The following is a 226,406-nucleotide window of genomic DNA, read 5'->3' on the forward strand; positions in this document are numbered from 1 at the left end:
TCGCATAGCCAAGGGGAACCATCGGATCGCGATCGGAGTGCACGCGATTCCCGTACGTCGACTCCACGACAAGGTAGTCGGTATGTTCGATCGGCACCGGAGGCATCATCAGGATGTCGTTTGATCGGCCCAGGTCGCCCGAAAACGTCAATATGGTCGCGCCGTCATCGATGGCGACAGTTGCAGCGCCGAGTATGTGACCTGCATGGCGCCAGACCGCGCCAAGCCCACCTGCCACGCTCACGCGCGTGTCGAAAGCCACCGGGGAAAAGGATTTGAGCGCGTGTTCAGCGTCCTGCTGGGTATACAGGGGCAAGGCAGGTGCATGCTTGGAGAAGCCATGGCGATTTGCGTAGGCAGCATCTTCTTCCTGCAAGTGTCCGCTATCGGGCAAGAGAATCTTACACAGGTCATAGGTCGCTTCGGTGCAGTAGACTTTCCCGGAAAATCCCTGCTTGATCAACAACGGCAAATACCCGCTGTGGTCAAGGTGCGCGTGCGTCAACAATACGGCATCCAGGCTGGAAGGTGCGATAGGCAAATGCTGCCAATTGCGCAGCCGGAGCTGCTTGTAGCCCTGAAAAAGGCCGCAGTCGACAAGAATTTTTGCTCCACCGCCCGATACCAGGTATTTTGATCCCGTGACCGTCTTCGTAGCACCTAGAAATTGCAGTTTCATGCTTCCCTCCCACGCCCGAAGGCTGCACAGAGTTACAACAAAGTCGCAAAGACCGGCAACGCGCCCGCCATCAAAGCCATAGCGTAGCCCCGCATCACCAACTGACCGAGCGCATTCCCGCCAGCGAAGAGCGCGATCCCGATCTTGGTCAGCATATTTGCCAACACCGCAATGCACAGCGCGATCAGCGCGACATCAAAGGCGATGGCCCCCGTTCGGAAGATGCGAGCAATCGATATGACGATCGCATCCACATCCAAGACTCCGGACAGGGCGGACACCACAAATACACCGCTTGCACCGAGCCACTCTTTTGCTGCTGGCACCGTCACCGCCATCACGGCAAGGAATGCACCAAATACCAGTGCAGTCGACAAGTCAAAAGCTTCGATTGGCGCCCCGTCTTCAACCAGAGGTGGTTGCTTCAACGCGTTCCGCCAATGCCAAAGGCCAATAAGCAGCAATACAACGCCAGTGGTGCCTAAAGCCAGGCCGAAAGACTTCAGTAGGCCTGGCGCGATCGTTGCAAGCAGCACGAGCATGCGAAAGAACATAACCCCGCAGGCTGCTAACGCGCCTGCCCCTGCCACGCGGGACAAGGCCGGCTGTTTGGCCGCCAAGCGCGCGAGGGATAGCGTTGCCGCCGTCGACGACGCTAATCCTCCCAGGACACCAGTGAAAAACAGACCGCGCTCAAAACCCGTTATGCGCATCAAAAAGTGTCCGGCCAGGGATAGTCCCGCAATCAATACCACCGCCCACCATAACTGATAGGGGTTAAGCGCGCCATATGGTCCATATCCCGCATCCGGCAGATTGGGCAGTATGACCACCGACAACACCAGCATCTGCAATGCAGCTACCAGCTCTTGTTGTCTAATCAGCCGGAGCCAACGATGTAAAGTGGACTTCAGGTCCAAAAGTATCGCCGCGACCACCGATGACGCCAGCGCCACGGCGACATGCCCATGCATCGCTGCCGCTCCCAACAAGAGCGTCAGGAGCAGTGCCACAGCGGTGGTGATGCTGAGATCTCCGGTCGCCCGCGCCGCTTCCCGAAAAGAGACGGCCAATAAGAGCGAGAAGCCCAATATCGCGGCCGGCAGAATCCAGGCGTTGAATGCGTTGGCCATCAAGACCAGAAGACCGCCCAGCAATCCGACCAGCGAAAAAGTACGCAACCCGGCCACACGGCCACCCTCTCCCCTCTCGCGCTGGCTCCAGCCCCGTTCGATACCAATGACAAGCCCCGTGGCCAGCGATGCCAATAGATTCACCGCATCGATCGAAGAAGAGGCTACATTCATATTGAAAGTAAATGGATAGCAGTCACGTCCATGCGCCATCATACGACCGAAAAAATTACATCTGGAGAATAGTTGAGGCAGCGGTGGAGGGACTGTTGTTCCTTAAGCCTAGTTACGGACAATTTGATTCAGATCATCCTCGCACTGACATATAAAGGGCTAGGCTTGGAAGGCGACCCAGTTGCGGTCGTCCCGGGCGGGCTCTCGTCGTTTACGCTCTTGAATCCGAGGCTCGGCTTTCAAGTCACCTACAATTTCGACAGCTTCCTGTCGGTTATCAGTAGCGGCCGCACAAAAGTGGACATCCTCCAGCTATTCATGTCGTTGGTTGGTTCACGGCTGGTTCGATGACCGGATCTCGCTTCGTGCTGGCCGACATCGAACGCGACGGCCAGCGATCCACCTGTGCGAAGTCTTGGCTTTACCCGTCCAACGAATGCGCTCGTATCGAAGATGCAACGGCGAAGGCGAAGTCAGAAACGAACCGCGAGGCGGCTGCCTTACGCAACTTACTTCCTTGCCGCTTCTGGTACTACAGCAGGCCTCGCCACAACCGGAGGAAGCGGCTTCATGGGTTCATTCGCGTGCCATATCCAAGGCACTGGATCAATACGCGCAATCGCTTTCTCTTTCGCTGCAAACGCCGCCTTGCTCATGAAACCTGACAGCACATGCAATGGCGTCGGGACGCTTCCAGTATCAAGCAGCAGGAAATTCGGAAACGCTTCGGTAGGGCCTGCGTCATAACGGAGAGGCTTGAGGAAGCGGCGTTTCTCCTCAGTGAGCTTGCGTTCCAGGTCGACTTCGAACGCGGCGTCAAGGGGAATCCAATTCCTCGACGTAAGCATGCAGGTCGCCGTATCGACATGCAGCACGTGCTCCTGTTTTGCATAGACCAGGAGGCACATAATGACTCTGACCTGATCTCCTGCTTCAGATGCTTTCAGGTCAAACATCCAATTGAACCTGCGCTGCAAGCGCAGCCAGTCCTTGGCAGCCATCGTCAACGGCGCATCAGACATGTGTCGTAAGCGGATACGTATAGCTCCCGCTGATTCGATCACATCCTTGAACTCACCGACCACCAGCGCCATCTCATACCCGCCACCATCACTTGGCCTTAGGACCGACAATCGTTCCCGCCTGCGCGCGCTAATTTGTTCCTTCATGGCCTCGTCGAAACGCTCGGGAATGTAGAGCCGATCGGCTAGCACTTTCCCCTTCAAGCGCAATTCTGCGGCGGCTTCATATACGTACTTTTGTATCACCCCTTGATGGCGTCGGCCGTCCATGGCTGGAGACCAACGGTTAAGACCAGCTTCTTCGAAAAGAAATTGCAATAGTGCCTGCAATGACATGGGACGAGGCGAGGACTTTACGTCTGCCTTGATCTTGTCAGGAATAGCCGACGCGACGCGCCCCGCCGCTCGCGTCAGCGGGAAATCGACACGTAAGTCGGTGAAGTCATCACTAGCCGGAACAATCGCGCTGCCTATCAGCGCACCCCGACCGGAGTGCGACGCCTGATTTTCGAACGAATCACATGAAGGATGATGCTGCGGCCCCGTGCCTGGCATCCGCTTGACCACATAGTGGCGGTGCTTCGCTATGTACATCTCTATTCCGGGGGCGACGCACATGCATCGTGGGCGAATCCCTGCGCCATAGGCCTGCGCCAATACTGGCTCCAACGCCGGATCGTCTGCCGTGAAGCGTTTTCCCTCTACAGAATAGGCAACAACCTCTTCCATGATTTCGCGGAGATGGGATAGTTCATATTACTCTACCCCGCCTGCACCGCAGAACTATCCCGAAATCCCATGCGAAATTAGGGGCGATTTCCGGCCAGTGTGGTCCGGTTTAGATGCAAGGGATGTTCAGAGCCTGTCAGGGTTGAACCGAATTATTCTGAAGAGAAAGTTGGACACTCGATAAAACGCCACGGCGGAAAAGGTGCCGAGGAAAATTCAGAGGACACCGTAGACCTTGGTGAGCATTTGCTTATTGGTTTCGAGAAGAAAGTGTTGATTTGCACCGAAAACTGATAATCATCTAGCCGTCCTCCCTTCGGCCAAGCCGAGGAATAAAGTCACGGTGCGAATCCGAACTTTATCAAGGAGGACGTCATGTTATTTTGTGGCATTGATCTTCACTCCAACAATTGCCTTGTGGTCGTCTCCGACGACAACGACAAGGTCGTGTATTCCAATGGTAACGTGTTCCCCAGGTGGCGCGGCTGGGCAAGGTGACACATAACTTGACCTTAGGGCCTGACCTTGCGTGTCAGATTGGTGCCCTTGGTTTGACGGTCAGCATTGTCAATCCAGCGCGCATTAAAGGATTTGGGCAGAGCGAACTTGTCCGCAACAAGAACGATGGAATTGATGCTGCCTTGATTGCTCGGTATGGGGCAAGGATGCATCCCGAACCTTGGCAAGCCCCGCCTTCCGAGCAACGTCGGTTAAGGGCCTGGTGTGATCGCTTGAAAGCGTTGAAGGCCATGCGCCTGCAAGAGGAAAATCGTTTGGAGGCATGCACCGTCGCTGCGAATGCTGAGTTGATGGACCACATCGAGGAGCAAGTGGTCTGGCTGGGATTACAGATCAAACAAATAGGGCGAGACATCGAAGATCACATCGCCTGTCATCCCAGCCTTAAACGCGACGCTGACCTAATGGCCAGCATTCCTGGCGTCGGTAAGGCGACAGTCGCGGTGATGCTTGGGCATATCGGTGACATGCGGCGCTTCAGCAGCGCCAAGGCTTTAGCCGCTCATCTCGGGGTGAGTCCACGTCAGCGCCTTTCTGGAACATCCGTGCGCGGGCGTACAACGATGAGCCGAACAGGAAATCGTGCCACTCGAAGTGCGCTTTACATGCCAGCGGTTGTAGCCAGTCGCCGCAACCCCATTCTTCGAGCCTTTGCCGAGCGTCTGCATGCAAACGGCTTGTCCAAGAAAGCAGTGATCGGCGCGGTCATGCGAAAGCTGGTTCATCTGATGTACGCCATTGTTCGATCTGGCATCGCATTCAGACCTGACTACATAGAACAGCAATCAAGAAAATGCGTCCAGCCGGACGATAAGGTTGTGACCCATATCAGCCTGGCACCAGACTTCAATCGCTATGTCCGGGAGCAGCATCCGCCGGAAGGGCTTTGCATTGGAGGACAGACTACTGTTCCGTAGGAGCAGTAGACGCAGCAATCTCCCTGCTTCGGGCGTAGGATGCTGTGGCAGCTCTCGCATTCATAATGCCACTGGCAAGCATCAACAGGCATGGTCTCCTGTTTCGTGTGGCCACAAACTGGACACGTCAGAACTGAATCGAAGATGACATTGCTCATTTGGGATTTCCAGCAGGCTTCGATGGATAACCAGCCTCTTCGGTGGCACGCGTCAACGCAGCGACATTGGTCTTCGCATCATCGAAGGTAACGACTGCTTCGCGCTTTTCAAAACTCACTTCGATTGCAGTTACACCAGGTACTTTTCCAAGCGCCTTCTTTACCGTAATTGGACAAGTTGCACAGTCCATGCCTGGCACCGACAGCGTGACAGCTTTGGACGCTGCCCACGATGCGGTACTCAGGGCGAACAAGGCAATGGCGGCAATGATCTTTTGCATGATTTGATCCTTAAATTAGTAAAACCAGGGAGCTATCCAAGGAAAGCTCACAGCGATGAGCAGAAGTACGACCACGGTGATGTACAGCACACGATATGACCATTTGACTTGTGGCCGGTCGCAAAACTCTCCTGGCGAACAATCCGCTGCCGGACGCCAAACGCGCTGCCAGGAGGCGACAAGCGCGATGAGAGAGATGCCTATGAAGAATGGCCGATAGGGTTCGAGGAGCGTTAATGAGCTGATCCATGCGCCCGAAATTCCCAACATGAGCAACAGCAAAGGACCGAGGCAGCAAGTCGAGGCCAGAATCGCCGCGACTCCCGCTGCGACAAGGCCAATGCGCCCTGTTGGTCGGCTTGAATTGATTGGTAATTTCGAGTTCATGGCGTAAGCTTACTCCCGTACATAAGTACGGATGCAAGAGAATATGAACAAAGAAAATACCGAATTTACAATAGGTTCCTTGGCCAAATCCGCAGGCGTGAATGTGGAAAGCATTCGCTTCTACCAGCGCAAAGGTCTAATGCTGGAACCTGAGCGAATACACAGTGCCATTCGGCGGTATAGCGACTCAGACTTGGCTCGCCTGCAGTTCATCAAGGCTGCGCAGCGAATCGGATTCTCGCTCGACGAGATAGCGGAACTGTTGCGACTGGATGATGGAACTCACTGCGTAGAGGCCCGTCTGCTCGCCGAACAGAAGTTACAAGGTGTGCGTGAGCGCATCGCTGACTTACAAAGAATTGAGATGGCACTGGGTCAATTGGTGGCCAGCTGCGGCGATGTGTCCGGAAAAATTAAATGCCCGCTGATCGATTCGCTCTACCACAGACTTTAGCTTGAAAATCAAGACAGTATCTGACACTAGGCCAATATAGCGCCGCCCTTGATTTGCTGAAAAGTCTGGGCCTACTCAATGAAGGCGCATCTACTTGCTGCCTGGGAAATCAGTATCGCGGGCTTTCTGCACCCCAGACTAGTCAAATCCTCTTTGAGAAGATCATCGAGCATGCTTCGCCTGCATGGCTAGCGGATTCCGACATATTGATTCCAGATGCAAGTGACATTCCAGAAGACGCGGCCAAATTGGGCCTTGCTCTCGGGCTACAAGAGCCACAAAGTTTTGCTGCGATCAGGAATGTGCACCAGCGGGTTGATCTAGCGAAAAGAAAGCTAATCGGCGATGCTGGCGAATTGGCTCTTCTGAATATCCTTGAGCAACTGTGGCCAGGCACTACCGTCCATGTCGCAAGTTTGGGCGACGGATATGGCTACGACATTGCGTTCAAGCATAACCGCCGAGAATGGCACCTGGAAGTCAAAAGTACGACACGACGCGGGCGAGTTACCGTTCACCTAAGCCGTAATGAATATGAAGTTGGCATCTCCGATCCAAACTGGCGCCTAATCGTGATCGGTCTCGACGCAAGACTGCAGTTAAAGGCCGTGGCTACGCTCAGTATTGGTCAAATTGCCGCTCTTGCGCCTAGACGTTGTACTCGGGGGCGAAGATGTCGACATCAAAACGACTATGAGCAATAAGTGGATGTTCTCAAAGTCCAGCTGGAACCATGTTAACCTGCTCATCGCTTACGATGAGCGCAAAGCGCAATTCAGAGCCGGTCTCGCCTACGTCGTCGAAGCAGTTCTCGGGGCGCAAAACCGGGATAGCAAGCGGACAATCAAGAAGGAATATTACGAGAACATCTCCTGGATCGTGGCGAACGCTCCATACCCTCCAAATTTCCTCGCTGCGCTGCCGGACCAGATTCTCAGTCAGATTGTTTCGCCGGCTTCTGCCAACGACCGCGTAGAGGCGCTGCTTACCCTTGTTCAGGGAACCATTATCCCTCGCCACGCAATCTGCAGCGTGGCTAACCAACAGGATCCTTTGAAACGCTTGCGCAGAAATGGTGGGGCACGCGAGAACCTTTGGACCAAAGGCATTCTCGTACTATCTGGAACGTCCAATTGGGATCGGGCCATTTCACAGGCGACGTTAGGCTTTGATCTTGCAAAAGGGGAGCTTGCCTCACTAAGCAAGGCGGCGCCATTGTTAACTGAGGAAATGCTGAAACGCTATATGAGCATTCACGAGCATGAGAACCCAGATAACCTTTGACAACTGTTGCCAAGATCTACTGCGCCCTGGAGCCACTGGCGCGACACGAGCATTGCAGGCGTGGAGGCGCAATGCCTTGTATCGCGAGGTTGTTCCTTTTGTCGAAAATTTCAGCCACCGTTTTCTCTACGAACTTGGCCCAGAATCGGTACGCGACGTAATTATGCGCTCTCGCCATGCATTAGGCGATGTCGAATCGGTGGAACAATTAGCGGTCATTGAAGACTTTCATACTCCGTTTGCGCTACAGCATCTTTTTCACTGGTATGTTGAAGCGAATGAGTCCCTTCCGACCTGGACTGAATTCCGGGACTGGATAGTTCTTGGGATGCCGCACCGCATTGGTATCACCTCCTTAGAGGCAAGATCGGACCAAATCCGAGCGAGGAAAAGCGCCGAAGCTGGTCACGTGCAGCTCGTTGGCGGTTAGGCAAATTTTACCTTTCAACCTTGCGTGAGCTCGATCTGCTGGTACAACTCCGCGCAATGGGGCTGGACGTACGCTACCACATCATCGCCGACGTGCTCTTCCGCGCGGATTTCTGGATCGGCAACCTTATCGTGAGCCTATACTTCCCGAATTCCAACTACCGCCATGGAAAAAACGAGGGGCGGAAGCCGCCAGCTGAAAAGTTCTTTACGGGCGCGAATCCACCATTCAAAGTTGTGCACTTCCCAGTCGAGCGCCAAGGCTTTGGCAAAGTATGGCTAGCAAGTACCGACTCGATAGCACGCCTCAAGGAATTAATTCACGCGGGCACTTAGGTTTGCGGATGGCAATGTAAAGCAGACGCCAATAAAGAAAATAGAAAGTGTGCTTCAGTAAATTCAATTGCCAATGGCGATTTGAACGCAACACCGAATAATCTACGGGGTAATGGCTAAAGCACCGAATCGGACAAACGGCACTAATTCTCAAGACTCCGTACTTTTTCCGTACTATTCGCATCAGTAACAAAAAAGGCCTGCGACATGAATTCGCAAGCCTTTGATTTGTTTGAGTATTTCTGGTGGGAAGTGCAAGTTTCGAACTTGCGACCCCTGCAGTGTGAATGCGAGTTTGTTGCACATCACAACACTTCGGCGCACTATCTCTCATAGGAGAACTGTGCGCCGAAGTTGTTTTATGTGCATCGAAATTCACGCCAGTTTTCCGGACTTTTTCCGGACGGGGGCGATATGGCATCCAAGATTGATACAGTTTCGGCGCGAGAAGCACTGAAACCACGTAAGGAACCTTACTGGTCGAAACGTTCCGAAGGGCAATTTGTAGGCTTTCGGCGTACCCACGATGCGGCCGGAAACTGGCATGCCAGATACCGGCTAAAGTCAGGCGACCAATCAACGCGCAGTCTCGGCGCTCTGGACGAATTTCCAGCACATGAGCGCTACTCTCGCGCCGTGGCACTGGCAGATGAATGGTTCCAACACTTGAACAAAGGTGGATCTACGACACCTTGTACGGTACTGGGGGCTTGCAATAACTACGAGGATCACATCCGCGAAGAGAAAGGCTGCACACCGGCCGATGAGCTTCGTGGCCGATTTCGGCGCTGGGTAGCGGAAGACGCAATTGCCTCGATTGAGCTGTCAATGCTCGATCGGCAAGACGTGAAAGCCTTTCGCCTTCGCCTGGTTAAGAGCCCGAAAAAATCCAAGGAAGGCTCGACCGAAACGCGATCGAGGGACACCGTGAACCGCGACATGGCAGCCGTTCGAGCCGCCCTCAACTACGCATTCAAAGAAGGATTCGTCACATCAGATTTTGCGTGGAGGGAACCTCTGAAGGCATTCAAAAATGTGGCCAAGCGCCGCACGCTCTACCTCGATAAGCAACAACGGCTGGCGCTGGTCAACGCCGCACCTGCTGATCTCGCCGCATTCTTGCGGTGTCTATCCACTCTCCCCTTGCGCCCTGGCGCGCTTGCGGCCCTTGTTGTTGGTGACTTCGATTCGCGCCTTCATGAATTACGTGTCGGTAAAGACAAGCATGGCGCACAACGCCGGATCACGCTGCCCACTAATCTCTCCAATTTGCTCAACGACGTCGCCCGCAACAAACTTCCGGGTGCGCCACTCTTATCTCGCGAGGACGGAAAGGCTTGGGATAAGGATTCCTGGAAGAGCCCAATCAAAGAGGCGGCCAAAGCAGCGGGGCTGCCAGCGGAAGTCACGGCTTACACGCTACGCCACGCCGTGCTGACTGACTTAGTGACGGACGGGCTGAACCTCCTCACCGTCGCGCAAATCAGCGGGACTTCGGTCGCTATGATCGAAAAGCACTACGGACATCTGCGAAACGATATCGTAACTGACGCACTAGCAAAACTCGCTCTCTAGTCTGCTCGACATCGAAATGTCCTAGCATTGTGCTGCATTTTAAAAAATGCAGACGTATAATGCGCGCCAACCCGCCAAGGTGGGTCAACGAACAATAAAAGACGTTTAGGAGCCCTGCTTTACCATCCCTCGGGATCTCTGACGAAGATCCTCGTTTCACGCTCCTACCTGCTGCACCTTTTGACCTTAAAGGTTATTTAATTCGCGCCTGCCTCAGGCGCGCGGATTCGCACGCACGTAAATTCTTAAGGAGTAGATTCAGATGAGCATTGCCACCGAAAATCCAGTGTTTGACACCGACGAATTTTGCGAAGCACATCGCATTTCCCGTTCGTCACTCTTCAAACTTTGGCGTGAGGGGGATGGCCCACGAATCATGAAGGTTGGCCGTCGAACACTCATTAGCGCCGAGGCTGCGGCTGAATGGCGCAAGCTGATGGAATCTCGCGCCATGTCCGAAAACGGTGGTGCCAAATGAAGGGCGCCCCTACAAGTTTGATCGATCTGCGCATTCTCAAATTCCTGGTCAAGCAAGCACTGACCACCATGCAGCTTCAGATCCAAGCCGGCTGCAATCATGCGCCAAGCCGCATCCTGGGGCTTCGGAACCGTGGGCTTGATATCCCTTGCACACTCATCAGAGTGCTCAATCGAGATGGCGTTGAAGTCCGAACCGGACTGTACAGCTTGACTGCGAAGGATCGCCGCATTGTTCGTGAGTGGTTGAAGTGAGGCTGGCAGATGAATCCGCTACTTCCCCTCGCAAACCTCGCTAAGAACGGACTCCAACCGATGTTGCGCCAGGTGTGGATCGGCCTTGGATTTAGGCCGGCAAAGTCATGCGGACTGGCAGTCAGCCCAGATAGGTTGCCAACCATGTGTGAGTGCCGGTCTGTGGTGGGTCTTGACGTGATCGTTACTTACCACGGCAACACCACGCGCTACTCCATCCTTCGCAGCCTCTGCCATCACCTACACTCGGCCAACCCGCGCCGGCTGCAGGTGATCGACCTGGACCGAAAACGCATCGCCTTCCTCAAGTTGGGGGTGGTATGACGCAGCCAACAAGCGTATTAGCAGCAGTGCCGGCAGACCCAGAACTAACCGCATCCCGCGCAGCCATCGGCTTGGTTCGTCCGACTGATCTGGCCACGGCTGTACTTAGAAACGGCGCCAACGTTGAAGTCGAGCGCATCACCTGGCTCTGGCCACAGTACCTCGCCTCCGGCAAGATCCATATTCTTGCTGGACCACCAGGCGTAGGAAAAACGACCTGCGCGATGCGCATGGCCGCAGCCATATCCGCAGGCGGCGTACTACCTGATGGAAGCAAGGCTGAGCAACGCGACGTAATTGTCTGGACCGGGGAGGATGGAGTTGCCGACACCCTGGCACCGCGCCTCGTAGCCATGAAGGCTGACATGCGCCGCATTCACTTCGTTGAAGGCGCGCAGGATGCTAATGGCCCGCGTGAGTTCGATCCGTCGCGCGATATCTCGCTTCTGGATGATGCAATCTTAAGGGCGCACCTCGACGTAGGCATGATCCTGCTCGACCCGATTGTGTCCACCTTTGCGGGCGATAGCCATAAGAACGCAGAGGTCCGTCGGAGCATGCAACCAGTCGCTGATCTGGCTCGGCGCCACAATGCTGCCGTACTGGGAATCACGCACTTCAGCAAAGGGACGCAAGGACGCGATCCGACTGAGCGTGTCAACGGCAGTATCGCTGTAGGTGCGATCGCTCGCGTGGTCATGATCTGCGCAAAGTTGCCAGAGGATTCCGAGATTGGCACCGGCTGCGTGTTCATGATCGCAAAGTCCAACATTGGCACGGACGAAGGCGGGTTTAAGTATCACCTGGAGCAGATTCCAGTCCCGGGCCATGTCGGTCTGTTCGCATCGGTCGCAGTGTTCGGCGAAGCATTGGACGGCACGGCGCGAGAAATTCTCCGACACGTCGACGCCACCCCGGCCGAGGACGATGAAGAGCGCCAAGATATCAAGACCTTCTTGTGCGATCTACTGGCTCACGGCCCACTCAGCGCAAAACAAATTGAGGCTGATGTCCGGGGCGCCGGCTATTCGATGGACAAAGCGAGGCGAGCGGCGAAAAAGCTCGGGATCATGCCCTACAAGGAATCAATGAAAGGTGGCTGGTACTGGCCCTCGCCGAAGTTGGCAAAACCGCCCTGAAGTTTGCGAAGTTTGTACTCTCAGAAGTATGCAATCTTCGCAAACTTCGACATAACCAACCTCGAATTGCTATGGGTCCAGTGACTGCTGGCGCTGGTCGGAACGCACTGAAAATCTTTCCGGAAAGGAAAAAGCATGAACGTCGTCGCAATTGAAAAATCAGCAGATGGCACCGAGCCACTGCCAGCAACTCCATCGACCAAACCTGCAGAACTCGAAGCGCTGCATGAAATCCGTGACGAGCTTCGATTATTGCGTGCCGCGCTTCAGCAAACCCGAACCCAAGAAGATGCCGTTAAGCCTGACCTGGCCGCGAATATCCGCACAATCGCCGCGGTGGTCGGTGATCGTCTGTTCTCGGTCGCAGAATTACTGGCACACGCCAAGATCGAGCAGGGTCGGCCACTCAAAGCCGCACTGAGTGACCTCGCCGGCATGAGTGGGAAACGCGTGGGCAAACTGCTGCGCGGCCTGGAAGGAAAAGCCATCGGCGGATATCGCATTGAGCGAGTGGGAGTGGATCGACAAGGCGCAATTTGGGCCTTGCGGGTTTGCGAGAGTGAAACCCGCAAACCCGCACCGGTCGTTGAATAGCGCGCCGGAATGGACAAACATAGAGTCATCGAAATTTTCACCTTGAGGACAAACGCAATGCAACGACTGTCGGACTTAACCAGCGAATTGAGCGGCATGAGCTACGCGAAGCACTGCGACCCGGACGATGCGTATCCCGGCCAGAGTTACATCCGTGGTGTGATCGCCCGCGCTGCCAGCTACATCGCCATGCGCGAAGGGAACTTCACCAATCCCGCCGATATCGCGAAGAAGCGCTGGGGAAAAACCCACCCACACCTGGTCAACGTCATCAAGTCCGGCGTTGCAGGCGGCGGCACCGGTTCCGGCGAATGGGGTGCCGAACTGGCCTCGTCCAACACCCGCTATACCGGCGACTTCATCGACTTCCTGTACGCGATGACGATCTTCGACCGTCTGCCGCTGCGCGAAGTGCCGGCCAACATCCACATCAAGGGCCAGGACGGCGCGTCGACCGGCTTCTGGGTCGGTGAATCCAAGGGCATCCCTGTAACGAATGTCGGCTTTAGCGACATCGAACTGAAACCACTGAAAGCGGCCACTATCGCGGTCTGCTCCAAGGAGATGATCCTGGACGGCAGCCTCGCTGCGGAAATCTGGGTCCGCGACTCGATTGCACAGGCGATCTCTCAGCGCGTTGACACAACGTTCCTAGGTGCTGGCGCTGGTGTTGATGGCGTTTCACCAGCCGGCATCCTCAACGGCCTGTCAGCCCTGTCGCCATCCGGCACCGATCAGGCCGCGCTCCACAATGACCTACTGGCGCTGTACGCTCAATTCCTGGCCGCGAAAAACGTGTCGGGCCTGGTCCAGATCATGACCCCGAGCATGGCCAAGGCAGTCGGCCTGATGCGCGATGCGCTTAACAACCCGGCTTACCCTGGCCTCGGCGCCGAAGGTGGCAAACTGCTTGGCGACACTGTCTATACCGGCGACAACGTCACCCCAGGCAACTGGATTCTGCTGAAGCCTTCCGACATCTGGAAGATCGGTGACACCGGCATCGAAATTTCGATGTCCGATTCCGCTACCATCGAGCAGGACAGCGCACCACAAGGCGCTGGCGACACCCCGACCGCCGCATCGGCAACCCTGATGTCCCTGTGGCAGACCGAGCAGGTCGGCTTCAAGGTGGTCCGTCGCATCAACTACGGCAAGCGTCGTTCCACCGCCGTGGCGTACCTGGCCGATGCTGAATACGGCGGCGTAGTCAGCTAACGACGGAAGGAATCGACATGCGCAAAGACTTAAAGACGCTGGCAGACGCGACCATAGCAGGAATTAAATCGTACGTGGAGCGTGAAGCGAGTGTAAAGATCCGGTCCCTAGAACAACGAGTAATCGACCTGGAAGAGCGCTTGCGGGCGGTCGACGGCCAGAAGGCTGTCATCCGCAACACGCGTAACAGCAACTACCAAACCAAGGACATGCGGCACGACGCTGAATAGCTTTGAGCCGAATGCTTCGCGCATCCTTTTCCCCGTGGATGGTTTTCGGGTGTGCGAATGCAAAATTCAGCCGGTGTCAACGCCGCCGGTTGAGAACTCTCGGGAGACTGGGAGCGCCAGCGGACGAAGCGCCGTCGCGGCTGGCACCAATTCAACAGGAGGTCTCTTCGTGAATTTCGACTGGATTGAAGTATCGCCGCAGGATCTTTTGGAGGTCATTGCCAAGCAAAAGCCCCTGACGGAAGACTGGGCTTATATCATCTCCGGCCAATACATCTTAGAAGTCATAGAAGCGACTGGACTCCGCCCAGCACCAGGTTTGCATGATGCATTAGCTAAAAGGCTCATGGCGCTGGTCGGCAACAACCATCAAGTGCTGGCAGCCTGGGGCGAGTCCACCACTCAACCTAAACACTGAGGCCGACTATGCCACTTTTGAGAATCGACGTTGAGGCGCGTGTCGCCCAGTTCCAGGACGCGATGAACGCCATCGAGCGCAGCGCGAAGAAGTCGGCTAGCGTCATCTCAGGCTCATTCTCCAGCGCGAACGCTGCCCTCGCGGGTCTAGGTGTCGGTATCTCCGCTGGAGGCCTGGCTGCCATAGTTAAAAACGCAATCGATGCTGCTGATCACCTGAACGATCTTTCCAAGAAAACCGGAATTGCGGTCGAAACCTTGGGCGGTATTGGCTTCGCTGCGAAGCAGGCCGGAGCGGATCTCGATTCCGTCGCAAAGGCGATGGGCAAGTTCAATCTGCAGATTGCCGACGCTGCAGGAGGTGGTAAGGAAACATCAGCGGCGTTCCGCGCTCTTGGCATCGAGATCAAAGACAGTGCCGGCAAACTTCGAGGCGCTGACGAACTTCTAGTGGATGTCGCCAAGCGCTTCGAAGGGCTGGAGGACGGGCCCGCTAAAGCCGCGCTGGCGAACAAACTCTTCACGAAGTCCTATGCCGATCTCCTGCCGCTCTTGGACGACGGCGCCCAATCACTCCGCGACAATATCGCGTATTACCAGAAATACAGCGGCGTAACCACTGAGATCGCCGAACGCTCAGACAAATTCAATGACGCTCTTGCAAAGATCGGTCTGCTTTCCGGTGCGGCTGGAAATCAAATCGCGGCGGAACTTCTGCCCACGATGCAACTGCTGGCGGATAAAATGTTAGCGGTCAAGGAAAGCAGCGAAGGCTTTAGCGGCGTTGGCAAGGCTATCAACACCGTGATTGAAGGCATATCTGTACTTGGCGTCAACACCTCTTATGTATTCAAGCAAGTCGGTAACGAGATCGGCGGGATTGCCGCGCAACTCGGCGCGCTTGGCCGGCTAGACTTCAAGAATTTCGAACGCATCGGCCAGATCATGCGACTGGAGGCTAAGGAGGCACGCGAAGAAGTAGACCGCATCATGGCCGAAATCCTGGACCCGAACAAAGGTCAAAAAGCTGGCGCTGGTTCGATCCCGGACGAGATCATGGACGCGCTGAAGCGCACCGCCTCGGCACCAATCATTCCAGTCGGCGGCGGTGAGGATCCGGGCCGCAAGCGCCTTGAAGCCCAAATGCGGGAAGTAGAACGCGCATTAGACCGAGATCGCGAGCTACTCATGGCGCGAAAGGAATTCCTCGACATCTACTACCAGCAGGATTTGCTTTCCACGAGCGAGTACTTCGCGGCGCGAAATGCAGCAGCGCAGGAAGCGCTCCAATCGCAGCAGGCTAATATCGAGAAGGAAATCGCGCTCCTGAAGTCCCGAAAGCCAAAGGATCCGGCGGAGCGAGTCTCAAACGAATCCAAGATCAAAGAACTACAGGAGAAGTCCGCGCAGCTCGAAGCCAGCTACAACACAGAGGTCACGCGCGGAATCATTGAGCGCGAGGCTAGAATGAAAGACTTCGGGCGCCAAATCAGCGAAGTGAACTTGCAGTTCATTGAGATGCAGGGGAACCTCGAAAAAGTGGCAGCAGCGCGCTTCGATACGGAGCATGGCATTGTCAGCAAACGCCTTTCAGGTGAACGACAGACGGCCGTCGATGCCGGTGACACTGAAAAGGTCGCGGAGATCGACCAGGCCATGCGGCAACTGGACATGATGCGCGCCGCAGCGGTCGCACAAGGTCGCGTCAACGAACTCCTGGTGGACGAGGCGAGGATTCAATCGGACCTTCAAATCACGACGGAGCGCGCCGACATGGCCGCCGAGGCGGGAAGCATCACACAGATTGAGGCACTGAGGAAGATCAGTGATGCGCGCCGGCAGGCGGCCATCGATCTACAGGCCGCCGCAACCGCCTTTGCTGCCGCTGCTGCGAATTCCCCGGACCAGCGCCTCGCAGATCAGGCAAAACAGTTCCAGCTGGCGGCCGACAAAATGGCTGCATCGGCTGACCTGGTGCGCGACAAGATGCAGGGTGTATTCCAGAATGGCTTCGAATCTCTCTTCGACAAACTCATAAGCGGAACTATGTCGGTTAAGGACGCGTTCAAATCTCTGTTCAATGAGATCGCAGCGGACATGGCCAGGATGGCGGTTAAGGACTTAGGCAAGGGCATCTTTGGCGATAAGGGCGTGCTTGGCGGGGTCGTCAAATGGTTCTCCGGCCTGTTTCCGAACGCGAACGGCAACGCCTTTAGCGCCGGAGATATCGTGCCATTCGCCAAGGGCGGCATCCCAAGCGGCATAGTGGACGCACCCACCTTCTTCGCGATGGCTGGTGGCCGCTTGGGCCTTATGGGCGAGGCTGGCCCGGAAGCGATCATGCCATTGCATCGGGACGAGCATGGCGCCCTGTCCGTCAAGATGCTGAGTCCCGGTGGCCGCGAGCGACTGTTACAACTGGGCCGTGATAGCAGCGGCAGCTTAAGCGTAGTTGACCGATTTGCGCACGGTGGGGTGTTTGGTGCACATGCTAGGTCGGCCCTGGCGGCGCACATGCCACGCATGCCAAGCATAAGCGTGGCGAGCAAAGCCATGATGGCTGTGCCGATGAACGGAAGCGAAGCGCAGACCATCAACAACATCAATGTCCAAGTACCAGCCGGGACAAGCCGAGAATCAGCTGATTCCATCGCTTCAAGGACTGCAATGGCCATCGAAAGAGCAAACCGAAGGAATAATTAGGAAAGGGGATCAAAATGAGTCTTTTAGGTACAGCCCTTGCGGTTGGTGGCTTCTTCATCAACGGAGTACAGGGCGCGGCAATTGGTTACTCGATCGGATCGGCGTGCGATGAGCCGTTAAACGAGGCGACGCAGCCTTCGCAAATCGAAGCGCCACCGCATCCGAAAGAACAAACGGACCTATGTCAAAGCTATGAGCATCCTTAACGTTCAAGTGCTTGCTGACCGCGTCCTACTGGCTGTCGACACCAAAATGGCTACCGGAAGCGTTCTGGGCGAAACCACGAAGTTTCAGATTATTGAACCGGCTCACGCGGTTTTGGCAGGGCGTGGAGTTGCCGCTTTCCAGTTCCTTCTTTTTGCCGCGTTGTCCGCATCAGGTGGAAGCGTGGACGAATTGGTGCGTGTGATGATGAAGCAGATCGAATCGTGCATGGAGTATATGAGGCTTGACGCTGAGAGGATGCAGTCCACTGACCCAATGCTATCGGAAGGCCAAGACATCACTTTGGTGGGTTGGAGTGAGTCGCACCAGAGACTTCTCGCCATTCGTTGGTATAAGCCGGCCGGTAAGTTGCGCTTCGAAGCGGATGTGCTTTCCGGTTGGTCTATCGGCCCCAGTATGTCGCGCGACGATCTTCGACAGATTCAGGGGCCACTTGACTCAGAGTGCAAAATGATCGAGGTCATGAATCGCCAGATCTATCATTTCGAACGAAGTTATCCAGGACTGCCTATTGGTGGACGCCCGATATTTATTGACGTCACGAAGGAGCGAATCGCTGTCACGCGAGGCGCGCCGTTCGCAGGGATGCTGCCATGAAGCTCCAGACCCTTAAACCACGCATCAAAGAGATTAAGGCAACTCGCTCGCCGGCCTTAGTGCAGACCGGCACAAAGCGGCTCGAAGGTAGGGCAAGGGTTGACCGCAACAAGAAGTGGAAGGATGCGCATCCATTGTGCGTGGTCTGTGAGGCTGCAGGTAGGACCAGGCCAGTCGATGAGGTTGATCATAAGGTTCCTCTGTGGGCTGGCGGTCCTGATGATGAAAGCAATCTGCAGTCGCTTTGCACGCCATGCCATGAATTAAAGACGACTCGCGAGGCTGCTATGAGAGCAGCTGGTGGATTCATCCCCGACTGAAAGGCCGGGGGGGTGTTGTAAAAATTAAAACGAAACATCACGGACATCGCGCTCCCTTCCACGCGCAGATTTTTTCTTCCCTTTGGGAAAAATGTTAATCAAACAGGATGCAAATCAAACACCCGTTAATCAAAGATCGCCTGTAACGGCGGGCCTTCTTTGAAAAATCGTCGCGTTTGATTTAACAGATGATTGTTAAAGCTGTTAAAGGCTTCAACAACCCGCACGGAGTTTGATTTTTATCAAGATTCAGCGGTTGAGCCAAGATAAGCTGGCCGCATGATCCATTTCGACGCGGCCTGCTTTAGCAAGCACACATATGCCCGCTTTCGTTCCAGCCTGGCGCTAGAGCGCTTTATATCCGCCCCACACGCGACGGGCCGCCACGCTTCGTTGCGGTGGGCTCATGCTTGGTTGCTGGCTGCTCACGCGCCAGGCACGCACCGGACTTAAAATCCGTTGCCTGCAAGGGCGTGCCGGTTCGATTCCGGCCCGGGGAATCGCGCCAGCCTGTTACCATTGGTCCAGACGAAAAAATCCTTGCAAACCCGCCAGGATGTACTAGGCTGGAAATGTCCCTAGAAAGCGGGAACGGGTTTGGCGACCCGGAATACATACGGCGGACGACCGCCACCAGGCGGTATTTTTTCGTCCAAGCACCATTCCTCCATGAGAGGCAGTGGTGGGGGCATCTTCGGATGCGCAGGTTGCCGTGTGTGCCTGTTCGCCAACCCTGCTATCTGCCTCTCCCCTCGTTTGGCGACGGCGGGATAGGCTCTAACTACACACGGAGCCCATCATGAGCAAGACATTCCCCCCACCACCTAGTGCGCCGGCATCTGTGCTTGGCGCCCTGGAAGCGCAGCTGGTCAAGATGTTCCGCCGGCTGAACGAAAACCAAAAGCGCCTGTACTTGTCCCTCCTGGCCTCGGTCGTCCGCGACTTCCGCCGCCAGGCTCCCGCATATCGTCTGCTGGGAGGCCTGTAATGAAAACCGTTTATACAAAGCCGCAAGGCCTTTCACCTGAAGAGCAAAGCCTTCTCAACTTGTTTCGTTCGATCGACACGGAAGGACGCTACTACGTCATGAGCGCGGCACGGATTCAGTCCCGTTATGTAATCGAGCGCGCATCAACGCATCGTCCAGCCCTCCGGTTGGTCAAGGGAGGCCTGTAATGAGATCCACTACCAATCCGCATATCGGAGATCTGGAACGTGCTCCCTATCACCTCGGCCACCTTTTAGTAAAACTCGGTCGCAGGGATTCGACTGAGGACCTGAAGCAAATATCCGAAGCCGCCGAAACCTGTGCCTCAAACGCACGAGATGCACTCCTGAGGGGCCTTGAGGCAATCGGACAAGTTATGGCGATTGCATCGGAAAATCAGGAAACTTTTGTGGAACCGCGCACTACAACCTCACTCGGTTACCTGGTCTCGCATATCGCCTGCGAACTTCAATTCCTGGGCGAGGTCGAAACCGTGACTTATACGGCGAAGGTCTTTGCTGATGACGCGAAGCAACAGGGCAAAAGTAAGGACAAGGGCCAGACCGCAGTGGCCCAATGAACTGGAAAATTGTGGCTAGAGGAAATCTTGCGCGGTCGGTAGTCTTGAAAACTGCCGACATGTGGCATTAAAACGACTTTCCGGACTTTTTCCGGACTAGAAAACACAAAGGGCCTGCGAATTTCGCAAGCCCTTGTTTTTACTACTGAATTCTGGTGGGAAGTGCAAGTTTCGAACTTGCGACCCCTGCAGTGTGAATGCAGTGCTCTACCCCTGAGCTAACCTCCCGAAGTGGCGCTATTATAGACTAGGGGTGCGCCAAACACAAGTTCCCTTCACAGCCTTGTCCAGGCCGTCGAGGAATTCGGCGTGCGCAGCCGCCTCGGCATCGGAAGCGCGCAGCACCATCACTTCCGCCAGGGCGATCTCGGCAACAGCAATGCCGCCGCTCGACTCTTCGATCACGATGTCCATGCCGAGGCTGTTCTGGCCGCGCGTCATGGCCAGGTAGACGTCGGCCAGCAGCTCCGCGTCCAGCAGCGCGCCGTGCAGCTTGCGGTGGGCGTTGGAGATGCCGAAGTGTTCGCACAGCGCATCCAGCGAGTTGCGCTTGCCCGGACGCATTTCCTTGGCCTGAACCAGGGTGTCGATCACGCCGCTGATGTGCGAATCGAAGGCCGGCAGCTTGAGCATATTGAACTCGTGGTTCAGGAAGCCCAGGTCGAACGGTGCGTTGTGGATGATGACTTCCGCGTCCTGGATGTAGGAACGCAGGTCCTCTACAATTTCGTGGAAACGCGGTTTATCGCGCAGGAATTCGGTGGTCAGGCCGTGCACTGCCAGTGCGCCCTCTTCCGAATCGCGCTCTGGATTGATGTAGCAGTGGAAGTTATTCCCGGTCAGCTTGCGGTTGAAGAGCTCGACGCAGCCAATTTCAATGATTCGGTTACCCTGTTTTGGGTTAATGCCGGTAGTTTCGGTATCAAGGACGATTTGACGCATAAATCTTCGCGAAGAGGTTCTGTAGCAAGCTGAGCAGTATAACAGGCCTTATTTCCGGCGCACCGTTTCCACGCCCAAGTTGGCCAGCTGGTCGGCCCGTTCGTTGCCCGGGTGGCCGTTGTGGCCGCGCACCCAGCGCCAGTCCACGGTGTGCAGCGCCTGGGCTGCGTCCAGGGCCTGCCACAGGTCGGCATTCTTGACCGGTTCCTTGGTGGCGGTCTTCCAGCCGCGCGCTTTCCAGCCGTGGATCCATTCGCTGATGCCCTTCTGGACGTATTGGCTGTCGGTATGCAGCACAACTTCGCACGGCCGCTTCAGGGCCCTGAGCGATTCGATCACCGCCGTCAGCTCCATGCGGTTATTGGTGGTATTCAGCTCGCCGCCGTACAGTTCCTTCTTGGCGTCGCCCGCGATCAGCAAGGCGCCCCAGCCGCCGGTGCCAGGATTACCCTTGCAGGCGCCGTCGGTGTAAATCTCAACTTTTTCCATCGAAGCTTTCTTTGTGTTTGTTTGTTGCCGGCACTGCCACTGGCGCAGCTGCCGGTTTTTGTTTCCAGGCCGGGCCGATCAGGCGCATGCCTTTTACGCGTTTGATCGCCTGCACCATATACACGGCGCCAAAATACGGCCAGTACTTTGTGCCGGCGCGGTCCATAAAGGCGTAGCGCGCCAGCCAGCGTTCGGTGCGGCAGGCCGGTGCGTAACAACCGAGATGGGTATGGCTGACACCCATATTCAGCAATTTTAACCAGTCTTTGATGCGCGGCATGGAAATGAACTCGCCTGCCCTTGGCAGGTAGTGCGATCCAGTCAGGCGCCCCGTCAACTGGCGCAGGCCCCACAGGCTGGCCGGGTTGAAGCCGCAAATGATGACCTGCCCCTCTGGAATCAGTACGCGCTCCACTTCGCGCAGCGCCTGGTGCGGATCGGCGGAAAACTCCAGCACGTGCGGCAGTACCACCAAATCCATGCTATTGCTGGCAAACGGCAGCTCAACGCTATCCAGGGTCAGCGCCACGGCGCGTTCGCTGCCCGATTGGCGCGGGTGCAGGCGGATGTCGGCTAGCCACTGGTGCGGCATGCGGTTGGCGGCCAGTGCATCGATCTGGGGCATGCCGATCTGGACGGCGTTGAAGCCGAAGATGTCGGCTACCATCTTGTCCAGGCATGCCTGCTCCCAGGCGCGCACGTATGCCCCTGGCGGTGTTTCCAGCCATTTGTCGAACGCTATAATGGATTCGTCCGATGTTGCGCTATCCATGCAGTCCCTTTAGTGAACCTATGAGCAAACCTGTTTCCGTCCTCACCGTCCCCGCCTTCAAGGATAACTACCTCTGGCTGATCCACGATGGCTGCAACGCTGCGGCAGTCGATCCGGGTGATGCGTCGCCAATCCTTGCTGCCTTGCGGGAACATAAGCTGGCGCTTACCGCCATTCTACTCACCCATCACCATGCTGACCACATCGGAGGCGTGCCAGCCCTGCTGGAGCGTTTCCAAGTGCCGGTTTTCGGCCCGCGCCATGATGGGATTGGGGCTGTTACGGTGCCGCTGGACGAAGGCGACCAGCTCGAGGTGCCGGGCCTGGACCTGGCTTTGCGGGTGCTGGAGGTACCTGGCCATACGCGTGGGCATATCGCTTATGTCCGCGACGGTGCGGAGCCGTGGGTGTTCTGCGGCGATACGCTGTTTGCGGGCGGCTGCGGGCGGCTGTTTGAGGGCACGCCGGAGCAGATGGTGTCCTCGCTTGGCAAGCTGGCGGCGCTGCCGGAAGCGACCAAGGTGTTTTGCGCCCATGAATACACGCTGTCGAACCTGCGTTTCGCCAGCGCGGTGGAACCGGGCAATGCGGCGCTGCGGGCGCGCGTGGCGGCGGATACGGCGACACGGGAGCGTGGGCAGCCGACAGTCCCTAGCACCATCGGCCTGGAGCGTGCAACAAATCCATTCCTGCGTTATCGTGAGCCTGAAATCGCAGCGCAATTGCGCGCGGCGGGCAAGCTGCACGGCGGGGAGGCTCCTGTTGCGGTCTTTGCGGCGCTGCGCGAGTGGAAAAACAACTTCTGACCAGGAGAATTATGCAGACCGTTCGCATGTACGTTGATCCCATCAGCCCATTCGTATGGCTGGCTACCAAACAGGTGCCGCGCATTGAGGCGGCTGGCGTGCAGGTGGAGATGGTGCCGGTGCTGTTTGCGGCCATGTTGACCCACCATGGGCTGGTTGGCCCGGCCGAGGTGCCGGCCAAGCGGGCGCTGACCTTCCGCGATGTGATGCGCCAGGCGGATGCGCAGGGTTTGCCGTTTGCGGGGCCGCCGGGGCATCCGTTCAATCCGCTGCCGATGCTGCGCATGGCGACGGCGATTACAGGGCGCTCGGAGCGCATCGCGTTCGTGACGGCGGTGATGGCGGCGTGCTGGGAACAGGGGCAGGATGCGCAGGATTTCAGCATGCTGGCGCGTGTGGCGCGGGATTGCGGGCTGGATGGGGAGGCGCTGGTGGCAGCGGCTTCGACGCCGGAGGTGAAGGCACAACTGGCGCGGGCGACCGAGCAGGCGATCGGCAGCGGTATTTTCGGTGTGCCGAGCTTTGTGTATGAGGGGGAGCTGTTCTGGGGTGCGGACCGGGTGGACGGTCTGCTGCGCAGGATTGCGGGCCATCGTATCGACGAGGCGCGTTTGCTGGAGTTTTTGGCGCGGGCGCCGCTGGCGACACGCCCAAACCGGTAAACCTGGGTCAGACCCAAGGGTCTGACCCGTATTCGCGGTTGCCGCGTACCGGTTTAGATTTCTTCGTACAGCGGCAGCGTCAGGAACTCTTCAAACGCTTCCGAAGTCGACATCTTCTCAAAGATCTGCGCCGCGCGGTCGTAAGCCGGGGTGGAGCCGTCCGGTGCGGAGGCTTTCACCTTCGGCAGTTCTTCAGGGATCATCGCGCGCACCATATCAGCGGTAACCTTGCGGCCATCTTCCAGCACACCTTTGGACGAACGGATCCACTGCCACACCTGGGAGCGGGAGATTTCGGCAGTCGCCGCATCTTCCATCAGGTTATGGATCGGCACGCAGCCGTTGCCATTCAGCCAGCTGCCCAGGTAGTGGATGCCGACGTTGATGTTGTAGCGCAGGCCAGCCTCGGTAATCGGCGCTTCCGGCTTGAAGTCCAGCAGTTCGGCGGCAGTCACTTCCACGTCCGGACGCTGCTTGGAAATCTGGTTCGGCGCGTCGCCCAGCACTTTCTTGAACTCGCCCATGGCCAGTTCCACCAGGCCTGGGTGCGCCACCCAGCCACCGTCGTAGCCATCGGTCGCATCGCGCGCCTTGTCGTTACGTACGCCACCCATTGCCACTTCGTTCTTCTCCGGATCGTTCTTGATCGGGATCAGCGCCGCCATACCGCCGATTGCCGGTGCATTGCGCTTGTGGCAGGTCTTCAGCAGCAGCAATGCATAGGCACGCATGAATGGTGCGGTCATGGTGACCTTGGCGCGGTCGGCCAGGCAGAAGTCCTTATCCAGCTTGAACTTCTTGATGCAGCTGAAGATGTAGTCCCAGCGGCCGGCGTTCAGGCCGGAGCTATGCTCGCGCAGCTCGTACAGGATTTCGTCCATCTCGAACGCTGCCAGGATGGTTTCGATCAGTACGGTGGCTTTGATGGTGCCTTGCGGCAGGCCCAGCTCTTTCTGGGTCATGACAAAGATGTCGTTCCACAGGCGCGCTTCCAGGTGCGACTCCATCTTCGGCAGGTAGAAGTACGGACCGGCGCCGCGTGCCAGCTGCTCCTTGGCGTTGTGGACCATGAACAGGGCGAAGTCGAAAATGCCGCCGGAGACGCGCTTGCCGTCCACCGTCACGTGCTTTTCATCCAGGTGCCAGCCGCGTGGGCGCACTACCAGGGTGGCGGTCTTGTCGTTCAACTTGTAGGACTTGCCGTTCTGCTCCAGCGCGATGGTCTTGCGGACCGCATCCTGCATATTGATCTGGCCGCTGATCTGGTTATCCCAGTTCGGGGTGTTGGAGTCCTCAAAGTCGGTCATGTAGGAGTCGGCGCCGGAATTCAGTGCGTTGATCACCATCTTGCGTTCGACCGGGCCGGTGATTTCCACGCGGCGGCATTCCAGTGCCTTAGGGATCGGCGCGATCTTCCAGTCGCCATTGCGGATATGCGCGGTTTCAGCCAGGAAGTCCGGACGCTCGCCGGCATCCAGGCGCTTGGCGCGCTCGACGCGCTTGGCCAGCAATTCCTGGCGGCGCGGTTCGAATTCGCGGCTCAGCTTAGCCACCAGGGCCAGCGCTTCGGGGGTCAGCACGCGTTCGAATCCCGGCTTGATTTCACCGGTGATTTGCATACCTGCAGGCAAAGTGATGCTCATGTTCTTTCTCCAGTAATGACGATTAGTGTTGTGATTTGATGTTTTCCAGTATATTGACTAAAAACATAATGAAACAAGACTAAAACGCACATCATCTGTGCGTTTTAGTCACAAATGAGGTTCCATGGATCAGTTCAAGCAAATCTCCACCTTTGTCGAAGTCGTCAACCGGGGCAGCCTGTCGGCAGCAGCGCGCGCGGAGGGCATCGCACCGGCCATGATCGGGCGCAGGCTTGATGCGCTGGAACAACGGCTCGGCGTCAAACTGCTCCAGCGTACCACGCGCAAGCTGGCGCTGACGGACGAAGGCACGGCATTCCTTGAGGATTGCCAACGCATCCTCGCAGAGCTCGAATCGGCCGAAGCCGCCGTGGCGGAACGCAGCGCCCGCGCAACAGGGCATCTGCTGATTTCAGCACCGGCCGGCTTTGGCCGCCAGCATGTGGCGCCGCTGATCCCTTCCTTTGTAGCGGAACATCGTGACGTGTCCGTGACGCTCAACCTCAACGACCGCGTGGTGGACTTGATCGGCGAAGGCGTCGATGTGGCAATCCGCATCGCGTCGCTATCGGATTCGAACCTGGTGAGCGTGAAGCTGGCCGATAACCACCGCGTGGTGGTGGGCACGCCGGCCTACCTGAAGCGCCACGGCGTGCCGAAATCGCTGGACGACTTGTCCAAACATAACTGCATGACGATCAGCAGCGAAGGCAGCCAGCGCGGCTGGACTTTCCGCGATGGCGACAAGAACGTCACGCTGAAGATTTCGGGGAATATGAGCTGCAACGACGGTGCAGTGCTGCACGATTGGGTGTTGAACGGCAAAGGCCTGGCCTGGCGTTCGATGTGGGAAGTGGGGGCGGATATCGAGGCTGGCCGCTTGAGGCCTGTACTGAGCCAGTATGCAGCCCCGGGCAACGACATCTACGCGGTGTTTACCCAGCGCCGCCACCTGCCGCTGCGCATCCGCGCCTTCGTGGACTTCCTGCGCCGCACCTACGCGCAGCCAGGCTACTTCCATCGCCGCTGACTACTGCCCAGCCCGTGTCCCACTTGGGGTGTGACCCCAAGGTGGGACACGGGCTCGGGTGTAGGGGCGAAAAAAAATCCTCGGATTCCGAGGATTTTTTATCGTTTGATCCGGTCTCGATTACAGAGGCTGGATGTTCGACGCCTGCTTGCCTTTTGGGCCGGAGGTCACGTCGAAAGATACGCGTTGGTTTTCCTGCAGCGACTTGAAGCCGTTGCTCTGGATAGCCGAGAAGTGAGCAAACAGATCTTCGCCGCCTTCGTCAGGGGTGATGAAACCAAAACCCTTAGCGTCGTTGAACCATTTTACGATACCAGTTGCCATTACAATTCCTATTACAGTTAAGTGAGCTTTCGCCCGTGATACCGTTTAAACCCAGTTACCTGAATCAAAACGATCCCGCATTATACCGAAATACCTGTTAAAAACACGTGACAACGAAAATTAATTCACTTGTATTTCAACAGATCTCGCACATGTGTATGTAACTATAGACAAGATTTGTTAATCTTGTTTGATAAATATCAATCGTGCGTACCAAATTTGTCTGCGCGAAAGTCCTTGTCGGCCCATAGCAACAGTGCCTGTACGGCCACTTCAATACCAGCCCAGGGGGCGCCCGCTTCCATCACGCCGCGTACCATTTGCTCGATGCGGCGCGACTCGTCGCCCAGCGCGTGAAAGCCGAACGAGCCGGCTGAGCCGGCCACGCTGTGCAGTGCGTGGTGCAGTTGTTCGATATTAGCGGGGGTTTGGCCGGCCTCGACGCAGAGCGCCAGGCCGTCACGGATCGCCGCCATGCGTTCGGGAACGCTGGCGGCGTATTTGTCGCGCAAGGCTTGCAGCCGGTCGTGGAATGCTGGGTCGACTGGCTGGGCCATGGCTTACTTGGTGCCGAAGATGCGGTCGCCTGCGTCGCCCAGGCCCGGGATGATGTAGGCGTGGTCGTTCAGGTGGGAATCCAGCGAAGCGCAGAAGATCTTCACGTTCGGGTGCGATTTCTGGAACACTTCGATGCCTTCCGGTGCGGCAACCAGGGCCAGGAAGATGATCTGGTCGTCGGCGACGCCGCGCTTTTTCAGCACATCCACCGCGTGCACGGCGGAATTGCCGGTCGCCACCATCGGGTCGCACAGGATGAAGGTACGGTCCACCAGGTCCGGCAGGCGCACCAGGTATTCCACCGGCTGGTGGGTTTCCGGGTCGCGGAACACGCCGATGTGGCCGACGCGGGCCGATGGAACCAGGTTCAGCAGGCCGTCGCTCATGCCGACGCCGGCACGCAGGATAGGCACCACCGCCAGCTTGCGGCCGGCAATCACCGGCGCCTGGATGGTCTGCAGCGGGGTTTCGATTTCGCGCGTGGTCAGCGGCAGCTCACGGGTGATTTCGTAACCCATCAGCAGGGTGATCTCTTTCAGCAGCTCACGGAAGGTACGCGTCGACGTCGATTTGTCGCGCATATGGCTCAGCTTGTGCTGGATCAGCGGGTGGTCGGTAATGAACAGGTTAGGAAAGCGCGGATCTTGTTTCATATTAATTCGTAAGAAAGTTGTGGCGGCATTATCCCAGTCTCAGGCGTTTTCCACCAGCGCCCGCTGTAGTATGGCTTCACAGTTAGTGCCTGCAGGCAACCTTCCGTAGGCGCCGCCGGGCTCGCGCGCCAGGCGGGTGGCGACGAAGGCGGAACTGACGAAGCCTGGCGCATAGCGCAGCAGCAGGCCGGCCTGGATCGCCAGTACGATCCGCTCGGCCAGGTGGCGGGCGCCGAACTCGTCCTCGCGCGCTTTTGGCAGGTCGGCCAGCAACTGGCTGGTGAAGCGCACATACTCGGGGTCGGCGTGGCTGCCCTCCCCCAGTTCGGCGGCCAGCACTTCCTGCGCCTGGCTGGACTTCGACAGTGCCCGCAGCAGGTCCAGGCACATCACGTTGCCCGATCCTTCCCAGATCGAGTTGACCGGCAGTTCGCGGTACAGGCGCGCCAGCGAGCTCTCTTCCACATAGCCGCTGCCGCCCAGTACTTCCATCGCTTCGGCGCCAAAACCGGGGCCGCGTTTGCAGATCCAGTATTTGCCGGCTGGCGTCAGCAGCCGCGCCAGCAAGGCTTCGGCGGGATTGTCCATATGGTCGAAGCAGCGCGCCAGGCGCATGGCGAACACGGTCGCAGCCTCGGACTCCAGCGCCAGGTCGGCCAGTACGTTCTGCATCAGCGGCTGTTCCGCCAGCGGTTTGCCGAAGGCGCTGCGGCGGCGGGCATGGTGCAGCACCTGGGTCAGCGCGGCGCGCATGATGCCGGCGGTGCCGAGCACGCAATCGAGCCGGGTGTGGTTGCCCATTTCCAGGATGGTCGGCACGCCGCGGCCCGGTGCGCCGAGCAGCCAGCCATAGGCGCCGGTGAACTCCACTTCTGAGGATGCGTTGGATTTGTTGCCGAGCTTTTGCTTCAGGCGCTGCACGCGCACCTGGTTGCGGGCGCCGTCCGGCAGGAAGCGCGGCACCAGGAAGCAGGTCAGGCCCTCGCCTTCGATCTGCGCCAGCACCAGGTGGGCGTCGCATTGCGGGGCGGAGTAAAACCATTTGTGGCCGGTCAGGCGGTACACCGGTTCGCTGTCGGCGCCGAACAGGTCGCGCACTTCGCTGGCGGCCACCGCCTCGGCGCGCGTGGTGTTGGCGCGCAGGTCGGAACCGCCCTGCTTTTCGGTCATGCCCATGCCGATCAGGGCGCCGCGCTTTTCTTCAATCGGCAGCGGGCTCGGATCGTAGACGCGCGACAGGATCTTCGGTAGCCAGCGCGCCGCCAGGCCGGGACTCTGGCGCAGCGCGGGAACGCTGGCATAGGTCATGGTGACCGGGCATTGCGAGCCATTCTCCAGCTGCCCGAACAGGATGTAGCGGGCCGCGCGCGCAACCTGGGAGCCGTGGTGCGGGTGCTTGCCTTCCCACGGCGAGGCATGGGCGCCGGCGGCAATCAGCATCTCCATCAGCTGGTGCCAGGCGGGGTGGAATTCGACTTCGTCGATGCGGCGTCCGCTGCGGTCGAAATTGTTGAGGACAGGCGGGTGCTCATTGGCTTGCCGCGCCAGCTCCTGCATGGCCGAGGTGCCCAGTTCCGCTCCCAATTCCATCAGCGATGCGGTGGCAAACGCTCCGCCTTCACGCTCCAATGCTTCGCGAAGCGCAACGTCGCAGGTGAACAGGTTTACGTTTTCAAACGGTGCGACCTGGTTGAAAACCTCGTGCGTGTCGAAACGGTTCATTTCGCTCTCCTCGGCTTCCTGTGTAACCCGAGGCTAACGCAAACTTTCACAGCAAGCAAGGTGCAGCGGAGCGGAAATATTGCTTAATAAAGCATCAAACTTCTTCTGAATTCATTTAAAACTGATGCAGGGCAACATTTTTCTTAAAAACATGCACTAATGTTGTCGTTTTTCATGTAAAACATGAGCTTTAAGTGATACATTTCTCTCTGGTTACGACCTGAAGAGAAAGAATCGAGCGCAACAATGCTTTCCAGCTCCCCGACAGTGCCCTTACCGTCATCGCATCATGAGGCCAACCTTCTTCTCGAGGAAGCAGGCGATGTCGTGTTCAGGCTGAATCTGATGGGGCAAATCCTGTTCGCCAGCCAGCGCAGCATCAACCTGCTGGGCAATGGCAAGGAACTCGAAGGCCAGCCTTTCCTAGCATTCATTTCCGATCTCGATCACGCCGCTCTCAAGTCCGCCCTGTCAGAATCCATCCAGGCGCGCGGCGCCAACCGCGCCGAAGTACGCCTCAAGACCCCCGAGCAGGAAATCTGGTTCGAGCTGCGCGTGAGCAGCTACGTCACCGGCACCAAGGCATACGAGCTGCTGGTGATCGGCCGCGACATGACGGCCCAGCATGCGACCGAAGAGCGCCTGCGCCATATGGCCACGCACGACGCGCTGACCGAACTGCCGAACCGCCTGCTGCTGACCGACCGCCTGCGCATGACCATCGCCCAGGCGCGCCGTTCGGGCCAGGGCTTTTCCGTGGCCACCATTGGCCTCGACAGCTTCAAGAAAGTGAACGATGGCCTGGGCCATCCAGTCGGCGACGCCGTGCTGAAAATGGCTGCGGCGCGCTTGCGCAAAACGCTGCGCGACAGCGATACCCTGGCGCGCGTGGGCGGCGATGAATTCGTCGCTGTGCTGCCGGGCACTTACAACGAGGCGCAGATCAAGCTGGTGACCGGCCGCCTGCTCGCTACGCTGCAATCGCCTTTCGAAGTCGAGCAGCACACAATCTATGTCAGCGCCTCGCTGGGCATTTCGGTCTATCCCGAACACGCGGAAGACGAGGTGCGCCTGGTGGCCCTGGCCGATGCCGCCATGTCGCGCGCCAAGGAAACCGGCAAGGCGCGCTGCGTAGTCTACAGCCAGCGCCATAGCGGTCCGCCGGAACACGATATTTCGCTGGAAGCAGCGATGTTCCAGGCGGTGCGCGAGGGTGAATTCCTGCTGTACTACCAGCCGATCGTGAATTCGGGCACGCGCGAAATCGAGGGCTTTGAAACCCTGATGCGCTGGAAGCACCCTACCCTCGGCATGGTGCCGCCTGGACGCTTTATCCCGATTGCCGAAACCAATGGCTTGATCAACCTGCTTGGCGCCTGGGCGCTGAAGTCGGCCTGCGTGCAGCTGAAACAGTTCCAGGAAGTGGCCAAACGGCCGCTTTACATTTCTGTTAATATCAGCCCGCGGCAATTCCGCAATGATAAATTCCTTGATGTACTTGACGATGCGCTGGCCTTTTCCGGCCTGCCTGGTGAACAATTGGTGTTAGAAATTACTGAAGGCACGCTGATGATCGATCCGGTGCATGCCGAAACCATCCTCTCCAAGATGGCCGAACGCAAGGCCCGCATTGCGATCGACGATTTCGGCACCGGCTACTCATCCCTGTCCTACCTGAAGCGCTTCCCGATTTCGGTCCTGAAGATTGACCGTACCTTTATCCGCGACCTGCCTGGCTCGGAAAAGGACGGCGCGATCTGCAACGCCGTGCTGGACCTGGCCAAGCACCTGGACCTGTCCGTGGTAGCGGAAGGCGTGGAGACCGAAGACCAGCTGCAATATGTCGAACAGCGCGGCTGCCAGTACGTGCAAGGCTTTCTGACCGGCCGCCCAATGGCTGCGCATACGGCGATGGCGGCACTCAAGGAGCGCACCTACGCGTCGCTGATGCCGGAGCACCAGGCCACTGAAGAACTGCGGCAGGTGGCCCAATGAGCACGCTCGGCACCCAGACCCTGAACACGCTGTGGGAACGCACGCGCCTGCAAGGCGATATGCCGGGCTTCGCCAAGGCAATCACCTCCATCCTCGGCGCCATGCGCGGCGAAGACGAAAGCGAATTCGATATGGCGCGCACCGTGCTGTCGGACCCTGTCCTGACGCAGAAAGTGCTGCGCCTGGCCAATAGCGGCATGTATTCCGCCTTTGGCCAGCATATCAACACCGTCAGCAAGGCGGTACTGGTGCTGGGCACCGAGGCCATCGGCCACCTGGCCCTGGGCCTGAAGCTGATCGAGGAACTGTCCGTGGTGTCGCCGGATTCCGGCATGGCCCACATTGAAATGGAAAAGGCCGTCCTGGCCGGCATCGTCGCGCGTGAAGTGTCCGCATCGGCCGAGAACAAGCATGGCGAAGAAGCCGTGGTGTGCTCCATGCTGCAAACGCTGGGCCGCATGATGGTCACCTTCTATATGCCGGAGCGCTGGACCGCGCTGCAGGAAGCAACCGGTGAGGGCAAGGAAGACAGCGCCGCCATCGAGTTGCTCGGCCTGAGCCTGCAGGATATCGGCCGCGCCGCAGCGCAGCACTGGGGCCTGCCAGGCAACCTGATTAGCGGCATGCGCACGCTGGAACCGCCGGCCGGCGACGCGCCGGCCGAACCCTTGAGCCATGAGGACTGGGTGGCAGGCGTGTCGACCATGTCCTGCGCCTGCGCCGGCGCCCTATGGCACGACGATGAGGAAGGCGCCGCGGAAGTACGCCGCATCACCGCGCGCTATTCCGGCATGATCGGCGTCAGCGCCGACAAGCTGGAACAGGCCATTGAACAGGCCAAGGTGGTGGCGGCCAGCGACCTGTCGATCGCCCCGCTGTCCAAGCCGGCCGAACGCCGCGCCAAGGCGCTGGCGCAAACCCGCCAGCGCGATGCCAGCAACAATATCCTGCTCAGCGGCCTGTCCGATATGCGCGACTCGCTGGAGACCGCAAGCCCGGGCCAGATGGTGTCGATCGCCCTCGAAACGGTGTTCAAGGGCCTGCAGTTCACCCGCGCGGTGGCCTTTGTGCGCAACCGCCGCGAGAACAAGTACGCGGCGCGCATGTGCCTGGGTGAGAACGTGCGCGAGCACTTGCCGGCCATGCAGTTTGCCGACGCTTACGAGCCGAATGTGTTCCATGCCGCGTTGAGCAGCGACCGCGTGATCTTTATCGAAAATGCGGCCGATCCGAAATTCGCGGCCAAGCTGCCGGCATGGTGGCGCGATACGCTGAGCGATGCGCGCAGTTTTGTGATCCTGCCGCTGTGCTCCAACGGCCAGCCGACCGGCTTCCTGTACGGTGACTGGGATGATTCATTCCCGGCCATCCATCTCAGCCCGACCGAGTTCTCGCTGCTGAACGACATCCGTTCCGTGGTGATGAAAGCGGCCGAGCGCCGCCACCAGGTGGGCACCGTCCACCGCGCTGCCTGATCAGTCCGCTGCCAGCGGTAGCTCAAGGCAGCAGCGACGGCGCCCAGCGCCACCAGCCCCGACGCCACGTAATAGATAGCTTGCGGTCCGGCCGCCTGCCAGACCTGGGTCAAACCCAGGCTGCCGCAGGTCGCGCCAATGCCGTAGGAGATGCTGATGTACAGCGCCTGGCCGCGCGCCTGCAAGGCGCCGCCGAACCAGCGCTGCATGGTCTGCACCGAAGCCGAGTGGTGCAGCGCGAACGACGCGGCGTGCATGACCTGCGCCGCCACCAGCAAGGCCAGCGCATGCGGCGCGGCGCCGATCATGGCAAAGCGCACCACGCCGAAGGCGAAGCAGGCATACATCAGCTTTTTCGCGCCCCAGCGCTTGAACAAGGGCGCCTGGTAGTAGAACAGCAGCACTTCAGCCACCACACCGACGGACCACATCAGGCCCGTCACGGTTTTACTATAGCCCTGCTTCTCCAGATACAGCGAGTAGAAGGTGTAGAGCGAACTGTGGGCCGCCACCATCAGCGCGGTGGAAGCGAAGAAGGCCAGCACTTCCTTCCTGCGCAGCACCGACAGCAGGGCCGGCGGCTTGCCCGCGTGCAGCAGGCGCGGCACCTCCTTCAGGCGGAAGGCGGAGGCCAGCACGAAGACCAGCAACACGGCGCAGAACCAGATCAGCGCACCGGTGCCGCGCCAGTCCATCAGGAAGGACGACAGCATGACCGTGACGATGAAGCCGATCGAGCCCCACAGCCGGATGCGGCCATAGTATGTGAGGTCGCCGCGCATTTCGGACAGCATCAGCGCCTCGCAGATCGGGCCCTGGGCGCTGGTGAACAGGTTCACCAGCACCATCGCAGCGAAGAAATGCGCGAAAGTGGAGCCGAAGATGAAGCCGGAAAATGTGACCAGGGCCGCCGCGCCGGTCAGGCGCAGCACGAAGACGCGGCGCTCTGAGTGGTCCGCAACATAGCCCCAGACATTGGGGCCGAAGATGCGCAGCACCTGGATCAGCGACATCAGGACGCCGATTTCCGCTACCGACATCCCCCTGCCCTGGAAATACAGGCTGGCGTAAGTCGAGAAGGTTCCGGCGTAAGCGTAATAGCAGAAGAGGAAAAGCGCGAACCCGAATGCCTGCGCCGGGATCACGCCTTATGCGCCGCTGCGATATCCGGGGTGGCGACTTCCACGTCGCCGCACTGCGCGCGGTGCATCAGCGCGTGGTCCATCAGCACCAGGGCCAGCATCGCTTCCGCAATCGGCGTGGCGCGGATGCCGACGCATGGGTCGTGGCGGCCGAAAGTTTCGACCATGACCGGGTTGCCTTCCTTGTCGATGGAGCGGCGCGGGGTGCGGATCGAGGAAGTCGGCTTGATGGCGATGGAAACAGTGATGTCCTGGCCGGTCGAAATGCCGCCCAGAACGCCGCCGGCGTTATTGCCGACAAAGCCTTCCGGGGTCAGTTCGTCGCCATGCTCGGAACCGCGCTGGGCCACGCTGTCGAAACCGGCGCCAATTTCCACCCCCTTCACCGCGTTGATACCCATCATGGCGTAGGCGATGTCGGCATCCAGCTTGTCGTAGATTGGCTGGCCCAGGCCGACCGGCACGTTGCGCGCCACCACGTCGATGCGGGCGCCGATGGAATCGCCATCCTTGCGCAGGCTGTCCATATAGTCTTCCATGCGCTCGATCAGGGCCGCGTCCGAGGTAGCGGCAAAGAACGGGTTGGAAGGCACATGTTCAAAACCCTCGAACGGCACTTCGATCTCGCCCAGTTGGCTCATGCAGCCGGCGAACTCGGTGCCGTACTTCTCCTTCAGCCATTTCTTGGCGATCGCCGCGGCGCCCACCACCGGAGCGGTCAGGCGCGCCGAGGAGCGGCCGCCGCCGCGCGGGTCGCGCACGCCATACTTGTGCCAATAGGTGTAGTCGGCGTGGCCGGGACGGAAGCTCTCCGCGATGTTGCCGTAATCCTTGCTGCGCTGGTCTTCATTCTTGATCAGCAATGCAATCGGGGTGCCGGTGGTGACGCCCTGGTAGACGCCCGACAGGATCTGCACCGTGTCCGGCTCCTGGCGCTGGGTCACGTGGCGCGAGGTGCCAGGCTTGCGGCGATCCAGCTCCGGCTGGATGTCGGCTTCCGACAAGACCAGGCCCGGGGGGCAGCCATCGATCACGCAGCCGATTGCAGGGCCGTGGGATTCGCCAAAGGTGGTAACGGTGAACAGCTTGCCAAAGGAGTTGCCAGACATGATGGAGAGCAAAAGTAGCTTAGGGGAACTCCCCATTCTAACGCGGAATGGCAAAACCCGCAGAAGCTGGCCTTTTTAGCTACATCTATGGTAAAAGTAGCACACCATTATTCGTTAACTCTTGTGAAAGTGTTTTAATGGTCGTTCTCAGGAACAATTCGCTATATACTAAGTCGTAAGAACACCGAGTCCCCTTGGAGAAGTGACACATGCCCCCTTCGATCACGGCCTCCGACACTGGCCACGACGATCAGGATGATCTGGTTTTCTTAGAAGAGCACACGGCTCAGCCAGCTCCCACAACACAGCGCAATGTCTGGCGCGTGATGATTATCGATGACGACGAAGACGTCCATTCGACGACCACGTTCGCCCTTGGCAATCTGGATATGCAGCATCGTCCCCTGGAGTTCGTGCACGCCTATTCCGCCGCCCAGGCGCGCGAGATGCTGCAGCACGAACAGGAAATCGCCGTGATCCTCCTCGATGTGGTCATGGAGCAGGATGACGCCGGTTTGCACCTGGTGCGCTATATCCGCGAAACCCTGAAACTGGCCGACGTCCGCATCATCCTGCGCACCGGGCAGCCTGGCTATGCGCCGGAGATCGACGCCATCCGCGATTTCGACATCAACGATTACAAGACCAAGTCCGAGCTGACCCGCATCAAGCTGTTCACCACCGTGACGGCGGCGATCCGCTCGTATGAACAGATCCGCAATATCAACGAGAGCCGGCGCGGCCTGTCGCGCATCGTGCAGTCCAGCACCGAGCTGATGGCGCTGCACGGCGTGCAGAATTTCGCCTCCGGTGTGCTGATACAGATTGCGGAGCTGTTGGACCAGCCGGCGCACGGTGTGCTGTGCGTGCAGGAATGCCCGGATGCGGGCTGCCATGAGCTGGTCGTGATGGCAGCCACAGGCAGCCACCACAATCTTTACGACTCCCAGCTGCTCGCCAGCGACGACCCGTGCATCCACAAGGCGATGGAAGAATGCCTGGCGGCGCGCCGCAACATCTATAGCAGCGAAAGTATCGTGCTGTATTTCGCCGGCAAGGCCAGCCGCACCTTCGTCGCCTACATGGACGTGGAACGCGCCCCAACCCCACTGGAAGAAAGCCTGCTGGAGGTCTTCTGCAGCAACGTGGCCGTGGGCCTGGACAATGTGGAACTGGTGTCGCACCTGCATACCGCAGCCTTCTACGACAACCTGTCCAAGCTGCCGAACCGCACGCGCCTGATCGAAATCCTGGATGCCACCCTGGCCGGCCCGGCCAAGCAGGACGCCACGCTATGCCTGGTCGACCTTGACCACTTCGCCGAAACCAACGATGCGCTTGGCCACGAGTTTGGCGACCTGCTGCTGTCGTCGGTCGCAGCGCGCCTGCAAAACAGCCTTGGCAAGCAACTGACTGTGGCGCGTATTGGCGGCGACATCTTCTGCGTGCTTGGCGATGCCAGCCAGGTCAACCCGACCAATATCCTCGGCCTGTTCTCGACCCCGTTCAGCATCGACGGCCAGGACGTGCAGCTTTCCGCCACGCTGGGCCTGGTGCGCCTGCTGGAACACGACGGCAGCGGCGCCGATGCGCTGAAAGACGCCGACATCGCCCTGAAACGCGCCAAGACGCAGCAGCGCGCCGGCCACTTCTACTTCTCGCGCAGCATGGGCGTGGAAATCCGCGAGCGCGTGCGCATGATGCACGCCTTGCGGACGGGCTTCAGCCAGAACCAACTCTTTGTTGTCTACCAGCCGCAAGTCGACCTGGCTACCCGCCGCCCTTCGGGTGCGGAAGCCCTGCTGCGCTGGCAGACGCCGGACGGCAAATTCGTTTCGCCGGACCGCTTCATCCCGATTGCCGAGTATTCGGGCCTGATCATCGAGATCGGCGAATGGGTGATGCGCACTTCGATGCAGGAACTGGTGGCGCTGCGCGCTGCCGGCCATACCGAATTCACCATGTCGATCAACGTGTCGCAGGTGCAGTTCCGCCATCCGCATTTCCTCGACACGCTGCGCAACGCCCTGCACGACACCGGTGCGCCACCGGAGTACGTGGAGCTGGAAATCACCGAATCGATGGCCATGGAAGAACCGGACCTGCTGATCAAGATGCTGGCGCAGATCAAGCAAACCGGCGTCACGATTGCGATCGACGACTTCGGCACCGGGTTCTCGTCGCTGTCCTACCTGCAGCGGCTGCAGATCGACCGGCTCAAGATCGACCGCGCCTTCGTCACCGAAATCACCAACTCCGCGCGCGGCAGCAGCATCGCGGAAATGGTGGTGCAACTGGGCCGCAACCTGGGCCTGGCGGTGATTGCGGAAGGGGTGGAGGACGAACGCCAGGCGCAGATCCTGCACAACCTGGGCTGTCCATTGGGACAGGGCTTCCTGTTTGCGCGTCCGATGACGGGTGAAGCCCTGTCGGGCTGGCTCAGTAACGACGCCCTCGCTGGCGCCGCCTGAATTAGTTCTCCGACTTCTCTTCTTCCTCGGCCGGCCAGTCGCGGATATAGGCCTTCAGCATGCGGTTCTCGAAGCTTTGCGCTTCCAGCACCGCGCGCGCCACGTCGTAGAAGGAAATCACGCCCAGCAGGGTCTTGGCATTCATCACCGGCAGGTAGCGCGCGTGCTTTTCGAGCATGATGCGGCGCACTTCGTTAACCTCGGTGTCCGGGGTAACGGTGATCGGGTGGTCATCCATGTGCTTGCGCACGGTGCCGCCACCGACCGAACCCTGGTTCGAATGCAGGGCCTTCAGAACCTCGCGGAAGGTCAGCATGCCGACCAGGTCACCATATTCCATTACCACCAGCGAACCGATGTCCTTTTCCGCCATGGTATTCGCAGCTTCCACCAGGGGCTGGTCCGGCGTAATCGTGTAGAGGATGTTCCCTTTGACTTGGAGAATTTCGGATACTTTCATTTTGGGCCGTCCTGTGGTGGTGATTATGGTTTTATTGTAAGCCTTACCATCGAATTTAGCGTAAGCCAAGCGAAAAATCCAGTTTTGGATTAATCGATACGCAACAGTATTCACATTATAAATAACACGATAGCATGTCGCGCATGAGCAAACCAAACTATCCCGGTTTCGATACCCTGGCCCTGCATGCCGGCACAACGCCCGATCCATCCACTGGCAGCCGCGCAGTTCCCATCCACTTTACGTCCTCGTTTGCCTTCCGCGATTCAGACCATGCGGCGGCGCTGTTCAATATGGAACGGGCCGGCCACGTGTATTCGCGCATCTCCAATCCGACCAATGCGGTGCTGGAGGAGCGCATGGCAGCGCTGGAAGGCGGCGTGGCGGGCATCGCCACGGCCAGCGGCCAGGCGGCCATGCATCTCGGCCTGGCCACGATTGCCGGCGCCGGCTCGCACATCGTATCGTCGCGCGCGCTGTACGGCGGCTCGCACAACCTGCTTGGCTATACGCTGAAGCGGTTCGGCATTGAAACCACTTTCGTCGACCCGCGCGACCTGGATGCCTGGCGCGCGGCGATCCGGCCTGATACCAAGGTGCTGTTCGGCGAAACGCTCGGCAATCCAGGGCTGGACGTACTGGATATCCCCAGCGTGGCAGCCATTGCGCATGAAGCCCACCTGCCGCTGATGGTCGATGCGACCTTTACCACGCCCTACCTGCTGCGCCCTTTCGAGCATGGCGCCGACCTGGTGTTCCATTCGGCCACCAAGTTCCTGTGCGGGCATGGCACCGCCATCGGCGGCGTGCTGGTGGATGGCGGCACCTTCGACTGGCAGGCTGCATATAACGCCACCGGGCGCTTTGCCGAGCTGTGCGAACCGTATGACGGCTTCCACGGCATGGTGTTTGCCGAGGAATCGACCGTGGCGCCGTTTGCGCTGCGCGCGCGGCGCGAGGGGCTGCGCGATTTCGGCGCGGCCATGAGTCCGCACAATGCCTTCGCCATCCTGCAAGGGATCGAAACGCTGGGTGTGCGCATGGACCGGCACGTGGCCAATACGCGCCGTGTGGCCGAATTCCTGGCTGCCAATGCGGCGGTGGAATCGGTGGTGTATCCCGAGCTGGATTCGCATCCAGACCGCGCGCTGGCGGCGCGCCTGCTGCCGAAAGGCGCCGGCGCAGTGCTCTCCTTCACGCTCAAGGGCGACCGTGCGGCGGGCAAGCGCTTCGTCGACAGCCTGAAGGTGTTCTCGCACCTGGCCAATGTGGGCGATGCGCGTTCGCTGGTAATCCACCCTGCTTCGACCACGCATTTCCGTGTGCCTGCCGGACAGCTGGCGGCGGCCGGAATCGCGGAGGGCACCATGCGGCTGTCGGTCGGGCTGGAAGATGCCGATGACCTGCTGGAGGACCTGGCGCGCGGGCTCAAAGCTTCGCAGAAAGGGGCTTGAGCATGATGCTCGGTGATTCGTACTGCTACACAGGCGGCAAGGCCTTCGACCCCGCGCTGCCAACCGTGGTTTTCATCCATGGTGCGCAGAATGACCATTCGGTGTGGGCGCTGCAGTCGCGCTATCTGGCGCATCACGGCTTCGGCGTGCTGGCGGTGGACTTGCCAGGCCATGGCCGCAGCGGCGGCCCGGCGCGGCGCAGCGTCGAGGAGATGGCGGACTGGCTGCTGTCCGTGCTGGATGCGGCGGGCGTGGGCCAGGCGGCTCTGGTGGGGCACAGCATGGGTTCCCTGATCGCGCTGGAAACCGCACACCGTGCGCAGGACCGGGTGTCGCGCCTGGCGCTGCTGGGCGCCACCTATCCGATGAAAGTGTCGGATGCGCTGCTCGACGCGGCGCTGAATGCGGAGGGCGATGCGATCGATATGGTGAATATCTGGTCGCATAGCTCGATGGCGCAGAAACCGTCCTGCCCGGGGCCGGGCTTCTCGGTGATGGGGATGTCTAAGCGGCTGATGGAGCGGATCTCGGCCCAGGGCGAGCCTGGTTTGTTCCATACCGACTTTACCGCTTGTAATGCCTATGCGAATGGCGATGTTGCAGCGGCTAGCATACGTTGCCCGGTACAGTTCATTTTCGGCAGCAAGGACATGATGACGCCTCCGCGCAGTACCAAGGCGCTACTGGCGGCAATGCCGGGCGCCCGCACCGTTACCGTCGATGCGGGCCACCAGATGATGGCCGAGCAGCCGGACGCCGTGCTGGACGCGCTGGCCAGCTTCCTGCGCTAAGCCGCCTCAGGCGGCTGCGAAATGCTGCGCCAGACTCACGCCCAGGCCTGACTCCACCGCGGTTTCGACCCGGCGCGCCAGGTTGGCGGCATCGCGGCTGGCCGCGCGGTCGATCTCGTCGTCGGAGTCCGCCAGCACGCCTGCGTTCAGCGCCATGCCGCCGAACACGAACAGGCGATAGACGTCGGCCACCGTCACCTTGTTCACATTCGCCAGCAGCACCCAGTTATCAACCCCTTCGCTGACCCGCTTACCGAACTGCACGCGCGGCGGCGGCTTGATCTTCACCTTCGCCACCCAGCCCGGCGCCAGCATCCGCTCCAGCAAGGCATCCATTTCATCAAAGCCCAGGCGCGTACGGCCCCGCATTTCCGCCGCACTGACGGCAGCGTTGTCGCCCCGCTCGCGCGCCTCGTGCAGCACTTTCAGCACCGCCATGGCGTCGACAAACTCGCCGCCCGGCACCGCCTCATGCCACCAGCGTTCGTATTTGACGACCGGCAGCGCCGCCGTCAGCAAGGCGCCCAGCAAAGTAATCAGCCAGGAAAGGTAGATCCACAACAGGAACAGGGGCAGCGCCGCCAGTGCGCCGTACACCTTCGAGTAGGTCGGCACCTGGGTGATAAAGACGGCGAAGCCGCGCTTTGCCAGCTCGAACGCAATGGCCGCCAGCGCGCCGCCGCACAGCGCGTCGCGCCAGTCCACCATCCGGTTCGGCACCGTCATGTAGAGGAAGGTAAAGCCCAGTGTCGTCAGCAATATCGACAGCAGGGTATAGAAAACCGGTCCCGTCACGGCCCCAATCAGGCCGCTGGTGGCATCGAAAATATGGCTCGACAGCGTCAGCGACACGCCCAGCAACAAGGGGCCGAGGGTGATCAGGGCCCAGTACACCAGCACCCGCCGCATCAGGCGGCGCTCGGCTTTGACGCGCCAGATCCGGTTGAAGGCGCGCTCGATCATGCTCAGCATGGCCACGGACGTCAGCACCAGGGTCACCGCACCGACCGCCGACAGGCGCGTCGCCTTGGCGGCAAACGTTGTAAGGTAGCCAAGGATGGTGTTGGAGATTGCCTTCGGCATCACGCTCTTGATGAAATAGGCCTCCAGCGCTGTGCGGAAGCTATTAAACATCGGGAAGGTCGTGAAGATCGCCAGTGCAATGGTCAGCACCGGCACCAGGGCGAACACGGTGGTGAAGGTCAGCCCGCCCGCCACCTGCGGCAGGCTTTCCTCGCGCAGGCGGCGCCGGGCAAAGCGCAGCAGGTCGCGCAACTCGCCCCAGGACAGGGCACGCAGTTCCGCCACGCCCTTGGTGCAGGCGCGGGCGACATTGGTATAGAGAGACTTTAGAGCCATCAGTTCTTGTTGTTGATCTTTATGCTACTTGGTAAAGGGCCATATAATAGCGCTGATGAACCGAACTAACCTCACAATTCTTGTTTTGTATTATTCCCGGCACGGCTCCGTGCGCAAATTGGCGGAACTGATTGCCCAAGGCATTGAATCGGTACCTGGCTGCGACGCCCGCCTGCGCACCGTGCCGGCCGTTTCCACCGTGACGGAAGCGACCGCGCCGGAAGTACCGGCGGAAGGCGCGCCCTATGTCGAACTGCAGGACCTGGAGGAGTGCGGCGGCCTGGCGCTGGGCTCCCCTACCCGCTTCGGCAATATGGCGGCGGCCATGAAGTATTTCTGGGACGGGACGTCGGCCCAATGGCTGTCCGGCACCCTGTCCGGCAAGCCGGCCTGCGTGTTTACGTCGACCGGCAGCCAGCACGGCGGCCAGGAGTCGACGCTGCTGACGATGATGGTGCCCTTGCTGCACCACGGCATGATGGTGATGGGCCTGCCCTATACCCATCCGGAATTGATGACGACGGCCAGCGGCGGCTCGCCTTACGGCGCCACCCACTGGTCGGGACTGGACGGCAAGAAACCGTTCACGGAAGATGAGAAACGCCTGGCGCTCGCAATGGGCCGCCGGCTGGCCGAAGCGGCCGTGAAGCTGCGGGGACAAAAATGAACAGCACCAAACATAAACTTTTCCATTGGGGCGCCATCGGCAGCCTGGTCTTGCTCATCATCTGGTGCGCGGCGTGGGAAATGTGGGTCTCGCCGCTGAAACCGGGCGGGTCGTGGATGGTCCTCAAAGCCGTGCCGCTGCTGTTCCCCCTGCTGGGCGTGATCAAACGCGATATCTATACGCTGCAGTGGACCTCGATGATGATCCTGCTGTACTTCACCGAAGGCGTGGTGCGCGGCTGGAGCGACAAGGCCATGCCGTGGCTGGGCTGGGGCGAGGCGGCGATTGTTGTCGTCTATTTCCTGTGCGCCATCCTGTACGTGCGTCCTTACAAGCGGGCTGCCAAGCAGGCCGCCAAAGAACTGCTGGAAAAGGTCAACACCAGCAAGACCAAGTGACCATGGACTCGACGGCCTTCCTGGATGCCTGCCGCGCCCTGCTGGGCGAGGCGCACGTCATCGCCGACGAAGCAGGCATGGCGCCCTACCTGCGCGACTGGCGCGGCCGTTTTACCGGACGCGCCCTGGCCGTGCTGCGGCCGGCCGATACCAGCCAGGTCGCCGCCACCGTGCGCCTGTGCGCGGAGGCCCGCACCCCCATCGTGCCGCAGGGCGGCAACACCGGCCTGGTACTGGGCAGCGTGCCAGATGCCACCGGCAGCGCGGTGGTGCTGTCGCTGGCGCGCATGCAGAACATCCGCCAGGTCGATGCGGTCAACCGCACCATGACGGTCGATGCCGGCGTGATCCTGAAGCGGGCGCAGGAAGCAGCGGCAGCGGAAGGCTGCCTGTTCCCGCTGTCGCTGGCGGCGGAAGGCAGCTGCACCATCGGCGGCAACCTGTCGACCAATGCCGGCGGCACCGGCGTTCTGCGCTATGGCAACACGCGCGAGCTTTGCCTTGGGCTGGAAGTCGTGACGCCGCACGGCGAAATCTGGTCCGGCCTGCGCGGACTGCGCAAGGACAATACCGGCTATGACCTGCGCGACCTGTTCATCGGGGCCGAGGGCACGCTCGGCATCATTACCGGCGCGGTACTCAAACTCTACCCGCAGCCGAAAGCGTCCGTAACGGCACTGGCGGCGATGGAGTCGCCGGCGCAAGCCCTGCGCCTGCTGTCCATCATGCAGGACTACTGCGCGGCCAGCCTGACCGGCTTCGAGCTGATGTCGGCGTACTGCCTGCAGCTGGTACGCAAACACTTCCCGACGCTGCCGCAGCCTTTGGCGGACGGCCACCGGCAATATGCCCTGCTGGAACTTTCCAGCAGCGAATCGGAAGCGCATGCGGCCGCCCTGCTGGAGCGCGCGCTGGGTGTGGCGCTGGGTGACGGCGTGGTGCAGGACGCGGTGGTCGCCAGCTCGGCAACGCAATCGCGCGGCCTGTGGGACCTGCGCGAACATATCCCGCTGGCGCAGGCGGCGGATGGCAAGAACATCAAGCACGATATTTCGCTGCCGGTTTCCTCGATCGCCGATTTCATCGCCGCAACCGAGCCGAAACTGCAGCAGGCTTTTCCCGGCTGCCAGCTGGTGTGCTTCGGCCACCTGGGTGACGGCAACCTGCATTTCAATGTCGCGCCGCCACCCGGCGTGGCGCACGAAGACTTCCTGCATAGCCAGGAGGCAGTCAACCGTGTGGTGCACGATGCGGTCGCTGCATTCGGCGGCTCGATTTCGGCCGAACATGGCATCGGCGCTTTAAAGCGCGGCGAACTGGCGCGGTACAAGTCGCCGGTTGAACTGAATATGATGCGGGCGATTAAAGCCGCACTTGATCCGCTGGGCCTGATGAATCCAGGAAAAGTCCTATGAAACTCCTGCCCTTGCTGCTGTTGGCGATGGCGCTTCCTGCCGGGGCGCAAGCCCTGCACAAGTGCACCATCGACGGAAAAGTCAGCTACTCGCAGCAGCCGTGCGAGAAAGGCGTGGCCGCCACCATTGCGGTGCCGCCTGCGCCGTCGCCCGATCCCGCCGCGGCGGCCGACCTGAAACGCCAGGCCCGTGAGGCGAACAAGCTGGCCAGCGAACGCCGCAAGCGCGAAGCGCGCGAGGAACGCGAATCGCTGGCCGAAGCGCGGGCTGTGGCCAGCCACAATAAGAAATGCAAGAAGCTCCAGATGCAGCAGAAATGGGCTGAGGAGGACGCGCGCGGCGCGACGCTGCAGAACCTGGAACGCTCGCGGCAAAAGGCGAAACGCGCTGCCGAGATGGTCCAGCTGGAATGCGGCGGCTGACCGGCTGGCTGGCGCTGGGCGAGTGGCGCGCGCACCCGGTGCGGGCGCTGACCGCCATTGCAGCAATTGCGATCGGGGTGGCGCTGGGCTTTGCCATCCATCTGGTCAACGCCGCGGCGTTGAACGAGTTCTCCACGGCGATCCGCAGCCTGGCGGGCCAGGCCGATATCCAGGTCACCGGCACCGAGACCACTTTTGACGAAGCGATCTATCCGGAACTGGCGCGCATGGCCGAAGTGGCCGTCGCCTCGCCGCTGCTGGAATTCCAGGCAGGCTTGCCGGGACAGCAGAAACCGATCCGGATGATCGGGCTCGATATTTTCAGGGCCGGCTTCATCACGCCTGACCTGGTTGGCGTTCCGGACGCGGAACGGCCCTACGACACGCTGGCGGATGATGCGATTTTCCTGTCGCCGGCCGCCATGCACTGGCTGTCGGTGCAGCCCGGCGCGGAGCTCCGCTTGCGGAGCGGCACCACGACCATTGGCCTGCGCGTGGCAGGCTCGTTGCAGCGGGCGCGCGTGGGGCAGCGTTTCGCCGTGATGGACATCGCTGCGGCGCAGTGGCGTTTCCAGCGCCTGGGCCGCTTGTCGCGCGTGGACCTGAAGCTGCGCGATGGCGTCGATCGCGGCGCCTTTGAACGCAGCCTTGCGGCGCGCCTGGAGCGCGATTTTCCGGGCCGTTTCCGGGTCATGCAGCCGAATAATGCCGACCAGGACGAACGCCACGCGAACCTGAGCCGCGCCTACCGCGTCAACCTGAGCGTGCTGGCGCTGGTGGCGCTGTTCACCGGCGCTTTCCTGGTCTTTTCCTCCCAGGCACTGTCGGTACTGCGGCGGCGCGGTGAATTCGCCTTGCTGCGCGTGCTGGGACTGGAGCGCGGGCAGCTGCTGCGGCAAGTACTGCTGGAAGGTGCGCTGCTGGGCAGCATCGGCTCGGCGCTCGGGATTGCGGGCGGCTACGCACTGGGCGCTGCGGTGCTGCGCCTGTTCGGCGGCGACCTGGGTGCGGGATTCTTCTCCGGCGTGCAGCCAACGGTGCAATGGGAACCGCTTGCAGCGCTGGCGTATTTCGGCCTTGGCCTTGGGGTGGCGCTGCTGGGTGGCCTGGCGCCGGCATTCGACGCCGCACGCGCCCGTCCCGCCGTCGCGCTGAAGGCCGGCACCGACGAAACGGCGCTACGGCCACTGGCGCGGCCATGGCCTGGCATCGCCTGCCTCGCTGCGGCGGGCGCCATGGCTTTCGCGCCACCGGTGTACGAGCTGCCGCTGTTCGGGTATTTTTCCATTGCCTTGCTGCTGGTGGGGGCGATTGCACTGATGCCGCGCTTGACCAGCATGGTGTTCCATCCCCTGGCCCGCCGTCCGGGTGGCGCGGTCGCCTCGCTCGCATCGAACCGGCTGGCCAATGCTTCCGGCCAGGCTGGCATTGCGCTGGGCGGCGTCCTGGCCAGTTTCAGCCTGATGGTGGCGATGGCGATTATGGTGGCCAGTTTCCGTACCTCGGTCGACCAGTGGGTATTGCGCATCCTTCCGGCCGATGTCTATGCGAGCAGCGAGGCCGGCGGTCTTTCGCCCGCCGAGCAGGAGGCAATCCGGAACGTTCCCGGCGTGGCGCGGGTCGAATTCATGCGCATGCGCGCCGTGTCGCTGGCAGCGGACCGGCCGAACGTCATGGTGCTGGCGCGCGACCAGGACCCGACGGCGGCGGGCAGCGCCATCGTCCTGGTTGGCGAAACTGCGGGTGTGGACGCCGGGCTGCCAGCCTGGGTGTCGGAGGCGATGGCGGACCTGTACGGGCTGCAGCCAGGGTCCACGCTGCGCCTGCCCTTGCAGGGCGAACTGCGCGAATTCCGCGTGGCCGGCATCTGGCGCGACTATGCGCGGCCGGCGGGAACGGTCATCATCCGGCGCCCCGACTACATCGCACTGACCGGCGACCACGAAGTCGGCAACGCGGCAATCTGGCTGGCCAAGGACGCCACGGCAGCCCAGGTACAGCAAGGCCTGCGCCGCCTGCCATTCGGCGCGGCGCTGGAAACCAGCGTGCCATCGGAGATCCGCAACCTGACATTGAAAATCTTCGACCGCAGCTTCGCCGTTACCTACCTGCTGGAAGGTATCGCCATCGTCATCGGCCTGTTCGGCGTGGCAGCCACCTTTTCGGCCCAGACGCTGGCGCGCAGCCGCGAGTTCGGCATGCTGCGCCACGTCGGCGTCACACGCGGCCAGATCCTGGGCATCCTGGCGCTGGAAGGCAGCGCACTGACGGCGCTTGGCATACTGGCCGGTTTTGCGCTCGGATGGGTGATCAGCCTGGTGCTGGTCCACGTCATCAACCCGCAATCCTTCCACTGGACCATGCAAATGCACTATCCGTGGCCCCTGCTGGCCACCGTGGCCGCCGCCCTGCTGCTGTCGGCAACCGTCACCGCGCTGCTGGCTGGCCGCCAGGCCCTGTCCGCAGGTCCGATCCGCGCCGTAAGGGAGGACTGGTAATGCGTCGCGCCCTGCTCTGGCTGTTCCTGCTGCTTGCGCTACCGCTGCGCGCGGCCGAATTCACACCGGTCACGCCGGGCAAGCCGCTGCAATTCCCGCGCGACTTTGGCGCCCACCCGGACTTCAAGACCGAGTGGTGGTACGCCACCGGCTGGCTGGCAACGCCGGACGGCCGCCAGCTGGGCTACCAGGTCACCCTCTTCCGCAGCGGCACCGGCCAGGGACAAGGCAACCCAAGCAAATTCGCACCGAAAGACGTGATCGTGGCCCACGTCGCCCTGTCCGACCCCGCCCTCGGCAAACTGCTGCACGACCAGCGCACCGTGCGCGCCGGCTTCGGCCTGGCCGGCGCCGCGACCGAAGACACCGACGTCCGGCTGGATAGCTGGCGCATGCGCCGCGCCGCCGACGGCACTTATCATATCGACATCGATGCCGCCGAATTCACGCTGGCGCTGCAGCTGGCGCCCACCCAGCCCATCCTGTTGCAAGGCGACGCCGGCTACTCGCGCAAGGGCCCGCGCCCGGCCCAGGCAAGTTATTACTATAGCAAGCCGCAGCTACGCACCAGCGGCACCCTGGCCCGGCGCGGCGGCGCCCCGCAAGCCGTCCAGGGCAGCACATGGCTCGACCACGAATGGTCCAGCGAGGTGCTGGATCCGGCCGCCGCGGGCTGGGACTGGGTCGGCATCAACCTCGCCGACGGCGGCGCACTGATGGCATTCCAGATAAGGGACCGCCAAGGTGGTAAACTATGGGCCCACGCGACATGGCGCGACGCATCCGGTAAGATCACGCACTATTCGCAGGACCAGGTTAGCTTTGCCCCGCAAGTGCGCTGGCGGTCGCCGCGCACGCATGCCGAGTATCCCGTCACCACCTTGATCACCACCGGCCCCGAACAGTGGCTGGCCAGCCCTTTGCAGCAGGACCAGGAGCTGGATTCGCGCCGTTCGACCGGCGCGGTGTATTGGGAAGGCGCGGTGACGGTAAGCCGCGGCGGCAAGCCCGCAGGACGCGGCTACCTGGAAATGACGGGCTATGTCCGTCCGATAAAACTTTGAACAAGAACGTAAAACACGCAATGAGCACCACCACCACCGGCCAGCCAGAAGCCCGAGAACTGAAGAAAGGCAGCCTGGCCGCCTTCAAGGGCCTGATGCCCTTCCTCAAGCCATACCGTAACCGTTTCATCGTGGCCGGCATCGCCCTGCTGGTGGCGGCCGGCTCCACGCTGGCCATTCCGTATGCATTCAAGCAGATGATCGACCTGGGCTTCGGCGCCAGCGCCGGCGTGCACAGCGCGGACCATGTCAATCAAGTATTCCTGGTGCTGTTCGCGGTGGCCTCGGTGCTGGCGCTGGCGACGGCGGCGCGTTTCTACAGCGTGTCCTGGCTGGGCGAGCGCGTCACGGCCGATATCCGCAACGCGGTCTACAGCCATGTGGTGCAGCAGAGCCCCGAATTCTTTGAAACCACCAAGACCGGCGAGGTGCTGTCGCGCCTGACCACCGACACCACCCTGATCCAGAGCGTGGTCGGCACCAGCATCTCCATGGCGCTGCGCAATACGCTGCTGTTCCTGGGCGGCCTGGTCATGCTGTTCGTCACCAGCCCGAAGCTGACCTCCATCATCCTCGGCCTGCTGGTGCTGACCGTGCTGCCGATCGTGGTGTTCGGCCGCCGCGTGCGCAAGCTGTCGCGCGATTCGCAGGACCGCGTGGCCGACGCCTCCGCCATGGCCGGTGAAATCCTGAACGCGATGCCGACTGTGCAGGCCTTCACCCATGAAAAGCTGGAAGCTTCCCGCTTTGGCACTTCCGTTGAAGGCGCTTTTGCCACCGCCATGCGCCGTATCCAGGCGCGCGCCTTCCTGACCATGCTGGCTATTGTGCTGGTGTTCGGCACCATCGTGTTCGTGCTGTGGCTCGGCGCCCACGCCGTGCTGGAAGGCTCGATGACCGGCGGCGACCTGGGCCAGTTCATCCTGTACGCATCCATCGTCGCCGGCTCGATTGGCGCCCTGTCCGAAGTGATGGGTGAAGCGCAGCGCGCTGCCGGCGCCGCCGAACGCCTGCTGGAATTGCTGTCGGTGCGTTCCGACATCCAGAACCCGGCGCAGCCGCAAGCCCTGCCACCGCGCGCCGCCAATGGCGCGGCACTGAGCCTGGCCGACGTGTCCTTCAGCTATCCTTCGCGCCCGGACACCATGGCGCTGGACCATGTAACACTGGATATCAAGCCGGGCGAGACCATCGCCGTGGTCGGCCCTTCCGGCGCCGGCAAGACCACCCTGTTCCAGATGCTGCTGCGCTTTTACGACCCGCAATCGGGCGCGATCCGCCTGGACGGCACCGATATCCGCCTGCTGGACCTGCATACCCTGCGCGGCGCCATCGGCATCGTGCCGCAGGATACGGTGATCTTCTCGGCCGATGCGATGGAAAACATCCGCTACGGCCGCGCCGATGCGACCGACCAGGAAGTGATCCAGGCCGCACGCCTGGCCGCCGCCCACGAATTCATCGAGCGCCTGCCGAACGGCTACAAGTCCTTCCTCGGCGAGCGCGGCGTGCGCCTGTCGGGCGGCCAACGCCAGCGCATCGCCATCGCGCGCGCGCTGCTCAAGAATCCACCGCTGCTGCTGCTGGACGAAGCCACCAGCGCACTGGATGCTGAATCCGAGCGCCTGGTCCAGGGCGCCCTGGAAGCGGCCATGGTTGGCCGCACCACCGTCATCATCGCGCACCGCCTGGCCACCGTGCAGCGCGCCGACCGCATCATCGTGATGGAAGACGGCAAGGTCGTCGAAACCGGCACCCACCAGTCGCTGGTGGCGTTGGGCGGCATCTATGCCAACCTGGCTGCGCTGCAGTTCCACAATGTGCACGTGACCCACTGAGGCTGCCGTGACCGACGTTGAACTGCGCCAGAACTGCCAAATTGTCCTGCCGGGACACCGCCAGCCTTCGCCGGCGGAGACTTTCGCCGCCATGTCCGCGTGGTGCGAAGCCAATGGCGTCGCGCACGACGTGTATGGCGAAGGGGAACTGATCCAGTCCTTCGAGCGCAAGGTCGCCGGTTTGCTGGGTTTTGAAGCCGCCACCTTTGTCATCACCGGCACCATGACCCAGGTCACGGCACTGCGCCTGGCCTGCCTGGAGCGCGGCAGCCGCCTGGTGGGGCTGCATCCGACCGCGCATATCTTCAAGCACGAACGCAGCAACCATCAGTTGCTGGACCATTTCCAGGCGCTGCAACTGGGCGACCTGCACCGGCCATTTACGCTGGGCGAACTGCAAGCGGTGCCGGACCGCCTGGGCGCCGTCGCGCTCGAACTGCCGGCGCGCGAGCTGGGCGGCCAGTCGCCTGCCTGGGACGAGCTGGCCGGCATCAAGGCGCACTGCCGCGCACAGGGCATCCACTTGCATATGGACGGCGCGCGCCTGTGGGAAGCGGCAGCCGGCTATGGCCGCACCCCGGCCGAAGTGGCAGCTGGCTTCGACAGTGTGTATGTGTCTCTGTACAAAGGCATCGGCGGCCTGGGTGGCGCCATGCTGCTGGGCAGCCGCGCTTTCATCGCGCAGGCGCAGGAATGGTTTCGCCGCCAGGGCGGCAACGTGATCCACCGCACGCCTTACGTGGTTGCCGCGGCCATGCAATTCGACTCCCGCCTGGCGGCGATGCCGGACTACTTCCGCCGCACGCAATGGCTGTACGAGACCCTGAAAGAATTCCCTCGCCTGCGCGCCAATCCTGCGCAGCCGCAGGCCAATATGCTGCATATCCACGTGGGCGCTGAACGCGACCGCTTGCTGGAAATCCGCAATGAGATCGCGGCCCGCCATGGCGTCTGGCTGCTGAACCGCGCGGCGCACGCGCAATTGCCCGGTACCAGCTATACCGAGTGGTATGTGGGCGATAACCTTATGACGCTGTCGGACGAACAGATCCGCCATGCGCTGACACTTTGGAGCGATGCATTATGAGTTTCGCCTCGCTGGACTTGATCGACGGTCTCCTGCGCACCCTGGAGTCGATCGGCTACAAGACCCCGACCCCGGTGCAAAAACAAGCCATTCCGGCGGTACTGGCGGGGCGAGACCTGCTGGCGGCGGCGCAGACCGGTACCGGCAAGACCGCTGCTTTCGCCCTGCCCCTGCTGCAGCGGCTGGCCATGGAGGGCGACCAGGCTGCGCCCAACCATATCCGCTGCCTGGTCCTGGTGCCGACCCGCGAGCTGGCGGAACAGGTTTATCAAAGCTTCCATACCTACGGCTTCAACCTGCCACTGCGTTCTGCGGTGGCTTATGGCGGCGTGCCGATGGAGCCGCAGCTGACAAAACTGCGCAAGGGACTGGACGTGCTGGTGGCGACGCCTGGCCGCCTGCTGGACCTGCACCGCAAGGGCGCACTGGAATTCGGCCAGCTGCAGGCGCTGGTACTGGATGAAGCGGACCGGATGCTGGATCTGGGCTTTGCGGCGGACCTGGACTTGCTGTTCGCGGTGCTGCCACCCGAACGCCAGACCTTGCTGTTCTCAGCCACCATGCCGGAACCGATCCGCAAGATGGCTGCCCAGCTGCTGCGCAACCCGCTGACGGTGCAGGCCAGCGCGCCCAATACCACCGCGCGTACCGTGCGCCAGATGGTCTTCACCACCGACAAGCGCAATAAGCCGGAGCTGTTCGTGCACCTGCTGCGCAAGGAGGGCTGGGGCCAGGTGCTGGTGTTCGTCAAGACACGCAAGGGTGTTGAGCAACTGGTTGGCCTGCTGCAGGGCGAAGGCGTCAGCGCGGATTCCATTCACGGCGACAAGCCGCAGCCGGCGCGCATCAAGGCCTTGAAGCGTTTCAAGGCGAACGATGTGCAGGTGCTGGTGGCGACCGACGTTGCGGCGCGCGGGCTGGATATCGAAGCCTTGCCGCTAGTGGTCAACTTCGACCTGCCGACGGTGGCGGAGGATTATGTGCACCGGATTGGCCGTACCGGCCGCGCCGGGGCTGAGGGCGAGGCGATTTCGCTGGTTTGTGCGGATGAAGTTGAGCTGCTGCGGGCGGTCGAAAAGCTGATCGGCAATGTGCTGCCGCGGGCGGAGGAGCAAGGGTTTGAGGCAGACCATCGCGTGCCGTCGACCGGTGCGCCGGTTGCTGCTGCGGCGCGGCCGGTGGCCAAGCCGGCCAAGCCGGCCAAAGCAGCACCGCCACGTGCGGCGGCGGCCGCGGTTGATAACACGCCGCGCCCGGCGGGCGGTTTTGGCGGCTTGAAGGAAGAATTACCGCCAAAGGAAAAACAGCGCTCGCGCGGGCCGATCTACGGCGCGCGGCCAGGCAGCCCGGGCGCCGGCACCGGCACCAAGCGCGGCGGCGGGCCGACCAGCGCGGCTGGTGGACGCTCGGGTGGCGGAGGCAAAGTGGTGGTGACCGCGACGCGCGGCGCCAAGTCGGCCGCACATGCTGCAGGCCGCGCCGCCGTCAAGACCGGCGGCCGTGGAAACAAACGATAATCGGAGAGACGCATGAAGCAGTACAAGGAATTGATCAGCACCGTGCTGGAACAAGGCAGCTGGCAGGACAACCGCACCGGCATCCGCACCCTGAGCGTGCCCGGCGCCATGATGCGCTTCGACATGAACGACGGCTTCCCTGCCGTCACCACCAAGAAGCTGGCCTTCAAATCGGTGGTCGGCGAGCTGTGCGCCTTCCTGCGCGCCTCGCGCAGCGCGGCCGACTTCCGCGCGCTGGGCTGCAAGGTGTGGGACCAGAACGCCAACGAAAACCAGCAATGGCTGGCCAACCCTTACCGCACCGGCACCGACGACCTGGGCCCGGTCTACGGCGTGCAATGGCGCCAGTGGCCAGGCTACAAGCTGCTGGACGCTGCGGCGGCCGGACAGATTACCGACGCCGAGCGCAATGGCTTCCGCCAGGTCGCCCCGCTGGCGGAAGACGGCGTCCAGAAAGTGTTGATGTACAAGGCCATCGACCAGCTGCGCGAATGCCTGGACACCATTGTCAACAACCCGTCCAGCCGCCGCATCCTGTTCCACGGCTGGAACCCGGCGGTGCTGGACCAGGTCGCACTGCCGGCTTGCCACCTGCTGTACCAGTTCATCCCGAACGCCACCACGCGCGAAATCTCGCTGTGCCTCTACGTGCGCAGCAACGATATCGGCCTCGGTACCCCATTCAATATCGCGGAAGGCGCCGCCCTGCTGCACCTGGTGGCGCGCCTGACCGGCTACAAGCCACGCTGGTTCAGCTACTTCATCGGCGACGCCCACATCTACGAGAACCACATGGATATGGTGCAGGAACAGCTGAAGCGCGAGCCGCTGCCGCTGCCGCAGCTGCATATCAACAGCCGCGTGCCTGCGTTCGCGGAAACCGGCAAGTATGAACCGGAATGGCTGGAGAAGATCGAGCCGTCCGACTTCACGCTCGAAGGCTACCAGCACCACGCGCCGCTGACGGCGCCGATGGCCGTTTAAGCCGTCGCTTCCTCGGGGACGACGCTGCTCCACCACAGGTTGGCGGAGTCTTCCCCTTCCTTCTCCAGCAGGTAATGGTAGCCGCGCTGCGCGGCTTCATTGAGCAGGCTTGGGTCGTCCAGTGCGGCCTGGCGAAGATGGTCAACGCCGGAACGGTTGCCCTCCGCCAGCAGCACACGGCCGTACAGCAGCGTCGCTTTGGGATACGGGCCTCCCGGGCGTTTCAGCTGCTCCATCAACACCGGCTTGGCTGCATCGGCGCTGTCGAATTCCAGCTTCAGCAACGCCAGCTCCTGCAGCTCCACCACTGTCAGTTTGGATAGCGGCTGGCCGGAAAGCTCTCCGATACGGGCCTACGAGTGCGTCACATGGCGATAGCGCTCGCCCCAGCCGCGCGCATTGGCATCCCACCATTGTTTGTCCAGCTCCGCTTCGAGCTTCTTGCCCAGGCCCGCCGCCAGCATCACATCGGCGGCGCTGAGCTCGACCGGCTCCGGCAGGGCCGGCGCGGCGCCGATCGCATCGAGGCGCTCGCGCAGGCAGGGGTGGGTATCGTCGACGCCGGAGCGCTCCTCCCAGGCGGCATCCAGCGCCGCCCTGGTGGCCCACTCGTCGTAGTTTGCCTTGAACGCCAGACGCATTGAGGCGAACGGCATGAAGGGCGGACCCTCGGAGCGGTCCGCGTTCTCGTACATCTTTGGCCAGAACGAGCGCGCGACCCAGGCGCCCAGCAAGTGCCCGCGTACCAGGCCATGCGCATTGGCGGTGCGGCCGGCCATTTCCGTCGCGGTGCGGTCGGCTTCGTATTCATCCTGGCGCGCCAGCACGAAGGTGTAGGCGCTGTAATACGGGAAGAAGCGTGACAGCGCGCCGGCGATCGCCGCGCTCACCACATTGTCTTCGGCACTGTCTTCCACATGCTGGTACAGGCTGACGAACAGGCGGCGCTGCCGGTAGACCCAGGCCGACGCCTTGCCGTGGTTGCCGCACAGGTGGCCGTACTCATGCGCCAGGGTGGCCAGCATTTCCTTGGGCGTCGCGCCCAGCAGGTATGGCAGGCCGACGATCAGGTAATTGCGGTTGCCGCCGAAAATGCCGAAACGCGCATGCTGGCAAATCGCCGCGTTGTACTCGTCCGTCACCAGCACCTGGTGGATCGGCGGGCCGTTCAGCTTGCCGTGCAGTTTATCGAGTATCTCAAACAGCTTGGGCGCTTCGGCGCGCTCGAGGGATCGGCCCGTCGGAGCATCCAGCCGCATGAACATCACGCGCAGCACCACAAAGATCAGCGGCAGCAGGAACAGCCCGAACAGGCCCAGTTTGATGGTGCTAAAGGTACGGTGGGATTCCAACGCCCACTGCGTGGCCACCACGAACAGGGCGACCAGCGCGGCCAGCGCGCCAAACAGCACCACATAGGCCGCAATACTGATCGCGAAGACTTTACGGCGAAAAGCCGCCGGGCTGGCATGGGAATCCAGCTCCAGGCGGCGCACCAGGTGTTCAAATGCCTTATGGTCCAAGCGTTCTCCCCATCAGAATTCTTCCCAATCGCCGGTCTGGCTGTTCGCAACGGCGCGCTTGCCGGATGCGGCTGGCACCGAAGGTTCGCGCAGCGCAGGCTTGGGCACTGCTACCGGTTTGGTACGCACGGCCTGGATGACGGCACGCGCCTGTACGGCAGCAGGATGCTCATGGCGTCGGCTATTGTCAATCTGGAAAACACTTACGACACGCGACAGGCTGCCTGCCTGGTCCTGCAGTGCGCTGGAGGCTGACGCAGCCTCCTCCACCAGGGCCACATTCTGCTGGGTGATCGTATCCATCTCCGAAATCGCCTGGTGGATCTGCTCCAGGCCGGCCGTCTGCTCCTGGGTGGCCGAAGTGATCTCGCCCATGATGTCGGTCACGCGCTGGATGCTGCTGACGATTTCCTTCATGGTGGTGCCGGCCTGGCCCACCAGCTTGGCGCCTGTTTCCACCTTGCCGACGGAATCGTCGATCAATTCCTTAATCTCCTTGGCCGCCGCCGCCGAGCGCTGCGCCAGGTTGCGCACCTCGGTCGCCACCACTGCGAAACCGCGGCCTTGCTCACCGGCGCGCGCCGCCTCAACCGCAGCGTTCAGCGCCAGGATATTGGTCTGGAACGCAATGCCGTCGATCACGGCGATGATGTCCTTGATCTTGTGCGAGGAATCGTTGATCGAACCCATGGTATCGACCACTTGCTCCACCACCACGCCGCCGCGCGTCGCCACTTCGGAGGCGGAAACCGCCAGCTGGTTGGCCTGGCGCGCATTGTCGGCGTTCTGGCGTACGGTGCCGGTCAGCTGCTCCATCGACGATGCGGTTTCCTCCAGCGAGGCAGCCTGTTCGCCGGTGCGGTCGGACAAGTCCATATTGCCGGCCGCGATCTGGCCGGAAGCGCTGGAAATGGTATCGCTGCCGCTGCGCACTTCGGAAACGATGCCCGCCAGGTTGTCGCGCATCTTGTCCAGCGCGTCCAGCAGTTGGCCGAATTCATTGGTCGCATGCACCGTGGACTGGCCCTTCAGGTCGCCCTCCGCCACGCGGTGCGCCACCGCCATGGCCTCGGCCAGCGGTTCGGAAATGGCCTTCATCAGCATCATGCCGGCCACTACGCCCAGCACCAGGCCGCCCAGCAGGACCACGGTGACCGTGGTGCTGGAGCGCTTCAGGCTCGCGGCAACGGCCTCCTCATTCTCCGTGGTGCGCTTGCCGCTGTATTCCGCCAGCGCCTTCAGCGCGCCGTCGCCGATGCGGTAGGACGGGTTGATCCTCTTGATCAGCACCGTTTCAGCGTCGTCCCAGCGGTTCTCCTTGACGGCTGCGGTGGCGGCGCGGATATGCTCCACACCCAGGCCGTCGCTCTTGGCGAACCATTCCTCGGCCAGCTTGCGCTCTTCCGGCACCTTGATGCTCGCCAGGTAGCCCTCCCAGCGCTTGTTCACACGGGCCGTGACCTCGTCCACGATGTTGAAGTGGTTGGTCAGCGGATGGTCGTGCAGCTTGCTCCAGGACAGGTCCGGGTTGTGCTGCAAGGCCTGCAGGATCTGGCTGCGGCCCGTCTCCATGTCGAGACGGATGGCATTGCGTTCAGCGATGTTCTTCTGGTCGGCGACGGTGACATCCTTCACCAGCCCCACCGAGCGCTCGGCGCTCAGGATACCGAGGCCGCCAATGACCGCCAGCATCCCGATCAGCAAACCCAGCACGCCGACCAGCAGGGTTTTGATTTTAAGGTTCTTAAACATCGCTTACTCCTTTACCAGATTTTTGAAAAACTGATGCAATTTGCCCCGCAGTTCCTGCACTTCATCAAACTCGATATACGTGACGTCGACCAGGTCTTCCAGCTCGCGCAGCAAGGTGGTCTTGATCGGCGCGCCGCGCCACACCAGGAACAGCAGCGGCGTACGGCGGCCCTTGAAGATGTGGTAGCTCAATTCGAAAGCGCTGCTTTCGCTCATGCCGACCCGGATATTCACCATGACATCGGCCTGGTCCAGCAATGCCAGGCGGTGGCGGCGGAAGTTCTGCGGCGTGAACGGCATGCCTTGCTTGCGCTCGAACGATGCGCGGAAGGTATCGGCGCTTTCCGCCTCCAGGCCGGTCAGGTAGTCGAACGGATGCGGCAAGCCATTGGCGCTGTCGATCATCTGCATGATCTCGGCCACCATGCGCTGTCCGCGCTCGTCCGACTCGGTGAAAGGCTGGCGGATAAAGACCTTGAGCGGGGCCACGCCCACGCTGCGCTGGCGCAAGCTGGAGCGGCGCTCCGGCAACTGCAGCGCTGCCGCCGCCAGGTCGCGCGCTGAAGGCACCGGACGCGGCGCCGCCACGCGGCCACCGTCCAGCCCATGCAATTCCTGCAGCGAGTGCACGCTGGTGGAGCCCATGTGCTTGAGCGCTTCCATGGCCGCTTCCGCCGCCGCAATGGTGGTAAACATCACCGTGCCGGAAGTCAGCGCGGCGCTACGCAGACTGTGCGTGGCCGCGATGGCGCTGCGCTTTTCATCCACGGTGACCACCGCCATGGCGATTTCGCGCAGGGCCAGCAGGCCAAGCAGGGTTTCATCCTCGATCGTATTGACCGGAACTTCGCCCGCTTCCAGCACGGCGGCCGTGACTTCGCTGGCGCACAGGGTGTAGCCGGCTTCGGCCAGCTCACGCGCCAGGGCCACCGCACGCGCCTGGTCGGCCTTGCGCACGCGCAGGTAGACATGGCCGCGCTGCGGCAGCCGCACGCCGGCGCCCAGTTCGGCCTTGTAAAACGCCTCGCCGAAGGTTTTGCCGGTGCCCATGACCTCGCCGGTGGATTTCATTTCCGGCCCGAGGATGGTGTCAACCCCAGGGAATTTGGCAAACGGCAGGACCGATTCCTTGACGCTGTACCAGGACGGCACAGTTTCGCCCGTGACGCCCTGCTCCGCCAGCTGCTGGCCGGCCATGCAGCGCGCGGCAACCTTGGCCCACTGCACGCCGGTAGCCTTCGACACGAACGGTACGGTGCGCGATGCGCGCGGATTCACTTCCAGCACATAGATGCGGTCCAGCACGCGGCCGTCGACCTTCTGGCGCTGCACCGCGAACTGCACGTTCATCAGGCCGACCACGGCCAGGCCATGCGCCAGGCGCACCGTCTGGCGCTTTATTTCGGCCACGGTGGCCTCGGCCAGCGAGTATGGCGGCAGGCTGCAGGCCGAGTCGCCGGAATGGATGCCGGCCTGCTCGACGTGCTCCATCACGCCTGCGATCACCACCTGGCCGCCATCGCTGACACAGTCGACATCGACCTCGATCGCATCGTTCAGGAAGCGGTCCAGCAGCACCGGCGAGTCATGCGAAACCTTGACCGCCTCGCGCACATAGCGCTCCAGGTCGGCCCGTTCATGCACAATTTCCATGGCGCGGCCGCCCAGCACATAGGATGGGCGCACCACCAGCGGATAGCCAATCTCCTCCGCCATGGCGACAGCCTGCTGTCCGGTACGGGCGGTACGGTTGGCCGGCTGGCGCACGTCAAGCGCATGCACCAGCTGCTGGAAGCGCTCGCGGTCTTCCGCCGCGTCGATCATGTCGGGCGAGGTGCCGATGATCGGCACGCCGTTCGCTTCCAGCGCCAGGGCCAGCTTGAGCGGGGTCTGGCCGCCGTACTGCACGATCACGCCTTCCGGCTTTTCGAGCGCCACGATCTCCAGCACATCCTCCAGCGTCACCGGCTCGAAATACAGGCGGTCGGAGGTATCGAAGTCGGTGGAGACGGTTTCGGGATTGCAGTTGACCATGATGGTTTCGTAGCCGTCTTCGCGCATGGCCAGCGCCGCGTGCACGCAGCAGTAGTCAAATTCGATGCCCTGGCCGATGCGGTTCGGGCCACCGCCCAGCACCATGATCTTGCGCGCCTGGCTGGGCTGGGCTTCGCACTCTTCGTCATAGGTCGAATACATATAGGCGGTGCGGGTGGCGAATTCGCCGGCGCAGGTGTCGACCCGTTTGTAGACTGGGCGCACCCCTTGGGCCTGACGCTGTGTGCGCACGGCCGCTTCCTCGGTGCCGAGCAGGCTTGCCAGGCGGCGGTCGCTGAAGCCCTGCTGCTTCAGGCGATGCATCGCCTCAGGTTCGATGCTGTCCAGCTTCTGGGCGGCCACCCATTCCTCAACTTCCACCAGGTCCTGGATCTGCGCCAGGAACCAGGGGTCGATGTGGGACAACCGGTTCACCTCCACCAGCGACATGCCCTGGGCAAACGCCTCGCCGACGTACCAGATGCGCTGCGGGCCCGGCTGGCGCAGCTCGTGCTCGATCACGTCGCGGCCGGTGGCGATGCGCTGGAGTCCGTCGACGCCGACGTCCAGGCCGCGCAAGGCCTTCTGGAACGATTCCTGGAAGGTGCGGCCGATCGCCATCACCTCGCCTACGGACTTCATCTGGGTTGTCAGGCGGTCGTTCGCCCCGGGGAATTTTTCGAAGGCGAAGCGCGGGATCTTGGTCACGACATAGTCGAGGGCAGGCTCGAACGAGGCCGGCGTGGCGCCGCCGGTAATATCGTTCTGCAGCTCGTCGAGGGTGAAGCCCACCGCCAGCTTGGCCGCCACGCGTGCGATCGGGAAGCCGGTCGCCTTGGATGCCAAGGCTGACGAACGCGAGACGCGCGGATTCATCTCGATCACGATCATGCGCCCGTCCTGCGGGTTGATGGCGAACTGCACGTTCGAGCCGCCGGTATCGACGCCGATCTCGCGCAGCACATCCAGCGCCGCGTCGCGCATCAGCTGGTATTCCTTGTCGGTCAGGGTCTGGGCCGGCGCCACGGTGATCGAGTCGCCGGTATGCACGCCCATCGGGTCCAGGTTTTCGATTGAGCAGACGATGATGCAGTTGTCCTTGCGGTCGCGCACCACCTCCATCTCGTACTCTTTCCAGCCGAGCAGCGATTCCTCGATCAGCAGTTCCGAGGTCGGCGACAGCTCGAGGCCGCGCAGGCAGATGGCGTTGAATTCGTCGGCATTGTGGGCGATGCCGCCGCCGCTGCCGCCCATGGTGAACGAAGGACGGATCACCACCGGGAAACCCAGCTTCTCCTGCGCGCGCCAGGCTTCCGCCATGGTGTGGGCGATGCCCGAGCGCGCGGACTGCAGGCCGATGCGCTCCATGGCCGCCTTGAACTTGGAACGGTCCTCGGCGCGGTCAATGGCCTCGGGGGTAGCGCCGATCAGCGCCACATTGAACTTGTCCAGCACGCCATGGCGGTGCAGGTCGAGGGCGCAATTCAGCGCAGTCTGGCCGCCCATGGTCGGCAATACCGCCTGCGGGCGCTCCTTCTCGATGATCTGCGCCACCGTTTCCCAGGTGATCGGTTCGATGTAGGTGGCGTCGGCCATGCCGGGGTCGGTCATGATGGTGGCCGGGTTGCTGTTGACCAGCACCACTTCGAAGCCCTCTTCGCGCAGCGCCTTGCAGGCCTGGGCGCCGGAGTAGTCGAATTCGCAGGCCTGGCCGATCACGATCGGGCCGGCGCCGATGATCAGGATGCGTTGGATATCACTACGCTTAGGCATGGCGTGCACCCTCCATCATCGCGACAAACTGGTCGAACAGCGGCGCCAGGTCGTGCGGGCCGGGCGAGGCTTCCGGGTGGCCCTGGAAGCAGAAAGCCGGACGGTCGGTGCGGCGGAATCCCTGCAGCGAGCCGTCGAACAGCGAGATATGGGTGACTTCGCAATTGCCGGGCAAGGACTCGGCATCGACCGCAAAGCCGTGGTTCTGCGAGGTGATCATGACGCGGCGGCTCGTAACGTCCTGCACCGGATGGTTGGCGCCGTGGTGGCCGAATTTCATCTTGACGGTGCGCGCGCCGGAGGCGAGCGCCATGATCTGGTGCCCGAGGCAGATGCCGAAGGTCGGGATGCCGCGCTCGATCAGCTCGCGCGCCGCGTCGATCGCGTAGGTGCAGGGTTCCGGATCGCCAGGACCGTTCGAGAGGAAAATACCATCCGGCTTGAGGGCCAGCGCCGCACTGGCGCCAGCCTGCGCAGGCAGCACGGTCACCCGGCAGCCGCGCTGCGCCAGCATGCGCAGGATGTTGGCCTTGACGCCAAAATCGTAAGCCACCACATGGAAGCGCGGCTGCAACTGGCGCCCATGGCCGTGGCCCAGCATCCATTCGGTTTCGATCCACTCATAAGGTTCGGCGGTGCTGACGGTCTGCGCCAGGTCCATGCCGGACAGGCCCGGGAAGGCGCGCGCCAGGCGCAGCGCCTCTTCCGGCGTGCCGCCCACCAGGATGGCGCCCGACTGGGCCCCGCCTTCGCGCAGGATGCGGGTCAGCTTGCGCGTGTCGATGCCGGCGATGGCGACAATGTCCTGCTCCGCCAGCCACGTCGACAAATCCAGCTCGTTGCGGAAATTCGACGCCAGCAGCGGCAAATCCTTCACCACCAGGCCCGCCGCATGGATGCGCGGCGCCTCGTCGTCCTGGTGGTTTACGCCCGTGTTGCCGATATGCGGATAGGTGAGCGTGACAATCTGGCGGCTGTAGCTTGGGTCGCTCAGGATCTCCTGATAGCCGCTCATGGCGGTGTTGAACACGACTTCGCCGGCCGTGGCGCCGCTGGCGCCAATCGCAATGCCGCTGAAGATGGTGCCATCAGCCAATGCCAGGAAGGCGCGCCCGGAATGACCCAAGGCAGGCTTGAGTGGGTGTTTCATTGAGGGAGTCTCCTACTTCGTATCGTTATGAAACCTTCAAATAGAATTGCCGGACGGCAATTCCTAGCGCGCTGGATTCAAGATACGTCACAGACCCCCGCATAAAACTCTCCAATGGTCACAAGGGCCCAATCAATGCGCAAAAAACTTGCGGTGCCGCAATTCCGCAACATGACTGGGCTGCAAAGTGCTCCGATATATAATGTCGGCCATGACAATTTTGACCATCATCGTTGCCACTGACGCCAACAATGGCATAGGCATCAACAACACCCTGCCCTGGCACCTGCCGGAGGACCTGGCGCACTTCAAGCGCCTCACTTCAGGCCACCCGATCATCATGGGCCGCAAGACCTTCGATTCCATCGGACGCCCGCTGCCGAACCGCCGCAATATCGTCATCAGCCGCAACGCCGAATGGCAGCACGCCGGCGTGGAACGCGTCGGCTCGCTGGAGGAAGCGCGCGCGCTGGTGGCCGGTGTGGACGAAGCGTTCGTCATCGGCGGCGCCCAGGTCTACCAGCAAGCCTTACCATTGGTTGACAAGCTTGTAATTACCCGCATTGGCCACACTTATGAATGCGATGCCTTCTTCCCGGCCCTGTCCGACGCCGAGTGGAAGCCAGCGGACCGCGAAGAACACGTTTCGGCAGCCGGGCTGCCGTATGCCTTTATCAGCTTTACCAGGAAATAAAATGTCCGGACACGGTTTTCACGTCCACGGCCCGCACGACCACGCCGTGGAACACGCAGCACACAGCAACGACAAGTTTTCGGGCAATATCGCCGTGACAACGGCCATCCTGGCGACGGTAGGCGCCATCTTCGGCTACCAGGGCGGCGCAACCCAGAACGATGCGGCCCTGTTCAAGAACAATGCCGCCATCGCCAAGACTGAGGCCTCCAACCGCTGGAATTATTACCAGGCCAAGTCTTCCAAGCAGAACCTGGCGGAACTGGCCATGCTGCTGCCGAATGCGGACGTGGAGAAGTACAAGGCCGAAGTGCTGCGCTATAAGGAAGAAAAGGACGCCATCAAGAAGGACGCCGAGCAGTGGGAAGCCAAATCGGCGGAATGGGACCATAAATCCGACCACGCGCTGCACAAGCACCACCAGTGGGCGCAGGCCACCACGGCGGAACAGGTAGCCATCGCGCTGGCGGCGATCACCCTGCTGACGCACCGCAAATGGCTGATGTACGCAACCTACGCGGTAGCCGCGATTGGCCTGGGCCTGGGCGGCCTTGCGATGTTGTAAATTAATTTCCCCCGGGAGCCGAATTTCTGCGATACTCCCGGTCTTAATTTTTTTGAGGCGCTTGGTCGCGCCTGGAGACCACTGATGAAATTCCGCTTCCCCATCGTCATCATTGACGAGGATTTCCGTTCCGAGAACACGTCCGGCCTGGGCATCCGCGCCCTGGCTGAAGCGATGGAAAAGGAAGGCATGGAGGTCCTCGGCGTAACCAGTTACGGCGACCTGTCCCAATTCGCCCAGCAGCAGTCGCGCGCCTCGGCCTTCGTGCTGTCGATCGACGACGAGGAGTTCGGCGGCGGCACCCTGGAGGAAACCGACACCGCGCTGGCATCGCTGCGCGCCTTCGTGTCGGAAATCCGCCACAAGAACGCCGACATCCCGATCTACCTGTACGGCGAAACCCGCACTTCACGCCATATCCCCAACGATATCCTGCGCGAGCTGCACGGCTTCATCCACATGTTCGAGGACACCCCGGAATTCGTGGCGCGCCACATCATCCGCGAAGCCAAGTCCTACCTGGACAGCCTGGCGCCGCCGTTCTTCCGCGCCCTGGTGCACTACGCGAACGACGGTTCCTACTCCTGGCACTGCCCGGGCCACTCCGGCGGCGTGGCGTTCCTGAAGTCGCCGATCGGCCAGATGTTCCACCAGTTCTTCGGTGAGAACATGCTGCGCGCCGACGTCTGCAACGCGGTGGAAGAATTGGGCCAGTTGCTGGACCACACCGGCCCTGTGGCCGCGTCCGAGCGCAATGCCGCCCGCATCTACAACGCCGACCACGCCTACTTCGTCACCAACGGCACCTCCACCTCCAACAAGATGGTGTGGCATTCGACCGTGGCGCCGGGCGATATCGTGGTGGTGGACCGCAACTGCCACAAGTCGATCCTGCACTCGATCATCATGTGCGGTGCGATCCCTGTGTTCCTGATGCCGACCCGTAACAACCTGGGCATCATCGGCCCGATCCCGCTGGAAGAGTTCTCGATGGAGAGCATCGAGCGCAAGATCGCCAACAACCCGTTCGCGCAAGCCGCCGCCAACAAAAAGCCGCGCATCCTGACCATCACCCAGTCGACCTACGACGGCGTGGTGTACAACGTGGAAACCCTGCGCGAAATGCTGGACGGCAAGATCGACACCCTGCACTTCGACGAAGCATGGCTGCCGCACGCCACCTTCCACGACTTCTACAAGAACATGCACGCGATCGGCAAGGACCGTCCGCGCGCCAAGGAGTCGATGATCTTCTCGACCCAGTCGACCCACAAGCTGCTGGCCGGCCTGTCGCAGGCTTCCCAGGTGCTGGTGCGCGACTCCGAAACCGTCAAGCTGGACAAGGACGCCTTCAATGAAGCGTACCTGATGCACACTTCGACCTCGCCGCAGTACTCGATCATCGCTTCCTGCGACGTGGCAGCGGCCATGATGGAAGCGCCGGGCGGCACCGCGCTGGTGGAAGAATCGATCCTGGAAGCGCTGGACTTCCGCCGCGCCATGCGCAAGATCGACGAGGAATGGGGCAGCGACTGGTGGTTCAAGGTCTGGGGCCCGGACACCTTCGCCGAAGAAGGCATCGGCTCGCAGGAAGACTGGATCTTCACCGAGGAAAGCAAGAAATGGCACGGCTTCGGCGACCTGAAGCCGGGCTTCAACATGCTCGACCCGATCAAGGCCACCATCGTCAACCCAGGCCTGTCGCTGGACGGCCAGTTTGGCGAATCCGGCATCCCGGCGTCCATCGTGACCAAGTACCTCGCCGAACACGGCGTGATCGTTGAGAAGTGCGGCCTGTACTCCTTCTTCATCATGTTCACCATCGGCATTACCAAGGGCCGCTGGAACACCCTGCTGACCGCGCTGCAGCAGTTCAAGGACGACTACGACAAGAACGCCCCGATGTGGCGTATCCTGCCGGAGTTCTCGGCTGCCAACCCGCGCTACGAGCAAATGGGCCTGCGCGACCTGTGCCAGCAGATCCACGATTTCTACAAGGCCTACGACGTAGCGCGCCTGACCACCGAGATGTACCTGTCGGACATGGTGCCTGCGATGAAGCCGTCGGACGCCTTCGCCAAGATGGCGCACCGCGAGATCGAGCGCGTGGCGCTGGACGAACTTGAAGGCCGCATCACCTCGATCCTGCTGACGCCATACCCACCGGGCATCCCGCTGCTGATCCCGGGCGAGCGCTTCAACAAGACCATCGTCGACTACCTGCGCTTTGCGCGCGATTTCAACGAGCGCTTCCCTGGCTTCGAGACCGACGTGCACGGCCTGGTCAAGCGCGAAGTGAACGGCAAACGCGATTACTTCGTAGACTGCGTCAAGCAGTAAAACTAAAAGCCCGCTTGTGTAGCGGGCTTTTTTTACGCCGCAATGGCAACCACCAGCGTTACGATGTAGCCGTCTGTCACGTTGCCGGTCATGCTTCCGAGCTGCAGCGAGTAGCCATCGCTGAAGATGTTGTCGGTGGCGAAGCTGATGCGCGACAGGTTGCTGGCGGAGCTGGCGTAGCCGCTTGTCGCATAAACCTCATTCATCGTCGCCAGCGGGAAGGTGAATTGCGAGGTCTTGATGCGGTTGGCAGCGCTGCTGCTTTGCGCCAGGCTGCGGTACACCTCGAAATGGATGTGGGGCATGCGGCCGTCATAGCAGCCCGGGAAGATCGTCGTGAAGGTCAGGTTACCGTCTGCATCGGCGGCTTGTACGCCGCGCAGGTAGTTCTGGTCGGTCACGCCCTGCGAGTACAGCGAATAGCGGCCTTCGCGGTCGCAGTGCCACAAGTAGACGGCGAAGCTACCGGCCGCGCCGCAGCTGGCGTAGGCGTTCACGATCTTCAGCTTTACCGTCAGCGGAATGCCGGCTGCCGTGCCGCTGGCGCCATTGAAACTGCTGCGGATATCGCTGCGCACCACGGCGCTCTGGGTCAGTACGTTCACGATACCGCTGGCGTTGCTGTTGGTGCCGTCGCCAGGATACGGGCCGCCGGTTTCTTCGGGGATGACGGTGCAGCTGCCGGTACTGCCGGTCGCCGTGCCGCTGCCCGCGCTACCCGAGCCGCCTCCGCATCCAGCCAGCGGCAGCGCGGCCGCGCCGGCCAGCAACCAGCGCAGCGAGCGGCGACGGCTGCTCCCCATATTCATCATTGCTTCAAGATCCGCCGCCAGGCTGTGGTCATGCGCGTCCATATTACGTTTCCCTCTTAAACTGTCGTGTTGATTAGATTGCCGGTGCTGCCGGATTGCGGCAGTTGGCCGGCAAGCGTTTGCAGGAAGCTCGCCAGCTTGGTTTGGGAGTCGCTGCTATCGGCGCCAAGCGAATCAAGCAGCGCAGAGAACGATGTCTCCAGCGCGCTGGCCTCGCCGGACCCGGATTCACTTTGCAGCGACGAGATCAGGCTTTGCAAATCCTCCGACAGGCGGCCGGGGTGCCCGCCAGCCCCTGCCCCTTTTGCGGTGCCCTGCTCATGCAACGACGCCATCAGCTCCTGCAAGAAGGCGCCAAGCGAGGCGGCCGCGCTCTCCTTTTCGCTAGTGGCGACATCGGTCACACCAAGAGACTGCAAGGCCTGCCCGATGGCATTGGCAAGACCACTGCCATCCGGTGGCGGACCGTCCGGTGGCGGGGGCGGCGGAGGCTGGCGGGCCTTGTCGGTGCCGGTAGCGGGCACCTGGCTAGCAAAGCCGCTGCCGGTGATCGAATTAACGTTCATGGAATCCTCCGCGCGGTGGGCGTGAGTCCAACTTGGCGCGTTGCTCAGGCGTCAACAGGGCAAGCGCCTTCTGGTGCGTGCGGATATGGGCCAGCGTGATGTTGGCTTGCGCCTGTGCCGCCGCCTGCGCCAGACGGGTCGCAGCGGCATCGTCGAATTTCTCGGCATTGCGCATTTCGTGCAGGGCGCGCATCGCTTTCTCATGGGCGCGATGCTGCTCGCGCAGGTACGGCGCCTGGCTATGCATTAGCTGGAACAGTTTTTCGTCCTGGCTATCGGACAGGTCGAGGCCACGCAGGAATGGCAAGCCACGCGGGCCATGGTCGCCCATCGGCGCCGGCGGCATGCGCTCCTGCGCATGGGACGCCACCGGCAGCGCCATGGCGGCAGCCAGCAGCAATGGGATCAGTTTGCTCTTTTTCATGTCAATCCTTCAAGGTGGTTGGGAGATTCCATTCTCTGGCCACCGTCTGTAAAGCGCCGTAAGTCGCGCGTAAAACCGTGTAAAGATGGGGGAATCCAGCGGGACCGATTTGTTATGATGGCCGCATGAATAAGGTCCTGTTGATTGACGACGACGTCGAACTGGTTGACATGTTCCAGGAATACCTGGTGCAGGAAGGCTTCGAGGTCACCACCGCCCACGATGGCGAAACCGGCGCCGCTGCGGCGCTGACCGGCCTGTATGCGATTGCCGTTCTTGATGTGATGATGCCGCGTATGAACGGCCTGGAAACCCTGCGCCGTATCCGCGCGGTGAGCCGCATGCCGATCCTGATGCTGACGGCGCGCGGCGACGATACCGACCGCATCGTCGGCCTTGAGCTGGGTGCCGACGATTACGTGACCAAGCCATGCACGCCGCGCGAACTGACGGCCCGCATTCGGGCCATCCTGCGCCGTACGCAGGCGGTGCCGGATACCGGAACCGGTCCGCTGATGGTGGGGCAGCTGAGCATGTGGCCGGAACAGCGCCGCGCTGCGTGGGCGGGCATGCCGCTGGACCTGACCAGTACTGAATTCAACCTGCTGGAAGTCCTGGCCCGCAACGCCGGCAAACCGGTCAGCAAGAACATCCTGTCCGAACAGGGTCTGGGGCGGCCGATGGCGCGCTTCGACCGCAATATCGATGTGCATATGAGCAGCCTGCGGCATAAGCTCGGCACCATTGCCGATGGACGTTCGTGCCTGCAGACGGTGTACCGCCTGGGCTACCAGTTGATCCGGGAGTAAGCCGTGGGACGACTGTTCTGGAAGTTCTTCTTTTCCATCCTGCTGGCGCAGATTGCGGCGACGGCGGCAATCGGCGGCGCTGTCTGGCTCAAGAGCCGCAATGAGATGGCGGCGCGGCCGTCGGACCTGGAAACGGGGCCGCCGGCGGAGTTGGCGATCGAGTCTGCCGCGGCAACGCTGGCCTATGGCGGTACGGAGGGTTTGCGGCAACTGCTGGAGAATATGCCGCGCCATCGGGTGTTCGCGGTTGGCGATGATGGGAAGGAGCTTTTGGGGCGGATTATCAGTCCGAATGTGCTATCGGAAGCGCAGAAGATGCTGGCGAGTGCCGATCCGCGCGGGGTCCGGCAGGTCTCGTCCCATGATGGCAAGCGGTATTTGCTGTTCTTGCCGTCGCGCCGTTTGCAAGGCGGGCTGGATGTGCCGGATTCACGCGCGATGCTGGCTGGTTCCGGTATCCCTGGTCTCGATCCGCGCGCCTATCGCCGGCAGGAGTTCCGCCGCCCCGAAGCGCCGCCCGCCACAGGCGCCCCGGCTGGCGATGCCGCACGCCCTCCAGACACCCCGCCGGCGCCAGCCGCCGCCCAAGGCGCTGGCGGCGTCCCGCCTGGCCCGCCCCCTGCGCCCGGCTTCGGGCCAGGCCTGGGCCGTGGCGAGCCTGGCGGACCTGGCGGGCCACCGCCGCGCTTCCGCCCTTTGACGCCATTCATCCCGATTGCCGCCGCCGTACTGGCAAGCCTCCTGTTCGCCGCCCTGCTGGCGTGGTACTTCGCCCGCCCCATCCGCGCCCTGCGGCAGGCTTTCGACGCAGCGGCCAGCGGCGACCTGGCGCCCCGCTTCAACGGCAAGCCGCGCGCCGGCGGCGACGAACTCACCACACTGGGCCGCGACTTCGACCGCATGACAGGCCGCCTGCGCGCCCTGCTCGACGGCCAGAAAAACCTGCTGCACGACGTATCGCACGAACTGCGCTCCCCATTGGCGCGCCTGCAGGCCGCCATCGGCCTCGCCCACCAGCAGCCCGACAAGACCGCCGCCTCGATGGAGCGCATCGAACGCGAAAGCGTCCGTATGGACAAGCTGGTTGGAGAATTGCTCACGCTATCGCGCCTGGAAGCGGGCGCCTTCGACGCGCCCCAGCAGGAATTCAGCATTGGCGAACTGCTCGACGACATCCTGCAGGACGCGCAGTTCGAAGCCGCCAGCCACGGCCGCCAGGTCCGCGTCACCGCCACCACCGACGCCCAGCTGAAGGGCCAGCCCGAGCTGCTGGCGCGGGCAATTGAAAACGTGGTCCGCAACGCCATCAAGCACAGCCCGGAAGGCGGCAAAGTCGAAGTGGAATCGGCGCTGGACGGACGCTATATCCGCCTGAAGGTGGCAGACAGCGGCCCCGGCGTGGCGCAGGAAGACCTGGGGAAGATATTCGAGCCCTTCTACCGCAGCAACCACACGGAAAAGGACGTGGACGGACATGGACTGGGCCTGGCGATCGCCCAGCAGGTGGTGCAGCAGCATGGAGGCCGCATAGCCGCCGCCAATCGAAGCGGCGGCGGGCTGTGCGTGGAGCTTGCGCTCCCGGTGCTCAGGCCTTAAGCCTTCGGCAGGGTCACGCCGTGCTGGCCCTGGTACTTGCCGTTACGGTCTTTGTACGAGATGTCGCAGACTTCATCGCTCTCGAAGAACAGCACCTGGGCGCAGCCTTCGCCGGCGTAAATCTTGGCTGGCAGCGGGGTGGTGTTCGAGAATTCCAGGGTCACGTAGCCTTCCCACTCCGGCTCGAACGGGGTCACGTTGACGATAATGCCGCAACGCGCGTAGGTCGACTTGCCCAGGCAGACGGTCAGCACATTGCGCGGAATGCGGAAGTATTCGATGGTACGGGCCAGTGCGAACGAGTTCGGAGGGATGATGCAGACATCGCTCTTCACATCGACGAAGGAGTTCGAGTCGAAGTTCTTAGGGTCGACAATGGTGCTGTTAATGTTGGTGAACACCTTGAACTCGTCGGCGCAACGGATATCGTAGCCGTACGACGAGGTGCCGTAGGAAATGACCTTGCGGCCATCGACGGCGCGGACCTGGCCTGGTTCGTAAGGCTCGATCATGCCGTGTTGTTCCGCCATGCGGCGAATCCATTTGTCGCTTTTAATCGTCATCGCTGGGACTTTCTAGTTTAAATAGTGGTGCGAATTTTACATTAAGCGCGCAGGCGCGGGGGTGGAAGCATCTGGCGGATCAGGTCGCGCGTCAGTTCTGCCGCCTGGCGCGGCATCTCCATGGGGAACAGGTGCGAGCCGCGCATCACGCGGAAGTTGCGGCCAACCAGCTTGCGGGTGTGCTCCAGGCCTGCCTGGCGGTTTTCCGCCGAGTTATCGCCGGCGACGTAGGCCACCGGGACCGGGAATGTGCCTTTGACCAGCTTGCCGATATGGTGCGGCAAAGTGCGGTAGATCGCGGTCTCGGTCTCGCGCTTGAAGCGCAGCTGGAGGCCTTCCGCATGCTCGACCAAGCCATGCTCCAGATAATCCTGCAGCACGCCGGGCGCCCAGGCGGCGAACATTTCCTTGCTGGCGAAATGGCGCAGCGCTTCCTTGTGGTCGGGCCAGACATTGCGCCGCTTGGCAGAGAAGCGGGCCGGCGAATAGCGGTCGGCGACGCGGGTGCCCTTGAACAGGCGCCAGACCTTGGCGCGCCAGCCCGCGACAACCGGCGAGTCGAGCATCACTACGCAGCGCACCAGCTCGGGGCGTTTGGCCGCTGCCATCAGGCTAAGCAGGCCGCCCAGCGAATGGCCGACCAGGATGACCGGCTCGGTATAGCGTTTTTCCAGATCGTCTATCAGCTCCTGGACCAGTGTGCCCCAACCGTCTTCTACCGGGTATTGCGGATTGTGGCCATGCATATCCAGCGCCTGCACTTCAAAATCCCTGCTCAGGTACTCAAAGAATTGCCGATAGGTGCCGGCCGGATAGCTGTTCGCGTGGGCGAAATGAACTTTCGGTTTCGTCATCAACTTATTCTAAAAGCATTGGCTGCAAACATTTTGTACTAAGCCTCTAATTATCGCTCAGGTTCAGCGGCCATGCCAGTAGCGGGCGCGCTCGCGCCGGTACGCGCTGAGCTTTGTGTTTTCGCCAATTTCGAGCGAAACCGCGCCTAGTTCATCGGTGCGCCAGACGGTGGCGCCCAGCGCCTGGTAGCGCGCGACGACGTCAGCGCGGGGATGGTGGTAGCGGTTACGGTAGCCCAGCTGAAAAATGCCGTGCTGCGGGCTGACTGCGGCCAGGAATGCGGCGGTGGATGAGGTGGCGCTGCCGTGGTGCGGGGCGAGCAGGATATCGGCTGGCAGCTTTTCCCGCAGGCTGGCCAGCAGCTGCGCTTCCTGCGCCGCCTCGATGTCGGCTGGAAGGAGGATGCTGCCGCCCCGTGCATCGATGCGCAGCGTGCAGCCGCGCGCGTTGGGCTTGAGGGTTGGGTCACGGTAGCTTTCTTCGCTGGGGTGGAGCATTTCGAAGCGCACGCCGTCCCATTCCCAGGCCTGGCCGGCCGTGCAGGACCCATGGTGCGCCGCGGCGGTGATGATGGGGTGGCCGGCGGGGAGTGACGACAGTACTTTGTCGGCCCGTATGTCGGCCATGATGGCTTGGGCGCCGCCGGAGTGGTCGCTGTCGCTGTGGCTGACCACCAGCGTATCGAGCTTGCGGATGCCGCGTGCGCGCAAATAAGGCAGGATGACGCGGTTGCCGCCGTTGGCTTCCGGCGTGTAGCTTGGGCCGGTGTCGTACAGCAGGCGGTGCGCGGCGGTTTCGATCAGGATGGCCATGCCCTGGCCGACGTCGAATGCTATTGCGCGCACGGTGCCGGGCGGCGGGCTTTCCGGCTGGGCGGCCAGCAGCGGGAGCCAGCAGGCCATTCCCAGCCAGCGCATCGGCCAGCCGCGCGGGGCCAGCATCCAGGCGGTTCCGGCAAGGGCGAATGTGAAGATCGGCCAGCCTGGTGCTGGTGCGGACCAGACGGCGAGGGACTGGTTCGAGAGCAGCTGTAGCATGTCGAGCAGTTGTTCCAGCATCCAGTGCGCGCTTTGCAGGACCGGTGCGGCCAGCGTTGGTGGAAGGATGCTGCCGAGCAGCGCCAGGGGCGTTACCAGGAGGCTGATGACGGGGATGGCTACGGCGTTCGCCACGGGGCTGACCAGCGATACCTGCGAGAACAGGAGCATCGTCAGAGGAACCAGGCCGGCCGTCACCGCAAACTGCGTCAGCGCTGCCAGGCGCAGGTTAGACCACTGCCGCCAGCACCATGCGCGCCACCCCGCCACGTCGTGTGCATCGGCATCGGCCGCAGACCGGTGGATCGTCCGCATCCTGCCGACCGTCGCGTACAGAATCGCCGCGACAGCGCCGAACGACAGCCAGAAACCCGGCCACATGACGGCCCACGGATCCAGCACCACCACGACGCCCGCCGCCAGCGCCAACACATGCGAGATGGCCGCCAGCCGGTCCATCCACATCGCGAGAGCCACAACAGCCAGCATATACAGCGTCCGCTGCGCCGGCACCCCAAAGCCGGCCAGCGCAACATAAGCCCAAGCCGCGAGGAACCCGGCAAGCACCGCGACGCGCGGCGCCGGCAGCCGCAACGGCAACTGCCATTCCGCCACCAGGAACGACTTCCGCCAAAGCCAGCTCGCCAGCCAGGCCACCAGCCCCGCAATCATGGTGATATGCAGCCCCGAAATCGAGACCAGGTGCGCAATCCCCGTGCGGCTGAAGACCTGCCAGTCCTGCTGCGAAATCCCGCGCTGGTCGCCCATCGCCAGCGCCACGATCACCCCGGCGTAGCGGCGCCCCTGCAACGCCGCAGCAATATGCTCGCGGATCTGGTAGCGCATCCTCTCCACCAGGTTATGCGGCGAAGGCACAAACCCGGCCAAGCGTTCATTGCGCCCCTCCGAACGCACATAGCCGGTGGCACGGATGCCCTGCTCCAGCAGCCAGAGTTCGTAGTCAAACCCAAAAGGATTGGCGTTGCCATGCGGCTGCTGCAAGCGCACCTTGAGCCGCCACCGCTCGCCGGGCAGCATTTCGGGCAACGGCCGGAAATTGCCCTCGCCCCGTCCCGCATACCATGACAGCACGATGCGCGGCGGCACAGCCGCAGGCGACTCCACCGCAAAATTGAAACGCGTGCTGCCCGCCTGCCGGCTCGGCAGGCTATCGACGGTACCGACGATCTCGACATCGCGCCCCTCGTCCGACTTGGCAAGCGCATGGGACAGCGCCCCCTGCGCCACGCAGCCCGCCCAGGCATACCCAAGCAGCGCGCCAGCGGCAGCGGCCAGCACTGGCCGCAGGAAGGCAACGGAAGTGGCGCGGCCAAGCATCAACGCCAGCAACGCAACCAGCACGCACATCGCCTGCGCCAAACCCGCGGGCAGGCTCGCCTGCGCCTGCAGCCACGCTGCGCCGCCAACCAGGCCGAGGATCGCGCAACGCATCTCCCCTCCCCGGCTGGCTGGCCGGTCAGGCGGCCATCAAGGCCCGCAAGCGCGGCATAACGTCCAAAGCATTCCTGGTCGTGGCCTTGGCGACACATGCCGCCCCGTCGCCGCGCAGGTCGGCCAGCACCGCCCCGATCCCGGCCACTTCTGCCGGAGTATTCACCGCTGGATGGATCCAGGAAGGCGAAATATCGGGCGCATCCGTCTCCACCACAATGGAAGACAAAGGCAATTCCGCCGCCAGCCTGCGGATCTGCAAGGCGCGGGTGAAAGTCAGGTTGCCGCCGAACCCCAGCTTGAAACCGGCCTCGATGTAGGCCTGCGCCTGCTGGAAGCTGCCATTGAAAGCATGCGCAATGCCGCCGGCGGGCACGATCTGGCGCACATGCTTCAGCACCTGGTCCTGCGACTTGCGCACATGGCATAGCACCGGCAGTGCGAAATCGCGGGCGATCTTCAGCTGCTCGCGCAGGAAGAACACCTGCTTCTCCCGCATCTCCGGCTCGCACAGCATGGGAATAAAGAAGTCCAGCCCGATCTCGCCAATCGCCACAAAGCGCGGATCGGCCATGGCCGAAGCCACCGCCTCGCGCATAAAGACCAGGTCATCCTCCACCGCATGCGGCACATAGATCGGATGGATGCCCAGCGCGTAACAGGCATTGGGCGCCTGGTGCGCGAGCGCACGAACGATATCGAAATTGTCGCGCGCCACCGCCGGGATCACCACCATGCCGACACCAGCCTCCTGCGCACGCGCCGCTAGCGCCAGCGATTGGTCGCCGAATTCATGGGCGTCGAGATGGCAATGGGTGTCGATCCACATGGCGCGCTCCATCAGGCCGGGTTCAGGCCTTCGTCGGTCAGGCGCAGCATGCGGTCGCAGCGCTGCGCCAGGGCCGGGTCGTGGGTCACGATCACGAAGGCGGTGCCCAGGGTGCGCGACAATTCCAGCATCAGGTCGAACACCTGTTCCGCCGTCGAATGGTCCAGGTTGCCGGTTGGTTCGTCGGCCAGCACGCAGGAAGGCTGCGTCACCAGGGCGCGCGCCAATGCCACGCGCTGGCGTTCGCCGCCGGACAGTTCGCCCGGCACGTGGCTCACGCGCTTGGCCAGGCCTACGCGCGCCAGGATTTCCTGCGCCCGGCGCTCGGCCTCGGCGCGCTTGACGCGGCGGATCAGCAGCGGCATCGCCACATTATCCAGCGCCGAAAACTCCGGCAGCAGATGGTGGAACTGGTAGACAAAGCCCAGTTCAAGGTTACGCAGGTCGCCCCGCGCGGTCTCGTTCAGGGAGGCGAAGTCGCTGCCCTTCAGCACCACGTTGCCGGTGCTTGGCGTATCCAGCCCGCCCAGCAGGTGCAGCAGGGTCGATTTACCGGAACCGGATGCACCAACGATAGCCACGCGCTCACCGCGCTGCACCGACAGGTCGATCTTCTCCAGCACCTTCACGGCATAGGAGCCCTGGGTGAAAGTCTTGCCGAGGTTACGGCAGCTCAGCACATCATTCATAACGCAGCGCCTCCGCAGGTTTGACATTGGCAGCCCAGCGGCTTGGGTACAAGGTCGCCGCGAACGCCAGCAGCACGGCCACAACGCCGATCACGCCGACGTCAGACCAGTGCATATCCGACGGCACGGTGCTGATTGTGTAGAGATCCTTCGACAAGAACTGCACTCCCAACAGGTTTTCAATAAATGGAACAATGACATCAATATTCAGGGACACCAGCACGCCGCCCCCCACGCCGAGCGCAGCGCCCAGCAGGCCGACCAGGGCGCCCTGGATCATGAAAATCTTCTGGATCGAACCCGGCGAAGCGCCGATCGTACGCAGGATAGCGATATCGGCCTGCTTGTCCGTCACCGTCATGACCAGGGTCGAGACCAGGTTGAAAGCCGCTACCGCGACGATCAGCGCCAGCACCACGAACATCATGCGTTTCTCAGTTTGCACGGCGGCGAACCAGTTCGCATTGAGTTTTGGCCAATCCCGTACAGTCAGTTCCTTCGGAACCAGCTTTTGCAGCTCCTGCGCCACTTCGGGCGCCTTATGCATATCGGCCAGGCGCAAGCGCAAGCCCGCCGGAGCTTCCAGGCGCAGCAGCTTTTGCGCATCCTCGATATGGATAAAGGCCATGTTGGCGTCGAATTCCGGGAAACCGGCCACGAACACGCCCGCCACGGTGAAACTGCGCATGCGCGGCACGATGCCGGCTGGCGTAACCGTCCCCTGCGGCAGCACCATGGTCACCTTATCACCCAGGTTGACTTGCAGGGCGCGCGCCAGGTCGATGCCCAGCACGATACGGAATTCGCCCGGCTGCAGGTCGTTGAAACTGCCATAGCGCGTGGTGCGAACCAGGTCGGAGACATTCGGCTCCTGCTCCGGCAATACGCCGCGCACCACAGCCGGGCGCAGCGACTCGCCGCCCCGCGACAGCATGGCCTGCGCCTGCACAAAAGGCGCCACACCCTTTACTTCGGGGTTGGCCTGCAGGCGTTTGGACAAGTCCTGCCAGTCCGGCAGGCTCGATCCGCGCTCGAAGACTTCGACGTGGGCCAGCACCGACAGCATGCGCCCCGTCACGTCCTTGCGGAAACCGTTCATCACCGACAGGATGATGATCATGGCCGCCACACCTAAGGCAATGCCAGCCACCGAGATCAGGGAAATAAACGAGATAAAACTATTGCGGCCACTGCGCTTGCCCGCCCGGGTATAGCGCAGGCCGACCAGCCATTCGAAAGGTAGGTTCTTACTCATAACGCAGGGCCTCCGCAGGTTTGACGCGGGCAGCCCACCAGCTTGGGTACAGGGTGGAGACCAGGGCCAGCAGGAACGAGGTCACGCCAATGGCCCCGACATCGCTCCAGCGCAGCTCCGACGGCACGGCGCTGATGAAATAAATGTCCTTGGACAGGAAATGCACTCCGAACAGGCTTTCGATGGCCGGCACGATCACGCCGACGTTCAGCGCCAGCGCCACGCCGGCCACTACGCCGATTGCCGTACCGAGAATGCCGACCAGGGCGCCCTGCACCACGAAAATCTTCATGATCGAGAACGGCGACGCACCCAGCGTGCGCAGGATGGCGATATCTGCCTGTTTATCGGTCACCGTCATGACCAGCGTCGCCACCAGGTTGAAGGCCGCTACAGCGATGATCAGGGTCAGGATGATGAACATCATCGTTTTCTGCGACTTCACGATGGCGAACCATGAGGCATTCAGCTTGGTCCAGTCGCGCACCACCAGCTGGCCCGGGAGCGTAGCACGCAGTTCATTGGCCACCTGCGGCGCTTGCTGCATATCGTGCAGGCGCAGGCGCATGCCGAATGGGCCGCTCATCTTGACCAGCTGCTGGCCGTCTTCCAGATGCACCAGCGCCAGGCCCGCATCGAATTCGTTGTGGCCCGCCTCGAAAATGCCCACCACAGTGAAAGTACGCAGGGTCGGCGCCATATTGGACAGCGAATTACCCTGCGCCAGCGCCAATGCCACACGGTCGCCCGGTTTGGCTTCCAGCTCGCGCGCCAGTTCCACACCGAGGATGATGTTGAAGGCGCCCGGCTGCAGCATATCCAGGCTACCCTGCTTCATTTGCTTGCCGATGTCGGAAACCTTGGGTTCCTCGCCGGGCAGGATGCCGCGCACCAGCGAGGGGCGCAGCTTGTCGCCGCCATGCACCAGCATGCCCTGCATCTCAACGAAGGGTGCCGCGCCTTTCACCTGGGGATTGCGGGCCGCTGCGGCAGCTGTCGCATGCCAGTCGCCGATGCCGGTGCCGCTCACCTCATACAGCTCCACGTGCCCCAGCACGGACACCATGCGCTCGGTCACTACTTGCTGGAAGCCGTTATACACCGACAGCACCACAATCAAGGCGGTTACGCCAAGCGCGATGCCTGCCATCGAAATCGCTGAGATAAAAGAGATGAAACTATTGCGCCCATTGCGCCTGCCGGCGCGTGTGTAGCGCAGGCCAACCAGCCATTCAAACGGCATTTTTATTAAATTGACACAGTAAAGCCCGCAGTTTGCCATATAAAGAGATTCCACTACAATGCCGCATGGCTTCCACGACCGTCGTCCTCCCTTTCGCTTTACCTCCCGCCGAACTGGCCCAGGAACTGTCCCGCAACCTGAAGGCGCCTGCTTTAGCGGCATTACTCTCACGCAACAGCTTGCTTAAAAGGCATGTACTTGGCGATGACTGCCGCGTGCTGCCGCATGAAACCTGGCTGACGCGCGCTGCCGGTGCGTCGCTGGCCGCTGCGGTCATGCGTGGTTTCGGCCTGGCGCCTTCCGGGGGAAAGTGGTTCATCGTGCATCCGGTGCATATCCAACTGGCGCGCAACCACCTGGTGCTGGCCGATTCGCGCCGCCTGCGGCTCGATGAAGCGGATGCCCGGGTGCTGTTTGAGCTGGCCAAGCCGTTTTTCGAGGATTTGCTGTGGGGGGATGCTGAAACATGGTTCATGCGGGCCGACGCCTGGCATGGACTGGATGCCGCATCACCGGATGCGGCGATGGGCAGCAACCTGGCTGACTGGATGCCGGTCGGGCCGAATGCCCTGGCCTTCAAGAAGCTGCAGAACGAGATCCAGATGCTGTGGCACGAGCATCCGGTGAACGAGGCGCGCCAACAGCGCGGCCTGGCGCCGGTCAATTCGTTCTGGATGTGGGGCGGCGAAGTCTCCCCAGACGCCAGCCCGGCGGCGGACGGCGCAGGCTTTCGCCTGGCTGTCGCGGGGCCGGCACCTTCCTGGATGCGCGCCCTGGGCACGCCGGGCGCCAAGGTTGCCCCGGGCGAACCGGGCGTGCTGCTTCTGCCGCACCTGATCTCCGCCGGCGCCGGCAATGACTGGGGCGCCTGGCTGGGCGCCATGCAGCAACTGGAGCAGGAATGGTTCGCGCCATTGCTCTCCGCCCTGCAAGAAAGCCGCATCGGCGAACTGACCCTGATCCTGACCGACCGCGACGGCTGGAAAGAAATCCGCACCACCAGATCCGCCCTGCGCAAATTCTGGCGCGCACAGAACCTGAAGAACCTTACGCAATGACCCGAATCGCCATCCGCCCCTGCCCAACGCGCGAAACCGAATTGCTGCGCCAGGGCGGCATCCACCCTGTATTGGCGCGCCTGTTTGCCGCGCGCGGCCTGTGCGACCCGGGCGAGCTGTCCAGCGAACTGGCAGCCCTGATGCAGCCATCGCGCCTGCTGCACATCGACCACGCCGCCCAGTTCCTGGCCGATTCGATCGCCGCCGGCAAGCGCATGGTGATCGTGGCCGACTACGACTGCGACGGCGCCACCGCCTGCGCCACCGCCCTGCGCGGACTGCGTGCGCTGGGCGCCAAGGTCGACTTCATCGTCCCCAACCGTTTCGAATACGGCTACGGCCTGACGCCGGAAATCGTCGAACTGACCGCCCGCGAAAAGTCGCCCGACATCATCATCACCGTCGATAACGGCATTGCCAGCATCGAAGGCGTGGAAGAAGCCAAACGGCGCGGCATCGACGTCGTGGTCACCGACCACCACCTGCCGGGCGACGCCCTGCCCGACGCCCGCGTGATCGTGAACCCCAACCAGCCTGAATGCGGCTTCCCGTCCAAGCACCTGGCCGGCGTCGGCGTGGTGTTCTACGTGCTGCTCGCCCTGCGCGCCGAAATGCGCCGCCGCGGCATTTTCGACGCCCAGACCCAGCCCAAGCTGGATTCGCTGCTCGACCTGGTCGCGCTGGGCACCGTGGCCGACGTGGTGCGGCTGGACACCAACAACCGCATCCTGGTAGCGCAAGGCCTGAAACGCATGCGCGCCGGCCGCATGCACCCCGGTGTAGAAGCGCTGTTCCGCGTATCCGGCCGCAACGCGCGTACCGCCTCGCCGTTCGACCTGGGCTTTGCCCTCGGCCCGCGCCTGAATGCCGCCGGCCGCCTGGAAGATATGTCGCTCGGCATCGAATGCCTGATCACCGACGATGAGGCACGCGCCTGGGAACTGGCGCAGCAGCTGAACGACATCAACCTGAAACGGCGCGAGATCGAAGCGGAGATGCAGGATGCCGCCCTGCTGCACCTGGACGATTTCCAGCCTGCCGACCGCACCACTATCTGCGTCTACGACGACAGCTGGCACCAGGGAGTCATCGGCATTGTGGCCTCGCGCCTGAAGGAGCGCTTCTTCCGCCCGACCATCACTTTTGCGCCGGCAGGCGACGGCATGATCAAAGGCTCCGGCCGCTCAATCCCGGGCTTCCACCTGCGCGATGCGCTGGACCTGGTCTCCAAGCGCGCGCCCGGCGTGATCGACAAGTTCGGCGGACATGCCATGGCGGCCGGCCTTAGCCTGCGCGCCGAGGCCTTTGAGCATTTCTGCGCCGCGTTTGAGGCGGTGGGCCAGGCGTGGCTGACCGAATCACAGCTGGAGCGCGTGGTGGAAACCGACGGCCCGCTGGAGGATGGCTGCTATACCACCCAGTTCATTGAACTGCTGGATGGCCAGGTGTGGGGCCAGGGCTTCGCGCCGCCGGTGTTCTGCGATGAATTCCGCGTGCTAAGCCAGCGCATCCTGAAGGACCGCCACCTGAAGCTGATGCTGGAGAAGAATGGCGTGCGCTATGACGCGATCTGGTTCGGCCATACCGATGCGCTGGGCGAGCGCGCCCGCGTCGCCTTCCGCCTGGATGCCAATGAGTACAACGGCGTGACCCGCGTGCAGCTGCTGGTGGAACACGCCGAATCTGCCTGATTCATTTCTTGCAGTCGCAGACGCGCTCGCCCTTGTCGAACACGATGCGCCATTTGCCCGGCGCCTCCAGGCGCCAGATGGAGTTGAAGCGGCTCACGACTTTGCCCTGCGGGTCGCGCACCGGGCCGGAGGAATGGGCCAGCGTGCCGGAATCCAGCACCTCCACGGTGTCCGGCTCCCAGCTGAACGGGGCTTCCGGCTTGTCATAGAAGGCTTTCCATTCGGCGGCTACGGTGTCCTTGCCGCGCAATGCTTTCGGGCCGTTGAAAAAGATGGTTTCCTCGGCGAGGAAGGAAATGAAGGCCTGGTGGTCTCGCTTTGCCATGGTGGCGGCGAAGGCGCGCTCAGTGTCAGCTACTTGCTGCTTCAATTCCGCGTTGCCGGGTGCGGCCAGGGCGCTGGTGCAGGCCAGGGCGAGCGCCAGCAATACCGTCTTCTTCATATCGTCTCCTATTGATGTCGGGTGGGCTCATGCTAGCAAAGGGCGTAGCGCAAGTCATCCCGTTCGGAGGAGGTGTGGCCGGCGAGCAGCATCGCATCGTAGCCGAGCCGCGCTCCCGCCCCGAGCATCGTCCCGCTGGCGGCGCCCGCCTGTAGGCGAATGCAAGCATCAGCGGACACGCCCGTGACCGCGCTCGCCTCGGCGCCAGCGCCAGCACCCGCACCCGCACCCGCCGTCGCACCAGTCAGCGCCCGCCAGGACTCCGCCAGCGCCAACGCGCCCGTTCCGCCCGGCGCGAAGTCAAGCGCCGGCGCCCGCCCTAGCGGCCCCACCACCACCCGCACCGCCCCATCCATCCGCCACAAGCGCCCGCCCAGCAAGGCCCCGCCCCCGCAACGGGCAAAGGCCCCACCCACGGTGCTGCATTGCTCCGGCGGCAGCGCCTCCCAGCGGCCGGCGAACTGCTCGACATGGACCGGCACCCCAAGCGCCTGCGACAACAACTCGCCCAGCGCACGCCCACGCATTGGCCCGCCCCGCAACGGCAGCGCAGGCAGCGGCTCATGCTCGGGACGCGCCATCCGCCAGGCATCGCAAAACGCACCGACAGCAGGCGCAGAAAGCAGGTCCATGAACTCCCGCGCCGCCCCGCCGCCAGCGCGGGCAACGGCTTCGGTATAGGCGTACGGCAGCGCACCCGCCATCCCCAGCAAGCCGATACAGCCAAGCGTCACCGCCTGGCCGTCAATGGCCGTGATATCGCTGGGCGGAAAAGCCAGCGACGTAGCATTGCGCCAGCGCGCCGCCGGCAGCCCCGCGGCCAAGCGGAACAAGCCATAACGGTGCGCATCGTCCGCCGCTATTCCAGCACCGTCCCCGCATTCCTCGCTCTGCATCGAATCAGCTCCTCGCCGCTGCCGGCCGAAACCAGCACCAGCCGCGTAAATGTATTCAGGTGGGCGCATTCGCCGAAGAAGCAGTCCATCACCTGGGCAAACAGCAATAGTCCACAGCCAGCAAACGGGCTTGCGTCGACCTGCAAGTGCAGCTCAGTGCCAGGCACCGGCGCCGCCCGCTCCGGCTTGAGCAAGGCCGGATGAGCGGTAAGCGATTTCACCGCCGCGATCATCGCCTGCGATGCGGGCGAGCGGTTGATGGCCTGTGTCGCCATCAGTTCGCGCAAGCCCGGCGCATTAAGCGGCAGCATATCCAGCGCCAGCAGGGAATTGAGCTGCCAACGGCAGCCGGCGCCGCCTGCGGGACGCGCCAGCACATCGGCACGGTGGCAGCAGCTCACATCGACCGATGCCACCGCATCCACAGGCGCGCCGCCATTGAAAGCGATGCGCCACTCATGCCCCGGCACAGCGCCGGCCGCGCGCCGGGCAACCCACGGATGCTCGCGCCCATTGACCTGCACCCTGTCGATGGAAAAGATTTCCAGCTCCGGCGGCACTGATAGCAGGTATTCGGCCTGCCGGCCATCGAGCAGTATGGGCGCGGCAGCTGCAGGCGCCAACCTGGCCCGTACGCCCCACCCGACCCGTAAATGGTCCGCGCCCACATCGCGCAGCAGGCGGGAGGCCGCGATATCCGGCAAGGGCACGCGCAAAGTCCAACGTTCCACCCCGGCGTATGGGCGCAGATCCAGCCGCACGAAATTGAATCGTTCAGGAGCGACGAAGAACTCGCGCAGCAGCGCCAGCCCGGCATGGCCTCCCGGCGGGCGCGGCAGCAAGGCCTCGGCAGGATCCAGGCCGCAAGGCAGAAAAGAACTGCGCAGCAGCGCACTTCGCAAGGCGGCGCAGAACGATGCGTCGCCCTCCAGATATATATCGACGCTGCGGACGTCCGGCGCGGCCTCCCATTCAAAGTCCAGTTCGAGCTCCGGGCCACAAAAACGCACGCATTTGAGCGCAACGGGCGGCGCGTTGGGCGCAGGACCGATGCGGCAAGCCGGAAATGGCCGTAGCTGCTGCGGATGCAGCAACTCCAGCAAGTGTTCATCCCGCTGCCAGCCGGCACGCTCGAGCGCCAGCGCCGTGCGGGCATGCAAACTGGCAACGCCCTGCACTATGCGATCCACATGCGCGTCCGGCACAGCCTCGGCTGGACCCAGCTGGCGCGCCAGAAGCGGATGCTCGGCCGCCAGCGCCGCCGAATTACGGCGGAATCGCCTTAACTGCCCCTCCAAAACCGCAAGAATTTGCTCCATCGCAAGCCCTTATCGATGATCTGGTGCAATATTGGCACTAGGCAGCAAGCCGCGTTTTGATACCGGACAAAGGGCGGCGACTTGAAATTAATACGGAAATGGAGTATAAAGAATCCATAAACGGAGGATATATGCATCCCGCCTTTGCCTACCCCAACAGCGAATACGCCATCCCCCAGCCGGTTGACCTGAGCCGCAAAGAGGAGCGCGAACGCCTGTCCAAAGCCGCCCTCAAGGGCTTTTTCAAACTCGCCACCGCCTGGAAACTGCGCGACGACGACGCCCGCGAACTGCTGGGCGGCCTGTCCAGCAGCGCCTTCTACGAATGGAAAAAGCACCCGGACCGGGTGCTTGAGGTAGACCGCATTACGCGCATTTCCTACCTGCTGGGCATCTACAAGTCGCTGCACATCATCTACGGCGACAAGCTGGCCGACGAATGGATCAGCCTTGCCAACCGCAACAGCGTTTTCGGAGGCCGTACGCCGCTGGACTACATGGAATCCGGCGGCATCCTCGCCATGCAAACGGTGCGGCAGTTGCTCGACGCCCGCCGCGGAGGGCTGTAATTGCCGCCATTCCGCCTGCTGCGCCAATTCGACACGGTGCGCCTGATTCCCTCGCGCTTTGTCGATAAAGAAGACTCCGTGCTGGCCGCCCTCGCCGACAATGACGACGAGCTGCGCCAGCTGTTTGAACTGGATAACGCCACCAATGCCCGCTTGCGCGCCGAACATGGCGGCGCGCTCGGCATCGGCATCGAGGAGCTGGTGTACTACGTCCCCAACTACCGCAGCATCAACGCGGCCTTTACCTATGCCCGCCCGCAAGGCAGCCGCTTTAACGACGGCCAGCGCGGCGCCTGGTATTGCGCTTTCGAACACGAGACAGCGCTGGCCGAGGTGATCTTCCACAAAACCGTTGAGTACGCCGAGATCGACCGTTTCGACGACAGCGTGAGCTACCAGGCCTTGCTGTCCGACTTCAGCGCCCAGTTCCACGACATTTGCGGCCTGGCCGAATACCAAACCTGCCTGGACCCCGACAGCTATGTGGCCTCTCAGCGCCTGGCGCGGCAGCTGCTGGCGGAGGGTTCGACCGGCATTATCTACCCGAGCGTACGGCGCCCCGGCGGCACCAACCTGGCCTGCTTCCGCCCCGCGCTGGTAGGCAATGTTCGCAAAGGACCGGCCTATCGGTTAACATGGCGGGGTAGCCCGGCGGCCATCGTCGAGCAGATTCCACCGATTTAAGAGTAAACCATGCAGCTGAAACCAGAAAAAGACGCGGAGCTCCGCGCCAAAGTCAACCGCGAAACCGCCCGCATCCCCTGGAGCGAACTGCTCAAGCACTTCGCCCAGGGCAATGTGGTCTGGGTCGCCGATGAACTGGACCTGGTGGACGTCGCCGTGCGCATCGCCCACGACGACAAGGCCAGCATCTCGGCCTGGATGGAAGCCGGCCAGGTAGCGCGCGTCTCCGACGCCCAGTGCCAGCAATGGATCGACAGCGACGCCAACCTGTGGGCCAGCGTCGTCAGCCCTTTCATTCTCGTCCAACAGGAGAAGCGGAAGCCTCACTGATGCCAGGCAGCGGCTGCTTTACCGTCCAGGCGGCGGCAAACACATCAGCCTCTTTCCTAACCTCGGCTGTCAGCTGCCCGGCCAGCGCGTCACGGTACTCGCCGGCCCTCTTTGAACCATAACGGACTGCGATCTGGCTATAAATATACGCGAGGCGCAGGTCTTGCCGAACGCCCTTGCCGTTGCCAAACAAATGTGCGAAGCTGAAGAATGCGATAGCCTCTTCCGTCTCCGCCGCTAGTTTGTATAGTTTGATCGCTTTGGCGTAGTCCTGATCGACACCCAGCCCGTTCTCAATACTTCACCGCCAGTACCGGGTTTGCTTCAACTTGGTCCGAGCCGAAATGGTAGGCTACGCCAAGGTCATGCGCCGACTGCGGCCAATAGTCCGCATTCTGCTTCCACAGTTCAATGGCAGCTTTCACATCCTTCCCGCCACCCTGGTCCCAATACATCATATCGGCCAACATGTAAGTGCCATGGGGCACATCCCTTTGGTGGGCTTGCTCAAACCAGTAACGGGCCTTGGCAAGGTCTCTGTCAACACCAATGGCATAGCGGTAAAGTCGGCCGAGGCGCATCATGGCAGTTCCGTTGTCCCGGTCAGCCGCCAACTGATAATACTTCCGGGCGTTCGAAAGATCCTTGGCGACGATCTTTCCAACCTCGTATTCAAAACCGGCCTGCATTTGCGCCTCGTCATGCCCCATATCTGCCGCTTTGCGGATCAGCTCGAAGCCCGCAGCAGGATCTTGCTTGACCCCGGAGCCCTCTTTCAGCAGCAAGCCCAGCGCATAATAGCCGCGCGGCGACTCCTGCTGGACAGCACGGACTGCCCAATATCGTGCCTGTTCAAGATCAGTATCGACGCCAAAGCCATGGCGATAATAGGCTGCAAGGCGAGCTTGCGCATCACCATGCCCTAATTCGGCTGACTCCCGCATCAATACGGCGGCACGGTTCGCATCCTTGGGCATCCGCAATTACAGCCGTTCGCTGGAACTGAACCCCAAGAACTTCAACGCCGTCGAACGCCTCAAGGCGCTGAAGGCAAGCTAACCGCCCTCCAGCACGATCTCGTACTGGCCGTCGGCTGACAACTCCCGCACAAACCCCAGGCCTGCTTCGCGCGCCAGCGCCAGCTTGCCGGGGGCGGAGCGGAATACCACCGGGCCGCTCGTTTTCACTGGCGCAAAGCTCCAGCTGCGCGCCGAGCCATTGGCTGCGCGCGTCACCTGCCGCACCTTTTTCAGATAGTCGATCAGCACCGCGCGGTTGTTGTCCGGCGAGGCAAAAATGGTCTTGCTGCCATCCAGCCCCGGGAAGCCGCCGCCGCCACTGGCGCGGAAATTGTTCGTCGCGACGATGAATTCCTGCTCCGGCCGGACCGGCTGGCCGCGCCAGGCCAGACTCTTGATGCGCCGGCCCACTGGCTGGGTGACGTCGATCTGGTACCGCACGTCGGCGTCGGTCAGCATGTCGAAGTTAAAGCCCGGGAAAACGGTATTCACCAGTTCCTGCGGTTCGCTGCGCGCCGGGTCGATCTGGTTGAAACGTCCTGCCGCGCGCTCCAGCCAGGCCTTCAGGCCCGCGCCATCGATCTTCACCGCATGCAGGTCGTTTGGATAGAGGTACAAATCAGCGGCATTATTCAGCGCCATGCTGCCCGCCGCGACGTCGGTGTAATCGGCCGCCCCCGCGGCGCCGGTCTTGAACGGGGCCGACACCGACAGTACCGGCAACCCTGCATACTGAGGCAGGTTGGCCTGCACATGGCGCCGCACGTAGTCAGCCTGCGCCTGGTTCACCACCTGGATCGCCGACACATCGCCCACATCGGCGAAATAGGCCGACATGCGGAAATCAGTCGCGCCAATCGGCGTCTTGACGTAGGCGATGGTCGCCTCGTGCTCCGCCTTAACCAGCTTCGCAATCTCAGGATCCGGCTCCACAAAGCTGCGGTCGGGGCGCTGGATGCTGTGCGTCTCGACGCGCGCTGCGCCGGCGTCGGCCACCCAGCGCTGGCCATCGTGGCGCAGGGACAGCTGGATCACGCCCAGGTGCTTGCCCCACAGTCCCGGCATCACGGCTGGAACGCCGTGCACCCTGCCCTGGGCCTTGTCCACGCCCGGGAGATTGAAACCGGCGGCCTTGCTGGCGGCGTTCGGGAAGACATCATGCGAATGGCCCAGTAGCATGGCGTCGATGCCCGGCACCTGGGCCAGGTGCCAGCTGCCGTTCTCCATCGACGGCGCATAAGCCGCGCCATCCAGCCCGCCATGCGAGATAGCGACCACCACTTCCGCGCCGCGTGCGCGCATTTCCGGGATGTAGCGCTCGGCCGCCTCACGCCAGCCCTCGGTACGCACACGCCCCTCCAGCCAGCGCTGGTCCCAGCCCATGATGGCGGGCGTGGTAAAGCCGATGATCCCCACACGGACGGTGGACTGCACCGGCTTGCCATCCGGGCCGGCGGCGCTGATGCGCTTATCGAGGATGCGGTACGGTGCGAACAGCGGTTTGCCGGTCTGCGCGCTGACGACATTGGCCAGCACAATAGGGAAAGCCGGGCCGGCGCAAGGCTTGGCGCGGGCCGGCGTGCCGTCGGCGCCAAAATCGCTGGCCGTGACCTGGCCGAGGAAGCCGAGGCCCCAGTTGAACTCATGGTTGCCGACCGAGCCGCCCTCAAAGCCCAGCGCATTCATGGCTTTATGGATGGCCAGGGGCTGATCGCAGCCGACAGGCGCCACCAGCGCCTGGTAATCGCCCAGCGCCGTGCCCTGGATGGTGTCGCCGTTATCCAGCAGCAGCGAATTGGGGAACTCGCGCCGCGCCTGGCGGATCAGGGTCGCAGTGCGCTCCAGCCCCAGTGAGGCGTCCGGCGCCAGCTTGTAATAGTCGTAGCCAAGGACATTGGCGTGCAAGTCCGTGGTCTCCAGCACAGCCAGGCTGGCCCGGGCACCTGCCGGAACGCGTCCAGGCACATGGCTACAGGCGGCCAGCACTACCGCGAATGGCGCCAGTAAAAAAATACGCATAGGGAAGTTTCTATCAAATAACTATTAGGCTCCGCAGCTATCGTCGGCATACCTTGAATTCCGCACATTATCTGCTATCCGCCCGGCAAATGCGGCGCAGTGCCTACGACGCTGGTAGCCAATGTTTGCACATTCACCACATTGCCGCAAATAAATATCGGAATGACAATGTAGGCTCGTAAGATTCCTCCACCAAACAATAAGGGGAATCTCATGAAGCTCCGTCGCATCAGTGTGCTAGCCGCGGCCATGCTGCTGGCGGCACCCTTCGCCCATGCCAACCTTGTCACCAACGGCAACTTTGAGACCGCACCGCAAGCATCGGGCACCGGCTGGACCATCGCATCGCCGGACGGGCTGCAGTTCTTTGCCAAGGATACGTCCGGCACGCCGCTCGCAAACGCGAACAACTGGGTATTTTCGGACGGCACCTGGACTGATCCCAACAATATGGGCACGCTCCGCCAGACCATCGCCACCGTGATCGGCACCACCTATACCTTCAGCTTTGACCTGCAGCGTATGCACAATCCATTCCAAGACCCCACGCTCGATAACCACGTCATCGCCTCGTTCGGCGGCGAGATCAAACTGGAGCAGCACGACATTGAAAGCGATTGGACCCACTTCAGCTACAGCGTGACGGCCACCGGAACCAGCACCGAGCTGGTTTTCTCGAGCTACAACCTGTCGGCCTGGAACGCCTGGGACAATATCACCGTCGTCGCGGCAGCCGACCCCGATCCCGATCCCGATCCCGATCCCGGCCGCGTTCCCGAACCAGCCACGCTGGCATTACTCGGCGCCGGCCTGCTGACAATGCGCCTGGCGCGCCAACGGAGCTAAGGAGACATCATGCCAGAACAATACGTCGGCGAAATCCGCATGGCCGGGTTCAACTTCGCGCCGCAGGGCTGGGCCAGGTGCGAAGGCCAATTGATGTCCATCGCCCAGAATGATGTGCTGTTCGCCATCCTTGGCGCCACCTACGGCGGCGACGGCATCAACACCTTCGCCCTGCCCGACCTGCGTGGCCGCGTGCCCACCCATATCGACAACAGCGCTCCGCTCGGACAGCGCGGCGGCGAGGCCCAGCACACGCTGAACACCCAGGAACTACCCGGCCACACACACCAGCTGATGGCTTCGACGGCCGTCAGCCATTTCAACAACCCGGCCAACCGGACATTCGGCGATGTGGAAGCGGGCGCTTTCAATATCTTCGCCCCGCCGGACAATAGCGCGACGCTGGCCGCCTCCTCGCTGTCGAGCACCGGCGGCAACCAGCCGCACGAGAACTGCCAGCCTACCCTGTGCATCAATTTCATCATTGCGCTGGAAGGCATCTTCCCCAGCCAGACCTGAACCAACGGAGCCCTTCATGGAACTGGAACCATTTATCGGCGAGATCCGTATTTTCGGCGGCAACTTCCCGCCGCATGGCTGGGCCCTGTGCGATGGCAAACTGCTTTCCATCGCCCAGAACACCGCCTTGTTTTCGCTGCTCGGCACCACCTACGGCGGCAATGGTCAAACCACCTTCGCCCTGCCAGACCTGCGCGGCCGGGTCCCAGCCCACCCAAGCCAGGAATACCCGCTCGGGGCGCAATTTGGCACCGAGAGCGTGACCCTGCAGTCGACCGAGATCCCGCAGCACAGCCACAGCGTTGCCGCCAGCACCGCCATCCCGGCGCCGGCGCCCAATGGCCTGAGCCTCACCGGCGCCACCCTCTACGTCCCTGCTTCCCCCGGCAAACCCAAGCTGTATGCGCCGGACGGTGCAACGGCCGACATGTCGCCGCTGGCGGTGGCGCAAGCGCCGGCCGGCGCCGGCCAGCCCCACAACAATATGGCGCCTTACCTGGCCATGACCTACATCATCGCCCTTGAGGGCGTTTTCCCGCAGCGTTCCTGAGGAGCCGATCATGTCCGATGCCTATATTGGCGAACTGCGCATTTTTACCGGCAATTTCGCACCCAAGGGATGGGCGATGTGTAACGGCCAGCTGTTGGCGATCAGCCAGAACCAGGCCTTGTTCGCCATCCTGGGCACGACTTACGGCGGGGATGGCAAGACCACCTTCGGCTTGCCAAATATGAAACAACGCTTCCCCATGGACGCCGGCAGCGGCCCCGGCCTGACGCCACGCGCGCTGGGTGAAGCCGCCGGCAGCGCCGCCGTGACCCTGGCCCAGGCCCAGATGCCCAGCCATACCCACACCCTGCGCGGGGCCAGCACGGACGCTTCGGTCGTCTCGGCAAACGGCGCCCTGCTGGCCGCACCATCCAGCCCGACGCCGCCCTACCACGAGGCGACGGCGCTGGCGGCGATGCCGGCCGGCTCCCTGGGCAACACAGGCGGCAGCCAGCCCCACAATAACCTGCAACCCTACCTGGTGCTCAACTTCATCATCGCCCTGCAGGGCATCTTCCCGCCCCATGACTGAGCAAGGCAGGCCCCGCCCCCGGGCGGGCCTGCTCTGGGGTATAATTCCGGGTTTGATTTCACTTTAAGAAACCCGGAAAACCATGGAAGCTGAACGCATCAATTCCCTCGCCAACCTGCTCGCGGACCTGACCACCCGCGAAGCCGAACTTCGGAGGTATCTTTGACTTCGATAAGAAGTCGGAGAAACTGGAACAACTGAACGCCGAACTCGAAGATCCGGCCGTTTGGAATGACCCGAAAAAGGCCCAGGACATGGGTCGCGAGAAAAAAGCCCTCGAAGGTGTCGTGCTCACCCTGCAGAAAGCGCAGACTGACCTGAGCGACATGAACGAACTGTTCGCGATGGGCAAGGAAGAAGGCGACGACGATACGCTCGAAGCCGTGATTGCGGATACCGCGGAAATCCAGAAGGTGATCGAACAGATGGAATTCCGCCGTATGTTCAGCAACCCGATGGACCCGAACAACTGCTTCATCGACATCCAGGCCGGCGCCGGCGGTACCGAAGCCCAGGACTGGGCCTCCATGCTGCTGCGCCAATACCTGCGCTATTGCGAACGCAAGGGCTTCAAGGTGGAAGTGCTGGAGGAATCCGAGGGCGAGGTTGCCGGCATCAAGACCGCCACCCTGAAAGTGGACGGCGAATACGCCTACGGCCACCTGCGTACCGAGACCGGCGTGCACCGCCTGGTGCGCAAGTCGCCGTTCGACTCCTCGGGCGGCCGCCACACCTCCTTCGTGTCGCTGTTCGTGTACCCGGAAGTGGATGACTCGATCGAGATCGAGATCAACCCGGCCGACCTGCGTATCGACACCTACCGTGCGTCCGGCGCCGGCGGCCAGCACATTAACAAGACCGACTCCGCGGTGCGTATTACCCACGGTCCGTCCGGTATTGTGGTGCAGTGCCAAAACGACCGTTCCCAGCACCGCAACAAGGCCGAAGCGATGGAAATGCTGAAGGCCAAGCTGTACGAACTGGAACTGCGCAAGCGCATGAGCGAGCAGCAGTCGCTGGAAGACTCCAAGACCGACGTCGGCTGGGGCCACCAGATCCGTTCCTACGTGCTGGACCAGTCCCGCATCAAGGATCTGCGCACCAACTTCGAGACCGGCAACACCAAGGGCGTGCTGGACGGCGACCTGGATGACTTCATCTCCGCGTCCCTCAAGCAAGGCATCTAACAGATGACGCAGCGCGCCTTCATCTTCGACATGGATGGCACCATCGTCGACAACATGGGCTTCCACACCCGCTCGTGGCTGGAGTTTTTCAGCCGCCGTGGCCATGCTGTCGACGAGGCGGCGTTCTTTGCCGCCACCGCCGGCCGCACCGGCCACGAAATCATGCGCCAATACCTGGGAGAAGGTCTGGCGCGTGACGACGTCGCCGCCCTGATCGACGAGAAGGAAGTGCTGTACCGCGAAATCTACGCACCGCACCTGCGCGCCGTGGCAGGCTTCGGCGCCCTGGTAGGCGCAGCGCAGGCTGCCGGCATCAAGCTGGCGGTCGGCACCGCCGCCCCGCCCTGCAACGTGGACTTCACGCTGGACGGACTGGGTGTGCGCGAGCAGTTCGACACCGTCGTCGGCGCGGCCGACGTCAAACGCGGCAAGCCGGAACCGGACGTGTTCCTGCTGGCGGCCGAACGCTGCGGCGCCGATCCGGCGCACTGCATCGTGTTCGAGGACGCGCCTTTGGGCGTGGAGGCAGCGCGCCGAGCCGGCATGCGCTGCGTCGTCCTGACAACCACTTTGCCTGCTGAAGCGTTTAAGGCGTTCGACAATGTGATCTGCATTGCACGCGACTTCAGCGAAATCGACATCAATAATCTGACTAAACCATAAAACCATGACTACGGAAAACCAAGTGCAAGACCAGGCGCCAGGCCAGGACGACAACAAAATCATCGCCGAGCGCCGCGCCAAGCTGGCCGCCATCCGCGAGAAACAGAGCGTCGCCTTCCCTAACGATTTCCGCCCTCAGCACAAGGCTGCCGACCTGCACATCCAGTACGGCGCCAAAACCCGTGAAGAACTGGAAGCCGAACCGGTCACCGTCGTCATCGCCGGCCGCATGATGCTGCGCCGCGAAGCCGGTAAAAAAGCCGCATTCGCCACCCTGCAGGATTCCTCCGGCCAGAAGGCCGATGGCCGCATCCAGATCTACGTCACCGTTGACACCACCGGCGAAGCGGCGATGGAAGACTTCCGTAGCTGGGACCTGGGCGACATCCTGGGCGTGACCGGCACCCTGTTCAAGACCAAGACCGACGAACTGACCGTCAAGGTCAGCGAAGTGCGCCTGATCACCAAGGCCCTGCGCCCGCTGCCGGACAAGTTCCACGGCCTGGCCGACCAGGAAACCAAGTACCGCCAGCGCTATGTCGACCTGATCACCAGCGAAGAAACCCGCCGCACCTTCAAAGCGCGCACCGCCGCGATCTCCTCGATCCGCCGCTTCATGGAAAAGAACGAGTTCATGGAAGTGGAAACCCCGATGCTGCACCCGATCCCGGGCGGCGCGGCGGCCAAGCCTTTCATCACCCACCACAACGCGCTGGACATGCAGATGTACATGCGTATCGCTCCTGAGCTGTACCTGAAGCGCCTGGTGGTGGGCGGCTTCGACCGCGTGTTCGAGATCAACCGCAACTTCCGTAACGAAGGCGTGTCGGTCCGTCACAACCCGGAATTCACCATGATGGAGTTCTACGCGGCCTACACCGACTACCAGTGGATCATGAACTTCACCGAAGAAGTGATCCGCCAGGCCGCGATCGACGCCAAGGGCACCGCCGTACTGACCTACGGCGGTCGTGAGCTCGACCTGTCCAAGCCATTCCAGCGCCTGACCATCTGCGGCGCGATCAACAAGTACGCCCCGCACTACACCGAAGCGCAGCTGAACGACATGGACTTCCTGAAGGCCGAGCTGCTGAAGTTCGGCGTGAAGCCGTTCGCCACCTCCGGCCTGGGCGCGCTGCAACTGGCGCTGTTCGAGGAAACCGCTGAAGCGCAGCTGTGGGAGCCGACCTTCATCATCGATTACCCGATCGAAGTGTCGCCGCTGGCACGTGCTTCCGATACCCGCGAAGGCATCACCGAGCGCTTCGAGCTGTTCATGGTGGGCCGCGAGATCGCCAACGGCTTCTCGGAGCTGAACGACGCGGAAGACCAGTCGGCTCGCTTCCTGGCGCAGATGAAAGCCAAGGAAGCTGGCGATGATGAGGCGATGTACTACGATGCCGACTTCATCCGCGCGCTGGAATACGGCATGCCGCCAGCCGGCGGCTGCGGCATCGGCATCGACCGTCTGATGATGCTGCTGACCGACTCGCCGAACATCCGCGACGTGCTGCTGTTCCCGCACCTGCGTAAGGAAGACTAATCCGCACTACGCCCGCGCTTGCTTGAAGTTCCTGCAAGCGCGGCGCATCATATGGCTCATGAACGCACCTGAGCCTTCACTTGCTGAACGTGTTACGCGCCTGGAAATCCAGGTAGCCAGCATGCACGCCGAATTAAAAGGATTGATCGAAACTTCCGTTGCCGAACTGAAGGGATTGATCGCTGCGCTCTCCGCGCGCCTTGACGCACAAAATACCCGCCTGGACGAGCACTCGCGCCGCATGGATTCCCTCGAATCACATATGCGCAAGTTGAACTCAACGATCATCATCACCGGCATCACTGTCGCACTCACCGTTATCTTTGGCGTCGGCGCCATCAATTCTTCCCTGATTTCAGGAATGACGGCCGCCTTCCAGGCCGGCGACGGCAGCGCACGCTGGCGCGCCACCGTAGAGCGCGATATCGGCGACCTGAAGACCAAATTCGCGGAAATGGATGCCCGCCAGCGCCGAGACAGCGCCGTGCTGGCACAGCAAGGGCTGGAGCTGAGCGAAATCAGGAAGCTGCTCGAGCGCCGCGCGGCAGCGCCAGCGCCCGAGCCAGCCAAACGCTGATTACTGGATCACACGGTAGCAAGGCGTGTAAGCCTTGCCCGCCAGCTTCATGCGGCTTTGCGCCACAAAGGATGCCAGCAGCGCGTCCATCGGCCCCATGATCTCCTTGTCGCCATGGATCTCGAAGTGCCCGTACTTCTCAATCGTACGGATGCCCTCCTCCTTCACATTGCCCGCCACCACGCCCGAGAAGGCGCGGCGCAGGTTGGCCGCCAGCACGTGCACCGGCTGGTTCTTGTGCAGGCTGAGATTACGCATATTTTCGTGCGTCGGCGCGAACGGACGCTGGAACTCCTCGTCGATCTTCAGCGCCCAGTTGAAATAATAGGCATCCGAACGCGATTTGCGGAACTCGCGCACCTGCTTCATCCCCTCCTGCATCTCCTGCGCCACTAGCTCCGGATCATCGACAATGATCTTGTAGCGCTTCTGCGCCTCCGCACCCAGCGTCAGCCCGATAAACTCATTGATCTGCACGAAGTAGTCGCGCGCCGTTTCGGGGCCGGTGAAGATCAGCGGGAACGGGATATCCGCATTCTCAGGGTGCAGCAGGATGCCGAGGATGTATAGGATCTCCTCCGCCGTCCCCGCGCCGCCCGGGAACACGCAAATCCCATGGCCGGTGCGCACGAACGCCTCCAGGCGCTTTTCGATATCCGGCATGATCACCAGGTCGTTGACGATCGGGTTCGGCGACTCCGCCGCAATGATGCCCGGCTCAGTGATGCCCAGATAGCGGCCGCCGGTGAAGCGCTGCTTGGCGTGGCCGATGGTGGCGCCTTTCATCGGCCCCTTCATCGCGCCCGGCCCGCAGCCGGTGCAGATATCCAGCCCGCGCAGGCCAAGCTGGTAGCCCACTTCCTTGGAATAGTTATATTCCGCGCGGTTGATCGAATGCCCGCCCCAGCACACCACCAGGTTGGGATTCAGCTGAGGCTTCAGCACGTTAGCATTACGGAGGATATGGAACACCGCATCCGTAACCCCCTCGCTGCGCGACAGGTCGAACTTCGGATTACCCGTCACCTCATTATTCACAAAAACGATATCGCGCAGCACCGCGAACAGGTGCTCGTGGATACCCTTGATCATCTTGCCATCGACAAAAGCGATGGCCGGCGCGCCCTTGATTTCCAGCTTGATGCCACGCTCGCGCTGCAGGATGTTGATGTCAAACGACTTGAAGCGATCCAGCAGTTCCTTTCCATCGTCGATCGTGCTGCCGCAATTCAGCACCGCCAGGGCGCAGTTGCGGAAGATGTTATAGAGGCCGCCCTTGCCGGAGTCCAGCAATTGCACCACCTCCGCCTTGGACAGGACTTCCAGCCTGCCCTCCGGAGCGATGAGAGTATCGACAACGTTGCTGTCCATGATACAAAAATCCTTTTATTTAACTTTTTGGGACCTGCACCTTCAATATACGCCTATGCCGTGGCGATTCACAGACGCAAGCTTGGCAAACTTACCACAATGCTGCTAAGCAGCACGCGAAATTGCACTGGAAACCCTTACGTTAGATTACAATTCGGCTTTTTTTCGACCAGGAGAAGCCGCATGAGCGGTCCTACCACGCAAACCACCGAGGTTCCAATCCCTGAATTCAGGCAGATCATGGGTCACCCTGCTCCGCTCTGGATGTTGTTCATGTCTGAGTTCTGGGAACGCTTTGCGTTTTACGGGATCCGCTGGGCACTGGTGCTGTACATCGTTTCGCAGTTCTTCGGCGGCGATGCTTCCGGCCAGGCTGCCGCCAACCTGACTTACGGCTCCTACCTGGCATTGGTGTACGCCGGCGCACTGTTTGGCGGCTATGTCGCTGACCGCGTCCTGGGCTACCAGCGCTCGATCCTGGTCGGCGCGACCTTCATGGCGGCGGGCCTGTTCATGATCGCCATCCCGGACGATACGATCTTCAAGTTCGGCCTCTCGACCATTATTGTTGGTAACGGCCTGTTCAAACCGAACATCTCCACCATGGTCGGCAAGCTGTACTCGCTGGGTGACACCCGCCGCGACTCCGGCTTCACCATCTTCTACATGGGCATCAACGTCGGCGGCTTCCTGGCCCCGATCTTCACCCAGCTGCTGGCGCAGAAAGTCTTCGCTACCGGCGACACCCCTGCGTACAAGATCGTGTTCATCTCCGCAGGTGTGGGCATGCTGATCTCCCTGTTCTGGTTCTACCTGGGCCGCAAGGGCCTGAAGGGCATCGGCGAACCGGCACCGGAAGCCAAATCCCCAATGCGTATTGCCTACGTGGCACTGGGCGCACTGGCCGTGATTCCAGTTGTGTACTCGCTGCTGGCAGTTGGCGCCGCCGCCCTGCAAGGCGTGCTGACCGTGCTGTTCCTGATCCTGGTGGTCATGCTGATCGTCGAAGGCGTGCGCAACGGCCCTGTGGCGCGCGACAAGACCATCGCCATGATGGTGATCTTCGCCTTCAACATCATGTTCTGGTGCTTCTTCGAGCAAGCTGGTTCCTCGTTCACCTTCCTGGCAGACCAGATCGTGAACCGCGACCTGGGCTTCATGACCTTCCCAACCGCCTGGTTCCAGTCGGTGAACTCGCTGGCCATCATCTTCTTCGCGCCGGTCGTGGCAGCGATCTGGGTGTGGATGGGCAAGCGCGGCAAGAATCCTTCCATCCCGCGTAAGTTCGCACTGGGTATCATCGGCAACGGCCTGGCCTTCGGCCTGCTGATGTACGCGCTGACCCACCTGGTCGACGACAAGAACATGATCCCGTTCTGGACCCTGTTCATGGTCTACGTGATCCAGTCCATCGGTGAACTGTGCCTGTCCCCGATCGGCCTGTCGATGGTGACCAAGCTGGCTCCAGTGCGCCTGGTCGGCATGGGCATGGGCGGCTGGTTCCTGTCCACCGGTATCGGCAACAACCTGTCCGGTATCGTGGCATCGATGATGTCCGGTGAGCACGGCATGACCGTACCGTCGGCGCTGGCTGGCTACACCCAGGGCTTCTGGATCCTGATCGGCGGCGGCGTGCTGCTGTTCATCCTGGCACCGTTCATCCAGAAACTGATGCACGGCGTGAAGTAATTCACCGCACAATCAAAAAAGGCAGCTTCGGCTGCCTTTTTTTATGGTTCATCACGGATTGCTGTGATTTGAGCCAGAAAGCAGGAAAGCGGTGAAGAAAAGTTAGACTTGTTGTGCGACCAACAGTTCTCAACTTAACCCACCGCTTTCATGCAGGTTAATAATCTCGACCTCCCGTTCTGGGAAGGCTTTGGGGTGTGGAATTTCGACCGTCGAGCAGACGGAATTTGGATTTCCCTCCTCCCCCAGACGAATACCCCAGCTAATTGTTCGAAGTGCGATGCTCGCTGTGATCAGGTGCATGGCACTTATTGGCGCACCGTGCGCGAGATGCCCATGTTTGGCGAAGCGGTTTGGCTCCAGGTACGACTGCGCCGAGTTAAATGCGGCCAGTGCGGCACGTGCGCCGAACGCGTTTCCTGGCTTGACCGGCATGCGCGAGTGACCAAACGGTTGGCCGACTTCACTGGCCTGTGGTGCGACAAATTGCCAGTGGCCCACGTTTGCAAGCTAACGGGTCTGCATTGGGAAACCGTACGCCGAATCGAGCGGCAGCGCCTGGCCGCGCAGTTAGAGGCGTTGCCCGAGGCTCGACCCACTAAGCTGGTGATGGACGAATTCGCGCTCTTTAAGGGCCATCGCTATGCCACCGTGGTGCTTGACGGCGATTCCCGGCAGGTGCTTTGGGTTGGTGAAGGACGCAGCCGGCAAGCAATTCGGCCCTTCTTTGACTGGCTGGGCGCCGAGCGCTGTGCCCGAATCCAAGCCGTTGCAATGGACATGAATACGGCCTTTGACTTGGAGGTCAAGAAGCACTGCCGCAAGGCCAAAGTCGTGTACGACCTGTTTCACGATTGCCAAGTACGGGCGTGAAGTGATCGACCGGGTGCGTGTCGATGAGGCCAATCGGCATTGTAACGACAAGCCGGCGCGCCAGTTTGTTAAGCGTGGCCGCTGGTTGGTACTACGTAATCCGCAGAATGTGTCTGCCGACCAAATACCTGTGCTGGAGAAACTGCTAGCGGCCAACCGCGACCTGATGACCGTCTACGTCATGAAGGCGAGCCTGAAAGAACTCTGGGAACCAACTTGCCCATGGCGTTGGCGAGCAGCGTGGCGCAACTGGCTAGCGATGGATCAAGCCAGTAGCATTGAGCCATTGCAGCGCTTCGCCAGACGCTTGAGCTTATATTGGCGCGGCATCTTGGCACGCATGTACTGGCCGATGCATACCGGCCAGCTCGAGGGAATCAACAACCGGATTAAGGTGATGAAGAGGATGGCCTATGGATACCGCGACTCAGAATTCTTCTTTATGAAGATCAAAGCCGCGTTTCCCGGAAATCCGTGATGAACCTTTTTTTATGCCTGCGCTGCGAGCCAGGCGTCGAGGCGGGCTTCGGCGCCGGCGGGGAGGTGCAGGCCGAGTTTGGTGCGGCGCCACAGGATGTCGGCGGCGGTGACAGCCCATTCCTTACGGCGCAGGTAGCTCACTTCGGCGGCGTACAGTCCGGGCAGGATCTCTTCGCCCATGTCGGCCAGCGAGGCGCAGCCGTCCAACAGCGTGTGGACGCGGGTGCCATAGGCGCGCACGTAGCGCTTGACCAGCTCGGGCGGCAGCCAGGAGTATTTCACCTGCACGGCGGCGGCCCACTGGCAGAACTCCTGCACGGAGCGGTTCTGCGGGACGGCGCCAAACAGGTCGCCGCCAGGCAGGCAGGCTTTTTCCGTCCAGCCGCGCGTGGGCTTGCCGAGCTGCCTGCACAGCATGTCCACGGCGTCTTCCGCCAGCTTGCGGAAGGTGGTGATCTTGCCGCCGAATACGCTCAGCAGCGGTGCGCCCTGCTCGTCCAGCTCCAGGAAGTAGTCGCGCGTGACGGCTTTGGCGTCGGCTGCGGCGTCCTCAATCAGCGGGCGCACGCCGGAATAGGTCCACACCACGTCCGCCGGGCGCACGGGTTCGCGGAAATAGTCGCTCGCTAGTTCACAAAGATAGCGGATCTCGCTTTCCTCGATTGCCACGCTTTGCGGGTCGCCTTTGTATTCCAGGTCGGTAGTGCCGATCAGGGTGAAATCGTGCTCGTAGGGGATGGCGAAAACGATGCGGCCATCCTTGTTCTGGAAAATATAGGCCTGGTCATGCTCGAAAATGCGGCGCACCACAATGTGGCTGCCCTTTACGAGGCGCAGGTTGCGGGCTTTCTGTGCGCCGGCGGCGCTTTTCAGGAACGATTGCGTCCATGGGCCCGCGGCATTCACGACGGTGCGCGTGGTGATACGCTTTTCCGTGCCGTCCGCCTTGCGCAGCGTGGCAACCCAGTGGTCGCCGTGGCGTTCGACGGCGACGCAGGTGGTACGCGTCAGGATGCAGGCGCCTTTGGCGCAGGCGTCCATGGCGTTCAACACTACCAGGCGGGCGTCGTCGACCCAGCCGTCGGAATATTCGAAGCCGGCGCGGAAGCTGTCTTTCAGCGGCCGGCCGGCGGGGTGGCATTGCAGGTTGATGCCGCGCGAACCCGCCAGCAGTTCGCGCTTGGCCAGCATATCGTAGAGGAACAAGCCGGCCCGGATCATCAGCGCGGGGCGCTGGCCGGCGTTGTGCGGCATCACGAAGCGCAGTGGCCACATAATGTGCGGGGCGCTGCGCAGCAGCACTTCGCGTTCGGCCAGCGCCTTGCGCACCAGCCGGAATTCATAATATTCCAGGTAGCGCAGGCCGCCGTGGATCAATTTGGTGGAGGCGGACGAGGTATGGGATGCCAGGTCGTCCTTTTCACACAATACGACGCACAGGCCACGGCCGGCGGCATCGCGCGCAATGCCTGCGCCGTTAATGCCGCCGCCAACTACCAGAACATCGCAATCTACGTCCGCCATGCGCTCCCCGATTACTGTTTATAGACGACGCCTTCTTTCATTACGAAGCCGACTTTCTGCAGCAGCGTGATGTCCTGCAGCGGGTCGCCCGCCACCGCCACGATATCGGCAGCATAACCCGGCTCCAGCGAGCCGAGGCGGCTGGACTGGCCCAGCAGCGATGCCGCGCCCAGCGTGGCGGAGCGGATCGCCTCCAGCGCCGGCATGCCAGCTTCCACCATATAGGCGAATTCCTTGGCATTGTCGCCGTGCGGGAAAACGCCGGCGTCGGTGCCGAAGGCGATCTTCACGCCGGCCTTGTAGGCGCGGGCGAAGGTGCCCTGGATCTGCGGGCCGATGGCGGCTGCCTTCGGGCGCACCAGCGGCGAGTAGTAGTTCGGTTCCTTGGCTTTGTCGGCGACGAAGCGGCCGGCGCTGATGGTCGGTACGAACCAGGCGCCGTTCTTCTTGAACAGTGCGATGCATTCGTCGTCCATGAAGGTGCCGTGCTCGATCGAGTCGACGCCGGCCTTCAGGGCGCGCTTCAGGCCTTCGGTGCCGTGGGCGTGGGCGGCGACCTTGAAGCCATAATCCTTGGCGGCGGCGATCAGGGCTTTCAGCTCGGCGTCGTCAAATTGCGAATTCATGCCGCTGCTGGCCTGGCTCAATACGCCGCCGGTGGCGGTAATCTTGATCACGTCGGCGCCTTCCTGGTAGCGGGCGCGTACGGCCTGGCGTGCTTCGTCGGGGCTGTTGATCACGCCTTCGTTCGGGCCGGGCGTGCCGTGCAGGTGGCGCAGCTCGCGCGACTTGCCGTTGCTTGGGTCGCCATGGCCGCCGGTGGTGGCGATGGTTTTGCCGCCGGTGAACATGCGCGGGCCGATGATGGCGCCGCTGTTGATGGCGCGCTTCATGGCGATATTCAGGCCTTCGTTGGCGCCCAGGTCGCGCACGGTGGTGAAGCCGGCCTTCAGGGTGCGTTCGGCGTAGGCCACGGAGTCGTAGGCGCGGTCGGCGGCGTCCAGGGTGAGCTGGCCGCGCAGCGATTCTACCTGGGGCATGGTCTGGCTGGTCAGGTGTACGTGCATGTCGATGAAGCCGGGCATGCAGGACATGCCGCTCATATCCACGTCGCCCTTGCCCTTGGTCGGCTCGATGGACTTGACGCTGCCGTTCTCGATATGGACCGTGACCTTTTCGCGCCAGACGCCGGCCTTGACGTCCAGCAGGCGGCCGCAATCCACAGTCATGGCGCTTGCCGATCCCATTGCCAGCAGCAGGCTTGCCGCTCCCAGTTTTTTCATCGCCCAGTCTCCGTTTAACTAGTTAGCTTTTTCGCGCGCCACCCACAGGAGCAGCGCCATGATTACAGCATAAGGTAGCAGGGACAGCAAATCCGCGCTTGGGCCGCTGAAAAACGGGTTACCGGTTTCGGCCCAGGCGGTGACGGCGGCGTCGAAATTCGTCATCACGCCGGCGGTAATCGCAATCACGATACCGGCCAGGGCGCCGCCCGCGATATAGCCCGATGCCAGCAGCACGCCTTCGCTGCGGTCGCCGGCTGCCTGGCGCGCTTCTTCGTCCATGCCTTGGTACTGCGGCAGCTGGCTGTTGCGGCGGTCGGCCAGCCAGCGCAGCACGCCGCCAACGGCGATCGGCAAGGTGGCCGACAGCGGCAGGTACACGCCGACGGCGAAGGACAGCGACTGCACGCCTGCCATCTCCAGCACCACGGCGATCATCACGCCCAGCATCACCAGGGTCCACGGCAGCTGCTGGTCGAGGATGCCCTTGATGATGTAGGACACCAGGACGGCTTTGGGGGCGTCGTATTTGCGCACCTCGCTGCCATCCGGACGCTTGCTATGGGTGCCATTGATGCCGGGATCGACGAACCAGACCGCCTTGCCGTCCGGCGCGACCAGGTATTTGCCTTCCGGTCCGCCCTGCGCGTCAGGCTTCTGCCAGACTTTGTAGGTTGCGCTGTCGGCGGCGGCCTGCGGGCCTTCCAGGCGCGCGGTGGCAGTCAGGCGTGCCGGATCGGTCGCCAGGCCCGCTGGGGCCACTTGCGCCGCCGGTACGTAGACCGTGCTGGCATTATTCAGCTGCAGCAGGATCGGGCCAAGCAGCAGCGCCGAGGCCAGGGAGCCCACCAGCATCGCGTACTGCTGCAGGCGCGGCGTGGAGCCGACCAGGAAGCCGGTTTTCAGGTCCTGCGATACGGTGCCCGCATTGGCCGAGGCGATACAGACAATCGCGCCGACCGACAGCGCTGTCACGTAATACTGGCCGCCGGTCCAGCCCACCATCAGGAAGATCAGGCAGGTGAACAGCAGCGTCGCCACCGCCATACCAGAGGTCGGGTTGGAGGAAGAGCCGATCTCGCCGGTCAGGCGCGACGACACCGTGGAAAACAGGAAGCCGAACACCAGGATCAGCAAGGCGCCCAGCAGGTTCATATGCAGCGGCGCGGCGGCAGTTATGACGGCAATAATGGCGAGGCAGCCGATCACCACCCACTTCATCGGGATATCCTGCTCGGTGCGGCGGGCGCTATCGGCTTTGCTGGCCTTGCCCACCCCGGCCAGGCCAGCGGCCAGGCTGCGCCAGATCATCGGCATGGCGCGCATCAGGGCGATCAGGCCGCCGGCGGCAACGGCCCCGGCGCCGATGTACAGGATATAGGCGCCGCGCACGTCGTTCGGCCCCATCTCGGAAATCAGCATGCTGGCCGGCGCCAGGACGGTGGTCAGCGGGTCGCCGAAGAACTTGATCATCGGGATCAGCATCAGGTAGGACAGCACGCCACCGGCGGTCATGGTCAGCGCAATGCGCGGGCCGATGATGTAGCCGACGCCCAGCAGCTCAGGCGATACCTCGGCGCCGATCGAACCGCCCTTGAGCGGCGCGTCCAGCACCACTTCCGGCGTGTCCTTCCAGCCCTTGAGCGAGACGTTCAACGCCTTGTACAGCAAGCCGACCGCAAAGCCGCCGAAGATCAGGCGCGCACGGCGCCGTGCATCCCGGGCCGCCTGCGACTCGCCCTGCACCGGCTCTCCGGCGGCCAGGCGCGAGGAATCGCTGGCGGCGGCCTTCAGCACTTCGGCACAGGCTGTCCCTTCAGGGAATTTGAGCTCGCGGTGCTGGTCGACGATCATGGTGCGGCGCATCGGGATCATCATCAGGATGCCCAGCAGGCCGCCCAGCACGCCCACCAGCATCACGCGCCAGATCTCCAGGTCAAAGCCCAGGATCAGGATGGCAGGCATGGTCACGCCCAGGCCGAAGGCAATCGACTCGCCGGCCGAACCGGCCGTCTGGGCGATGCTGTTCTCCAGGATGCTGGAGTCTTTGCCGCCCATCTTGCGCGCCAGGCCGAAGAAGGTGATGGCGATGACCGCCACCGGGATCGAAGCGCTGACGGTCAGGCCGACTTTCAGCACCAGGTACAGCGAAGAAGCGCCAAACACCATGCCCAGCACGGTACCGAGGAACAGGGCGCGGAAGGTCATTTCCGGCAGCCGCGCCTCATCGGGGATATAGGGACGGAACACTTAAATCCTTTTAGACTGAAACACCAAGACTATGGCATAAGCGTCAACTACTGCATAGTCTATAATTGCCCGACTTCACAACCGTGAGAGCTGATTTGAGCAATCGACCTTCCTGGCTGAACCGCCGCAACATCACCCGCGCCGGGATCGGCGCAGGCATCGCCGCCCTGGGCGGCGCCATCGCCCTGGCCTGCTACGCAGCCTTTGTCATCCGCCCCAACCTGCCGACACTGGAAGCGGTCACCGACTACCGCCCGAAAATCCCGCTGCGCATCTACACGGCAGACAAGGTGCTGATCGGCGAATTCGGCGAGGAACACCGCGACTTCACCCCGATTGCCGAAGTGCCGGACCTGATGAAGAAAGCCGTGCTGGCGATTGAAGACGCGCGCTTCTACGAGCACGGCGGCATCGACTGGATCCGCGCCATGGGCGCCGCCCGCGCCAACCTGCGCGGCAGCTTCCGCCAGGGCGCGTCGACCATCACCATGCAGGTGGCGCGCGATTTCTACCTGAGCAAGGATAAATTCGTCTCGCGCAAGATCGCCGAGATCATGCTGGCCTATCGCATTGAAGCGGCGCTCGACAAGGACAAAATCCTTGAGCTGTACATGAACAATATCTTCCTGGGCCAGCGTTCTTACGGCTTTGCCAGCGCCGCCCAGGCTTATTTCGGCAAATCGCTGAAGGAGCTGTCGATTGCGGAAACGGCCATGCTGGCGGGCCTGCCGCAAAACCCGTCGCGCAATAATCCCGCCGTCAATCCGAAAAAGGCCCGCTCGCGCCAGCAGGTGGTGCTGAAGCGGATGTTCGAGCTCGAATACATCACCGAAGCCCAATACGAAAAGGCCAGGAAGGAGCAGCTGCACGTCAACCACCGCGGCCAGGAGTTCGATACCCACGCCGAATACGTGGCGGAACTGGCGCGCCAAGTGGTCTTTGCTGAATTCAAGGAAGAGACCTACACGCGCGGCATCAACGTCTACACCACCATCCAGTCGGCCGACCAGAACGCGGCCTACGCCTCGGTACGCCGCAATGTGGTGGCCTACGACCAGCGCCACGGCTACCGCGGCCCGGAAGCCTACATCGAACTGCCGGCCGACGAAGAAGAGCGCGGCGACGCGATTGACGATGCACTGGCCAAGCGCGTGGTCAGCGATGGCCTGATCCCGGCCGTGGTGCTGCAGGCCAGCCCTACCCTGGTCAAGGCGGAGACTTCGGACGGCGACGTGCTCTCGATTACCGGCGACGGCCTGAAACTGGCTGCGGTCTCCCTGTCCGACAAGGCCAAACCGGCCTCCGCCATCCGCCCCGGCGCCGTGATCCGCGTAATGCAGAACGAGAAGAAAGCCTGGGCCATCAGCCAGGTGCCGAAAGTCGCCGCAGCATTTGTGTCGCTGGACGCCAATACCGGCGCCTACCAGGCGATGGTGGGCGGCTTCGATTACGGCCTGCAGAAATTCAACCATGTGACCCAGGCCTGGCGCCAGCCCGGCTCCGCGTTCAAGCCATTCATCTACTCCGCCGCCGTGGCCAAGGGCTTTGGCCCGGCCACCGTGATCGCCGACCAGCCGCTGGAAATGCCGGGCGGCGCCAACGGCGAACCGTGGAAGCCGCAGAACGACGACTTCGTGTTCGACGGCCAGGTCACCATGCGCCGCTCGCTGGCTGCGTCCAAGAACGTGCCGTCGGTGCGCCTGCTGCGCGCCGCCGGCCTGGATGAAACCCACGCGTTCCTGGCGCGCTTCGGCTTCGACATGCCGCGCCATCCGAAGAACTACACCATTGCGCTGGGCACCGGGGCCGTCACGCCGCTGCAGCTGGCGGGTGCTTACGCGGTCTTCGCCAACGGCGGCTACAAGGTCACGCCTTACCTGATCTCCCGCGTAACCGATGCCAAGGGCGCACCGATCATGGACATCAAACCGCCGGCAGCTGCCGATACCGGCGAGCGCGTGCTGGACGAGCGCAATGTCTTCATCATGGACAGCATGATGCGCGACGTGGCCCGCAGCGGCACCGGCGCGGCGGCTGGACGCCTCGGCCGCCCTGACCTGGCGGGCAAGACCGGCACCACCAGCGATTCCTTCGATGGCTGGTTCGCCGGCTACGGCGGCGGCGTGGTTGCCGTGGCCTGGATGGGTTACGACGAGCCGAAGTCGCTCGGCGGCCGCGAGTTCGGCGCCACCCTGTCGCTGCCGATCTGGATGGACTATATGCGCGCCGCCCTGCCGAAGCATCCGCCGGTGGAGCGTCCGGTGCCGGAAGGCGTGGCGCAGATGAACGGCGACTGGATCCTGGAGGAATATGCCGGCGATCCGACCGTACGCGCGATCGACCTCGATAACGTGCCGGAGGAAGGCGAAGAAGCGGAGCCGGTTGAGGGCACGCAGCCGCCGGCCCCGCCAGCCGCGCCGCAGCCGGCGCAAACGCAGGGAGCTGGCGCCTGAACATGCGTGGCGCGCAGCCTCCCCAACCTCCATTTTCCCGCCGCCGGCTGCTGGGCGCAGCGGCCTGCCTGGCCGCAACCCCGCTGGCTGCGTTCACGCCGGCTGCGCATGCGCACCATGCGCGCCCGCATATCCCGCGCATCTACATGATCCTGTTCCGCGGCGAGACCGCCGTGGAAACCGGCTTCCGCGAATGGTTCGCCGAAAACAAGCACGCGGCCGAGTTCCTGGTGCGCAGCGTGGACCTGGACGCCAGCCGCGCGCCAGGCCTGCTCGACGAAGCGCGCGCCTGGCATGCGGACCTGATCTACACCTGGGGCACGCCGGTCTCGGTGGCGGTGGCGGAGCGCGAATTCGACATCCCGATCCTGTTCACCATGGTCTCCGCGCCCATCGCCGCCGGGCTGGTACGCAGCCTGGCGTCGTCCCAGCGCAACCTGACGGGCGTCAGCCACGTGGTGCCGGCGCGGCTGCAGATGAACGCGATCCGCAACTACCGCCGCTTCGACCGCATCGGCGCCATCTTCAACCCGAACGAGGTGAATGCCCGTTTCGCCGTGCGCGAAATGCGCAGCGAAGTTGAGCGCAACTCGGCCGAGTTTATCTGCCGGCCGGTGCCGCTCAACGACGCAGGCCAGCCGCAGCCCGACGCCATTCCGCAGCTGCTGCGCGAGCTCAAGGCGCAAGGCGCGCAACTGCTGTATGTGGGCCCCGACAGCTTCCTGTCGGCGAACCGCAAACTGCTGACCGAAACGGCGCTGGCATTGGGCCTGCCGGTGTTTTCGGCCGCCGAAGTCACGCTGCGCGACGGGCGCGCCCTGTTTGGCCTGGTGGCCGGTTACCGCAACGTCGGCCGCCTCACCGCCCATAAGGCCGCCCAAATCCTGTACCATCGCGCAAAGCCCGCTGCACTGCCGATTGAAACCCCGGGCAGCTATTCCTATCTCGTCAACATGGATGTGGCACGCCAGCTGGACATGATGCCGCCGGCGCGTGTGCTGCAAATTGCGGAGCAAATATAGATGATCCCGCTGTCGCCGCCGGTCTTGCAGCAAATGGCCATGGGCCTGGTGTTCGGCCTGACCGATACCGGAACTGTGCGGCCCAGCAACCAGGACAACCTGCTGCTGCTGCCGGAATTGAACCTGGTCGCCGTGGCGGACGGGATGGGCGGCCATGTGGGCGGCGACATCGCCAGCACGGAAGCCCTGCTGCTGGTGTGGAAGCACCTGCGCGCTATGGCGCCGCCAGTGGACCAAGCCGAGGCCCTGCGCCAGATACAGGACGCCGTGCTGTTCGCCAACCATGCCCTGTTCACCAATAATGCCGCCGCCGGACTGGCTGATGGCTATGGCATGGGCACCACGCTATCCGGCATGTGGCAACCGCTCGCCGGCGGCCCGGCCTGTATTTTCCACGTTGGCGACAGCCGCATCTACCGCTACCGCAACGGCCAGCTGGCGCAGCTGACCCATGACCAGACGCTGTATCAGCAAGCGCTGGAATCGGGCATGACCGGCATGCTGCCGCCGCGTAACCTGCTGCTGCAGGCGATCGGCCCGGCGGACGACGTGCGGCCGGACGTGTTTGCGCTGGCGCTGGCGCCGGGCGATATCTACCTGTTGTGCAGTGATGGGCTGTATGGCGCGTCGATGCCGGGTGCGCTGGACGCCATCCTGGCCGGCGCCACGCCGGACAACCTGCCGGAGCGCTGCGCCGCGCTGGTGGAAAAGGCCAAGCAGGACGGCAGCCGCGATAACATCACGGCCATCCTCCTGCGCTGTCCCGATTAGAACTCTTCCCAGTCGTCGCTGGCCGGCTTGGCCGCGGCCATTGCTGGCCGCCGCTGGGGCGCCGGCTCTTTGCGCGGGGCGGCCCGCTGCTCGGCGCTTCGGGCCGGGCGCTCCACCGCCAGGGCGCGCGTCGGCGTGGCCGGACGCCGCGCCGGCGCTTCCGTCCCCATGGCCGCCAGCGACGCGGCATCGAGCTTGAACACGCTCACAACTTCCATCAGCTGCGCCGCCTGTTCCTCAAGCGCGGCTGAAGCAGCTGCCGCTTCCTCGACCAGCGCCGCATTCTGCTGCGTCACATGGTCCATCTGGCTGACGGCGGTATTGATCTGGTCGATGCCGGCACTTTGTTCCTGCGTCGCCAGGCTGATTTCCGAAATAATGTCGGTCACGCGCTGCACGCTGGTGACCACCTCGCCCATCGTTGCCCCGGCCTCGCCCACCAGCTTGCTGCCGGCGCCGACCTTCTCCACCGAATCGCCGATCAGCTGCTTGATCTCCTTGGCCGCCGCCGCCGAACGCTGCGCCAGGTTGCGCACTTCGGAAGCCACCACCGCGAAGCCGCGCCCCTGCTCACCGGCGCGCGCCGCCTCCACCGCTGCATTCAGCGCCAGGATATTGGTCTGGAAGGCGATACCGTCGATAACGCTGATGATGTCCACGATCTTGCTCGACGACTCATTGATCGAATCCATGGTCGCCACCACGCGCGCCACCACTTCGCCGCCCTTGGCCGCCACTTCGGAAGCGGTTTTCGCCAGCTGGTTGGCCTGCAAAGCATTGTCGGAGTTATGGCGCACAGTGGAAGTCAGCTCCTCCATCGAGGAAGCGGTTTCCTCCAGCGAGCTGGCCTGCTCCTCGGTGCGGCTGGACAGGTCCATATTGCCGCTGGCGATCTGGGTGGTCGCGCAGGCGATGGTATCGGTACCCTTGCGCACCTTGCCGACCACCTGGATCAGGCTCTCGTTCATATCTTTCAGCGCCTGCAGCAGCTGGCCGGTTTCTTCGGTCGTTTCAACGTCGATCGTGCTGGTCAGGTCGCCACCGGCCACGGTCTTCGCCACCTTCACCGCCGATTCGATCGGACGCGTGATCGCCAATGCGATAAACCAGGCGATCCCCACCGCCACTACCATCGCCACCAGCACGGTGATCACCATGGCCCGTTCCGCCGTGATAACGGACGCCATGCCATCGGCAATCGAGTCTTTGGCGATCCTGTCATTCAGGTCGATGATCTTGTCCAGCGTCTGCTCGGCCTTGGAAAACAGCGGCTCGGAGGCGTGGTATTGCGCAAAGAACTGGGTGAACAGCTCCTTTTGCCGGGCTTCGTCCTTGTTCGCCGCCAGCGCGGCGATAGTGGCGGCCAGCTTGCCGTCGGCGGCCTTCCAGGCGTCCCACTCGCCGACGAACTGCTTCCACATCACCGCTTCTTCGTCAGTTTGCGGCAAGGGTTCATATTTCTTCCAGCCGGCATCGGCTTTCGTCCAGGCGGCTTCGCGCGACTTCGCCGCTTCGGCGAACTTGGCTTGCGCCTGGTAGTCGTTCTCGTAGATGGCGGTTTCCAGTGTCGCCTTGGAGATCGCCGTCTGGCCCTCGCTCAGGATCAGCAGGCCATGGATGGATGGCAGGCGCACCACTCCAATCTCGTTGACCGACTCGCCAACCTTCGCGATCCCCCGGTAGCCTGATACGCCCAGAATTGCCAGCGCCAGCATCATCGCAGCGACCAGGACTGCCAGCTTCCATTTGATCATCAGGTTCTTGAACATCGCGGTAACCCTTTCTTTGAAGGCAAGATTATTTATCTTGTTATATTTGGTTAGATTGTGCTCTTTCCAAACGAATATCGGGCGTTCTTTCCCGTGCGTCAACAAAATCCTTAGTGTTTGAACCCTCATAGCAACAGATGGATATAATGTGGGGCCAGTCTTGTTTAAGCGTCACCTTTGCATGCCCTTTGATTTAAAAAAAGCCATTCCAAAGCCAGGCAACCGCTTTGCTTTGCCCAACCTGTTCGGTTCCGGTGACGCCTACGCCCTGGCGCAAACTGCACTCGAATTGAAGACGCGCGGCCAGATGCTGGCCGTGGTGGTGGCCCAGGCCAGCGATGGCCAGCGCCTGCTGGCCGAGATCCCATGGTTCGCCAATGGCCAGCTGCGCTGCCACCTGCTGCCGGACTGGGAAACGCTGCCCTATGACGCTTTTTCGCCGCACCAGGACCTGGTATCGGAACGCCTGGCGACGCTGCACGAAATCCAGACCGGCCAGTGCGATGTGGCCATCATTCCCGCCACCACGGCGCTGGTGCGCATGGCGCCGCCGTCCTTCCTGGCCGCCTACACCTTCTTCTTCAAGCAAGGCGAATCGCTGGACGAGGCCAAGCTGAAGTCGCAACTGACGCTGGCCGGCTACACCCATGTGTCGCAGGTGATGTCGCCCGGCGAATACTCGGTGCGCGGCGGCCTGATCGACCTGTTCCCGATGGGCTCCGCGCTGCCATACCGCCTGGACCTGTTCGGCGACACGATTGAAACCATCCGCACTTTCGATGCCGACACCCAGCGTTCGCTGTACCCGGTGCGCGAAGTGCGCCTGCTGCCGGGCCGTGAATTCCCGATGGACGAAGCGGCGCGCACCGCCTTCCGCAGCCGCTGGCGCGAAACTTTCGAGGGCGATCCGTCGCGCGCGGTGATCTACAAGGACATCAGCAGCGGCATCGCCTCCGCCGGTATCGAGTACTACCTGCCGCTGTTCTTCGAGGAGACGGCAACCTTCTTCGACTACCTGCCGGAAGCTGCCAGCATCGCCATGGTGGGCGATATCGACGGCGCCATCAAACGCTTCTGGGCCGACACCGAATCGCGCTACAAGTTCCTGAAGGCCGACCGCGAACGCCCGATCCTGCCGCCGAACGACATCTTCCTCGGCGACGAGCAGTTCTTCGTGCTGGCCAAGCCGCACCCGCGCATCGCCATTTCGCGCGATATGTCGCTGCCGGCTTCCGAGCTGTCGGCGCCTGTCCCGAACATCGCCGTCAACCGCCATCTGGACGACCCGCTGACCAACCTGCGCGCCTACCTGATGCAGTCGGGCCGCCGCGTGATGATCTGCGCCGAGTCCAACGGCCGCCGCGAGACGCTGCAGCAGTATTTCGCCGAATTCGACCTGGCGCCCGCGCTGGTGGAAGGCTTTGACGGTTTCCTTGCCAGCGACGCCAAAGTCGCGCTGGGCGTGTCGCCGCTGTACGCCGGATTCGAGCTGGAAGACGGCATCGCCTTCATTACAGAAACCGAGTTGTATGCCGGCTCCGGCCGCCGCGCCGGCCGCAAGAAGCAGGAAGCCGTTACCCAGGTCGAATCGATGGTGCGCGACCTGTCCGAGCTCAAGATCGGCGACCCGGTGGTGCACATCAACCACGGCATCGGGCGCTATATGGGTCTGGTCAGCATGGACCTGGGCGAAGGCGAAACCGAATTCCTGCACCTGGAATACGCCAAGGAGAGCAAGCTGTACGTGCCGGTCTCGCAGCTGCACGTGATTTCGCGCTACTCCGGCGCATCGCCGGACGACGCGCCGCTGCACACCCTGGGCTCCGGCCAGTGGGACAAGGCCAAGCGCAAGGCCGCCGAACAGGTGCGCGACACCGCCGCCGAGCTGCTCAACCTGTACGCCCGCCGCGCCGCCCGTACCGGCCATTCGTTCGAGTACTCCTCGCACGACTACGAACGCTTCGCCGACAGCTTCGGCTTCGACGAGACGCCGGACCAGGCAGCCGCGATCATGAACGTGATCAAGGACATGACCTCCGGCAAACCGATGGACCGCCTGGTGTGCGGCGACGTCGGCTTCGGCAAGACCGAAGTTGCGCTGCGCGCCGCCTTCATTGCCGTCATGGGCGGCAAGCAAGTGGCCATCCTGGCGCCGACCACCCTGCTGGCCGAACAGCACGCGCAAACCTTCGCCGACCGCTTTGCCGACTGGCCGGTGCGCATTGCCGAAATGTCGCGCTTCCGCACCGGCAAGGAAATCGCCAACGCCATCAAGGGCATGCAGGACGGCACGCTGGACATCGTGATCGGCACCCACAAGCTGCTGTCGGACGACGTCAAGTTCGACCGCCTCGGCCTGGTCATCATCGACGAAGAGCACCGCTTCGGCGTGCGCCAGAAGGAAGCGCTGAAATCGCTGCGCGCCGAAGTGGACGTGCTGACCCTGACCGCAACGCCGATCCCGCGCACCCTGGGCATGGCGCTGGAAGGCCTGCGCGACTTCTCCGTGATCGCCACCGCGCCGCAAAAGCGCCTGGCCATCAAGACTTTCGTGCGCAGCGAAGGCGACTCCATCATCAAGGAAGCCGTGCTGCGTGAGCTGAAGCGCGGCGGCCAGGTCTACTTCCTGCACAACGAGGTGGAGACCATCCAGAACCGCCTGGCCAAGCTGCAGGAAATGCTGCCGGAAGCGCGCATCGCCGTGGCCCACGGCCAGATGCACGAACGCGACCTGGAAAAAGTGATGCGCGACTTCGTGGCGCAGCGCTACAACATCCTGCTGTGCACCACGATCATCGAAACCGGTATCGACGTACCGACCGCCAATACCATCATCATGCACCGCGCCGACAAGTTCGGCCTGGCCCAGCTGCACCAGCTGCGTGGCCGCGTCGGCCGCTCGCACCACCAGGCTTACGCCTACCTGCTGGTGACCGACGTGCAGGGCCTGAGCAAACAGGCGCAGCGCCGCCTGGATGCGATCCAGCAGATGGAGGAACTGGGCTCGGGCTTCTACCTGGCGATGCACGACCTGGAAATCCGCGGCGCCGGCGAGGTGCTGGGCGAAAACCAGTCCGGCGAGATGCTGGAAGTCGGCTTCCAGCTGTATACGGACATGCTGAACGAAGCCGTGCGCGCGCTGAAGGCCGGCAAGGAACCGGACCTGGCCGCCCCGCTCGCGACCACCACCGAAATCAACCTGCACACGCCGGCCCTGCTACCCGCGGATTTCTGCGGCGACGTGCACGAACGCCTGTCGATCTACAAGCGCCTGGCCAACTGCGAAGCGCAGTCCAGCATTGACGATCTGCAGGAAGAACTGATCGACCGCTTCGGCAAACTACCCGACGCAGCCAAGGCGCTGGTGGAAACCCACCGCCTGCGCATTGCGGCCAAATCCGTCGGCATCGTCAAGATCGATGCCCACTCGGAAGCCGTCAACCTGCAATTCATGCCGAAACCGCCGATCGATCCGATGCGCATCATCCACCTGATCCAGAACCAGCGCCACATCAAGCTGAATGGACAGGATAAACTCAAGATCACCGCCAACATGCCGGACCTGGCAGCGCGTGTGAACCAGATCAAAACCGCCATTAAACAGCTGACCGCCTGATGAACGACATGACGATGAACCTGGTGCTGCAAGGAGTTGGCGATTGCGCCGCCCGTCTGCAGCGCATCGCCGCCCTGACCGCGCCAAAACGCGTGGTGACTGTTTCCGACAACGCCCTGCGCTGCGAAGGAATCACCTATACCCCGGCCCTGCGCCAGACCATCGAGATCGCCGCCCAGGCGGCCCAGCTGGATACCACCTACATGATGGGCGTGCGCCGCCTGGACGAATTCAAGCTGGTGGCGATGGATATGGATTCGACCCTCATTACCATCGAATGCATCGACGAAATCGCCGACATGCAGGGCCTCAAGCCGCAGGTTGCCGAGATCACCGAAGCGGCCATGCGCGGCGAGCTGGATTTCTCAGAAAGCCTGAAGCGCCGCGTGGCGCTGCTGGAAGGCCTGGATGCATCGGCACTGGAGCGCGTGTACGAAGAACGCCTGCGCCTGTCGCCCGGGGCCGAGCGCATGCTGAAGGGGGTGCAAGCTGCCGGCCTGAAGACGCTGCTGGTTTCCGGCGGTTTTTCCTTCTTCACCGAAAAACTGAAACCGCGCCTGGGCCTGGATTTCACCCGCGCCAATGAGCTGGAAATTGTCGACGGCAAGCTGACCGGCAAAGTGGTCGGCGAGATTGTCGATGCGGACGTCAAGCGCAAGACGGTGGAACACGTGTGCGCCGCCATGGGCATCCGCCCGGAACAGGCGATTGTCATGGGCGACGGCGCCAACGACCTGAAGATGATGGGTATTGCCGGCATGTCGGTCGCCTTCCGGGCCAAGCCGGTGGTGCGCGAACAGGCCAGCGTAGCATTCAACTACGTCGGCCTGGACGGCATCCTCAACCTCTTGGGTTAAAAGTCGGGGTCATGTCTGACATTCGGACATTTGCCTAAGGCAAATGTCCGAATGTCAGACATGACCCCGACTTTTCAAGCGACGACGCCGCGCTCGCGCAGCGCGGCCACCTGCGCCTCGGTCAGGCCCAGTCCCGCCAGTACATCGTCGGTATGCTGGCCCAGGGTTGGGCCCTGCCAGCGCACTTCTCCCGGCGTTTCCGACAGCTTGGGTACGATGCCAGGCATCTTCACGTGCACGCCATCCGGCAGCTCCGTATCGAGCAGCATGCCGCGCGCCTGGTAGTGCGGGTCGGCCACGATATCCTTCACCGAATAGATGCGGCCTGCCGGCACCTCCGCTCGCTCCAGCACCGCCAGCACCTCATCGATGGTGTGCGCCGAGGTCCAGCCGGCGATCGCCGCATCGATCAGCTTTTCCTGCGCCGCGCGGCCATCGTTCTGTGCGAATTGCGGGTCTTCCGCCATATCGGCCCGGCCAATTGCGGTCATCAAACGCTTGTAGATTGGGTTGCTGTTGCCGGCAATGACCACATACGAGCCATCGCGCGTCGGGTAGGTGTTGGATGGGGCGATCCCCGGCAGGGCGCCGCCGCTGCGCTCGCGCACATGGCCCAGCAGGTCGTACTCGGGCACCAGCGACTCCATCAGGTTGAACACGCTCTCGACCAGCGACACGTCCACCACCTGCCCGTCGCCCTGCCCCATTTTCACGCGCAGCACCGACATCAGCGCGCCCATCACCGCATGCAGCGACGCCAGCGAATCGCCCAGGCTCACGCCCACGCGCGCCGGCACGCCGCCCGCCTCGCCGGTGGTGTAGCGGATGCCGCCCATCGCCTCGCCAATGGCGCCGAAGCCCGGACGGTCCTTGTAAGGACCGCTCTGGCCGTAGCCCGAGATCCGCACCATGGTCAGCTTGGGATTCAGCGCATGCAGCGCGTCCCAGCCCAGGCCCAGCTTTTCCAGCGCGCCCGGCTTCATGTTTTCGATCAGCACATCGGCGTCTTCGCACAGCTGCTTGACCAGCGCGATGCCTTCCGGCGCCTTCAAGTTGATCGAAATGGACTTCTTGTTACGCGACTGCAGATACCACCACAGCGAAGTGCCCTTGTGCAGCTTGCGCCACTTGCGGATGGGATCACCCTCGCCCGGCGCCTCGATCTTGATGACCTCCGCCCCGAATTCCGCCATCAGGCGCGCCGCAAAGGGCGCCGCAATGAGCGTCCCGATTTCAATGACTTTGATACCCTGCAACGGACCCGCCATTTTCACCACTCCTCTTGCAATTACATTATCATTAACGCCGAACCAATCATTCTAACCGGAGGCGAAAAATGCTGTACAAAGGTAGCTGCCATTGCGGCAATGTGAAATTTGAAGCCGAGGGCACGATTGAAGGACTGGTCTCGTGCAACTGCTCGATCTGCCAGCGCAAGGGTGCGCTCATGTGGTTCATCCCGCGCGACAATCTGAAATTGCTGACGCCCGAAGCCGACCAGGCCAACTATACCTTCAACAAACACGTGATCAACCACCGCTTCTGCCCGAAGTGCGGCATCCACACCTACGGTGAAGGCAAGGACCCGAAAGGCAACGCCATGGCGGCCGTCAATGTGCGCGTGCTGGAGGACATCGAGCTGGAGTCGTTCCCGGTCCAGCACTACAACGGGCGCGAACTGTAAGGAGCCGTTATGGCACAGGAACTTGTATTCGACGACCGTACCCGCTCCGCCAAGGAATGGGCGTTCTGGCTTTACCTCGGCCACGGGCTGAGCATCTTCTTCACCCTGGGCGCAGCCTCGCTGATCCCTCTGATCCTCAATTACGTCAAGCGCGGCGACAGCGCAGGCACTTTCATCGATAGCCACCATGGCTGGATGATCCGGTCGTTCTGGTGGTACCTGGTGTGGATTTGCGTGGGCTGGGCGCTGTTTGCCACCCTGTTCGGCATCCCGCTGGCGTGGCTGGTGTGGGTCGGCGCCTGGCTCTGGAAAATCTACCGCTTAATCCGCGGCATCACAGCCCTCAACAACAACGCCCCCATCGGCGATTAAGGCCGACCGCAGAATTCACTGCGCTTGGCAGGCGCGCGCAGCACCTGGTCGACGTAGTAGGCCAGGGCGGCTTCGGTGTACTTGGGATCTGGATGCATGGCGACGAAGGGCGCTGCCTTTTGCATCCAGGTCGCTACGCAGTTTGACGTAGGCTGCTCGCTGTCGGCGCAATCCGTGTAAGCATCAAACGCGCGCCGATAACTCGAGAACGTCGCATGGTCCATCGGCAGGCCATGTCCCGGCACCAGCGTTTCAAACTCCAGCTGGTCAATCTCCGCCAATGCCTTACGCCAGCCTTCCGCGCAACCAGTATCGAAGAATGGCAGCGGCACCACCACCAGGTCGCCCACAAACACCGTCCTGCTGGCTGGATCATGCACCCAGACGTCTCCCTCGGTCGCGGCGAACTTCGCCAGGTGCAGCTTCAGCTCCCGCTCGCCGAGCCGCACCGACATCGTCCCTTTCACCGGCTGGTCAGGGATCAGGTTGCCCGGATCATTGATCGCCCCGAGGTACAAGCGCGTATCCGCCTTGCGCGCCTCCGGTACGGATGGATCCTCCAGGCGCGCCTTGGCCTTATCGACATTCCGGATCAGGAAGCCCTTCAGCGCCCCTTCCACCGCCATACTTGTATAGAGCTTCGCGCCCGGATAAGCCGCCCGGATCCGCGCGTTGCCCGTCGCATGGTCCAGGTGCCAATGCGTGTTGACGATAGAAGTAATCGGCTTATTCCGCGCCTTGGCGAGCGCGATGATTTTGTCCGTATGCTCCGGATGGCGGCCGGTGTCGATGACCAGCATCTCATTGGGTCCCTCGAACACAATCGAATTCCCATCCGGCTGCACATCCTGCGGCACTTTGCCTTCGATGAAGGTGTACGGCACCTGCGCGACCGGGGCGCCGGCCAAACCCATAAGCATAGACAGCGTAGCAATTGAGATCATTCGGGCCTTATCCTCTCAGTCGGTTTGGGGCCCGCAAAGTTGCGAGCCGTCGATGTTATGCCCCTATCGGGTCCCGCCTACCGCCCTCCTGTCCGAGTTGCTGCGCAAGGCCAATCAAGATTCCCTCCGGGCCGCGGATGTAGCAGAGCCGATAGATCTTTTCGTACTCGACCACTTCGCCAACCAGCTTCGCTCCTCGTTGCTGCAGGCGATCGACAGTTTCGTCGATATCGTCCACCGCGAACATCACCCGCAGGTATCCAAGCGAATTTACCGGGGCGACGCGGTGATCCGCCACGACCTTCGGGGCAAGGAAACGGGATAACTCAAGCCGGCTGTGTCCATCCGGCGTCCGCATCATCGCAATCTCGACGCGCATGCCAGGCAGCCCGGTTACGCCATCCGCCCAATCGCCTTCCACCGGGGCGCGCCCCTCAAGGTGCAAGCCAAGCTCGGTGAAGAATTCAATCGCTGCATCGAGGTCTTCCACCACGATGCCGACATTATCCATGCGCTTAACCGCCACGTTCCCTCCTTTGAGTTACCCGAGCCCGGTGAAAAATCGCAATCAGTGCACAGCCTTAAGATTTTTCAGTTTGGGCAATGCAACAGAAGCCGGGACTTCCTCGAACGAAAGCGTTGAACGCTTCTTCATCTCGACACCATTAAAAGACATCGTGGCGTCGGTTTCCAATTGAACGTAGTAGACCTCACCAGCATCGGCATTCACGACTACTGGTTCCGCTTCGAATATCCAGTCCCAAATTGAAGTTAACTGCTCGACTTTATGCCGACCAGGAGCAACACGAAACTGAAGGAAGCTGCCGTTTTTCAGGTCATCCATCTTCCGACCATTGAGGGCAATGGTCGGCGAACCGCCGCCATTGGCAAGCCGCCATTCCCGATAGACGTAGATCAGTGCCTCATCTTTGGCGGGGACTTCGTGAGAGTAGTGAGGACCGGATGCCGCGCACCCGGTGAGCAAGACAATTGAGGTTAAGAGAATAAGGAACTTTTTCATCAGCGAACGCTCATTGTTTATTTACCAAGCATTATGACGCCATGAGATGCGTTGGGCAATGCCGAGGATGGCGTGTCAGGCGCTTTCGCTGCGGTTGCGGCCTGCGGCTTTGGCGCGGTATAGGGCGCGGTCGGCGGTTTCGACGAAGGCTGTGAGGTCGGAAAAGACGCCGGGTCCTACGGTGCAAATGCCCTGGCTTAAGGTCACGCGCGGAGCAACGCTGGAGTATTCGTGGGCGATGGCCAGCCGGCGCACTGCATCGTGCATGTGGCGGGCGACGATCGCTGCGCCTTCGGCATCGGTATCGGGCAGGATGGCTGCAAACTCCTCGCCGCCGTAGCGCGCCAGCAGATCCTGCGGCCGCGCGACCACGCTCGCCAGAATGCGCGCAATCGCGATCAGGCAGGCATCGCCCTGCTGGTGCCCGTAATTGTCGTTGTATTGCTTGAAGCAGTCGACGTCGATCATGATCAGCGACAGCGGTGTGCCATTGCGCTGCGCCCTGCGGTACTCGCCTTCCAGATGGATGTCGAAACGGCGCCGGTTGGCCACACCGGTCAGGCTGTCGGCATGCACCAGGGCCTCCAGCTCTTTGGCCTGGCGCCGCAACTGATTCTCCCGCGCCACCTGGGAGCTGACGTCAGCCACATGTACCATGCAAAAGCGCTGCCCGTCCTGCAGCAGCAAGGGCGTCACCTGCACCGCCTGCGGCATGCGCTCGCCATCTGCGCCATGCAAAGCAAATGGCGAACGGTTCAAGGTCTGCGACAGCAAAGCCGACAGCCCCTGCCTCAGCGCGGTGCGCAGCGCCTGGTGCACCCGGCCGCCGCACAGTTCCGGAAACAGCGCGGAAAAATCGCGCTCAAGAACCGCGCCCGCCGCCAGACCGCTGGCGCGCTCCAGCCAGGCGTTCCACAGCACGAGCCTTTCATCCTGGTCGAACACCATGACACCGGCCCCCAGCGTGCGGAATGCCGCCCGCAACAGGCCCAGTTCCACTGCCGCCACATCCTGCGCCATCAGAACTCACCGTGTTGCGAAAGATAGCGGTCCAACAGGACAGCCAGGCTGCTCAATGCGTCGCCGTCCAACAGCAATGCCAGATAGCCGTCGATGCGGTGGCTCTCCACGCTAAAGTCGATCTTCAACGTCAGCACCATGTCTTCCGGCTCTCCGCCCAGCAGGTCGAGGATATGCATCCCGCTGTTGGTACAGTATTGCGGGAGCGAGCCGCTCAGCTCCTGACCGATGGCATTCGCCAGTCGGCCAACGCAACAATTAAGCACGATGTTGCCGATCTCGCTCATCGCTTCCTGCTCCAACTCCGTCAGTTCGACAGCGGGGCACTCGCCGCCTACCATCAGGCGCACCAGTTCCAGGCTCTTCTCCTCAGGGAACATCAACATGGCAGTGGTGCCGAAACTGCCGGTGAAGCGCTGCGTGATCGCGCAGATGCGGCGCTGCGTCGCACCGCCCACGGAAAGCGCAGCCTCGGCCCGCGTTTCAAAGACGATCGAAGGGAAGGACATCGCCACTTCGTCATTCACGATTTCGCTGACAGCCGCCGCAGCAAGGCCCACGCCCTGGTTGAAGATCTCCACCAGCGCATCATGCTGCATGTCGTCGAGCCTGAACATCAGCCGCGCTCCAGCAACGCGAGGATGCCTGCGATGCGCTCACGCGTCACAGGTTTTTCGGCGAAATCCACGTCCAGTCCTTCGGCACGCAAACGCGTGGCGCTCTGGATATTCGCCGTCAGTATGCAGATGGGCAGGGACGGTTGCTGTCCACGCATCAGCGAAGCGGTCGCCAGGCCGCCGATGCCTGGCATATTCACGTCGAGGATGACCAGGTCCGGCGCCACGCTGTCCAGCATCTGCAAGCCTTCCTCCCCGGTGCCGGCCTCCACAATCCGCCAGGCAGGATGCAGCTGCTGGATGAAATCGCGCGCAAACATGCGTGAGACCTTACTGTCGTCAATCAGCATGATGGTGCGGGTAGAAGAATCGTTCATTTACTAGTTCCCAAAGTGCAACATAAATTGCGAAGAATCAATGGCAACTAGTATAGAAAAGCCCGCCACCCTATAATTAACTTTAACTGCAAGAAATTTAACTTTAACTGCAAGCCGCTTTACCAATGAAGTATATTCGGGCCACCACATTCCTTGGGTTTGAAGAAACCGCTCTCGCAGTCGGCCTGGATCCCGAAGCTTTGCTGCGCGCCGCTGGGCTCCAACCCAAAGATATCCGCAACGAGAAGAACCGGATTTCGATAAATGCAGCAGCCGCGATCTTCCACCATGCAGCGCTGGCTTCAGGATGCGAAGATTTCGCGCTGCGCGTTTCGCGCCACCGTAAATTGTCGGTACTGGGGCCGCTGGCCATGCTGACTTATGTGGAGCCTACGGTACGGGAAGCCGTTGCCGCCGTACTGCGCTACCAGGCCATGCACACCAATGCTGTCCACGCCCATCTGGTCGAGCAAGACGGGCTGGCCTACCTTGGTTGCCATGTCGACCTTGAACGGAATGTACCGGGACGCCAGGCGCATGAACTCACGATCGCTACGATCAACAAGATCCTGTCGGTGTTGCTGGGCCCAGCATGGCGTCCGCTGCAAGTATGTTTTCGCCATGGGCCGCCGCGCGTGCAAACACTGCATAGCGCCGTGTTCCGTACCGATGTCGAATTCAATAGTGGAGCTGACTGCGTGATCCTGCGCAGCAGCGACCTGGATCGCGAAATATCCACAGCCGACCCACAGTTGGCGAGGAATGTGCGTGATTACCTCAGCACCCTCGAGTTGCCGGCACAGGCTAGCTTGCGCTTCGAGGTCAGGCAGGTGGTGGAAATTCTTATCGTCAGCGGCAACTGTACCGCCGAAGCGGTGGCGCAACGTCTTGGCCTTCCAGTCCGTACTTTTTATCTGCGCCTTAAACAGGATGACGCAAGCTTTGCCGCCATCGTCAACGATGTGAGAAAGGAAATCGCGGTGCGCAAGCTGGAGACTGCGGATGCCAGCATGAGCGAGATATCCGGCATCCTCGGCTTCTCCAGCCTGCCGGCTTTCTCGCGCTGGTTCCGCCAGCACTTCGGTTGCACTGCACGCGACTGGGTAGCGGACCAGGCAAGCGTCAGGAACCGCTGATTCCGTTCATGGCGGCCAATGCGCGCTCAATATCGACAACCAGGTCGTCAGGGTCTTCCAGGCCGATGTTGAAGCGGACAAGGGTACCCTTCTCTTTCCAGTTCTTGCGCATGGCCTGGATGCGGTATGGGATGCACAGGCTGTGCGCGCCGCCCCAGCTATAGCCGATGCCGAACAGTTCGAGCGAATCGACGAAATTGTCGGTTTGGGCCTCAGTGTACTTTTCGTCGAACAGCACGGAGAACAAGCCGCCGGCGCCGGTGAAGTCGCGCTTCCAGTTCTCGTGGCCTGGACAGTCTTTGAATGCGGGGTGCAGGACCTTGCTGATTTCGGGGCGCGTTTTCAGCCAGGTTGCGACCTTGCGGGCGGAGGCGTCGTGGGTTTCGAAGCGGATCTTCAGCGTTGGCAGGTTGCGCAGTACGAGGTAGGTGTCGTCGGCGCTGACGCCCATTCCGAGGCGCATGTGGGCCATGCTGAGGCGTTCGTGCAGGAGTTTGTCGCGTGTGGTCAGGCAGCCCATCAGGACGTCGGATCCGCCGGATTGATATTTGGTGAGGGCCTGCATCACGATGTCGACGCCGAGGTCGAAACCGCGCAAGGCCAGGCCGGCGGACCAAGTGTTGTCGAGGGCAACCAGTACCCCCTTCTGCTTTGCGGCGGCGCAGATTGCCGGCAGGTCGGGGACTTCCATCGAGACGGAGCCTGGGGCTTCGGTCCAGATCAGCTTTGTGTTGGGCTGGATCAGGTCTACGATGTCGGCGCCGATCATTGGGTCGTACAGGCGTGCGGTGATGCCGAAGTCGGTCGACAGCCAGCGTGCGAGGTCGCGGTTGGGGCTGTAGACGTTGTCGGGCAGGAGGACGTCGTCGCCGGACTTCAGCAGTGCGAAGTTGCACATGGCGATGGCGGCGAGGCCGCTGGGGGCTAGCAGGCAGTGGTTGCCGCCTTCGATTTCGGCCAGGCGGGCTTCAAGGGTGAAGGTGGTGGGCGTGCCGTGCAGGCCGTAGGTGTAGGCGTTCTTCTCTTTCCAGTCGCCGGAGCGCATGGCGGCGACGTTCTTGAACAGGACTGTGGAGGCGTGGTGGATGGCGCTGGGGAAGGCTGCAAAGCCTTCGGGCGGCACGTAGTCCGTGTGGATGATTTGGGTTTGAAGGCGCTTTTTGGTCATGGCACCTATTCTAAACCTTTACTGTCTGATGGCGATCAACACGGGGCGTGCAGGAGCCGCCTAACCTTTAGTTCTCATACCATCCGGAGAGCAATCATGCCGTAGGAACTAAAGGTCAATGAATCGGATATCACCTTTAGCCGGCGAAATTAAGCGAGGCACTGCAATTGCCACTTTCGATGCAACTGGCCGCTACCCACGGGATGCGCGCGGCCGATACGCTGCAATTTACATTAGCCATAACGCTCAGGGCATTGTGGTACTCGACCAATGGAATGCAAAGCGCAAAGTGTCTGAACGGACTATTCGCTTTGATCCAAATTCGAAATCTCGCAGCAACAATGCAGAGACGTTCTATGTCATTGAATAGTTCACCCTTCCTCCACTGGGCGTTGGGAATAGCGCTGACTTTGCGCGGAGTTCCGGCTTTTGCGGAACCGGTCAAATGTCCAAGTACGATTGATTCGCATCGCTTGCACAGGGTGGAGATATTTGATGGTCATCCATCTGAGCAGGCATCCCTGGTACCGGATGAAAGCACGGGAAATGGTTCCGCAAGGGCTGTATGGAAATTTGAGCCGTTTAGCGGAAGAAGGATCTGGGTCGTTTGTGCTTATCGTGGCACAAGCAAAACCGTTTTGCTTGAAATGCCGGCTTCTACGAGGCGTTGTGAGGTGAGGTTCCGGAGGCATCGGCCTCAGAGTATCGATTGCGAGTAGCGGAGGATAAGCCTGCGGTTTGGTAGTTTGTGGCTGAGGCGTAAGCGCAGGAGTTTGAACGACCGGGGGAGACGCGGCTTTTGAACCGGTAAACCAGGGTCAGACCCAAGGGTCTGACCCCGATGTGCGGGGGGCGCGGGTTATTGGGCTTCGCCCCACAGGTCGTGGGCGTCGGCGCTGGTGATTTCTACGTCGAAGAACTGGCCGACGGCCAGCTTCTTCTTCGGATCGAATGGGCGCTTGACGTGGACGACGCCGTCGATCTCAGGGGCATCGGCGGACGAGCGGCCGATTGCGCCGCTTGGGGTCAGTTCGTCGATCAGCACTTTGACAGTCTTGCCGACTTTGGACTTCAGGCGGTTGCGGGAGATTTCTTCCTGCAGCAGCATGACGCGGCCGCGGCGTTCTTCGCGCACTTCTTCCGGCACCGGATTCGCCAGTTCGTTGGCAGTGGCGCCTTCTACCGGCGAGTAGGCGAAGCAGCCCAGGCGGTCGATCTGGGCTTCTTTCAGGAAGTCCAGCAGGTATTCGAATTCCGCTTCGGTCTCGCCTGGGAAGCCGGCGATGAAGGTGGAGCGGATGGTCAGGTCCGGGTTCATCTCGCGCCATTTCAGGATGCGGTCCAGGTTCTTTTCGCCGGAAGCTGGGCGCTTCATGCGCTTCAGGACGTCCGGGTGGGCGTGCTGCAGCGGGATGTCCAGGTAAGGCAGGATATGGCCGTCGCCCATCATCGGGATGATTTCGTCGACGTGCGGGTATGGGTAGACGTAGTGCAGTCGCACCCAGGCGCCGTACTGCTTGGCCAGCTCGCCCAGGGCTTGGGTCAGCTGGGTCATATGGGTCTTGACCGGGCGGCCGTTCCAGAAGCCGGAGCGGAACTTGACGTCGACGCCGTAGGCGGAGGTGTCCTGCGAGATCACCAGCAGTTCCTTGACGCCGGCTTTGAACAGGTTTTCGGCTTCCAGCATCAGCTCTGCGATCGGGCGCGACACCAGGTCGCCGCGCATCGATGGAATGATGCAGAACGAGCAGCGGTGGTTGCAGCCTTCGGAAATCTTCAGGTAGGCGTAATGCTTCGGGGTCAGCTTGATGCCTTGTGGCGGCAGCAGGTCGATGAATGGTTCGTGCGGCTTTGGCAGGTGAGTGTGCACCTGGGCCATCACTTCGCCCACGGCGTGCGGGCCGGTCACGGCCAGGACTTTCGGGTGGACTTTCTGGATGATGTCGTCGCCGTCCTTGTCTTTCTTGGCGCCGAGGCAGCCGGTGACGATGACTTTGCCGTTTTCAGCCAGCGCTTCGCCGATGGCGTCCAGCGATTCCTGCACGGCGGCGTCGATGAAGCCGCAGGTGTTCACGATCACCAGGTCGGCACCGTCGTAGGACTTGGCGGTTTCGTAGCCTTCGGCGCGCAGCTGGGTCAGGATTTGTTCGGAGTCGACCAGTGCTTTCGGGCAGCCGAGGGAGACAAAACCAACTTTAGGTGCGGGGGTGCCGTCGGTGGGGGCGATGGTGCGGGTGATTTGCTTGGATTGCATGGCAGATAGCTGATGATTCAGGGCAATCTGCCATTATACCAAAACCGGGCGGGTCTGCCCCTTGGGTCAGCCCCTGATTTACCGGTTTACTTTTTGTCAGCTGGCGGGGCAAACGGGAAGGTGCCGAAGATGTTCTTGCTTTGGTTTTGCATCTGCTCTTGCATCTGCACGAACAGGCTCTTCGACTGTTCAACGTAGTTATTCATCATCCCCTGCATGATCGGCGCTTGCACGTTCATGAATTGGGTCCACATTTCCGGGCTAAAGGATTTGCCGTCGAAACTGGCGGCCCCCTGGGTGAATTTACGCTGGATATCGGTAAATGCCTGGATATTCTTTTCCAGATAAGAACCCATCATGCCTTGCATCGCGTGGCCGTAAAAACGGATGATCTGCGCGAGCACGTCGGTGGAGAACATCGGCACGCCGCTGGCCTCCTCTTCCAGAATGATCTGGAGCAGGATGCTGCGGGTCAGGTCTTCGTTGGTTTTGGCATCGACGACCGTGAATTCCTCGGCATCCAGCACGAGTTGTTTCACGTCCGTCAGGGTAATGTAGGAACTGGTTTGCGTATCGTAAAGACGGCGATTCGGGTATTTCTTAATCAAGCGTTCAGTACTTTTCTTTGCACTACTCATCACTGGTCCATTTATTGCGCCGCAGCGCGCTTACCTGCCGTTGATAATATTTGCGACCCCATTATAGGGCGAAAAAAATTGTTTTGGCACGACAATGTTATAAGTTAACTGATTGTCGTGACCAATATTGCAACGCAACCAAATATTACCTTAAGTTAATCAGCCTTGGCTTTTACATAACGTCCTGGGGCGGCTTCGATCGGCTCGTATTTGGCATTACCGAGCTTGGTGCGGGCCTTGACGTCCTCGCCGCCGTTTTCGGCCAGGAAGGCTGACCAGTCGGTCCACCAGCTGCCAGGGTGCTCGGTCGCCCCGGCGAACCATTCATCCGGCGTCGCTGGCTGGGCGTCATTGGTCCAGTAGCTGCGCTTCTTCTTGGAGGCCGGGTTGATTACGCCGGCAATGTGGCCGGAGGCGCCAAGAATAAACTTGTTACGTCCCTGTTTTTTGGGATTCAGGATCTTGGTCGACTCGTAGGCTGCGTTCCACGGGACGATGTGGTCTTCGCGCGAGGCGTAGATGAAGGCGGGAGCGTCGATTTTGGACAAGTCGACTTTTTCGCCTGCCACCTTGAGCTTGCCTGGAACTTTCAGGCTGTTTTCCAGGTAGGTGTTGCGCAGGTACCAGCAGAACATCGGGCCAGGCAGGTTGGTGGAATCGGAGTTCCAGTACAGCAGGTCGAACGGTGGTGGTTCGTTGCCCTTCAGGTAGTTGGACTGGACGTAGTTCCACACCAGGTCGTTCGGGCGCAGGCTGGAGAAGGTGCTGGCCAGGTCGCGGCCGGGCATCAGGCCGCCGTTTTTCAGCGTCTGCTCGCGGATCTGTACTTGCGGTTCGTCGATGAACACGTTGAGGACGCCGGTGTCGCTGAAGTCGAGGAAGGTGGTCAGCAAGGTCACGCCGGCGGCTGGGTGTTCGCCTCGGGCGGCCATGACGGCCAGGGAGGTAGACAGCAAGGTGCCGCCAACACAGAATCCCAGTACATTCAGCTTATCCTGCTTGCTGATTTCGCGGGTGATGTTGATGGCGTTGATGGCGCCTTTTTCGATGTAGTCGTCCCAGGTGGTCTTGGCCATCGACTGGTCGGGGTTGCGCCAGGACACCAGGAACACGGTGTTGCCCTGCTCTACCGCGTAGCGTACCAGGGAGTTTTCCGGTTGCAGGTCGAGGATGTAGTACTTGTTGATGCATGGCGGCACCATCAGCAGCGGGCGTTCGTGCACGGTCTTGGTCAGCGGGGCGTACTGGATCAGCTGGAACAGCTCGTTCTCGTACACCACGGCGCCTTCGGTGGTGGCCAGGTTCTTGCCGACTTCGAAGGCTTTTTCGTCGGACAGGGAAATGTGGCCCTTCTGGATGTCGCCCAGCAGGTTGGCCAGGCCCTTGGTCAGGCTTTCGCCCTTGGTTTCGATCAGTTTCTGGTGCGCTTCCGGGTTGGTGGCGAGGAAGTTGGCGGGCGACATGGCGTCCACCACCTGCTGCACGGCGAAGCGGATTTTCTGCTTTTGCTGCGGGGTTGCGTCAACGGCTTCCGCCATTTGCATGAGGAATTTGGCGTTTAGCAGGTATGATGCCGCGTTGAACGCGGACACCGGGTTGCCTTGCCAGGCTTCGGACGAGAAGCGGCGGTCCTTTAACGACGGCGCTTTGCCGGTCAGGAATTCCTGCCACAGCGCGGTGAACTCGCCCATATAATCGTTTCTCAGCTGCTCCATTGCTTCCGGGCGGACGGCAGCGCCGGCATCGCGCAGCAGCGCGGCGCCAGGGACGACGTCCATTTCGGGCATCATCTTGAACCAGGATTGCCATTGGTTCGGGTCGCTGACTTGTGCCATCCATGCGTTAGCGAAGGCTTGCGGGTCGGGCATGTTCATTTTCGAGTCCGTTAAAAATACTGAAGTTTTAAAAAGACTACATATGCTGATTGTTGCTGTTGCTTGGCTCTATGTCACAGTGCTGATGGCGTTTACGGAGCCTACCGTAGTTGCCGGCATTATGACGTTTCTGCTGTATGGCGTATTGCCATTAGGCATACTATTTTATCTAACAGGCGGCAAACGCCGCAAACGCAAACGGGCAGCCGAAGCCGCCCGTCGTGATGATCCGCCTACTGTTTGATCCAGATCAAACTGGCCTGCCGTCCGGTTACCTTGTCGCGGCGGTAGGAATAGAAGCGGCTGGCGTCGGTGACGGTGCAAAGATCGCCGCCGCTGACGTCCGTCACATTTGCCCGTTTGAGTGCGAGGCGGGCTAGCGTGTAGATGTCTGCCAGGTATTTGCCGGGCTGGCCGGGGCGGGCAACAAAGGCTGCGCGCACTGCGGCTTGCTCGTATGAGTCGCCTGCTGCACCGGCCAGGAAGGCTTGCAATACCTCCTCCCCTACTTCGAATTCCTGCGGGCCGATTGCGGGGCCGAGCCAGGCGATGATTTCGTCGGCGGGTGCGGCGAGTTCGGTGCGCATGGCCGCTACTGTCGCTTCGAGGACGCCGCCGGCAAGGCCGCGCCAGCCGGCGTGGGCGGCGCCGACGACGGTACCGGCGCGGTCGGTGAACAGCACTGGCAGGCAGTCGGCGGTCTGGATGGCGCAGATGGCGCCGGGCATGGTGGCGATGCTGGCGTCGGCTTCCGGCACGCTGCCGCGCGCCACACGGTCGGCGCGGGCGACGGCCGCGCCGTGCACTTGCGACAGCCAGGCCGGCTCGGATGGCAGCCGTCCGCGCACGATGGCGCGGTTGAAGGCCACATTGGCGGGATCATCGCCGACGTGGACGCCCAGGTTCAGGCCTCCGCCCGCCGTGGCGATCTCCTGCGGCCCAGGACCATAGGGCGCGGGACTCACGCCCCCGCGCCGCGTTGTGCAAACGAACCCGATATTGTCCGGCGCGCCGGGCCAATCCGGCACCAGCCATTGCGCCCCTTGGAAAGATTGCTGCATTACTCGTCGTCGAATTCGTCGTCGTAGATGTCGTAGTCTTCGTAGTCGCCGTGGCCAGCTGCGGCAGCGGCCAACGCCGCTTCGTCCGGCTCTTCGATGCCGGCGCGCTCCATCAGCTCGATGAAGTCTTCCGCCAGTGGCACGTGCCATTCCATCTGCTCGCCCGTCACCGGATGGATCAGGCCCAGGCGGCGCGCTTGCAGCGCCTGGCGCGGGAAGACATTGGTCAGATGCTGCTTGCCATACACCTGGTCGCCGATCAGCGAGAAGCCCAGGTGCGCCATGTGGACGCGGATCTGGTGGGTACGGCCAGTCTCCAGGCGGCACTGCACCAGCGATACCGGGCGGCCGTCCAGCTTGCCTTCAGCCAGGCGCTGGTAATGGGTGATCGCCGGCTTGGAGCCCATGCTGGTCGACACCGCCATCTTCACGCGGTCCTTCTGGTCGCGGCCCATGGAGGCGTCGATGGTGCCGCTCAGGCGCGGGGTGCCCCACACCACGCACCAGTACTCGCGTTTCACGGTACGCGCTTGCAGCTGGCGCACCAGGTCGGTCTGGGTCGGCAGGTCCTTGCCCACCACCATCAAGCCGCTGGTGTCCTTGTCCAGGCGGTGCACGATGCCGGCGCGCGGCACGCCGCCCAGCTGCGGCCAGCGGTGCAGCAGGCCGTTCAGCATGGTGCCGGACCAGTTGCCGGCGCCCGGGTGCACGACCAGGCCGGCCGGCTTGTTGATCACCAGCAGGTGGTCGTCTTCAAATACGATGTCCAGCGGCACGTCTTCCGGCGTGAAGGCAACGTCTTCCGGCGCCGGTTGCGGGTTCACCAGGATTTTTTCGTCGCCGTACACGGTGGCGCGGACTTTGGCCGGCTTGCCATCGACGGTAACATGGCCTTCTTCGATCCAGGACTGCAGGCGGCCGCGCGAGAACTGGGGCACCAGGCGTGCCACGACCTTGTCCAGGCGCTCGCCGCAGACTTCCTTGGTCAGTTCGAGTTCAATCGGGGCCAGGGGATCGCCGGCAGGCGCATCATCCCCAAATTCACCTTCAAAATCGGCGTCAAAATCGTTATCAGGCACTTGTTCTGCCGAATTCATCTCAGGTTTCAATATCACAGCATTCCCATCGGCTATAATCAGCCAAGTTTAGTATTTTGGTTAACGATTCCTTGCACATCAACATGCAAAAAAAATTATCAGTAGTTGCAGCAACAGTCGTACTGTTTAGTTTGTCAGCTTGTGGCCTGTTACCAGAACGCGCGGACGAGTCCCGAGGCTGGTCCGCAACGAAATTATACTCGGAGGCCAAGGAAGAACAGGCCGGCGGCAACTATGAACGTGCTGTCCAGCTGTTTGAACGCCTCGAATCGAGCTATCCATTCGGCACTTATGCGCAGCAGGCGCAGATGGAAATCGCGTATTCCCACTATAAGGCACAGGACCAGGCCCAGGCCCTGGCGGCCGTGGAGCGCTTTATCAAGCTGCACCCGAACCATCCGAACGTGGACTATATGTACTACCTGCGCGGCCTGGTCAATTTCAACGATTCGATCGGTCTGCTGAATTTCCTGTACGAGCAGGACCCGGCGGAACGTGATCCGAAGGCGACCCGTGAGGCGTTTGCGGCGTTTAAGGCGCTGGTGCAGAAGTTCCCTGACAGCAAGTACGCGCCTGATGCGCAGGATCGCATGCTTTACCTGATCAATGCGATGGCCAAGTATGAGATTTATGTGGCGCGCTATTACTTCCGCCGTGGCGCTTACCTGGCGGCGATCAATCGTGCGCAGGGCGTGCTGACTGACTTTGCCGAGTCGCCATCTATTGAAGAAGCGCTGGCGATCATGTATCGCGGCTATGACAAGATGGGCAATTTCACGCTGCGCGATGATACCAAGCGCGTGTTTGTGAAGAACTTCCCTAACAGCAAGATGCTGGAGGATGACGGTTCCAAGAAGACTGCCTGGTATCGGATCTGGTGAAACCGGTAAACCGGTGTCAGACCCGCAGGGTCTGACACCAACCGCTTAAGTTCAAGCGGCGAGCTTGCGGCGGAACACCCAGGTCGTGTCGTTCGAGGCGTCCGCTTCGAACTTGTATCCATCCACATTGAACTTCTTCAGCTTTTGCGGGTCGGTGATGTTGTTCACCGCTGCATAGCGCGCCAGCATGCCGCGGGCGCGTTTGGCGAAGAAGGAAATGATCTTGTATTTGCCACCTTTCCAGTCTTCGAAGACTGGGGTGATCACCGGCATGGCCAGCTTCTTCGGCTTCACGGACTTGAAATACTCGTCCGACGCCAGGTTGACCAGCACCGGCGAGCCTTCCTTGTTCAATTCCTCGGTGATCATGTCGCCCCAGAACTCGTACAGGTTCTTGCCGCGCGGGTTCTGCAGGCGGGTACCCATTTCCAGGCGGTGCGGGTGGATCAGGTCCAGTGGCTTCAGCATGCCGTACAGGCCGGACAGGATGCGGATGCGCGACTGGGTGTAGTCCAGCTGCCTGGCCGTCATGGAGCGCGCATCGAGGCCGTCGTAGACGTCGCCGTTGAAGGTCATGACCGCCTGGCGCGCCTCGCTGGTGTCCTTGGTCCAGGACGCGTAGCGCGCCACGTTCAGCGTGGACAGCGCATCGGACAGCTCCATCAGCTCGCCCAGCTCATTCGGCGAAAACGCGCGCAGGCGCTCGATCAGCTGCTCCGAATGATCGAGAAAAGCCGGTTGCGTTGCGAGTTTGGTGGTTGGCGGGGTTTCCAGGTCAAGACTTTTTGCAGGCGACAGCACAATCAGCATAAGATTTCAAATTCAAACGAAAAACCCCGACATGATACCCGTTCCACCACAAGTTGCACCGAAGCGCATCGTCATCGACACCAATGTCTGCCTCGACCTGTTTGTTTTCCAGGATCCGCGCTGGGCAGCGCTGCTGGCCGCCATCGAAAGCGGCGCGGTCGAAGCGATCACCCGTGCGGACTGCCGCGCCGAATACCTGTTCGTGCTGAACTACCCTCACCTGCCACTCGATGAGAACACCCGTCCGGCGAGCGCCGCCCGCTTCGACCAGTACATCAAGGTGGTGCAGCCGCCGGAATCCGGCACCCGCCTCCCGGTCTGCACCGACCGCGACGACCAGAAATTCCTGGAGCTGGCGCGCGACGCCCAGGCCGATATCCTGATCACCAAGGACAAGGCCCTGCTCAAACTGGCCAAGCGCCTGGCCAAAGCCGGCATGTTCAAGGTCATGCAGCCGGAAAAATGGACGATAGATGCTTGACATTTGAGTTTTACCCTTAGGGCAACACTTGTTTTTATCTGCTGCGCTAGAATGGAAAAAATGTCCATTTCCCAAGCAAGATGAAACAATTGCATTCCCGCCTGCCTCACGTCGGCACCACTATTTTCTCGCGCATGTCCGCGCTGGCAGGCCAGCATGGCGCGGTCAATCTCGGCCAGGGTTTTCCCGATTTCGCCTGCGATCCGAAGCTGGTGGACATGGTCACCACGGCCATGCGCGAAGGCTTCAACCAATACCCGATGGGTACCGGCGCGCCGGTGCTGCGCCAGGCCATCGCCGACAAGGTGGCCCGCATCTACGGCCACCAGTACGACGTCAATACTGAAATCACCATCACGCCCGGCGCGACCGAGGCGCTGACCACCGCTATCCTGTGCAGCGTGCACCCTGGCGATGAGGTGGTCGTCATCGAGCCGGCCTACGACAGCTATATGCCGGCCATTGAGCTGGCGGGCGGCGTGCCGGTGCTGGTCCAGATGGAAGTTGCGCCGCACGGCGGCTACAGCGTGCCTTGGGCGCGCCTGGCCGCTGCGGTAACGCCGCGTACGCGCATGATCGTCATCAACACCCCGCACAACCCGACCGGCAGCGTGCTGCGCGCGGCTGACATGGCGGCGCTGGCCGATATCGTGCGCGGCACCGATATCCTGATCCTGTCGGACGAGGTCTATGAGCACATGGTCTTCGACGAGGAGCGCCACGAATCGGTGTGCCGCTATCCCGAGCTGGCCGAGCGCTCCTTCGTGGTGTCCAGCTTCGGCAAGACTTACCACGTGACCGGCTGGAAGATCGGCTATGTGGCGGCGCCGGCCATGCTGATGGCTGAATTCCGCAAGGTCCACCAGTACAACGTGTTCTCCGTGAATACGCCTATGCAGCACGGTATCGCCAGCTATATGGCCGATCAGGCGCCGTATGTGGAGCTGCCCGCCTTTTACCAGCGCAAGCGCGATTTGTTCCGGCGCGGCCTGGAGGGCAGCCGCTTCGAGTTGCTGCCTTGCGATGGCACATATTTCCAGTGCGTGCGCTATGACCGCATTTCGTCGCAAAGCGAAGCGGAGTTTGCGGAGTGGCTGACCACGGAGGTGAAGGTGGCGGCAATCCCGGTTTCGGCCTTCTACCGCGATGGCCAGGATTCGGGCATTGTGCGCTTCTGCTTTGCCAAGAAGGACGAGACGCTGGCGCTCGCGTTGGAGCGACTGGCGCGTGTGTAATCTTCGGGGATGATCATGAACCAGTACTTGAACAGCCTGCAGGACCTCGGCTCAGATACCGGAGCGCGGCTGGAGCGGCCGCCGTCCGTACTGCATGAACTGAACCAGGCCAATAAGCGCCTGGAGAAGCTGCTGGGCGATTTGCGCAACGAGCGCAATGCCGATGCGGATTTGCGCAATATCGCGCGCGAGGTGGTGCGGGCGGTTGAACTGAATCCGGATATCGCCCTCGCCTGCCTGTTCCTGAACCAGATTGCCGGCACCTATGCGGTGCGCCATTGCATCGAGACGGCGATTGTGGTGGTGCTGGTGGCGCGCGGCTTGGGCAAGGCGTCCGATGAGGTGCTGTCGCTGACGGCGGCAGCGCTCACCATGAATGTCGGCATGCTGCGCCATCACGACAATTTCCAGAGCAAACCGGGATCCTTGAACCATGAGGAAATGGCCATTGTCCGCCGCCATCCGGAAGACAGCGCGGAGATGCTGAAATATGCGGGCGTGGAGGACCAGGAGTGGATCTCCTGCGTACTGATGCACCATGAGAATGATGATGGTTCCGGCTATCCGCTTGGCATGACGCGCGAGCAGATCACGCACAATGCGCGGCTGCTGTCGCTGGCGGACCGTTATTGCGCGCGTGTTTCGGCGCGCAATTATCGCTGCTCCATGCTGCCGGACGAGGCGCTGGAGAAGCTGCTGCATGATCCTTCGCATCCGGCCGATCCGGAGCTGCAGGACCAGTTCCATCGCCAGGTCGGAAAATTCCCGCCCGGGGTGCTGGTGCAGCTGGCGAATGGCGAAATGGGTGTGGTGACTACGCGCGATACGGGCGATGGGGTGCTGGAGGTGCGCTGCATGCGTGATTCGTCCGGCAAGGCCTTGGCGGCTGCGGTGCAACGCCGCACCGACCAGCCGGAATGCGCGATCAGCGCGGCCCTCACCGAGGACCAGGCTGATTTACGTTTCAGTATGAAGCAGGTCTGGGGCGCGCAGGCGGCCCTTTAATTCAACTGCTGCAGGCGGCGCTCGACGAAGGATTGCAGCTCGGGCGTAAGGCGGCCGATGTCGCGGGCGCGCTGGAAGGCGATTTTGGCTTCGGCGTTGCGCTTGTCGGCTTGCAGCGAGATTCCCATGCCCATCCACCATACGGCGTTGCCGGGTTGCAGGCGCACGGCGGCCTGGTAGTGGTCGGCGGCTTCCTTGTGGCGGTTGTGGCGCTGCATCACGCCGGCCAGCAAGGCGCGGTAGTCGGCGTTTGATTCGGCGTATGGCAGGCTGCGTTGCAGGGTATCCAGGGCGTTGCCGCCATGCTCCAGCTGCAGGCGGGCCAGCAGCATGGCCATATTCGCCTGGCGCGGGTCGAGGCTGGTCGCGAATGTCATGTGGCGGATGGCCTCCGCAGTGCGGCCGCCTTCGATCAGCAGGCTGACCAGGGTTTGGCGGGCTGCCTCGTGACGCGGGTAGAGATAGACCGCTTGCTCAAGTCCTGCAATTGCCTCGATGATACGGGCGTCTTGCAGGCTTGCCAGGGCGCGGCGGTATTCGTTTTCGGCTTTTTGCTGCGAGCTCAGACCCGCTTCGACGCCCTCGCCCGCCGCCACCTTCGCGCCGGGCGCGGATGCCTTGGCTTGCCCCCGAGCCTTCGCCGGCGCCGTCGCCGCAGCATCTCCCTGGGCCCGAGCGTGCGCAGCGATCGGGGCCTGCCCCGACGCCGTCGCAGGGCCGCGCTGCGCAGCACCTTGCGCCACGTCCGCGATATGCGTCGGCGCCTTCGCCCTGGCCGGGGCCAATGCGTGCACCGACTCCCGCTTGCCGGCGGCGGCCTGAAGCTTGTCGGCCGGCGGGGCGGATGCCGCGCGCTCGGTGGCGGCGCGGCGGGCGGCGGCGTTGCGTTCTTCCATTTTGCGCGCCAGCTTTTCGCCGGCTGCGCGCTGCTGTTCGGGTGGGATGCCGCCCTCTACCACCGGCGCGCCGTCGTCAGCATCGGAAGCGGCGACCGGGCCGCGCGCCTGCTGGATGGCCGGCTTCGCGGCCTGCGGGCCTGCGGCCGGCACAGGCATAGGCGCAGGCTGCGTACCACCACGGAAATACTTATAAGCCGCAAACCCACCACCCCCAAGCACCGCAAGCGCAACAACACCCGCACCAATAACCGCCGGCGACAAACCGCCGCGCGACGCCGCGCCCACCGGCCGCACCACGGACGAAGCAGAACTACGCGCACCATCACCGCCGCGCGCATCCAAGTCCTGCAGCATCTTATTGATCAGACTCATTTCAACACCGCCCACGCCACGCCGCCAGCCGCCATCAGCACGCCGGCCGCCGCCGCCAGCCAAGGCCAGCGCACACCCGGCAATGCGCCCGCATCGGAGCGTCCCACGGTGTCCTTCGCCGCCATGGCGACATGCTTGTTCTCCACCTGCTGGCGACCCTCGCCATAAGCCAGCATCAGCGACTTGTGCGCGATGATATTGACCAGGCGTGGAATCCCTTTGCTCGCCGAATACAAGCGCTTGACCGCCCCCTGCGAGAACAGCCGCGCCCCAGCGTAACCCGCCACACGCAGCCGGTGCGCGAGGTAAAAGTCCAGGTCATCGCGCGACAGCGCGCCCATGTGGTAATGGAAGGTGATGCGCTGCGCCAGCTGGCGGATCGAATCCACCTCCAGGTGCCTGTTCAGCTCCGGCTGCCCGAACAGCACGATCTGCAGCAGCTTGCGCTTTTCCGTCTCCAGGTTGGTCAGCAGGCGCAACGCCTCCAGGCTCTCGATCGGGATAGCCTGAGCCTCGTCCAGGCACAGGATCACCTGTTTGCCATCGCGCGCATAATCCAGCAGCTTGTGCGTGATCGACTTCAGCATCTGGTGCTGGTCGACATCACGCTCCAGCGGCACTTCCAGCTCGTCCGCCAGTGCCAGCATCAGCGTGCGCGGCTCAAGGTAAGGATTGGGAATATAGGCGGTAACGAAACCATCGCCAATGGTAGCCAGGAACTTACGGCACAACAGCGTTTTACCGGTGCCCACCTCACCGGTGATCTTGATGAAACCCTCGCCGCTGCGGGCCGCAACCAGCAGCGTATTCAGCGCCTCCTGCGAGTGGGCGCTGGTAAAGAAATACGTGGTATCGGGTGTAATCCCGAACGGCAGCTCGCGCAGGCCGAAATGCTGCCGGTACATCAGCGTGCCCCTTTACGCGCAGGGTCGAGACCCTTGATGCGGCGCTCCGCGTTCAGCAAATCTTCGCTCCAGCTGGCATCGCTCTCCACGATGGTCGGCTTGATCAGCACCACCAGCTCGCGTTTCTGCATGACTTCCTGGCGGTTGGAGAACAGCCCGCCCACCACCGGCAGGCCGCCCACACCCGGCACACCGGAACGGTCGCTGGTCGAAGCCTGGCGCATCAAGCCGCCGATTGCCACCACCTTGCCGTTCTGGCCGCGCACCATGCTGTCGAACTCGGACGTGGTGGACGAGGCCAGCGGCAGGTTCAGGTTGCCCGCGCTGCCCAGGTTCACGCCCTTATTGACGGTCGAGACCTGGCTCACTGAAGGGTGAACGTGCATCAGGATATTGCCGTGTTCATCGATCTGCGGCGTCACATCCAGCACCACGCCGGAGAAGAACGGCTGCAAGGTCACGTTCGGCGACACCGTGCCGTTGCCGGACGAGCTGGTGGTGGTGGTGGTGCTCACGCCGGTGACAAAGAATTCGTCGGTACCGATCTTCAGCACCGCCTTCTGGTTATTGGTCGCCGTGATACGCGGACTGGAAAGCACATGCACCGTACCCTGCGACTCCAGGAAGGAAATCAAGGCCGCGAAATTACTGGTCTGGAAAGCCAGGCCAAACAGCGAGCCCGCACCTTCCGCTGCATGCAGCAAGGTGGAACCGCTGGTCGCCACCAGGCCATTGATGGTATTGCCGATCGGGTCCACCACCGAATCGCGGCCGCCGTTGCGCGGCAGTGCGGCCAGGCCAGTGCCTGGCTGGACCACTCCGCCCGAAATCTTATGGTTGTTGCCAGTGCCGAAAGCCGCCCAGTTGATGCCCGACTGGAAACCGGAGTTCAGCTCCACCTCCAGTATCTTGGCTTCCAGGATCACCTGGCGCTCGACCGACAGTTGCGTCGCACGCAGGTAGCGGTCAACAGCGCGCAACTCGTCCGGCATGGCGCGCACCACGATCACGCCCGACTGCGGGCTGATCACCACGGAGCGGCCCCCATCCTTGCTGCCCACCAGCGCTTCCAGCGACGCCTTCAGCTCCTTCCAGAAGTCCGATTCGGTGCGGGTCGATACGTTGCTCGCATCGCGCACACGGCCACCGTTGCCGTTGTTATTCTGATTGTTGTCGTTATTGTTCTGGTTGTTGCCGTTATTGTTATTGCCGTTATTGTTGTTGCCGTTATTGTTGTTATTGTTGTTGGCCACATCGGCCACGGAGGTCGAACTCACGCGCAGGTTCGAGGTACCGAGGCGCTGGGCCGTCAGGTAATTCACCTGGAACATGCGGGTCTGGATGGTCAGCGGGCGGATATAGATACGGGTGCCTTCAATGCGGTAGTCGTAGCCATACAGCTCACGGATCGCATCCAGCGCCTCGGTCAGGGTCACATCGCGCAGCTTGGCGGTAATCGTGCCGCTTACTTCCGGATGCACCAGCATGTTGTAGCGCGTACCCGCCACCAGCGAATTGAAGAACTGCTGCGCCGGCACATTATTGAAGGCGACATTGAAGCGTTCCTCCAGCACCTCATGCGCCTTCGGCAGCGCACTGGCCAGCGAGCTGACCGGCGGCAGCAGCGCATTCGACACCGCATCCGGCTGCGCCTGCGCAATCGGCTTGGTGGCGGCAGCCATCTGCTCGCTGATCTTGTCGTAGGTGTCGCGTGGCGGCGCCGAGCTGCAGCCCGCCAGTGCAGCGGCCACAGAAATTACGCTTGCCAGCTTAAGGAAGTTTCGCATTGTTTGTTCTCACTTCTTGCGGCTACCCGCCGCGAGGGGAAATAAAACCAGCTTTTCTCTCTGGTTGCCGCGCCGGAGCACGACTTCGTTTGGACCTACATCTTCCAGCACTGCGCCACGGAACATCTGGCCCTTGCGTACAATCTCGCCGTCGATCACGGCAACTTCACGGCCTTCATGCCCCTTGCCGACCAGGACCGATTGCAGCACAGGCTTTTGCGGACCCACGGGTACCGGCACCGAGCCCGGCGCCAGCAGCTGCATGGCCTCCGGCGGCGGGCGCGTAGGATCGGCCAGGCCGCCGTGCGACTGTGCATGCGCCAGCAGCGGTGCGGCCAGCAGTGCCGCGGCTAACAGTCGGGCGCTCATAGCGTCATCCATTTCTCGTCCAGGCTCAGGGTGTACAGGGTCAGCGTCAGGGTCGCAGCCGGGTAGCTGCGCGCATCCAGCTGCGCGCGGCCCCAGAACACTTGCTGCGGCGAGTTTTCCAGCGATTCCATGTAATCAAGCATGTCCAGGTAGGCGCCCTGCAGCACCACTTCCACGCCGTGACGGTACAACAGTTCGCGCTGGCCCGCCGCAGGCTTGCCATCGGCGCCACCCAGGCCGCTTGCCGGCAAGGTACGCAGCGACAGCAGCCTCAATTTGCCGTTCGAGCGCAGCAGCTGCTGCATCAGCGAGCTCATTTTCTCCGGCGCGACCAGGCCATTCTGCATGGTGCGCAGCGAGCCGGCCAGCTTGGCCGCCTCGCGGTTCAATTCCGCCAATCGCTGCTGTGCCGCCAGGTCCGGGTTGGCGCCGAAGGCCGCCATCCGCACGCCAATCTCGATATTCGCAGCCTCAACGCGCTGGTTCTGCTGGCGGATCTCGTCGGCCAGCTGCTTGTTCCGCGCAAACAGCGGGTTCAGTACCAGGATGTGCAGGGCATACAGAACAACGGCCACCGCCGCCGCAAACACGGCAATGCGTTCGCGCAGGGTCATGCCGTCGATACGGCTGCTCAGCTTAGCCCATAGCGCCTTCATTTCGCGCCCTCCTTGGCCTGGGCCGGTTCAGCAGCCAGGCGGAATTCCACGAACGGCGCACTGGCCGGAGCGGACGCCCCGCCGCCAGGACGCGCAATCTCCAGGCTGCCAAAGGTTTTGCCTTGCAGGACAGCTTCACGCGTCAGGCGCTGGATATAGCCCGGCACCAGCTCCGGCTGCAGCGCCCGGCCCTCCAGCCCGATTTCCTTGCCTGCACCGACCACGTTCAGGCCGGTCAGCCACACGCCATCGACATGCTGCCGCGCCAGCGCGCGGAAATACTCCGAATAGCCGGCGGTATTGCCCAACTCACCGCGCTCCAGGATGCCCTGCACTTCATGCAGCGACTTCAGCTCCTGCTGCATGCGCGCCAGGTCCGATTCCAGCGCCTGGCTCTTTTGTTTCGGCGGGAATTCCTTGGTCACCTGGGCCAGCCGCGCCTCGGCCGCCGCCGCAGCGCTCTTGCGGGCGTTCACGGCTTGCTCCAGCTGCGAGGTCTTGATGGCGCCATACACCGCCAGCAGTACCGCGCCGACGGCGATCACCCCCAGCGTCTGCACCATATGGACAGCAGTAAAAATCTTCTTCTGCTTGAGGAAAATCGGATTGAAAAGGTTGATCTGCTGGCTCACAGGACCACCTCCTCCTGGCGCAGGGCGGCACCCAGCGTCAGGAAATACCGTACCTGCTCTTCAGGGTCCAGCAAACTTGGCGCATCGGTCAGGTCGAACACATCGCCCAGGCCGAAGGACTCAACCGGCATGTACATTTGCGCCGCCAGGAAATCCTGCAACGACGGCACACCGGTCGGCGCCAGCATCAGGCGCGAGATGCTGATGAAGTGGTACTGGCGGTCAAAGTGGTCCAGCGAGCGTTGCAGCTCCAGCGCGATCTTGTCGAACGAGGCGTGGCGGCGCTCCACATCCTGTTCCTGCACCATGGCCAGCGTCACTTCCAGGTGGCGCGCCAGGTACAGTTCCTTGTTGTAGCTGACGGTCAGCAGGCCGCCGGCGTCGCTGAACGACAGCATGGCCAGCCCGCGCCCCTCCGGCTCCAGCAGGGCCGAGATATTCCGTTGCGCCATTTCGGGAATGTCGATCACGGACAGCGGCGCCTGCGCCTCGGCGAACAAATCCTGGCGGGACTGGATCAGGCTATTGCGCGCCGCAATCGCGAACATCGAATGGGCGCGGTTGCCGGCGTTCTTGTCGACCGGGATATCCAGCACGTCGATGGTGGCGTCGTCGATATGGAAGTCCAGCATGTCTTTCAGGCGCCAGCGCACGGCGGTCTTCAGTTCCTCTTGCGGCACATTCGGCGCCTCTACCTGCAGCAGCTGGTATTCGCCGCCCGCCAGCAAGGTGGCGCCCACATAGCCCGCGGCATACGCATCGCGCGCCGCGCGCCCCAGGGCCTCGGCGCCGAGGCTGGGCGACGCTGCGTGAAATGCCGCAAGCTTGACGATTGGTTTGGCGGCAGGCTGGCGCTCGACGCGCGCCACGCAGATCCCATCCGCGTGGAACGACGTCACAAGAATGCCTTCTTTTTTTCTTGCCCTAGAGAAAAAACGCATGCCGCCAATCTAAAAAGGAAACGTTACGCGAGGTTCGCGACGTAGATGATTGATTATATTCAAGATTGCATTACACTTTTACTAAATTTTCACCAATTATCAATTTTTTTCGGCTACGTTGTTACAGCCTTGACACATTCTGTTGCCACATGGTCTGATTCCGTATGATTTTCCGCGCAATCCTCGCCATTTTCCTTTGGTGCGCCGCCACTTTCGCGCACGCGCAGACCTATTCCTGGCCTGCCGACCTGACGAAGTCGGACTTCAATTGCAACCTGATCGCAGCGGGTGAATACAACTGCCCGTCGATGAGTTTTTCGAAGGACGAATACATCGTCATCACGTCGCCCATCACGGTGCACGTGAACGGCAGCTTCAAGGCTGCCAAGAACTTCATCATCCCGCAAGGATCGCCGCTGCTGCTGGACGTGAACGGCGAAGTGACCTTTTCCAAAGACATGAATGCCTACATGGACATCAAGTCCACAGGCAATATGTCCTTCGCCAAAAACACCATCCTGCATGGCGACCTGAATTCGACCAACGGCAATATCACCATCGCCAAGGACTCCCTGATCGACGGCGACGTCTTCACCAAATACCAGCTAAAGGTCGGCAAAAACAGCAGCATCTCCGGCAACTGCACCTACGCCACCACAAATTACATTTGCAGCTCCTCCACACCGCCGCCGTCCAGCAGCTTCGATCACTTCCTGGTCGAGCATGAAGGCACCGGCCTGACCTGCCAGTCCTCCGAGATCACCATATGGGCTTGCTCCGGCCCGAGCAGCGGCGGCACCTGCACCACCACTACCAACGGCGTCAGCGGAACCCTGGAAGTTCGCAACGACTCCACTAACGCACTGGTTGGCAGCTACAACTTCACCATTCCAGCCGGCCAGACCTTCGCCACCGTCTTGGTTCCTTACGACCCTGCCAAGGTTAAATTCCTCAAGCTTGGCACCACCACGGCCGGCACCACCTGCTGGGATGGCGATGCGGCCAGTTGCCAGCACACCTTCTTCGACGCCGCCTTCGATTTCGAGGTACCGGACCACGTTTCGGGAACCAGCCAGCCCGTCACCATCGCGGCCCTGCAGAAAACCAGCACCAACAGCTGCGCCCCAGCGTGGACCGGCACGTTCCCGATTTCCTTCACCTGTACTTATGTCGACCCTAACAGCGCCGCCCCGTCCGGAAGCCTGCCCGTCACACTGGAAAGCGGCAGCAATTCAGTTGCCCTGACCTGCGGAGGCGCAGCCAAGTCCCTCAGCATCCTGTTTGACTCCACCGGCAAAGGCCCGCTTAAAGTCACCTACCCCGATGCGGGCCGCATCGAGTTGGCGGCCACGTACCAGCCAAAGTCCATGTATGGCAACTCGACCTTTGTCGCTTACCCGCAGAAATTTGCGGTGACCTGGCCGACGCCGCGCCCCACAACCCTGGTCGCCGGCAGTCCGTTCAACGTCAACGTCACCGCCATGAACGGCGCCGAGACGCCCGTAGCAACACCGAATTTCGGCCGGGAGTCCACGCCTGCAATGGCTCAAATGACGTTCGCCAAATGCAAGCCCACCAACGGCGAGCCGGGCTTGTTCAGCGGGACGCTGAGCGCCTTCACGGCAGGCGTCGCAACCTCCACCGACGCGACCTGGGATGAAGTCGGCACCGGCGACATCACCGCGACCACTACCACCAACTACCTGACCACAGGCAAAACCATCACCGGCAGCAGCAATACTGCAAGCGGCGGCGCTTGCACCGGCCTGTTCGACCGCTTCCGCCCGCACCATTTCACGACCAAAGCCATTGCGCCCACGGCCTTCACATCGCCCGCAGCGCCTGCACCCCCAGTCGCATGGGCCTATTCCGGCCAACCGTTCACCGTCGAAGTCAGCGCATTCAGCGCCACCGGCAGCCCTACCCTGAACTACTACGTCCAGAACGCTGATATCTTCGCGCGCGAAATCACCTTTACCGGCTGGAGCAACGCCACGCCAAGCACCGCCAATCCAGGCCCCGGCTCGATGACCGTCGACAAGCTTGCGGCAACCGCCTTTACGGTGGCCTCCGACGGCGTCGCGACAGGCAATCCGGCTTACGCCTTCACTACGCCGCTCACCAAGCCCACCACGGTCATCGTCCGCGCCACAGATACCGACGGCACATCATCATCCGGCTACACCGAAGCGAGTGTGGAAATCCGCAGTGGCCGCGTCAGGATCAGCAACGCCTTCGGCCCACGCACACGCGACCTGGATGTGCCGGTACGCGTTGAGTACTACACCGGCAACTCCTGGCTGCTCAACCTGAATGACAACCAGACCGTATTGCCTGCGAGCGCCTTCGCCTTGACGGCGCCGAACCTGATGACTGGCGTCTCCGTCCTGACTGGCGCCACAATGACCGCAGGCACCGGTACCTTCCGCCTGAAGAAGCCGACCAACGCCGCCAATGACAACAACGGTTCGGGGCGCATCAATATCGCCGTCAACCTCGGGACGGCCACCGCCGACGCGTCCTGTTGGACAACCCACCCGCCAAGCACCGGTGCAAACATGACCTGGCTGCGCTCGCTGTACGGTCCTTGCAACACAACTTACACCCAGGACCCGATCGGCCGCGCAACCTTTGGCTCCACCAACCCTGAAAACCGCTCAACGATCTATGTGCGCGAGGTATTCAATTGAATCGCCGTGCGCAAGGCTTCACCGTCGTTGAGCTGATCACGGTGATGGTCCTGGTTGGCATCCTCGCGGCGCTGGCCATCCCGCGCATCGGGCAGATCGATGCATTCACATCTTCCGCCTATCGCAGCGAAGTGCTGAGCGCCCTGCACCACGCGCAGAAGAGCGCGGTCAGCCACCGCCGCCTGGTCTGCGCCACGGTCAATGCGAAGGCAGTCCAGTTAAATATTGCATCGAACTTTGGCGACCAGGCCTGCGGGCCGAAATATCCAAGCCCTGACGGCTCGGATTACGCCGCCCACGGCTCCGAAAAAGCGGAGAACGGCGCACTGGTTGGCGTGCCCTTGTACTTCCATCCGAGCGGCGAAATTACGACGGACGGCGCAGGCACCCTGTTCGCGTCAGGCATCATCAAGATCAGCGGCCAGTCGGACATTTCAATTGATGGAAGCACAGGCCATGTGGAATAAGTCGCAGCGTGGCGTCACGTTGATCGAGCTGATTGTCGCCATGGTGATCATCGGTGTTGGCCTGGCCGGCGTGATCGGCGTGCTGACGCGTACAGCCGTCACCAGTACCGATCCCATGATCACCAAACAAATGACCGCCATTGCGGACGGCATGATGGAGGAAATCCAGCTCAAGCCTTTTACCGGCGATGGCGCCCGTGCAGCAAATGGCTGCGACCGCAGCAACTACGACGAAGTGGACGACTACGCAGACTATGGCGGCTCCAGCGGCATCCAGGTATGCAGCATGGACGGCACGGTAGGCCCCGCCGGCTACAAGGTCGGCGTGCAGATCGTCAGTGGTTCCGGCGGCATCGTGACCGGCGCCATTCCAAACGGCGATACCCGCGAGATCACCATTACAGTCCGCAACGGCGCCAACAGCTACCAGCTGGTTGGCTGGCGCACCAATTTCGGCGGAGGCTGACGATGAAGGCAATTCAGCGCGGCTTCACCCTGGTTGAACTGATCATCGTCATGGTGGTCACCGGCATTCTTGCAGGCATACTGGTGACCTTCTTTATGCCCGCCATGGACAGCTATTTTGCCGGCTCGCGGCGCGCCATGCTGACCGATGCGGCGGATGGCGTGATGCGGCGGATGACGCGCGACATCCGCGTCTCGGTCCCCAATTCCGTCGCCATCCGCGCGAACGGGCCGGGCCCTTGCATTGGCATGCTTCCATCGTCGAGCGGTGGCCGGTACCGGACCGGCACCGATGTTGCGTGGGATAGCACCCATGCAAGTGTGGCCGACCAGTCCAAGCCTGTTACACCGGGTTTCAGTGTCGACACCTTCGACGCGACGACCTCGGTCAGCGGCAAGCAGAATGACTGGATCCTGATCGGCAACCAGAGCGAAAGCGATGTTTATACCGTGGCCAACCACGGCCGCCTGTCTGCCGATCTCGCGGCGCCCCCGCATGCCAACCTGGGTCACAAGCGCGTGACCCTGCAGGCGCCAATGCCGGTTCCTGCGGGCTATGATGGCGCGCGGTTCTTCGTTGTCCCCAATGCGCAGCAGGTTGTGGCTTACGTTTGCTCTGGTACGGGACTGGATGCGAAAGGAAATGGCACCGGGGTCCTGTATCGGGTGCGCGGCCATGCCATTGGCGCCCCTAATTACCGCAACTGCCCGGCGCCGGGCGCTGGCACGCCGGTCGTTGCGACACATATTTCGGCATGCACCATAAACTTCACGCCCAATCCGGGTGCGACCCAATTGAGCGGCCTCGTTGAAATGGACCTTACGCTGACTGAAGCTAACGAAAATGTGCGCCTGAAGTTTGGCGTCATCGTGGATAACGCGCCATGAAGATCCGCTACCAGAAAGGCTTTGGCTACATCGCCGCTGTGGTGGTCGTGGTCGTGCTGGCCGGGCTGGGGGTTGCTGCGGCTCGCCTATCGACCACACAGCAAACCGGCTCCAACCAGGACATGCTGTCGGCCCGCGCGTGGCAGGCGGCGCGTGCCGGCACTGAATGGGGCATGTATCGCGCGCTGCGCAACCAGAGCTGTGCGGCTGCCACGACTTTGAATATGGGGAACGGGTTCCGCGTGACGGTCAACTGCACGGCGAAGGTGTTTTTCGAAGGCGAGTACGAATCTGCGCCGGATAGCGGGGTCTTCCTACCGCAAGGCAAAACCGCGTTCACCATCACCGCCACCGCCTGCAACTCCAATGCCTGCCCGGACAACGCAGGCGTCACCAGCCTCGAATACACGGAACGCAGCCGCGTCGTTACCGCGTGCTCGCTGAATAACGCGGCTGGCACACCGACCGGTGTTTCGTGCTGACGAAAAAAAAACCAGGCCGCAGCCTGGTTTTCTTAATAAATCTCAGCGTTTAGCACGCGTCGGTCTTGCTCGAAATCACAGGTGCAACCGCGTCATCGGCCTTGTTGTTGTATTTGACGTAGCACAGCTTGCCCTTCTTGGTGCCTGCCAGGCTCTTAGGCACGAAAGCGAGTTCATCGTCAGTCGTCACTGGATTATTGTCAGTCTCGGCGGTGGTTGGCGCAATGACCGTGTAGTCATCAGACGAGATGCCGGCGACCGCCATCAGATTGTTCTGATCGCTGATCTTCATATAACCGGCGGTATCCACTGCAACAGTCACGCCTTCCGCAACCACCGTAGCGTCCTTGGAGCCACTTGCCAGCCACTTGCCATGAATCATGGAGCTCGCGCTGTTGAGCGAACCTTTCAGGCCACTTACGCTGGCGGCACGGGCGTCGCCGCCGAGGTCAACGAACTTTGGCAGTGCGGTTGCGGCCAGGATGCCGAGGATAACCATTACAACGATCAATTCGATCAGGGTAAAGCCAGACTGCTTTTGAGGGTGGAACTGTTTCATTAAGCTTCTCCAGATACTTTTGGTGTCGCGGCATTAATCTTCGGTTTGTTCCAGGGTTACACCGCCTATCCCTGGCCCCTCGTGATTATTTGTGATATTTGAGGGGTTCTGCGCAAATTTTACCTTGAAATTCAAGCGTTTCGCGTCGTTTCCTCCAAATAATTCTCGCTCTTTTAACAGATATGACAAGGTTGCCGTCGATTTGTCGAAGTACCAGTAACCATCCGGTACCACGCCAGGCTTCGGCGACTCAAATTCGCCTGCATAATTGGACGGCCGGCGCTCCAGCCATTCCATTGGATTCTGGCGCGCCAGTGCCTTCACTTCGGCCTCGTTCCCTCTTAGATACAACGAGACAGCCCTGCTAGCAAGGGCCGCACGCAAACTCGTTGCAACTTGCTGGACAGTAAGTCGCTCGCTCTCAACCTGATAGAACTGCATCTTCCGCAGCAATATCCCGCTCAGGATGGCGAAAATGATCACCACCACGGCGAACTCAAAGTAACTTGCCCCGCGTTGCCGCTTCTGTTGCGGCAAAGCTACATTAGATGATCTACGGATCAGCTGAGTGATCAATATCGTCATCGGCGCAGAGCCGTTTTGCCCAAATCCCAAATTGGCAGGAAGATGCCCAGCGCCAGTATCAGCACCATGACACCAAGGAAGGTAATCAGGATCGGCTCGATCTGCGCCGCCAGCGTCTTGAGCTCATAATCCACTTCCCGCTCGTACATCTGGGCGATTTCGTCCATCAGGTCATCCAGGGAACCGGACTCCTCGCCGACGGCGATCATCTGCAGCACAACCGGCGTGAACACAGCCGCCGTAACGGCGGTACGCAGGATCGATTCGCCGCGCTCCACGCCATCGCGCATTTGCTCGATGCGCGAAGTGAGGAAAGCGTTATCGACCGTTTGCGACACCACCGTCAGCGCCTGGACGATCGGCACCCCGCTGCGTGACGAGAGCGAGAAGCTGCGCGCAAAGCGGGCCATCGTGGCTTTGTGGACAATCTTGCCCGCGATGGGAATCCGCAGCTTGATGCGGTCCCACTCGTAGCGTCCATTGGTGGTCCTGATCCACGAGCGGAAACCAAAGAATGCAGCCAGGGCGCCGCCGGCCATCAGATACCAGTAGTTCTGCATGAAGCTCGAACTAGCCAGCAGGATGCGCGTCATCAGCGGCAGTTCGGCATTAAAGCTGTCGAACACCTTGGCGAAAGCCGGAATCACGAAGATATTGATCACCACCATCGCGATCACCATGGCGATGATCACAAAGGACGGATAGCGCAGCGCCGTCTTTACCCGCTCCCGCATGTCGCGGTCGAACTCCATGTGCTCGAACAGGCGCAGGAACACTTCCTCCAGCCGGCCGGTCATCTCACCCACGCGGATCATCGACAGGTAGAACGGTGAAAAGATATCGGCATGCCGGCGCATGGCGGCGGAGAGCTCGCGGCCAGAGTCGAGCGACTCGCGCAGGTCTTTGATCACGCGGCCGAACGATTTGCTGATGGCAGATTCCTGCAAGCCCGCCAGCCCGCGCATGATCGGCACGCCAGACTTGAGCAGCGTGTACATCTGGCGGCTGAACAGCTGCACGTCCATCGAGTTGACCTTTTTCTCGGTCAAACGCTCCCACAGGCTATCCTCGCTGGTCTTCTTGGCGACGGCCTTGGTGACGTTGATTTCGAGCGGCGTGACGCCGGTGCTGAACAGGTGGTCGGCGACGGCGCCGCTGTCGGCTGCCTCGTGCACCCCTTCCATCAACTCGCCGCGCGAATTGCGGCCTTTGTAGGCGAACAGCGGCACGTCAATCCTCTAACTGGTTACTGATGCGCATGGCTTCGGCCACCGTGGTGCGGCCCTGGATCACCAGCTGCACCGCGTGGCGGCGCAATGTCTGCCCGCCCATCTGCTGCGAAGCGGCCTTCAGGAACACGGCCGGATCGACGTCGTTGGCGGCATCCACCACCGACTGGGTCATCTCCAGCAGCTCATATACGCCGGTACGGCCACGGTAACCCAGGCCGTTGCAATGCGAGCAGCCCTTGCCGTAGAAGTAGCGGCCCATGTCCACCTTGTCCTTCAACTCAAGCCCCAGCCACTCATGCTCGCTCGGGGTCAGGGTGTACGGCGAGGTGCAGGACTCGCAAATCACACGCAGCAATCGCTGCGCCAGCACGGCTTGCAGCGAACTGCCGACCATGTAGCGCGGCACGCCCATATCCATCAGGCGCAGCGGGGTGCTGGCGGCATCGTTGGTGTGCAGGGTCGAGAGCACCAGGTGGCCGGTCATAGCGGCGCGCAGGCCGATTTGCGCGGTTTCCTGGTCACGCATCTCACCCACCAGCACAATGTCCGGGTCCTGGCGCAGTGCGGAGCGCAGCACGCGGGCGAAGTCCAGCTCGATCTTTTCGTTCACCTGCACCTGGTTGATGCCGGCCAGGCGGTATTCAACCGGGTCTTCGACGGTGATCAGCTTCTTCTCCATCGAATTCAGTTCGGCCAGCGCGCAATACAGCGTAGTGGTCTTGCCGCTACCGGTCGGGCCGGTCACCAGCACCAGGCCGTTCGGGCGCGCCACAATCGCTCGGAATTTCTCCAGCAGCGGTTTAGGCATGCCGATCGCGTCCAGGCGCAGCGTCATGCCGCTCTGGTTCAGCAGACGCATCACGATGGATTCGCCGTACTGGGTCGGCATGGTGGAAATACGGACGTCGATACGGGCGTTCTTTACGCGCACGGCAAAGCGGCCGTCCTGCGGCAGGCGCTTCTCCGAAATATCCAGGTCGGACATCAGCTTCAGGCGCAGCGCCAGTGCCGGCGCGATCTTGATATCGGCTTCGGTCTGCAGGTGCAGCACGCCGTCGATACGGAAGCGGATCTGCAGCCGGCCTTCCTGCGGTTCGATGTGGATGTCCGATGCGCGCACCTGGGCCGCATCATCGAACAGCGATTGCAGCAGCTTGACCACCGGCGCCTCTTCCAGCCCCGGGCTGGCGGCGGCCAGCGCGCCAAAGTCCACCGAGCCCTCGCCCATCTCCTGTTCCAGCTCGCGCGCCAGGCCGGAAATGTCTTCGGTGCGGCGGTAGATGCGGTCGATGGCGGCCAGCACCTCGGTCTCGTTGACCACGGCCAGCTCGATGGTCTGCTTCAGCAGGCGGGTAATCTCGTCGTACGCGAACAGGTCGGTCGGGTCGGACAGGCCGACCAGCATGGTGCCCTGGCGGTCCTCCAGCACCAGCGCGCGGAAGCGGCGGGCCTGGGTTTCCGGCAGCAGCCGCACCAGGTCCGTATTAATCTGGTAGAACTTGAGGTTGATGTAGGGGATGTTGAGCTGGCGCGCCAGCGCGCCGGAAATCTGCTCCTCGGTGACAAAACCGTGTTCAACGAACACCCGGCCCAGCTTGCGGCCACTGCGCTTTTGCTCCGCCAGCGCCATGCCCAACTGTTCTTCCGACAGCAGCTTTTGCTGCACCAGGATCTCACCTAAGCGAACCTTTTCCGGCCTTGTCATGCCCTATGCCCCGAATCCATATAGTCGTGGGCATTGTATGCGACTGCATCGTGCATGTATAGCAAAAGGCGTTGACGGATTGCTACACGCGCGACGAATTCTTTCCAGAAGTGTTCAAATTGCAGGGCCAATCCCACCAACGGACGCTCGCATATGTATACGCAGCATTTTGGCTTGCATGAGGCGCCGTTCGGCATTACGCCGAACCCGGCTTTTTTTTACAGCGGGAATACGCGCGGCGAGATCCTCTCTGCCCTGCTCTACGCTGTCACCCATGGCGAGGGCATCGTCAAGGTGACGGGCGAGGTTGGCTGCGGCAAAACCATGTTGTGCCGCATGCTGGAGGCCCGCCTGCCGGCCGAAGTCGATGTGCTTTACCTGGTCAACCCGACGCTGTGTCCGCAGGAGGTATTGCATGCGATCGCGGCGGAACTGGGCCTGGATACCGGCGGCCGCCGGGCGGATGAGGTGGTGCGCGCGCTGCACGCTGAACTGATCCGGCGCCATGCGGCGGGCCGCCGCGTCGTCCTGCTGGTGGAGGAAGCGCAGGCCATGCCGCTCGATACGCTGGAAGAAATCCGCCTGCTGACCAACCTGGAAACGGCCAGCAGCAAGCTGCTGCAGATCGTGCTGTTCGGCCAGCCGGAACTCGATGAGCACTTGTCGCTGCCGCATATGCGCCAGCTGCGCGAGCGCATCACGCACAGCTTCCACGTACCGCCCATGCCGCGCGACCAGATCCCCTTTTTCCTGTCGCATCGCCTGCGTGCAGCGGGTTACCAGGGGCCGGAGCTGTTCAGCCGTGGCGCGGTACGCCTGATTGCGCGCGGCTCGCGCGGCATCGTCCGGCGCATCAATGTGCTGGCCGATAAGGCGTTGATGGCGGCCTACGCGGAGGACTTGCCATACGTCAACTCCTACCATGTGCGCCAGGCGATTGAGGACAGCCGCTATTCGTGCGCGGTGGTCCACGGCAATCGCAGTATGATCGTTTTCGATAGATTCCTGGCAACTTGTTTCCGGCGGCGATCAACATGAAGAACCTTGCGGCTTCCCTGTTATGCGTCCTGCTTGGGGCTTGTGCGACGCCAAAGCTGCCCTTGTCCCCAACCCATGTGACGGAACCCGAACCGGTTGCCGGCACCATTCCGGAGCCGGTGCAGCTCAGCGCCGCGCCGCCCGCGCCCCGCCCCGCCGCGCGGCAGGAGACTTATAGCGTGTCCGTGCACCGGGTGCCGGTGCAGTCGGTGCTGTTTGCACTGGCGCGGGACGCGGGGCTGAATGTGGATGTGCATCCGGCCATCGAGGGCACGGTGACTCTGAACGCGCTGGACCAGACCTTGCCCCAGCTGCTGGCGCGCATCAGCAAACAGGTCGATATGCGCTATGAGCTGCAGGGCAAGAACCTGGTGGTGCTGCCGGACCAGCCTTACTGGCACCACTACAAGGTTGACTACGTCAATATCGCGCGCAGCACCAATAGCAGCGTGAGTATTGCGACGCAGATTTCCACTACCGGCGGCTCGGCGGCGGGCGGTTCGCCGTCCAATCCGGTGCAGGCGGCCAGCTTGTCGCTGGGCGCGGGCGGCAATAATAATTCGACGACCTCGGTCGCTAACCGGTCGGATAATAATTTCTGGTATAGCCTGGAGAAGAATGTCCGCGATATGCTGCGGCCAACGACGCTGAACGATTCGCTGGCCGATCCGTTGGCGCAAATGCGCGAGCAGGCCAATTCCATGCTGCAGCAGATGCAGTCTGGCGCGGCAACAGCGGCCGGCAACCCCGAAGGCGGCTATCCCGGCGCGCAGGCAGCGGCGGCGCAGGCACGTACGCCGGCCGGCGGCGGGGGCGCTGCGGGCGCTACCGCGTTCGGCCAGGGGGCATCGGCGCAGGCGCGCGGCGGGGCTTCCGTCGTGGCGAATCCCGAGGGCGGCTTGCTGTCGGTGCGCGCGAGCAGCCGCCAGCACGAGAAGGTGCAGGAGTTCCTGGACATTGTGCTGTCCACGGCCAAGCGGCAGGTGCTGATCGAGGCGACCATTATCGAGGTCAAACTGGGCGACCAGTACCAGCAAGGCATCAACTGGTCGCGCATCAATGGCCACGGCAAGCTGGGACAGGGCCAGGTCGGCTCCGTGCCGCTGCCGACCGGGATTGCACCGGGCACTTCGCCGGGCTTCTTCATTTTCGATTACGCCAATCCGGTGACACGTTTCGGCAATATCACAGCCACGATTTCGCTGCTGGAGTCGTTCGGCAAGGTCAAGGTGCTGAGCAGCCCCAAGATCAGCGTGCTGAATAACCAGACAGCGCTGCTGAAGGTGGTGGACAACAATATCTTCTTCACGCTCAAGGTGACGCCGGCGGTGCTGACCTCCACCGGCACGATCGCTACGCCGGCCACTTACGAATCCAAGGTCGAAACGGTGCCGGTGGGTTTTGTCATGAGCGTGACCCCGCAGATTTCGGCGGACGATGAAGTGACGCTGAACGTGCGGCCAACCATTACCCGCATTGTCGGCTCGGTGGAGGATCCGAATCCCGAACTGCGCAAGCAAGGGGTGATCAGCCGCGTGCCGATCATCCAGGCGCGCGAGCTGGAATCGGTGCTGAAGGTGCATAGCGGCCAGGTAGCGGTGATGGGCGGCTTGATGCAGGATTCGGTGGACAACACCAAGGACGGCATTCCCCTGATCAGCTCCATGCCGGTGGTCGGCAACCTGTTCTCCTACCGGAATGAGACGGCCAGCAAGACCGAGCTGGTGATCTTCCTGCGGCCGGTGGTGGTGAAGGATGCCAGCATGGCCGGCGACTACCGCGACTACCGCTACATGATGCCCTCCAAACCTGCGGAGGGCCTATGAGTTTGCTGATGCAGGCCTTGCGCAAGGCGGAACGTGCGCGTACCCAGAGCGGGCATGCGCCGGAGGCCGAGCCCGCGGCGCAGCCAGTCGAGGGTGGGCCGGCGTTTGCCGTCATGCCGGATGCCTGGCGCCTTGAGCCGCTGGATGCAACGGCGCTCGATGCGGCTCCGCCGGTGGTGCCGGCGCAGGAAGCCGCGCATGATCCGGTGCCGCCGCAGGCGCGGCATGAGCCCCTGTTCGCGGCCACTCCGCCTCAGACGCAGGCGACGCGCCAGGGCGGCAGCAGCACGCTTGGAGGCGGCGAGCCGGGCGGCCGCGCTGACAGTGCAGTCCGCGCCGGCCTGCACGCGCCCAGCCCGCCGCGCGCCATCGCCTCTTCGCAGCGGCGCCTGGTGATCCTGGTGGCGGCATTGGCCACCCTGCTGGCGGTGTTTGCCGTGGTCTATTGGCGCGCCTTGTCCGGGCCCGGACCGGGCGCGCGCTTGCCCATGGTGCCGATGCCGGCTGGCGCGGCCTTGCAAGGCGTACCGCCAACGGCCCTGCAAGGCACGTCCATACCGGTCTCGCCGAACGCACCGGCATTGCCTGTAGCCGAAAGCGGCGCAATGCCGCAGTCGGACGCGGTTGGCCTGGTCGTGGGCGCGGAATTGCAGCCGTCGATCAGCGGTGCCGCGCCTGCAACGCGGCCGAGCGCGGATGTGACCATCCCGACACCGGAGCAATTGGCCGCCATCCCCGATCCTGCGATACGGGCGGAAGCCATGCGGGATGCCGCCGAGCGTGCAGCACGGCAGGCGCGTAGCGAAGATGTGCTGGCGCAGTCGGGCGCCGCACCAGCGCCGCCCACCCAGCCCGTGCGGACGGCGGCGCCCGCGCACTCAGCGCCTGGTGCGCCTGGTGCGGCCGGGGTAGCCGAAGGCGCCGGCGTCGCGGCCGCTCCCGCTGCGAAGCCAAGGCGCAACGCGCGGGTGGCCGACGCTCCAGGCGCGGCGCGCAACCGCACAAGCACGACCGGACAAATCACGACTGCTGTCGGGGAAAATGGCGATGTCCGCTTTGTACGCGGTGCCGCGCCAGCCGGAATCGCGCCTGCCGTGCAAAACGGCTACGCCGCCCTGAAGACCGGCGACCTGGCCACCGCCCGCCAGCAATACGACCTGGCCCTCCTGCAAGACCCCAACAACCGCGACGCCCTGCTCGGCGCTGCCAGCGTGGCATTGCGTGAACGCGACAGCCAGCAAGCCGCCCGCAATTTCCTGCGCCTGCTGGAGCTCGACCCCAACGACCCCGAAGCCCTGGCCGGCCTGGCCGAACTGCGCCCCGCCGAACTGGAAACCAACGAAGTCAAACTCAAGGGGCTGGCCCGCCGGCACCCCGAATCCGGCCCGGTACAATTCGCCCTCGGCAACCTGTTCGCGCGCCAGGGCCGCTGGCCGGAAGCCCAGCAAAGCTACTTCCGCGCCTTCTCGGCCATGCCGGAGAACGCAGACTACGCCTTCAACCTCGGCGTCGGCCTGGACCACATGAACCAGCCGCGCCTGGCGCAAACCTACTACCGGCGCGCCCTGGAGCTGGCGCAAGCCAGCCCGCCCGCCTTCAACGTCGATGCCGTACGAAAGCGGCTGCAGGATCTCGAAACGCCGCCCCGATAAAGCACAATGGCCGACACGCAGAAAATCCCGCTCGGCAAACTGCTGATCCAGAAAGGCGTCATCAGCCAAGACCAGCTCCGGATCGCACTGACCGAGCAAAAGCGCAGCAACGAACCCCTGGGCAAGTTGCTGATCTCACTCGGCTTCGTCACCGAAGCGACCATGCGCGAGGCGCTCAGCGAGAACCTGAACACGCGCTCGGCCGACCTGAAAAGCCTGGTGGTCGACGCCCTTGCCCTCAAACTGATCCCGAAGGAAGTCGCCAAGCGCTATCGGGTCTTCCCCATCGTCTACGAACGCGACACCGACCAGCTGGTGCTGGCCATGTCCGACACCACCAACATCGTGGCGCTGGACCAGATCAGCGCCATGCTGGTCAAGGGCATCGCGCTGGTGCCGATCCTGGTCAACGATTCGGATATCGCCCATGCCATCGACCACTACTATGGCTTCGAACTGTCGATCGACGGCATCCTGCACGAGATCGAGACCGGCGAAGTGGCGCTCGATGCCGCCAGCGACGAATACAGCCAGCCGATGGTGCGCCTGATCGATGCCCTGCTGGCGGACGCGGTGCAGAACGGCGCCTCCGACATCCACTTCGAGCCGGAGCAAAGCTTCCTGCGCATCCGCTACCGCATCGACGGCATCCTGCGCCAGATCCGCAGCCTGCACCGATCCTACTGGCCCGCCATGGCGGTGCGCCTGAAGGTGATCAGCCAGATGAATATCGCCGAAACGCGCGCCCCGCAGGATGGACGGATTTCGATCCAGTTCTCCAGCCGCCAGATCGACTTCCGCGCCAGCACCCAGCCCACCACCCACGGCGAGAACATCGTGCTGCGCGTGCTGGACCGGCAGAAAGGCATCGTCCCGCTGGAGCGGCTTGGCCTGGCCGAGCACGAGCTGGACGTGCTGAAGCTGATGATCGCGCGCCCCGATGGCCTGATCCTGGTGACCGGCCCCACCGGCAGCGGCAAGACCACCACCCTGTACTCGATCCTCAACCACATCAACACCGAGACCATCAACATCATGACGATGGAAGACCCGGTCGAGTACCCGATGCACCAGATCCGCCAGACCTCCGTCAACGAAGCGGCCAAGCTGGGTTTCGCCGACGGCATCCGCTCGATGATGCGGCAAGACCCGGACGTGATCCTGGTGGGCGAAATCCGCGACAAGGAGACCGCCGACATGGCGCTGGCCGCCGCCATGACCGGCCACCAGGTCTATTCCACCCTGCACACCAATTCGGCCGTGGGCGCAATCCCGCGCCTGCTGGACCTGGGCGTGGTGGCGGATGTCCTGGCCGGCAACATCATCGGCATCGTGGCGCAGCGCCTGGTACGCAAGCTTTGCCCGCACTGCCGCCAGCCGATGCAGGCGGACGAACTGGAACGGCGCCTGCTTGGCCTGCCGCCGGACGGACCGGAAACCACCATCTACCGCGCCGGAGCCTGCGACCGCTGCGCCCACCAGGGCTATAAGGGCCGCATGGCGATCATGGAGCTGCTGCGCATGAGCGCTGAACTGGACGAACTGGTGGCGCGCCGCGCCCCGGCACGCGAACTGCGCAACGCCGCCCACGCCGCCGGTTTCCGCTCCCTGGTCGATGACGGCGCGCGCCGCGTGCTGGAAGGCTTGACCACGCTGGATGAAGTGTCGCGCGTGGTGGACCTGACTGAAAGGCTGACCTGATATGCCACAGTTCATCTACCGCGCCATGGATGCGCAGGGCAGCATCGTTCCGGGCAATATGGTGGCCCTGAACGTGCCTGACCTGGAGCTGCGCCTGCAGCGCATGGCGCTCGACCTGATCGATTGCCGCGAAACGCGGGTACGCAACCTGCGCATCGGCGGGCGCGCCATTACGCGGCGCGACCTGATCAACTTCTGCTTCCACCTGGAGCAGATGAGCAGCGCCGGCGTGCCGATCCTGGACGGCTTGCGCGACCTGCGCGACAGCACCGATAGCCTGCGCCTGCGCGAAATCATCACCGACCTGGTCGAGAAGATCGAGGGCGGCCTGCAGCTATCGAGCGCGCTGGCCGTCTATCCAGAGGTCTTCGACCAGAGCTTTTCCAGCCTGGTGCGCGCGGGCGAGCAAAGCGGCAAGGTCAATGAGGTATTCCGCGACCTGGCCGAAAGCCTGAAGTGGCAGGACGAGCTGGCGGCGCAGGCACGCAAGGCCATCACCTACCCTGCTTTCGTGCTGCTGATCGTTACCGGCGTGGTGTTTTTCCTGATGATCTACCTGGTGCCGCAGCTGACCACCTTCATCCGCAATATGGGCCAGGAACTGCCGCTGCATACGCGCGCCCTGATCGCCGTGTCCGACATCTTTATCCGCTTCTGGTACCTGCTGCTGGCGGCGCCGTTCGTGCTGTGGCAAGGCGCGCGCTGGTACCTGCGGCGCAGCGAGCGCGCTGCCTTCGCTTTCGACCGGCTCAAACTGCGCTGGGCACCGGTACTGCACAAACTGATCATGGCGCGTTTCGCCACCTATTTCGCGCTGATGTATTCAGCCGGCATCCCGGTGCTGGACTGCATCCGCCTGTCTGAGGGCATTGCCGGCAACCGTGTCGTGGCGCTGGCCATGCGCCGGGCGCGCGAGCTGATTTCCGAAGGCCAGCCGATTGCGGCAGCCTTCAAGCAGGTGGGTCTGTTTCCGCCGCTGGTCGTGCGCATGCTGCGGGTGGGCGAATCCACCGGTGCGCTGGACGCCACATTGCGCAACGTGGCCTATTTCTATAACCGCGAGGTACGCGAGCGCATCGAGCGCATGCAAGCCATGATCGAGCCGGCCATGACAGTCATCCTCGGCCTTTTGCTGGGATGGATCATGCTGTCCGTGCTCGGCCCGATTTACGACACCATCAGCTCAATCAGGATCTAAGCCATCATGCGCAAACTATTACTCCATCTAAGCGCCGAGAAGATGTGCTGCTGGACGCGGGAACGCGGACAGCTCAACGCCGGTCCATGCTTCGCGCCGTCGGCCGACGGCATGCAGAGCTTGGCCGATTGGCTGGACGGATTCCAGGATACCCCGGCGCTGCTGCTGGTTGACCTGGTCGAGGAGGACTTCCAGCGCCACTTGCTGCCGCACGTGCCGGGACGCGCCGGGATCGCGATGCGCCAGCGCCGCCTGGTCCAGGCCTGGCGCGAGACGCCGTTCCGCAACGCGCTGGTGCAGGGACGCGAGGAGGAAGGACGGCGCGACGACATCGTGCTGTTTGCGGCGCTGACCAATCCGGGCACGGTGCAGCCGTGGCTGGACGTGCTGGAGGAGGGCCGCGTGCCGCTAGCCGGCATCTATACGCCGGCCTTGCTGGGAACTTTCCTGCTGACCGAGGAGGCGCGCGAGGTCCCGCACCTGCTGCTGGTATCCGAACATGCCGCCGGGATCAGGCAAACCTATTTCCAGAACGGGATGGTGCGCTTCTCGCGCCTGGCGCTGGCCGGCGCCAATGCCGAACAGGAGGCGGAACGTACGCGCCAGTTCCTGGCTGGCGCCCATCTGCTGCCGCGCGATGCGGTCTTGCAGGTGCAGGCCCTGATGCCCTTGGCGCGCATCGCTTCGCCGCCAACGGCAAATACCCCTCCCCTGCTGGACTGGCGCGCCATGCCCTTGCAGGAAGCAGCTGCGCGCCTGCGGCTGGCGGCAGCGGATAACGCCGACGAGCTTTTGCTGGGTGTCATGGCGCGCACCGCGCCCGAGTCCCACTATCCGCTCGGTGCGCGCCAGCGCTACTTCAGCTTGTGGCGCACGCGCCGCACCCTGTATGCGACCAGTGCCGTGCTGGCCGTGTGCTGCGCGCTGTGGACGGTGGCGAACATCGTTGCCTACTCACTGGCGCGTGGGCATGTGCAGGAACTGAAGGCGGAGGCGCGGGGTTTCAACAGCGCTTACCAGCTGAGCATGTCCAGCATGCCGCCTGCGGTCGACAAGACGGCCAATATGAAGGCCGCGGTGCAGATTGCGCAAATGGTGGCGCGCCAGGGGCCGTGGCCGCAGGCGGTGATGGCGATGCTGAGCGAGGCGCTGGAGCGTTCGCCGCAGATTCGCCTGACGCAACTCGACTGGCGCGCCAATGCGCCGGGCGTGGCGCCGGTGACGGCCAGCAGCGCGGTGCCGGGCATGGCGACGACAGCGGCTCTGGTGGCGCCGCAGTCGTCCTTATTGATTGGCATTCCCAAGGCGCCGTCGCAGCAAATGCGGCTGCAGGCGGAGGTGCTGGTTGAGCAAGACGACTACCGCAACGTGCTGCTCAGCATGAACCGGTTTGCGCAGGAGCTGGCGCGCACGCCGGGCATGCAGGTGGAGGTTGAGCAGTTGCCGTTCGATGTGCGCCCCAGCGTCAAGCTGGCGGGCAAGGCCGGGGTTCCCGGCGGCGTGGGGGAGCGGTCCAGGTTCACTTTGAACATAAGGTGGTCGCCATGATACAGCTGCGGGATTTTTCCCTGGTGCGGAATGCGGTGCTGGTGTTCCTGGCCACGCTGGCGGTGTCGCTGCTGGCGGTGTCGCTCAGCATGTGGCAGTTGCGGCAGGCCCGTTTCGACGAGGCGGCCCAGTTGCTGGAACGCGATGGGGCGCGCTCGCGCCTGGCGCACGCGGAATCGGAGAAGGAGGAAATCCGCCTCTACCAGCCGCAATTTGTGGAGCTGCGGCGGCGTGGGCTGGTGGGTATGGAGCGGCGGCTGGATTGGGTGGAGGCGATCCGGCAAATCCAGGAGCAGCGGCGCTTGCTGCCTTTGACTTATGAGATTGAGGTGCAGCAGCCGTATCGGCTGGAGACGGCGCTGCCGACCGGCGATTATGCCTTGCTGGGCAGCCGCATGGCTTTGCATATGGACTTGCTGCACGAGCTGGATTTGCTGAACTTCCTGGCCGACCTGCGGCTGGCGGGGACGTTCGCGGTGCAGGATTGCAGCATCCGGCGCGCTGCGGCTGCGGCCAGTCCGATCGCGGGGGCTGTGGCGCCCACCCTCAATGCCGATTGCACATTGAACTGGCTGACGCTGACGCCGGCGCCGGCTGCGCCCGCGCGAGGGGCGGCGTTATGAAGTGGGCCTGGCCAGCGTTGCTTCTCTTGCTGGCGGCGCAGGCTGGCGCGCAGAGTTTTGTCAGCATGGGGAGGTTGTTCACCACACCCGGCGAGCGCGCGCAGCTCGATGCGCAAAGGAGCCAGGCTATCCAGTCCGGCACGGGCGCGCTGGCGGGCGTGGGCGCGCCGGCGGCGGCAGCAGAAGCGGTGGGCGCTGGCGCGGAGCCGGCAACGCTGCCAGGCGTGGCCGCACCGCCCGGCAATGCGGGTGCGGGCCGCGTGGACGAGGCGCCGCAGGCGGCGGGTCTTCGGCTGGATGGGGTCATACGGCGCAGCAATGGACGCGACGTAATGATCATTAACGGCGAGGTCCAGCCTACGCCGTCACGCGGTGCGCTGCGTGGCGGTGTGCGGTTGCAGAGCGAGGGCCGCAGCGTCACGCTGAAGCCGGGGCAGCGCTACGATCCGGCGACGGGAGCTATCCATGAAGCCGCGCGCTAGGCAGCAAGGCGCCACCCTGCTGGCGCTCCTGCTGATCGCCACAGTGGCGACGGCCGCCGTGCTGCTATCGGCATTCAGCGGCAGCAGCGTGGAGCGGGCACGCGAACAGCGCACGCACGCCCTCCTCGCCCAGGCCAGCGAAGCGCTGATCGGCTTCGCCGCCCTGCACGGCCGCCTCCCCCGCCCCGGCACGGGGCGCGAGCGTGCGCAGCCCTGTGCCAGCGAGGCCGATTGCACCGGGCTGCTGCCGTGGCGCGACCTGGGGCTGCCGGCGGCGGACAACTGGGGGCATGAGTTGCGCTACAGCGTAACGCCCGCCTTCACCGTGGCGCCGCTGGCACGGACGGCCGTCATCGCGACCAAGCGCGTGCTCTCGCGCGACGCCAACGGAACACTGTTCTTCATCGCCGGCCAGGAGTCCTGCACCCTGGCGGCCCAATGCGCGCCCGCCGTCATCCTCTCGCGCGGCCGCAGCGACACGCTCGATAGCCAGGACGAAGCCGGCAACCTCGCGGCCTCGGTCGACTTCATGCAACGCCCGCGCAGCAGCGAGCCACGCGCGCCCGGCGGCGTCTTCGACGACCTGCTGGTCACCATCCCGCTGCACACCATGTACGAACGGATGGCCGCCGCCAAAACACTGCCATGAGCCGACTACGCCCAGCCTTCACCCTGGTGGAAATGGCCATCGTCCTGGCCATCGTCGGCCTGCTGCTGGGCGGCCTGCTGGCGCCCCTGTCCGCGCAACAGGAACAGCGCCGCATCGCAGAAACCACGCGCGCGCTGGAAGAAGCGCGCGACGCCCTGGCCGGTTTCGCCGCCCGCAATGGCTATCTGCCCTGCCCCGCCATTTCCGCCGCCAACGGCCTGGAAGACCGCAGCGGCACGCGCTGCAGCAACGAGCGCCGCTTCGGCTTCCTGCCCTGGGCCACCCTGGGCCTGCCCAAACTCGACGCCTGGAGCCATCTCTACCTGTACAGCGTCACGCCAGCCTTCAGCGACAGCGGCGCGCCGTTCCGCCTCAACACCCCGCGCGACATCAGCATCGCCAGCCGCGATCCCAGCGGCGCGCTGGCGCCGGCCAGTGCCCAGAACGACATCCCTGCGGTGGTCCTGTCGCAAGGCCGCAATGGATTCGGCGCCTTCAGCGACGCGGGCGTGCAAGCCGCCGATATGGGACAGGGCAACGCCGACGAAAAAGCCAACTTCCAGACCGATGGCCGCCTGTTCGTTGCCCGCGGCCAGGCCGACAACCCTGCCGCCGCGGGCGGCGCCTATGACGACATCGTCGTGTGGCTATCGCCGAACATCCTGTTCAACCGGATGCTGGCCGCCCAACGACTTCCATGAAAGGAAACCATCATGCGACACCGCGGCTTCACTCTCGTAGAAATCGCCATCGTCCTGGTCATCATCGGCCTGCTGCTGGGCGGCGTGCTGAAAGGCCAGGCGCTGATCGACAGCGCCAAGGTCAAGAGCATCATCCAGCAGGCCACGGCGCTGCAGGCGGCGGTCAACGCCTACCAGGACCGCTTCCGCGCCCTGCCCGGCGACGACATCATGGCCAGCGCACACGTGCCGGGCGCCGCCGGCAATGGCAACGGCGACGGCCAGGTCACCGAGTACCAGCTGGCGCCGCAGCACCTGGCGCTGGCCGGCCTGATCACCGGCTCCTACAACGGCACCACCGACTTCATGACCAGCGCCCAGGGCGGCGCCGTCTACATCTATAACGACGTGGTGGGCGGCCGTGGCGGCAACGGCATCCGCTTCGACAACCTGCCGGACACCTTCGCCGAGCAGATCGACGCCAAGCTGGACGACGGCAAAGCAGATTCCGGCAACGTGCGGGCGACCGGGCCTTATACTAATAAAGGCACCATCATCACACGACTCGCTATATTCTTCTGAACATGACCGAAAACCACGAACGCCGCCGCGTCTTCCTGATGCGGCACGGCAGCGTCACATACTTCGACGAGGCAGGCAAACCGCACCTGCCCGAAACCGTCCCCCTGAACGAGGCGGGCCGCGCCCAGGCCGCAGCCGCCGGCCAGGCCTTTGCCGCCGACGGCGTCAAATTCGACCGGGTGATCGTCTCCGGCCTGCCGCGCACCGTCGAAACAGCCACCCGCGTACTGGCCGAAACCGGCCAGGCCATCGAACTCGAAAGCTGGCCGGAGCTCGCCGAGATCCGCGGCGGCAAGCTGTCCGGCATCCCGGACGACCAGCTGCGCGAGGCCTTCACCGGCGCCTTCGAAGGCATGGTGGCGGAGGAACGCCGCTTCCTTGGCGGCGAATCGGTCGGCGAACTGATGGACCGTATCCACCCCGCCATCGCCCGCCTGCTGGCCGACGACAGCTGGGACACCGTGCTGCTGGTGCTGCACGGCGGCGTCAATCGCGCCATCCTGTCCTATGCCCTGACCGGCGGCCAGCGCCTGTTCCTGGGCAACCTGTCGCAGGCGGCCGGCTGCATCAACGCGCTGGATGTCGGCTCCCAGCCACACGACTGGATCGTGCGCTTTTCGAACTACGCCCCGCCCGCGCCGCTGCAAACCGCCACCCGTAGCACTACGATGGAACAGCTGTTCAGGGAATACTCAAAATCGCGCTTGCTTTCTCGTCCAGAAAAATAGTACGATCGTTCGAAAGGAGGGTTTATGTTCGAAGAATTCATGGGCACCAAGGCAGTGTCGGAGCGCCACCGTTTCGATATCGCCGCACTGGACGCATACCTGCGCCAGCACGTGGAAGGCTATCCGCAGGGGGAATTGAAGGTCGAGCAGTTCAAGGGCGGGCAATCCAACCCCACGTTCAAGCTGACCATCGGCAGCCAGCACTACGTCATGCGCAGCAAACCGGCGCCGGCTGACAAGCTGCTGCCTTCCGCCCATGCCATCGACCGCGAATACCGCGTGATGGACGCCCTCAACAAAGCCGGCTTCCCGGCCGCCCGCCAGTACTGCCTGTGCATGGACGAAGCGGTGATCGGGCGCGCATTCTATGTGATGCAGTTCGTCGAAGGCCGCGTGCTGTGGGACCAGGCCCTGCCCGGCATGACGCCAACCGAACGCGCCGCCATCTACGATGAGCTGAACCGCGTCATCGCCCAGCTGCACAGCATCGACTACAACGCCATCGGCCTGGGCGACTACGGCAAGCCCGGCAACTACTTCCAGCGCCAGATCGAGCGCTGGACCAAGCAGTACAAGGCGGCCGAAACCGAAACCATCGAAGCGATGGACCGCCTGATCGAATGGCTGCCGGCCCATATCCCGCCCGGCGAAGACACCTCCATCGTGCACGGCGACTACCGCCTCGATAATATGATCTTCCACGCCACCGAACCGCGCATCCTGGCGGTGCTGGACTGGGAGCTCTCCACGCTAGGCCACCCATTCGCGGACTTCAGCTACCACTGCATGAGCTGGCACATTGAACCGGGCCAGTTCCGCGGCGTTGCGGGCCTGGACCTGAAAGCACTGGGCATCCCGAGCCAGCGCGAATACATCGCGCGCTACGCCGAGCGCACCGGCAAGAACATCCGCCTGGAAGACTTCAATTTCTACCTCGCCTTCAATATGTTCCGCCTGGCCAGCATCATGCAGGGCATCATGAAACGCTATGTCGACGGCACGGCATCGAGCGCCCAGGCGCTGGAGTCGGGCAAGCTGGCGCGCCCGATGGCGGCCATGGGTTGGGCTTACGCCCAGGGCAAGTCAATCGAATAAGGACAAGGCATGGACTTCGACTACTCCCCGCGCACCAAGGAATTGCAGGCGCGCCTACTGGCCTTCATGGACCAGCATATCTACCCGAACGAGAAAAAATTTCATGAAGAGGTGGACCGCAACGGACGCGAAAAGGGCAACCGCTGGATTCCGACGGAGCTGATCGAGCGCCTCAAGCCGCTGGCGCGCGATCAGGGTTTGTGGAACCTGTTCCTGCCGCGCTCCAGCCGCGCACCGGAAGGCTTGTCCAACCTCGATTACGCGCCGCTGTGCGAAATCATGGGCCGCGTGCCATGGGCGTCGGAAGTATTCAACTGCTCGGCGCCCGATACCGGCAATATGGAAACGCTGGAGCGCTATGGCAGCGAGGAGCACAAACAGCGCTGGCTGGAGCCGCTGCTGCGCGGCGAGATCCGCTCGGCCTTCGCCATGACGGAACCGGCGGTCGCCTCCTCCGACGCCACCAATATCGAAACCCGCATCGAGCGCGATGGCGACCACTATGTGATCAACGGCCGCAAATGGTGGATCTCCGGCGCCGGCGATCCGCGCTGCCAGATCTATATCACCATGGGCAAGACCGATTTCGACGCGCCGCGCCATGCGCAGCAGTCGATGATCCTGGTGCCGGCCGATACGCCGGGCCTGAAGGTGCTGCGCCCGTTGCCGGTGTTCGGCTACGACGACGCACCGCACGGCCACTGCGAAATGCTGTTCGAGAACGTGCGCGTGCCGGCCTCGCACATCCTGCTTGGCGAAGGCCGCGGCTTCGAGATCGCCCAGGGCCGCCTGGGCCCGGGCCGCATCCACCACTGCATGCGCGCCATCGGCGTGGCGGAACGCGCGCTGGAACTGATGATCAAGCGCCTGACCACCCGCGTTGCATTTGGCAAGCGACTGGCGGACCAGGGCGTGTGGCGCGAACGCATCGCCGAATCGCGCATCAGGATCGATGCCGCGCGCTTGCTGACCCTCAAAGCTGCTTACATGATGGATACCGTTGGTAACAAAGTGGCACAGTCGGAAATCGCCATGATCAAGGTGTTGGCGCCCAACGTCGCGCAACAGGTGCTTGATTGGGCGATCCAGGCCCACGGCGCGGCCGGGGTTTCGGAAGAATTCCCGCTGGCCTACCAATGGGCCGGCAACCGCACCCTGCGCCTGGCCGACGGCCCGGACGAAGTGCACCGCAATGCCATCGCCAAGCTGGAGATCGCGCGCTTCTCGTCTTAGACAAGCTGGGATATGATCGTCCTGCAGGCTCTTTCAGTGAAAGGTTGTGCCGTGCAGGACGATTCCAGCAAGCCCTTGCCGCCCTTGCGTTCGCAGATTGTGCTGCTGGCCCTGGCCTGCAGCGCACCGCTGCTGCTTGCCCTGGCGCTGCTGCTGGTATATTTCCAACAACAGGCCGAGGGCCGTATGGCACTCGAAAGCCAGCGTGTGGCACGCGCCGTCGCCGCCATCGTCGACCGGCAATTACAGGCTGCCGAAGGCATCGCTTTGGCACTGGCAGCCAACCCGTCCGGACGTAGCCTCGCCCTGCCCGCCGGCTCCCACCTGGTCCTGACTGAAAACAATGCGCCGGCCGTCCTCACCGGCAGCGCCATCGCCATCGACCGTGCAGCCAACGCGGCGCGTATCAAGATAACCCCCAATGCCCGCTCCGCCCTTAGCCTGCTGCGATCCAACGGCAAGGAGCCGGCGCACCTGGCGCTGGACGTGCCACTGCCGCGCCCCGGCAAGCCGCCAGCCACGCTCAGCATACTGCTGCCGCACGATTTCCTGGACAAGGTGGCGGAGGAAATGCATCTGCCCGCCGGCTCGGTGATCGCCGTTATCGCGCCGGATGGCCGGCTGGTGGCGCGCAGCGCGGACGATGGCCGTAGCAGCGGGCGGCCCGCCGCCGAGGCCCTGCACGGCTTGGTGCAGCAGGTGTCCTACCTGCGCGGGGCCGGCATCCCCTGGAGCGTCGCCATCGCAGCCCCGGCCGACAACGCCACGGACACGCTGGGTGGGCTCTTCGCACCCGTGGTCGCCCTGCTGGCCGCCCTGGTGCTGGCCGGCTTTGCCGTGGCGGCACTGACGGCGCGGCGCATCACGCGCTCAATCGGCGCGCTGCACACGCCGGCACAGGCCCTGGCCAGCGGCGTCCCGGTTGAAGTGCCGCGCATGGCCTTCCGCGAGGCGCAAGAGCTGGGTGACACGCTGCTCCAGCTGGAACGCGATATGACGCGCCACCGGCAGGACCTGGAACAACTGGTGGAAGAACGCACGGCGCAGCTGGAAAACTCCAACGCCCTCCTGGAAACCATCTACGCCACGGCGCCGGTCGGCCTGAGCTTCGTCGACACCCGTTTGCGCATCCTGATGATCAACGAATACCTGGCCACGCTGAACGGCCTGCCGGTCAACGACCATATCGGCCGCCGCTTCGATGAAGTGATCGCCGACCGCAATATCGTGGCCCAGGTGAACCAGGCCTACCGGCGCGTGCTGGCCACCGGCGAGGCGGTGCCGAATATGGAGCTGATGGGCACACCGCCCGCGCGCCCGGGCCGCACCAGCCACTTCATCGCCGGCTACTATCCGGTGTTCGGCGCCGACGGCGCCATGGTCGGCATCACCGCCATGCTGATGGATATCACCCAGCAAAAGGATACGGAAGCCGCCCTGCGGCGCTCCAAGGCCCTGATGAAGTCCGTGCTGGAAAACATGCCGGCCATGGTGTTCGTCAAGGACGCGCAGCACCTGCGCTTCGAACTGCTGAACCGCCAGGGCGAATTGCTGCTGGGACGCCCGCGCGAGGATTTGCTGGGCAAGAGCGACCGCGATTTCTTCACGCCGGAACAGGCCGACGCCTTCCAGGCGGCCGACCGCAAGGTGCTGTCCTCCGGCCAGGTACTGGAGGTCGGCGAGGAGACCCTGCACAGCGCGGGCGGCGAAATCCGCTACCTGACCACGCGCAAGGTGGCGCTGCGCGACGAACAAGGCACCGCCACCCACCTGCTTGGCATCTCGCTCGATATCACCGACCGCAAGCGGGCCGACGAAGCGCTGCAGCAAACTTCGCTGAGCCTGGCCCGCAGCACCAGCTTCCTGCACACGGTGACGGAAAACCTGCCCGGCATTGTCGCTTACTGGGACGCCGAACTGCGCTGCCATTACGCCAACAATTTCTTCCTGGCCTGGTTCGGCAAGACGCAGGAAGAGGCGCTGGCCGAACCGATCGACCGCGTGCTGCCGGCCGTGCTGCTGCAGCAGATCCGGCCGCACATCGACGCCGTGCTCGACGGCAGGCCGCAGCAGTTCCTGCGCGAGATGGAACTGCCCTCGGGCGAAGCGCGCTTCGCCTGGTTCAACCTGATCCCCGACCGCGATGAAGGCGGCGCCGTACGCGGATTCTACGCACTGGGCTCGGACGTCTCGGAATTGAAGCGCGGCGAACTCAAACTGCAGGAACTGAACGAGCAGCTGGTGCGCGCACGCGACCGCGCCGAGGCGGCCAGTCGCGCCAAGAGCGAGTTCGTGGCCAATATGAGCCACGAGATCCGCACGCCGATGAATGCCATTGTCGGCCTGGCGCGCCTGCTGGAGGAAGCGCCGCTGGAACGGCGCGAGCGCAGCTATGTCAGCAAGATCCAGGTGGCGACCCAAAGCCTGCTGGGCGTGGTCAACGACGTGCTTGATTTTTCCAAGATCGAAGCCGGCCAGCTGCAGCTGGAGCAGGCGCGCTTCAATCTGTCGAACATGCTTGCCGGGACGGCGGTCCTGATCGCCAACGGCGCCTGGGACAAGGGCGTCGAGCCCATATTCGACATCTCGCCCACCCTGCCCACCGATATGGTGGGCGACGCCATGCGCCTGCAGCAGGTGCTGCTTAACCTGCTGAGCAACGCCATCAAATTCACCGAGCGCGGCGAAGTGGTGCTGAACGTGCGCGAAACGGAAGGCAGCGCCAACTCGCTGACGCTGGAATTCACCGTGCGCGACACCGGCATCGGCATCCCGCCGGAACAGCAGCTGCATATGTTCGATGCTTTCTCGCAGGGCGACAGCAGCACCAGCCGGCGCTACGGCGGCACCGGCCTCGGGCTGGCCATCGCCCGCCGCCTGTCGGACCTGATGGGCGCCGTGATCAGCGTCGACAGCACGCTGGGCAAAGGCTCGACCTTCCGCTTCACCTGTCCTTTGCAGTACAGCGACGATGCGGCGCCGCTGGAGCTGCCGCCGGTGCTGCGCGGGCGCTCGGTGCTGGTGGTGGACGACAATGCCAGCGCGCGCCAGGCCCTGGAGCGCTGCGGCAAAGCCATGGAATGGTCGCTCACCTGCGCCGCCAGCGCCTCGGAGGGCTTGGCGGCGCTGCGCGAACGGGCCGCCGCCGGCAAGCGCTTCGACCTGCTGCTGGTCGACCGCGCCATGCCCGGCACCGACGGCATCGCCATGCTGGTCGAAGCGCGCGGCGCCGGCGGCATTGAGCTGCCGTCGGTGGTCATGATGACCTCCGAACGCTCCAGCGACGACTTGCTGCCGCTGGCCGACAGCCTGCAGCTCGACGCCGTGCTGTCCAAGCCATTCACCCCCGCCAGCCTGCGCGACGCCGCGCTGGCGGCGCTGACGGGCGCCAACCAGCCGGCCCACATGACGGCCCACTCGCCCTTGTCGGGCCGCCTGGCAGGCATGCGCGTGCTGCTGGTCGAGGACAATGAGATCAACCAGGAAATGACGCGCTACATCCTGCTCCATTGCGGCGCGCTGGTGGAAGTGGCGTCCAACGGCGAGATTTCGCTCGACATGCTGCGCGACGACCCGCAGCGCTTTGACGCCGTGCTGATGGATTTGCAGATGCCGGTGATGGACGGCTTCCGCGCCACGGAATCGATCCGCGCCATGGGCTTGCGCACCCTGCCGGTGATTGCCATGACCGCCAACGCCATGCCCGAGGACCGGCTGCGCGCCATCGAAGCGGGCGTGGACGCCCACGTCGCCAAACCGATCGACGTCGATGAGCTGATCGCCACCCTGACCCGGCTGGCGCCCCTGCATCCGGAACTGGCGTCCGCCCCGCCGGCAACGCAGGCCGACGGCCGTCCGGCCAGCGTGCCCGGCATCGACCTGGATGCGGCGCTGCGCCGGGTGGCCGGCAATTACGCGGCCTTTGCCAGCCTGCTGAAACGCTTCGAGAACTCGCAGGGGGACGCCGTGCAGGAAGTGCGCGACTGCCTGGCGCAGGACAAGCGCTACGCCGCCACCCAGGTGCTGCACCGCCTGAAGGGCGTGGCCGCCAACCTGGGCGCCACCGAGGTCGCGCGCCTCAGCGCACAGGCCGAAAGCGCCGTCGCCGAAGGCCTCGACAGCTCGGCCGCCGCCCTGCTGCAATCGCTGGAGCAGGCGCTGGCCGTGGTCACCAAGGGGGCGCGCGACCTGCCGCAGCCGGTGCAGGCGGTCGCCGACAGCATGCCGCCGGGCGCCTTGCCGCGCGCCCTGGGCGACTTGCTTACCTTGCTGAAAAATAGCAATATGAAGGCCTTGTCGGCTTTCAAAGTCCTGGGGCCAAGCCTGGAGCAGCGCTGTCCGGACTTGGTGCCCAGCCTGGCCAATGCCATCGAGACACTTGATTTCCCCAGCGCTGAACGGCTGGTGCAGGAAATGTTGAAACGGAAGGAAATTGCATGAGCTGGACTGCCCAGGCGCGCAACGGCCGCCTGCTGATCGTCGATGACGCAATGGAGAACATCCAGATCCTCAACCATGTGCTGGGCGAGGAGCATGAGGTGCTGTTTGCCCTGAACGGCGAAAAGGCGCTGGAACTGGCGCACCAGCACCGCCCCGACCTGATCCTGCTCGACGCCCTGATGCCAGGCATGGACGGTTACGAGGTCTGCGCCGCGCTGCACGCCAGCAGCGAATTGCAGGACATTCCCATCATCTTCGTGACCGCCCTGACCAATCCCGAAGATGAAACGCGGGCGCTGGAAGCGGGCGCGGTCGACTTCATCACCAAGCCGTTCAACGTGGCCGTGGTGCGCGCCCGCGTGCGTACCCACCTGACGTTGAAGCGCCAGTCCGACACGCTGCGCGAACTGACCCTGACCGACAGCCTGACCGGCGTGGCCAACCGGCGCTGCTTCAACGACGCCATCGACCACGAATGGCGGCGCTGCCTGCGCAGTGGGGCCCCGCTGTCGGTGGTCATGATCGATATCGACCATTTCAAGCTGTATAACGACGCTTACGGCCACCAGGCAGGCGACACTTGCCTGAAGGAGGTCGCCCGCGCGATGGTGCATTGCGCCGGGCGCTCACCGGACCTGGTGGCACGCTACGGCGGCGAGGAATTCATCATCCTGCTGCCGCAGGTGGGTGCCGAGGGAGCCGAAACCGTCGCGCAGCGCCTGCTGGCAAACATCGCCGAGCTGGCGATCCCGCACCGCATGTCGCCGGCAGGGAATGCCGTCACGGTGAGCCTCGGCGTGGCCACGGTGCAGCCCTCGGACAGCAGCAGCGCCGAAGCGCTGGTGCGCGCCGCCGACCAGGCCCTGTACCAGGCCAAGGAAAGTGGCCGCAACCGCTACCGCATCGCGCGCGACGGCCTGGCGCTGGCTCAGGAATAGCGCCGCATCAGGAATTCGGCAACGCAGGCGGGCTTGCTGCCGCCCTCGCATTCCACCGTAATAAGCCACACCAGCTGATGGCCGCCCGCCACCGGCTCGATACTGCGCAGCGCCGCCCGCGCACGCACGCGGCTGCCCACCGGCACCGGCGCCGGGAAGCGCACTTTGTCCAGCCCGTAGTTCAGGCCCATGCGCATGTCTTCCATGTGCACGGCATCCTGCAGCAGGCCAGGCAGCAGCGACAGCGTCAGGAAGCCATGGGCGACCGTGCCGCGGAACGGCGATTCGGCTGCCGCCCGCACCGGATCGGTGTGGATCCACTGTTCATCATTGGTGGAGGCGCCAAACGCGTTGATACGCTCCTGGGTAATATCGACCCAGCCGGACACCCCCACTTCCTGGCCCACCAGCGCCTCCAGCTCGCCGATATTGCGTACGACGCGCGCCATTATGCGGCCTCCCTGAAACCCGGCTGGGCGATGAAGCGCTCCAGGTGGTGGTCTACATCACCCAGGGTCAGCTCGATCATCGCCAGGCGCTTGAAATAGTGGGCCGCCGGCAGTTCGTCGGTAACGCCCATGCCGCCGTGCAGCTGCACCGCCTGCTGGCCGACAAAACGCGCCGCCTGCCCGACGCGGACCTTGGCGGCGGAGACCACGCGGCGGCGCTCCTCCGCATCGCTGGAGCCGGCCTTGACGGCCGCCAGCATCGCCATCGAACGCGCCTGCTCCAGGTGGATGAACATATCGGCCATGCGGTGCTGCAGCGCCTGGAATTTGCCGATCGGCGCGCCGAATTGCTGGCGCGTCTTCAGGTATTCCAGGGTGGCGGCGAAAATCGCATCCATGGCGCCCATCGCTTCCGCGCACAGAAGGGCCGCGCCATAGTCTGCCGCCGCTTCCAGGATCGGCCAGCCCGCGCCTTGCGCGCCCAGCAGGGTGCCGGGCGCGCCATCGAATTCGACCGTCGCGGCACGCTGGCCGTCGATGGTGCGGCAGTCGGTCACGCGCACCCCGGCCGCATCGCGCGCCACCAGGTACAGCGAGATGCCGCCGTCGCTGCGCGCGGAGACGATCAGGGCATCGGCCTGGGCGCCGTGCAGCACCACGGTCTTGCGGCCGTTGATGCGGCCATCCACCGCCGTGGTCTGCACATCGTCCAGCGCATGGCGCGACTGCTGTTCGCCGAGCGCGCAGGCCAGTTTCAGCTCGCCGGCTGCGACTTGCGCCAGCGCTGCTTCCTGGCCGCCGGCCAGCTTGAGGAACTGCGCGCCCAGCACGGTGGCGAAATAAGGCTCGACCACCAGGCCGCGCCCAAGCTCCTGCATCACCACCATCATGTCGACAGCGCTGCCGTCAAAGCCGCCCTGCTGTTCCGGCACCGGCAGCGCCAGCATGCCCAGTTCCACCAGCGTGGCCCAGGCCTGCTGCGAGACGCCCGCTTCGGAATGGATGATCTTCTTGCGCGCCTCAAAGCCGTAATCCTTGTCCACCCAGCGGCGCAGCGCATCGGCGAATTGTTGTTGCTCTTCCTTGAAAGTGAAGTCCACGCTGCCCCCCCTTACAGTCCCAGGATCATCTGGGTGATGATGTTTTTCTGGATTTCGTTCGAACCGCCGTAGATCGACGTCTTGCGGAAATTGAAGTAATACGCCGCCAGCGGTGCGGCGGCGTCGTCACCGGCCAGCGCGTGATCGCGCTCGCCGTCCAGGTATGCGGGGTCAAACGGCATGGCTTGCGGGCCGAGCGCCTCGACCATCAGTTCGGTCAGCAGCTGCTGGATTTCCGAACCGCGCACCTTGAGCACGGAAGCCTGCGGGCCCGGCCCATGAGCCTCCTGCGCGATGGAGCGCAGCACGGTCATTTCCAGCGCCATCAGCTCGATTTCCAGGTTCGCCACGCGCGCCGCAAACAGCGGGTCTTCCAGCAGCGGCTTGCCGTTCTTCCTTTGCTGCAGCGCGAGCTTCTTCAGGAACAGCAATTCGCGCTTGGAACGGCCCACTGCAGCAATGCCGGTGCGCTCGTGGCCCAGCAGGTACTTGGCATAGGTCCAGCCCTTGTTTTCCTTGCCGACCAGGTTCGCCACCGGCACCCGCACATTGTCGAAGAAGACTTCGTTCACTTCATGGTCTTCATCGAGCATGATGATCGGCCGCACGGTGATGCCCGGCGTCTTCATGTCGATCAGGAGGAAGGAAATGCCTTCCTGCTTGCGCACGTTCTGGTCGGTGCGCACCAGGCAGAAAATCATATCCGCGTGCTGGCCCAGCGTGGTCCAGGTCTTCTGGCCATTGACGATGTAATGGTCGCCGTCGCGCACCGCCGTGGTTTTCAGGGAAGCGAGGTCGGAGCCGGAACCTGGCTCGGAGTAGCCCTGGCACCACCAGTCGTCGCAATTCAGGATGCGCGGCAGGTAGTGGGCTTGCTGTTCCGGGCTGCCAAAGGCCATGATGACCGGCGCCACCATGTTCACGCCGAACGGCAGGATGGGCGGGGTGCCGGCGATGGCACACTCCTCTTCCCAGATATGGCGCTGGGTAGCGTCCCAGCCCGGACCGCCGAATTCCACTGGCCAGGCAGGCGCCGCCCAGCCCTGCCTGGCGACGATCTTATGCCAGCGGACATAGTCTTCGCGCTTCAGGCGCAGGTGCTGGCGCACCTTGGCCTGCAGATCGGCCGGCAGGTTGGCTGCCAGGAAGGCGCGCACTTCGGCGCGGAATTGCTCATCCCTGGCAGAGTAATTCAAATCCATGCTGTCTCCTTGAATTGGTCGCGCCATCAAAAATAGCACGACCGTTCCAAAGAGTCTACACCGCATTGCACCGGGGGCGCCGGCCTTGCGCCCCACCTATGCCAGATCCCTACTTTGCCTTGCGCCGCCGTGCCACCAGGCTGATGACGCCCAAGCCGGCCAGCAGCATGGCATATTCGCCAGGCTCAGGGATTACCGGCACCACGCCATCCATTTCACGTCCGAACACGGTCAAATTGGAGAAGTCCGGATTAGCCTGGTTGTTGCCAGTGAACCAGTCGATCCGCCAGGTGCCGTTCAGGGTCTGACCGGCGCTGATGGCCTGGTTATCGAACAGGAATGCGGCTGCTCCGCTGCCAGCTTTCAACGCCAGCACAAGGTCGAGCTGTACCGGCTGGGTGGCGCTGGTGTTGCTGACGGTCCAGGTACCGGTATGGCCGTCGCCGTAATCAAAGCTGAAATCCAAGGAACTGGTCAGGCTGAAACCGGAGCCGGATCCGCCCTCGTGCTTACCCAGCAAGCTCCAGGAACCGGTGCCGTAAGCGTCAAAGGCAGTGCCAAAGCCGCTGGTATCGCCATTCGGGCCCGCATGCGGATTCCAGTCATCCATAAAAACAAAGGCATCGGAATTCTGCAGGTCAAGCGTTACATCATCCACAGAGGTATTTCCGACGGTCGTGGCGCCAAAGGCGCTTGCTGCCAGGAGCATGCTGCTGGCTGCCAGGGCAAACTTTTTTGCAAGTGCTTCCATTATGATCCCCCTTCTTTTGGTTGACGGTACAGCCTGTTCAATTTAGACCCTAAGCGAGTTCAACGGCGTTCAATACCCTTGCGAAAGTGAAGTTTCAAAAGAAAACGCCGCGGGATGGCCTATCCTGCGGCGTTAAAGAAGGGGTATTACTTCGATTGTTCTCAACAGCAAGGCTGCCGGACCGGCGCTTGCCGGCGCTTTCATATTATCAATTTTTCCTTTCGACACCCGAATTCTGCATTTCGTCGCATTCCAGGCTTGCCGATGCGGCGTTGACGCTACGATGCTTGCATTCCAACCTGCATGCACAAAAAGGACTCCAACATGCGCACCAAGCTGACCCTCGCCGCCCTGATTTCCCTGAGCCTCGCTGGCTGCGTCGTCGTCGTGGGCGATACCCGCGACTCGGTTGAAGGCAATGGCGCCACTGCCACCGAAACCCGCAACATCGCCAGCGCCACGGCGCTGCGCGTGGAAAACCGCTACGGCGTCACGATGGAAGTGGATGTGAAAGTCGGCGGCGCGCCTTCGCTGGTGATCGAAGGCGACTCCAACCTGGTGCCGCTGGTGCGCACCGAAGTGACCGGCGAAACGCTGCGCATCTACACCGACGAACGCCTGCGCAGCAGCAACCGCATCCGCGTGCGCTACACCGCGCCGCGCTTGAACAACCTGGAGAGCAACGGCTCCGTGCACACCGGCGTGCAAGGCCTGGCCGGCGGCCCGCTGCAAGTGCTGCACAATGGGTCCGGACGCCTCGAACTGCGCGGCTTCGTGGACCGTCTCGATGTCCGCCACGCCGGTTCCGGCCAGCTGTATGCCGATGGCCTGGAAAGCCGCAACGCGATGGTAACCATGTCCGGCTCCGGCAAGGTGAATATCGGCTCGGTGCGCGGCGATGCGCTGAGCCTCAGCGCCACCGGCTCCGGCAGCTTCTATGCCCGCGGCGTGGTGCGCTCGCTGGAAGTGCAGCTGACCGGCTCCGGCACCGCGCAGCTGAACGACCTGCGCACCGACGAAGCCAACCTCACCAGCTCCGGTTCTGGCGGCGTGTATGCCTGGGTGCAGCAGAAGGTGGACGCGCGCGCCAACGGCTCCGGCCGCATCGCCGTCAGCGGCAACCCGGCGCAGCGCAACCTGTTCGGCCGCAACGCTTCGATCCAGTAACCCTCAGAAGGTGCTGGCGCCGGCAAAGCTGGCTGCCAGCCATTCCGCCACTACCCGGATGCGGCCGATCCCGACCGCATCCCGGTGGCTTAGCAGCCATACTTCCCGCGTCACCTCGACCCCGCCCAGCCGCACCAACCCGGGCATCCTCTCCATCATGCACGGCAGCAGGGCCAGGCCCACGCCGGCCCGGCACACCTGCACCAGGCTGCCCAGCCCATTGACGCGCACCGCTACCCGGTTGCGCGGCACCACCCGCTCCAGCCAGCGCGTTTCAGGCAGCCGCGCCAGCGTCGCGTCGTAGCCGATCCATGGCTGTTCGGCCCAGTTGGCGCTGCCTACGTCGGCATAGTGGGAAGTACCGAAAACCGCCATCGGCAATTCACCGAGCCGGCGCATGACAAGTGCGGCATCGTCTGCCGGCCGCGCCAGGCGGATGGCGAAATCCGTTTCACCGCGCGCGAACGAGAGGTTGCTGTTATCGGCCAGGAAGTGCAGCTCGAGGGCAGGATGCGAAGCCCGCAGCGCCGCCACATGCTGCGCCAGCCAGAAATCGAACAGGAAATCGATGGCGCTGATACGCACCACGCCAACCGCTGCCTGCGACTCCTGCGAGGAAGCGAGCAGCATCGCCTGCACATTGCCGGCCACGGTCTCGCCGTATTCAACAAAAATGCGGCCGGCGGCGGTCAGCTGGTAGCCGCTGGTATCGCGCAGGAACAGGCGCAAATCCAGCGCCTTCTCCGCCGCCGCCACACGCCGGCTGATGGTGGACGCATCGACGCCCAGCTCGCGCGCAGCCGCGCTCATGCTGCCGCAGCGGGCCAGCGCCAGGATCAAAGGTATGTCGTTCCAGTCGAAAGAATTCACATTGTCACTATCAATGCAAATCTGCAAAACGGCTTTGCAAACTTGGGCATTCCATTGCGTATCACGCCTGCCTACCATGGCTTGCATCAGCCACCAACCCCAAGGGAACCGCCATGACACTGAGCATCCAGACCGCCGATGGCAGCTTCAACTGCCACGTCGCCCGTCCCACCTCGCCCGGACCCCACCCGGTTGTGGTGGTGTTGCAAGAGATCTTCGGCGTCAACGCGGGCATCCGCAGCATTGCCGCCGACTATGCGGCCAAGGGCTTCATCGCGGTCTGCCCTGACCTGTTCTGGCGCGCCGAGCCCGGGCTCGACCTGTCGGAAGCCAGGGACGGCGACTGGACCAAAGGCTTCGCCCTCTACAGCGCCTACGACCGCGACAAAGGCGTGCAGGACATCGCCGCCACCGTTACCGCCGCCCGCATTATGGCCGGCTCCAACGGCAAGGTCGGCGTCACCGGCTACTGCCTCGGCGGCCTGCTGACCTACCTGAGCGCGGCGCGCTGCGATGCCGATGCCTTTGCCGCCTATTACGGCGGTGGCACCGAGCAGTACCTTGACGAAGCAGCGCGCATCACGCGGCCAATGATCTACCACCTGGCCAACGAAGACGAATACATCGACCGGGCGGCGCAGGCCCGCATCAACCAGGCGCTAGGCGGCAAGCCCAATGTCCAGGTCTTCAATTACCCCGGCCGCAACCACGCCTTTGCGCGGCCCGGAGGGCATCACTTCCATGCGGGCGACGCCGCCTTGGCCAATGGCCGTACCGACGCCTTTTTTACACAGCAACTTGCAATGTAGCACATCCTGAAAGGATTCAGCCATGAACGATTTCGACGCTTCCCGCCGCTCCGCCCTGCTCGGCAGTGCCAGCCTTGCCGCCGCCGCGGCCGTTACCTTGCCCGCTGCCGCGGCCCCGGCACAGGGCAGTATGAAGAAGACCGCCGCTTTCATTTCCACCCGCGACGGCGTAGACATCTATTACAAGGACTGGGGCCCGCGCAGCGCCCAGCCGATTGTGTTCAGCCATGGCTGGCCCTTGAGTTCAGACAGCTGGGAGTCGCAGATGTTCTTCCTGGCCAGCCAGGGCTATCGGGTGATTGCGCATGACCGCCGTGGCCACGGCCGTTCGAGCCAACCCTGGGATGGCAACGACATGGACCATTACGCCGATGACCTGGCGCAAGTGATCGAGGCGCTGGACTTGAAGAACGCCATCCTGGTCGGCTTTTCGACCGGCGGCGGTGAAGTGGCGCGCTATGTTGGCCGGCATGGTACCAAGCGCGTCGCCAAACTGGTGCTGGTGTCGGCGGTGCCGCCGCTGATGCTGAAGACCGCCGACAACCCGGGCGGCCTTCCGCTTGAAGTGTTTGACGGCATCCGCGCGGGCTCGGTGAAGGACCGCTCGCAGCTCTATCTCGACATTGCTTCCGGCCCGTTCTTTGGCTACAACCGCCCGGGCGCCAAGCCCTCGAATGGCATCATCAATTCGTGGTGGATGCAGGGCATGATGGGCGGCCACAAGAATACCTATGATTCAATCAAGGCGTTCTCGGAAACCGACTTCCGGGCCGACCTGGCCAAGTTCGACAAGCCGACCCTGATCATCCACGGCGATGACGACCAGATCGTGCCGATCGATGCTGCCGGGCGCGCTTCGGCCCGCATCGTGAAACAGGCCAAGCTGCTGGTCTACGCTGGCGCACCGCATGGCCTGACCGACACCCATAAAGATCGCGTCAATGCCGACCTGCTGGCCTTCATCAAGTCCTAGTCGATGGTCAGCGCCAGGTCGCGGCCGGCAATGGCAGTGTTGCCGGCGTAGTCCGCCGCATAAATGCGCAATGTGTAATCGCCCGGCGCCAGCTGGCTGACCTGCCAGCGGCCGGGAGCCACTTCGCCGTGCTGCAGCCGGCTCAGTAAGGTGTAGGTGAAGCGGGTGGCTTTGCTGCCATAGACCGTGATGCCGCTGTCGGCCGAATACACCACCTTGACCGCCTCACGCTGCTTGGGCAACTGGTCGTAGGTTTGCGTGATGCGCGGCTGCTCAAAGCCCGGCACTGGCATGCCGTTGGCCTGCAGCAGCTGGTAGCCCAGTTTGTAGAGGCCGAGGCGGCGGCGGGCCAAGTTGCCGTCCATCTGGTCGTATGCATCGACCACCACATCGACTTCCTCCAGTCCGCGCGGGATGTGCAGGCGTTTGTCTTTGGTTTTTCCCTTGGGGGCTGGCAGGCGCTTGCCGTGCTGGTCGTAGAGGGCGATGCCCTGGATGCGCGGGGCGATGGTGTCCTGCAGGCCGGGGAATGGCAGCGCGATGGGATTGACTACGCGGCCACGGTCGTACAGGTCGAGGTGGACGTGCGCCATCTGGTTCACCACACCGAGCTGGTCGCCGACCTCGAAACGCGTGCCACGGCGGACGCGGATGCGTTCGGGTTTTCCTTTGTCGTCCAGCAGGAGCTGGAAGCGCGGGTCGAGTGGTTTGTTCTTGCGGTCGCGGCCAACCTTCATGTGGATGTAGCTGGTGGCGCCAAGGTTGATGCCTTCAGAGACGGTGCCGAAGGCCCAGTTGGGCAACGGGTCGCTGACTTTGGCCTTCTCCACCACGTGCACCGAACTGCCGACGTCGGCCTGGACGTCCAGGCCGGCGTGGAAGTGGTGGCGGCTGTCGCCGTCATAACTGCCCCTCACTTCGCCCATCAGGCCTACCACTTCATGCGGCTGGTTCTGCGGCAGCAGCGGCCATGGCATGCTGCCAGTGCGGCGCTGCTCCATCAATGCCGAAGCCGCCGTTGCGGGTGCCGCCGGTGCGGGTGCCGCCGCGGCCGACGCAATGACGCCGCGCGCCCTTGGCGGCGCGCTGGTGGCGGTGGCGGGGGCAATGCGATGCAGGCGCTGGGCCGCAGCATCGGCAAGCAGCACGGCGCCGTCATGCGCCAGTGCCAGGCCGCGTGGGCCGTAGACTTGAACCGTGCCATCGGCGCCGGTGGCAGGATTTGCGGGCCGCACGGCATCGGGCAAACCGGCCAGCGCGCCATCCGGCGCCAGTTGCAGCACGCGGCCGCGCGACGCCACGGCGATATAGACAAAGCCATCATGCGTCACCGCTAGCGCCATCGGGCGCCGCAGCAGCGCCTCTTTCTCCTGCTCGGGCGCAACCACCAGCGTGACGACGGTGCCGTCCACGCCGATGCGGCGCACCGCGTCATTGCGCGAGTCCGCCACATACACGCCATCCTTGCCGACCGCAATCCCGCAAGGGGTATCAAACTGCGCGACATCCCAGGTGCCATCGGCCAGGCCCGGGCGTCCGGTGCCAGCCAGCGTGCTAACCTCGCCGCCCGGCGAGATGCGGCGCACCCTGTCGTTATACGTATCGGCCACGTAGACGACACCGCCGGAATCGACCGCTACGCCGACCGGCCCATTGAACTGCGCCTGCGCGCCCTGTCCGTCCGCAAAGCCGGCGACACCGCTGCCGGCGAGTGTCGACACTGTGCCATCGGGCGCGACCTTGCGGATCACATGGTTGCCGGTATCGGCGACATACAGATTGCCCTGCTTATCCAGCGCCACACCGGACGGCGTGTTGAACGAAGCCGACGCTCCGGCGCCGTCGCGATAACCTTCCGCACCGCCGGCCAGCACCCGCACGCTGCCGTCCGGTCCCAGCACCGAAATCACATTCCGGTCCCCGCCCTGGGAGAAGTAAATCGCCCCGCTGCGGTCTACTGCAATACCGTAAGGATCGGCCAGGCCGCCATCCACCAGCGTCTCCAGCCGCGCCGGCCAGGCCCGCTGCGTCGGCGCCGGAGCGCGCTTTACCAGGCTGGGAAGCCGCGCCCCAACCTCGGGCTTGCCGGAAAAATAATAATAACCGGCGCCGCCGGCGGCGATGGCCAGTACTGCGGCCGAGATGATTTTGAGAGAGGTACGCACGGACAGGATTCTACCGCCCGCGCGGCAAAAAAAAAGCCCGCTCTTAAGGGAGCGGGCTGAAGTCTATTTCCTTGGAGGAGAATAGAGGAGACAGGTGAATTATGCTGCAGCGCGATATATCTGTCTACTTTATTGTAGTAATACTAGATATAACCGCCGCGAATATCACTTGTCCGCCACGTAAGGCAGCACCCGGCTAGCCAGGCGGGTATCGGTGCGCAGCACGCTCACCTCATCCGCCAGGATATGCACCGCCTCATTCAGCAGCACATCCTTGGCATTCTTGGCAGCTTTCTCGGCATCCAGTTCCGCCGCCAGCGAGCGTTCATCCGCCTGCAAGCCGTCATCGGTGCGGATCGCACCGCGCATCTGGTTGGCCTGGCGCTGCGCCGCGCGCGGATTGGCCGGCTTGGCCGCAATCGCCTTGTTCAGCGCCTCCTTCGGATCCGGCACCAGGATAGGATCATCCGGCGAGGGGCCGGCCGCCAGGCGCGCTTCACGGATCTTGGCGCGCGCTTCCTGCTGGTCGCGTTCCTTGCGGCGCACCGACTCGTTCAACGAGATCGTGTTGTCCTTGCGCTGCTTCTTCACGTAGGCGATATCTTCCAGCAGGTACTGGTAGTCCTTGTCCTTGGCCACACGCGCCTCATGCTTCTTGTCCAGCATGGCCGCGATTTCCTTCAGGTCGCCAGCCGGGATGTAGATGGCCGGCTTGATCTGGGTGTAAGGCAGCGCGTTGTCGTAGCTCGACTCGCCGAAGCTTTCCGCATCGCTGGTGGAGGCCAGCTTGATGTCCGGCGTCACGCCGCGCAGCTGGGTGGTGCCGCCGTTAATGCGGAAGAACTGGGCGATGGTCATTTTCAGCTCGCCGTAGCGCAGCTTGTTGCTCAGGCCCGAGCGCTCCGGATTGACCAGGGTCTGCACCGTGCCCTTGCCGAAGCTGGCCTCGCCGAGCACCAGGCCACGGCCGTAATCCTGCAGCGCCGCTGCAAAGATTTCGGAAGCCGAAGCCGAGCTGCGGTTGATCAGCACACCGACCGGCCCATCCCACACCAGGCCAGGCACGCCGTCCGACTCCACTTCCACATGGCCGGAAGCGCTGCGCTGCTGCACCACCGGACCACGGTCGATGAACAGGCCGGTCAGTTCAACCGCCTCGGTCAGCGAGCCGCCGCCGTTGTTGCGCAGGTCGACCAGGACGTTGTCCACCTTGTCCTTCTTCAGCTCCTGCAGCAGGCGGGCCACGTCGCGCGTCGCGCTCTTGTAGTCCTTGTCGCCTTTGCGGCGGGCATCCCAGTCCTGGTAGAAGGTCGGCAGCGAGATCACGCCGATACGGCGCTTCACCGCACCATCCTTCACTTCCATGATGGTCTTCTTGGCGGACTGCTCTTCCATGCTGATTTTCTTGCGCACCAGCGAGACCACGAAAGGCTTGCCGTCAGGGCCGGCGTCGGCCGCCAGCACCTGCAGCTTCACGGTCGAATCTTTCGGACCGCGGATCTGCTGCACCACATCGTCGATCCGCCAGCCCAGCACGTCGGTGAACTTGTCGGCATCGGCTTGCGCCACGCCGATGATGCGGTCGCCCACTTTCAGCTTGTTGGACAGGCCGGCCGGGCTGCCCGGCACGATCTCGCGGATCACGGTGTATTCGTCGCGGTTCTGCAGCACGGCGCCAATACCTTCCAGCGACAAACGCATGGCGATGTCGAAGTTCTCGGCGGCGCGCGGGCCCAGGTAGTTGGTGTGCGGCTCGATCGACATGGCGTAAGCATTCATGAAGATCTGGAACACGTCTTCGCTATTCAGCTTGCGCGAACGGGCCACGTAGTTGTCGTAGCGCTTGTCCAGCGTCTCGCGGATCGCCTTGTCGTCCTTGCCGGCCAGCTTCAGGCGCAGGAAGTCATTCTTCACGCGCTTGCGCCACAGGTCCTTGGCTTCGGCATCGTTCTTCGGCCAATCGGCCTTTTCGCGGTCGAGCGTAAAGCTCTCGTCCTGCGAGAAATCGAATTTACCCTTCAGCAGTTCACGCGCGTAGGCGAAGCGCTCGTTGAAGCGCTGCTGGTACAGGTTATAGATTGCGAACGGCGCTTGCAGGTTCTCGCCGGTGATCGCATCGTCCATGCGGGTCTTCTCTTTGTCGAAAGAGTCCACATCGGCCTGGGTGAAGAACAGCCTTTCGCCATCGAGCGATTTGAAATAGCGGTCGAAGATCTTCTCCGACATCGCATCGTCCAGCGGCATGGCCTTATAGTGGTAGCGCGACAGCATGTGGCTGGCCCAAAGGGCGGCCTGGGTTTGCTGCGCTGCGGGCTTGACTGGAACGTCAGCGGCCTTGTCCGCCTGGGCTGCGCTCGCAAAAGCGGTAACCAGTGCCAGGGACATGGTGGCCAACACAGTGTGCTTCTTCATCGGCTTGCTCCGAACGTAGGTGATTCTTAAAGAATAGTGCTAATCCCATTCTACAGGATAGGTCATGCTTCTGGAGAGGGGGAGCATCGAGTGTGCCCCTGCTGGCTTAAGCGAACCTGAATCGTGACATTCCATCAACAAAATACCAGGCCGCCGCCCCTGCCGCCAGGAACAAGGGCCAGGAACGCAGGGACAGCTTCCAGTCGGCAGCGGACGGCCAGCAGGCCAGGAATTGGGGGGCAATCAGGAAGGCCAGGCCGGCGTCCAGCGCGGTGAAATGCCAGCCCGGGCGGGTGCGCAGCACGGCGATCCACCACGGCAGCAGCACCAGTGCCAGCGGCGCCAGGGCGGTCGGGGCGGCGTTGTACCAGCGCGCATTGGCCAGTTTGACTTCGCCCAGGGTCCAGCCTTTGGCGGCGCGGCGCGGGATGATGGACAGCGAGGCGGGCCGGGCGAAAGTCAGCAGCCCGACCAGGAAATGGGCCAGCTCATGGCACAGCGTGCCCGGCAGGCGCAGCAGGAGAAAGGCGCTGTAGCGTTGCGACAGCACCAAGATGGCCGCCGCCAGGGCCAGCGACGGCGCCAGGTAGAAGGCCTTGTCCAATCAGCCGGTGTAGAAACAGCGGCCGCAAGCCTGGCGGTAGGCTTCGTTGCCGCCGATGCTGATCTGCTCGCCTTCGCGGATGCGCTCACCGTTCTCATCCACGCGGATGTTCATGGTGGCCTTCTTGCCGCAGGTGCAGATATTCTTGATCTCTTCGATATCGTCGGCCAGGGCCAGCAGGTAGGCCGATCCCGGGAACGGCTCGCCGCGGAAGTCGCTGCGCAGGCCGTAGCAAATCACCGGCACGCCGTTGGCCTGGGCCAGCTGGTGCAGCTGCTTGACCTGCTCCGGCGCCAGGAACTGGGCCTCGTCGACCAGCACGCAAGCCACTTTCTGCATGTTTTCCAGGAAGTTGGTGTCGGAATGGAACAGCTCGACCTCGCGCTGCGGGCCCAGGCGGGAGGTCACCTTGCCCACGCCGTAGCGGTCGTCGATGGCGGCGGTGAACAGGCGCACCATCAGGCCCTGCTCTTCATAGTTGTGGGCGACCTGCAGCATGGAGGTCGATTTGCCTGCGTTCATCGCAGAGTAACGGAAGTAGAGTTTTGCCACAGTGAAATTTCTGTTAAAAGTCGCTGCGGGATTATACGGCGCGGGACGCGATACGCAAAAAAAGGTATAAGCTAGCGCAATTAAATTACTTCTGGGTTCATCCGAAACGCCACACAATGCGCGCTTTTCGCAAGGAGAGAACATGCAGAACGACCGTCCTGCTGCGTTGTTTAGCCTGATCGGCAATACACCGCTCGCTGAAGTAACCCGTCTTGACACCGGCGCGTGCCGGTTATTCCTCAAGCTTGAATCGCAAAACCCCGGCGGCTCCATCAAGGACCGTATCGGCCTGTCCATCATCGAGGCCGCCGAACGCGAGGGCCGCCTGAAGCCCGGCGGCACCATTGTCGAGGCCACCGCCGGCAATACCGGCCTGGGACTGGCCCTGGTGGGCGCCATCAAGGGCTATAAGGTGGTGCTGGTGGTGCCGGATAAGATGGCCACCGAAAAAATCCTGCACCTGAAGGCACTGGGCGCCGACATCCGCCTGACCCGCTCCGACGTCGGCAAGGGCCATCCCGAGTATTACCAGGACTATGCGGCGCGCCTGGCCAGCGAGATTCCGGGCGCCTTCTTTGCCGACCAGTTCAACAACCAGGCCAACCCGCTGGCCCACGAAACCACCACCGGCCCGGAAATCTGGGAGCAGATGGCGCGCGAGATCGACGCCATCGTGGTCGGCGTCGGCTCGTCCGGCACGCTGACCGGCCTGTCGCGCTACTTCAGCAAGGTTGCGCCGCACGTCAAATTCATCCTGGCCGACCCCAAGGGTTCGATCCTGAAGGAATACGTGGATACCGGCCGGGTGTCGGATACCAGCGGCTCCTGGGCGGTGGAAGGCATCGGCGAGGACTTCATCCCCGCCATCGCCAATATGGGCGCGATCGCTCAGGCCTACACCATCACCGACCAGGAAAGCTTCGACACCGCACGCAGCCTGCTGCGCGCGGAAGGCATCCTGGCCGGCTCCTCGACCGGCACCCTGCTGGCGGCGGCACTCAAATACTGCCGCGAGCAGACCACGCCGAAGCGGGTCGTGACCTTCGTTTGCGACACCGGCACGCGCTACCTGTCCAAGGTGTACAGCGACAGCTGGATGTTCGACCAGGGCCTGTCGCACCGTCCGAAGCTGGGCGACCTGCGCGACCTGATCGGCCGCCTGTTCGAAAACGGCGACGTGGTCAGCGTGGCGCCGGGCGATACCCTGCTGATTGCCGTCAACCGCATGCGCGCGGCCGACCTGGCGCAGCTGCCGGTGATCGCCGACGGCAAGCTGGTGGGCATCATCGACGAGTCGGATATCCTGCTCAAGGTCGAGAAGGACGTGGCCCAGTTCAAGAGCGAAGTGGGCGGCACCATGACCACCCGCATCGAAACCCTGGCCCCATCTGCCGGCATGCCCGCCCTTCGTGATACGCTAGACCGTGGGCTGACCGCCATCGTCGCCGACGGCGGCAAATTCTATGGCCTGGTCACCCGCTACGATTTACTTAACCACCTGCGCAGGAAATTATCTTGAGCGAAAAGAAGACTAAAGCCCACCTGGCCACGCGCGTCATCCACGCGGGCCAGCATCCTGACCCATCGACCGGCGCCATCATGCCGCCGATCTATGCCACTTCCACCTTCGTCCAACAAAGCCCCGGCGTGCACAAGGGCCTGGACTACGGCCGCTCGCACAACCCGACGCGCTGGGCGCTGGAGCGCTGCGTGGCCGACCTGGAAGGCGGCGCGCAGGCATTTGCCTTCGCTTCTGGCCTGGCTGCTATTTCCACCGTGCTGGAGCTGCTCGATGCTGGCTCGCACATCGTGGCGGGCGACGATATGTATGGCGGCACCTTCCGCCTGTTCGAGCGCGTGCGCCGCCGCAGCGCGGGCCACGACTTCACCTACGTCGACCTGACCAATCCGGAAAACCTGCTGGGCGTGCTGCGCCCTGAGACCAAAATGGTGTGGGTCGAGACGCCGACCAACCCTATGCTCAAGCTGGCCGACCTGGCGGCGATTTCGCGCATCTGCCGCGACCGCGGCATCCTGCTGGTGGCCGACAACACCTTCGCCAGCCCGATCGTGCAGCGCCCGCTGGAGTTGGGCTTCGACATCGTCGTGCATTCGGCCACCAAATACCTGAACGGGCACTCGGACATCATCGGCGGCATCGCCGTGGTGGGTGGTGAAGAGCGCCAGTCGGCCTGGCGCGAGCAGTTGGCCTTCCTGCAGAATTCCGTGGGCGCGATTGCCGGCCCGTTCGATGCTTTCCTGGCCCTGCGCGGCGTGAAGACGCTGGCGATCCGCATGGAGCGCCACTGCAAGAGCGCACTGGAACTGGCGCGCTGGCTGGAGCGCGAGCCGAAAGTGAAGAAGGTGTTCTATCCAGGCCTGGAGTCGCATCCCCAGCACACGCTGGCCAAGGCGCAGATGGACGGCTTCGGCGGCATCATCTCGATCGACCTCGATACGGACCTGGCCGGGGCGCGCCGCTTCCTGGAACGCTGCGAAGTGTTCGCGCTAGCGGAAAGCCTGGGCGGGGTCGAATCCCTGATCGAGCACCCTGCCCTGATGACCCATGCCTCCATTCCCGCGGCGCAGCGCGCCACGCTGGGCATTGGCGATGGCCTGATCCGCCTGTCGGTCGGCATTGAGGATATCGAAGACCTGCGCCAAGACCTGCGCAATGCACTTGACGCCATCTGAGCGCCCTTGCAGTAACTGCGGGCGCCCGATGCGGGTGCTCGACCTGTCCGGCCACTACCAGCGGCCGGTGCAGATCGATTCGTGCCCGCAGTGCTGCCTGGTGTGGTTTGACGACACCGAGTCGGTGCGGCTGGCCGGGCCCGGGATTGCGGGGCTGGTGCGCGAGATCCATGGCGCCATGCAGGCCGGGGGCGAGCACGCGCATGCGGTATCGCTGGCCCGGGTGCAGCACTGTCCCGTATGCACGGCGACGCTGAAATCGTCTGCCAATATGACGCGTTTTGGCCGCACCACCCATCTTGAATGCCCGAACGGGCATGGCTATTACCAGACTTACATACTTTATCTTGCCGAGAAGGGCTTCGTGCGGCCGCTGGCCTGGTCCGATACCCGCTCCATGCTGGCCGAGGGCAAGGAGATGTTTTGCGCGGGTTGCGGCAGCCCTCTGCCGGCGCGGCCGCTGGAGGCTTGCCCGGCCTGCCAGTCGGCGATCGGCATCGTTGATCCCAGCCGGCTGGCCAGCGCGATCGAACGGCATAGCGAGGCTGAGCCGGAGCCGCGGCCCGAAGCGGCCCCGCCTTCCGTGCAACAACACAAATGCCATGCCTGCGGCGGCGCGATCGATGTTACGCGTGCGATCCGTTGCCCGCATTGCCATGCCCCGGTGCTGCGCACCGACACAGCCAGTGCAGCCGCCGTCGCAGCCGTTGCTGCGACTGGTGAGCGCCGCAAGCGATATGGCCGGCGCCTGAAAGGCGAATGGGGGTACAAGCGTCGCAGCAGTCAGCCAAAGCGTTTCAACATGCGCCTGGCGATTGGCCTGGTGTTCGGGCTATTGGTGTTCGGCACCCTGGCCTGGTACCGCCAGTCCGGGCCTCTCACGGCCTGGAAACCGCAGGAAGCCGGCCTGATGTCCTACAGCCAGCATTTCCGCCCCCCGGCCTTCGACTGCGATCCGAATGCATCCGTACGGCGCCTGGCGCTGGTGCGCCAGATGATCGTATCGCCCGATACCGGCACGCTGGGCGCTGCGCGTTCAGCACATGTGCGCGCCATCGCTCTGCGCAAGCAATGGGAGGTGAATGGCGGATTCGAGCGGCTGGCGGAGCCGGACAGCAATCCATTTGCCCCCGTGCAGGCCATGCAAGCCGTGGAGTTCCGCCGCGGCGAGGCGCCGCCCATCGTGGACCAGGCGGCATTCTGCCTGCGGGTGAACGAGATCAGCCCGCCGATCCTCGCGGCTGATGGTTTCCACCTGATCCAGGTGGTCGACGCGCGCTAATCGCCAGGCCGCCGCACCGGGTCCGAGATATTGAACACGCGCCGCACCAGGCTTTCCAGCGCCACGAACACGCCTTCCACGCCAAAGCCGGCAATGAAGGACAGCGCGGAGGTGCTGAGCGCCCAGTTGCCCAGCAAGCCGATCTCACTGCCCGGCGTGTGCCCGGCAGGATTGACGAACAGCGCGATGCAGGCGCCGATGGTGGCTCCCAGCGCCAGCTGCAGCAGGGCCAGCGTGTAATCGCGCGGCGACAGCAGGCTTTCCCGCATCTTGGCCCACAGACCGCGCACCACCGCCGCGCCGGCGCCCAGGATGCCGTAGCAAAGCGGCAGCACCGCCGTTCCCACCACCAGCGTTACCACGCGCGCCTGCTCCTCGGTGGTGCGGCGGTGGTAGCGTTCGCGCTCGGCGGCGGACACGCCAGCCGGCGCCACCTCCGTCTCCGGCGGTTCGCCGAACAGGCCGGCCACTTTGCCATAGCAAGCGCGCCATGGCGCCAGCCAGTTGCGCAAGTTGAAGCGCACCGTGCGCATCTGCTCCGCCAGCGCCTGACGCCGCGTGCAAAGCTGGTATTCCTCCGTCGTGCGGTACACCGGCGTGGCCACCTCGTCGACTTCGGCGCAAAAGCGTACCGGCGGCGCGGTGGCGTTGGAAGACTGCTTGATTTCCGCGTCCTCGATGGCCTTGTACAAGGTCGCCTGCTGCGCCTGCAATGCATCCAGATGCTGCAGCATCACGTTGCCGCCGGTGACATGCCAGGACACGACGCAGGTCATGACCAGCCCGACCAGCAGCAGCACCACGATCCGGAAGATGCGACGGTTGAAGCGCTCGGCTGCCTTGACCAGGCCGGGAAAGGCGTAGCGCGCCAGCGTCAGGCGGGTCGGCTTGTCGGCGTGCCCGGTGCGGCCATTGCCGTTGGCGGCATGCGGCGGGCGGCGCAACACCACCGTGCGCACCCAGTTGCGCCAGTCGCGCTGGTTATCCTCGCCCACCACCAGCAAGGTAAAGGCGATGGTCAGGCCGGTGGCCGGGCGCGCGGCGGCATTCAGCTTGTCCTTGGCGCACAGCACCTTGACCGCCTGCGCCACGCGCTGTTCGTCGCTATCCGGCGGCGTCAGGCCGATGGCGCACAGGTCGTCGATGTGCGGCTCGCAGTCGTCATGGTTGTGGAAGTTGTACAGGCTCTTGTCCCAGCGTCCGGAGATGTGGTCAAGCAGCAGGAAGACTTCATTCAGTTCGCGAACGAAGATGAAGTCTTCGATCCGTTGGCAGGCAGCGCTGCCGTTCTCATCGGATGTATTGGAAGACATGGCGCCTCCCCAATGTGCAGGTTGTCACTGAATTGTGCGCCTGCGGGCATGGAGAGGACTTTGCGCTAGCTCAAACGAAGCGCTTATTCCCCCGGGCGGTACTTGCGCTCGAGGTTCTTTTCAATGTCTTCCTTGTAGAACAGCACGTCCTTGAATTCGCCGCGCGCATACATTTCTGCCTGGTCGTTGAAATGCGGCGAGGCCGGGTCGCTCGACTGGCCGCCAGCCAGGATGCTCTTGGCGCGGATCTTCGGCCCGAACTCCACGGCCGCCACGAAGCTATTGCCGCGCTCGCCATAAATGCGCTTGGTGCGCTGCTGCGAAGTCATGCCGTAAGCCGCCAGGGCGCCCCAGTTGCCGGAAGCGAATGGCACCGGGATGCTTGGCTTGCTGTCGTCGAAAGGCTGGACGATGTCGCCGGTCAGGCGCTGGAAGCGGTTGATCTCGCCCCAAGGCGTCTTCCAGCTGCCGAAGTCATTGGCCAGCTTGTTCGAGGCGCGCACCAGCGCTTCCAGGCGCTGTTTCGGGCTCAGTTGCGAAGCCAGGTAGTCCAGCACCGGCATGCCCTTCTCACGCGCGGCCGGGCCGTATTGCTTGACCTGGTCCTGCAGCCAGTAGATCGCCAGCGAAGTCGGGACCGAGCTGACCGAATAACGCATATCCCAGTCGCGCAGCAGGGTAATCTGCTCGATCACGGCCGCCTTGGCCAGGTCGCTGGCCGGCGATTCGTCGTAAGCGCGCACCAGCAGCGGCAGCAGCGGCTCGAAGGCGGTCAGCTGGTTGTCGTAGGCGGCCGCGATCAGGCTGTCGATGGTGAAGTCCTTCTTCCCTTGCAGCACGCGCACCGCGTGGATGCCGCGTGCGTTTTCAGGGTTGACGGACATATAGGCCGGGTAGTCCTGCGGGCGCGGGCTATAGGCGCCGGCTGCGGAGTACGGCCAGTTGTTGGTGTTCTGGATCCAGCCGTTCTTCGGGTTGAACAGCTGGATGGTTTCGCGCACCCCGTGCAGGCCTTTCCAGTCGGTCGCGGGCTCAGAGCCGTCCACCGGCTTGGTGAAGTCGAAACGGGTATCGCGCACCGGCATGAAATTGCCGTGGAAGTAGGCGATATTGCCGTCCGCGTCGGCATAGACGGTGTTGTTCGAGGAATTGGTGCGCAGCTCCATCGACTTGTAGAAAGCCGGGTAATTGCGCGCCTTGGTGCGGATGAAGGACTGGGTCAGCGCCTTCAGCGGCTCGTTCATCATCGCCACCGAAACCCACTTGCCTTCGTGCTCGCGCACCACCGGGCCACGGTGGGTGAAGTACGCAGTAACGGTCTTCACTGCCATGCTGCCATCGGAGGCCTTGTACGGCAGACGCACGGTCTCGGTGCGGAAGGCGCGCAGGTCTTTGCCGTACTGGTAGAAGAACTTGCCGTTCTTCTCGACCACCGTTTCCAGGTATTCGTCGATCACGTCGCCACCGCCGGAGGTGTGCATCCAGCCGATACGGTCGTTGAAGCCCTGGTAGACGAAGAACTGGCCCCAGGTCACGGCGCCATACGCATTCAGGCCTTCCTGGCTGACGACGTGGATCTCCGGGCGGAAGTAGAACGAGGTGTGCGGGTTGATCATCAACAGCGCATGGCCCGATTTGCTCAGGGCGGGTGCGATGGCGAAACCGTTCGAGCCGCGCGGCTCCTTATCCAGGTCGCTGCCGCGCACGGCCAGGCTTGGCGCCGGGCGCTCGCCGTAGAAGGCCTTCAGCTGCTCAAGGTTGACCGATTCGATATCGCCGCCGATGCTGCCTTCGCTGAAACTGAGAGCCATCCACGGCTCGAAGCGGGTCAGCAGGCGTGGCTGCACCTGAGGGTGGGTGTGCAGGTAGAAATTCAGGCCATCGGCCCAGGCCACCATCAGTCTTTTCAGCCAATCCGGGCTGGCTTTGTACTGCGTCTGCAGCTGCTCCGGCGTAATGAAGAGCTTCATGCGCAAATCCTGGTACAGCGCCTTCTCGCCCTCCACTTCCGCCAGGCGCCCCATGGCGTTGATGAAATTCAGTTCAATGCGTTTGAAGTCGTCTTCCGATTGGGCATACAGCATGCCGAAAACCGCGTCCGCGTCAGTCTTGGCGTAAATGTGCGGGATACCCCATTTGTCGCGCATGATGGTCACGCGCTTGGCGATGGCCTGCAAGCGCAGCACCTCGGCGGGACTCAGCGCGCCAACCGCCTGCTGCGCGGCAGGCGCGGCAATGGCGGCGGGGATGGCACAAAACGCGACCAGCGCGGTACTCGGTTTATGCATGCTGTATTTCTCCCTTATTGCTCAACCAGTTGCGCAATACGTTCACGCAGTTCCGCGTTTTCAGCGCGCAGCGCGGCGTTCTTCTCTTTCAGCTGCGAGATTTCCAGGCGCAGGACCTCGGTTTCCGTCAAGGGCGCCGGGTGCTGGGATGCTTCGTAACCGCCGGTGTGGCCGTGGTCAGGATCCTCTCTCGGCGCTTTCGGCGGACGGTTGGCGGCGCGCTGCTCGCGGATTTCCCGTGCGGCTTGCTGCAGGAACTTGCGGCCGCCGGCGACGGCGGTTTTCTGGTCGTCTTCCGGCAGGCTTGCCACGGTGGCTGCGGCATTGATCGAAATGGTACCGGCACGCACCGCTTCCACCAGCTCCGGCGTCGCGCTGCGGGTGATCTTTTCGATCTGTCCCAGGGTATTGGCGCTCAGGCGCGCGGCGCGGGCGATGTCCTCGCGCTTTGCTTTTGGCTTGGGCGGCGGCGCTGGTTCTTCGTTTTCCGGATCCGGCGGGGCGATGGCGGCATCCTCCGCCTTGGCGCGCTCGATTTCCGCTTCCTGGCGCTTCGCCAGGATTTCCTGCTGGCGCAGCGCCAGCACGCCACGCTGGAAGTCCGACACGCTGCGCCGGCCTAGGTGGTTGTCGATCATCCACAGCATCACATCTTCCATGTTCTGGAAGGTGGTGTTTTGGGTGACCTTGAATGGGATGCCGTGCTGCTGGCAGATCGAATAGCGGTTATGGCCATCGACCAGGATATCGTTCCACAGCACCAGCGCATCGCGGCAGCCCTCCGCCAGCAGGCTGCGTTCGAGCGCAGTACGCTCAGCCTCGGTCAGGGGTTCGATATAGTCGCGCAGGACGTCGTTGATCTGAATTTGCATGGGGTCTTTCCGGGAATTCTGCGACCAGCATGCTACAACATTCCACGGCGATTACAAGCGTTGCCAAATAATTAAGCTCTGGATGTTAACGAACAGTCATGCCATAATAGCGGGCTACACGCCTCCGCCCCGGTGGTGAAATTGGTAGACACACCGGACTTAAAATCCGTTGGCCGCAAGGCCGTGCCGGTTCGATTCCGGCCCGGGGCACCAAAGAGCAGATATGGATCACAACCGGAATCTGACACTCTACCTTCCCGCAGCATTGATTGTGGCCTGCGCGCTTCTACTTCCAGTCGATGCGCTGTCTGCTTTGGGAATGGGCAAATTCCGTGTATCGAACACTTTCCCTGGCGATGCTTTGGTTCGAAATGCTGCTCCTGATTTTCCCGATTATTTGGATCAAGGCAGTAATGCTCAGGTCTGGCAATGGCCGGGCTGATTTATACTAGACCCATGAAACCTCTGCTTATCATTGCCGCGGCTACAGCACTGCTCACCGGTTGCGCCGGCATCGGCGCGAATACTTTCTACGCCAATCCTGCGGCTGCCAGTCCGTTTGAAATGTGCAAGACCCTCGCTACCGGTGCGCCTGATATGGACTTTGCCAATGCCCTGCGTATGGAGCTGGGCCGGCGCGGCGTGGCAGAGGCTTCCTGCCCGGATGTGATCAAGAAGCGCGAGACCATGGTGGCGGTTGGCGTGGCGGCAGGCGTGGTTGCGCTGGCTGTTGCGGCCAGCAAGCATCATGACGTTGATATTGCCGTCGGTACCTCGATCGGCATCCACGGTGGCGGCGACTATTCGCCTGCTCCGGCACAGGTGAGCGATCGTGACTGGGCCTGGGACCAGTACCTCGGCGAAAGCGGCAGCTCGATCTGGGCCTGCCGAGGCATCCAGACCGGTGCCCTCACCGACCCGTCGCGATGCGAAGGCAAACCGCTGACCGACACCACCTGGCCCGGCCAAAACTCCCCGTTCCGTTAAGGCAGCTCGGAATTCTCGCCGCGCGGAAACAGCTATGGTGAGGGTCCGCACGATTGATGCAGCCTTTCGGTTTGCGCGCCCGTTAAGTGGAGAATGAGGCGTTCTCCATGATGGGGTGGTCAAATGCAAACAAGAAATTTCATCCGCTGTGCGGCGGTGGCGCTCAGCGCGCTCGGTGCGGTGCCGGCCTCGGCGGGCACATCCGATGGCGGGATTCCCGAGTTCTGGACTTGTAGCGGCAGCTGCGGCGCTTCCGGCGCTGATGGCGTGGTGCCGCTGGCGCCGGGTGGCGGCAGCGCGTATGGTTGGATATCGACCTGGGGCAGCACCGCGCAGGCGGCATTGCCGGGTGTCGGCACCGGAGGGGCGGATGTGAACGGCACTATCCTGCGCTCGGTGTCGTTTGATGCGGCGGCGGGCGCGCAGCTGGACTTCCGTTTCAACTTCGTGTCGACCGACGGTGATGGTTATGCCGATTACGCGTGGGCGCGCCTGCTGGACCAGGACAACAACCAGGTTGCGATGCTGTTCACCGCCCGCACCACGGAAGCCGGCAACGCGATTCCCGGCTTCGGCCTGCCGGCAACGCAGGCGACCCTGACGCCCTTCCCCGTCCCGATCATGGACGGTGAGACCAAGTGGGCGCCGTTGGGACCGGACTCCGATGAATGCTACGACGTGGGCTGCGGCGCGACCGGCTGGGTACGCGCGCAGTACGCTATCGCCAGCAACGGCACCTACCGGCTGGAGTTCGGGGTCACCAACTGGGACGACCAGGACTTCGACTCGGGCCTGGCATTGGACGCCATCACAGTCGGCGGTGCGCCGCTCCCAATCCCCGAACCGGGACAATACGCGATGCTGCTGGCCGGGTTGGCCGTCCTGGGCGTCATGCGGCCGGTTCGCGGCGCTGGGCGCGGTAGATGCCGGATTGGCCGGAGAACATGAAGGCAGTGGCGCAGGCCAGCGCTGCGTATGGGCCGATCTCCGGCCCGAACAGCTCCATCGCCATCACAGTGCAGGCCAGCGGTGTGTTGGCCGCGCCCGCGAAAACTGCGACGAAGCCGATCGCTGCCAGTAGCGTAACCGGCTGTTGCAGCAGCGGCGCCAGTGCATTGCCCAAAGTGGCGCCGATATAGAACAGCGGCGTCACTTCGCCACCCTTGAATCCGGAGCCCAGAGCGCCGACGGTGAATACGAATTTGGCAAGCCAGTCCCACCAATCGAGCGGGGCACGGAAAGCTTCCACCATCGGGCCAATCCCGAGGCCGAGATAGCGATGTGGGTCAATCCCAGCGGTTGTGGCGCCGAGCACGGCGACCGCCAGCGCGATCACGACGCCGCCCACGAGCGGCCGCATTGGCGCATAGGCGAAGCGCTGCTTCATCCATGCCGCCAGGCCGTGCGTGGCGGCAGCGAACGCGCGGCCGACCAATCCGAAGACGATCCCTGCTGCGACGATGGCGGCCAATGCCAGCAGCAAGGGGCCATCCGGGCCGCCAAGCGCGCCGGAAGCGAATTGCGTGTGGCCGACGCCCCACCAGCGGGTGACATGGTCGGCCAGCAGCGCGGCCAGCATGCAGGGAAAAATCGCGCTGACCCGCATGCGGCCTACAAACAGGACCTCGAGCCCGAACACCGCGCCCGCCAGCGGCGTGCCGAAGACGGATGCGAAACCGGCGCTGATACCCGCCATCAGCACCAGGCTGCGGTCTTCGCGGCGCAGGCGGAACACGTGGGTGAGCTGGTCGGCCAGCGCGCCGCCCATCTGCACCGCCGTCCCCTCCCGCCCGACCGATGCGCCGAACAGGTGGGATACCACGGTGCTGATCAGGATCAGGGGCGCCAGCCGAAGCGGCACAACGTTCCGGGGATCGTGGATTTCGTCGATCAGCAGGTTGTTGCCCGCCTCCACGCTGCGGCCGACGCGCAAATAGATCCAGCCGACGGCAAAGCCGGCCAGCGGCAGCAGCCACACCATCCAGCGGTAGGCTTCGCGCCAGGCCGTCGCCACATCAAGCGCCACCAGGAAAAATGCGGATGCACTGCCCGCCAGCACGGCCACCAGGCCGGCCAGCAGGCTCCATTTCGCCAGGTAGCGCAGTTGCTTAATGATGTTGGTGCCCCTTGTTTTTATCCCGCGTCACTTCGACCGGCTTGGCGTCAGCCGGAGCCGGCTTGTTCGGTGCGGCGACAACTGGCGGCAATTCGCCGCTCCACTCGTAGGCTGTGGTGCCTTTCGGCGCCTTGTACCAGCCCGGGTCGGAGTAGTCGCCACGCTTCTGGTCGGGACGCACTTTCATCAATGTGAACATGCCGCCCATCTCGATATCGCCGTACGGGCCGGTACCGGTCATCATCGGCAGCGTGTTCTCGGGGATCTCCATCTCCATGCCGCCCATCGAACCGCCCTTGTCGCCCATCACCATATAGCCTGGCACCAGCTTGTTGATCTTCTGCGCCACGCCGCTGTGGTCGACACCAATCAGGGTCGGCACGTTGTGGCCCATGGCGTTCATGGTGTGGTGCGATTTATGGCAGTGGAAGGCCCAGTCGCCGGGATTGTCGGCGATGAACTCGATCGCGCGCATCTGTCCCACCGCCACGTCGGTGGTTACTTCAGGCCAGCGCGCGGTCGGCGGCACCCAGCCGCCATCGGTGCCGGTCACTTCGAACTTGTGGCCGTGGATGTGGATCGGGTGGTTGGTCATGGTCAGGTTGCCGGCGCGGATGCGCACGCGGTCGCCCTGCCGCACGCACAGCGGGTCGATGGCTGGGAACACGCGGCTGTTGAATGTCCAGATATTAAAGTCTGTCATCGTATTGACCTTGGGGACCATGCTCCCTGGTTCGATATCGTAGGCGCTGAGAAGGAACACGAAGTCGCGGTCCACGGCGTGCTGGCGCGGGTCTTTCGGGTGGGTGACCCAGAAGCCCATCATGCCCATCGCCATCTGCACCATTTCGTCAGCATGGGGATGGTACATGAAAGTGCCGGCGTGTTTTGCCACAAATTCGTAGACAAATGTCTTTCCGGGCTGGATAGCCGGCTGGCTCACACCGGACACGCCGTCCATGCCGCTTGGCAGGATCTGGCCATGCCAGTGCACGCTGGTGTGCTCCGGCAGCTTGTTGGTAACGAAGATGCGCACGCGGTCGCCCTCCACCACTTCGATGGTCGGGCCCGGGCTCTGGCCGTTGTAGCCCCACATCTTGGCGTACATGCCGGGAGCGATTTCGCGCACCACCGGTTCAGCCACCAGGTGGAATTCCTTGACGCCGTCCTTCATGCGCCATGGCAGGCTCCAACCGTTCAGGGTGACGACAGGGTTGTAGGGACGGCCGTTGGGCGGCATCAGGGGCGGCGCGGTGGATGCGTTCGGTTGCACCGGGGCTTCCGGCAGGCCGGCGGCACCGGCGCGGCTTACCATGCCGGCGCCGATCAGGGCTGCGGCGCCGTTGGCCAGGAAGGATCGACGGTTGCTCATTGGTTTACTCCTTTTCCGCCGATCGCGGCATCCAGGTTTGCATCGGCGATCCAGAACTCCTTGAGCGCGCCGATGTAGTTGTTGACGGCGGCGGTCTGCTCGCGGGCGTCCGCCAGCAATTCGAATACGGACAGCAGCATGCCGTTGTAGCGCAGCAGGGTCTCTTCCGAGATCTTCTGGCGCAACGGGATCACGACGTCGCGGTAGTGCTTGGCAAGTTCGTAGGAAGCCTTGTAGTCCTCATGGCTTTCGCGCGCTTCGCTGCGGGCATTGTGCGCGGTTGCGGCCAACCGGTTGACCGATTGCATATAGGTTGCTTCGGCATGTGCCACGCGGGCGCCGCCCCAGTCGAACAGCGGGACTTCCAGCGAGATTTCGTAGCCGCGCGAACGGTGGTCCCCTTCGCGTTCGCGGATGCCGCTCAACTCCAGCGCGTTGATGAAGCGTGTGGTCTTGGTCAGGCCGAGCGCGTTTGCCGTATGCTGGGCGGAGGCGCGCGCGGACTGCACGTCGAGGCGGTCGCGCAAGGCCGCGGCTTCGGCGTCCGCGATATCGCGCTGGGCCGCGGGCAATTCCGGCAAGCGGGCCGGCAGGCGGAACGCCAGGTCGGGACCAGCGCCGGCGCCGGTGGCCGGAACGCCCAGCAGGCGGGCCAGCTTTTCGCGGCTGGCGGTGGCGGCCTTGCGGGCGCGCGCCACATCGGCGATGGCGTCGGCGTGGAATGCTTGCTCGCGCGCCGCGTCGTATTTGCTCCAGTTGCCGGAGGCCTGCATGCGCTTGGCCAGCTCACCGCTGGCCTCCGCGGCGTCGCTGATCTGCTGGGCATACTCGACGCCCTGCTGCGCTGCCACGGCTTCGATCCAGGCCAGGCGCGCCTGGTGGGCCATGCCAACCGCTTCACCGGCCAGTTCCAGCTTGATCTGCTCGAAGCGCTGCGCCTCGATGCGGCTGGCCAGAGGTAGCGTCAGCAGCTGGATGAAGTTGATGCTCAGGGTACGCTCGATGGCCACGTCGCCGCCGCCATGCGTACGTTTGAAGCTGAAGCCGGGGTTGGCCAGGCGTCCTGCCTGCACCAGTTCCGCCTCGGCGACGCCCAGGTCCCAGTAGCGGGCCTGCAGGCTGCGGTTATTCAGCAGCGCCACCTGCACCGCGGCGTCCGCGCTTAGCGGCTCGGCCAGCAGCTTGCGCAGCTGTTCGTCCAGCGCGCGCCGGTCTTCGTCGTTGCGCAGCATGCGGGTCTCGGCGCCGCTGCGGGATTTGGTGGCCTGTGCCACTGCGCCGAAGCCGCCATCGTTCGAGAACGTGGCGCATCCGGACAGCAGCACTGCCGTGGCGGCAGCTGCCGCCAGTTTGAATACTTGCTTCATGATGTGTTTTCCAATGCTTGGTCGCCCTGCGCGGGAGGGCAGGATAAGCCGGCCCACACGGGCCGGCAGCTGTCAGGCAAGGACCGCCCGGGGCGGACGTTTGGGAAGGGCCAGGTCTACCGGCTGGGGAGGTTCGGGATCGGCCAGGCGCAGGCGCGTGACGGGTTGCGGCTGGGCCGCCGCCTGCGGTGTCGCATAGGCCAGTGCCGCGCCGAGGCAGCAATCGCCCATGCTGGAGCATTTGGCGCTGCTGCCGCAGTCATGCTGGCTATCCGCGGCAACCGCTTGCATGGCGGAATGGTCGTGCGCCGCCCCGCAGCGCAGCATGCTGGCCGAAGCAAAGCCCTGGAAAGGCAATGCCACCAGCATCAGCCACAGCGCAATGACACGGATCACGGATTTCATGGGCTGCGATATTAACATGCCAGCCTTAGAAGCGGCTTATGAGCCTGACATAGGCGCCACGTCCCACCGCCGCCCTGGGGCTGGCCGCCTGTGAGCCACGCGTTTCATCATGATCCCGGTCCAGGGCATTGCTGGCGCCCAGTGTCAGGTCTAGCCGGGGCCGCAGGCGCCAGTTCAGGTTCACGTCCAGCGCCGTGTACGAAGGGAGATCGGTGTAGCGCAGGGGGCTGACCCGGCGCAGCGTCACGTCGAGGTCGCGGCCTTCGCCCAGCGCCAGCGACGAGCGGATCCGGACCGTATGCATCGGATCATAATTTTCGCGTGTCGAATTATTAAATTCCGGTACGCCCGGCTTCATCCGGAATTCCTCATGCATGGCGGTGAAACCGGCGCCCAGCCGCCACGCTTCGGACAGCTGGAGATTGCCCCAGGCTTCGATGCCGCGCGTGTCGCCTTCCAGGTTGTTCTCGATAGTAAACAGCACCCGCGGCTTCAACTCGGTGACAGTGCGCAGCCGGTCGTAGCGAGCGCGGTACACGGTGACCGAATAATTGGCGCGATTGCCAAGCTGCTGGCGCAAGCCCAGTTCCGCCACCTTGGCCACTTCCGCCTGGAAGTCCGCGCCGCCGCGCAGCACGGCGCCGCTTTGCGAAATATAGATGTCGCGGTCAAGCCGGGTCGGCGCGCGCACGGTACGCGTCAGCGACGTCCACCACATGGTGTCCGCGTCCGGTTTCCATGCCAGGCGCAGGTTGGGCAGGAACTCGTTGCCGGTGTAGCCGTTCCGCTCCAGGCGCAGGCCGGCGGTCAGCTTCAACTGCCCGCTCAGGGAAATCGTATCCTGGGCGAACAGGCTGCCCCAGCGCAGGCTGGTATGCGCCGGTATAAAGCCAACACCAGTCTTATTGGCGACCCGGTCGCGCGCAAAGCGGTACTCGCCGCCCAGCACCAGTTCATGCCTGCCCTGCGGTGCGAAATTGTAGATGCCCTGCGCGTCGAGCACGTCCAGGTCCTCCAGGAAGGAGCCTGTATGGTCGCGGTGCGTACGGTCGTAATAGAACAGCAGGTTCCAGCTGGCGCCCCCCATCAGCTGGTGGATCCAGTGGGCCATGAGGTTCGCGCCGTTCAGGCGCGCAATCTGCGGGCGCGGCACGTCCCTGCTCGGCAACTGTCCTTTTCCGCTGTGGTAGGCATCGCCCTGCAGCGTAATGCTATCGGCGCCACGCTGCCAGTCGCGCCGGAAGCCCGCCTGGGCGTAATGCCAGGCATCCCCCAGCTTTTCCCCCGACAGCCGTTCCGCGCTCGGCATGGCGTAATCCATCGCGTAAGCACGCCATGCGCCGTCTTCCGCTGGCGCACCGTGGCTGACAGTAGCGCCCGACTGCTGCTGGCCCCAGCGCGCGTCGAGCGAGGTGCCGAGCGTCGCAGCGGCCGCCTTGGTAATGATATTGATCACGCCATTCATGGCGTTGGTGCCCCACAGGGTGCCGCCCGGCCCGCTGATCACTTCTATCCTTTCAATGGACTCCATGGGCAGGTATTGAGCATCCCAAAACACGCCGGAAAACAGCGGCGAGTAGATCGAGCGGCCATCAATCATGACCAGCTGCTTATTGGTGCCGTTGCCGGAAAAGCCGCGCGCGGTGACCACGTAGCCGCCAGCCGTCGACACCGCAACGTGCAGGTTGGGGGCAAGCCGCAGCGCTTCCGGCAGGCTGCGCGCACCGGAGCGCCGCAGGTCTTCGGCGGTGATGACGAAGATCGATGCGGGCGCATCGCCCAGCCTTTCCTCGCGCTTGGAGACGGATATGACCTTCACGTCGCTCAGTTCTTCCAGTGACATGTTGGCAAACATGTCCCCGCCCTGCACAGTCGAGGCAGTGGCGGTGCCGGCAGCCCACGCCGCCAGCAGCACTACAGGATACTTACAGTTCGCGCAGTACATGCAAGCCTCCGTCTCAGAAACGGCTAGACACTTTCACGTATACGCCGCGCTCGATCTGGGCGCGGGTGGGCTCTTCAAAAAATTCAGCATGCGATGGCCCCAGCAGATTGGTGCCGCCGACTGCCACTTCCAATCCTGGCCGAGGGCGCCAGGCAAAGCGCAGGTCGAGCGCCTCGTAGTTCGGTACCGCCGGCGTCCACAGCTTGCCAACGTGGCGCAATGCCAGATCCAGCTCCATGTTTGCGCCCAGCTGCCATGCAGAGCGCAATTGGAGCGTATGGCGCGGCGCCTGCCCTTGCAGGTTGAGTGAGCGCCCCAGGTCCGTCACGCCGGGCTTGAGCCAGAACTCCTGGTGGTGGCCGGTGGCGGCCAGCGTGATGCGCCAATGCCGCGTGGCCTGGAACTGCCCCCACAGTTCGATGCCGCGCGTTGCAGCCTCCATGCCGTTGGCAAACACGACGTAGCGCCGGGTCGGTCCCAGCTCCAGGGTATGAAGCTGGTCGTACACCGCCCGGTACAGGTTGACCGAGTAGCTGATGCGGGCATCCGCCTGGCGCCGGTAGCCCAGCTCGAAAAAGCGTCCTATCTCGGATTCGAAATTGGGGCCGCCGGCCAGCTGGTACGGCGGCACCGACGGGATATACAGGTCGCGGTCCAGGCGCGACGGTGCACGCACCGTCCGCGACACCGCGCCCCATAGCAGGCTGTCGGCGCCGGGCTTCCACGCCAGGCGGAGGCTGGGCAGGGACTCGCTGCCCGTATAGCTATTGTGCTCGAGGCGGATGCCGGCGGTCAGTTGCAGCGCCGGCGACAGCGTCACAGCATCCTGCACAAACAGGCTGCCCCAGCGCATCTTCAGGTCGGACGGCAGCACACCGATATATTTGCTGTTGACGACGTGGTCATCCGCATAGCGGTACTCGCCGCCCGCCACCAGCGCATGGCGCCCCAGCGCCGGCAGCATGTATTGCAGCTGCACGTCGCCGATATCCAGCGTTTCCTGCAAAGTCGGCGGGATGGTGCGCTCGGTACGGTCGTAATACGCGCGCAGCTGGAGCTGGCCGCCATCGGCGAAGCTGCGGGTCCAGTGCGCCATCAGGTTGCCGCCGCTGAGCGTGACGTTGCCAAGGTCGAACCGCACGCCCACGGACAGCATGCCCGGCTGGGGCTGGCCACGACGCGCACGGTATGCGTCGCCCTGCAAGGTGACGCGGTCATTGCCGCGCTCCCAGTCGACGCGGAATCCGGCCTGCGTCTTGTGGCCGTCATCGTCCATCGGCGTTCCCCTGGCGGTGTCGGTGCCCTCGTTATGCAGGGCCATGCCATAGATGCGCCAGGCGCCGCCGGCAAAGCTGGCGCCGTAACGCGCCACGCCATCCTGCCGCAGGTTGCCGGCACTGGCGGAAAGCAGCGCGCCGCGCGTATCGGCCGCGCGCCGGGTGATGACATTGATTACCCCGTTGACGGCATTGGTGCCCCACAGCGTACCGGCCGGACCGCTGATGACTTCAATGCGCTCGATGGATTCCAGCGGCACATCATTGGCATCCCAGAACACCCCGGAGAAGAACGGCGTGTACACCGAGCGGCCATCGAGCAGCACCAGCATCTTGTTGCCGGAGCTGCTGGCAAAGCCGCGCGCAGTCACGATATAGCCGCCGTTATAGTGCATGCTGACGTGCAGGTTGGGAGCCAGCCGCAAAGCTTCGGGCAGGTTGGCGGCGCCGGAGCGCCGGATATCCTCGCCGCTGATCACGAACACGGCAGCGGGGGCATCGGCCAGGCGTTCGCTGCGCAGCGAAACGGTGGTGACGCGCACATCGCTCAACTCCTCGAGCGACATGCTGGTCAAGTCCTGGGAAGGATCGGCAAAAACGGGAGCAGCAGCAGGCGCAAGCACCGCTGCAAGGGCAACAGCAATCCATCCTGAGTTAGCCATCCGCGCTCCCGGAGTACTGTCGAAAATATTATCATGACGACAGGATTGAGGGTTGCACGAGTACCTTGCAACGTAAAACGCATAAGGCTCGCCTGCCATATCAGGATTATTTATAATGGCAGCGCTCGTTTCAACCTACTATCCTGCTATGAAGCCTCAGATCCAGGGTTTTTTTGACCCCAACACCTCGACCGTCAGCTATGTGGTTTACGAAGCCGACGGCAGCGAATGCGCCATCATCGATTCGGTGCTCGATTACGAGCCGAAGTCCGGCCGCACCGCCACCACCTCGGCCGACAAGATCATCGCTTTCGTGCGCGAGCACAAGCTGGTCACCACCTGGCTGCTGGAAACCCACGCCCACGCCGACCACCTGTCGGCCGCGCCCTACCTGCAGGAACAGCTGGGCGGGCAGATCGGCATCGGCGCCGGCATCTGCAAGGTGCAGCACGCGTTTTCCGCCATTTTCAACCGCAAGGCCGAAAAGGAAGACGGCTCGCAATTCGGCCACCTGTTCCAGGCGGACGAAGTGTTCATGATCGGGAAACTGGAGGCGCACGCGCTGCACGTGCCGGGCCATACGCCGGCCGACATGGCTTACCAGGTGGGTGATGCGGTGTTCGTGGGCGACACCATGTTCATGCCCGATGTCGGCAGCGCGCGCTGCGACTTCCCGGGCGGCTGCGCGGGCGATCTGTATAAATCGGTGCGGCGCCTGCTGTCGCTGCCGCCGGAAACGCGCCTGTTCATGTGCCACGACTATCCGCCGGCAGGCCGTGAAGCGAAATGGGAAGTGACGGTGGCCGAACAGCGCGCCGCCAACATCCACGTGCACGATGGCGTCAGCGAAGAAGAATTCGTCGCCATGCGCACCCAGCGCGACGCCACGCTGCAGATGCCGGTGCTGATCCTGCCTGCGATCCAGGTCAATCTCAGCGCCGGCCACCTGCCGGAGGCCGAGGATAACGGCGTGCGCTACCTCAAGATCCCCCTCAACGCCCTCTGACACATCAGCCCGTGTCCCACCCTGGGGTCACACCCCAACCGAGACACGAACTCAAGCGCTATGCTGCCGAGTCCGTGTCCCACTTGGGGTGTGACCCCATGGTGGGACACGGGCTCGGGTGTGGCGCTTACTTCTGCTCGGGGGCGCGGCCGATCGGGTCGTCGGTGTTGGCCAGGTACCAGGTCAGCGCCGACAAAACCGCCACGTGGCGCTTCATGTTCAGCGGGTCGACTTTGTCGAAGGTGTCCGCTGGCGTGTGGTGGTAGTCGAAGTAGGCGCTGGTGTCCACATACGGCATGAACGATGGCACGCCGCCCGCCTCCAGCTGGTGCACGTCGGCGCCGGAAGCGGAATCGCGGCGGTTGAACACGCCGGCGCCAATCGGTAGCAGGGCTGCCTGCAGCGGTGCGAAGTACTTCTCGGCTTCGCGCCGCACGCCGCCTTGCACGCCGAAGGTGCGGCCGACGCCGCCGTCGGTCTCGATCGCGGCGAACTGCTTGTCCAGCTTGTCCTTGTTGGCCTGGAAGTAGGCATTGCCGCCGCGCAGGCCATTCTCTTCATTGGCCCACGCCACCATACGGATGGTGCGGCGCGGTTGCAGGCCCAGTTGCTTGAGGGTGTGCAGCACGCCCATCGAGGTGGTCACGCCCGTGGCGTCGTCATGCGCGCCGGTGCCCAGGTCCCAGGAATCCAGGTGGCCGGATACGATCACCACTTCATCCGGCTTTTCGGTGCCCGGCAGATCGGCGATCACGTTGAAGGTGTCGGCTTCCGGCAGGATCTGCGGGGTCAGGGTCAGCTTCATCTGCACCGGACCGCGCTTCAGCAGGCGGCCGATCAGCATGGCGTCTTCCGCCGTCACCGCCGCCGCCGGAATGCGCTGGCCATCCTTCATATTGGTGGCGCCGGTATGCGGCAGGCGGTAGGTGGCGCCGCCCACGGAGCGCACCAGCGCTGCCACGGCGCCCAGTTCTGCGGCGCGCGCCGGGCCGGTGCTGCGGTAGCGCGAGCCATGGCCGTAGGCATTGCCGGCCAGGCCGCGGTCGGCCATGCCCTGGTCGAACACCACGTCGAACAACACGATGGCGCCCTTCACTTCCGCCGCGCGCGCTTTCAGTTCATCGAAATCCTTGACGATCACCACCGGTGCGGTCAGGCCGGCGGCCGGGGTGGCGCCGGAGCCGCCCAGGGCGGTCAGCACCACGCGTTGGGTAATGTTGGCCGGACGGCCCTTGTAATCCACCAGTTCGCCCTTCTCTTCGCCGCGCACCCAGTGCGGCACCTTGACCGGCTGCAGCGTGACTTTGGCGCCCAACGCGCGCATGGCGGCGGCCACCTGTTCCACGGCGGCGGCGCCACCGGCGGAACCGGACAGGCGCGGGCCGACCAGGTCGGTCATGTCTTCCAGGCGCTGGTAGGACCAGTCGCTCTGCATGGCGGCATCGCGGATCTTGCCCAGGGTGGCGGGATCGTTCGGGCCGGCGGCGGCAATGCCGGAGAAGCCTGCGCCCAGCAGGCAAACAAACAGGGCGGAAAGTGCGGGCTTACGGAAGTTCATGCGTTTCCTGTGAGAAGGTGAAGTTTCGCTCAGAACTGCAAACAATAGCCTATTTATAAATCTTCTGCAGAGTGGGCAACTTAACGATACAAATTTCTCCCTCCTGTGCAGTTTGTAAGAATGTGTATATGCAGTGGCGCAAGCAATTGCGCATGGCTAATCTACGCTTCAAGGATTGATTGAAAGGGGACTTACCATGTTCAACAAACGTTTTGCCGGTCTGGTTTTGATGGGCGCCGCCCTCACCGCTTCTTCCGCCGCTTTCGCAGCTGGCGACCGTGATTTCAACACCGCCGCCGGCGCCGTACTGGGCGCGGCCATCGGTAGCCAGAATGGCAGCGGCGGCGCCCTGGTGGGCGGCCTGGTAGGCGCTGCTGTCGGTAATTCCCTGTCGTCCGGCGGCCATCACCACCGCGGCGGCTATGTGCAGACCCGCGTCTACTCGCAGCCGCCCCCGGTCTACTACGAGCCGGCGCCGGTCTACTACGCCGCACCGCAGCGCGTGTACTACGAGCCTGCGCCACGCGTGTACTACCAGCCTGCCCCGGTCTATTACGAACCGCGCGGCGTGGTGTATGTGGAAGGCCGGGGCCATGGCCGCGGTCATCACCGCCACCATCGTCACGGCTGGTAAGAATTCCTCCCCCCATGAAAGCCCGGCACTTTGCCGGGCTTTTTTCTTTTACAATCGACCTGCCATGTGTGTTGCATAAACTATCATTTTGCAATTGACATTCGGGGCAGGCATGCGGATATCTTCCAAACTCAGTGCCATTCTCGCCGCCGTCTTCCTGACGGTGGGCGGCGCCGGTGCCATTGCAGTTGAAAGCCTCGAAGCCATCACCCATCGCGAGGTACTGGAACATGCCACCGCCATGGCTGAAGCAATGGCGAATATGGCCGCTTTCGGCAACGGTCCGGAGGATTACCAGCGCACCGTCCAATACTTCCATGCGCGCGAAAAGCGCGATCTGGAAGTGTTCGCGCCGGACCTCACCATCATCGCCGACACCCATGCCGAAGATATCGGCACCCAGGTCGAACCGGGCCCGCGCCGTGCCATCATCTCCAGCACCCTGCGCGACGGCACGCCGCGCCGCATGACCGAGGCTGCCACCGCGGATACGCCGGAAATGGAGCAGGTGGTGGTTCCCATGCGCGATGGGCAGGGCCGCATCATCGCGGCCCTGGCTTATGAATACACGCCGCTTTACGAGGATCTCACCACCGAAGCGGCGCGCGCGGAAGTAGTGGTCGGTTTACTGGCCATATTCGGCCTGCTGACGACGCTGGCCGTTGCCTGGTACGTGGCGCGCAATGTGGCGCGGCCCTTGTCTGAGCTGTCTGAGGCGGCACTGGCCATGTCGCGCGGCGCTCGCGGCATGCAGGTGCGCCGCCGCAGCAACGACGAAATTGGCGAACTGGCTGCCGCCTTCAACACCATGGGCGCGGCGCTGTACCTGCGCGAACGCGCCATCGAATCGAGCTCCAACGCGATCATGATCGCCAACCTGGTGCAACCTGGCTACCCTATCGAATACGTGAACGCCGCCTTCGGCCGTATTACCGGCTACGATACGAAAGAAGCCATTGGCCAGCCGGTCAACTTCCTGACCCGGGCAGAGGACCGGCAAGGCGGCCTGCAATCATTGCGCGAAGCCTTGCTGCAGGGGCGCGAAGGCCATGCGGTGCTGCGCAGCTACCGCAAGGACGGCAGCCAGTTCTGGAATGAGGTCTACCTGTCGCCGGTACGCGAGGCGGACGGCCCGCCGCAGCACTTTATCGCCATCTTCAGCGACATAACGGAAGCACGCAACGACGCTGAACAACTGGCCCGCCAGGCGCATTACGATTCGCTGACCGGACTGGCCAACCGCAGCCTGCTGTGCGACCGCCTGAACCAGGCCATCGCCGTGGCCGAGCGCGGCGCCGGCGCCATCACGGTGGCCTTGCTGGACCTGGACGACTTCAAGCTGGTCAACGACCACCTGGGCCACGAACATGGCGACGGGCTGCTGCGCACCATCGCCGAGCGCTTGCAGGAAGGCGTGCGCGGCACAGATACCGTGGCGCGCCTGGCCGGCGACGAATTTGTGGTGCTGCTGATCGACCCGAGCGATCCCGGCCTGCTGGTGGAAAGCCATATCACGGAACTGATGCGGCGCCTGGCGGCAAGCGTGGTGCAGCCGGTGCGCCTGGGCGGGCAGGACGTGCGCGTCACCTGCAGTATCGGCCTGGCGACCTATCCGCAGGACGGCGCCAACGCCGACACCTTGCTGCGCAACGCCGATACCGCCGCCCAGCGCGCCAAGGAACTTGGCAACGGCCACTTCCAGTTCTTCACGGCGGCGCTGCAGGACCGGGCGCGCAGCCAGCTGGAATTGGGCGACAGCCTGCGCCGCGCGCTGGAAAAAGGTGAATTTGAACTGCATTACCAGCCGCAGGTAAGCCTGCGCACCGGCCGCATCGTCGGCCTGGAGGCATTGCTGCGCTGGCGCGACCCCGTCAAGGGACTGGTGTCGCCGGGCCAGTTCATTAACTATGCCGAGGAAAGCGGCTTGATCCTGCCGATCGGCGAGTGGGTGCTGCGCGAAGCCTGCCGCCAGAACAAGGCCTGGCAGGATGCAGGGCTGCCGCCGCTGCCGGTGGCGGTCAACGTTTCGGCGCGCCAGTGCGCGCAGCAGAAGCTGGAGCAGCTGGTAAGCGATGCCTTGTCGTCGTCAGGCCTGGAACCGCGCTACCTGGAGCTGGAACTCACCGAGAGCATGTCGATGGCCGATCCGCAGCGCAGCGTGGCCATCATGGAATCGATGAAAGCGATTGGCTGCGAGCTGTCGCTCGATGATTTCGGCACCGGCTACTCCAGCATGAGCTACCTGAAACGCTTCCCGATCGACCGGCTCAAGCTGGACCTGTCCTTCGTGCGCGACATCACCACCGATCCGGGCAGCCTGGCGATCTCCAGCGCCATCATCACCATGGCGCACAGCCTGCACCTGGAAGTGGTGGCGGAAGGCGTGGAAACCGAAGGCCAGCTGGCGCAGCTGCTGGCGCACCGCTGCGACGTGGTGCAGGGCTATTACTTCAGCCGTCCGCTGGGCGCCGTGGCGGCGGGCGAACTGCTGCGCGCGAGCCCCTGCCTGCCGCCGGCCCTGATCGAACGCTCGCCCGGCACGCCCGGCCTGCTGGTGCTGGACGACGACCCGCATATCCTGGAGCTGATTGAACTGCTGCTGTCGGCGGAGGGCTTCAACGTGCGCACCACCAGCGACCCGCAGCGCGCTTTCGAGCTACTGGCCTGCGAGGAATTTGCGGCGGTCCTGTGCGACCAGCGCATGCCGGCCATGAACGGCACGGAGTTCCTGGGGCGGGTGCGGCGCATGTACCCGCAGGTGTACCGGGTGATGTTGAGCGGCTATGAGGATGTGGAGGCGATACGGCAGGCCATTAACGTGGGCGCTGTCTACAAGTTCATCGCCAAGCCGCTGGAACCGGAGGAATTGAAGGCGGTGGCGCAAAGCGCCGTCACCGCCTACCAGGGAAACGTTCAGCTGAAGTCGGCGTGAATGCGCGCCATCGGCAAGGCCGATTCCAGCGCCATGCGCATGGCCATTTCGGCGTCGATCCTTCCCTGCCCTACTTCAATCGCTTGCTGCAAGGCCAAGGAGCACATGATCGGCCAGTGCGCAGGATTGCTGCAGTAGCGCGTAATCACCGGCTTGAGCATGGGCCAGAACAGGCGCAGGTAATCGGCCGGCAGGTCGCGCGCCATGTGCTGGCCGGGGATGCGCGGAATGCCGAATTCGGGCGTGCCCATCGATTTGCCGACATGGGCCCAGATTTCGGCCGGTTCCGGCAAGTTGATGCAGCCGTGGTGGCGCGCGGCGCCGGCCACCAGTCCCCATACCGAATATTCCATGCCAAACAGCAGAAGGCTCAGGTCTTCCGCCATATGGTCGCGCTGCGGCATGCCGTGCGCATAGGCATTGGTGCGCACGCTGACCTGGCAGGCGAATCCCGCCAGCGCGCCGAGGGCGCACAGCAGCGATTCGGGGCGGGTATCGCCGCGCGATTGCAGTTGTTCGGTGACGATGCGTACCAGCTCGCGGCTGCCTGCCTTGGCGCTTTGCAGCGGGTCCAGGCGGGTGCGCTCGATCGCCTGCCGGTGCATGCTTTCGCGTGCTGCGCGGCGGGGGTCGCGGAAGGCCAATAGTTTTTTGAATAATGCCATTCCCACAATTCCTTTAAGTAGTCGAAGCCATATTACCTAAAGGCAACCAGTCGGCAAAGGTTTAGTTTCCACCGCCCTCTGCAAGTGTGGCGTGGAGGACACCATGGCGCAGACTGATGACATCATTACATTGGAATTGGGGCAGTACCGGCTGCGCGAGCAGCTGGCTGCATCGGCATATGGCGTGGTTTGGCGCGCCAGCGGACCCTATGGTTCGGGCGATGTGGCGCTTAAGCTGGTGAATGCGCCGCAGATGGAACGCGCCTTGCCGGGACTGCGCCAGCGCTGGATTGATAGTGCGCGCGCCGAAATCGCTTTCCTCCAAACGCTGGAGCCGTGGGATGAGTGCCATATCGTGCGGCTGCTGGATAGCGGCACGCACCAGGGCTTGCCGGTGCAGGCGCTGGAGTTGCTCGGCGGGGACCTGGGGCGCTATATCGCTGCGGACGGCACGCCTGCGCTGGCCGAAGCATTGGGGTGGATGCGGCAGTTGAACCAGGCGCTGGCCAAGGTCCACCAGTACGGCTGGCGCTACCTGGACCTGAAGCCGGCCAATGTGCTGGTCGATCCGTGGCTGCGGCGCGTGAAACTGGCGGACTTCGGCACCAGCCGCCGCCTGGCCAGCGCCGGGCCGCACAGTTATTGCGGGACGGCGCAGTGGCAGGCGCCGGAGCAGTTCTTCCCCGCTTCCGGCGGCGGTTACGCAACGGCGGTGCATAGTGATTATTTCGCGCTCGGTGCGCTGTTCTATTACATGGTGACCGGCGGCGGCGCCCTCGCCTATTGCGCGGAATGCGGCGAGGCGTATCGGGCGCATCAGGCGGATGGCGCGGCCGATGTCCTGGCGCGCCATGGCGGGGTGCCGGCAACCTTGCGGCCGGCCGATGAGGCGAATTTCACGGCTGCGCTGCCGCGTAATGCGCAGGAGGCGGCGCTGGCCTTGCTGCGCTGCTTGCTGGCGGCGGATCCTGCGCAGCGGCCGCGCAATGCGCTGCATATCAGCCGCATGCTGGATGCGATTTCCTTGCCGGAGGGGCCATGCTTGCGCGCCGCGTGACGGGCACGCCGCGCTGGCCCGCGATCCTGCTGTTACTTCTCTTTCTGGTGCAGCTAGGCGCGCTGCTGCGCGCGCCGGCCATGTGGGCGCCGGAAGCGGTTACCTTGCGCCTGGCGCGGGGCGAGTCGGTTTCGCTGGAACCGCTCGCCAATGCCAGCATCCTGCGCGATGCGGGTGGGCGCTGGCTGTTGCAATCCCCAGCGTCGCCGGCCGGTGCGCCGGTGCTGCAGCGGGCGGGCCGCAAACCTGAAAGCCTGGCCAGCATGCCGATCGAGGATCAATTCCTCACTTTCCCCGGCGGCCACCGCGTTGCGCGCGAAGCGGCTGGCGATGGCAGCGTGGCGTTTGCGTTTGCGGGTTCCAGCTGGCATTACAACGGGGCGATTCTGCTGCGCGATGGCCGTGCGCAGCCCACCTGTCCGGAGGCGCGCTGGCCGGTGCGGCTGGCGGCTTGGTGGAACCGTATCGCGCCATCGCCGCTGTCGCTGGCGCGGCCACTGAGCCTGGGCGGCAACCTGCATTGCGGTAACCGGATCGGTATCGCGGCGGTGCTGCCTGACGCTGCCATGCTGGCGCGCGGCGAGGATGGCGCGCTGCGCATCACGGCGCTGGAGCCGCGTCCGCGCGCACTGGACGGCGTGCAAGCCATCATGTTCGGGGCACTGCGGCTTGAGCTCGGCGCCGATGGCGCGGGCTCGCTGGTCCTGCGCCCGCAGCGGCGCGTGCCGCAGTTTGCGGCGCCCAGCACGATCCTCCCGGCGCAGGTCGAATGGCGGTGGGCTGAGCGGGCGCTCTGGCCGCAGCTTCCGGATGGCGCCACGCAGGGGGCCTTTTTGCTGGCGCTTGCCGTGACAACGCTTTCCGTCGCCGCGCTTTCCCCCGGCCTGCTCTCAGCCCCAGCGCCTGCCGCCATTTTCCGCGCACGCGTCGTCGGTGCTGTGGCCTCTCTCGGCGCGGGCCTGGTTGCGCTGGCATTGCAGCGGCAGGGACATGCGCCGGCGCCCGCATTGTCGCTGCTGCTGGCCGCGCTGGCGGTGGCCGGCTGGCTGTCAACGCCGACGGCCCGCACCGCCGCCAACTACTGCGCCGCGTTCCTGCTGGCGATCGGCCTCCTGCTGCAGCTGGAGCTTGGCCTGGGCGGCAGCGACCTGCGCTTCTACCAGAAAACTTCCGCCCTGCTCGCTATCGGCCTTGGCGCGCTATCGCTCTGGCGCCTGGCGCCCGCACATTGGCGCGCCTTGGCAGGCAAGCAGCGGTCAGCCGAAAACATCCTGCTGGTGCTGGCGGTCCTTGCCCTGGCCGCGCTGGCGGCGCAGGTAATCTGGGGCAACGAGACCGGCGTCTTCGACATCCAGCCGGTGGAGTTGGCCAAGCTGGCCCTGGCCGCCATCACCGCACACTGCCTCGCCCTGCGTTTCAGCTGGCACAACGGCCCTCAGTACAGCACCACGCTCGCGCGCTGGCTGGCACTGGCGGCGCCTGTCATGCTGTTCACGGCCCTGCTGGCATCCGCACTGCTGCAGGTAGACGACTACTCGCCGCTGGTCCTGCTGCTGGTCTGGGCCGGCGGCAGCGCCCTCGCCTACGCTTGCGCAGCCGGCCAGCGCATCGTCGCCGCACTACTCCTGGCCGTCTGCGCTGCGGGCGCTTTCGGCATCGGCGCGCTGCACGATGCCGGGCCGGCAGCCCTACCCTCCAATTTCTACGCCGAACGATTCCAGGCCTGGCTAGCGCCCGGCGAGCATCCCCACACCGGCCAGCAGCTGCTGCGCGCAGCGGGCGCCATCGCACAGGGCGGCCTGGCCGGCGCAGACCACGCCTTCGGCCTGCGCTCGGCGGGCCTGCCGGCCGGCGAGGCGACCGCGATCCCTGCCGTGCAGGACGATTTCGCGCCCTCGTTCTTCCTCAACCGGCACGGACTGCTGGCCGGCCTGTCCCTCTGGTGCCTGCAAGCGGCCTTCATCGCATGCCTGCTGTGGCAGGCCCTTGGCGCGCATCGGCAGGCGACCGCCTCCGGCACCTACCAGCTGGCATGGGCGGCGCGCTTCCGCTGCTTCGCACTATGTGGCGGGGCGGCGTTCGTGGCCGGCCACTTGCTGCTGTCATGGGGCACCAACCTCGCCATCCTGCCGGTGATGGGGCAGCCGATGTCTTTCCTGTCCGCCGGCGGCAGCCATTTGCTGTTTTTCCTGCTCCCCCTGCTAGGGCTTAGCGCCGCATCCAACGAGGAGTAACACCATGCCCACCTATGTCCAACAGGAAGTCCTGGACCGCATTCCGGACGTTTTCAATGCCGAAGCAATCTGGCAGGCGCCCGGCTTCGCGCTGTTTTCCCGCCGCCCCTTGCTGCGCGACTTGCTGGAGCGTTCGCCGCGCGAGCTGCGCGGGCGCTCGGCGACACGCTGCTTTTCCCACATCCAGCTGCGTTTGCCGCAAGACGATGTGGACGACGATTACCACCTGACGCGCGGCAACCGGGCGCGCGAGCTGGCGCAGACCCTGGCAACGCTGCATCAGAAGGACTTCGCCGACCTGCTGGGCAGCGAAGATGTGCGCTACGACGTGGCAGGCGACGAGCAGCTGGCGCCGGGTGAGATTGCAATCCGCTTCGGCCATGCGGTCTACCTGCCGGCCGCCGGCGAAAAGGCGCTTTTCAATATCGCCACCTCGCTTGACGGCGCGGTGTGGAAGCCGGCATGCGCGGTGTACGCCGGCCAGCGCCTGGCGCTGTTGGGCGGCGCTGGCGGCATCCCGGCGCCCGGATGGCCGTTCGGCGAACAGGGCGGCGTCCTGCTGGTCAACGATGGACCGGACAGCGATCTCATTGTCCAGGTGCGGCCGAAGGACGTGCTGGAGTGCGTGTTCGATGCCAGCCTGGGCGCCTATGCGCTGAGCGCCAGGAACGGGCATGGCCCACGCCTGCTGCTCAAGGTGACGCGCGCCGTCGGCGCGCTGCCCGCCAAGGCACCCATCGCCGCGCCGGCCGTCTGGCAGCCCCGTGCCGCGCAGCCGCCGGCCGACGCGACCGCCGTGCCGCAGGCGCCACGGATGGCGCGGGCGCCGGAAAGCGATGCCACCTTTGCACCGGGTGCGCTGCAACGCTTATCGCTGATCGCCCTGGCGCTGCCGCGTCTCAGCCTGTACCGCAACACCGGCGCCACCGCCCTGCGCATCCCTTTCGCGCCCGACCTCGCCATTGGCCGCAATGCCGACGCCGAACGCGCCCTGACCATCGTGGCGGATGCGGATGACACCTTGCACACGCTATCCGCCAACGGCCGGCAGGCAATCGCGCTGCCGCCCACGCAATCCACCACCCTGGCGGGCACCGGCGACCGCAGCCTGCGCCTGCTGCCTGCCCCGGCGCGGATGGCAGAGCGCTACCTGGCCCTGCTCGCGCTGGCGCAACCGATCGCAATGCCCCTGCTGCCCGGCGGTGCGCTTGAATTCGGCCGCAGCATGCCCGCACTTTCGGCGCTGCGCGTACTGGACCAGCCCTGGATGCTGGAAGCCGCCGTAGCCTCGAGCCCCGACCGCCTCGGCCTGTCGCGCAAGGCCTTCAGCTGCGAAGCGACCGCCCAGGGCCTGTCGATCCGACGCCTGTCGGCATCGCAGGCGCTGTACCTGCTGGACGCGCAAATGCAGCCCACCGGCCAGTTGGCCGACGAAACCAGCTTGCTGACACCGGGCCAGCATCTGGTCGCCGGCAGCTATGTGCTGCGCTACGAGGGCTGAGGCGATGGACGCCTACCTGCCCATCGGCGCCTACCTCGCCGCGTTGGCCGCCACGCTGGTCGTGGCCTGCTACCTGACCCCGGCCCGCTGGTGGCGCCGCCCCACGCTGCGCAACCTGGGCATCGTCGCCGGCGGCACCTGGGCCATCGGCGCCGTGCTGCTGCATGCCTTGGGCGGCTCCGGCATCGCCGTGGCCAGGGCCGCACCGGCCGCGCCGGCGGCGGTGCAAGCAGCAGCACCCGGCCCAGCCCTCGCCGGCACGCCATTCCGCGTGCACCGCGACCTGAACCTGCGCCAGAGCGCCGGCACCAGCGCCGCCCGGCTGGCCACCATCCCGGCCGGCACGCTGATCGAAGCCACCGGCGAACACGATGGCGACTGGTGGCAGGTGCGCGCCGAAATCGATGGCAAACCGCTAACCGGCTGGGCCAGCAGCCTGTGGTTAAGGAGACAAGCCGAATAGCAGGAAAGCATGTCATTACGACACCAAAACGTTGCGCTTCCGACGCAGCCGGAAAACAGGGGTAAAAACAGCGCTATTCGAGGGAAAGGCTGGTTGCCAAGCGGAGGGAAAACCGCGTAAAGTTGCGGTATCCCGACGACCGCGATTCCATGAACAAGTGCTGTAATTCCGACCATCCGCATTGCACCTACTGGGTCATGCCAGGGGACAGCACGTGCTCGGGCGGCCATTCCCAACCGGCGCACGCTGAAGACAGTGGCAGTTTTGCCATGCTCAGCGCCATGCGCAATGCCCGCGGCGGCCCACAGGCGCCAGCGCCTGCCACCGCCTATTCGGCGCCGGCACGCGTCCATCCCCAGCTGCACATCAGCGGCTTCGACCCGCGCGCGGCCGGCGGCCGCCAGTCGCTGAAGATGGAATTGCGCGGCATGCCGCAGGATTGCGCGCCGCAACTGTCGGTGCGCCTGCGTTCGGAACTGATCCCGCATGGCAGCCTGCAGCAGCAATTCATCCGCTCGGTGCATGGCGACTGGCGCCCGGTCTTCGTCGAGTTCTCCTCGCGCGGCAAGGAGCACGGCCAGTACCAGATCCACGCCGAGATTGTCTCCAAGGGCGAACAATCGCAGCGCCAGTGGGAATGCACTTTTGTCATCCTGGTGCCGCGCGTCGACGCCAGCCTGAATGAAATCCACCGCACCTTCCTCAGCACCCACAAGAACGTGCGCGTGATGGCCGACGATGCCTCGATTGCCCGTGTGTCCGCCCAGGGCGGCAACACCATGGATATCGACGTCACCGCCCGCAATGCAGGCATCGCCCACCTCGACCTCGGCGCATCGCCCGGCAAGGTTGATGTCGGCTATTCGACCATCGCCTGGGATGAAGACCTGATCGAAATCGAACAGCCGCGCAGCGGCCCGACCCACCCGCATCCAACGCTGGCGGCCAGCTTCATCAACGCCGCACCGGAAGGCGGCGCCTGCCGCCATATCCGCCTGTTCGCGATGGACGAAATTTCCTTCGGCCGTTTCGAGCTGGTCGATCCGGAAGCGGACGCGCTGCTGCACCACTTCAGCGCCGAAGGCCCGGATGCCGAAGGCCTGACCCGCCGGCTGTCGGGCCGCCATGCGGTGATCCGCCGTGGCAGCCATGGTTTTGAAATCGAGGACGTGTCGCGCTATGGCCTGCTGCTGGATGGCGTGTGGCCGGGCAAGAACAAGCCGGTACCGCTGCGGACCGGCATGAAGATCGAAATGAGCGCCAGCATCAAGGGCATCGTGCTGATGGAAGTCAGCGCCGTCATGCCGCACGGCGTGATCCTGCACCGTATCGACGAAGGCGCGCGGGCCGAATGTTTCGTGCTATTGGCGCGCGACACCCACCCCGGCTACCCTCTGGCGCGCCACAATGCGCTGCCGAAAGCCGGCACGCTGCCGCTGCTGATGCACCATGCCGGCGGCTTCTGGCACGTTGACCAGCTGACCGGCAAGGAAACCGCGCTGGCGCCGACGCCCAAGCAGGAAAAACTGAGCCGCATCCCGGCGCATACGCGCTTTGCCAGCGATGCCTACCCCGAGCACTGGATCGTGCGCAGCGGCGCCGCCGCACACAACACGGTCGGGGCCCACGCCACCGCTTAAGCCGCCGGCTTTTTCGGCAGCGGGATGAATTCCGTTTCGCCGGGCACCTTGTCAAAACGCTGGGCTTCCCAGTCATCCGCCGCCTGCAGCAGGCGTTCCTTGCGCGACGAGACGAAATTCCAGAACAGGAAACGGTGGCCGTCAAGCGCATCGCCGCCGATGATGACGAACTGGGCGTCCGTATCCGCCGTTACGCGCTGCGACGCCGAGGTATCGAGCAAGGCCATGGTGTGCTGCGGCACCGGCGCGCCGTCGATCTCGACCGACCCGCTGACCGGATACAGCGCGGCCTCCGGCGGCAGCCCGGTCAGGCCCAGTTGCTGGCCCGCCTTCAGGCTGACATCCAGATACAGCGTATGGCTGAAGGCCTTGACCGGCGACTGCTGGCCGAATGCGGAACCGATCAGGACGCGCACCCTGGCGCCGTCGACCACCATCTCCGGAATTGCCTCGGCTGGCGTATGCGCGAAGGAAGGCTCGTCTTCCTCATGCGCCTTCGGCAGCGCGCACCACAGCTGCAAACCATGCGTGCGGTGCGGCACGCCTACCAGGTCCTTGGGAGTACGCTCCGAATGCACAATGCCGCGGCCGGCCGTCATCAGGTTGATCGCGCCAGGCTCGATGCGCTGCAAGGTGCCCAGGCTGTCGCGGTGCTCCATCGCGCCTTCGAACAGATAGGTTACGGTGGACAGGCCGATATGCGGATGCGGCCGCACATCGTGGTCGGCATCGGCCGGCACATCGACCGGGCCGAAATGGTCGAAGAAGATGAACGGGCCGACCGCCTGTTTGACCGCTGCCGGCAGGTAGCGGCGCACAACAAAACCGCCGCCCAGGTCCTTTTCATGGCCTTTCAACAGATGCGCGATGCTCATGGCTTACCCCAGTTGTGTGGTGATTTCGGTGGTCACGGCCGTCATCAGCTTGTGGATCGGGCATTTCTGCGCAATGGACAGCAGCTCGGCACGCTGTTCCTCAGTCAGGGCGCCGCTCAGGTGCAGCGTCGCCGCCAGGCGGTAGACGCCCTTGCGCTCTTCGCTGGCGTCGCGCTCGGTCGTGACCTGCACGTCTTCGACAGGAATGCCCTTACGGCGCGCGTACCACACCACGGTCAGGGCCTTGCAGGCGCTGACGGCGGCGTCGTACAGGTCATGCGGCGAAGGACCGGCGTCGTTGCCGCCTTCTTCAATCGTGCCGTCGACGGAAACGATATGGTCGCGCACATGCAGGATGTGGCGCATGGGGAGCGACTGGTCGCGGACTACTTTAACGGTCATCTTGGTTCCTGATGTTTAAGACATACGGCAATTTACACCAGTTTGCGCGCCACACGGAAGCCCACCACGTCATTTGCCAGCAAAGCCGAATAGCCGTTGCGCAGCGCCGCGCGCAGGTAGCGCGGCTGGTATAGCCAGGCGCCGCCGCGCAGGATGCGGCGCGCCTGGTCGCCGCCGTTTTCCCACGCGCTGCCGTCGTTCGGCGCATTCAGGTAGTTCTCGTGCATCGTGTCCTGCGTCCACTCCCACACATTGCCATGCATATCGAACAGGCCCCAGGGATTGGGCTGGTAGCTGCCAACGCGGGTGGTGCCGCCATGGCTGCTGCCCTTGGCGCCCTTGTTGTAGGTGAAGTTGCCATCGTAGTTGGCGTGTTCCGGCGTGATCTCGTCGCCGAAGCTGAAGGCCGTATGCGAGCCGGCGCGGCAGGCGTACTCCCATTCCGCCTCGCTGGGCAGGCGGTACTGCTGGCCGGTCTTCTCGGACAGCCATTGCAGGTAGAGCTGGGCGTCGTGCCAGGTCACGCACACCACGGGATGGCGATCGTCCTGTTTGAAGCCGGGCGCCTGCCAGTCCACATCCAGCCTGGACTCCCAGCCGGTGGCCTGCACAAAGACGCGCCATTCGCCGACCGTGACCGGGTAGCGGCCCATGGCAAAGGAGTGCTCGATGCCGACCCAGTGCGCCGGCAGTTCGCGGTCCAGCCAGGTCTTTTGCGCACCGGCTTTGACAGCAATCGAATGTTCGTGTTCGGTCGATCCCATCTGGAAGCGGCCGGTGGGGATCAGCACCAGGTCGGGACCGACACCGCTGCCGTCGACAAAGCGGTCGCGCAGCACGCCTTCGGCGTCGGCCACAGGGCTGCTGGCGGACGGCAGCAGCGCCGCCAGTTCAGCCGCCTTGCGCGCTGCCTGCTCCTTGCGGTGCCGCTCCTGCTCGGCGCGGTAGGCCGCTTCCGCCTTCAGCTGGGCAATCTTGCGCTGGTGCTCCTCCTCGGCCTGGCGCGCCTTGAGCGCGTCGGCGTCGCGCCGTGCGATCAGCTGCTGGCGCAGGCGTTCCTTGCGTTCGCGCGCTTCCTGCTCCGCCTGCAGCTTGCGCTGCTTTTCCTGCTCGCGGCGCAGCTGTTCCTGCCGCACTTTCTCCTGCGCCGCGGCCTGGGCCTCCGCCTTGCGGCGCGCCGCCGCCTCGACCTCCTGCTGGCGCCGCATCGCATCCTGCTCGGCGCGTTGCTGCGCATCGGCGCGGCCACGGGCTTCAAGCGCGGCATGCTCCGCCTGGCGCGCAGCCTCGCGCTCCGCCAGCTCCGCTTCGGTCGGCCCCGCAGCCTGGCGCATTGCGTCCAGCAGCGCTGCCACCGAGGCCGGGCGCTCCTCCGCACGCATAGCAAAACCGCGCTTCAGCGCATCCCATTGTTGTGGGTTCAGCGCAGCCGGCGCTTGCGGTTCCAGCAGCGTGGTGGCCGGGCCGTCGAACGGCAGGCGGCCTTCGAGCAGCTGGTAGATCATCACGGCCACGGCGTACACGTCCAGCTGCGGACGCGGAACGCCGGCGCCGGCCTCCGGTGCGCGGTAGCCGGCGGTGCCTGCATTCGGGATCGCCATGCCAAGGTCGGTGCCGGTGGAGCGGGCGCGCGAGGCGATGCCGAAGTCCAGCAGCTTGATCTCACCCGAACGGGTCAGGAACACATTGCCCGGTTTCAGGTCGCGGTGCACCAGGCGATGCTTGTCCCAGGCGTATTGCAGCGCATCTGCCACTGGCCGCAGCATGTGCTCCACCTGCTGCGGTGTGGCCTTGCCATGCTCGGCCAGCCAGGCGTCCAGGTCCTGCCCTTCCAGGCATTCCATGATGATGAAATAGCTGGAGGTGGCCGGGTCCTGCGCCCATTCGTAAACGCGCACGATATTGTCGTGCGCCAGCCGGCGCGCCTGGGTGGCTTCTTCGATCAGCAGTTTGGCGTGCGCCGGGCTTTGCGTCAGCTGCGGCGGAAGGATTTTCAGCGCCACCACTGCGCTGTGGCCCAGCTCCGCGTGGGTGGCCAGGTCGGTGGCCTGCCACACCTGCCCCATGCCGCCCATGCCGATCAGGCGTTCCAGGCGGTAGCGGCGGTTGTGCGGGCCGATTTCCTGCCCGGCCATCAGGCCAAGCTCGGTGCCCTGGCGTGTGCCGCCCATGGCGGGGTGCGCGCTGACTCCTCCCGGCGGCGCGTATTCGGCGTCCAGGATGGCATTCTTGCGGCGGTCGAACTCTTGCAGGCTTAACAGGCCATCTTCGTGCAAAGCACGCAGTTCGCGAATCTTGTCTCGGGCTGTCTGCATCTTTCTCTTGCTTTACCTCGCTATCTGCGCCCCGCACTCCGGACAGAATTTCGCATCGCTGACATCCGGCGGCAACTGGTGGCCGTTCGGGCAGCTGCGCGCCCGCACCGCCGGCGCCGCCGCTTGCGCGCGCAACAAGTCCAGCTGGTGCTGGCGCTCCTTGTCGCCGCTGGCGTCGCGGTAGGCCCGTTCGTCGCGCACCTCGGCGCGCGCCAGGCGCATTGCTTCGGCCGGAGTAATGCTGTTTTCTGCCGCCACCACGCCGGCCAGCGCTTGCAGCTGTTCGGGCGTCATGGTGGCCTGGGTGTTCTGGCGCATCAGGCGCGCCAGGGCTTCGGCATTGGGTGTGGCGGCCAGCGCCACCTTGGCGGTATCGCTCATGCGGCCGATCGACTCCTGGCGTTCAATGTCGATACGCGCCATGTCGGCGGTGTGCTGCTGTTGCGACACCATGCTGTCGTATTCAATCTTCCAGCGGTTGAAGCGCTCTTCGCGCTCGAACTCCATTTTCCTCAGGGTTTGCTGCCACTGCGCTTCCTGGTCGCGCAGCTTCAGCGCCAGGCGCTGCTCCTGCTGCATGGCGTCCACTTCCATGGTGCGCAGCAGCTTTTCATGCTGCGACATCGCGTCGGCACTGTCCTGGCCGCGCGCCGCTTCGCGTTTGCGGACCAGCAGCTCCTGTTCTTCCCATTCCTGGATACGCTCCGCTTCGCGCTGGCGCGCCACATTGGCCAGCGCAATGCCCTGGAAGCGCGCGCGGTGGTGCTCTGCTTCGATTTCCATCTCGCGCTGCTTGGCGTCCATTTCAGCCTTGCGCAGCAATTGCAGCTGGTTGCGGCGGTATTCTTCATCCTCGATCGCGAGCGCCGACTGGATGCGGTGCTGCAGCTGCTGCTGGTACAGCAGGTGCGAGAAGCGCTGTTTGGCCAGTGCCTTTTCTTCCAGGCCGGCCTGCTGCGCCAGCTCCATTTCGGTGCGCATCTTGATCTGGGCCAGGCGGCGCACCTGGTCCCACTCGGCAGCTTCGCCGGTCTGCAAGGATTTGCGGCGCGCCAGCTCATGCTCCAGGTCCGCCAGGGCTGCGCCGGCGCCGCGTTCGAAGGCCTGCTTGCGGGTCTTGGCTTCGATGATGCGCCCGTACAAGTCGATTTCGCGGGCGCGGATGGCCAGCATCTGCTCCTCGGCTTCCTGCTTCAGCTCTGCGCGGCGGTAATCGCTGCGCATTTTCTGCTCCTGGCGCCAGATCGCCTGCCATTCTTCCTCGTCATACAGCTGGTCGAGCTGCTTGACGTGCTCCAGCTGGAGCTGGCGCTCATCGGCCACCAGGAACAGGCTGCCCACCCGGTCGCGGTTGTCGTCGTACTTGTCGTGGCGCAGGGCCAGGGTTTCCACCTGCACTGCCGCCAGGCCGAATTCGGCCAGGCGCTGGCGCAAGGCGCTGTGCAGGCGCTCATTCAGCTGCTCGCGCAAGGCCGAGGTATTCGACATATCGCGGATCGAACGCCCGCCCAGGAACTCTGCGGCCACCTGGCGCACCGATGGCGCCAGCAGCTCATGCAATTGCAGGGTGGTGACGGCGCCGGGAACGGTCATGAAATGCTGGGCGAAGGCCGGCACGCTTGCCACTTGCAGCCCTACCGTGAAGCGGGCGGCCAGTTTCAGGAACTCGGCGGTGTGCAGGTCGCTGAAGCTGAATTCCACCGGCAGCGGCGTGGTGCGGGTGATCAGGATTTCACCATGCTGGTCGCGCAGCAGGTTGTTGAGGCGTGTAAAGAAGCCTTCCAGCTCATATTCGCCCTGCGGTACTTCGGTGGCCTGCTCGCCTTGCAGGATGTAAGCGCGCGTGGTGGCTGGGACGCGCAGCGTCTTGGTGAAAATGCCGGACAGCTGGCGCACACCGAAGTACACCGCCAGCTCATCGTTGGCGGGTATCCAGCGGTTGTCGCGCAGCACCGGCTCGCTGCGCGGGGCGCCCAGCGTCAGGCCGCACTGGTTGCAGTAGCCCGATGTGTCGCCGTTGCGGTGCTCGCAACGCGGGCACTTCACGCCGCCAAAACCAAACATCTTGAACATTTCCTACTCCTTGTCTGTCCCAGCGCTAGCTGATTGTAGCAATTTAAATCCATCCGAGTTTTTCCACGCAGGCCAGCGAGGCGCCCGCCAGTTTCAATTCGCTGCGGTAGGCGGCCGGGATATGGGCCTGCCATGCATGGGGCAGCAGCACGCGGTCGCCGGGGCGGGCCTGGCGCAGGATCAGTTCCAGCTTTGGTTCCAGGCCGTCGACGGTGTCAACGCGGCCGGCGTGCCAGGCGCTGGATGCGCCGCTTGCAATCACGCGGCCGCGCGGGATGAATTCCCTGCCGCGCGCCAGGCGGTCCGCCATCACCAGCGCGAATTGCCAGGATTCGCCGTGCAGGCGGGCCTGGGCGAAACGCACTGCGGTTTGCCAGCGGCCCTGCCCTTTGCCGTCGTAGTGGCGGGCGCCGGCCACAGTCTGGCGCACCGATTGCTGCATTGCCAGGTCCAGCGCTGGTGCGGCAATGCTGGATTCTTCATCGTGCTGACCGCTGGCTTGCAGTGGCCGCACGCTGACCTCGACCCACGACAAGGCATCGTTGATGCCGCCGCTATGCAGCGGGAACCAGGCGCGCGCGCTGGAGAGGCCGCCGCGCGGGTGGGGTTGGCCGGTCAGTTCGCCGAGGTGGCTGATGGTGCCGCCGCCGAGCCAGACTTCACCGAGCTCCGAATCGGCGCCGGCACCTGCCAGCAGTTGCGAGGCTTGATCCGGGTCGCCTTGCAGCTCCCCGAACTGCCAGTTGTCGGACCAGCCGGCTGCGGTCACCTGCGTGCTGGCCGGACGCCATATGCCGCGCACCATGCGGTCGGCAAGGACGGCGGCCAGCTCCCAGTTGCGGTCGTCCGGTGCTGGTGCGATGTCGATGCTGAGTACTACTTGCTCGCGGCTGTCGAATACGGCTTCGGTCAGGCGCGCCAGGCGCACGGCTGACTGCATTGCTTCGGCCAGGAGCGGGGCGCCGGGCACCACACACTTCACCTCCGCCCGGTTTGCGCGCGGGCGGCGGGTGGCGGTGATAGTGGCCAGGCGGCCATCGGCGAGGATGGTGCGGCAGTCGGCACTGCTGGCGTGCGGGGCGGCGATCATGGCTGGGTGGACCGGCGCTGGGCCAGGCTGTGTTCGAGGTTGGAGAGCATGCGGCCGGTGTCGTCGAGCTTTGCGGGCTCGAGTCCGCTGCGCATGGAGGCTAGCAAGGCCCAGCCTTCGTCCAGGGCTGATTGCGCGGCTAATGCGTGGGTGGCGCGCAGCTGCTGCGTTTTCTCCGGGAGCCGGCGGCTGGGCGCGCTGTGGGTGAGGCTTGGCATGGTGTTGGCGTTGACGGCCGCCAGCGCGAGGCGGCGCAGGATGCCTTGCATAGGTGCGAAGCTGCCGTCGCCTTCTTGCATCGGCAAGGCGCGCATGCCAGCCGCCAGCGCCGGGAGCTCGAGGAACAGACGGCGCAGCGCCGCCGCATCCGCGTCCGCATCCGTCCGCGCGTCGGGCGCCGGTGCGGATGCCTGTGCCGGCGCGCGTTCCGGTGCCGGCGCAGAGACGGACGTGGATGGCGGCTCGGGCGTGAATACAGGCGCGGGTGCGGGTGCGGGTGCGTAGACGACAGGACTTGCGGCCAAGAGTTGCGCGGCGAAGTCAATCGTCGGGTGCAGATCCACCGGCACGCAATCCTCCACTACCAGCCCAAACCGCGTATAAACCAACTCATTGAGACCGCCCCGGAATGCATGCCACTCCTCATCGCTGGTGCAAGGCGGCAGCTCCAGCGTCCCCAGTTGCAAAGCCCCCTGCACCGCCTGCTGGATCGCGGCGGCAACGCTTTCGGCCGCAAGCACCCGATCCGCCTCCGCAGCTAACAGCAAGGCAAGCCGCGCCCTATCCCCCCCAGCATCAAAACAGTAATCAACCCTAAGCCCGATCTCCGGTGCAGCAGCAAACGGCAGCACAAAGCAGCGCAAAGGCAACGCATGCACCACCCACTCCACCCCATCGGCAGCCTCCATCAGCACAGCACCCGACGCAGGAGTAAACGACGGCGAAGGCGCACGAACGGCCAGCGCAGACGTACCAAGAGCGTCAACCGCACCAGCGCCGGCATCAGGAGAGCGCGCGGCCAGGCCGCGCATGCGCGCCAAAAGTCCCATCACTCACGGCCCAAGCGGCTCGACATGGAACACCGCCCCATGCGCCTGGAAATACGCATCCGGCGCATCCGCAAAAGCCCAGGCGCGTTCGCATTCACCATCCGCATCGAGACGCCCCTGCAGCAGCACGCCACCACCGCCATCCGTCACCCGCAGCATCGGCCGGCGCGCCAGCACCTGCGCCGCGAACTCCGCCTGCGCCTCCAGCTTCAGGATCACCTGCCACCCCGCGCCCTGCGGCACGAAATGCAGCGACCAGCAGCCGTCGTCGGTCGTCAGCAGCGACAGTTCGGCGGAGGAAGACGCCGCCCGCAGCATACCCCTGCTGCCCTGCCAGCCCAGCACCGCCTGCGCCCGTTTGCGTTCCAGCGCCAGATGGCGGAAGCGCCGCAAGGTCAGCGGAGACGCCTGCAAAGCTGCCAGCTGCACGGCCGTCAACGCGCGGCTGCCATCGAGTGCCGCCTGCAGCACGCCGTCATCCAGCACCAGGGCATCCTCACCGGGGCGGCTGCGCAGCAGCAGCGCTTCCTGCAGCTTGCGTTCAGTTGTGTTATTCACTTGCTACCCCCAGTTCCGCATTCAACCTGTCTATTGTTTCGTTACGCCGCTTGCGCAGGGTCGGTACCGAGATGCCCGCCATTTCAGCCAACCGCGCCATCGACGGCAACTCACCGGTGCCGGGATCCAGCCATTCCTCAGGATAGCTGTCATCCGCCGCACCAAGCAGGGACTGGAACACCGCCAGCCGGACCGGCAGCGCTTCGCCCTGCAAAGCAGCCAATTCCACCTTGCGGGGGGAAGGAGAAACTCCCGCCTCCTCCGCCACGCGCCACAGATCCTCCAGCCAGGACAGCGACTCCGCCTCGTCCAGCTGCCAGTCGCCGTCCTGGTTGGACGACAACTCCTCGTAATCGCCAATCTCCGCCAGCATGGCGGCAATCTTGTCAGGATTGTTCTTCAGGCTTGCAAAACGCTTGGACCTGGTATGCAAGGGCCCGGGCGCGCCGCCGAACTGCTCCATCGTCTCGCTCCACCGTATCACCCATTCGGCGCGGCAATCGCCGACAGTCCGCATTTGCCGTACTTCGATCGGGAAACCGTGCAGCTCGCGGCCGAGGATAGCCCCAACCTGCGCGGCATTGTGCTCCCAGTTGGCAAACAGCTGCGCGATCTCGCGATACGCCGTGTCCAGCATCCGGTAGGTGTAAATCTTGTTGGGAGAGCAAGGCAGGCCAGTCGCAGCCTGGTAATTGTCGCTATCGACCTTGTCGCGCAACACCGCGAACATGTCGTTCACTTTTTTGCGCAGCATGCCCTGCCCCGATTCCTCCTGCCAGAAAGCGCCAAGGCGCGCATGTTCGGCAGCCAGCGCGTTGAGGAAGGCAATCCAATCGGCAGTTTGGGCTTGCAGCTCGTACAACAGGGCCAAAGCCAGTTCAGCCGCGCTGTCGCCGTAGGAATTGCCGGACGCTTCGCCACGCGCACGGCGCGCATGGTCGCGCAGCAGGCGGCCAGCGACATTGGCATACCACTCCAGCGACTCCGCCGCACGGGACTGGTCAAGCAAAAGCTGCGCATCGCAATGCCGGAACGCCTGCAACGAGCAGTGGCCCAACAACTTTCGTACTTGTTCCCAGCCGTGCTCCTGGTACCGGGTTCCTGGCAGCCGCATACATTCCTGTCAACTTTGGCGCGCGCCCAATGCACGCCTCCTTATCTTGGCATGGTGGAAGCCCATCCATTTGCGGCGAAAGACGGGGAATTCCCCTTCTGTTCAGCATTCTGCCCGGCCATGGCCTTGAGTAACGACGCGACGATGGGGGCGGCATGGCCGCCGCCCGTCAGCTGCGAATGACTGATGAAGGCGGCAAAGGCCAGGCGCCGCGTCTGCCCCGGCAGGCTACCCGGTTCCAGCCAGCCGGTGAACCACACCGTGGCATCGTCTTCGCTGACCGGGGCGGTGCCGGTCTTGCCGTATAGGCCCCGCCGCGCCGCATCGAGCGCCGGCCCGGCAAATGCGCTGGCCGCAGTGCCGCTGTCGACCACTCCCTTCATCCCCTGGCGGATGCGGTCCAGGCGCATGGCCAGCGGTGCGCCCTCGACAGCTTCAGCTTCACGCCCGCCCAGGGACAGCAGCAGGCGTGGCGCTGGGCGCTTTCCGGCGCCGATGGCCGCTGCCGCTACCGCCATTTGCAGCGGCGTGGCCTGCATGCGCAGCCCGATCGCCATTTGCCGCAGTTCGTGGCGGCTGTCGATCGGGTCAATGCGGGAGGCGCTGGATTGCAGCGCATCGTATGCCTGCCACCGGAATTCTTGCGGCAGCAGGCCGCCGTCCAGCCGCATCGCAGCGTCGAAACCCAGCAACCGTGCCGCTTCGGCAATGGGGCGCTGGGCTGCGAGCGCGCCTGCTTCCAGCGCCCGCAAGCCCGGTGCGCCGCCGTCGGCCTGGCCCTGCAAAGTACGGTCGCTCAATTCGGCAGTCCATGCGAACCATGTGTTCACGCTGTAGGTCATTGCCTGGGCCAGGCCCAGACGGCCGGATTCGGCACGCCGCACCAGGCTTTGTTCGCGGTAGTTGGTGACGTGGGCAGCTTGCGCGGCATTGGGGTAGATGGCGGCATCGGTACGGAAGGCATAGCCGCGCTGCTGCGCGAGGCGGTCGATGTCCGCCAGGGGTTGGCCGCCCAGCAAGCCGTCCAGCACACGGTCATGGCGGGCTGCCAGCTCCAAACCGAGCGCGCTGATGATCTTGAAGGCGGAGCCGGGGCTGTGGTGGGCGCCGCCGTCGTGCTGCCAGGCTGGCAGGCGCAGAGCGCTGCGGGCTGGGTTGGCGCGGTCGAATTCACGCGCTTCGCGCCAGTTGGCGCTTGTCGCCTGCGGCCCACCGGCGCCCGCCGCGAGCAGGATGTCGCCGTTGCCGGCGTCGAGCAGCACCAGTCCGGCACGACGCTGTGCGGGCGGTGCAGTGCCGCCGACGCAACGCTTGCCGTCCCACTCTCCGCCGCGCAAGCCCTGGCATTCCAGGATCGCCTGTCCGAGCGCCTGCAGGGGCAGCGAGATGGTCAGCCTGGCGGCACCCTCACCGCCCTGGCCGGCAACCGCCGCGCGGGCCAGCATGCCGGACAAGCTGTTGTCGTGGCCTGGACCTGCGCCCAGCAAGGTTGTCAGGCCGGCATCCCGCGCCGATGGCGTTGCGACGCCGCCGGACCAAAGCGGCATGCCATCGCGGTCGGCGATCATGGTTCCGGTACCGCCGGTCGCTGCGCGGGCCTGCCCTCGCGCTCCGCCTGCGCGGTATGCTG

Annotated in this window: 207 protein-coding genes, 2 tRNA genes and 2 pseudogenes (2 of these 211 running past the window's edge); 112 read left to right on the forward strand and 99 right to left on the reverse strand. The window is 63.2% G+C overall.

The window, feature by feature from the left end:
• The 3 genes from AAHE99_RS03770 to AAHE99_RS03780 form a co-directional block, all read right to left on the reverse strand.
• Nucleotides 1-679: the start of an MBL fold metallo-hydrolase gene (locus AAHE99_RS03770; RefSeq protein WP_342114554.1), read on the reverse strand. Its footprint begins 710 nt before the window's first position; 679 of the gene's 1,389 nt are visible here — the first part of the coding sequence; it begins with the start codon at nt 677-679; the stop codon falls past the left edge of the window.
• A gap of 32 nt (nt 680-711) precedes the next feature.
• Nucleotides 712-2,028 carry an MgtC/SapB family protein gene (locus AAHE99_RS03775; protein WP_342114556.1) on the reverse strand — a complete coding sequence of 439 codons (1,317 nt, stop codon included), beginning with the start codon at nt 2,026-2,028 and terminating at the stop codon, nt 712-714.
• Between the two features lie 467 nt (nt 2,029-2,495).
• Nucleotides 2,496-3,737, reverse strand: a complete 1,242-nt coding sequence (locus tag AAHE99_RS03780; RefSeq protein ID WP_342114558.1) for a DUF1173 family protein — start codon at nt 3,735-3,737, stop codon at nt 2,496-2,498.
• A 551-nt stretch (nt 3,738-4,288) separates the two neighbouring features.
• Between AAHE99_RS03780 and AAHE99_RS03785 the strand changes: the two genes are divergently transcribed.
• Complete coding sequence (locus AAHE99_RS03785) at nt 4,289-5,173, forward strand: IS110 family transposase (protein ID WP_342114560.1); 885 nt, start codon at nt 4,289-4,291, stop codon at nt 5,171-5,173.
• On the opposite strand, the gene AAHE99_RS03790 is transcribed toward AAHE99_RS03785, so the two are convergent.
• Genes AAHE99_RS03790 through merT form a run of 3 tightly spaced genes read right to left on the reverse strand, consistent with a single transcriptional unit; the run spans nt 5,110 to nt 5,999 of the window.
• A complete protein-coding gene (locus AAHE99_RS03790) occupies nt 5,110-5,331 on the reverse strand; it encodes a GDCCVxC domain-containing (seleno)protein (protein WP_342114561.1) in 222 nt (73 codons plus the stop codon). The genes AAHE99_RS03785 and AAHE99_RS03790 overlap by 64 nt on opposite strands.
• Nucleotides 5,328-5,612: a mercury resistance system periplasmic binding protein MerP gene (merP, locus tag AAHE99_RS03795; protein WP_342114563.1), complete on the reverse strand. Its 285-nt coding sequence runs from the start codon at nt 5,610-5,612 to the stop codon at nt 5,328-5,330. Before merP ends, AAHE99_RS03790 begins: the two co-directional genes overlap by 4 nt.
• A gap of 15 nt (nt 5,613-5,627) precedes the next feature.
• Nucleotides 5,628-5,999: a mercuric ion transporter MerT gene (gene merT, locus AAHE99_RS03800; RefSeq protein WP_342114565.1), complete on the reverse strand. Its 372-nt coding sequence runs from the start codon at nt 5,997-5,999 to the stop codon at nt 5,628-5,630.
• Nucleotides 6,000-6,042: 43 nt separating this feature from the next.
• On the opposite strand from merT, the gene merR reads away from it, so the two are divergent.
• The 19 genes from merR to AAHE99_RS03895 all read left to right on the forward strand — a co-directional run bounded on the left by merR (nt 6,043) and on the right by AAHE99_RS03895 (nt 20,144).
• A complete protein-coding gene (gene merR / locus AAHE99_RS03805) occupies nt 6,043-6,453 on the forward strand; it encodes an Hg(II)-responsive transcriptional regulator (protein ID WP_446728887.1) in 411 nt (136 codons plus the stop codon).
• 53 nt (nt 6,454-6,506) lie between these two features.
• A complete protein-coding gene (locus AAHE99_RS03810; RefSeq protein ID WP_342114569.1) occupies nt 6,507-7,157 on the forward strand; it encodes a protein NO VEIN domain-containing protein in 651 nt (216 codons plus the stop codon).
• Nucleotides 7,147-7,737, forward strand: a complete 591-nt coding sequence (locus AAHE99_RS03815; protein ID WP_342114571.1) for a NaeI family type II restriction endonuclease — start codon at nt 7,147-7,149, stop codon at nt 7,735-7,737. Before AAHE99_RS03810 ends, AAHE99_RS03815 begins: the two co-directional genes overlap by 11 nt.
• Nucleotides 7,715-8,167 carry a hypothetical protein gene (locus AAHE99_RS03820; protein ID WP_342114573.1) on the forward strand — a complete coding sequence of 151 codons (453 nt, stop codon included), beginning with the start codon at nt 7,715-7,717 and terminating at the stop codon, nt 8,165-8,167. The genes AAHE99_RS03815 and AAHE99_RS03820 overlap by 23 nt, the downstream gene beginning before the upstream one ends.
• A 20-nt stretch (nt 8,168-8,187) precedes the next feature.
• Nucleotides 8,188-8,502, forward strand: coding sequence for a hypothetical protein (locus tag AAHE99_RS03825; RefSeq protein WP_342114575.1), 315 nt, complete (start codon nt 8,188-8,190; stop codon nt 8,500-8,502).
• A 414-nt stretch (nt 8,503-8,916) separates the two neighbouring features.
• Nucleotides 8,917-10,077 (forward strand): tyrosine-type recombinase/integrase, encoded by a 1,161-nt coding sequence (locus AAHE99_RS03830; RefSeq protein ID WP_342114577.1) that lies wholly within the window; start codon nt 8,917-8,919, stop codon nt 10,075-10,077.
• A gap of 262 nt (nt 10,078-10,339) precedes the next feature.
• Complete coding sequence (locus tag AAHE99_RS03835; RefSeq protein ID WP_342114578.1) at nt 10,340-10,555, forward strand: hypothetical protein; 216 nt, start codon at nt 10,340-10,342, stop codon at nt 10,553-10,555.
• Nucleotides 10,552-10,809, forward strand: a complete 258-nt coding sequence (locus AAHE99_RS03840; protein WP_342114579.1) for a helix-turn-helix domain-containing protein — start codon at nt 10,552-10,554, stop codon at nt 10,807-10,809. Before AAHE99_RS03835 ends, AAHE99_RS03840 begins: the two co-directional genes overlap by 4 nt.
• A 320-nt stretch (nt 10,810-11,129) precedes the next feature.
• On the forward strand, nt 11,130-12,272 hold the full coding sequence (locus AAHE99_RS03845; RefSeq protein WP_342114581.1) for an AAA family ATPase: 1,143 nt from the start codon (nt 11,130-11,132) through the stop codon (nt 12,270-12,272).
• A gap of 135 nt (nt 12,273-12,407) precedes the next feature.
• Complete coding sequence (locus AAHE99_RS03850; RefSeq protein WP_342114583.1) at nt 12,408-12,866, forward strand: hypothetical protein; 459 nt, start codon at nt 12,408-12,410, stop codon at nt 12,864-12,866.
• A 57-nt stretch (nt 12,867-12,923) separates the two neighbouring features.
• Complete coding sequence (locus AAHE99_RS03855; protein WP_342114585.1) at nt 12,924-14,084, forward strand: phage major capsid protein; 1,161 nt, start codon at nt 12,924-12,926, stop codon at nt 14,082-14,084.
• A 17-nt stretch (nt 14,085-14,101) separates the two neighbouring features.
• On the forward strand, nt 14,102-14,314 hold the full coding sequence (locus AAHE99_RS03860) for a hypothetical protein (protein ID WP_342114587.1): 213 nt from the start codon (nt 14,102-14,104) through the stop codon (nt 14,312-14,314).
• Between the two features lie 169 nt (nt 14,315-14,483).
• Entirely contained in the window at nt 14,484-14,732 is a 249-nt protein-coding gene (locus AAHE99_RS03865) for a hypothetical protein (RefSeq protein ID WP_342114589.1), read from the forward strand.
• Between the two features lie 8 nt (nt 14,733-14,740).
• On the forward strand, nt 14,741-17,434 hold the full coding sequence (locus AAHE99_RS03870; RefSeq protein WP_342114591.1) for a hypothetical protein: 2,694 nt from the start codon (nt 14,741-14,743) through the stop codon (nt 17,432-17,434).
• Between the two features lie 192 nt (nt 17,435-17,626).
• Entirely contained in the window at nt 17,627-18,256 is a 630-nt protein-coding gene (locus AAHE99_RS03875; protein WP_342114593.1) for a hypothetical protein, read from the forward strand.
• Nucleotides 18,253-18,576, forward strand: coding sequence for an HNH endonuclease (locus AAHE99_RS03880; protein WP_342114595.1), 324 nt, complete (start codon nt 18,253-18,255; stop codon nt 18,574-18,576). The genes AAHE99_RS03875 and AAHE99_RS03880 overlap by 4 nt, the downstream gene beginning before the upstream one ends.
• 799 nt (nt 18,577-19,375) lie before the next feature.
• On the forward strand, nt 19,376-19,564 hold the full coding sequence (locus AAHE99_RS03885) for a hypothetical protein (protein WP_342114597.1): 189 nt from the start codon (nt 19,376-19,378) through the stop codon (nt 19,562-19,564).
• Complete coding sequence (locus AAHE99_RS03890; protein WP_342114599.1) at nt 19,564-19,752, forward strand: hypothetical protein; 189 nt, start codon at nt 19,564-19,566, stop codon at nt 19,750-19,752. The genes AAHE99_RS03885 and AAHE99_RS03890 overlap by 1 nt, the downstream gene beginning before the upstream one ends.
• Complete coding sequence (locus AAHE99_RS03895) at nt 19,752-20,144, forward strand: hypothetical protein (protein ID WP_342114600.1); 393 nt, start codon at nt 19,752-19,754, stop codon at nt 20,142-20,144. The genes AAHE99_RS03890 and AAHE99_RS03895 overlap by 1 nt, the downstream gene beginning before the upstream one ends.
• A gap of 153 nt (nt 20,145-20,297) precedes the next feature.
• On the opposite strand, the gene AAHE99_RS03900 is transcribed toward AAHE99_RS03895, so the two are convergent.
• From AAHE99_RS03900 to AAHE99_RS03915, 4 genes are all read right to left on the reverse strand, one after another.
• Nucleotides 20,298-20,372 (reverse strand) — tRNA-Val (locus tag AAHE99_RS03900).
• Nucleotides 20,373-20,384: 12 nt separating this feature from the next.
• Nucleotides 20,385-21,086, reverse strand: coding sequence for a DNA polymerase III subunit epsilon (gene dnaQ / locus AAHE99_RS03905; protein ID WP_342114602.1), 702 nt, complete (start codon nt 21,084-21,086; stop codon nt 20,385-20,387).
• Between the two features lie 48 nt (nt 21,087-21,134).
• Nucleotides 21,135-21,575, reverse strand: coding sequence for a ribonuclease HI (gene rnhA, locus AAHE99_RS03910; RefSeq protein ID WP_342114604.1), 441 nt, complete (start codon nt 21,573-21,575; stop codon nt 21,135-21,137).
• Nucleotides 21,562-22,347 (reverse strand): class I SAM-dependent methyltransferase, encoded by a 786-nt coding sequence (locus AAHE99_RS03915; RefSeq protein WP_342114606.1) that lies wholly within the window; start codon nt 22,345-22,347, stop codon nt 21,562-21,564. Before AAHE99_RS03915 ends, rnhA begins: the two co-directional genes overlap by 14 nt.
• A gap of 20 nt (nt 22,348-22,367) precedes the next feature.
• Here AAHE99_RS03915 and gloB point away from each other — a divergent pair, with 20 nt between their 5' ends.
• Nucleotides 22,368-23,153 carry a hydroxyacylglutathione hydrolase gene (gene gloB, locus AAHE99_RS03920; protein WP_342114608.1) on the forward strand — a complete coding sequence of 262 codons (786 nt, stop codon included), beginning with the start codon at nt 22,368-22,370 and terminating at the stop codon, nt 23,151-23,153.
• An 11-nt stretch (nt 23,154-23,164) separates the two neighbouring features.
• Nucleotides 23,165-23,815, forward strand: coding sequence for a 2-hydroxychromene-2-carboxylate isomerase (locus AAHE99_RS03925; RefSeq protein WP_342114610.1), 651 nt, complete (start codon nt 23,165-23,167; stop codon nt 23,813-23,815).
• A 53-nt stretch (nt 23,816-23,868) separates the two neighbouring features.
• Here AAHE99_RS03925 and aceB read toward each other — a convergent pair whose 3' ends face one another.
• Entirely contained in the window at nt 23,869-25,458 is a 1,590-nt protein-coding gene (aceB, locus tag AAHE99_RS03930) for a malate synthase A (RefSeq protein ID WP_342114612.1), read from the reverse strand.
• Nucleotides 25,459-25,582: 124 nt separating this feature from the next.
• Here aceB and AAHE99_RS03935 point away from each other — a divergent pair, with 124 nt between their 5' ends.
• A complete protein-coding gene (locus AAHE99_RS03935) occupies nt 25,583-26,488 on the forward strand; it encodes a LysR family transcriptional regulator (RefSeq protein WP_342114614.1) in 906 nt (301 codons plus the stop codon).
• 120 nt (nt 26,489-26,608) lie between these two features.
• Here the strand turns inward: AAHE99_RS03935 and AAHE99_RS03940 are convergent, their stop codons facing one another.
• The 4 genes from AAHE99_RS03940 to AAHE99_RS03955 form a co-directional block, all read right to left on the reverse strand.
• Nucleotides 26,609-26,812: a cold-shock protein gene (locus tag AAHE99_RS03940; protein ID WP_028102570.1), complete on the reverse strand. Its 204-nt coding sequence runs from the start codon at nt 26,810-26,812 to the stop codon at nt 26,609-26,611.
• Nucleotides 26,813-27,012: 200 nt separating this feature from the next.
• On the reverse strand, nt 27,013-27,369 hold the full coding sequence (locus AAHE99_RS03945) for an Hpt domain-containing protein (protein ID WP_342114619.1): 357 nt from the start codon (nt 27,367-27,369) through the stop codon (nt 27,013-27,015).
• Between the two features lie 3 nt (nt 27,370-27,372).
• Nucleotides 27,373-28,023: a uracil phosphoribosyltransferase gene (gene upp, locus AAHE99_RS03950; RefSeq protein WP_342114620.1), complete on the reverse strand. Its 651-nt coding sequence runs from the start codon at nt 28,021-28,023 to the stop codon at nt 27,373-27,375.
• 39 nt (nt 28,024-28,062) lie between these two features.
• Nucleotides 28,063-29,745, reverse strand: coding sequence for an isovaleryl-CoA dehydrogenase (locus AAHE99_RS03955; protein WP_342114621.1), 1,683 nt, complete (start codon nt 29,743-29,745; stop codon nt 28,063-28,065).
• Between the two features lie 246 nt (nt 29,746-29,991).
• On the opposite strand from AAHE99_RS03955, the gene AAHE99_RS03960 reads away from it, so the two are divergent.
• Complete coding sequence (locus AAHE99_RS03960) at nt 29,992-31,740, forward strand: putative bifunctional diguanylate cyclase/phosphodiesterase (protein ID WP_342114623.1); 1,749 nt, start codon at nt 29,992-29,994, stop codon at nt 31,738-31,740.
• The gene (locus AAHE99_RS03965; protein ID WP_342114625.1) at nt 31,737-33,215 is read left to right on the forward strand and encodes an HDOD domain-containing protein; all 1,479 of its coding nucleotides are present in this window, start codon (nt 31,737-31,739) and stop codon (nt 33,213-33,215) included. Before AAHE99_RS03960 ends, AAHE99_RS03965 begins: the two co-directional genes overlap by 4 nt.
• An 80-nt stretch (nt 33,216-33,295) precedes the next feature.
• Here the strand turns inward: AAHE99_RS03965 and AAHE99_RS03970 are convergent.
• Nucleotides 33,296-34,360: pseudogene (locus tag AAHE99_RS03970) on the reverse strand (MFS transporter); the annotation flags it as partial.
• Nucleotides 34,357-35,466 carry a chorismate synthase gene (gene aroC, locus AAHE99_RS03975; protein ID WP_342114627.1) on the reverse strand — a complete coding sequence of 370 codons (1,110 nt, stop codon included), beginning with the start codon at nt 35,464-35,466 and terminating at the stop codon, nt 34,357-34,359. The pseudogene AAHE99_RS03970 and the gene aroC, both read right to left, overlap by 4 nt.
• Nucleotides 35,467-35,675: 209 nt before the next feature.
• Between aroC and AAHE99_RS03980 the strand changes: the two genes are divergently transcribed.
• Nucleotides 35,676-37,937, forward strand: a complete 2,262-nt coding sequence (locus AAHE99_RS03980) for an EAL domain-containing response regulator (protein ID WP_446728888.1) — start codon at nt 35,676-35,678, stop codon at nt 37,935-37,937.
• Nucleotide 37,938: 1 nt separating this feature from the next.
• Here the strand turns inward: AAHE99_RS03980 and AAHE99_RS03985 are convergent, their stop codons facing one another.
• On the reverse strand, nt 37,939-38,397 hold the full coding sequence (locus tag AAHE99_RS03985; protein WP_342114631.1) for a CBS domain-containing protein: 459 nt from the start codon (nt 38,395-38,397) through the stop codon (nt 37,939-37,941).
• Nucleotides 38,398-38,540: 143 nt separating this feature from the next.
• On the opposite strand from AAHE99_RS03985, the gene AAHE99_RS03990 reads away from it, so the two are divergent.
• On the forward strand, nt 38,541-39,851 hold the full coding sequence (locus AAHE99_RS03990) for an O-acetylhomoserine aminocarboxypropyltransferase (protein WP_342114634.1): 1,311 nt from the start codon (nt 38,541-38,543) through the stop codon (nt 39,849-39,851).
• Nucleotides 39,852-39,853: 2 nt separating this feature from the next.
• Entirely contained in the window at nt 39,854-40,642 is a 789-nt protein-coding gene (locus AAHE99_RS03995; protein WP_342114636.1) for an alpha/beta fold hydrolase, read from the forward strand.
• A 6-nt stretch (nt 40,643-40,648) separates the two neighbouring features.
• Here the strand turns inward: AAHE99_RS03995 and AAHE99_RS04000 are convergent, their stop codons facing one another.
• Nucleotides 40,649-42,001: a YihY family inner membrane protein gene (locus AAHE99_RS04000; RefSeq protein WP_342114637.1), complete on the reverse strand. Its 1,353-nt coding sequence runs from the start codon at nt 41,999-42,001 to the stop codon at nt 40,649-40,651.
• A 55-nt stretch (nt 42,002-42,056) separates the two neighbouring features.
• Here AAHE99_RS04000 and wrbA point away from each other — a divergent pair, with 55 nt between their 5' ends.
• From wrbA to AAHE99_RS04050, 10 genes are read left to right on the forward strand one after another with little or no spacing between them, the layout of a single operon-like run.
• Nucleotides 42,057-42,668: an NAD(P)H:quinone oxidoreductase gene (gene wrbA / locus AAHE99_RS04005; protein ID WP_342114639.1), complete on the forward strand. Its 612-nt coding sequence runs from the start codon at nt 42,057-42,059 to the stop codon at nt 42,666-42,668.
• On the forward strand, nt 42,665-43,066 hold the full coding sequence (locus tag AAHE99_RS04010) for a DUF2069 domain-containing protein (protein ID WP_342114641.1): 402 nt from the start codon (nt 42,665-42,667) through the stop codon (nt 43,064-43,066). Before wrbA ends, AAHE99_RS04010 begins: the two co-directional genes overlap by 4 nt.
• A gap of 2 nt (nt 43,067-43,068) precedes the next feature.
• Nucleotides 43,069-44,481, forward strand: a complete 1,413-nt coding sequence (locus tag AAHE99_RS04015; protein WP_342115014.1) for an FAD-binding oxidoreductase — start codon at nt 43,069-43,071, stop codon at nt 44,479-44,481.
• Entirely contained in the window at nt 44,478-44,903 is a 426-nt protein-coding gene (locus AAHE99_RS04020) for a DUF4124 domain-containing protein (RefSeq protein WP_342114643.1), read from the forward strand. The genes AAHE99_RS04015 and AAHE99_RS04020 overlap by 4 nt, the downstream gene beginning before the upstream one ends.
• Entirely contained in the window at nt 44,891-47,401 is a 2,511-nt protein-coding gene (locus AAHE99_RS04025; protein WP_342114645.1) for an ABC transporter permease, read from the forward strand. The genes AAHE99_RS04020 and AAHE99_RS04025 overlap by 13 nt, the downstream gene beginning before the upstream one ends.
• Entirely contained in the window at nt 47,401-48,465 is a 1,065-nt protein-coding gene (locus AAHE99_RS04030; RefSeq protein ID WP_342114647.1) for a lipocalin-like domain-containing protein, read from the forward strand. The genes AAHE99_RS04025 and AAHE99_RS04030 overlap by 1 nt, the downstream gene beginning before the upstream one ends.
• Nucleotides 48,466-48,485: 20 nt before the next feature.
• Entirely contained in the window at nt 48,486-50,303 is a 1,818-nt protein-coding gene (locus AAHE99_RS04035; protein ID WP_342114648.1) for an ABC transporter transmembrane domain-containing protein, read from the forward strand.
• Nucleotides 50,304-50,310: 7 nt separating this feature from the next.
• On the forward strand, nt 50,311-51,390 hold the full coding sequence (locus AAHE99_RS04040; protein WP_342114651.1) for a threonine aldolase family protein: 1,080 nt from the start codon (nt 50,311-50,313) through the stop codon (nt 51,388-51,390).
• The gene (locus AAHE99_RS04045; protein WP_342114653.1) at nt 51,387-52,907 is read left to right on the forward strand and encodes a DEAD/DEAH box helicase; all 1,521 of its coding nucleotides are present in this window, start codon (nt 51,387-51,389) and stop codon (nt 52,905-52,907) included. The genes AAHE99_RS04040 and AAHE99_RS04045 overlap by 4 nt, the downstream gene beginning before the upstream one ends.
• Nucleotides 52,908-52,919: 12 nt before the next feature.
• Nucleotides 52,920-53,891, forward strand: coding sequence for a thymidylate synthase (locus tag AAHE99_RS04050; RefSeq protein WP_342114655.1), 972 nt, complete (start codon nt 52,920-52,922; stop codon nt 53,889-53,891).
• Here the strand turns inward: AAHE99_RS04050 and AAHE99_RS04055 are convergent.
• From AAHE99_RS04055 to carA, 5 genes are all read right to left on the reverse strand, one after another.
• Nucleotides 53,888-54,175 (reverse strand): hypothetical protein, encoded by a 288-nt coding sequence (locus tag AAHE99_RS04055; RefSeq protein WP_342114657.1) that lies wholly within the window; start codon nt 54,173-54,175, stop codon nt 53,888-53,890. The two genes, AAHE99_RS04050 and AAHE99_RS04055, sit on opposite strands and share 4 nt — an antisense overlap.
• A gap of 69 nt (nt 54,176-54,244) precedes the next feature.
• On the reverse strand, nt 54,245-55,414 hold the full coding sequence (locus tag AAHE99_RS04060; RefSeq protein ID WP_342114659.1) for a M48 family metallopeptidase: 1,170 nt from the start codon (nt 55,412-55,414) through the stop codon (nt 54,245-54,247).
• A 12-nt stretch (nt 55,415-55,426) separates the two neighbouring features.
• A complete protein-coding gene (locus tag AAHE99_RS04065) occupies nt 55,427-57,166 on the reverse strand; it encodes a methyl-accepting chemotaxis protein (protein WP_342114661.1) in 1,740 nt (579 codons plus the stop codon).
• Nucleotides 57,167-57,169: 3 nt separating this feature from the next.
• On the reverse strand, nt 57,170-60,973 hold the full coding sequence (gene carB, locus AAHE99_RS04070; protein WP_342114663.1) for a carbamoyl-phosphate synthase large subunit: 3,804 nt from the start codon (nt 60,971-60,973) through the stop codon (nt 57,170-57,172).
• Nucleotides 60,966-62,123, reverse strand: a complete 1,158-nt coding sequence (carA, locus tag AAHE99_RS04075; RefSeq protein WP_342114665.1) for a glutamine-hydrolyzing carbamoyl-phosphate synthase small subunit — start codon at nt 62,121-62,123, stop codon at nt 60,966-60,968. Before carA ends, carB begins: the two co-directional genes overlap by 8 nt.
• A gap of 211 nt (nt 62,124-62,334) precedes the next feature.
• On the opposite strand from carA, the gene AAHE99_RS04080 reads away from it, so the two are divergent.
• The 3 genes from AAHE99_RS04080 to AAHE99_RS04090 all read left to right on the forward strand — a co-directional run bounded on the left by AAHE99_RS04080 (nt 62,335) and on the right by AAHE99_RS04090 (nt 65,722).
• Nucleotides 62,335-62,817, forward strand: coding sequence for a dihydrofolate reductase (locus AAHE99_RS04080; RefSeq protein WP_342114667.1), 483 nt, complete (start codon nt 62,335-62,337; stop codon nt 62,815-62,817).
• A 1-nt stretch (nt 62,818) separates the two neighbouring features.
• Nucleotides 62,819-63,382 (forward strand): DUF4337 domain-containing protein, encoded by a 564-nt coding sequence (locus tag AAHE99_RS04085; protein ID WP_342114669.1) that lies wholly within the window; start codon nt 62,819-62,821, stop codon nt 63,380-63,382.
• A gap of 84 nt (nt 63,383-63,466) precedes the next feature.
• Nucleotides 63,467-65,722 carry an arginine/lysine/ornithine decarboxylase gene (locus AAHE99_RS04090; protein ID WP_342114671.1) on the forward strand — a complete coding sequence of 752 codons (2,256 nt, stop codon included), beginning with the start codon at nt 63,467-63,469 and terminating at the stop codon, nt 65,720-65,722.
• Between the two features lie 32 nt (nt 65,723-65,754).
• Here the strand turns inward: AAHE99_RS04090 and AAHE99_RS04095 are convergent, their stop codons facing one another.
• The 3 genes from AAHE99_RS04095 to AAHE99_RS04105 are packed head-to-tail and all read right to left on the reverse strand — an operon-like array spanning nt 65,755 to nt 67,524.
• Complete coding sequence (locus AAHE99_RS04095) at nt 65,755-66,576, reverse strand: dioxygenase family protein (protein ID WP_342114673.1); 822 nt, start codon at nt 66,574-66,576, stop codon at nt 65,755-65,757.
• 14 nt (nt 66,577-66,590) lie between these two features.
• Nucleotides 66,591-67,100 (reverse strand): hypothetical protein, encoded by a 510-nt coding sequence (locus AAHE99_RS04100; RefSeq protein ID WP_342114675.1) that lies wholly within the window; start codon nt 67,098-67,100, stop codon nt 66,591-66,593.
• Nucleotides 67,090-67,524: a Spy/CpxP family protein refolding chaperone gene (locus AAHE99_RS04105; RefSeq protein WP_342114677.1), complete on the reverse strand. Its 435-nt coding sequence runs from the start codon at nt 67,522-67,524 to the stop codon at nt 67,090-67,092. The genes AAHE99_RS04100 and AAHE99_RS04105 overlap by 11 nt, the downstream gene beginning before the upstream one ends.
• 125 nt (nt 67,525-67,649) lie before the next feature.
• On the opposite strand from AAHE99_RS04105, the gene AAHE99_RS04110 reads away from it, so the two are divergent.
• Nucleotides 67,650-68,333 carry a response regulator transcription factor gene (locus AAHE99_RS04110; RefSeq protein WP_342114678.1) on the forward strand — a complete coding sequence of 228 codons (684 nt, stop codon included), beginning with the start codon at nt 67,650-67,652 and terminating at the stop codon, nt 68,331-68,333.
• A 3-nt stretch (nt 68,334-68,336) separates the two neighbouring features.
• Nucleotides 68,337-69,929: a sensor histidine kinase gene (locus tag AAHE99_RS04115; protein WP_342114680.1), complete on the forward strand. Its 1,593-nt coding sequence runs from the start codon at nt 68,337-68,339 to the stop codon at nt 69,927-69,929.
• Here the strand turns inward: AAHE99_RS04115 and dcd are convergent.
• The 7 genes from dcd to AAHE99_RS04150 form a co-directional block, all read right to left on the reverse strand.
• Nucleotides 69,926-70,492 carry a dCTP deaminase gene (gene dcd / locus AAHE99_RS04120; RefSeq protein WP_342114682.1) on the reverse strand — a complete coding sequence of 189 codons (567 nt, stop codon included), beginning with the start codon at nt 70,490-70,492 and terminating at the stop codon, nt 69,926-69,928. The genes AAHE99_RS04115 and dcd overlap by 4 nt on opposite strands.
• A gap of 41 nt (nt 70,493-70,533) precedes the next feature.
• The gene (locus AAHE99_RS04125) at nt 70,534-71,346 is read right to left on the reverse strand and encodes an alpha/beta fold hydrolase (RefSeq protein WP_342114685.1); all 813 of its coding nucleotides are present in this window, start codon (nt 71,344-71,346) and stop codon (nt 70,534-70,536) included.
• Nucleotides 71,347-71,409: 63 nt separating this feature from the next.
• Nucleotides 71,410-73,836, reverse strand: coding sequence for a DNA internalization-related competence protein ComEC/Rec2 (locus AAHE99_RS04130; RefSeq protein WP_342114687.1), 2,427 nt, complete (start codon nt 73,834-73,836; stop codon nt 71,410-71,412).
• Nucleotides 73,837-73,861: 25 nt separating this feature from the next.
• The gene (locus AAHE99_RS04135) at nt 73,862-74,665 is read right to left on the reverse strand and encodes a TatD family hydrolase (protein WP_342114689.1); all 804 of its coding nucleotides are present in this window, start codon (nt 74,663-74,665) and stop codon (nt 73,862-73,864) included.
• A gap of 11 nt (nt 74,666-74,676) precedes the next feature.
• Entirely contained in the window at nt 74,677-75,354 is a 678-nt protein-coding gene (lolD, locus tag AAHE99_RS04140) for a lipoprotein-releasing ABC transporter ATP-binding protein LolD (RefSeq protein ID WP_342114691.1), read from the reverse strand.
• Nucleotides 75,347-76,609 carry a lipoprotein-releasing ABC transporter permease subunit gene (locus AAHE99_RS04145; protein ID WP_342114692.1) on the reverse strand — a complete coding sequence of 421 codons (1,263 nt, stop codon included), beginning with the start codon at nt 76,607-76,609 and terminating at the stop codon, nt 75,347-75,349. Before AAHE99_RS04145 ends, lolD begins: the two co-directional genes overlap by 8 nt.
• On the reverse strand, nt 76,602-77,891 hold the full coding sequence (locus tag AAHE99_RS04150; protein WP_342114694.1) for a lipoprotein-releasing ABC transporter permease subunit: 1,290 nt from the start codon (nt 77,889-77,891) through the stop codon (nt 76,602-76,604). The genes AAHE99_RS04145 and AAHE99_RS04150 overlap by 8 nt, the downstream gene beginning before the upstream one ends.
• 26 nt (nt 77,892-77,917) lie before the next feature.
• Here AAHE99_RS04150 and AAHE99_RS04155 point away from each other — a divergent pair, with 26 nt between their 5' ends.
• Nucleotides 77,918-78,910 (forward strand): hypothetical protein, encoded by a 993-nt coding sequence (locus AAHE99_RS04155; RefSeq protein ID WP_342114696.1) that lies wholly within the window; start codon nt 77,918-77,920, stop codon nt 78,908-78,910.
• Complete coding sequence (gene recJ / locus AAHE99_RS04160; RefSeq protein ID WP_342114698.1) at nt 78,907-80,601, forward strand: single-stranded-DNA-specific exonuclease RecJ; 1,695 nt, start codon at nt 78,907-78,909, stop codon at nt 80,599-80,601. The genes AAHE99_RS04155 and recJ overlap by 4 nt, the downstream gene beginning before the upstream one ends.
• 1 nt (nt 80,602) lies before the next feature.
• Here the strand turns inward: recJ and AAHE99_RS04165 are convergent, their stop codons facing one another.
• From AAHE99_RS04165 to AAHE99_RS04175, 3 genes are read right to left on the reverse strand one after another with little or no spacing between them, the layout of a single operon-like run.
• Entirely contained in the window at nt 80,603-81,043 is a 441-nt protein-coding gene (locus AAHE99_RS04165) for a YybH family protein (RefSeq protein ID WP_342114700.1), read from the reverse strand.
• 32 nt (nt 81,044-81,075) lie between these two features.
• On the reverse strand, nt 81,076-81,939 hold the full coding sequence (locus tag AAHE99_RS04170; protein ID WP_342114702.1) for a type VI secretion system baseplate subunit TssG: 864 nt from the start codon (nt 81,937-81,939) through the stop codon (nt 81,076-81,078).
• On the reverse strand, nt 81,903-83,258 hold the full coding sequence (locus tag AAHE99_RS04175) for a type VI secretion system baseplate subunit TssF (RefSeq protein ID WP_342114704.1): 1,356 nt from the start codon (nt 83,256-83,258) through the stop codon (nt 81,903-81,905). The genes AAHE99_RS04170 and AAHE99_RS04175 overlap by 37 nt, the downstream gene beginning before the upstream one ends.
• Before the next feature lie 131 nt (nt 83,259-83,389).
• Here AAHE99_RS04175 and AAHE99_RS04180 point away from each other — a divergent pair, with 131 nt between their 5' ends.
• The 3 genes from AAHE99_RS04180 to AAHE99_RS04190 are packed head-to-tail and all read left to right on the forward strand — an operon-like array spanning nt 83,390 to nt 84,841.
• A complete protein-coding gene (locus AAHE99_RS04180; RefSeq protein WP_342114707.1) occupies nt 83,390-83,827 on the forward strand; it encodes an MbcA/ParS/Xre antitoxin family protein in 438 nt (145 codons plus the stop codon).
• Nucleotides 83,828-84,511 carry an RES family NAD+ phosphorylase gene (locus tag AAHE99_RS04185; RefSeq protein ID WP_342114709.1) on the forward strand — a complete coding sequence of 228 codons (684 nt, stop codon included), beginning with the start codon at nt 83,828-83,830 and terminating at the stop codon, nt 84,509-84,511.
• Between the two features lie 9 nt (nt 84,512-84,520).
• Nucleotides 84,521-84,841, forward strand: a complete 321-nt coding sequence (locus tag AAHE99_RS04190; protein ID WP_342114711.1) for a DUF2288 domain-containing protein — start codon at nt 84,521-84,523, stop codon at nt 84,839-84,841.
• On the opposite strand, the gene AAHE99_RS26755 is transcribed toward AAHE99_RS04190, so the two are convergent.
• From AAHE99_RS26755 to AAHE99_RS04200, 3 genes are all read right to left on the reverse strand, one after another.
• Nucleotides 84,804-85,139 (reverse strand): hypothetical protein, encoded by a 336-nt coding sequence (locus tag AAHE99_RS26755; protein WP_446728892.1) that lies wholly within the window; start codon nt 85,137-85,139, stop codon nt 84,804-84,806. The two genes, AAHE99_RS04190 and AAHE99_RS26755, sit on opposite strands and share 38 nt — an antisense overlap.
• The gene (locus tag AAHE99_RS04195; protein WP_342114713.1) at nt 85,135-85,818 is read right to left on the reverse strand and encodes a tetratricopeptide repeat protein; all 684 of its coding nucleotides are present in this window, start codon (nt 85,816-85,818) and stop codon (nt 85,135-85,137) included. The genes AAHE99_RS26755 and AAHE99_RS04195 overlap by 5 nt, the downstream gene beginning before the upstream one ends.
• Nucleotides 85,819-85,896: 78 nt before the next feature.
• Nucleotides 85,897-87,879, reverse strand: coding sequence for a bifunctional 2',3'-cyclic-nucleotide 2'-phosphodiesterase/3'-nucleotidase (locus tag AAHE99_RS04200; RefSeq protein WP_342114715.1), 1,983 nt, complete (start codon nt 87,877-87,879; stop codon nt 85,897-85,899).
• A 213-nt stretch (nt 87,880-88,092) separates the two neighbouring features.
• Between AAHE99_RS04200 and AAHE99_RS04205 the strand changes: the two genes are divergently transcribed.
• From AAHE99_RS04205 to AAHE99_RS04240, 8 genes are all read left to right on the forward strand, one after another.
• Entirely contained in the window at nt 88,093-88,725 is a 633-nt protein-coding gene (locus AAHE99_RS04205; RefSeq protein WP_342114717.1) for a DUF642 domain-containing protein, read from the forward strand.
• A 9-nt stretch (nt 88,726-88,734) separates the two neighbouring features.
• Nucleotides 88,735-89,244, forward strand: coding sequence for a phage tail protein (locus tag AAHE99_RS04210; protein WP_342114719.1), 510 nt, complete (start codon nt 88,735-88,737; stop codon nt 89,242-89,244).
• 16 nt (nt 89,245-89,260) lie between these two features.
• Nucleotides 89,261-89,794, forward strand: coding sequence for a phage tail protein (locus AAHE99_RS04215; RefSeq protein ID WP_342114721.1), 534 nt, complete (start codon nt 89,261-89,263; stop codon nt 89,792-89,794).
• A 10-nt stretch (nt 89,795-89,804) separates the two neighbouring features.
• Nucleotides 89,805-90,326, forward strand: coding sequence for a phage tail protein (locus AAHE99_RS04220; protein WP_342114723.1), 522 nt, complete (start codon nt 89,805-89,807; stop codon nt 90,324-90,326).
• 82 nt (nt 90,327-90,408) lie between these two features.
• A protein-coding gene (gene prfB / locus AAHE99_RS04225) for a peptide chain release factor 2 (protein ID WP_342114725.1) occupies nt 90,409-91,513 on the forward strand; the annotation gives its coding sequence in 2 pieces (ribosomal slippage) (nt 90,409-90,489 and nt 90,491-91,513; 1,104 coding nt in all).
• A 3-nt stretch (nt 91,514-91,516) separates the two neighbouring features.
• Nucleotides 91,517-92,176: an HAD family hydrolase gene (locus AAHE99_RS04230; protein ID WP_342114727.1), complete on the forward strand. Its 660-nt coding sequence runs from the start codon at nt 91,517-91,519 to the stop codon at nt 92,174-92,176.
• A 4-nt stretch (nt 92,177-92,180) separates the two neighbouring features.
• Nucleotides 92,181-93,719, forward strand: a complete 1,539-nt coding sequence (gene lysS / locus AAHE99_RS04235; RefSeq protein WP_342114728.1) for a lysine--tRNA ligase — start codon at nt 92,181-92,183, stop codon at nt 93,717-93,719.
• Nucleotides 93,720-93,777: 58 nt separating this feature from the next.
• Complete coding sequence (locus AAHE99_RS04240) at nt 93,778-94,296, forward strand: hypothetical protein (protein ID WP_342114730.1); 519 nt, start codon at nt 93,778-93,780, stop codon at nt 94,294-94,296.
• On the opposite strand, the gene ppnN is transcribed toward AAHE99_RS04240, so the two are convergent.
• Complete coding sequence (gene ppnN, locus AAHE99_RS04245) at nt 94,297-95,667, reverse strand: nucleotide 5'-monophosphate nucleosidase PpnN (RefSeq protein ID WP_342114732.1); 1,371 nt, start codon at nt 95,665-95,667, stop codon at nt 94,297-94,299. It lies immediately after the preceding gene.
• A 240-nt stretch (nt 95,668-95,907) separates the two neighbouring features.
• Here ppnN and AAHE99_RS04250 point away from each other — a divergent pair, with 240 nt between their 5' ends.
• Together AAHE99_RS04250 and AAHE99_RS04255 are read left to right on the forward strand one after the other, a co-directional pair.
• Complete coding sequence (locus tag AAHE99_RS04250) at nt 95,908-97,356, forward strand: peptide MFS transporter (RefSeq protein ID WP_446728893.1); 1,449 nt, start codon at nt 95,908-95,910, stop codon at nt 97,354-97,356.
• 150 nt (nt 97,357-97,506) lie between these two features.
• A pseudogene (locus AAHE99_RS04255) lies at nt 97,507-98,707 on the forward strand (ISL3 family transposase).
• A gap of 11 nt (nt 98,708-98,718) precedes the next feature.
• Here the strand turns inward: AAHE99_RS04255 and glpD are convergent.
• The 3 genes from glpD to AAHE99_RS04270 are packed head-to-tail and all read right to left on the reverse strand — an operon-like array spanning nt 98,719 to nt 103,766.
• The gene (gene glpD, locus AAHE99_RS04260) at nt 98,719-100,233 is read right to left on the reverse strand and encodes a glycerol-3-phosphate dehydrogenase (protein ID WP_342114736.1); all 1,515 of its coding nucleotides are present in this window, start codon (nt 100,231-100,233) and stop codon (nt 98,719-98,721) included.
• 11 nt (nt 100,234-100,244) lie between these two features.
• Nucleotides 100,245-101,516 carry a metal-dependent hydrolase family protein gene (locus AAHE99_RS04265; RefSeq protein WP_342114738.1) on the reverse strand — a complete coding sequence of 424 codons (1,272 nt, stop codon included), beginning with the start codon at nt 101,514-101,516 and terminating at the stop codon, nt 100,245-100,247.
• Nucleotides 101,517-101,534: 18 nt separating this feature from the next.
• Nucleotides 101,535-103,766: an OPT family oligopeptide transporter gene (locus tag AAHE99_RS04270; protein ID WP_342114740.1), complete on the reverse strand. Its 2,232-nt coding sequence runs from the start codon at nt 103,764-103,766 to the stop codon at nt 101,535-101,537.
• Between the two features lie 95 nt (nt 103,767-103,861).
• Between AAHE99_RS04270 and AAHE99_RS04275 the strand changes: the two genes are divergently transcribed.
• The 3 genes from AAHE99_RS04275 to AAHE99_RS04285 are packed head-to-tail and all read left to right on the forward strand — an operon-like array spanning nt 103,862 to nt 108,012.
• A complete protein-coding gene (locus AAHE99_RS04275; protein ID WP_342114742.1) occupies nt 103,862-106,219 on the forward strand; it encodes a penicillin-binding protein 1A in 2,358 nt (785 codons plus the stop codon).
• Nucleotides 106,220-106,221: 2 nt separating this feature from the next.
• Entirely contained in the window at nt 106,222-107,241 is a 1,020-nt protein-coding gene (locus AAHE99_RS04280) for an ABC transporter substrate-binding protein (protein WP_342114744.1), read from the forward strand.
• Nucleotides 107,242-108,012, forward strand: a complete 771-nt coding sequence (locus AAHE99_RS04285) for a PP2C family protein-serine/threonine phosphatase (protein WP_342114746.1) — start codon at nt 107,242-107,244, stop codon at nt 108,010-108,012.
• Here AAHE99_RS04285 and AAHE99_RS04290 read toward each other — a convergent pair.
• The gene (locus tag AAHE99_RS04290) at nt 108,009-109,781 is read right to left on the reverse strand and encodes a methyl-accepting chemotaxis protein (protein WP_342114748.1); all 1,773 of its coding nucleotides are present in this window, start codon (nt 109,779-109,781) and stop codon (nt 108,009-108,011) included. The genes AAHE99_RS04285 and AAHE99_RS04290 overlap by 4 nt on opposite strands.
• A gap of 181 nt (nt 109,782-109,962) precedes the next feature.
• Between AAHE99_RS04290 and mfd the strand changes: the two genes are divergently transcribed.
• Nucleotides 109,963-113,397: a transcription-repair coupling factor gene (mfd, locus tag AAHE99_RS04295; RefSeq protein WP_342114750.1), complete on the forward strand. Its 3,435-nt coding sequence runs from the start codon at nt 109,963-109,965 to the stop codon at nt 113,395-113,397.
• Between the two features lie 14 nt (nt 113,398-113,411).
• Nucleotides 113,412-114,254, forward strand: a complete 843-nt coding sequence (serB, locus tag AAHE99_RS04300) for a phosphoserine phosphatase SerB (RefSeq protein WP_342115017.1) — start codon at nt 113,412-113,414, stop codon at nt 114,252-114,254.
• A gap of 74 nt (nt 114,255-114,328) precedes the next feature.
• Here serB and AAHE99_RS04305 read toward each other — a convergent pair whose 3' ends face one another.
• On the reverse strand, nt 114,329-115,522 hold the full coding sequence (locus AAHE99_RS04305; protein WP_342114752.1) for a CaiB/BaiF CoA transferase family protein: 1,194 nt from the start codon (nt 115,520-115,522) through the stop codon (nt 114,329-114,331).
• Between the two features lie 68 nt (nt 115,523-115,590).
• Here AAHE99_RS04305 and AAHE99_RS04310 point away from each other — a divergent pair, with 68 nt between their 5' ends.
• On the forward strand, nt 115,591-115,938 hold the full coding sequence (locus AAHE99_RS04310) for a GFA family protein (RefSeq protein WP_342114754.1): 348 nt from the start codon (nt 115,591-115,593) through the stop codon (nt 115,936-115,938).
• Nucleotides 115,939-115,947: 9 nt separating this feature from the next.
• Nucleotides 115,948-116,310: a DUF4870 family protein gene (locus AAHE99_RS04315; RefSeq protein WP_342114756.1), complete on the forward strand. Its 363-nt coding sequence runs from the start codon at nt 115,948-115,950 to the stop codon at nt 116,308-116,310.
• Here the strand turns inward: AAHE99_RS04315 and AAHE99_RS04320 are convergent.
• The 6 genes from AAHE99_RS04320 to AAHE99_RS04345 form a co-directional block, all read right to left on the reverse strand.
• The gene (locus AAHE99_RS04320) at nt 116,307-117,230 is read right to left on the reverse strand and encodes an MBL fold metallo-hydrolase (protein WP_342114758.1); all 924 of its coding nucleotides are present in this window, start codon (nt 117,228-117,230) and stop codon (nt 116,307-116,309) included. The genes AAHE99_RS04315 and AAHE99_RS04320 overlap by 4 nt on opposite strands.
• 79 nt (nt 117,231-117,309) lie before the next feature.
• Nucleotides 117,310-117,780, reverse strand: coding sequence for a VOC family protein (locus tag AAHE99_RS04325; protein WP_342114760.1), 471 nt, complete (start codon nt 117,778-117,780; stop codon nt 117,310-117,312).
• Between the two features lie 42 nt (nt 117,781-117,822).
• Nucleotides 117,823-118,275, reverse strand: coding sequence for a DUF2846 domain-containing protein (locus AAHE99_RS04330; protein ID WP_342114762.1), 453 nt, complete (start codon nt 118,273-118,275; stop codon nt 117,823-117,825).
• Nucleotides 118,276-118,350: 75 nt separating this feature from the next.
• A complete protein-coding gene (locus AAHE99_RS04335) occupies nt 118,351-119,295 on the reverse strand; it encodes a sensor domain-containing diguanylate cyclase (protein ID WP_342114763.1) in 945 nt (314 codons plus the stop codon).
• A complete protein-coding gene (locus AAHE99_RS04340; RefSeq protein ID WP_342114764.1) occupies nt 119,295-119,912 on the reverse strand; it encodes a chemotaxis protein CheC in 618 nt (205 codons plus the stop codon). Before AAHE99_RS04340 ends, AAHE99_RS04335 begins: the two co-directional genes overlap by 1 nt.
• The gene (locus tag AAHE99_RS04345; protein WP_342114766.1) at nt 119,912-120,289 is read right to left on the reverse strand and encodes a response regulator; all 378 of its coding nucleotides are present in this window, start codon (nt 120,287-120,289) and stop codon (nt 119,912-119,914) included. The genes AAHE99_RS04340 and AAHE99_RS04345 overlap by 1 nt, the downstream gene beginning before the upstream one ends.
• Nucleotides 120,290-120,414: 125 nt before the next feature.
• Here AAHE99_RS04345 and AAHE99_RS04350 point away from each other — a divergent pair, with 125 nt between their 5' ends.
• Nucleotides 120,415-121,425, forward strand: coding sequence for an AraC family transcriptional regulator (locus AAHE99_RS04350; protein WP_342114767.1), 1,011 nt, complete (start codon nt 120,415-120,417; stop codon nt 121,423-121,425).
• Here the strand turns inward: AAHE99_RS04350 and AAHE99_RS04355 are convergent.
• A complete protein-coding gene (locus AAHE99_RS04355; RefSeq protein ID WP_342114769.1) occupies nt 121,412-122,593 on the reverse strand; it encodes a cystathionine beta-lyase in 1,182 nt (393 codons plus the stop codon). The two genes, AAHE99_RS04350 and AAHE99_RS04355, sit on opposite strands and share 14 nt — an antisense overlap.
• A 118-nt stretch (nt 122,594-122,711) precedes the next feature.
• On the opposite strand from AAHE99_RS04355, the gene AAHE99_RS04360 reads away from it, so the two are divergent.
• Together AAHE99_RS04360 and AAHE99_RS26760 are read left to right on the forward strand one after the other, a co-directional pair.
• Nucleotides 122,712-122,963, forward strand: coding sequence for a BPSL0067 family protein (locus tag AAHE99_RS04360; protein ID WP_342114771.1), 252 nt, complete (start codon nt 122,712-122,714; stop codon nt 122,961-122,963).
• Nucleotides 122,950-123,312, forward strand: coding sequence for an STY0301 family protein (locus AAHE99_RS26760; RefSeq protein WP_446728889.1), 363 nt, complete (start codon nt 122,950-122,952; stop codon nt 123,310-123,312). The genes AAHE99_RS04360 and AAHE99_RS26760 overlap by 14 nt, the downstream gene beginning before the upstream one ends.
• A 140-nt stretch (nt 123,313-123,452) precedes the next feature.
• Here the strand turns inward: AAHE99_RS26760 and rimO are convergent, their stop codons facing one another.
• The 3 genes from rimO to phaC all read right to left on the reverse strand — a co-directional run bounded on the left by rimO (nt 123,453) and on the right by phaC (nt 127,359).
• Nucleotides 123,453-124,847 (reverse strand): 30S ribosomal protein S12 methylthiotransferase RimO, encoded by a 1,395-nt coding sequence (gene rimO, locus AAHE99_RS04365; protein WP_342114774.1) that lies wholly within the window; start codon nt 124,845-124,847, stop codon nt 123,453-123,455.
• Between the two features lie 86 nt (nt 124,848-124,933).
• Complete coding sequence (gene phaR, locus AAHE99_RS04370) at nt 124,934-125,485, reverse strand: polyhydroxyalkanoate synthesis repressor PhaR (RefSeq protein ID WP_342114775.1); 552 nt, start codon at nt 125,483-125,485, stop codon at nt 124,934-124,936.
• A gap of 155 nt (nt 125,486-125,640) precedes the next feature.
• Complete coding sequence (phaC, locus tag AAHE99_RS04375) at nt 125,641-127,359, reverse strand: class I poly(R)-hydroxyalkanoic acid synthase (RefSeq protein WP_342114777.1); 1,719 nt, start codon at nt 127,357-127,359, stop codon at nt 125,641-125,643.
• Here phaC and AAHE99_RS04380 point away from each other — a divergent pair.
• Nucleotides 127,352-127,603, forward strand: coding sequence for a hypothetical protein (locus tag AAHE99_RS04380; protein ID WP_446728890.1), 252 nt, complete (start codon nt 127,352-127,354; stop codon nt 127,601-127,603). The two genes, phaC and AAHE99_RS04380, sit on opposite strands and share 8 nt — an antisense overlap.
• Here the strand turns inward: AAHE99_RS04380 and pgeF are convergent.
• Both pgeF and AAHE99_RS04390 read right to left on the reverse strand, forming a co-directional pair.
• Nucleotides 127,593-128,420, reverse strand: coding sequence for a peptidoglycan editing factor PgeF (pgeF, locus tag AAHE99_RS04385; RefSeq protein WP_342114779.1), 828 nt, complete (start codon nt 128,418-128,420; stop codon nt 127,593-127,595). The two genes, AAHE99_RS04380 and pgeF, sit on opposite strands and share 11 nt — an antisense overlap.
• Nucleotides 128,420-129,517, reverse strand: coding sequence for an RluA family pseudouridine synthase (locus tag AAHE99_RS04390; RefSeq protein ID WP_342114782.1), 1,098 nt, complete (start codon nt 129,515-129,517; stop codon nt 128,420-128,422). The genes pgeF and AAHE99_RS04390 overlap by 1 nt, the downstream gene beginning before the upstream one ends.
• 83 nt (nt 129,518-129,600) lie before the next feature.
• On the opposite strand from AAHE99_RS04390, the gene AAHE99_RS04395 reads away from it, so the two are divergent.
• Complete coding sequence (locus AAHE99_RS04395; RefSeq protein WP_342114783.1) at nt 129,601-130,398, forward strand: outer membrane protein assembly factor BamD; 798 nt, start codon at nt 129,601-129,603, stop codon at nt 130,396-130,398.
• Nucleotides 130,399-130,449: 51 nt separating this feature from the next.
• Here AAHE99_RS04395 and yaaA read toward each other — a convergent pair whose 3' ends face one another.
• Nucleotides 130,450-131,208: a peroxide stress protein YaaA gene (yaaA, locus tag AAHE99_RS04400; protein ID WP_342114785.1), complete on the reverse strand. Its 759-nt coding sequence runs from the start codon at nt 131,206-131,208 to the stop codon at nt 130,450-130,452.
• Between the two features lie 31 nt (nt 131,209-131,239).
• Between yaaA and AAHE99_RS04405 the strand changes: the two genes are divergently transcribed.
• The 3 genes from AAHE99_RS04405 to AAHE99_RS04415 all read left to right on the forward strand — a co-directional run bounded on the left by AAHE99_RS04405 (nt 131,240) and on the right by AAHE99_RS04415 (nt 133,929).
• Nucleotides 131,240-131,689 (forward strand): putative toxin-antitoxin system toxin component, PIN family, encoded by a 450-nt coding sequence (locus AAHE99_RS04405; protein ID WP_342114787.1) that lies wholly within the window; start codon nt 131,240-131,242, stop codon nt 131,687-131,689.
• An 80-nt stretch (nt 131,690-131,769) separates the two neighbouring features.
• A complete protein-coding gene (locus AAHE99_RS04410; RefSeq protein ID WP_342114789.1) occupies nt 131,770-132,924 on the forward strand; it encodes a pyridoxal phosphate-dependent aminotransferase in 1,155 nt (384 codons plus the stop codon).
• A 15-nt stretch (nt 132,925-132,939) separates the two neighbouring features.
• Nucleotides 132,940-133,929 carry an HD-GYP domain-containing protein gene (locus tag AAHE99_RS04415; RefSeq protein WP_342114791.1) on the forward strand — a complete coding sequence of 330 codons (990 nt, stop codon included), beginning with the start codon at nt 132,940-132,942 and terminating at the stop codon, nt 133,927-133,929.
• Here AAHE99_RS04415 and AAHE99_RS04420 read toward each other — a convergent pair.
• From AAHE99_RS04420 to AAHE99_RS04450, 7 genes are read right to left on the reverse strand one after another with little or no spacing between them, the layout of a single operon-like run.
• Nucleotides 133,926-135,200, reverse strand: a complete 1,275-nt coding sequence (locus AAHE99_RS04420; protein WP_342114792.1) for a hypothetical protein — start codon at nt 135,198-135,200, stop codon at nt 133,926-133,928. The genes AAHE99_RS04415 and AAHE99_RS04420 overlap by 4 nt on opposite strands.
• Nucleotides 135,197-136,105: an ExeA family protein gene (locus AAHE99_RS04425; RefSeq protein ID WP_342114794.1), complete on the reverse strand. Its 909-nt coding sequence runs from the start codon at nt 136,103-136,105 to the stop codon at nt 135,197-135,199. The genes AAHE99_RS04420 and AAHE99_RS04425 overlap by 4 nt, the downstream gene beginning before the upstream one ends.
• Complete coding sequence (mshL, locus tag AAHE99_RS04430; RefSeq protein WP_342114798.1) at nt 136,105-137,892, reverse strand: pilus (MSHA type) biogenesis protein MshL; 1,788 nt, start codon at nt 137,890-137,892, stop codon at nt 136,105-136,107. The genes AAHE99_RS04425 and mshL (AAHE99_RS04430) overlap by 1 nt, the downstream gene beginning before the upstream one ends.
• A 9-nt stretch (nt 137,893-137,901) precedes the next feature.
• Nucleotides 137,902-138,261, reverse strand: coding sequence for an MSHA biogenesis protein MshK (locus AAHE99_RS04435; RefSeq protein WP_342114801.1), 360 nt, complete (start codon nt 138,259-138,261; stop codon nt 137,902-137,904).
• Complete coding sequence (locus AAHE99_RS04440) at nt 138,258-138,917, reverse strand: hypothetical protein (RefSeq protein WP_342114802.1); 660 nt, start codon at nt 138,915-138,917, stop codon at nt 138,258-138,260. Before AAHE99_RS04440 ends, AAHE99_RS04435 begins: the two co-directional genes overlap by 4 nt.
• A complete protein-coding gene (locus AAHE99_RS04445) occupies nt 138,914-139,549 on the reverse strand; it encodes a PilN domain-containing protein (RefSeq protein ID WP_342114803.1) in 636 nt (211 codons plus the stop codon). Before AAHE99_RS04445 ends, AAHE99_RS04440 begins: the two co-directional genes overlap by 4 nt.
• On the reverse strand, nt 139,546-140,448 hold the full coding sequence (locus AAHE99_RS04450) for an agglutinin biogenesis protein MshI (RefSeq protein ID WP_342114806.1): 903 nt from the start codon (nt 140,446-140,448) through the stop codon (nt 139,546-139,548). Before AAHE99_RS04450 ends, AAHE99_RS04445 begins: the two co-directional genes overlap by 4 nt.
• Before the next feature lie 206 nt (nt 140,449-140,654).
• Between AAHE99_RS04450 and AAHE99_RS04455 the strand changes: the two genes are divergently transcribed.
• Genes AAHE99_RS04455 through AAHE99_RS04475 form a run of 5 tightly spaced genes read left to right on the forward strand, consistent with a single transcriptional unit; the run spans nt 140,655 to nt 145,482 of the window.
• Nucleotides 140,655-143,180 (forward strand): DUF6701 domain-containing protein, encoded by a 2,526-nt coding sequence (locus AAHE99_RS04455; protein ID WP_342114808.1) that lies wholly within the window; start codon nt 140,655-140,657, stop codon nt 143,178-143,180.
• The gene (locus tag AAHE99_RS04460; protein ID WP_342114812.1) at nt 143,177-143,647 is read left to right on the forward strand and encodes a pilus assembly FimT family protein; all 471 of its coding nucleotides are present in this window, start codon (nt 143,177-143,179) and stop codon (nt 143,645-143,647) included. The genes AAHE99_RS04455 and AAHE99_RS04460 overlap by 4 nt, the downstream gene beginning before the upstream one ends.
• Nucleotides 143,637-144,113 (forward strand): prepilin-type N-terminal cleavage/methylation domain-containing protein, encoded by a 477-nt coding sequence (locus AAHE99_RS04465; protein WP_342114815.1) that lies wholly within the window; start codon nt 143,637-143,639, stop codon nt 144,111-144,113. Before AAHE99_RS04460 ends, AAHE99_RS04465 begins: the two co-directional genes overlap by 11 nt.
• A gap of 2 nt (nt 144,114-144,115) precedes the next feature.
• Nucleotides 144,116-145,000, forward strand: coding sequence for a PulJ/GspJ family protein (locus AAHE99_RS04470; RefSeq protein WP_342114818.1), 885 nt, complete (start codon nt 144,116-144,118; stop codon nt 144,998-145,000).
• Nucleotides 144,997-145,482 carry an MSHA biogenesis protein MshP gene (locus AAHE99_RS04475; protein ID WP_342114821.1) on the forward strand — a complete coding sequence of 162 codons (486 nt, stop codon included), beginning with the start codon at nt 144,997-144,999 and terminating at the stop codon, nt 145,480-145,482. The genes AAHE99_RS04470 and AAHE99_RS04475 overlap by 4 nt, the downstream gene beginning before the upstream one ends.
• Before the next feature lie 49 nt (nt 145,483-145,531).
• On the opposite strand, the gene AAHE99_RS04480 is transcribed toward AAHE99_RS04475, so the two are convergent.
• From AAHE99_RS04480 to AAHE99_RS04495, 4 genes are read right to left on the reverse strand one after another with little or no spacing between them, the layout of a single operon-like run.
• On the reverse strand, nt 145,532-146,041 hold the full coding sequence (locus tag AAHE99_RS04480) for a type II secretion system protein (protein WP_342114824.1): 510 nt from the start codon (nt 146,039-146,041) through the stop codon (nt 145,532-145,534).
• Nucleotides 146,042-146,074: 33 nt separating this feature from the next.
• On the reverse strand, nt 146,075-146,626 hold the full coding sequence (locus AAHE99_RS04485; protein ID WP_342114827.1) for a type II secretion system protein: 552 nt from the start codon (nt 146,624-146,626) through the stop codon (nt 146,075-146,077).
• The gene (locus AAHE99_RS04490; protein ID WP_342114829.1) at nt 146,623-147,855 is read right to left on the reverse strand and encodes a type II secretion system F family protein; all 1,233 of its coding nucleotides are present in this window, start codon (nt 147,853-147,855) and stop codon (nt 146,623-146,625) included. Before AAHE99_RS04490 ends, AAHE99_RS04485 begins: the two co-directional genes overlap by 4 nt.
• A 1-nt stretch (nt 147,856) precedes the next feature.
• Nucleotides 147,857-149,563 carry a GspE/PulE family protein gene (locus AAHE99_RS04495; RefSeq protein WP_342114831.1) on the reverse strand — a complete coding sequence of 569 codons (1,707 nt, stop codon included), beginning with the start codon at nt 149,561-149,563 and terminating at the stop codon, nt 147,857-147,859.
• A 153-nt stretch (nt 149,564-149,716) separates the two neighbouring features.
• Between AAHE99_RS04495 and AAHE99_RS04500 the strand changes: the two genes are divergently transcribed.
• Genes AAHE99_RS04500 through AAHE99_RS04575 form a run of 16 tightly spaced genes read left to right on the forward strand, consistent with a single transcriptional unit; the run spans nt 149,717 to nt 169,976 of the window.
• Entirely contained in the window at nt 149,717-150,601 is an 885-nt protein-coding gene (locus tag AAHE99_RS04500) for an ExeA family protein (RefSeq protein ID WP_342114835.1), read from the forward strand.
• Complete coding sequence (mshL, locus tag AAHE99_RS04505) at nt 150,598-152,427, forward strand: pilus (MSHA type) biogenesis protein MshL (protein ID WP_342114838.1); 1,830 nt, start codon at nt 150,598-150,600, stop codon at nt 152,425-152,427. Before AAHE99_RS04500 ends, mshL (AAHE99_RS04505) begins: the two co-directional genes overlap by 4 nt.
• The gene (locus tag AAHE99_RS04510; RefSeq protein WP_342114840.1) at nt 152,424-154,079 is read left to right on the forward strand and encodes a tetratricopeptide repeat protein; all 1,656 of its coding nucleotides are present in this window, start codon (nt 152,424-152,426) and stop codon (nt 154,077-154,079) included. Before mshL (AAHE99_RS04505) ends, AAHE99_RS04510 begins: the two co-directional genes overlap by 4 nt.
• A gap of 6 nt (nt 154,080-154,085) precedes the next feature.
• Nucleotides 154,086-155,780, forward strand: a complete 1,695-nt coding sequence (locus tag AAHE99_RS04515) for a GspE/PulE family protein (RefSeq protein ID WP_342114842.1) — start codon at nt 154,086-154,088, stop codon at nt 155,778-155,780.
• Between the two features lies 1 nt (nt 155,781).
• Nucleotides 155,782-156,978, forward strand: a complete 1,197-nt coding sequence (locus tag AAHE99_RS04520) for a type II secretion system F family protein (protein WP_342114844.1) — start codon at nt 155,782-155,784, stop codon at nt 156,976-156,978.
• 6 nt (nt 156,979-156,984) lie between these two features.
• Entirely contained in the window at nt 156,985-158,526 is a 1,542-nt protein-coding gene (locus AAHE99_RS04525) for a hypothetical protein (RefSeq protein ID WP_342114848.1), read from the forward strand.
• A complete protein-coding gene (locus AAHE99_RS04530; protein WP_342114850.1) occupies nt 158,523-159,149 on the forward strand; it encodes a hypothetical protein in 627 nt (208 codons plus the stop codon). The genes AAHE99_RS04525 and AAHE99_RS04530 overlap by 4 nt, the downstream gene beginning before the upstream one ends.
• Nucleotides 159,146-159,631: a hypothetical protein gene (locus AAHE99_RS04535; RefSeq protein ID WP_342114854.1), complete on the forward strand. Its 486-nt coding sequence runs from the start codon at nt 159,146-159,148 to the stop codon at nt 159,629-159,631. Before AAHE99_RS04530 ends, AAHE99_RS04535 begins: the two co-directional genes overlap by 4 nt.
• Nucleotides 159,615-160,280, forward strand: a complete 666-nt coding sequence (locus tag AAHE99_RS04540) for a hypothetical protein (protein ID WP_342114856.1) — start codon at nt 159,615-159,617, stop codon at nt 160,278-160,280. Before AAHE99_RS04535 ends, AAHE99_RS04540 begins: the two co-directional genes overlap by 17 nt.
• Nucleotides 160,277-160,981, forward strand: coding sequence for a type II secretion system protein (locus AAHE99_RS04545; protein ID WP_342114857.1), 705 nt, complete (start codon nt 160,277-160,279; stop codon nt 160,979-160,981). The genes AAHE99_RS04540 and AAHE99_RS04545 overlap by 4 nt, the downstream gene beginning before the upstream one ends.
• Before the next feature lie 12 nt (nt 160,982-160,993).
• Entirely contained in the window at nt 160,994-161,542 is a 549-nt protein-coding gene (locus AAHE99_RS04550; protein ID WP_342114859.1) for a prepilin-type N-terminal cleavage/methylation domain-containing protein, read from the forward strand.
• Nucleotides 161,543-161,544: 2 nt separating this feature from the next.
• Nucleotides 161,545-162,270, forward strand: coding sequence for a histidine phosphatase family protein (locus AAHE99_RS04555; RefSeq protein WP_342114862.1), 726 nt, complete (start codon nt 161,545-161,547; stop codon nt 162,268-162,270).
• Between the two features lie 24 nt (nt 162,271-162,294).
• Complete coding sequence (locus AAHE99_RS04560) at nt 162,295-163,365, forward strand: phosphotransferase (protein ID WP_342114865.1); 1,071 nt, start codon at nt 162,295-162,297, stop codon at nt 163,363-163,365.
• A 9-nt stretch (nt 163,366-163,374) separates the two neighbouring features.
• Nucleotides 163,375-164,598, forward strand: a complete 1,224-nt coding sequence (locus AAHE99_RS04565; protein WP_342114867.1) for an acyl-CoA dehydrogenase family protein — start codon at nt 163,375-163,377, stop codon at nt 164,596-164,598.
• Nucleotides 164,599-164,610: 12 nt separating this feature from the next.
• Nucleotides 164,611-169,038 (forward strand): PAS domain-containing protein, encoded by a 4,428-nt coding sequence (locus tag AAHE99_RS04570; protein ID WP_342114869.1) that lies wholly within the window; start codon nt 164,611-164,613, stop codon nt 169,036-169,038.
• Nucleotides 169,035-169,976: a PleD family two-component system response regulator gene (locus AAHE99_RS04575; protein WP_342114870.1), complete on the forward strand. Its 942-nt coding sequence runs from the start codon at nt 169,035-169,037 to the stop codon at nt 169,974-169,976. The genes AAHE99_RS04570 and AAHE99_RS04575 overlap by 4 nt, the downstream gene beginning before the upstream one ends.
• On the opposite strand, the gene AAHE99_RS04580 is transcribed toward AAHE99_RS04575, so the two are convergent.
• The 4 genes from AAHE99_RS04580 to AAHE99_RS04595 all read right to left on the reverse strand — a co-directional run bounded on the left by AAHE99_RS04580 (nt 169,967) and on the right by AAHE99_RS04595 (nt 173,478).
• Entirely contained in the window at nt 169,967-170,425 is a 459-nt protein-coding gene (locus AAHE99_RS04580; RefSeq protein WP_342114872.1) for a MaoC family dehydratase, read from the reverse strand. The genes AAHE99_RS04575 and AAHE99_RS04580 overlap by 10 nt on opposite strands.
• Nucleotides 170,425-171,525 carry an acyl-CoA dehydrogenase family protein gene (locus tag AAHE99_RS04585; protein WP_342114874.1) on the reverse strand — a complete coding sequence of 367 codons (1,101 nt, stop codon included), beginning with the start codon at nt 171,523-171,525 and terminating at the stop codon, nt 170,425-170,427. Before AAHE99_RS04585 ends, AAHE99_RS04580 begins: the two co-directional genes overlap by 1 nt.
• Nucleotides 171,526-171,536: 11 nt before the next feature.
• A complete protein-coding gene (locus AAHE99_RS04590; protein WP_342114876.1) occupies nt 171,537-172,727 on the reverse strand; it encodes an acyl-CoA dehydrogenase family protein in 1,191 nt (396 codons plus the stop codon).
• A 109-nt stretch (nt 172,728-172,836) separates the two neighbouring features.
• Nucleotides 172,837-173,478 (reverse strand): PEP-CTERM sorting domain-containing protein, encoded by a 642-nt coding sequence (locus AAHE99_RS04595; RefSeq protein ID WP_342114878.1) that lies wholly within the window; start codon nt 173,476-173,478, stop codon nt 172,837-172,839.
• Nucleotides 173,479-173,802: 324 nt separating this feature from the next.
• Here AAHE99_RS04595 and AAHE99_RS04600 point away from each other — a divergent pair, with 324 nt between their 5' ends.
• Nucleotides 173,803-174,645 carry a head GIN domain-containing protein gene (locus AAHE99_RS04600; protein WP_342114880.1) on the forward strand — a complete coding sequence of 281 codons (843 nt, stop codon included), beginning with the start codon at nt 173,803-173,805 and terminating at the stop codon, nt 174,643-174,645.
• Nucleotides 174,646-174,648: 3 nt separating this feature from the next.
• On the opposite strand, the gene AAHE99_RS04605 is transcribed toward AAHE99_RS04600, so the two are convergent.
• Nucleotides 174,649-175,515, reverse strand: coding sequence for a LysR family transcriptional regulator (locus AAHE99_RS04605; protein WP_342114883.1), 867 nt, complete (start codon nt 175,513-175,515; stop codon nt 174,649-174,651).
• A gap of 113 nt (nt 175,516-175,628) precedes the next feature.
• Here AAHE99_RS04605 and AAHE99_RS04610 point away from each other — a divergent pair, with 113 nt between their 5' ends.
• Nucleotides 175,629-176,324: a dienelactone hydrolase family protein gene (locus AAHE99_RS04610; RefSeq protein WP_342114884.1), complete on the forward strand. Its 696-nt coding sequence runs from the start codon at nt 175,629-175,631 to the stop codon at nt 176,322-176,324.
• A 22-nt stretch (nt 176,325-176,346) separates the two neighbouring features.
• Nucleotides 176,347-177,297, forward strand: coding sequence for an alpha/beta fold hydrolase (locus AAHE99_RS04615; RefSeq protein WP_342114887.1), 951 nt, complete (start codon nt 176,347-176,349; stop codon nt 177,295-177,297).
• Here the strand turns inward: AAHE99_RS04615 and AAHE99_RS04620 are convergent.
• The 4 genes from AAHE99_RS04620 to AAHE99_RS04635 form a co-directional block, all read right to left on the reverse strand.
• Entirely contained in the window at nt 177,294-179,462 is a 2,169-nt protein-coding gene (locus AAHE99_RS04620) for an NHL repeat-containing protein (RefSeq protein WP_342114890.1), read from the reverse strand. The two genes, AAHE99_RS04615 and AAHE99_RS04620, sit on opposite strands and share 4 nt — an antisense overlap.
• Before the next feature lie 165 nt (nt 179,463-179,627).
• Entirely contained in the window at nt 179,628-181,874 is a 2,247-nt protein-coding gene (locus tag AAHE99_RS04625) for a carboxy terminal-processing peptidase (protein WP_342114893.1), read from the reverse strand.
• A gap of 106 nt (nt 181,875-181,980) precedes the next feature.
• Nucleotides 181,981-182,478 (reverse strand): hypothetical protein, encoded by a 498-nt coding sequence (locus AAHE99_RS04630; RefSeq protein WP_342114895.1) that lies wholly within the window; start codon nt 182,476-182,478, stop codon nt 181,981-181,983.
• Nucleotides 182,479-183,030, reverse strand: coding sequence for a thymidine kinase (locus AAHE99_RS04635; RefSeq protein WP_342114897.1), 552 nt, complete (start codon nt 183,028-183,030; stop codon nt 182,479-182,481). It lies immediately after the preceding gene.
• Nucleotides 183,031-183,172: 142 nt separating this feature from the next.
• Here AAHE99_RS04635 and AAHE99_RS04640 point away from each other — a divergent pair, with 142 nt between their 5' ends.
• The 3 genes from AAHE99_RS04640 to AAHE99_RS04650 are packed head-to-tail and all read left to right on the forward strand — an operon-like array spanning nt 183,173 to nt 187,006.
• On the forward strand, nt 183,173-184,549 hold the full coding sequence (locus AAHE99_RS04640) for a pyridoxal-phosphate dependent enzyme (protein ID WP_342114899.1): 1,377 nt from the start codon (nt 183,173-183,175) through the stop codon (nt 184,547-184,549).
• Nucleotides 184,546-185,724: a trans-sulfuration enzyme family protein gene (locus AAHE99_RS04645; RefSeq protein WP_342114902.1), complete on the forward strand. Its 1,179-nt coding sequence runs from the start codon at nt 184,546-184,548 to the stop codon at nt 185,722-185,724. Before AAHE99_RS04640 ends, AAHE99_RS04645 begins: the two co-directional genes overlap by 4 nt.
• Before the next feature lie 28 nt (nt 185,725-185,752).
• Nucleotides 185,753-187,006: a peptidylprolyl isomerase gene (locus AAHE99_RS04650; RefSeq protein ID WP_342114904.1), complete on the forward strand. Its 1,254-nt coding sequence runs from the start codon at nt 185,753-185,755 to the stop codon at nt 187,004-187,006.
• On the opposite strand, the gene AAHE99_RS04655 is transcribed toward AAHE99_RS04650, so the two are convergent.
• The 3 genes from AAHE99_RS04655 to AAHE99_RS04665 form a co-directional block, all read right to left on the reverse strand.
• On the reverse strand, nt 187,003-188,319 hold the full coding sequence (locus tag AAHE99_RS04655; RefSeq protein ID WP_342114906.1) for a hypothetical protein: 1,317 nt from the start codon (nt 188,317-188,319) through the stop codon (nt 187,003-187,005). The genes AAHE99_RS04650 and AAHE99_RS04655 overlap by 4 nt on opposite strands.
• 83 nt (nt 188,320-188,402) lie before the next feature.
• Nucleotides 188,403-190,607 carry a penicillin acylase family protein gene (locus AAHE99_RS04660; protein ID WP_342114908.1) on the reverse strand — a complete coding sequence of 735 codons (2,205 nt, stop codon included), beginning with the start codon at nt 190,605-190,607 and terminating at the stop codon, nt 188,403-188,405.
• 14 nt (nt 190,608-190,621) lie between these two features.
• On the reverse strand, nt 190,622-191,479 hold the full coding sequence (locus AAHE99_RS04665; protein WP_342114910.1) for a hypothetical protein: 858 nt from the start codon (nt 191,477-191,479) through the stop codon (nt 190,622-190,624).
• Nucleotides 191,480-191,605: 126 nt separating this feature from the next.
• Between AAHE99_RS04665 and AAHE99_RS04670 the strand changes: the two genes are divergently transcribed.
• The 4 genes from AAHE99_RS04670 (at nt 191,606) to AAHE99_RS04685 (ending at nt 193,414) form a co-directional block, all read left to right on the forward strand.
• A tRNA-Leu gene (locus AAHE99_RS04670) sits at nt 191,606-191,692 on the forward strand.
• Between the two features lie 10 nt (nt 191,693-191,702).
• Nucleotides 191,703-191,921, forward strand: coding sequence for a hypothetical protein (locus AAHE99_RS04675; RefSeq protein WP_342114913.1), 219 nt, complete (start codon nt 191,703-191,705; stop codon nt 191,919-191,921).
• A gap of 14 nt (nt 191,922-191,935) precedes the next feature.
• A complete protein-coding gene (locus tag AAHE99_RS04680; protein WP_342114915.1) occupies nt 191,936-192,466 on the forward strand; it encodes a hypothetical protein in 531 nt (176 codons plus the stop codon).
• A gap of 123 nt (nt 192,467-192,589) precedes the next feature.
• Nucleotides 192,590-193,414, forward strand: a complete 825-nt coding sequence (locus AAHE99_RS04685) for an NF038132 family protein (protein ID WP_342114917.1) — start codon at nt 192,590-192,592, stop codon at nt 193,412-193,414.
• On the opposite strand, the gene AAHE99_RS04690 is transcribed toward AAHE99_RS04685, so the two are convergent.
• The 6 genes from AAHE99_RS04690 to AAHE99_RS04715 all read right to left on the reverse strand — a co-directional run bounded on the left by AAHE99_RS04690 (nt 193,356) and on the right by AAHE99_RS04715 (nt 201,610).
• Nucleotides 193,356-194,531 (reverse strand): voltage-gated chloride channel family protein, encoded by a 1,176-nt coding sequence (locus AAHE99_RS04690; protein WP_342114919.1) that lies wholly within the window; start codon nt 194,529-194,531, stop codon nt 193,356-193,358. The genes AAHE99_RS04685 and AAHE99_RS04690 overlap by 59 nt on opposite strands.
• 43 nt (nt 194,532-194,574) lie before the next feature.
• Nucleotides 194,575-195,954 (reverse strand): multicopper oxidase family protein, encoded by a 1,380-nt coding sequence (locus AAHE99_RS04695; RefSeq protein ID WP_342114921.1) that lies wholly within the window; start codon nt 195,952-195,954, stop codon nt 194,575-194,577.
• Complete coding sequence (locus AAHE99_RS04700; RefSeq protein ID WP_342114922.1) at nt 195,951-197,321, reverse strand: TolC family protein; 1,371 nt, start codon at nt 197,319-197,321, stop codon at nt 195,951-195,953. Before AAHE99_RS04700 ends, AAHE99_RS04695 begins: the two co-directional genes overlap by 4 nt.
• Nucleotides 197,322-197,393: 72 nt before the next feature.
• On the reverse strand, nt 197,394-197,726 hold the full coding sequence (locus AAHE99_RS04705; protein ID WP_342114924.1) for a hypothetical protein: 333 nt from the start codon (nt 197,724-197,726) through the stop codon (nt 197,394-197,396).
• A 25-nt stretch (nt 197,727-197,751) separates the two neighbouring features.
• Nucleotides 197,752-199,671 (reverse strand): TonB-dependent receptor plug domain-containing protein, encoded by a 1,920-nt coding sequence (locus tag AAHE99_RS04710; protein WP_342114926.1) that lies wholly within the window; start codon nt 199,669-199,671, stop codon nt 197,752-197,754.
• A gap of 13 nt (nt 199,672-199,684) precedes the next feature.
• Nucleotides 199,685-201,610, reverse strand: a complete 1,926-nt coding sequence (locus AAHE99_RS04715) for a TonB-dependent receptor plug domain-containing protein (RefSeq protein WP_342114927.1) — start codon at nt 201,608-201,610, stop codon at nt 199,685-199,687.
• A gap of 148 nt (nt 201,611-201,758) precedes the next feature.
• Here AAHE99_RS04715 and AAHE99_RS04720 point away from each other — a divergent pair, with 148 nt between their 5' ends.
• Entirely contained in the window at nt 201,759-202,616 is an 858-nt protein-coding gene (locus tag AAHE99_RS04720) for an MBL fold metallo-hydrolase (RefSeq protein ID WP_342114929.1), read from the forward strand.
• A gap of 127 nt (nt 202,617-202,743) precedes the next feature.
• Here AAHE99_RS04720 and AAHE99_RS04725 read toward each other — a convergent pair whose 3' ends face one another.
• A complete protein-coding gene (locus AAHE99_RS04725) occupies nt 202,744-204,174 on the reverse strand; it encodes a M20/M25/M40 family metallo-hydrolase (protein ID WP_342114931.1) in 1,431 nt (476 codons plus the stop codon).
• 196 nt (nt 204,175-204,370) lie between these two features.
• Here AAHE99_RS04725 and AAHE99_RS04730 point away from each other — a divergent pair, with 196 nt between their 5' ends.
• Together AAHE99_RS04730 and AAHE99_RS04735 are read left to right on the forward strand one after the other, a co-directional pair.
• Nucleotides 204,371-204,808, forward strand: a complete 438-nt coding sequence (locus tag AAHE99_RS04730; protein WP_342114933.1) for a hypothetical protein — start codon at nt 204,371-204,373, stop codon at nt 204,806-204,808.
• Nucleotides 204,809-204,920: 112 nt separating this feature from the next.
• Entirely contained in the window at nt 204,921-207,740 is a 2,820-nt protein-coding gene (locus tag AAHE99_RS04735; RefSeq protein ID WP_342114935.1) for an EAL domain-containing protein, read from the forward strand.
• Here AAHE99_RS04735 and AAHE99_RS04740 read toward each other — a convergent pair.
• Complete coding sequence (locus AAHE99_RS04740; RefSeq protein WP_342114938.1) at nt 207,722-208,405, reverse strand: hypothetical protein; 684 nt, start codon at nt 208,403-208,405, stop codon at nt 207,722-207,724. The genes AAHE99_RS04735 and AAHE99_RS04740 overlap by 19 nt on opposite strands.
• 103 nt (nt 208,406-208,508) lie before the next feature.
• Here AAHE99_RS04740 and AAHE99_RS04745 point away from each other — a divergent pair, with 103 nt between their 5' ends.
• The 5 genes from AAHE99_RS04745 to AAHE99_RS04765 all read left to right on the forward strand — a co-directional run bounded on the left by AAHE99_RS04745 (nt 208,509) and on the right by AAHE99_RS04765 (nt 215,300).
• Nucleotides 208,509-209,462: a protein kinase domain-containing protein gene (locus AAHE99_RS04745; RefSeq protein ID WP_342114940.1), complete on the forward strand. Its 954-nt coding sequence runs from the start codon at nt 208,509-208,511 to the stop codon at nt 209,460-209,462.
• The gene (locus AAHE99_RS04750; protein ID WP_342114941.1) at nt 209,444-211,696 is read left to right on the forward strand and encodes an FtsW/RodA/SpoVE family cell cycle protein; all 2,253 of its coding nucleotides are present in this window, start codon (nt 209,444-209,446) and stop codon (nt 211,694-211,696) included. The genes AAHE99_RS04745 and AAHE99_RS04750 overlap by 19 nt, the downstream gene beginning before the upstream one ends.
• 4 nt (nt 211,697-211,700) lie before the next feature.
• The gene (locus AAHE99_RS04755; protein ID WP_342114942.1) at nt 211,701-213,197 is read left to right on the forward strand and encodes a hypothetical protein; all 1,497 of its coding nucleotides are present in this window, start codon (nt 211,701-211,703) and stop codon (nt 213,195-213,197) included.
• A gap of 4 nt (nt 213,198-213,201) precedes the next feature.
• Nucleotides 213,202-213,660 carry an SH3 domain-containing protein gene (locus AAHE99_RS04760; RefSeq protein WP_342114943.1) on the forward strand — a complete coding sequence of 153 codons (459 nt, stop codon included), beginning with the start codon at nt 213,202-213,204 and terminating at the stop codon, nt 213,658-213,660.
• Nucleotides 213,661-213,929: 269 nt separating this feature from the next.
• Entirely contained in the window at nt 213,930-215,300 is a 1,371-nt protein-coding gene (locus AAHE99_RS04765) for an FHA domain-containing protein (protein WP_342114945.1), read from the forward strand.
• On the opposite strand, the gene AAHE99_RS04770 is transcribed toward AAHE99_RS04765, so the two are convergent.
• The 9 genes from AAHE99_RS04770 to AAHE99_RS04810 all read right to left on the reverse strand — a co-directional run.
• Entirely contained in the window at nt 215,297-216,175 is an 879-nt protein-coding gene (locus tag AAHE99_RS04770) for a pirin family protein (protein WP_342114947.1), read from the reverse strand. The two genes, AAHE99_RS04765 and AAHE99_RS04770, sit on opposite strands and share 4 nt — an antisense overlap.
• A gap of 3 nt (nt 216,176-216,178) precedes the next feature.
• Nucleotides 216,179-216,577 carry an OsmC family protein gene (locus AAHE99_RS04775; RefSeq protein ID WP_342114949.1) on the reverse strand — a complete coding sequence of 133 codons (399 nt, stop codon included), beginning with the start codon at nt 216,575-216,577 and terminating at the stop codon, nt 216,179-216,181.
• 32 nt (nt 216,578-216,609) lie between these two features.
• Nucleotides 216,610-218,892 (reverse strand): SUMF1/EgtB/PvdO family nonheme iron enzyme, encoded by a 2,283-nt coding sequence (locus tag AAHE99_RS04780; RefSeq protein WP_342114951.1) that lies wholly within the window; start codon nt 218,890-218,892, stop codon nt 216,610-216,612.
• Nucleotides 218,893-218,904: 12 nt separating this feature from the next.
• The gene (locus AAHE99_RS04785) at nt 218,905-220,965 is read right to left on the reverse strand and encodes an SPFH domain-containing protein (RefSeq protein ID WP_342114954.1); all 2,061 of its coding nucleotides are present in this window, start codon (nt 220,963-220,965) and stop codon (nt 218,905-218,907) included.
• A 43-nt stretch (nt 220,966-221,008) separates the two neighbouring features.
• Entirely contained in the window at nt 221,009-222,055 is a 1,047-nt protein-coding gene (locus AAHE99_RS04790; protein ID WP_342114956.1) for a hypothetical protein, read from the reverse strand.
• Complete coding sequence (locus AAHE99_RS04795) at nt 222,052-222,963, reverse strand: hypothetical protein (RefSeq protein WP_342114958.1); 912 nt, start codon at nt 222,961-222,963, stop codon at nt 222,052-222,054. The genes AAHE99_RS04790 and AAHE99_RS04795 overlap by 4 nt, the downstream gene beginning before the upstream one ends.
• 144 nt (nt 222,964-223,107) lie before the next feature.
• Complete coding sequence (locus tag AAHE99_RS04800; protein WP_342114960.1) at nt 223,108-223,662, reverse strand: hypothetical protein; 555 nt, start codon at nt 223,660-223,662, stop codon at nt 223,108-223,110.
• Entirely contained in the window at nt 223,655-224,671 is a 1,017-nt protein-coding gene (locus tag AAHE99_RS04805) for a hypothetical protein (RefSeq protein ID WP_342114962.1), read from the reverse strand. The genes AAHE99_RS04800 and AAHE99_RS04805 overlap by 8 nt, the downstream gene beginning before the upstream one ends.
• A 146-nt stretch (nt 224,672-224,817) precedes the next feature.
• Nucleotides 224,818-226,406, reverse strand: the 3' portion of a protein-coding gene (locus tag AAHE99_RS04810; protein ID WP_342114964.1) for a penicillin-binding transpeptidase domain-containing protein. Its footprint extends 1,537 nt past the window's final position; only the last 1,589 of its 3,126 coding nucleotides appear in the window; the start codon falls outside the window, past its right edge; the stop codon is at nt 224,818-224,820.

The organism is Pseudoduganella sp. OTU4001 (assembly GCF_038440195.1).
In the GTDB taxonomy this organism is placed as follows: domain Bacteria; phylum Pseudomonadota; class Gammaproteobacteria; order Burkholderiales; family Burkholderiaceae_D; genus Rugamonas.

What these genes read in the sequence shown, in the direction of transcription:
- AAHE99_RS03775 (WP_342114556.1), bottom strand. Translation starts at nt 2,028, where the DNA reads ATGATGGCGCATGGACGTGACTGCTATCCATTTACTTTCAATATGAAT.
- AAHE99_RS03780 (WP_342114558.1), bottom strand. Translation starts at nt 3,737, where the DNA reads ATGGAAGAGGTTGTTGCCTATTCTGTAGAGGGAAAACGCTTCACGGCA.
- AAHE99_RS03790 (WP_342114561.1), bottom strand. Translation starts at nt 5,331, where the DNA reads ATGAGCAATGTCATCTTCGATTCAGTTCTGACGTGTCCAGTTTGTGGC.
- merP (WP_342114563.1), bottom strand. Translation starts at nt 5,612, where the DNA reads ATGCAAAAGATCATTGCCGCCATTGCCTTGTTCGCCCTGAGTACCGCA.
- merT (WP_342114565.1), bottom strand. Translation starts at nt 5,999, where the DNA reads ATGAACTCGAAATTACCAATCAATTCAAGCCGACCAACAGGGCGCATT.
- merR (WP_446728887.1), top strand. Translation starts at nt 6,043, where the DNA reads ATGAACAAAGAAAATACCGAATTTACAATAGGTTCCTTGGCCAAATCC.
- AAHE99_RS03815 (WP_342114571.1), top strand. Translation starts at nt 7,147, where the DNA reads ATGAGCAATAAGTGGATGTTCTCAAAGTCCAGCTGGAACCATGTTAAC.
- AAHE99_RS03820 (WP_342114573.1), top strand. Translation starts at nt 7,715, where the DNA reads ATGAGAACCCAGATAACCTTTGACAACTGTTGCCAAGATCTACTGCGC.
- AAHE99_RS03830 (WP_342114577.1), top strand. Translation starts at nt 8,917, where the DNA reads ATGGCATCCAAGATTGATACAGTTTCGGCGCGAGAAGCACTGAAACCA.
- AAHE99_RS03835 (WP_342114578.1), top strand. Translation starts at nt 10,340, where the DNA reads ATGAGCATTGCCACCGAAAATCCAGTGTTTGACACCGACGAATTTTGC.
- AAHE99_RS03840 (WP_342114579.1), top strand. Translation starts at nt 10,552, where the DNA reads ATGAAGGGCGCCCCTACAAGTTTGATCGATCTGCGCATTCTCAAATTC.
- AAHE99_RS03845 (WP_342114581.1), top strand. Translation starts at nt 11,130, where the DNA reads ATGACGCAGCCAACAAGCGTATTAGCAGCAGTGCCGGCAGACCCAGAA.
- AAHE99_RS03850 (WP_342114583.1), top strand. Translation starts at nt 12,408, where the DNA reads ATGAACGTCGTCGCAATTGAAAAATCAGCAGATGGCACCGAGCCACTG.
- AAHE99_RS03855 (WP_342114585.1), top strand. Translation starts at nt 12,924, where the DNA reads ATGCAACGACTGTCGGACTTAACCAGCGAATTGAGCGGCATGAGCTAC.
- AAHE99_RS03860 (WP_342114587.1), top strand. Translation starts at nt 14,102, where the DNA reads ATGCGCAAAGACTTAAAGACGCTGGCAGACGCGACCATAGCAGGAATT.
- AAHE99_RS03870 (WP_342114591.1), top strand. Translation starts at nt 14,741, where the DNA reads ATGCCACTTTTGAGAATCGACGTTGAGGCGCGTGTCGCCCAGTTCCAG.
- AAHE99_RS03875 (WP_342114593.1), top strand. Translation starts at nt 17,627, where the DNA reads ATGAGCATCCTTAACGTTCAAGTGCTTGCTGACCGCGTCCTACTGGCT.
- AAHE99_RS03880 (WP_342114595.1), top strand. Translation starts at nt 18,253, where the DNA reads ATGAAGCTCCAGACCCTTAAACCACGCATCAAAGAGATTAAGGCAACT.
- AAHE99_RS03885 (WP_342114597.1), top strand. Translation starts at nt 19,376, where the DNA reads ATGAGCAAGACATTCCCCCCACCACCTAGTGCGCCGGCATCTGTGCTT.
- AAHE99_RS03890 (WP_342114599.1), top strand. Translation starts at nt 19,564, where the DNA reads ATGAAAACCGTTTATACAAAGCCGCAAGGCCTTTCACCTGAAGAGCAA.
- AAHE99_RS03895 (WP_342114600.1), top strand. Translation starts at nt 19,752, where the DNA reads ATGAGATCCACTACCAATCCGCATATCGGAGATCTGGAACGTGCTCCC.
- dnaQ (WP_342114602.1), bottom strand. Translation starts at nt 21,086, where the DNA reads ATGCGTCAAATCGTCCTTGATACCGAAACTACCGGCATTAACCCAAAA.
- rnhA (WP_342114604.1), bottom strand. Translation starts at nt 21,575, where the DNA reads ATGGAAAAAGTTGAGATTTACACCGACGGCGCCTGCAAGGGTAATCCT.
- AAHE99_RS03915 (WP_342114606.1), bottom strand. Translation starts at nt 22,347, where the DNA reads ATGGATAGCGCAACATCGGACGAATCCATTATAGCGTTCGACAAATGG.
- gloB (WP_342114608.1), top strand. Translation starts at nt 22,368, where the DNA reads ATGAGCAAACCTGTTTCCGTCCTCACCGTCCCCGCCTTCAAGGATAAC.
- AAHE99_RS03925 (WP_342114610.1), top strand. Translation starts at nt 23,165, where the DNA reads ATGCAGACCGTTCGCATGTACGTTGATCCCATCAGCCCATTCGTATGG.
- aceB (WP_342114612.1), bottom strand. Translation starts at nt 25,458, where the DNA reads ATGAGCATCACTTTGCCTGCAGGTATGCAAATCACCGGTGAAATCAAG.
- AAHE99_RS03935 (WP_342114614.1), top strand. Translation starts at nt 25,583, where the DNA reads ATGGATCAGTTCAAGCAAATCTCCACCTTTGTCGAAGTCGTCAACCGG.
- AAHE99_RS03940 (WP_028102570.1), bottom strand. Translation starts at nt 26,812, where the DNA reads ATGGCAACTGGTATCGTAAAATGGTTCAACGACGCTAAGGGTTTTGGT.
- AAHE99_RS03945 (WP_342114619.1), bottom strand. Translation starts at nt 27,369, where the DNA reads ATGGCCCAGCCAGTCGACCCAGCATTCCACGACCGGCTGCAAGCCTTG.
- upp (WP_342114620.1), bottom strand. Translation starts at nt 28,023, where the DNA reads ATGAAACAAGATCCGCGCTTTCCTAACCTGTTCATTACCGACCACCCG.
- AAHE99_RS03955 (WP_342114621.1), bottom strand. Translation starts at nt 29,745, where the DNA reads ATGAACCGTTTCGACACGCACGAGGTTTTCAACCAGGTCGCACCGTTT.
- AAHE99_RS03960 (WP_342114623.1), top strand. Translation starts at nt 29,992, where the DNA reads ATGCTTTCCAGCTCCCCGACAGTGCCCTTACCGTCATCGCATCATGAG.
- AAHE99_RS03965 (WP_342114625.1), top strand. Translation starts at nt 31,737, where the DNA reads ATGAGCACGCTCGGCACCCAGACCCTGAACACGCTGTGGGAACGCACG.
- aroC (WP_342114627.1), bottom strand. Translation starts at nt 35,466, where the DNA reads ATGTCTGGCAACTCCTTTGGCAAGCTGTTCACCGTTACCACCTTTGGC.
- AAHE99_RS03980 (WP_446728888.1), top strand. Translation starts at nt 35,676, where the DNA reads ATGCCCCCTTCGATCACGGCCTCCGACACTGGCCACGACGATCAGGAT.
- AAHE99_RS03985 (WP_342114631.1), bottom strand. Translation starts at nt 38,397, where the DNA reads ATGAAAGTATCCGAAATTCTCCAAGTCAAAGGGAACATCCTCTACACG.
- AAHE99_RS03990 (WP_342114634.1), top strand. Translation starts at nt 38,541, where the DNA reads ATGAGCAAACCAAACTATCCCGGTTTCGATACCCTGGCCCTGCATGCC.
- AAHE99_RS03995 (WP_342114636.1), top strand. Translation starts at nt 39,854, where the DNA reads ATGATGCTCGGTGATTCGTACTGCTACACAGGCGGCAAGGCCTTCGAC.
- AAHE99_RS04000 (WP_342114637.1), bottom strand. Translation starts at nt 42,001, where the DNA reads ATGGCTCTAAAGTCTCTCTATACCAATGTCGCCCGCGCCTGCACCAAG.
- wrbA (WP_342114639.1), top strand. Translation starts at nt 42,057, where the DNA reads ATGAACCGAACTAACCTCACAATTCTTGTTTTGTATTATTCCCGGCAC.
- AAHE99_RS04010 (WP_342114641.1), top strand. Translation starts at nt 42,665, where the DNA reads ATGAACAGCACCAAACATAAACTTTTCCATTGGGGCGCCATCGGCAGC.
- AAHE99_RS04015 (WP_342115014.1), top strand. Translation starts at nt 43,069, where the DNA reads ATGGACTCGACGGCCTTCCTGGATGCCTGCCGCGCCCTGCTGGGCGAG.
- AAHE99_RS04020 (WP_342114643.1), top strand. Translation starts at nt 44,478, where the DNA reads ATGAAACTCCTGCCCTTGCTGCTGTTGGCGATGGCGCTTCCTGCCGGG.
- AAHE99_RS04025 (WP_342114645.1), top strand. Translation starts at nt 44,891, where the DNA reads ATGCGGCGGCTGACCGGCTGGCTGGCGCTGGGCGAGTGGCGCGCGCAC.
- AAHE99_RS04030 (WP_342114647.1), top strand. Translation starts at nt 47,401, where the DNA reads ATGCGTCGCGCCCTGCTCTGGCTGTTCCTGCTGCTTGCGCTACCGCTG.
- AAHE99_RS04035 (WP_342114648.1), top strand. Translation starts at nt 48,486, where the DNA reads ATGAGCACCACCACCACCGGCCAGCCAGAAGCCCGAGAACTGAAGAAA.
- AAHE99_RS04045 (WP_342114653.1), top strand. Translation starts at nt 51,387, where the DNA reads ATGAGTTTCGCCTCGCTGGACTTGATCGACGGTCTCCTGCGCACCCTG.
- AAHE99_RS04050 (WP_342114655.1), top strand. Translation starts at nt 52,920, where the DNA reads ATGAAGCAGTACAAGGAATTGATCAGCACCGTGCTGGAACAAGGCAGC.
- AAHE99_RS04065 (WP_342114661.1), bottom strand. Translation starts at nt 57,166, where the DNA reads ATGTTTAAGAACCTTAAAATCAAAACCCTGCTGGTCGGCGTGCTGGGT.
- carB (WP_342114663.1), bottom strand. Translation starts at nt 60,973, where the DNA reads ATGCCTAAGCGTAGTGATATCCAACGCATCCTGATCATCGGCGCCGGC.
- carA (WP_342114665.1), bottom strand. Translation starts at nt 62,123, where the DNA reads ATGAAACACCCACTCAAGCCTGCCTTGGGTCATTCCGGGCGCGCCTTC.
- AAHE99_RS04080 (WP_342114667.1), top strand. Translation starts at nt 62,335, where the DNA reads ATGACAATTTTGACCATCATCGTTGCCACTGACGCCAACAATGGCATA.
- AAHE99_RS04085 (WP_342114669.1), top strand. Translation starts at nt 62,819, where the DNA reads ATGTCCGGACACGGTTTTCACGTCCACGGCCCGCACGACCACGCCGTG.
- AAHE99_RS04090 (WP_342114671.1), top strand. Translation starts at nt 63,467, where the DNA reads ATGAAATTCCGCTTCCCCATCGTCATCATTGACGAGGATTTCCGTTCC.
- AAHE99_RS04095 (WP_342114673.1), bottom strand. Translation starts at nt 66,576, where the DNA reads ATGGACGCGCATGACCACAGCCTGGCGGCGGATCTTGAAGCAATGATG.
- AAHE99_RS04100 (WP_342114675.1), bottom strand. Translation starts at nt 67,100, where the DNA reads ATGAACGTTAATTCGATCACCGGCAGCGGCTTTGCTAGCCAGGTGCCC.
- AAHE99_RS04105 (WP_342114677.1), bottom strand. Translation starts at nt 67,524, where the DNA reads ATGAAAAAGAGCAAACTGATCCCATTGCTGCTGGCTGCCGCCATGGCG.
- AAHE99_RS04110 (WP_342114678.1), top strand. Translation starts at nt 67,650, where the DNA reads ATGAATAAGGTCCTGTTGATTGACGACGACGTCGAACTGGTTGACATG.
- dcd (WP_342114682.1), bottom strand. Translation starts at nt 70,492, where the DNA reads ATGACGATTAAAAGCGACAAATGGATTCGCCGCATGGCGGAACAACAC.
- AAHE99_RS04125 (WP_342114685.1), bottom strand. Translation starts at nt 71,346, where the DNA reads ATGACGAAACCGAAAGTTCATTTCGCCCACGCGAACAGCTATCCGGCC.
- AAHE99_RS04130 (WP_342114687.1), bottom strand. Translation starts at nt 73,836, where the DNA reads ATGCGTTGCGCGATCCTCGGCCTGGTTGGCGGCGCAGCGTGGCTGCAG.
- AAHE99_RS04135 (WP_342114689.1), bottom strand. Translation starts at nt 74,665, where the DNA reads ATGTGGATCGACACCCATTGCCATCTCGACGCCCATGAATTCGGCGAC.
- lolD (WP_342114691.1), bottom strand. Translation starts at nt 75,354, where the DNA reads ATGAATGATGTGCTGAGCTGCCGTAACCTCGGCAAGACTTTCACCCAG.
- AAHE99_RS04145 (WP_342114692.1), bottom strand. Translation starts at nt 76,609, where the DNA reads ATGAGTAAGAACCTACCTTTCGAATGGCTGGTCGGCCTGCGCTATACC.
- AAHE99_RS04150 (WP_342114694.1), bottom strand. Translation starts at nt 77,891, where the DNA reads ATGGCAAACTGCGGGCTTTACTGTGTCAATTTAATAAAAATGCCGTTT.
- AAHE99_RS04155 (WP_342114696.1), top strand. Translation starts at nt 77,918, where the DNA reads ATGGCTTCCACGACCGTCGTCCTCCCTTTCGCTTTACCTCCCGCCGAA.
- recJ (WP_342114698.1), top strand. Translation starts at nt 78,907, where the DNA reads ATGACCCGAATCGCCATCCGCCCCTGCCCAACGCGCGAAACCGAATTG.
- AAHE99_RS04165 (WP_342114700.1), bottom strand. Translation starts at nt 81,043, where the DNA reads ATGAAGAAGACGGTATTGCTGGCGCTCGCCCTGGCCTGCACCAGCGCC.
- AAHE99_RS04170 (WP_342114702.1), bottom strand. Translation starts at nt 81,939, where the DNA reads ATGCAGAGCGAGGAATGCGGGGACGGTGCTGGAATAGCGGCGGACGAT.
- AAHE99_RS04175 (WP_342114704.1), bottom strand. Translation starts at nt 83,258, where the DNA reads ATGGAGCAAATTCTTGCGGTTTTGGAGGGGCAGTTAAGGCGATTCCGC.
- AAHE99_RS04180 (WP_342114707.1), top strand. Translation starts at nt 83,390, where the DNA reads ATGCATCCCGCCTTTGCCTACCCCAACAGCGAATACGCCATCCCCCAG.
- AAHE99_RS04190 (WP_342114711.1), top strand. Translation starts at nt 84,521, where the DNA reads ATGCAGCTGAAACCAGAAAAAGACGCGGAGCTCCGCGCCAAAGTCAAC.
- AAHE99_RS04195 (WP_342114713.1), bottom strand. Translation starts at nt 85,818, where the DNA reads ATGCCCAAGGATGCGAACCGTGCCGCCGTATTGATGCGGGAGTCAGCC.
- AAHE99_RS04200 (WP_342114715.1), bottom strand. Translation starts at nt 87,879, where the DNA reads ATGCGTATTTTTTTACTGGCGCCATTCGCGGTAGTGCTGGCCGCCTGT.
- AAHE99_RS04205 (WP_342114717.1), top strand. Translation starts at nt 88,093, where the DNA reads ATGAAGCTCCGTCGCATCAGTGTGCTAGCCGCGGCCATGCTGCTGGCG.
- AAHE99_RS04210 (WP_342114719.1), top strand. Translation starts at nt 88,735, where the DNA reads ATGCCAGAACAATACGTCGGCGAAATCCGCATGGCCGGGTTCAACTTC.
- AAHE99_RS04215 (WP_342114721.1), top strand. Translation starts at nt 89,261, where the DNA reads ATGGAACTGGAACCATTTATCGGCGAGATCCGTATTTTCGGCGGCAAC.
- AAHE99_RS04220 (WP_342114723.1), top strand. Translation starts at nt 89,805, where the DNA reads ATGTCCGATGCCTATATTGGCGAACTGCGCATTTTTACCGGCAATTTC.
- AAHE99_RS04230 (WP_342114727.1), top strand. Translation starts at nt 91,517, where the DNA reads ATGACGCAGCGCGCCTTCATCTTCGACATGGATGGCACCATCGTCGAC.
- lysS (WP_342114728.1), top strand. Translation starts at nt 92,181, where the DNA reads ATGACTACGGAAAACCAAGTGCAAGACCAGGCGCCAGGCCAGGACGAC.
- AAHE99_RS04240 (WP_342114730.1), top strand. Translation starts at nt 93,778, where the DNA reads ATGAACGCACCTGAGCCTTCACTTGCTGAACGTGTTACGCGCCTGGAA.
- ppnN (WP_342114732.1), bottom strand. Translation starts at nt 95,667, where the DNA reads ATGGACAGCAACGTTGTCGATACTCTCATCGCTCCGGAGGGCAGGCTG.
- AAHE99_RS04250 (WP_446728893.1), top strand. Translation starts at nt 95,908, where the DNA reads ATGGGTCACCCTGCTCCGCTCTGGATGTTGTTCATGTCTGAGTTCTGG.
- glpD (WP_342114736.1), bottom strand. Translation starts at nt 100,233, where the DNA reads ATGGCGGACGTAGATTGCGATGTTCTGGTAGTTGGCGGCGGCATTAAC.
- AAHE99_RS04265 (WP_342114738.1), bottom strand. Translation starts at nt 101,516, where the DNA reads ATGAAAAAACTGGGAGCGGCAAGCCTGCTGCTGGCAATGGGATCGGCA.
- AAHE99_RS04280 (WP_342114744.1), top strand. Translation starts at nt 106,222, where the DNA reads ATGCGTGGCGCGCAGCCTCCCCAACCTCCATTTTCCCGCCGCCGGCTG.
- AAHE99_RS04285 (WP_342114746.1), top strand. Translation starts at nt 107,242, where the DNA reads ATGATCCCGCTGTCGCCGCCGGTCTTGCAGCAAATGGCCATGGGCCTG.
- AAHE99_RS04290 (WP_342114748.1), bottom strand. Translation starts at nt 109,781, where the DNA reads ATGTTCAAGAACCTGATGATCAAATGGAAGCTGGCAGTCCTGGTCGCT.
- mfd (WP_342114750.1), top strand. Translation starts at nt 109,963, where the DNA reads ATGCCCTTTGATTTAAAAAAAGCCATTCCAAAGCCAGGCAACCGCTTT.
- serB (WP_342115017.1), top strand. Translation starts at nt 113,412, where the DNA reads ATGAACCTGGTGCTGCAAGGAGTTGGCGATTGCGCCGCCCGTCTGCAG.
- AAHE99_RS04305 (WP_342114752.1), bottom strand. Translation starts at nt 115,522, where the DNA reads ATGGCGGGTCCGTTGCAGGGTATCAAAGTCATTGAAATCGGGACGCTC.
- AAHE99_RS04310 (WP_342114754.1), top strand. Translation starts at nt 115,591, where the DNA reads ATGCTGTACAAAGGTAGCTGCCATTGCGGCAATGTGAAATTTGAAGCC.
- AAHE99_RS04315 (WP_342114756.1), top strand. Translation starts at nt 115,948, where the DNA reads ATGGCACAGGAACTTGTATTCGACGACCGTACCCGCTCCGCCAAGGAA.
- AAHE99_RS04320 (WP_342114758.1), bottom strand. Translation starts at nt 117,230, where the DNA reads ATGCTTATGGGTTTGGCCGGCGCCCCGGTCGCGCAGGTGCCGTACACC.
- AAHE99_RS04330 (WP_342114762.1), bottom strand. Translation starts at nt 118,275, where the DNA reads ATGAAAAAGTTCCTTATTCTCTTAACCTCAATTGTCTTGCTCACCGGG.
- AAHE99_RS04335 (WP_342114763.1), bottom strand. Translation starts at nt 119,295, where the DNA reads ATGGCGCAGGATGTGGCGGCAGTGGAACTGGGCCTGTTGCGGGCGGCA.
- AAHE99_RS04340 (WP_342114764.1), bottom strand. Translation starts at nt 119,912, where the DNA reads ATGTTCAGGCTCGACGACATGCAGCATGATGCGCTGGTGGAGATCTTC.
- AAHE99_RS04345 (WP_342114766.1), bottom strand. Translation starts at nt 120,289, where the DNA reads ATGAACGATTCTTCTACCCGCACCATCATGCTGATTGACGACAGTAAG.
- AAHE99_RS04350 (WP_342114767.1), top strand. Translation starts at nt 120,415, where the DNA reads ATGAAGTATATTCGGGCCACCACATTCCTTGGGTTTGAAGAAACCGCT.
- AAHE99_RS04355 (WP_342114769.1), bottom strand. Translation starts at nt 122,593, where the DNA reads ATGACCAAAAAGCGCCTTCAAACCCAAATCATCCACACGGACTACGTG.
- AAHE99_RS04360 (WP_342114771.1), top strand. Translation starts at nt 122,712, where the DNA reads ATGAATCGGATATCACCTTTAGCCGGCGAAATTAAGCGAGGCACTGCA.
- AAHE99_RS26760 (WP_446728889.1), top strand. Translation starts at nt 122,950, where the DNA reads ATGTCATTGAATAGTTCACCCTTCCTCCACTGGGCGTTGGGAATAGCG.
- rimO (WP_342114774.1), bottom strand. Translation starts at nt 124,847, where the DNA reads ATGCAATCCAAGCAAATCACCCGCACCATCGCCCCCACCGACGGCACC.
- phaR (WP_342114775.1), bottom strand. Translation starts at nt 125,485, where the DNA reads ATGAGTAGTGCAAAGAAAAGTACTGAACGCTTGATTAAGAAATACCCG.
- AAHE99_RS04380 (WP_446728890.1), top strand. Translation starts at nt 127,352, where the DNA reads ATGTTCATTTTCGAGTCCGTTAAAAATACTGAAGTTTTAAAAAGACTA.
- phaC (WP_342114777.1), bottom strand. Translation starts at nt 127,359, where the DNA reads ATGAACATGCCCGACCCGCAAGCCTTCGCTAACGCATGGATGGCACAA.
- pgeF (WP_342114779.1), bottom strand. Translation starts at nt 128,420, where the DNA reads ATGCAGCAATCTTTCCAAGGGGCGCAATGGCTGGTGCCGGATTGGCCC.
- AAHE99_RS04390 (WP_342114782.1), bottom strand. Translation starts at nt 129,517, where the DNA reads ATGAATTCGGCAGAACAAGTGCCTGATAACGATTTTGACGCCGATTTT.
- AAHE99_RS04395 (WP_342114783.1), top strand. Translation starts at nt 129,601, where the DNA reads ATGCAAAAAAAATTATCAGTAGTTGCAGCAACAGTCGTACTGTTTAGT.
- yaaA (WP_342114785.1), bottom strand. Translation starts at nt 131,208, where the DNA reads ATGCTGATTGTGCTGTCGCCTGCAAAAAGTCTTGACCTGGAAACCCCG.
- AAHE99_RS04405 (WP_342114787.1), top strand. Translation starts at nt 131,240, where the DNA reads ATGATACCCGTTCCACCACAAGTTGCACCGAAGCGCATCGTCATCGAC.
- AAHE99_RS04410 (WP_342114789.1), top strand. Translation starts at nt 131,770, where the DNA reads ATGAAACAATTGCATTCCCGCCTGCCTCACGTCGGCACCACTATTTTC.
- AAHE99_RS04415 (WP_342114791.1), top strand. Translation starts at nt 132,940, where the DNA reads ATGAACCAGTACTTGAACAGCCTGCAGGACCTCGGCTCAGATACCGGA.
- AAHE99_RS04420 (WP_342114792.1), bottom strand. Translation starts at nt 135,200, where the DNA reads ATGAGTCTGATCAATAAGATGCTGCAGGACTTGGATGCGCGCGGCGGT.
- AAHE99_RS04425 (WP_342114794.1), bottom strand. Translation starts at nt 136,105, where the DNA reads ATGTACCGGCAGCATTTCGGCCTGCGCGAGCTGCCGTTCGGGATTACA.
- mshL (WP_342114798.1), bottom strand. Translation starts at nt 137,892, where the DNA reads ATGCGAAACTTCCTTAAGCTGGCAAGCGTAATTTCTGTGGCCGCTGCA.
- AAHE99_RS04435 (WP_342114801.1), bottom strand. Translation starts at nt 138,261, where the DNA reads ATGAGCGCCCGACTGTTAGCCGCGGCACTGCTGGCCGCACCGCTGCTG.
- AAHE99_RS04440 (WP_342114802.1), bottom strand. Translation starts at nt 138,917, where the DNA reads ATGAAGGCGCTATGGGCTAAGCTGAGCAGCCGTATCGACGGCATGACC.
- AAHE99_RS04455 (WP_342114808.1), top strand. Translation starts at nt 140,655, where the DNA reads ATGATTTTCCGCGCAATCCTCGCCATTTTCCTTTGGTGCGCCGCCACT.
- AAHE99_RS04465 (WP_342114815.1), top strand. Translation starts at nt 143,637, where the DNA reads ATGTGGAATAAGTCGCAGCGTGGCGTCACGTTGATCGAGCTGATTGTC.
- AAHE99_RS04470 (WP_342114818.1), top strand. Translation starts at nt 144,116, where the DNA reads ATGAAGGCAATTCAGCGCGGCTTCACCCTGGTTGAACTGATCATCGTC.
- AAHE99_RS04475 (WP_342114821.1), top strand. Translation starts at nt 144,997, where the DNA reads ATGAAGATCCGCTACCAGAAAGGCTTTGGCTACATCGCCGCTGTGGTG.
- AAHE99_RS04480 (WP_342114824.1), bottom strand. Translation starts at nt 146,041, where the DNA reads ATGAAACAGTTCCACCCTCAAAAGCAGTCTGGCTTTACCCTGATCGAA.
- AAHE99_RS04485 (WP_342114827.1), bottom strand. Translation starts at nt 146,626, where the DNA reads ATGACGATATTGATCACTCAGCTGATCCGTAGATCATCTAATGTAGCT.
- AAHE99_RS04495 (WP_342114831.1), bottom strand. Translation starts at nt 149,563, where the DNA reads ATGACAAGGCCGGAAAAGGTTCGCTTAGGTGAGATCCTGGTGCAGCAA.
- AAHE99_RS04500 (WP_342114835.1), top strand. Translation starts at nt 149,717, where the DNA reads ATGTATACGCAGCATTTTGGCTTGCATGAGGCGCCGTTCGGCATTACG.
- mshL (WP_342114838.1), top strand. Translation starts at nt 150,598, where the DNA reads ATGAAGAACCTTGCGGCTTCCCTGTTATGCGTCCTGCTTGGGGCTTGT.
- AAHE99_RS04510 (WP_342114840.1), top strand. Translation starts at nt 152,424, where the DNA reads ATGAGTTTGCTGATGCAGGCCTTGCGCAAGGCGGAACGTGCGCGTACC.
- AAHE99_RS04515 (WP_342114842.1), top strand. Translation starts at nt 154,086, where the DNA reads ATGGCCGACACGCAGAAAATCCCGCTCGGCAAACTGCTGATCCAGAAA.
- AAHE99_RS04520 (WP_342114844.1), top strand. Translation starts at nt 155,782, where the DNA reads ATGCCACAGTTCATCTACCGCGCCATGGATGCGCAGGGCAGCATCGTT.
- AAHE99_RS04525 (WP_342114848.1), top strand. Translation starts at nt 156,985, where the DNA reads ATGCGCAAACTATTACTCCATCTAAGCGCCGAGAAGATGTGCTGCTGG.
- AAHE99_RS04530 (WP_342114850.1), top strand. Translation starts at nt 158,523, where the DNA reads ATGATACAGCTGCGGGATTTTTCCCTGGTGCGGAATGCGGTGCTGGTG.
- AAHE99_RS04535 (WP_342114854.1), top strand. Translation starts at nt 159,146, where the DNA reads ATGAAGTGGGCCTGGCCAGCGTTGCTTCTCTTGCTGGCGGCGCAGGCT.
- AAHE99_RS04540 (WP_342114856.1), top strand. Translation starts at nt 159,615, where the DNA reads ATGAAGCCGCGCGCTAGGCAGCAAGGCGCCACCCTGCTGGCGCTCCTG.
- AAHE99_RS04545 (WP_342114857.1), top strand. Translation starts at nt 160,277, where the DNA reads ATGAGCCGACTACGCCCAGCCTTCACCCTGGTGGAAATGGCCATCGTC.
- AAHE99_RS04550 (WP_342114859.1), top strand. Translation starts at nt 160,994, where the DNA reads ATGCGACACCGCGGCTTCACTCTCGTAGAAATCGCCATCGTCCTGGTC.
- AAHE99_RS04555 (WP_342114862.1), top strand. Translation starts at nt 161,545, where the DNA reads ATGACCGAAAACCACGAACGCCGCCGCGTCTTCCTGATGCGGCACGGC.
- AAHE99_RS04560 (WP_342114865.1), top strand. Translation starts at nt 162,295, where the DNA reads ATGTTCGAAGAATTCATGGGCACCAAGGCAGTGTCGGAGCGCCACCGT.
- AAHE99_RS04565 (WP_342114867.1), top strand. Translation starts at nt 163,375, where the DNA reads ATGGACTTCGACTACTCCCCGCGCACCAAGGAATTGCAGGCGCGCCTA.
- AAHE99_RS04570 (WP_342114869.1), top strand. Translation starts at nt 164,611, where the DNA reads ATGATCGTCCTGCAGGCTCTTTCAGTGAAAGGTTGTGCCGTGCAGGAC.
- AAHE99_RS04575 (WP_342114870.1), top strand. Translation starts at nt 169,035, where the DNA reads ATGAGCTGGACTGCCCAGGCGCGCAACGGCCGCCTGCTGATCGTCGAT.
- AAHE99_RS04580 (WP_342114872.1), bottom strand. Translation starts at nt 170,425, where the DNA reads ATGGCGCGCGTCGTACGCAATATCGGCGAGCTGGAGGCGCTGGTGGGC.
- AAHE99_RS04590 (WP_342114876.1), bottom strand. Translation starts at nt 172,727, where the DNA reads ATGGATTTGAATTACTCTGCCAGGGATGAGCAATTCCGCGCCGAAGTG.
- AAHE99_RS04595 (WP_342114878.1), bottom strand. Translation starts at nt 173,478, where the DNA reads ATGGAAGCACTTGCAAAAAAGTTTGCCCTGGCAGCCAGCAGCATGCTC.
- AAHE99_RS04600 (WP_342114880.1), top strand. Translation starts at nt 173,803, where the DNA reads ATGCGCACCAAGCTGACCCTCGCCGCCCTGATTTCCCTGAGCCTCGCT.
- AAHE99_RS04610 (WP_342114884.1), top strand. Translation starts at nt 175,629, where the DNA reads ATGACACTGAGCATCCAGACCGCCGATGGCAGCTTCAACTGCCACGTC.
- AAHE99_RS04615 (WP_342114887.1), top strand. Translation starts at nt 176,347, where the DNA reads ATGAACGATTTCGACGCTTCCCGCCGCTCCGCCCTGCTCGGCAGTGCC.
- AAHE99_RS04625 (WP_342114893.1), bottom strand. Translation starts at nt 181,874, where the DNA reads ATGAAGAAGCACACTGTGTTGGCCACCATGTCCCTGGCACTGGTTACC.
- AAHE99_RS04640 (WP_342114899.1), top strand. Translation starts at nt 183,173, where the DNA reads ATGCAGAACGACCGTCCTGCTGCGTTGTTTAGCCTGATCGGCAATACA.
- AAHE99_RS04650 (WP_342114904.1), top strand. Translation starts at nt 185,753, where the DNA reads ATGCGGGTGCTCGACCTGTCCGGCCACTACCAGCGGCCGGTGCAGATC.
- AAHE99_RS04655 (WP_342114906.1), bottom strand. Translation starts at nt 188,319, where the DNA reads ATGTCTTCCAATACATCCGATGAGAACGGCAGCGCTGCCTGCCAACGG.
- AAHE99_RS04660 (WP_342114908.1), bottom strand. Translation starts at nt 190,607, where the DNA reads ATGCATAAACCGAGTACCGCGCTGGTCGCGTTTTGTGCCATCCCCGCC.
- AAHE99_RS04665 (WP_342114910.1), bottom strand. Translation starts at nt 191,479, where the DNA reads ATGCAAATTCAGATCAACGACGTCCTGCGCGACTATATCGAACCCCTG.
- AAHE99_RS04675 (WP_342114913.1), top strand. Translation starts at nt 191,703, where the DNA reads ATGGATCACAACCGGAATCTGACACTCTACCTTCCCGCAGCATTGATT.
- AAHE99_RS04680 (WP_342114915.1), top strand. Translation starts at nt 191,936, where the DNA reads ATGAAACCTCTGCTTATCATTGCCGCGGCTACAGCACTGCTCACCGGT.
- AAHE99_RS04685 (WP_342114917.1), top strand. Translation starts at nt 192,590, where the DNA reads ATGCAAACAAGAAATTTCATCCGCTGTGCGGCGGTGGCGCTCAGCGCG.
- AAHE99_RS04695 (WP_342114921.1), bottom strand. Translation starts at nt 195,954, where the DNA reads ATGAGCAACCGTCGATCCTTCCTGGCCAACGGCGCCGCAGCCCTGATC.
- AAHE99_RS04700 (WP_342114922.1), bottom strand. Translation starts at nt 197,321, where the DNA reads ATGAAGCAAGTATTCAAACTGGCGGCAGCTGCCGCCACGGCAGTGCTG.
- AAHE99_RS04705 (WP_342114924.1), bottom strand. Translation starts at nt 197,726, where the DNA reads ATGAAATCCGTGATCCGTGTCATTGCGCTGTGGCTGATGCTGGTGGCA.
- AAHE99_RS04710 (WP_342114926.1), bottom strand. Translation starts at nt 199,671, where the DNA reads ATGTACTGCGCGAACTGTAAGTATCCTGTAGTGCTGCTGGCGGCGTGG.
- AAHE99_RS04715 (WP_342114927.1), bottom strand. Translation starts at nt 201,610, where the DNA reads ATGGCTAACTCAGGATGGATTGCTGTTGCCCTTGCAGCGGTGCTTGCG.
- AAHE99_RS04720 (WP_342114929.1), top strand. Translation starts at nt 201,759, where the DNA reads ATGAAGCCTCAGATCCAGGGTTTTTTTGACCCCAACACCTCGACCGTC.
- AAHE99_RS04725 (WP_342114931.1), bottom strand. Translation starts at nt 204,174, where the DNA reads ATGAACTTCCGTAAGCCCGCACTTTCCGCCCTGTTTGTTTGCCTGCTG.
- AAHE99_RS04730 (WP_342114933.1), top strand. Translation starts at nt 204,371, where the DNA reads ATGTTCAACAAACGTTTTGCCGGTCTGGTTTTGATGGGCGCCGCCCTC.
- AAHE99_RS04735 (WP_342114935.1), top strand. Translation starts at nt 204,921, where the DNA reads ATGCGGATATCTTCCAAACTCAGTGCCATTCTCGCCGCCGTCTTCCTG.
- AAHE99_RS04740 (WP_342114938.1), bottom strand. Translation starts at nt 208,405, where the DNA reads ATGGCATTATTCAAAAAACTATTGGCCTTCCGCGACCCCCGCCGCGCA.
- AAHE99_RS04745 (WP_342114940.1), top strand. Translation starts at nt 208,509, where the DNA reads ATGGCGCAGACTGATGACATCATTACATTGGAATTGGGGCAGTACCGG.
- AAHE99_RS04750 (WP_342114941.1), top strand. Translation starts at nt 209,444, where the DNA reads ATGCTTGCGCGCCGCGTGACGGGCACGCCGCGCTGGCCCGCGATCCTG.
- AAHE99_RS04755 (WP_342114942.1), top strand. Translation starts at nt 211,701, where the DNA reads ATGCCCACCTATGTCCAACAGGAAGTCCTGGACCGCATTCCGGACGTT.
- AAHE99_RS04760 (WP_342114943.1), top strand. Translation starts at nt 213,202, where the DNA reads ATGGACGCCTACCTGCCCATCGGCGCCTACCTCGCCGCGTTGGCCGCC.
- AAHE99_RS04765 (WP_342114945.1), top strand. Translation starts at nt 213,930, where the DNA reads ATGCTCAGCGCCATGCGCAATGCCCGCGGCGGCCCACAGGCGCCAGCG.
- AAHE99_RS04770 (WP_342114947.1), bottom strand. Translation starts at nt 216,175, where the DNA reads ATGAGCATCGCGCATCTGTTGAAAGGCCATGAAAAGGACCTGGGCGGC.
- AAHE99_RS04775 (WP_342114949.1), bottom strand. Translation starts at nt 216,577, where the DNA reads ATGACCGTTAAAGTAGTCCGCGACCAGTCGCTCCCCATGCGCCACATC.
- AAHE99_RS04780 (WP_342114951.1), bottom strand. Translation starts at nt 218,892, where the DNA reads ATGCAGACAGCCCGAGACAAGATTCGCGAACTGCGTGCTTTGCACGAA.
- AAHE99_RS04785 (WP_342114954.1), bottom strand. Translation starts at nt 220,965, where the DNA reads ATGTTCAAGATGTTTGGTTTTGGCGGCGTGAAGTGCCCGCGTTGCGAG.
- AAHE99_RS04790 (WP_342114956.1), bottom strand. Translation starts at nt 222,055, where the DNA reads ATGATCGCCGCCCCGCACGCCAGCAGTGCCGACTGCCGCACCATCCTC.
- AAHE99_RS04795 (WP_342114958.1), bottom strand. Translation starts at nt 222,963, where the DNA reads ATGGAGGCTGCCGATGGGGTGGAGTGGGTGGTGCATGCGTTGCCTTTG.